Here is a 230,686-nt window from a genome sequence, read left to right as displayed (position 1 = left end):
CAATGGCATCAGCGCGCCGGTAAGTGATAGCACAGGAGGCGATCCTAAAAACAGGTATGTAAGCGCATATGAGCTGTATACAGCCGCTTTTGGCGCCTCAGCCGATAAAGTATTCTCCTCGCAGGATAAACATCCTTATGTATCGGGAGAATTTGTATGGTCGGGCTGGGATTATTTAGGCGAACCTACCCCCTATTACTCAGCACGCAGCTCCTACTCGGGCATTATTGACCTGGCAGGTTTTAAGAAAGACCGTTTTTATTTATACCAGGCACGCTGGCGCCCCGAATTGCGCATGGCGCATATTCTTCCCCACTGGACATGGCCCGGCCGCGCCGGACAAATAACCCCGGTGCATGTATTCACCTCCGGAGATGAGGCTGAACTGTTTTTGAACAACAGATCGTTGGGCAGAAAGAAGAAAGGCCCCTATGAATACCGCCTGCGCTGGGATAGCGTAATATATGAACCTGGCACTTTACGCGTAGTAACTTTTAAGAATGGAAAATCCTGGGCAGCCGATACCGTAAAAACAGCAGGCGCCGCAGCAAAACTGCAATTAAAAGCCGACAGAAGCGTCATAAACGCCAATGGTGAAGATCTTTCATTTATAACCCTGCGCATAACCGATGCCAATGGCAACCTGGCGCCCGAGGCTGATAATAACATTACATTCAGCGTTACCGGTGCCGGAGAAATAGTAGCTACCGACAATGGCGATGCGGCCGATCTAGTTTCCTTTGCTTCACATGAACGAAAGGCGTTTAAGGGAATGGCGCTGGTGATTGTGCGGGCGATGAAACCAGGCAACATTATCGTAACGGCTTCGGCTAATGGATTGGTTGAGGCTAAAGCAGTAGTAAAAGCACAATAAGTTGAAAAGGTGATAGAGTTGATAAAGGTGATAGAGGCTGAAGTTTAGGCTTTCCGAAAATAATTATGAGTTTCGAAATAAGGACCTCGTTAACTCGTTAACTAGTTAACTTGCGAGTATATCAACTGTATTTCCTCTATCAACTCTTTGAACTTTATCACCTGTATCAACCTTATCAACTCTATCAACCTGTTACTTATAAACGCTTGCATTCAAGTATTCACCATAGCATTGTTATTTCAATTGATATTCCCGTACAACCTGCTCATTAAACCCTCCTTCTTTAGGATTGGGCTCTCCCTTACCGGTAGTGATCAACTTAAACAAACTATTCCTAACATAATTGCCCCAGGCTTTATGGCAAATTTCATAACATTCATAATCGGGCACAAGGCCAACCTGGGTGAATTGTAACTGGGTTTTATTGATGTTTTCGGATATTTCAAAGACGATAGTATTGCCCGTCCACTCACTTTTGTCTTTGGTAAACTGAAAGAAATTATCGAGTACCTGCCATACCACCTTTTTACCGGGAACCGATTCAATTATCTTCATTTTGCTGCGATGAACATCCTGGTAATGATAATTAAATTCAGCATTAAGTTTTGCCGTATCCCCTTCAATTTCTTCCGACCACCAGCCACGAACATTATTAATGGCATCGAACACTTCCTGCGGAGTTTGGTCAACTACGATGGTAGTGGTAAAATTGTTTAATGTCATAGTTATATTATTTTGATTATGATCACCAAAGCTATTTCCTTCTGCCGGCAACAACCCGGTACGAAATAGACAATCTATGGGGTTGATTTGGACAAAGCAATCCGTATCTTTATACAAACGATGCATCATGAAACAAGTGGTATTACTGGTACCCAACGAGTATGTAAACCTCAGCAGCATAGCTGGCTCCTATGAAATACTTACCCGCGCCAACGCATACTGGCAAAAAATTGGTAACGCCTCCCGGATGGAAGTACAGGTTGCGGGCTTTACCAGCGAGTTACAACTCGACGCGGGCCTTTTTACCATTCACCCCGTGCATATAAAAAATATAAAGAAAGCCGACCTGGTTATAATACCCAGCATTGCCAACAATGGATTTGAGAGCATGATAGAGCAGAATCTTGAATTGATAGCCTGGATAAAAGAGCAATATAAACTCGGCGCAGAAATAGCCAGCATTTGCTCAGGCGCCTTCTTACTGGCCGCAACCGGTTTACTTGAAGGCAAAACCTGCTCCACACACTGGAGTGTTGCAGGCGATTTTAAACGGCTGTTTCCAAATATCAATCTACACATCGATAAACTCATTGCATCTGAACCGGGCATTTATACCAATGGCGGCGCCTTCTCCTTTTTAAACCTGGTACTGTTCCTGGTTGAAAAATACTTCGATCGCGAAACAGCCATCTTCTGCTCAAAGATCTTCCAGATAGATATTGAACGCTCTTCGCAATCGCCCTTCCTTATCTTTCAAATGCAAAAGAACCATGATGACGATCTCATACGGCAGGCCCAAAACTTTATTGAAGAAAACCTGGGCGAGAAAATATCGTTCGAACAACTGGCTTCAAAACTGGCCATCAGCAGACGTAACTTTGACCGGCGATTTGTAAAAGCTACCAGCAATACCCCAGTGGAATATTTACAACGCGTAAAAGTAGAAGCAGCTAAAAGAGCACTGGAAAGCGGCCGGAAAACCGTTTTCGAGGTAATGAGCGATGTTGGCTATTCAGACGACAAAGCGTTCAGGGAAGTATTTAAAAAGCTAACAGGCCTGTCGCCACTCGATTACAGGGCCAGGTACAATTCCCAATCCCCGGCAACGTTTGCGTAAATAAATATACTACCCCGCCCCTGCAAACGAAAAAAGAAATTAACTTTAGTACACCTAAAATGAACCAGAAAAATGACCTATGCCTATACGGTATAAGGTTGCTTTTTTGTACTCCTCCTAAAAGTAAGTTTACCATCTATCACTTATTGACACCTGCCCCTGGCGGGCACCGGAATGCCTTTGATGTTTAGCGCGCTTTAACATAAACAGTTACATTCATTTTTAAACAATTGCCATTATGAAAAGAACGATTCTGCCATTTGGCGCATCGATCGTATGCGCCAGCCTTTCCTTTGCCCTTATTATATGGGGCTGTAACAAAAAAGGTTCAACAAACGATCAACAGCACCCTCACGCTTCTTTAGAAGGCAGGGTTGCCAACTCGGAGTTTATACTTTCCACCTCTAACGGTTACGCAGCAGGTACCACCGGCGGTAACGGCGGTTCTTCCATCACCGTAAGTGACGCCACAGCTTTCAGGAACGCCGCTCAATCGAGCACCACGCAAATCATTACAGTTAATGGCAATTTGAACCTTGGTTCAAGCGCCGTAAATGTAAAAAGCAACAAAACCATAGTAGGCGCCAATTCAAGCTCCGGCATTATTGGTTGCTTATCGGTTTCAAACGTAAGCAATGTACATATTCAAAACCTAAATATCACCAACCCTTCAGCTGCAGGCTCCGGTGATGGCATAGAGGTTTCGGGAAGTACAAAAGTATTTATCACCAAATGCGCCTTTAACAATTGCTCAGATGGGGCATTGGATATTGTTCGCGCTTCGGATAATGTAACCGTATCGTGGTGCCGGTTCAACTATTCGAGCCAAACCGCACACAACTTTGTAAACCTTATTGGTAATGGCGATGATGTTACAACCGACCGTGGTAAACTGCATGTAACCATGCACCACAACTGGTACGATGCCGGTTGTAAACAAAGAATGCCACGAGTACGTTTTGGTCAGGTACACTGCTACAATAACTATTATGCAGCTTCGGCCAGCGACTATTGCATAGGTGTTGGTAACGAAAGCCAGATAAAAGTAGAAAACTGTTATTTCCTCAATCAAAGCAATGCCTGGTCAAATTCCAGCAGCAGCACAAGTGCGCAGGGTAAAATCAATTGGAACAGCGGTAACGTATTCTCAGGCACCAGTGTTCCTTCATGGGCGCCTAATTCATCGGTATTTTCTGTTCCTTATACTTATTCAATGACAACCGGAAGCGGTGTACCCAGTGCTGTAACCGGCAATGCAGGGAACAAATAATGTAATTCTTAGACGGGAGAAAAAAATAAAGGTGGGTACCCTTTTAAAAGGGGGACCCACCTAATGCTTTCTTTACAACTGAACTATCTGCCATTGCTGGTTGCGGCCGCCATTGTAAGGCCACTGTATTACACCACCGCCATTTGCGGTAGAAGCGCCATTTACGTCAAGGCTTTGACCGCTGTTGCGGTTGGTTATTTCAAAATACCCAAAACCCATATCCACTATACGCCATTGCTGGTTATTGCCACCCGAATAATCGTATTGTATAATACTGGTGCCCGAAGTGGTAGAACCGCCATTTACGTCAAGCGCTTTATTGCTGTTACGATTAATGATGCTATAGTAACCATTGCCCAGGTTGGTTATTTTCCATTGCTGGTTATTGCCGCCCCAATAATCCCATTGTACAATAGCGCCCCCATTGGCAGTTGAGGAACCATTTACATCCAGTGCTTTATTACTATTACGGCATACAATGCGATACCATGCCGAACTGTTGAAACTGCCGGAAGGAAAACTTATACTGGTATTGCCCCAGCCATATTGCAACCGGGTTAAGCCCGATGCATTATTTGTAGTTAATGAAGAACCGCTTAAAGTGAGCAAACTATACGTATCACCATCACGTAACCCCGGCCAGTACACACAACCCATAGAGCGGCCTAAGATACCCTGCGTCATTCCCTGAAAGTAAGCGATCTCGCGGTCGCTTCCCGGTGCACCTAAATAGTTCTTTCCCGTGGTCATAGGAATGCCAAACTCGGTAACAATGGTGCGACCGGGATAGGCAATTGACTGAATAGCCGCCACCCAGTCGCCAGCAGTTGTTTTGTTGTTATCGAACCAGGTATAATTGTGATATGACAGCAGGCAACTGCTCAACCGGCTGTCGGCGCCTACTACATTCACATTCTGCGCGTATCCCTGCCCGTCGAGAATAATACGGCCGCGGGGCACCGAAGGATAGTTAGTTAACCAGGTTGCATAGAGATTATTGAGATCGGTTGTGCTGTAGCCATGCGGTTCATTGAATGGTTCAAAATAAACGCGGCTGGTAGAACCATATTTGTTTACAATGGTTTGCCACATACTCCAGAACTGGGTGGTATTATCAACCAATCCATCGCGCGAGCTGCTGCCTTCCCAATAAGCAAGAATTACATTCATACTCCTGCTTACTGCCAGGTCGATGGCGCCTGTATAAGCACTCCAGTATGATTGAGATACTGTTGATGGATTTACCGGCAGCCGCACCGTATTGGCGCCCCGGTTTTGAAAAGCCGTAAGAATGGGGCCTGCTTTTGTTTGTACGGTGGCATAGCTGTCGGTAGACGCCAGCCCGCTCACCACTACAAGGCCGTCTTTGAAGTTATCGGCCGGGTCGGCCCAGTTCAAACCTTTGAAATTGTTGGTCGCATTTACGGTTACAGGCAACCGGTTGGTAATTGCACCACCGGCAGTTTCAGCGCCGGTCCCTGATGGCGATTTTGTACAGGCTGCTACCATTACCGGCAGCAGAAAGATGAATAGCTTTTTCATTGCAATCGTTTTTAATGGTTAAAATGGGAGAACCATTAAAATTAATTGCATGAGAAGAACCTGTACGGGGGACAAATTCTTAAATTATGGGGGGCAAATTTAGTTGACGAGTTAACAGGTTAACAGGTTAACTCGTCAACTGGTTTATTATTCCACAACAGGTACTGCTAAATTTACCGGCGGCTGTGTTACAGCGTTTTGCTTCTTCACTTCCGGCTTGTAGATATTAGCGCCCAGCTTTTCGGTAAAACTCCTTGAAACGAAACGTGGGAAGAACGCATGGAGTTTATTGGTAAAGCCAGGTATGATCTCGGCCTTGCCTCTAAACAAGCCACGTACAGCGATCTTGCCCACCACATCGGGCGACATATTAAATCTTTCAGCTGTCTTTATAGTGGCCGCCGACATACGGGCCCGGTATACAAAATTAGTATCGGTACTACCGGGTATCAGCAAACTTACCGATACCGGCGAATTGCGTAGCTCAAAGCGTAACGCGCGGGTAAAGGAATATACAAATGCCTTTGACGCAGCATAAATATTTAAATATGGAATGGATTGATAGCAGGTAGTGCTGCCCACATTTAATAAAAACGCCTGGGTACGTTTTTTGAGCACCGGTACATAAGCGTGCGATAGCGACACCTGTGCTTTAATATTTACATCGATGATATTCAACTGCTCGCTTAACTCCAGCTGTTCAAAAGCACCATTAAGCCCAAAACCAGCATTGTTTACCACTACCTGAAGTTCATCGTGCCAGATACTTGTCCACGAAGTAAGCGTCGTGAGCGCATCCGGTGAACTAAGATCGAGCGGCAAAGTATAAATAAGAGAATCATATTTTAATTCAATCTCCTTTTTTGTTTCTGCAAGGCCGGCCTCGTTTACATCAACCAATAGCAGGTCAAAATCAAGACGTGCCAGTTCTTTGGCTATTCCCCGGCCTATTCCACTGCCCGAGCCGGTCACTAATGCATATGACATATATTTTCAATTAATAAGGTTTCAAAAATTGTTTATGCTCTTGCTTCCTGAGCACCTTCAGTATTCAGGGGCAACGACAATTCCGCCAATTTCGCCGGCGTTGGTTTCAACCTCAGCTGTGCCAGGCGATGATAGAACGGGGTTGGACTATCCTTATGTTTTGGCTGGTACGCCCCGGTAATAATAGGTATATACATTACACGCCTGCGGCTTTTGGCGCCAATGAACGGTGATTGCTGAACGCGGTGCCATAAACGGCCATCATGTACCGTAAGGTCGCCCGCTTCAATATCAAAACCCACTTCTTTTTTATCGGGGTTATTGTCAATAAAGTATTTCTTCCTGAACAGTAAACGGAACAAACTCTGACTATGCGTGCCGGGCAGTACCCGTAAACCGCCGTTCTCATATGGGCAATCGTCTAAATGAACGCCAACATTCAACATTGGTAAAATACGTGAACCTAAAAAGAGGTCGCGCGGGCTATCGGTATGCCAGCCCAATTGTTTATACTGGCTGTTTTCGGTATTCACATAATGATTTACCACCAGTCCGTCTTTTTCATTCTCCCCTATGCGGCCGGCATAGGCCCCCAGCAGTTTAATGAGCGATTGCAAACGGGGATCTTTTAAAAAATCATGTAGTTTTTGACTGTATTGCGAAGTAAAGGCCAGGCGCTGAATAATGGAGTTGCCATACTCATCGTGCCCGAATTTAAGCGGTATACCATTTACTTTTTTGATATCATATGTTATAAGATGTTTCTGAACACTATCAACTTCTCTAATGAATTCCTGCACAGTTTCCTTATCAATAAAGTTCTTAAATTGAATGATACCGTATTTATTGAAATAAGCTATATGTTTATCGGTGATGGTTTCTTCTAAACGAAACACCTGTTGTTCAAACTGTTTCATAATGCTGGTATAAAAAGATTAATAATTATTATCACTTTCATAAACATGAAAGCAATAACTCATTCGTCTGTGAAAATAGTAGTGAATTACCGGACGCTGGAGGGGGAATAGAAGTATGTCCGGCGAAAGCGGATTAACAACAGCAGGAACAACAACGGAAAGAAGCAGACTGAATTGCAATAGAGAATGTGGCGGCCTTTTGGGCAACGTTACTGCCGGGCCACCTGCCAGGATGTAAATGATTTTGTTGCATAGTGTTCATATTATTACCCCACTAAATTACTAGGCTAATGTACGACATTATTTCATACCGGCAAATTGTTTTACAATAATTATTTAAGGTGAGCGTCCCTCCAAAGGGGCGCTCACCTCGACATACTTTTAACATTACGTTGTATTCGCGTTTTTCTTCCACTATGGGCAATTCCTTCGTTTCGTACCCATCAAAACTGAAAACCAGCACCGAATCGCCGGGTTTAATTTCAATTGCGTACATGCCATCATACATAGTGCCCGAAACATTGCGTGTGCCTTTAACCTGTATGGTTGCGCCCTCTATGGGCGAGCGCTCTTCAAAGGTTACAACCTTGCCAGTCAACACAATACCTTTCACCTGCGCTTTTAAGAACAAGGCAGAAAACACGAGCAGAAAGAATATTACAACAACCTTTATCTGTTTCATACAACGCTTATTCTAATATTTATCGAACCATATTTTTGTAAGCAGGTTATCGGTACCCTGATTTACAACGGCCTGTTTATAATTATTGCCATTAAGCGCCTGTTCCGAACCGGGGTAAATAAAACGTACAGGTATCTTTTTATCCAGCTCACCAGCCACCGCAGGTGTTAACTGAGGGTAATCGAGGCGGCGCCATTCGGCAAATGCTTCCAGCCCCTGGCCAAACAAGGCGATCCATTTTTGCTCACCAATAGACTTTTTATAATTACCGGCATCATACTTTACTGCAGCCTGCGACAGGTAATTATTAATAGCAGTAGCATCTGTAATTCCAAACTGGTTGAGCGAAGCCTTTATGGCCGCTTCATATAATGAGTTGGCATTCTCTGTTGTAAACCCTCTTGCAGCGGCTTCTGCCCTGCCAAACAGCACTTCGGCGTAGCTGGTAATAACAGCCGGGGTTTGAGGAGTAGAGAAATAGGTACCCGGCTTACTGGTTTTGGCAAACCCCAGGTTATTGGCATCGCTGTTGGTAAGACCGCTTGGCACACCTACATAGTTTGTAACAGTTGCATCGCTTGGTTTATTAGCGTATACAGGCAGGCGGGGATCATTCAGCGCATATAGCTTATCAACAATTGTTTTACCAATACGATAGTCATCGCGGGTTTCGAACCAGGCACTCACGGGATTTTGCTGTGGCGATGTTACATATACAAATTGTGCGATCTCAGCATTGGCACTTATTAAACCGCCGGCATCTGCCAGCACATCATTGATGGTTTGTTTTGCTTTCTCGGGCTCCTGGTCTGCAATACGCAGGGCAATACGCAAACGCAATGCGTTGGCAAACTTCTTCCACCTGTCGATCTTTCCGCTATAAATTATATCGCCGGCGATGGCATTACCTGTAGTAGTTAAAGCGGCCCCAGCTGTTTTAAGCTCGTCGAGCAATCCATAATACACATCTTTCTGCCGGTCATAGGCCGGGGTGAGACTATTCTTTATATCTCCGGCCTGTTTATAGGGAATATCACCATAAGCATCAGTAAGCAAACTAAACACCCACGACCGTAATATGATGGCCACATTCTTGTAATTGACATTTGCCTTTTCATCGGGCAACTGAATAATGGTATTCAAATTAGTGATGCTTTGCGCATAGCCCGTATTCCAAAGAGAAGTAAAGCTGCTATTTGAAAAAATATACCTGTCGGGCTCTGTATACTGGATCTTTGCCCAATGCTGAATGATCAATAAAGTTGAATTGAAATTATTATCGGCTCCCCAATACAGATCGGAGGTTATTTTTTGCGCTGCGGTAAGCAGGTAATCGGGCTGTGGATTTTCAGCTGCATTGGGATTCTTATTTATTTCAACCAGGTCTTTTTTACATGACACTGCCAGCATCATCAATCCGGCAAAAGCTACACTATATATGTTTATTCTCATTGTAATGCTGCGTTTAAAATTTGAAATTGATATTGAAACCATAACTTCTTGTTGTGGGCACCGACAGGTCTTCCAAACCCTGTGCATTGCCATAGGTAAATGCAGTTTCGGGATCAATATTGGGAACATCCTTATGTATGATCCACAGGTTTCGGCCCACCAGGGAAACGGTAGCGCTTTGCAAACCAATCTTCCTGATCAATTTAGCAGGCAACGTATACCCTAATTTCAACTCCCTGAATTTTACATATGAAGAACTATACACAAATTGTTCTTCAATACTTCTTGGCGCTTTATAATATTGCGATGCAGAAATGATGGTTGTATTGGCACTTCCATTACTGTTTACGCCGTTGAAGATGATACCATCATCATATACAGCTTCGCCATTGGGGGTGCTGCCGCCTTTGGCCAGCGCAACCGTACCATTGGCTTTGTTATTATTGGGATAGTAGTAATTTAAACCACCATGATCGGCATCACGGCCGGGCAGCGTCATTGCCAACACACCCGTATAGCTGCCGGTTGAATTAGAACCTGCGAACATAGATCCGCCAATGCTGGCATCTATCAGGAAGGAAAGATGAAAGTCTTTATAAGAAAACTTATTGGTTATGCCGCCGATCCAGTCGGGCGTATATTTGCCAAGCACTTTCTTATTGGGATCAGCCTGCGGCAGGCCATTCTTTACAATTATATTACCGGCGCCATCACGCAAATAAGCGTTGCCAAACAGCGTACCATATGGTTTGTTAACGCCGGCGATCACCTGAACGCTGCGATAACTTCCCAATACAAAGTTCTGCAGGCGGCCTTCATCATCTAACCGCACCAGGTTGCTTTTGTTGGCAGCATAGTTTACATCAACATCCCATTGAAACGATCCTTTTTTAACAGGTGTAATGCCTAATTGCACTTCAATACCTTTATTATTGATCTCACCGGCATTCAGCAATTTTTGTGTATAGCCGGTGGTAGCACTGACATCTACCTTCAATATTTGATCTATACTGGTTGTATTGTATAAACTCACATCGAACCGCACCCTGTTATTTAACAAGCCAGCTTCTAATCCCAATTCGGTTGAATTAGTGCTTTCTGATTTAAGGTCCGGATTAAGATCGATGCCCGATGTAGTAAGCTGTGGATTGCTATTGAAAGGCGCATTGAAACTATAAGTATTTATTAACTGATAGGGATCGGCATCGGCGCCTACTTTCGACCAGCCGCCACGGATACGCGCATAGCTCAACACCGGGCTTTTTATATGAAATGCTTCGGTAAGCACAAAGCTGGCATTGAATGAGGGATAATAGTACGACAGGTTCTGTGCCGGCAAGGTAGAGGAACGATCATTACGGGTGGTAATATTCAGGAACGCATAATTGCGAAACCCGAGCTGTACCGAAGCAAAAGTACTGTACGTTTTTAACCGGTTATAACTATTAGATGACAGCAATGGGTCGCGGGAATTTGCCAGCGTATATACATTGGCTACTGCAAGCCTTGGCGCCTGCTGGTCATTTTCTTCATAATACCGCGACCGGATATTCCCTCCTAACAGCGCCTCAAATGTAAGGTCATCGCTCAAATTCTTATTATAGCGAATGTTAGCTTCTGTATTATTTTCATTAACCGTGTAAGACGTTTCCTGGTAAGAGCCGTATGGTGTTCCGTTGGTGCCATACGCCACTTTGATCTTCCGCCTGTCGGTATAAAAATCATTACCCGACCTGAAAGTAGCATTCAAACCGTTGGCAATTTCGTAATCGAGCTTTACAGACCCTACCAACCTGTTACGTCGCTGACTAACCGTATTTTCATAAGCCACCCAAAACGGGTTGCTGTAATAACTATTGTTCCAGTTGAATGTATTACCAGCTGCATCTTTATAATTCCGAAGCTGATCAATGTCTACCTGACGACCAAACCAGGTGAACTGTAACATTGTGCTTGTTGCTCTTTTACCACCGGAACCGGGTAAATTAGGCGCATTATTTACAATATAATTGGCAGTGAGGCCAAGCTTTAATTTTGGGGTAACGGTGAACTGTGCATTAAATGCTATATTATTCTTACGTGCCTCGCTGTTGGGTATAATGCCCGACTGGCGCTCGTTACCCAATGCAATGCGATAATTATAATTATCGCCCGCCCCTTCCAATGCAATATTATTATTGAGGGTAACACCTGTTCTGAAATAATCCCTCACATTATTGGGATGGGCCACAAAGGGAACAGGCGTTCCGTTTGAATAGAACTGCGGGATAAGCTGCCCATCCAATTTAGGGCCCCAGCTTTCATCAACGCCATCATTTATACCACCGCCTTTTCCATCAACATAACTGAATTTTCCTTCGGCGCCCTGGCCAAATACATTCTGGTACTCGGGCAGTATGAGTACGCTGGAAAACGTAGTATTTGAATTTATGGTAACACCAAGTCCACGTTTCTTTTTACCGGTTTTTGTTTTAATGAGAATAACACCATGTGCGGCCCGTGATCCATACAGTGCAGCTGCGTTAGGCCCTTTAAGCACACTTACCGTTTCTATATCTTCGGCATTGAGATCGGCTATGGCATTACGATAATCGCGCGATCCGCCGGCGCCCAACTGAGAATTATCTACCGGTATATCATCTACAATAAATAAGGGCTGGTTATTATTAGCTATAGACGTTTCGCCACGAATAACTATTCTTGAAGAGCCCATATCGCCCTGGGAATTGGTTATACGAACACCGGCCACTTTACCAGCCAGTGCGTTTACGATGTTCACCTCTTTTGCTTCAGCAATATCACCGGGTTTTAATTGCTGTGTGGCATAACCAAGCGATTTACGTTGCCGGGAGAAACCCAGGGCCGTTACCACCACTGCATCGAGCGATTTATCGGATGGCGACAGCTCTACCACAAGATGAGCAGTTTCAGCATCTACAACCACCTGCTGGGTTTCATAACCAACATAAGTAAAAGTGAGTATAGTTCCTTTATCAATTGTTATTGAAAAATTGCCACTACCATCAGAGGCGCTTGCGTTATCAATGGAATTTCCCCGCACGGTAACACCGGCAAGCGGCAACCCTGTGGCCTTTGACCTTACAACACCTTGCAGTGTTTTTGACTGTGAAAAAACAAGGGCGGGTAATAATAAAAGAATGAGGACCCCATAACATGTGACTGTTTTTCTCATTATATATAATTAATAGTTAGTATCAGGTAATAGATGGCCTGCCGGTTTTTACCGGAAGCATTAATGAAGACAATCACTCATTGCGGAACATTTTAGCGCAGGAACAGCACAAATATATAAAGTGTAAAAATATTGTCAAAATTATTCCACTATTTTAGTAGACTTAATAAGATGGATAACCCTGACGCTCTAAACAAAGCAATTTGACGTTTTAAACAAAATGCCCCATTGCCGAAGCAGATAATTTTGTGTAGTAAATTTTAAACAATGAAAAATACACACAACCACATCGGCACATTACAACACCCCCTGCCTTCGGGCTTTACAGCAACATCAACAGTACATGATGTAATAAAAGGCATTGACCTTAGTAACAAAACCACTATCATTACCGGTGGCTATGCAGGCATAGGATTGGAAACGGTAAAGACTTTTGTTGCAGCTGGCGCCACTGTAATTGTACCTGCCCGTGATATAGCTAAAGCAGCAAGCAACTTACGGGGTTTACCTAATGTGACCATTGAACAAATGGACCTTATGGACCCCGACTCTATTGATCAGTTCGCCAGGCGATTTAAGGAAACGCACGATACATTACATATACTGGTAAATAATGCCGGTATTATGTGGGTACCACTGCAACGCGACAAACGAGGTTATGAATCACAGCTTGCCACCAATCATTTAGGTCATTTTCAATTAACCGCCCGCCTATGGCCGGCATTGAAGAAAGCCAGGGGAGCAAGGGTTATCAATGTATCATCCTTTGGCCACCAAATGGCGCCATTTAACTTCGATGATCCTAATTTTCTTCATCGCGAGTATGAAACATTACAAGGGTATGGACAATCAAAAACCGCCAACAACCTGTTCACCGTTGAACTTGACAAACGGGGAAAACAGTACGGGGTACGCGCTTATGCTGTGCATCCGGGTTCAGTAAACGGAACCGATCTTGGCCGTGTAGCCCCGATGGCTTTATTTCAACAAATGGGCACCCATGATGAAGCCGGGAATATAAAACCTGAAGTAGCAGCAAAACTGAAGACCGTAGAACAAGGCGCTGCCACTACGGTATGGTGCGCAACCAGTGCACAATTACAGAACATTGGCGGCGTGTATTGTGAGAATGCCGATATTGCCGGGCTCGATGGGGGTGATATAGCAAAAAACTATGCCGAGCCTTCATCCCTACGTGGCGTACAGCCCTACTCTATCGACTCAGAGAATGCAAAACGATTATGGACCTTAAGTGAAGAAATGACAGGTATATCATTCCCGGTAAATTAAAACCGGGCATGATAAACCTGCCATGCAAGCCGAAGCGCTTCGGCTTTATCTTATTTTGTACATTTACTACTTACAAATGGAATTTGAGACCAAATATATTAGCCCGGATCTTAAACTATCAGAGTTCAAAGGAAAATCCTTTAAAACAGAAGTGGTGTTTGAGCACCACATGCTCATATGGTTCATTTCGGGCGAAACAAAGATCATTCAGGCCGACGATTCTCATATCTTTAAAGCTGGTGATATCTTCCTTATTCCGCGCAATAAGATCACAACGGTTATTAATTATCCATCGAACGGGCAGCCACATAAAGCCGTGGCCATGCATTTGACCACAGAAAAACTAAAGGATTTTTATGCACGCCATAAAGCCATTGGTAAAACGCAGCCACTAGAAACGATCCGCACCTATAAGGGCCATCCGTTACTGCAAAGCTGCCTGGCATCGCTGATCCCTTATTTCGATCTGGGACAGGAGCTGCCAGCTGATATTGCCAATATCAAAATTGATGAAGCCATAAGTATATTACGCGCTATTGATAAAAGCATCGACGGCCTGCTGGCCAATTTTGAAGAACCGGGTAAACTCAACCTCGCTGATTTTATGGAACGCCACTTTATGTTCAATATGCCGCTCGACAGGTTCAGCTATCTCACCGGTCGCAGCCTGGCCACTTTTAGAAGGGATTTTAAAAAGATCTATAATACCACTCCGCAAAAATGGCTAACCGAAAAAAGGCTGCAGCTGGCGCATTACCAGATCAAGGAAAAGCAACGAAAACCGAACGACGTTTATATTGAAACAGGATTCGAAAATCTCTCACACTTTTCATTTGCTTTTAAAAGCTATTATGGCTACCCGCCCAACGCGTTGCTTAATAAATAAGCAGGGCTACAGCGTTAAGCCACCATCTACTATAATTTCAGAGCCTGTAACAAAAGTAGCAGCTTCGTCGCTTAAATAGATCACCAGCTTAGCTACATCTTCAGCGGCACCCATCTTTTTTAAAGGAATGGAATCAACCAGGTGCTCGTGTATGTGCTGCAAAGTGGCATCATCTAACCCCATCTTGGTCATTACCTCAGTTTTTGTTGGGCCGGGGCTTACAATATTCACGCGTATTTTTCTGGGGGCCAATTCTGCGGCAGCTGTCTTTGCTATTGAATTTAATGCAGCCTTGCTGGCCTGGTAAACCGAGCTGTTGGCTTTATAAGTAGATGCAACAATAGAGGATAAAATAACCACAGAAGCGCCATCGTTCAATAAGGGAATGAATTTGCTCAGGGTGAAATAGGCGCCCTTAAAATTGATGTTCATTACGTTGTCGAAATCGGCCTCTGTTTTGCCTTCAATAGGTCCCATATTGCCAACAATGCCTGCATTGATGAACAGGATATCAACCTTACCATACTTTTGACTGACTTCTTCATAAAATGCATCTGTGTCTTTCAAACTGGCCTGATCTGCCACAAATGGAATGGCGCCTAATTCCGCTGCCGCCTTTTCAATAGCTTCTTTACGCCTGCCGGTTATTATTACGGTTGCTTCTTTGGCTATCAGTTCTTTAGCTGTGGCATAACCTATGCCGCTATTTCCGCCTGTAACGATCGCTACTTTGTTTTTAAACGTGCTCATAACTCTTTAATTATTTTTTCAAAGGTATGCCCGTTATGGTATACATTTGTAACCAGTATAACAGAGTATACCAATAAACCTATTTACCAATGCTAAGAGACCAGTCGGAAGAATTAAGGGCTTTACAGGATACCCTGTACTTTATAGGTGGCAAATGGCGCCTGCCTATTGTTAATTCCATATGTAATGGCAACCGGCGTTTTCGGGAAATTGAGCGCAGTATTCCCGGCATTACAACGCGCATGTTATCGAAAGAGTTGAAAGAAATGGAAATGAATAAACTGGTTAAAAGAACAGTGTACGACGAATCGCCCGTGCTGGTTGAATATGAGCCAACGGAGTATTGCCGTTCCTTTGGTAAGATCATTATAGAAATGATCAATTGGGGAAGGGAGCACAGGCGGGTAGTTACTAAGTTGAAAGGTTGATAGAGTTGATAAAGGAATGCGTGACACGGCTGCACCCGTGCCACGCTCACACAATTATCTTTTACGGAACACGATCCCCTCTACATGTTCTCCTACGGAAATATTGGCCATATCGGTGGTTTTATACCAGGCTGGCTTCTCTTTCATATCATCAGAAATAAGCTGTCCGTTTATGACCAGGTTTTCGAAAACGATATTTTTCACTTTCCTTTCTTCATTATAACCGGCAATGATCGACATGCCGGCATTCTTTCCGTTGTAAGTAATGTCTTTCAACAGCACATTTTCTACACCCCGCCCCGGTGACGTACAATATTTGCTATTGAAAAACACCCGGATGTTTACCAGTTGCCCCTGCCTGAAGTCTTCTATCCTGATATTCTCAAAACGAACATTACGCACCAGGTTATTATCGCCGGCATCGATGCTAAGGCAACCCTGGTAATCGATCTGCGCTTCTTTATGGTCAAGGATATCGATATTGATATAATTCAAATTTTCGAGTGTATCCGGATTGGGTGTATTGCCATGCGTGCCTATTAATATAGGATGCGCTACATCGGCCCACAGGGTTGAATTTTGCATGGTAACATTTCTGCTTGAACCGGTAAAACCCAAACGGGTACCATACACAGTAGTACAGTCGTCGGAATTGCGATTGAACACCCCATCGAACAGCACATTGGTACTGCTCATTACGTTCATACCATCGCCCCATCCATAATAGCTCATAGACTTTACATTGCGAATGGTAACACTATCCGAACCGCCGGTAAAACACTGGGTGCAGAAGATGCCTTCTATCAGCACATTCTTTGAATTTGCAATGCGCACTCCCTGCTTTACAGCAATATCAACCATACCGCTTCCCAGTACGCGCACATTACTTGCATCTTTGATGAGTATTTGTGCGCGCAGTATAGCCCCGCCTGCCAGGTACACCGTTTTGCCCGATGGCACTTTCAATATCTTTCCTTTTACTTCATGTATACCGGGGCCATAGTACAACAGGTTGGTATCGCGCTTATCGGGTGTAAACGTATTAATGGGGTTGGCAAATAAATGCAGATTATGAAATATATCGCCATTTATCTCTACCGATAAATTAGCAGGCCGGTACAGTTTAAAAATGACTGTACGCCCTTTTACAGTATGAGGAATATTATAAGACAGCGGCCTGATGCGCGATTGCTTAATATTCCCTTTATTATAGGTTACCGACACCTCCACTTCGCCAGAAAAGTCAAAATAACTCATCGAAGCATTTTCAGTGGTATGTTTTGCCCCTTTCACCTGGTCTACTTTTACCAGGTGAACGGGCAGGGTTTTCCATGGCTGACTGTGCTGCCGCACTTTAACAGTAAAATCAGTATTCAATTCTGCATTGGCCGGGGCTGAATAAACCGCCAATGCAGGCGGTTTATTATCAAAAGGAAAAGCTACTGAAACCTGTAAAACCAATAAAACTAAAAACACCAACTTAACCAAACTTGTCACGTACATGCTGATCTTCATTTAACTTTTGTTATTATTAATCATCTTATTTTTCCGTTAGCATCAACTGACCTCTTACTATTCCGGCATCATATCTTTTTGTATTAATGGTAAAGTACCAGCTGCCCGATATAAATGCATTCTTTTCATCTGTAGTTATACCCGTATTGCCAGCCAGCCCCAGATTGATGCTACCATTACGATTGGTATTTACAAATGGTAATATTCTTACCAGTTTACCATTTTCGGTAGCAGTGGCGGGGCCGTAAAAACTAATAGAAGTTATTGTGTCTTTCTTTGTATCGCGCCACAAGTCGGTCCAGGCAATGGAATAGGTTAATGTATTAGCATCTGCGTCGTACAATCCAGTGAATGTAGCTGTAGAAGTGGTGTCTATTGCCGGCACCAGCTGTTTACTGCTGGCGGTTGCATTTACAGAATAAACCAGTGCGTTTACGCCTGTAGGTTTGCCGCCCTTGGTACAGGCAATGGCTATAGAGAATAAAATAAATATAGTTGTCAATATTTTCATAAAAATGATCCTGTTGGTTATTAAAAAACCCTTTTAGTTCTTAGTTTTTAGTTTTCAGTTGGTGGTAAAATTTTCAGGCACTCCGATATTAATCGATCTTTCTGAGTAGCAGTACAACTTAAAACCTAGAACTAAAAACTTAAAAACTAGTATCCGGGATTTTGTTTCAATGCCGCTGACTTCACCATCTCCCTTTGTGGAATGGCCCAGAAGTACATGGCCTCTGTAAAAACATGTTTGCGCACAGGGATAACGCGGTAAGAAAAAGTTCCATTGGGGGCTCTCGTAATTTCCATTCCATGTGTTTCTGCATTCTCTGTTTGCATGGCAATCTTCCAACGGCGTACATCCCAGAACCGGTGTTCTTCAAATGCCAGCTCAACCCGGCGTTCATGGCGAATGGCTTCACGCATTTCTTCTTTGCTCATACCGGCCTTCAATCCATACATCCCATTTGTACCTGCCTGAATGCCGGCCCGGGTACGGATCATTTTCAACCAGTCGTATATTTCGTTTGTTGGCCCGTAATATTCGTTGGTTGCTTCGGCTGCATTCAACAGCACTTCCGCATAACGCATCACCACCCAGGGGCGATACAATTCGCTGCCGCCACCTACGCCAAAATTGTTGCACATCTTGTAACGGAAGTATCCTGTTTTTGTACCTGTAGAGGTATATATACCATCAACACTGGCGCTTGTAACAGATGCATTGCCTGTTGCTGGTATTGAACCGGTGTAGGTATATACCGGCTGATCGCCCAACGAACCCATATTGCGCAGGGCACCATTATAGTGAACTGTAGTAGTGAGGCGCGGATCGCGATTTTTATACATATTGTCGCCGATGCCGGGATAACCGGATGCGGGATCAGTAATGCGCATACCGTTGATCATATCAAACTCATCAACCAGTTCCTGCGTAGGGAAATACTTTACACCTGCATATCCGTTGGTGGTTCCTCTGGAAGCAGGATTGGCGCTGTTCTCCACGTAAAAATTATTCGCTGTACTGCCCGGTTGCCAAAAAGCCAGCACATGTTCATCCTGCGGACTGTTCTGCAGGAAAAATGTATACATAGCCGCAGAAGGCGTGAGCGGCATGGTATACAATTTATACACGTTCAGATCGATGACGGCTTTGGCGGCATCTGCCGCTTTTTTCCACCGCTCATTGTCGGCGGTTGCATAGGTAAGCAGGTGTTCGGGATCATCGCCACGGGGGCCGCTATTGAACAAGGGACTGGCAGCATACAATAATAATCTTGCTTTTGCAGCCAGGGCGGTGCCTTTGGTTACCCGGTTCTGATTTATGCTATTTGTGAGATAAGAAGCGGGCAACGCGGCAGCAGCTGCATCCAGTTCGCCGGCTATATAATTCACACAGTCTTCATACGAGCTGCGCGGCTCGTCAATTTTTTCACCATTTTCAAAAACCCTGTCACCTATCAGCGGTATACCACCATAAGACTTAACAAGGTTCATGAGGTACCATGCCCGCAGGAACCGCACCTGGCCGGTCCAGAAATCGCGGGTGGCGGTGGTAACGGGAATGCTGTCTTTGTTCTTTATAAAAATATTGGCAGCCCGCACCATCAGGTAAACGGTTCCCCAGGTGCTTGTATCGGCATTACTGGGATTCACCCCGCCATTGGAAATAATATAGGTGTAGATGGTTGGATCACTGATGGGCTCCGACTCGTCGCACGCAGCATCAAGACCGGTATTGTTGAACCGCCTGGCATCGAATGAGAACCCCGCTCTGGAATACAAATAATTAATAACACCCAGCGTTTTCACACTGTCTTTATATACCGCCGATTCAGTTACGTTAGAAAGCTTCTTTTTATCAATAAAGTCCTTCTTGCAGGCTGTTAGCCACACAGCTATGGCAAGCGGCAGCATCCACAATAATTGGGAATATTTTGAAGTGTTCATTTTACCTTTTGTTTTAGGATTAAAAACCTAATTGCACACCGAAATTGAAATTGGCCATATTAGGATAAGCAGCGCCGGTACCATTAGCGATCTCAGCATCCTGCTGAAACTTTCCCATGTTCTGATAATTAAGCAGGTTGTAACCGGTTAGGTATACGCGGGCATTGTCTATGATCCTGAACCTGTTTAAAAATGAGTGCGGTAACTGCCATGCCAGCTCCAATGATTTCAGGCGAACATACCATGCATTGGTAAACCAGAAATCAGAGACGGTTATATAAGAGATATTGTTCACGTTCGCATTTAAACCAATGCGGGGATATGTTGCCGTACCGGCAGTGGCGGGTGTCCAGCGACTGAGGTTCCAGGGACGAAGATTGCCGTTGAACGCATCACCGGCGCCTTCGGCCATTACCTGTACCGCATAGCCATAAGCGCTTTGCAGCAGCGCGCGTAAGGTAACTCCTTTGTAACCCACCATCAGATCGAGGCCCAGGTTATTCGTGGGCAAATTGGGTTTCGACAGGTACGTTCTGTCGGCAGTGGTGATAATGCCATCGCCATTCAGATCATCATACCTGAGATCGCCGGGCTGAATGGTGCTCCATACCGGTGCAGCAATATCTTTCTTTACTTTTCCGGTTGCTTCAAAATCATCCATTTGATAAAACCCTAAACTATGATATCCGAGCGAACCCAGCACCCCAATGGCGCGGCCTACTTTCGACTGGTAAGGATAATCGGGCGCCTCGCTTGCGAAGATGATCTTGTTAACCGCCCACGAAGCATTGGCGCTGATGGAAAGATCTACCTGGCCGATGCGGTTCTTGTAGGTAATAGCGCCATCGATCCCTCTGTTTTCTGTTTTGCCCATATTCTTAAGAGGCGGTAGCTGACCCAGTAATAATGGCACATCGAGCTGCTCAATCAACTGATCGTACCGGTAGTTGTAGAAATAGCTGCCGGCCATGGTGATCTTCCCGTTCAGTAAACTTAATTCCAGGCCCAGGTCGGTTTTGCGTTCCTTTTCCCAGGTAATATCGGGATTTACCAACTTTCCTTCTACCGTGGTGTTACCATAATTATTTCCGCCTGTGGTTGTGTATTCGACAACGGCAGTAGCCGGGTCGAAATCTTTTGGATAACTGGCATCGGATCCAACGAGGCCATACGAGCCTCTGATCTTGAACATATCAAAGAATGGTAACAGGCGTTTAAAGAATCGCTCCTCAGCCAGGTTGTACCCCCAGGAGATAGCAGGGAATATACCATATCGCTTTTCTTTCTGAAAAAGATCGTTTCCATTACGGGCCACCGTTATACCAAACAGGTATTTTTGTTTGTAATCATAATCAAGCCGGCCCGTGGTTCCCCGGTAATTCACCGGAATTTTTTCTTTATCAACGTAATTCCGTTGGTTCAACACCACCAGGCCCGTAAAGTGATGACCATTGAATGTGCGGTTGTAGGTCAACATGGCCTGCAGAATGGTAGTTGCATTATAGGCATTACTGGCTACACTTACGCCATAGGCGGGTGTGCGGTACTCCCCGGCATTCCGGATGGTATAGCTGTCGTTAACCGGATTGTATTTGTAAGAAGCCAACCCACTGCGGGTAAGATTACGGGATTCATTGTTATTACCTGCATACGAAACATTGACCTTGACAGATAAACCGGTTGTAATAAAATCGAGCCGCTGTTCGGCGCCGGCCACTATGTTATAGTTGTTATTGAAATTGCGCTTGTAGCCGCCATTAGCCAGCCGGTTAACCGGACTGATGGCGCCATTGGTGGTTATCGCTCCCTGGTGAGAAGCGTAGCTATAGCTTCCGTTTGGATTGGTAACCGGCATGGCATAAGGCGCCATATAACGGAATGCACTCATTTCATAAAACAAACCCTCCTTTTCAATTACCCCACCGGGATTATTTACCGTTTCAAAACGGCCATTCACGTCGAACCGGATCTTCAGCGTTTTAGTGGGTGTGATATCCAGGTTCGAGCGGTAATTGTAACGACGGTAGAAATAATTCGTGTTCACATAATCACCAACGGGTTTGAACTCCTTCAAAATACCGTTTTGCGTATAGTAGCCAAGGGATGTAAAATACTTCACAAGCTTGTTACCCCCGCTTATATCTACATTGTAGCGGCCCTGAGTAGACGTCTTATTCACCAGTTCTTTCACCCAGTTCACATTTGGATGTCCGTATGGATCGGAGCCATCTTTGAACTTTTGCAGATCATCGGCACTAAAGGGCAACACCGGCGTTTGAGATAGCCCGTAAGCATCGTTGATGGTAGCTTCGTTTCGCAGCAGTGCAGTGGTATATGAATCGAGAAAGGTGGGAAAACGGATCACTTTGTTAATGCCTGCTTCGGTAGTTACATTGATGCGGGGTTTACCGATCCTTCCGCGCAGGGTGGTGATCACCAATACTCCGTTAGCGCCTTTCAACCCATATATAGAGGTAGTGGCGGCATCTTTCAAAATGGAAATGGATTCAATTTCATTCGCATTCAATTGCGAAAGCTGTGTATAGTCATATTCTATATCGTCAACAATGATCAGGGGCTTGTTATCACCAGTGAGTGAGTTAACGCCTCGGATAAAAAAATCGGCGGCGTCTGCGCCGGGTTGCCCGCTTCGTTGCTGAGAAAAGAAACCAGGCATACGCCCCACCAGGGTATTTTGTACACTGGCGGTGGGCACCGTTTTTATTTCGTCGCCCTTGATGGTGCTTACCGCACCAGTGTTGGTGATGCGTTTGGTTCGGCCATAACCAACCACCACTACATCTTCCAATCCTTTCACATCAGTGACCAGCCGCACAAAAACCTCGTTGCTGTTACTAATCTGAACGGTTTGGGTCAAATACCCCACGTTGCTCACCGTTAGCATGTTGCCATTCATTTGTATGGCGAAGCGGCCGTTCTCATCGGCGATGGTTGTATTCTTTTCGTTATTCAGATCTGTGATCGTAGCTCCGCCAACGGGCTGCTTTTTATCGCTGGTGACCACACCGGTCACCTTTCTGCTTTGCGCAAGCAAACCGGCTGTGCCTGGTAGCAGGAGCATTAACAGTATATATAATCGTACGCGCATGTTAATGAGTTTGAGGTGAATGATTTTAGTACCCGGGATTTTGTTCGATACCCGGGTTCACCTGGGTTTCTTTGATGGCGATCGGGAACAGGTACATGGCATCGGAGAAATAAGGCGTTGCTACATCTTTCGGCGTGTAGGTGAACGTTCCATCGGTATTCTTTGTAATGGTTACGCCATGCAACGTGGTTCCATAAACGGCTTTCGCAATTTTCCAACGGCGAATATCCCAGAAGCGTTGTTCTTCAAACGCGAGCTCAAGCCGGCGTTCATTCCTTATAACATCCCGCATTTGCGATTGTGACAACCCGGGTGTAAGCGTATACGGTGACAGTCCTGCACGTTGCCTGATCTTTTCCACGGCGCTGTACACCGATGCTACCGGCCCGGCATATTCGTTCATAGCTTCGGCATACATTAACAGTATATCGGCGTAGCGGATGATACCCCAGGCAGGTACGAATCCATTATCGCGGTACAACGTATTTGTATAGTTGGCGCTGCTGCTATCGTTTGCGCAGAACTTTTTGGCATAATAACCTGTTTGGGTTTGATCCTTTGCTATGATAGCATTGTTGGGCTTATCTTTCCCTCCTTCAAATGTTTCTACAGGCCGTTGCAACCATTTTGCTCCATTATAGAACACCGTTCTTTCCAGGCGTGGATCACGGCCCGCATACGGCGCAGCTGGATTGTAACCTGAAGTTGGATCGGTAATGGGTTTACCATTTTTCATCGGGAACGCATCTACAAACTCCTGGGTGGGGCTTACCCGCCCTTCGCTTTTGGTGTTAGAAATCGTGTAGCCTACCGGGGACATGTAATAGGCATATGTATTTGAAACACGGGAATCGCTCATCTTGAAAAAGATGTGTTCCTTGTTGGCCCGTTGCAGCACGAGCGTATACGGATTGGCTTCCAGGTCGTAAATACCCAGGTCCATAACCGCTTTAGCCGCATCGGCAGCCGCTTTCCAGCGCTCGGCACTATAGGATGAATAACCGGTGTAAGGGCGATTCGGCGTAGCCGATGGATTGAACAACGGACTGGCTGCCAGCAGCAGGGCCTTTGCCTTAATGGCCAGCACCACGCTTTTACGCATTCTTCCAAAATCAGGATCAGTGGTACGGTTAGCCAGTGAAGCGTCGGAACGTAAACTGTCTTTTACAATATCCAACTCGCTTACAATATAATTGATGCATTCTTCGAAGCTGTTGCGTTGCAGGTTGGTAAGATCGGCGTCGTTGGGGTTATATACCTTATCGCCTACCAGTGGCACGCCGCCATACCGCTTCACCAATTCATAATAAAAATAAGCGCGCAAAGCTCGTGCTTCATTGGCAAACCACACTTTGCGCGACGAATCGGCCCATGGCACCGTTTGGTAATTATTGAGATATACATTCGCCTCCCGGATGGCATTATAACAGTTGCTCCAGTTATCATCAAAAGGAGAAATGGGACTGTAACCACCACGGATCACATTCCAGTTACCGTTCCCAACAGCAGTGGGTACTGCATCATCTGAGATAGATTCCAGCGGTGCACTGTTGTAACGTGAATAACCCGTTTGAATTCTTGAGTAAATATAAGTAACCCACTTACTGGCCTGATCGCCTGTGGGATCATTAGGATCAAAAATATATTCGTTTGTAAGTAATTCCAGCGGCTTGTCTTCAAATGCTTTTTTGCAGGAAGTAGCTGCCACTGTCACCAGTATTATACTAAACAGTAAATAATTGTATTTTTTCATACTACTAAGCATTGGCAGTTTAAAATTTGACATTGATACCGAAATTGAACACTTTCATAACCGGATAAACAGAGCCCCAGGATTCCGGATCGAGGTCCTTTCTTACTTTATAGATCTCTGCCCAGGTAAGTAAATTCAGGCCATTGGCAAAAAAGCGCACAGAGGAACCACCAATGCGGCGTGTAAGCTTTTGAGGTATTGTATAACCTACTTCCACATTTTTCAGGCGCACAAAATCATTATCGTACAACCAGAAACTGGAGGTTTGAGAATTATTGGTGTTAGCGCCTAACCATACCCGCGGCTGGGTGGCCGTTTCGGCTGTTGCCTGGGTAAACCGGCCGAGATTGTATTCATAGGCCGTATAATTTCCGCTATTGCCAAAACCATTCATGAAATCACCAGCGATGTACGACTGGCGGTTAATGGTGCCCTGCACCAACGCATTGAAGTCAAATCCTTTGAACCGGAATCCAATATTACCGCCAAAGGCAATGCCCGGCTTGCCGTTACCAATGCCCGATTTGTCATTTTCATCTATAACTCCATCTTCATTACGATCGAGGTAACGGATATCACCGGGGCGTAAAGGACCGGGTACCTGCGGAGTAGATTTTGGCGCAGCCGGTAAAACAGCTGTTGCCGGATCATTGATCTCGTCATTACTTTTAAACAACCCGGTAGCAGTATAACCATATAACAAACCAACCGGTTTGCCGGTAAGCACCTGGTAATCGTATTGCTTGGGCAGTTCGCCATTATACACCACTTTGCTTTGCACCATTGAGAGGTTGCCGGATATATAGTAAGCGAAATCTTTTCGTTGATCCTGCCAGGTAGCCATTATTTCACCACCATAATAATTGAACTTTTGATAGTTGGTCATGGGATAAGTGGCGCCAAAAACACTGGTTGTCATGGTAGGCTGGGCAACAAGATCATAGAACTTATTATAGAAATAGTCGGCGGTAAGCGTAAGCTTGTTATTGAAAAAACCAAGGTCAACACCGGCATTCAGTTTCTTTGCTTTTTCCGGACCCAGGTTGGGATTGGCAATCGCATTCTCACCCGTACTTCTTTCTAAAGAAGAACCGGGCCCATACCAGTATGCCACTGCATTATTCGTGTTGGTAAGGTTATTATAATAGGTTTGAATGTAAGAGAAGTAACCGGCATTCACCTGCCCTGTTAACCCATAATTGGCGCGGAGCTTCAGGTTGCTGATAAATGGCAGGTTGTCTTTTACGAAACGTTCATTGTGCATATTCCAGCCCAAACCGGCCGCCCAATAAGTTGCCCAGCGTTTGGCAGGTGTTACCCAGTTATAACCGCCGTAACTTACCGCTCCTTCTATAACATATTTTTCATCGTAGGCATAATTCAATTTGCCTGCGTAGGCAGTATAATTTTCAGGAAGGTTGGTTGAATTGAATGCAAGCCTGCTTTGCTGGTTAGCTACCGCCAGTGCTTCAAGGGCATGTTTGCCGAATGTTCGGTTGTAGCCAACAGCGCCTTCCATATATACAATGCGCGATCTTTCACCGGCGCCGCCACTGGTTGTTTGTTCAGTGGTATTACCAAACTTTATATAGTTATTGTTAGTATACTGGTAGGTTTCAAATGCCTTGGCGCGGGTAGTTGTAAAGTAGGCGGTGTTGTTGTTGGAGGCCTTTACTTTAATGTACAATCCTTTTGCCAGTACATCCAGTTTCTGCGTTGCTTCCAGGTCAACAGCAATATCGCGCACGTCCTGGAACATGTATCCGCGCGATACGCCCTGGCCATAGATGTTTGCATTTTCACCGAACGTACTCGTTCCACCATAGCTGCCGTTTGGATTATAAACCGGGTATGCATTCTGTGGTGTAGTGAGCAGGGAAAGCATGATGCCCGCTGCACCGCCGCCCGGTTGGTTATACCGCTGAAAACGGCCAAACAGGTTGAGTTGAACAAAAGTGGTGGGTGTTACTTGTGCACCCAGGTTCGAACGCAGGATGTATCTGTCTAACTGTACATTGGTATTATAAGGATTGTTATCATCGGTTTTCAACAACCCTTTTTCGCTGAGTTTATCGAGGTCAACAAAATAACGGAAACCTCTACCACTGCCCTGAACATTTAAATTATACCGGCTGATGGGGGCGTTCTTTTTTAAGACCGTTTTGTACCAGTTCACATCGGGGTAAGTATAAGGATCCGTCTGGTTGCGGTAAGCATCAATTTGGGCCTGGGTATAAGTCGTTTGCCCCACGTCATTTTGCTGGGCTTCATTATACAGCGTTGCATTTTGCCAGGCGGGCAGGGGTTTGGGCAATGCAGTAGGTGTTTCAAAACCAGATTGCGCAGTAAAAGAAATACGCGGTTTGCCCACATCACCTTTTTTCGTTTTCACAGATATGATCCCATAGGAAGAACGTTGGCCAAACATTACCGTTGACATCGCATCTTTCAATAAAGTAATGGATTCAATCTGCTCCGGATCAATAGACATGTACCCGCGCTCAACGCCATCAATCAGGATTACCTGCGCCCGGGCGCCGCGAACATCAAAGGTTGTACCGTTTCCGTCGAGCCCAGGGCCGATGCCGAAAGAACGGATGTTCAAACCCGGCAGTCTGCCTGGCAGGGCCTGCATGAACTGTGGGTTAGGCGTGGTAGCCAACTGATCTGTGTACACTGTGGCAGTTGATTGAAGCAACCGGCTTTTCTTTTGTATCCCAAATAAGAGGGGTTCTTCGTCGGCCACTTTTAATAAAGGCGGGGTCTTTGGCAACACCTGAATGGTGTCTGCCTCCTGAGCCTGTGAAGAAAGGGATAAAACCATACAGGTAAACAGGAAAATGGTCAAGGTTGTGGAAAAAGGAAAAACCTTGTCCGGGGGTTTACAGGCAATCATAAGCAATCGAGTTTTGTTAGCAGTATATGTTACAAAAAGGCTTTAACTGTGTAAAAGTAACTGTGCTAACAAACACCTATGTGGGGGGTAAATGCCTAAAAAAGGGGGTAAATTGGTCAATTACTCCTTTAATTTACTGTCAACCGTATAGCCTTTACCATGAACTTTCCTGTAGCGCCTGATATATTCTGAGGGATTCATTCCAAACAGCTTATTAAACTGTTCGCGAAAGTATTTAATATCATTTATGCCTACCATTACGGCGGTTTCATTCACATTATAATTTGTATTGATAAACATTTCCGCCGCCTTACGTAAACGAATAAAGCGGATAAAGATATTTACCGACTGGCCCGATACCGACTTCACCTTGCGAAACAGGTTCGAATGGCTCATGCCCATTTCAGCCATCAGCGTTTTTACGCTAAAGGACTCGTCATCGAGATGGCTTTCTACAATGGCTATACATTTCTCCAGAAACTCTTTATACTCCTGCGATATCCGCTGGTTGTTCTTATTAAGCGTGATCTCATTATAAAAATATCGCTGCAGCGTGTTGCGGCTTTTGAGCAAACTGGTAATTCGGGCCTGCAACAATTTATTATCAAAAGGTTTGGTAATGTAATCATCGGCACCGCCTTCTACTCCTTTCAATTTAATGTCATCGGAGGTGCTGGCGGTCAATAATATTACCGGTATATGATTGAGGCTTTCGTTTTCTTTTATTTGTTTACATAATTCAATGCCGTTCATTTCCTGCATATGCACATCGGAAATAATACAATCGGGCAGCCAGGTTTGAGCGGCCTTCAGTCCTTCAACCCCACTGGCAGCCTGGTGTATAATGTAAGTATCTTTGAACAGCTGAGCCAGGTAATTCCTTATTTGTTCATCGTCATCGATCAGCAATATGGTTTGTTTGTCGGTAACCACATCCGCCACGGGCAACTTATCTTCTTCGGGTTTTACTTCTTCAACAACGGGATCGTGTTTCAATGCCTGTAAAAACACAGGGCCCGATTCATTAACTTCAGTAATAGGTATGCCCGCAAAATGATCGGCCCCTTTTAATAGGGAGAGAAAAAAAGTAGCGCCCTTCCCTTCCTCGCTGTTATAAGTAATTTTACCCTTATGTTGATCGGTAAAATGCTTTACAAGGAACAGCCCGATACCAAAACCAGCTTTTGATCCCGTAATGGTACGTTCAGCCTGGTAAAACTGTTCAAACAGTTTATCGCCGGTTTGATTGGGAATACCAGCGCCGGTATCGGCTATTGTAATAAGAATATTTCCTTCCTGTTCAATTACAGTAAATGCAATAGCCCCGTTAACGGGCGTATACTTAAAAGCATTCGACAACAGGTTATAAATAATGATCTCCAGTTTTTCGCGATCGGCATAAATTTCCAATGTTTCGTTTGCACAGGTAAAAGTGTAGCTGATATTTTGCAACCGGGCCTGCTGTACAAAACACAGGTAAACATCCCAGGCCAGGTGATGCAAATTCAGTTTTGTTGGCTTAATAGTATCCATACCGCTTTCCGCCTTGCGGAACAACAACAGCTGATCGGCCAAACTTAACATTCGCCGGGCATTACGGTAAACAATACCTAATTCACTATCGGGTTTTGACTGTGCCTCTACGCGCTTATTAAACAGGTCTTTAAGCGGATTGATGATCAATGTCAGGGGTGTTCTGAATTCATGGGCAATAGTGGTGAAGTAAGTGATCTTCTTTTCATTCAACATACGGTCGGCTTCCTGCTGAACATGTTCCCGCTCCCGGTCGGCTTTTTCCTTTTCCAGCTTCAGGTTGGTGATCTTTACTTCGTATTGCAAACGTGTTTGTTTTATACGGTACCGGTTATAGATATATACAATTGCACCGGCAACAACAACATATAAAATATAAGCCCAAACACTGCGGTACCATGGTGGCAGCACAATGATCTTTAATTGCAATTCACTTCCCTCCCATTTCCCTGGCGTGCTGGTGCTTTTTACCCGCAAAGTATAAGAACCCTCCGAAAGATGCGTATATGCAGCCGTGCGTGCATTGTTGGCATAGTTCCAACCCCTGTCCCACCCTTCGAGAAAATAAGCGTATTGCATTTTATCGGGGGCCGAATATTCAAGGGAAGCAAATTCAAATGAAAGAATGGCCTTATCAAAAGGCACTTTAATGACCTCAATGCTATTGCCTGTACTTTTTTCAATAACAGAATTCTCCTGTTCAATGGGTGTGTTATTGATCCTGATATCAGTGAACAAAATGGCCCGCGTATGTTTTTGTTCAACAATATTGGCGGGATAAAAAATATTAAATCCCTTTATGCCGCCAAACACCAATTCGCCCGTTTGTAAGGCAATGGCTGCATTATAATTGAACTGGTTGCTTTGCAACCCGTCGTTCTGGTAATAATTGGTAAACGCGCGGTCTTTTATATTGAATTTAGAGATACCATTAAAGGTGCTGATCCATAAATTGCCAAGTTTATCGTCGAGTATATTCAATACAGAGTTACTGCACAAGCCATCGTCTGTGGTATACCGGGTAACAATTGCGCCGCTTTTACGATCGAACAACAACAGACCGCCACCTTCGGTGCCAACCCAAAAATTGCCAGCCTTATCTTCCAACAACGATCGTACGGGATTGCCAATGTTATAAAAACGGTGTTGTTTATTGATCGTATCGATTGCTATCAACTGTGATAATGAGCCGCCCCACAGGAGGCCCTTATTGTCTTCGCTAAGCAAAAACAGGTCTTTCAGCTTCTCATCGAACAATTCGAATCTATTTGTCTGGCGGTTCAATAAAAAAAGTCCATATTGCAATGTGCCGCTCCATAATCTTTTACGTTTATCTTCAAGTAAAGTATAGGTGAGCCCATTCACGAATTCGCGGTAAGGCGATGTTTGCACAAATCTAAAATGTTCAAAATTGTCAGCCGCTCTGTTATACCGGCTCACCCCGCCTCCCCTGTAAGTAGCAATCCAGATATTATTTTGATAATCGCCGGTGATATGGGTAATGTAATCATTATTTAAAGAATTCGCATCGGCGGGGTTATGCTGGTAATTCCTGAATGTATTGGCCTTACGGTCCCAAATGCTTAACCCATTACCATCTGTGCCAATCCATAATTTGCCATCGGGTTCTTCATAAAAAGTATACACAAAATTACTGATGAGCGTATTGGCAGCCAGGGGATCTGCATCAACTTTTCCGAATAAGTGTTTTTTGTTATCAATGATATTGATACCACCGCGCAGACTGCCGATCCACATTCTGCCATCACGGTCTTCCAGAATAGAAGTGATTGTGTTACTGTTCAAAGAATTTCGTTGCCTGCCGGCTTGCAGGTATTGTAATTCCTGGTCTTTTGTTATATCCATTACTGTAATACCGGCATTGGTGGCAATCCACAATTTGTTATTCCCGGAGGCAGTGACACTGACTACGTCGTTTTGGCTTAATCCATTCTGTTCATTATAATACTTGTCGTATATATTCTGTTTTATGTTATAGCGGTACATGCCCCTGCTGCTTCCCACCCAGATGTTATCCTCTTTGATCTCCAGGCAACTGGCATTGGTCGTTGTTGCATTTACAAGGCGCAACCGTTTAACCGTGTCATCAAACCGATACAATCCTTTGCCCCTGATAAACACCCATACGGTTTTATCTGCTCCCTTTTTTATTGATGCTATCTCCAGGTTTTCACCGGCAGCCTGTGCGTCGGTCGCCAGGCGAACACCCACGCTGTCGCCTGCTGCACAAAATACCACACCCATATCAATAGTGCCGATCAGCATATTGCCATTCCCATCTCTTTCAATATCGCGGATAACCGATGTTAACTTAACTGGCGTATTGTTGCCCGCCTTATAATATATTGGTGTAAAATTGTTGGCGAGGGGGTGATAAACGGCCACACCCTGGCGGGTGGCCACCCATATATTGCCATTATTATCTTCATCAATGGCATTGATGAAGTTATTGGGTAATGAAGAAGTGTTGTTGAAATTATTTCGAAAAACTTTGAAGGTATAAGCGTCGTACCGGTTGAGGCCATCGTAAGTGCCAAACCATAAAAATCCTTTCTTATCCTGGTAAATACAACGCACCGAATTGTTTGAGAGCCCCTGTTCTATTCCCAGCCAGGAGGTAATAGGATAATCCGCAGCAAACGAGGGTTTGAACAGATTAAAAAGCAGTAGCGACAGAGCAATCGTTCTTACAATTCCTGTTTTCATACAGCAAACAAAGCAGCAACGTTCAGTTCAGATTTTGGTTTCCATATAAAAGTACAAATCTTGCTGCTCGTGTAATCGTGTTTTTTGTTTACTTAACAGTTTAGCAAAGTGAACATTTTCAAAATCAGGCAATTACTTTAAAAAAAAATCCAAGAACCAAATTCCAAGATCCAAATAAAATCCAAAACCCAGGCACCAAATAAAGAATCAAAAAAATCCAAAATCCAAGTTCCAAGCTCCAAATGAATACAATAGATAGTTTATGATTTGGAATTTGTTTGTGATTTGGGATTTATTTGGTGCTTGTGATTTAAAGTTTGTGATTTCTTCTTTGGATCCTGGAACTTGAGATTTGTGATTTATTCTTTAATTATTGTCTTAACAACATTTTCTTTACCCATGCTCACTTTTATAAAATATGAGCCTTTTGAGAATTTGCTTATATCTATGGTTTGCTGGTTTCCCTTTGCAGTATTCGAATATACCTGTTGCCCTTTTGCATTGAACATTTTGATGGTGGCTTTATCGCGAAAATAAACAGTCAGCTTTTCATTAGCAGGGTTAGGTGTTATAACTACAATATTACTTATATCCACCTGTGGTGCAGCGGAGGTTTCCATTCTTGCCGTTGTTACGGGCACAAGCCGCCATTGCTGGTTGGCGCCGGCCAAATAAGTCCATTGTTGTACGTTGGCGCCATCGGCTGTTGAGCTGCCGTTAACATCAACGCATTTACCACTATGCACGGCATTGATGCGAAAATACCCATCGCCGGCAGGCAGAAAAGTAAATCGCTGGTTGTTGCCATTGTTACTTGTCCATATTTGTACATTGGCGCCATCGGCTGTTGAATTACTGGTTACCTCCAACATTTTGCCGCTGCCAACACCCGTTACGCTGTAGATGCCATTGCCCTGGTGCGCCAACGTCCAGTTCTGACATACACAGGTATTGTTGGCATATTGTTGCACATTGCTGCCGTTGGCGGTTCCGTTGTTCAATACATCGAGCGCTTTGCCGCTGTGGCGGGCAAAGATCTTGTATGTTCCATTGCTTACGGTATTGGGCACAAACGCATCGCGGGTAAAAGTAAGCGTACCAAAACCCAGCTGATCGTAACCACCGCTGGCAGTGCCATAATTGCCGCCACCGCCTTCGGGGCGATGCAATGTTGCATATGCAGCTATACCAGGTACCGATAATCCCATGCGATTGGCGTAATGATTATATACCATTTCCCAAACCGGACGAATATTCCCCCTGCTGGCGTCAGAAATAACTGTTTGCGACATTTGCGCACAATTCTGACCCGTTCCCCAGGTATAAGTGGTGTATGGGACTGTATTGCCGGTATTATATTGGGCTACGTATTCTGCTCCTTTCATAAAGCGATTGCTATCGTACCCGTACATATCGTCGCCCTGGTTCCAGGCCATTTCACAAAAGGAAGCCATTAACCCAATGCCCAGGGTACAGTGTCCCTGGTCACGGCCACTCTCCTGCCACTGGCCTAATGTAGATGAATGCAGGTACCATACTGTTTTTGTAATAGCGCCATTACCTGCACCTGTTTTAAAATAATTGATAGCGCGATTGTACAGGTCGCGGCGATCGCACAAAACACCAATAGCCAGTATGGCGGCCATATTACACTGGTCCCAGTTAGCCCAATAATTGGTAATACAGGCCGTGTTGTGGTTGGTAAGAAAGTCTTCACATAGCGGATAAAATTCATTCAACATCATATTCTTAAAGCGGGTGAAATCAGCAGCGGCCCAACCACTGTAAGTACGCATGATCTCCGCTGCATTGGCAAACTGGTAACCATAAATACCGGCCGCCAAAAAGCGATCGGCATTGCCGGTTACATGTTGCAGCGTGGCCGACCACTGGTTCATGATATCGATGCTTTTATTGGCATAAGCCACATCGCCCGAGATCTTCCAGCGCAGTGCGCATTGATACGCAGCTGCAATATCATTGTACAGCTGCGGGTAGTTTTGCCCGGTACCGCCTCTTATAACCGTATCGGTGGGGCGTGCTACATATCCTAACTGCGAATGACTATTGGCCACCAGCAGGTCCCAGCTGCCCTTCCAGGGCTGGGCGTTGGCATTTACTTTAGCACGCATGCGGGCAAAGTCGGCTTCGGTGTGTAATAAGCCGGGGTGAACAAATGCCTGTGCCGTTGCATTGTACCCGGCAAACAGGGAAAGAGAAAAGAAAAGCCAGCTAAGAACCATGTTCTTTTTCATAATCGTTAGTATTTAATAGTTATGGTAATAGCAGATCAGGCCAGGAAAAACCTGGCCTGATCAAATGTATTTACCTTACTATGAAACTATGGCGGTGTGATCTGTCAAATAAGGGGGGCAAACAGCCCATCGAGGTGGAGGCGTTTTTTTGCTTCAGCCCAAAAACCGGCAGGCATGGGCGTAGTTGCCATATCAACATTGCCTTTTACTTTCTGTGGCCGGCTGGTGCTTAATGCAATACTGGTTACACCAGGACCATTTATACCAAACTGAATACAGGCATGAGCTGGTTCAACACCATATGCTTCGCAAAGGGCAAAGAAGTCTTTACGCCATTGCAATAAGGCATCGTCCTTTGGGTTACCTGCTGTAACCGGTTTATAATTGTAAAAATCACCCCCGGTTAAAAAGCCGCCGTTAAAAACGGCCGAGTTAATAATAAGTGTACCCTTATCCTTTAATTGTTGCATGTATTGCAACAGGTCGGCCGGGTGCGAATGCAGGGTCATACTGTTGGCTATCATAACCCAGTCGAGCCGCACCTGGTCGGTGATCTCTTTTATGACCGTCCAGGTTTTGGCGCCCACGCCCACTGCTTTTACTTTACCGGCAGCTTTTAATTCAAACAAAGCACGGTAAGCTTCTTTTACATTTTCAAACCGTTGAGCACGGTCTGTACTATCTTTTGCAGCGGCCAGGTATTCATCCGGATCGTGTACCGATACCAGTTCTGCATGATAACCGTTCAGCAATTCATTGCCCTGTTCGTAACATTGTAAAATTCCTTCATAGCTGATCCGCTGTTCTGCATCATGTTTAATATCCTTCCACACGCCAGGCTCAAATGTTGGTTCGGGGCCGGTGAGGGGGATGCGGTACCAGCCCAGTTTATTACTGATCAATACATCCGCTGGTTTTACCTGTAGCTGGCGCAAACAATTTCCCAACGACTCCAGCGACTGGCCGGCGCCATATTTACCGGCACTGTCGAACACGGCCGGTTTGCCGGAATACTTTATCCATTCACCTACAATAGCGCATTTATCGGCCTCCGGTAAAGCCACATACAGGTTTCCCAACCCGCTGGTGCCCACCACCACTTTTGGCAATTTGATCTCGCTCATCAGATATTATTAATTTTAATCGTTGATCAACAAATGTAGGCCGCCCAGGTATTTTCTTCCTGTAAAAAATAAGACTTTGTTTTATACGAATCCGACCTTTTCTTTGCAGTTCAAGCTGCCATCATGATGAACCGGAGATTGTTAAAACATTCATTTTCCCTGCTGCACATCGATCATGTGCACCTCACCTCTAAATGGAATTACAAGAATGTGATCAGTCCTTATTATCGGCTTTATTACATCGATGAAGGTGAAGGATCCGTTTCGAACAGCCAGATCAACCTTAAGCTGGAACCCGGGCATTTGTATCTTATTCCCAGTTATACCCTATGCAATTTGCATTGCAACGCGCATTTGAGCCAGTATTTTATTCAATTCTTTGAAGAGTCGCCCGATGGCCTTTCGCTTTTCCAGCATCATCGTACATTAATGAAAGTACAGGCCGGCGATATAGATGCCGCAAACTTCAAACGAATGCTGCAAATAAATCCCGGCCGAGGCATCAACCGGTCAGACAATCCCAAAGTATATGAAAAGAATGAATATTACCGCGAATATGAAGAGTTGAACAATCGCACCAGCGATGCTGCCTATATGGAAACACAGGGCATCCTATTACAATTACTGTCGCGCTTTTTGCCGGCCAGCAGTTCCACTAAGAGCGAGGAAGCCATTCCTTCAAAGGTGCTGGATGCCATGAGTTATATTCAATTGCATTTGAATGAGGCGTTGACCATTGCCCAGCTGGCACAACGCGCCAATCAGAACCATGATTATTTTTCGAGGGTATTTTTACAATTTACGGGAGAAAGACCGCTGCAATATATTCATGCAAAGCGCATTGAGCGGGCGCAGTATTTAATTGCCACTACCAATATGATGTATGCAGAAATTGCCACCCAAACCGGCTTTAGCAGCCTGCCGCATTTTTCGCGCATCTTTAAAAAAATGACAGGTATTACGCCCGACAATTATCGCAAGCAGCACCGGCTGGCCAATGCAGTTTAATCTGTTCTTAAAATTTTTTTTCAATTTCATTTGGAAGAAATTATTTCTCTTTATTAATTTAGCTTGCCTTTTTCAAGGCGCTTTTATTCTATTAATAAATAATTAAAACCTGTTTGTTAATCTTATGTTAGCGCTACATCGTCAAACACGGCGAATTGAAGCCCGTGGACTTAGCCCCCGTTTTTTTGTAGTTCTGTTTTTTTCAACCCTTTCTTTACTAACCCAGGCTGCTCCCGGCAATTCAGGTCCTGCCAGAAGCTCAAGTTTTTCTGCACGGCTTATGAACCTGGAAGCCACAGCCAAAGAAACATTCCGTTTCACCGCTTCGCTTTTTAACGGCCAAAACCGTTCGGCCATTTATGAATTACAAGCCAGGACGCCCGCCGGCTGGAACAGCGTATTCAGAGTTGATGGCATGCAGGTTACTTCATTTAAACTCGATTCAAACAAATCACAGGATGTTTCAATTGAGCTTACTCCTTCGCCTTCCGTAAAACCAGGTAAATACGCTATACCAGTTGTAGCTTTATCTGATGGAAGTTCGCTTGAACTTAACCTGGAGGCTGTTGTAAAAGGTTCTTACACCATAGAGCTTACTACGCCAAACGGATTGCTTAGCGAGGAAGTTACCGAAGGCAGCCGCAAGCCTATTTATTTATCGCTTAAGAACGAGGGCTCCCTGCCACTCGATAATCTTGAGCTTGCTGCACAAACACCTACCAACTGGAATGTATCATTTGAGCCGGCAAAAATTGAACGGCTCGATCCCGGCAGCTCAATCAATGTGGTGGCCAATTTAAATGTACCCGACAAAACGATTGCCGGCGACTACCTTACCAAATTCACTGTTAAGAACAACAACGCTACTGCCGAATCAACGCACAGGCTAACTGTAACCACCTCGTGGCTGGCAGGCTGGCTGGGTATAACAGTGATCCTGCTGGCAGTTGGAATGGTGTATGTATTAATTAGAAAATACGGTAGAAGATAAGAAACTATCAGTATGGAAAATCCTGTCATTGAATTAATAGGGTTGACCAAAGTGTATGGTTCTTTAAAGGCTGTAAACAATCTCAATCTCACCATTGGGAAAGGAGAGATCTATGGCCTTCTTGGACCAAATGGCGCCGGCAAAACCACTACTATCTTAATGATGCTTGGGCTTACTGAGCCTACAGCCGGCTCCGTTACAGTTTGTGGTGTCAACGCAACCAGCAATCCCGTTGCTGTTAAACGAAAGGTTGGCTACATGCCCGACAATATGGGTTTTTATGATGGCATGAATGCGCTCGACAACCTTATATATATTGCCAGGCTAAATGGCCTTCAGGAAACACAGGTACGCGACCGGGCCGTAGAAATGATGAAAATGGTGGGGTTGGAAAATGCGATGCATAAAAAGGCCGGCACCTACTCACGTGGTATGAAACAACGGCTGGGCCTTGCCGAGGTACTTATAAAACAACCTGAAGTAATTATTCTCGATGAACCAACCAATGGCATCGATCCCAGCGGCGTGAAAGAATTCCTTGCACTTATAAGGCAGTTAAGCCGGCAACAAAATATCACGGTATTATTATCATCGCACCACCTGAACCAGGTGCAACAGGTTTGCGACCGGGTGGGCATTTTTGTAGAAGGTAAATTGCTGGCCAATGATCATATTTCCCGGCTTTCGCACCAGGTATCGGGAGAATCGCAGCTGGTTAATTTTTCCTTTGCCGATCATTCACGACTTACCGATGCGCACAGACAGGAATTGCTGAACACAGAAGGAGTTAGCTCGGTTGAATTCACAAACAATGGCATTGAAATAACTGGCACACCGGGCCTTACGCCGTCGTTTGTACGCTTTTTTGTTGCACATGATTTTGATATTATTAATGTTCAACAGAAAGAGTATGGACTTGAAGAGATCTATCAACGCTATTTTGAAATCAATGTAACTGAAAAAGAAACCAATGGAAAATCCGGCAATATATTTCAAAGGTCTTTTTTTAAGAAAAATCAAAATTAATCCGATTGCGGTTGAACGACCAGCTTCTCCGTTTGGCATAATGGTAAGAAAAGAAATTGCCGACCAGGTGCGAAGCTGGCGGTTTATAGTACTATTGGCATTGATAGTACTTACGTTCATAGCGTCGATGTATGTGTCGCTCGCCAATATAAAACCCGGCGCAGGCGTTAATGAACCGGAACGGTTTCTGCTGTATTTAAAAATACTTACAACAACCGATGGTTCTCTGCCGTCGTTCCACATCTTCATGAGCTTTTTAGGCGCCATTTTAGGTATTGGCTTGGGGTTCGATGCGGTAAACGCTGAGCAACAAAATGGAACATTAATCCGTTTGCTGGCGCAACCCATTTACCGCGACAATTTTCTGCTGGCAAAATTTATTAGTCCGCTCATTGTTATTACCACCCTATTCCTTTCGCTTGCGTTGCTAATGATCGGCGGCGGTTTACTAATAACCGGTGTAATGATTGAGTGGGTAGAACTGCTGCGCATACTTGCGTTCACGCTGCTTACCGTGTTATACGTTGGTTTCTGGCTGAGCCTTTCCATTCTGCTTTCAGTGAAATTTAAACAGGCTACCACATCGGCGCTTACGGCCATTGGCATTTGGCTGTTCTTCACCATATTTTACAAAATTGTGGTGAATATGATCGTGAAAGCCTTTCTTCCCGACCCGGCATTTCTTTTGCAAGAGGACATTCTTTATTATAATAATCTGATCCTCGATCTGCTAAGAATTTCGCCGGGACAGTTATACACTGACGCCACCACGGTATTATTGATGCCGGCTGTGCGCAGCCTGGGAGCGCTTACGGTGGAACAAATGGCGGGCGCTATACCCACTCCACTGTCATTCAGGGAAAGTATAATGATCGTATGGCCACAATTAACCGGTTTAATTGCAGCCACCACTGTTTGTTTTGCGCTGGCGTATTACTGGTTCATGAGAAGAGAGATCAGGTCGTAATTACAAAAGCACATCAGTATGCAAACTAACTTTTATATCATTTGTCATATTGCCACACCAACCGGGCCCGAAACTTATGGCCGTTTTGAAATTGGCAATGACCGCGAAGCCGCTTACCGGCTTTTTGCCCGGCTTAAAGGTGATAAAGAAGTGAATGGGCAAAATATGTTATGCCTCGAACTGATGGAGACGGTGAACGAACTACCCGTAAATATCAATATACTTAGTTGTACGCTTTCTGAGCTTACAGAAAACGTTCGCTTAATTACCAAAGAAGTATTCAACCAGCACAATTTGAATGGCGCCCCGTAGGGCTGGTTGAATGCTTACCTGTTCAATAACATCTTAACATAAAACGAAGGCTGCGCCAGCTTTTTTCGCAGATCTATTTCATAGAACATACACGACATTAACTCGCGTAATTGTTTGTTGCGCATAGCTGTTTTCATTAAGAAATTAAACAACCAGGTATTATTGGCCAGCCGTTGCAGCCTGGTGCTTAAGCGTAGTTCGGGACCCAGTATCCTGTATACCTCATCATCATACGCTTTCATGACAGCGGCAGAAAAATTATTTGCCTTTAAACAGGCAGCGGACTGTTGTGCAGCTATACGGCCCGAATATAAGGCATTGCCAATACCTTCGCCCGTAAAAGGATCAATGAGATAAGCCGCGTCGCCGGTTAGCATAAAGCGGTCACCAGAAAGCACACGTCTTTTGCTTCCAAGCGGTAAACCAAACCCTTCAATAGCACTTACTACGGTTGCATTTTTAAACCGCTTCTTCATTACAAGGTCGTTCGCAATTACCTCCTGCAGCATTTTCTTCAGGTTCATTTTCCGTTTACGTACCACTGAACTTAATATGCTGATGCCTACATTGGCTTCGCCATTGGGCAAGGGAAAGATCCAGAAATAACCGGGCAGCAGTGAGCGAAGAAAATGTAATTCAATAAATCCATCGGGGCTTAATCCTGTAACGCCTTTGTAGTAAGCCCTGATGCCCGCGCAGTAATGCTGCGGCTCCATATGTATGTTGGCTGTTTCTTTGGTAAAAGAAGAATGGGCGCCATTGGCAACGATCACCAGTTTTGCTTTTACTGAAAAAGAACCGTCGGCACTGGAGAGCAGATAGCCGTCATGCTGCAAGCTATACTTATCTACAGCCTGGCCCTGAAATAACTGAATGCCGGCGCATCGTTTCATTTCTTCAACCAGGAAGTTATCGAAGTCTATTCGTTTGCAAACAAAACCGGCGGGAATGCCGCTTTTTGTATGGCTGTTATAATCGGGCTGGTAAGCAATATCGAGCGAATCGCGGCTGGGGGCAGAAAAGGTAACACCCCAACTCCCTTCTTTTGCGGGGAACCGGCAAAGACGATCGCCAATGCTTTTATCGATGCGATTTAAGGCAGTAAGTACTTTACCGCTCAGGCCATCGCCACAGATCTTGTCGCGGGGGAATACAGCTTTGTCAACTACCACGCAGGGAATATTCAATTGCTGCAACTGTAAAGCAGCGGCGGCCCCTGCCGGTCCGGCACCAATAATGCAAACGTCTGTGGCTATCATATATATGCTGAATCAGTTTTGACCAGTGGGAAGATAGGGATTTTTATTTAACGGATGTATGCTCCTGGTGCCGCCATAGCTCCTGAAAGATGGGATTATGTTCACGCAGGTAAGTAAACGATCCTTCGGCCACTACTCTTCCCTGTTTCAATACATATACATAGTCGAACTGACTTAATAAATGCAGTCGGTGCATCGATGAAATGATCGCCTTGTCTTTAAAAGCAGTGAACATCTTTTGATAGATCATGGCTTCCGTTTTAGGATCTACGCTGCTGGTGGGCTCATCAAGCAACACCACTTCGCTTTCGCGGGCAGCCAGTATACCACGGGCCAGCGCCAGGCGTTGTTTTTGTCCGCCCGAGAGGTTAACACCTTTTTCCCTGATATCCGATCCAAGGCCGTTAGGTAGTTGATGAATTACGTCGGTAAAATGAGCACTTTCACTAACAGCCATGATCTCTTCATCGGTAAAGGGTAAGCCAAGTGTTATATTATATGCAATGGTATTCTCGAATATTTCCGGCTCCTGCGGAAACAGGGTTACCGTTTCATTGATGGTGGCTAATGAATACGGTTTACCATCAACCAGCAGCTGCATACCATCCTGCGGATCGTATAACCCTCTTAATAAAGACAGCAGGGTGCTTTTACCGCTGCCACTCTCTCCTATCAATGCTATGCGCTTTCCTTTACCAATTGTAAGATTAAGGTTGTGCAGGCTTTGTGGCGCATGTTCGCTATCGTATTGAACGCGGTGCGAAAAGTTCAGGTTCTTTAGCTCTATGGTTTGCCAGGTATTGGGCAGGTCGGTCAATTCATCGGCACGATGTTGCTCATGAAATGCTTTTTCAATATTACGGGCGGTTTCAACATGCGTGTTGTATTGTATAATTTCGGTGTATTGCCAGGCTACATCATGGAACACGGTGGTGAACTGGTTTACAAATCCGAGTAAGGTAACCAGGCCGGCTACAGGAAACACCTTGCCTGTTTCCCAGTTCTGCCATACAAAACCTGCCGTGATCACTACGTATATAAGCGTCACCATCATATCGGCCACAAACCATTTCCATTCATTGATGGATACGCGTTTTTTAAAAGACGGCACTATCAACTGGATCTTACTGAGCAATCCGCTTTCCATGCTTTTTTCCAACCGCAGGGTTATCACGGTCATAATATTGGATAGACTATCGAACAGTGTGGAGGAAACCACATGCTCGCGCTCATTCTGTTCATCCATTGCTTTAATGAACGGTTTATCGAATCGCATTATGATCCAAATGGTGAATATACCAAGCAGGATGCCGATGCTGCCAAAGAGCGGAGAAAAATACAACATGGCGATCACGGAGAACACCATTTTGCCCAGGGCATGAATATACATAAAGCCTTTATCGAAAAACTCTTTCAGCGCTTCATAGGCCTTTCTGATTCGATTGATGGTGGAACCGCTGTGATGGTCCTGGTGCCACTTAACCGGTAAATGCAGGGCCTGGTGATACCTTTCCATCAGAAAATTACGGCTAAGATTAAAAGCCAGGTCCCGCTCCATAATACGCGAGGGCCCGTGAAAACACCATTCAACAAACTTCAGGCTAAAATAAGTAACCGCATATAGCATGGCGTAATAGAAAACCTGTTTAGTATCCTGCTGTATCTTTCCTACAAACCATCCAAACAAGATGGGATTCAGCGAATAGATCACATTGGCAACAAAGAACAGGGAATAAACAAGAACGTATTTCTTTCGTTCATGGCGGGCATAATGCCATGCGGTGCGTAGTAATGAGATATATGGATTGGGCATAATTGACGCAAAGGTAAGAAAAACAAAAAAGGCGGGCTGCCCTTAAAGGACAACCCGCCTAAACATCAATTTAATATAATGTTATTTGATCTTTTCTTTGATCTGATCCAGCGTAACGTTTTCGGCTACTACTTTCCCATTCCCATCCAATAAAAACATAGCGGGGATCGCTTTTACATTATAGGCATCTGCAAGCCCTTTTCGATCGAGAAAACTATACCAGGGTAATGCTTCGGCCACATCAGCTTTTACCCAATCGGCTTCTTTTTTGTCAATCGACACGCTGATGATCTCTACGCCAAGGCCTTTATTGCCAGCCTCGCTATAAAATGCTTTTAACGCAGGTATGGCTTTGCGGCATGGGTTGCACCAGGAAGCCCAGAAATCGATGACAACATATTTTTTTCCTTTGGCCATAGATGCAAAAGAAACCGGCTTCTGCTCAGCATTTACAAATGCCAGTGATGGCGCATTTTTACCAACATAACTTGGCGGATACAGGTCGGCCTGCACTATTTTACCATAATAACTTTCTTTGGCTTCTTTGGAGAACTGCTCATACAGCGCTTTTTCTTTTGGTGTAAAATAGCTCAACTGATCAAGCATCAGGAAGGGTCCCCACCAGCTGTCTTTGTTTGCAAGGATCAACCCTTTTATAGAATCTTCTACCGTTGTAAAGAACTGCTTTTCATCATTTGCAAATTTCTTGTATGCCTCAGACTCTAACAGCTGTTTACGCAGAACAGTATCTTTTTTATCACCTGCTGCCTTCAGCTGGTCAAGCACCTCTTTATTATTAGTATGGTAAGCCTCATACAATACGCCCATCCGGTCGCGCAGCGAAGTCTTTTTCAAAAACTCTTCGTGCGCTTTGCTGCCGGTCACCTTCAGGTCGTTAAACTGATGCGATGTTGAGCCACTCATTTCTTTTTCTACCACTTTGCCGGTCACCTCAATAGCTGCGTTCTCTACCATTACGCGAAACATGCTGTAATCTTCCCCGGCTATTTTTACATAAAAAATGCGCGGACTGGCCACACTGCCTGTGAATACGAATTTGCCATTCTTCACCACGGTTTCTGCAACCGGCTTTTCGCGTTTATGGGCGCCACCGGGCACCAGTTCTATTTTAGTGCCATCGGCCAGTTCTTTGAATTCGCCGGTCAATGTATACTTTGTTGCAGCCGGTTGAAACGAATATAAAGTTCCAGCAACCACCAGTGCAGCCATGGCACAGGCTGCTTTTTTAATTAAGGTTTGCCTCATCGATTAGTGTTTTATTGGTTTACGTTCTGTTGAATAGTACCGTTTCCTGAGTTCTTAACGGCGCCCAGCGGAATTGGCATCGTCCACAGATGTGAATCGGGTTTCAGGCTTACAGTAGCGCCGTTCTCTGTTTTTGTAAATGTTTTTGCGTAAAGCGGGTCTTTGTTAAACCGGCGCACATCGGCAAAAGAAACAATGTTAAACAGTGTCTCATTTTCTTTTGTGCGGCGGATATAGTCTATTGCATCTTTTGTAGAGCCAGCCGTTAATGCAACATAGTTAGCAGGCAGAATACGTTTAGCCCGTACCGTATTCAAAGCATCCATAGCTCCGGCAAGGTCATTTTTACGGGCCAGGCATTCTGCTTTTATCATATATACCTCAGTGGTAGTAATACCTCCTTCGTTGAAATAACCGGTAGTAATGGCATAAAAGTATGTTTCTGAACCCACCAATCGTGATTTCCAGCGCGATAACAAACTGGCATCGCCGGTTTCAAAACGGGCGGCCCTGTCAGCGCGCAAGGGCCATTCCCTTCTGCTATAAACATATTCACCATGCATCATGATATAATTCTCTACATAATTATAACCCCGGGGGTTGGGCAAGCTGGGGTAATTGTCGGCCAGATCGATCTGGGCTTTGTATGAATTATAAAAGGCTACATAATCGAACAGTTTATCGTTCACGGCAAGCGCCTGGTTGGCATAAGAAAGCGCCTGATCATAATTGTTCATTTGCAGGTATACCCGCGCTAAGAAAGCATAAGCCGCTCCTTTTGTGCCATGTACAACGGTAGCGCCTTTATCGGGCAGGTTAGGAATTGCTTCCGTTACTGTGCTAATGATGAAATCGTACATTTCCTGAATGGTTACCTGTTTATGCGGCGCATTCACTTCGGCGCTTTCTATCAGGGGTACACTTAGTTTGGAACTTGCATTTGACGCTTCATATGTATCGGCATAATAATTCGCCAAAATGAAGTAATGCATAGCGCGGCCCAGCTTAGCCTGTGCCATCAGCTGATTTTTATCTGCATCGGAAGCATCTGTTGCCGCCGGTGCATATTGTAAGATGAGGTTGAACGTTGATATAGCTGCATAGGCAGTATAATAAACGCTTTCATCGGTAGTGTTCAAATCGATCCTGTTGGCATTTGCATCCCAGTAATAGTTGACCTTCCATAGTGGATTTCCATTTAAGGTTGTCTGGCTCTCCCAACGGTCGTTCAACAACAATACCGCCTGCGTTACCGGGGCCCTGTGGTTTGTATACTCATCCCTTACCAGGGCTTCAAAGTCGGCCAGGGTGGTTGGTATTTTTTTACCTTTCGGAAGCACATCGAGATATTTTTTACAAGACCCCAGGCTTGTTACCAGCAGCAACAGCACAATATTTATAGTGAAAGTTATTTTAGACTTCATAGCCGTTCTTTTTTAAAAATGTTTACAGATTAAAAACCGAGGTACAATCCCCCTACAAAATTTGGCCTGTTATAACCGCCAAGCAGGTACTTGGCATTTTTGTCGGCCGCAATGGTAAAGGCATTCTCTACATTGAACTGCAAACGGGCGCTTTCAACGAACGCTCTCCTTGTTAAATGAGAAGGCAGGTTATAGGCCAGTGAAATATTACGCATTCGAATGTAACCGGCATTCAGCACATTGATATCTGCATAGTTATAGATAGTTGCCAGGGCTGTGCTAAAACCAGCTGATTCGGCAAATGCAGCTTTAGGCACATTGGTAGTAGCTTCATCACCCGGTTTGCGCCAGCGTTCGGTTATCCGTTTATTCACGGGCAGGAACGCAGTTACATAACCATTTACAAGACCGCTGTACTGACTACCCAGTACAGGGAGTTCAGTATTTCTCATTTTATTGCCGCCTTCGTAGGTTAGCAAAAAGGCAAACGTGAAATTCTTATAATCGAGCGAACTGCTGAAAGAGCCGCTGTATTTAGGTATTTTAGAACCGCTGTAGATCACAGCCTGAAGTGATGAAGGCGAGGTCATTACCTTGTCGCCTTTTTCGTTATACACCTGAGGCAATCCCTTATCGCTTAAGCCAGCCCACTTAAAGCTGTAAATAGCGTTGAACGGATCACCTACCCGGGGATATGCATTGGGGTAATCGAGCTGCAGATAATACACCGGCGCCTCTACATTTACATAGGTCACCTTGTTTTTGTTAAGTGCAACCAAACCGGTAACATTCCACTTAAGATTTTTTGAGCGAATGACATCAACACTAATTGAAGTTTCGATACCGTTGTTGGTCATTTCACCATTATTGATGTAATAGGTAGAATAACCCCATCCTTCTGTTGGCACGCCCTGCGTACTGGCCAACAGATCTTTACCACGTTTATTATAATAATCTATTGAACCGGTGATGCGGTTATTGTACATGGCAAAGTCAATGCCTACGTTACCGGTAAATGTGCGCTCCCACGACAACAAGGGGTTAGGCCGCGAGCTGATAGAACCCTGTGTGCCACCAAGCAATGCATTAGTGCTATAACGCGCAGTCATATAAGGCGCCGCGTCCTTTGCAATATTACCACCAAGACCATAAGAACTACGCAGCTTCAGGTACGAAACAAAACCAGGGGTAAAGAAATCTTCTTTATAAATATTCCAGCCGGCGCCTAACGACCATAATGGTTTGTTCTGGTATTTTGAATCGGTACCCCACAGGTTACTTCGGTCCCAGCGAAGGCTACCGGTAAACACATATTTTTCATCGTACGAGTAACCTACGTTGCCATAGAATGAAACAAAGCGGTTGATCACTTCATTATCGGCGCTTATATCTGCGTTGGTAAATGAACCGCCGCCCAATACCAACCCGGTAGCGCTGGCAAGCTGTGCAGCATTTACGAGGTTAGAGGAAAGTACATTGGGATCGTAGTTGTATTGCGTTTGACTATTGTATTCCAGCTTTGCGTTCTTTATTTCGGAACCGGCTATGGCTGTGATATTATGACGCCCGCCAAAGGTTTTATCGAAATTCAACTGCTGGCGAAAGTTGTAAGCGTTATTCAGCTGTGTTTGCCTGTTGTAAATATTTCCGTAAGGCAATAAATACTGAAAGTTAGTAGCAGCAGTATATTGCGCAAAACTATTTACGCGGCTGCGTACATAGGAACTGTTCTTATCGTATAGCCTGCTAAAACGATCGCTGTTGTTCTCATACTGGAACGACATCTGGTAATTCAACCATTTTGCAAACTTCACATCAAGCTTGGCATAACTGCGGCTCATAAAGCCTTTGGTTTTACCCAGGTTCATACCAATTTCATCGAGCGGCGTAATATCCATGCTGTACAACTTGTACTGGTTCATGATATTAATGGTATTAGCGCTCAGGCGAGATGCTGCAGTTGAGGTATAATTAGACCCATCATCATTTTTAAGCTGATCGTAGGGCAAAAAATTGTAACCCGGGTTTAACACGGTATAATTCTGCTCCTCCTTATCGGTATACTGCAGGTATGAGCTCACTTCAAAATCGAGCCAGCTGGTCAAATGCGCAGTATTGCGCAGGTTCACCCCCAGGTTTTTATTGGCCGAATATTTATCCTCAAGCGCATTATGGCGATAAGTAATGGATGTATAAAATGCGTTTTTGTCGCTTGCATTGGCCACGCTTACATTATACTGTTGCAAAAAGGTATTGCGTTTAGCATATTTTTCCAGATCATCGTAAAATTTATAACCGTTTTGCGAAAGCTGATCGAGCTTTGTATCCAGATCGGTCTGGGATATTTTACCTGCATAGTAATTGAGATATGCTTTTACTCCCTGGCTGTAATAAATATTGTTCGCAAGCATGGAGTTGGCATAGGTGGTGGTATTGGCGGTTTGAAGGTTGGGATTATTGGCGGCCCACTCCTTTTCAATATCTACCATATCTGCCGAATTGGCTAACCGGTTGGAGTAATAGTTGTAAGGTTGAAAAGTAAAAGTACTTGAAGCATTGATCTGCGGTTTGCCTTTTTTTGCTTTCTTAGTAACGATGACCACCACTCCATTGGCAGCGCGGGCGCCGTAAATAGAAGCGGCAGCAGCATCCTTCAACACCGTGATCTTCTCAATATCTTCGAGGTTTAAACCGGGCAGATTCTCAGTTATAGAATTGCTGGATAATGAAGAATTCTCCACCGGAAAACCATCAACTACATACAGGGGGCTTGTAACGCCGGTCATTGAAGTGGTTCCGCGAATAAGGCCATTATTATAACCAGCTACACGGCCTTCGAGCAATGAACTTAGGGTGCTCAGGCGCTGTTGTTTAAATGAGCCGGCAGTAACCGTAGCAAAAGATCCTGTAGCGCGTTCCTTGCTCAACGTTTGATAACCGGTTGAATAACTATTTACAACAATGGCATCCAGGGAATCTGCCGACCGGGCCAGCAACACTTCAAAATGCATAGAGGCGCCATCAACAAACAGGCGTTTTACATCCTGAATTTCATTACCACCCTTTAAGCGGGTAAGGGATATATCTTTAACCTGAAAACCTACCGACGTTATCTGCAGTACAGAATTATCATTTATATTATCCAATACAAACGAACCGTCATCACCCGTAGAGGTGCCAATGGCAGTACCTTTAACATTAACCGATGCGCCGGGTAATGGCGCCCTGTCGGGCGAGAACACAAAACCAGATACTTTTACAGTAGCCCGCTGGTCAATTTGCATAGTTGCAGGAGCTTCTGACAAGAAGATGGTTTTACCCTGAATGGAATACTTAAGGGGTTGTGATCTTAGTACTTCTTTGAGAAAGCTTTCCAGCGGCATTTGTTGCGCAGAAATAGTAACAGGCCGGGTGCCTTTTAACAATGCTTCATCAAAGAAAAAAACATAACCGGTTTGTTCTTTCACAACATTGAATACGTTCTTTAATGGAACGTTCTTACCGGAAAATGTGACCGGCTGAGAGAACACTTTTGCCGAAACCTGTAAACAGGTAGCCAATAAAATGATTGCCGTGAACTTCATAACGAACATAGTTTTGGTAAACGGCTTCCGTCTCTCGCTATGACGGAATAGCGCAGCAATTTGCATAGATTTGCTTTGTTTTGGGTTATGTAATAAGCAGTCTTCCACAATGTGCTTAATGATCCAAACGCCAGCCGGAGGTGGTTACGACACTTTCGGCTTTTTTTTGGGGAACACATTGAACTTTCGTTCAGGCAATGCAATCAGGCATTCTCAGTTAATCATTCATTTTTGTTGTACTATCATTGTGCGGCCTTGTATATTGAATTTGATGCCCAATGATTGCAATCCATTCATAAGTTGTGATAAGGTAAGGTCGTGGGTTATTTCACCACTGAATTTACGGGCAGGTATTTGTCCTTCATATTTTACATCAACATTGTACCAGCGTGAAAGTTGCCGCATCACTGTTGCCAGGTCGGCGCCGGTAAAGCTGAATAATCCATTCTTCCAGGCCATTACTTGTTCTACGTCTGCGTCGGCAATCGTAAATCGTGAATCGGCAATAAATACAGCTTGCTTACCAGGCGTGAGGACAACGGTATTATTACCGATTGCTCCCGTGCCTGGCCGGGACCGATTCACGACTTTTACACTTCCTTCCAATAATGTAACCTTTATATCAGGCTCATCTTCATAAACATTTACATTGAAGTGCGTGCCCAATACTTCAACATTCATTGGTCCATGTTGTACTTTAAAAGGCTTTGCAGCATCGTGCGCCACTTCAAAATATACTTCTCCTTTTACTTCCACCTTTCTATCATTGCCTACAAACGCTACCGGATAAGTAATGGAAGAACCGGCATTGAGCCAGATACGGCTTCCGTCTGAAAGCGTCATATCTATCACCCTGCTTCCTCTTGGGTTTGTAAGCGTATTATAAATCAGCTCAGCGGCTGCACCTTTATAAGCAATTTGCCCGTCGGCCAGCTTTACTACCTGCACACTACCCTCACTGGCCAATGCGCCATTACCGGCACTATCGAGATACACCGTTTGTCCATTATTTAGTGTAATGGTAGCCCGGTTATTATGCGGCGCAGGCACATCCTGTATTGTAGTGGTAGCAACGTCACCGGGTGTACTGACCGTTTTATTATTATTTAACAGCCACCAGCTGGCAACACCCAACGATAATATAACCACTGCAGCCGCGGCCCAACGAAACAAAGGCTTACGCCAAAGTGGAATAGCCACCGGTTGCTGCATATAAGGCTCTGCCTTGCTATACACCTGTTGCAAAACCTGCTCCCACCCCACAGCGGGCACTTTATTACCAGCGGCAGAATGCGCCCAATACGCGTCCAATTCAGCTTGTATCACGGTTTCATCCTTCAGCTGGCTCACCTGTTGCCAAAACTCCTCCAGCTCTTCGGCTGTACTTTTGTCATTCAGGTATTGCTGAACCAGGTATTGTAACCGGTTGTTTTGTGTGCTCATAGCAGCAGGTTATACCATAACGACGGCACGAGAAGGAAAATAGGGTTATCGGCCTGTTAACTTTTTTTGATTTTTTTTTAGAAACCGGCTAGGCGAGAAAAAAGAGAACGGAAAGCGCGGCATTTCCGGGGTATTTCTTTTGCAGATACTCACTAATGGAGCGGGTGGCAGCCATAATAGTGCCTTTAACCGTGTTCCGCGAGAGGTTCAGGGCTTTTGCTATTTCGTCATAAGTAAGGCCCTGTTCGCGGCTGAGGGTATATATAAGTTTGCGTTGGGGTGGAAGCTGATTGACAGCCTCCCGTAAAATACGGCGGGTCTCTTCATCAATAAGCCAGTCTTCAAGGTTCTGCTCTGGCTGATCAATTCGTTGTGCATAAACCTGTTGCAACCGGGCATGCCGGGCAGTTGTTTTGAAAAAGTCCATGGCTTTGTTGTAAGCCACCTTGTGCAGAAACCCTTCCAGGTTTTCGATCTGCACCAACATTTCGCGGCCCACCCAAAGTTTCATAAAAACATCAACCAGAATATCCTCAGCTACTTCGGACGATTTGGTAATACCGGCCAGGTAATTAAACAACCGTTGCCGGTGCGCCTCAAAGATGCGTGCAAAAGCATCCTGGTCACCATCGGCTATCCGACGCAGCAGTTCCCGCTCATTATATTTGGGTTGTTCCGGCACTTTGTTGATTACTTGGGGGTTAAAAATAATAAATGTTGTTCAAAAAGAAAGATGCGCCTTAGGTTAAGGTGCGTTCACCTTTATCAATTTCAACTCCCTGGCATAATTATTTTGTATATAGAATAACTAAAACATTAAATCATGGACAATCCGAATAAGAAAAAAGCCGACGGAAAACGGGTGAGCCAACAGCCCCATGAGCAGGCTTACCAGAAGAGAAAGAAAGCGAGTGCTAAAAAAAGCAACAAAAAAACAAAGAAACCATAAAGCACAGCTTATTATTGTATTTAACAAACCCCGCGCAAGCGGGGTTAACATTTATATGGCACTTGGACCAGCAATACTAAAGATCCTGAGCAAACAATATGAGCCTTCAGCATTTATTGAAAAAAAATTCCAGCGTTACGACCTTGGATTTAAAACCGATGCCGAAGGCAATCCCATTGTTTTATTTATGGGCACCAAAGATGGTTCAGGTCATATACGCGGCAGGCGATATGCACGAAGATTACTTAAAGACCCCAATGGTAAAATAATTAAAGATCACTGGGATGATAAAGGGGTTGTAAACTGATGGTCTTACCTGGCCTGGAATACACTAATAGGATCTATTTGATTTTTGTTTTATCTTATGCCCTTAAAGCCCGATTGAAACAATGTAAGGGCTGAATCCAATACTCAATCTAAAATTGAAGATACCCTCTCAAATGGGCGTTTCGTTTATCACTTACCCGACGATGAAACAAAAAACAACTGGTTGCTTGTAGATTATCATAAGGGCAAAGAACATCGTACAGGGTATATACACAGGTCGAGGATCGTTCATCTCAAAGACATGACCGCGTTCAAACAGATAATAGTAAATGACACGCTGCTTAAACTGGAACTGAACGATATGCAGATAACAATTAAGTCGGGCACTTTTGTAAAAGCAGGCAGAAAGATATCTTATAATACACCCGCAGATGCGTCACCTTTCTTTGCTGCAATAGATGGCAAAATGCCCTGGGGCACCGATGGCGCATTGCCTCGTACCGAATATAAATCCATCCAATTAAAAATTGGCAACAACATACTTACTTTTCCAAAGTCAGGCTATAATGATCTGTTTGAAATTGGTTCATTCCATAGAACATTGGCATATCTTGACAAAACAACCGGTAAAATTTATATAGAAGCAGGAAACAGCGACGGCGCCGGATCATATGTAGTGGCATGGATAATAAACAATGCAAAAATTGAATGGAGGGAGGAATTTATTCCGTTTTAATTAAACATTTTATACCGCTTAAAACTTCCCCTTTCCGAACATTTGTTACATTCTATTGATGAAATGTGCCATTTGCGAAAACCGATTTGCACGAGTTTTATCCGCAATGAAAAACAGTATTCATACTATAACAACAGCATTCTTTCTGTTTGCCACTTTGCAACTGCAAGCCCAAAAACAGCATAGTCATAAAAAGAACCCCGATGATTCTTCCCGTTTTTACAACGAAGTAAGCACCTATGTAAATCCGGTTTTACCGGGCGATCACCCCGACCCCACCCTTTTAAAAGCAGGCGATGATTTTTATCATTGCGGATCAAGTTTTCATTTTACACCCTACCTGCCTATATATCATTCAAGAGACCTGGTGCATTGGGAAGTGATCAGCCGCGTTGTTCCACCAGCAAAAGCAAACTGGGTACCCGATAAACCATCGGGTGGCATTTGGCAGGGCGCCATCACTTATTTTTATGGCTCTTACTGGATCTATTTCTCTGCCAGCGGACAATGGTTTTGTAAAGCCAGTTCTCCAGCCGGGCCCTGGTCGGCCCCGGTACAGGTAAAAACAAACCCGGTAACTGGCGCATTGGGTTACGATAACTCTATTTTTTTTGATGACGATGGTAAACCATATATGGTGATCAAGAATGGACAAAAAGTAAACCGTATTCAGGCGCTGGGCCGCGATGGACAATTAACAGATACGGTAATTAACCTCGACTGGATAAACGCCAACCTGCAATACAGCTGGGCCGAAGGACCGGTAATGTGCAAACGCAATGGCTACTATTATTACTTTCCGGCCGGCGATGTATCGGGCGGACAATACGTATTACGTGCAACTGCGTTAACAAGCGATTCAACCAAATGGGAACGGCTGGGTAATTTTTTTAAACCTATAACCGATGCGCATGCACGCTTCAGAAGTCCCAATCATATTGCCGCGCCTTTTCAACTGGCCGATGGCAGCTGGTGGACGGTAGGTCAAAGCTACGAACGTGTTGATGGTAACGACTGGAGCGGCCAGGGCCGGCAAACATCTTTATACCCTGTTATTTGGGAAGGTGATCGCCCATGGGGCCTAGCGCCGGCCAGCACACCCATAAATAAGCCCAACCTGCCTAATACAGGTATTCTTTGGCGTAGTGTACGATCCGATTATTTTAATGATGAAAACTCGGGCGCCTGGTGGCATTTCCTAAGTAAGAAAATGGATGGCCGGTACTCATTAACAACAAGGAAAGGCTGGTTACAACTTTCACCCGATACCAACCGGGCGCATATTGTTCAAAAAGAAACAGATCATTATTACTCCGCTGTAACCAAAATAGAATTCGATGCCATCGATATGCTTTCCCGGGCGGGCATTTTATAATGATCAAAATTCTTATTAAGCTCATACCACGTTATTTGCATATCCCCTACTTTAAGAACAATGCTATCCTCTACAATACTTACCGGTTTCTCTATGGGCCCGGGCCCATTACAAAAACAAACACAAAAACAAATAAACAGAAATGGAGTAAGGTTATATATGTATTTCATATCTGCAGCCATATTCATTTAAAAAAAATCCAAAACTACCACCTGAACAGCGGCGGTAGTTTTGGAAAACCAATGATCATGAATGTATTATTCTGGCCAGCCCCAGGTTATTGAAATATGAACCGTGGCATTCCCCGCACCACCCCACATACCCAGCACGCCCGGATAAACGACCTCGTTCCAGGTATCGGACGAATAACTTTGCCAGGGATATAAAAGAACATTTCCCATAAAGCCGCCCCCTTCTGTTGGCTGAGCCCAAACCTCCCAGGTAGCCCAGCCATTCGGGGCATTCTGTGTTGCCGTCCAGTTTACTGTAATCGGACTGGAAGCTGTTACATTCCAAACAGTCTCCTCCCAATAGATCCATTCATCGTCGGTGGCCGTTTGTTCGCACCAGAGCTCGGTACCTACCGACCCGCCAGTGATAACACCAGCATAAGTTGCGCGAGCTGATAAGAGCAATAAAAGAAAAACAGGAACTAACTTTTTCATAAGTCATATTTTAAGGTTTAATAAATAATAACAATATCACGAATGCATACCACCGTTCTTATTGGTGCGCTGATAAGCAATGGGCGTTTCTTTAAATCTTTTCATAAAGGCCTTGCTAAAACTGCTCGAAGAACCGAACCCAACCATTTCGGCCACTTCAAACACTTTATAATTAGCCGATGCTATTAAGATGGCAGCCTGTTGTAGCCTGGCCGAACCAATCAATTCATTGGGTGTTTGCCTGGTCAGGTTCTTTATTTTCCTAAACAACGTAGGGCGGCTCATATTCATGACCCTGGCCAACCAATCAACATTCAGTGATCTATTATGAATGTTAGCCGAAATACATTCCTGTAATGTTTTTATAAACTCATCATCTGTTTGTGGCGCAGTTATACGTCTGGGAACAGAATGGTCAAAAACTTCCCGTGAACAAACTACCAGTTGAATATTTTCTTCGCCAATGATCTTCTCTACTCCTGTTATACTGTCGGTAACATGTATGGTATAGGCGGTTTGCAATTGCGCTGTTAAAACAGCCAACTCTTGTTTATCTGGTATTATAAATAAGATATTGCTTTTCATACTGCCCCGAACTACAGGTTTGGATTTAACCGTTTCTCTTCGGCATTGTATGGCAGGTACCAGTTCTTTTGGTTTGCCAGGGTAGCATCGAGGTACGGGTGCAATGAAACCGGCGCCCGTTTTTTCACCGCATTAATCAGCACCTGCGGTCTTCCCCTGCGTGCTATACGCATCAGATCGTACCATCTTCTACCCTCAAAACCCAACTCAAGCCCACGCTCGCGTAAAATATAATCTTCTATTTCTTCAGTTGTAGAACTGGTTGTTACTGTTGGCGCCGGCATACGTGCCCGGTCGCGCACCGCATTGATACGGGAAATAGCAGTTGCTTTGTCACCTAACCGGTTAGCCGCTTCGGCCCATAATAAATACACATCGGCAAAACGATAAATATGGTATTTACTTTCACTTTGGTAAGGCGCTCTTACATTCGGCGGCACATCGATAGTTCCCGGTGTAATTGTACCCAGCCCAATATATTTCCAAATAACCGGATCGCTTTTTAAGCGGTTATAATAAGGCGCTCTGCCTGCATAACTACGCCCAAAACCCCGGTCAACTTCATCGATGGCATTATTGGTTGAAACGCTATTAGGATAGTTGGGATTATAGGTTTTAATTGCCGCATCAGATGGCGCTACCATATACATACCGCCTGATGCAGGATCATTGGACGTGAATTTCATTAACGGGTTCACCTCACGCCCCAGGAAGTTGAACGCTACAAAGAACATAGGCTCGCCAAAAAGGTTTTGGTTTGAAACACCCAGGTACATAGAGAACCAGTCGTTCTTGTTTCCCGGCGCGCCGCCATTTACTGTTTCATACGTACTGCAGGCCGCAGCAGCCTGCGCATATTTGCTTCGCCATAAATATACTTCTGCCTGTAAAGCACATACGGTTTTCTTTGTAACCCGCAACCGGCTTTGTTCTTCACTCACCCTTTTTCCAACCTCAAAACTATTTGGCACGGACACCATTATATCAGTGGTTGCAAAAGCTTTTAACAAGTCGGCTTCAATGGTATCTAATATCGTATTTTGATTGGTAGCGCCTATATAGGGCACATTGCTGATATCATCAACGGCCTTTAGTACCAACGGTACAGAATCAAAATTCATTACCAGGTTAAAATACGCCCATGAACGCAGGAACCGCGCTTCACCTACATACTGGTTCTTTTCAAAGGAAGAAAAGTTATTGGCATCGGTTGGTACCCGGGGTACATTTTCGATTACATAATTGGCCCGATTGATAAGATCATAAAATACTTTCCAATTGGTGTATTTGTTATTGGCGGTTACCTGGTGATTGGATAGTTCTAAAAGATCATTATCGGCGCCCGTACCCGGTTTAACCCAATCGGCACGCATCTCACCTAAAATAAAACGATATTCAACAATAGGTTGTAATGCCTGGTATGCCCCGCGCAACATAAACTCCGCATCCCAAAAGTCTTTTAAAAACTCATTATCAGGAATTACGTCTTTGGGATCCGGATCGAGTAGTTTCTTACAGGATACTGTAAGTAACGTTGAGGCTAGTGTAATAAGAATAATTGTTTTATTAAAAGAATATTTCATCTTATTGTAGTATTTGCGTTTATTAATAAACCCTTTACGTGAAACGGCAAACGTGAAAAGATCTCCGAATGTCGCGCTCTCCTATTTCCTACTTCTGCCTTTTCCTCTATCACCTTTATCAACTCCATCAACTTATCAACTCCTGGTCAACTCGTCAACAAGTCAACTCGTCAACTTACTTACAATCCCAACTTAACTCCTACCATATACGTCTTCAACGGCGGCACATTGCCATAATCGGCGCCAACCACCACCGGACTAAACCCTTTATAATTACTAAACGTATGCAGGTTTTGTGCGGTCACCAGTAACCGGGCATTCTTAAATACATTTTTAAAGATGCCTTTCAATGGAAAGTTGTAGCCAAGTGTAACAGCTTTGAACCGGGCATACGAGCCATCTTCAATAAACCGGCTGCTAAAACGGGTATTACCCACAGCATCGCCATGCAACAGTCGTGGCAGGCTGGTTATATCGCCTTCCTTTTGCCAGCGGCTGTTTATTGATGTTGACTGATTATCATTATTCGACATTGATTCCAGCGCTGCACGCCGGGCATTATATACATCATTACCAACAGCAAAATCAATAAACACAGAAAGATCAAAACTTTTATAGGAGAACACGTTGTAAATGCCGCCATAATAATCAGGGGTGGTTTGGCCTATGATCTTTCTATCATCTTCATCAATGGTACCGCTTTCATCCACATCTTCAAAAATGATATCACCACCACGAAATGGGTTTGTATTGGCTGATTCATTCTTTACCGTTACATCGCTGCTGTTCGCATACACGCCCAGGGCATTATAACCATAAAAAGCGCCAATGGCATTATCTGCCAGCATAATACTGTTATAATCGCCATGGCTCATAACGGCATCCAGTTTATCGGGCAGCGAAACGATCTTATTCTTATTATAAGCAGCCGTTATATTGGTTTGCCAGCCAAAGGCACCGGTCAGTATTTTACCGTTAATACCTAACTCAACGCCTTTATTCTCAACAGTGCCTTCACTAACCGCGTACTTATCAAAACCACTGGTACCAGGCAGTTTAATGGTATTGAACAAATGATCGGTACTTTTTGTATAGAGGTCGAGGGCAAAACCAATACGGCCTTCCAAAAATTCTGCATCCAGCCCCACATTGAATTGTTTGGTTTCTTCCCATTGAAAATCTCTATTACCCAAGATGCCTAACCGCACTGCGGAGTAGTTATTATATGGCGCCGGTACAATGGCGTTGAAGGAATTGTAATACCCTACTTCCTGGTTGCCGGTAATACCGTAGCTGGTGCGTAATTTTAGTTCACTGATCACTTTGTTATTGCGAAGAAATGCTTCATCGCTTATACGCCAGGCCACACCTACAGAAGGAAAATACCCCCAGCGTTTACTTTGCGCAAAACGGCTCGATCCATCGGCCCGCATGTTCACATCGAACAGGTAGCGGTTCTTTAATCTATATCGAACCGTTCCAAAGAACGACATCAACTTCCACGATGGCGATGCACTGCCTAATGAATCGAGGTTGGGATCGGTTTCGTTGGCCGAACTGATACCCGAGAACTGATCTGAAGTTGCATTTACATATACACCTACCTTGGCATCCTGTGCAGTAGTTTGATAGGCCGTTCCCAGGGTTGCATCGAAGGTATGGTTGCCCGATGCAGACGTTCTTGTATAATTCAGCGTGTTCTCATTCATGAGCATTAACTCATAACTCTTGGCAGCGGCAGCGCTTCTTATTATATAACCTTCGGGAGCAAAACCAGCAGAGGGTCTGAACCGCGATTCATCGAGCCGGAAATAATCCCCGGCAATGGCAATACGCAAATTCAAATACGGGGATAACGTATACTGACCCGTTATTCTGCCAAGAATGCGATTGGTGCTGCTGGTATTTTTCAACCGGTCAATAACAGCATATGGATTGTTGCGCCCTGTATAATCGGCACTGTCAACATCACGCAGATCTTCCCCTTCGGGCGTTTGTTGAAAAGCAGTGAGCATGGGATTTTTTACAGCCGACAGGAACAGCGGATTGGTATTAAAAGCATTACCTTCCTCTGCAAGGTCTTTATTCGTTCGGGTATAGGAAAGCGTATTCAGGAAACTCAATTTGCGGCCCACCTTATAATCAAGATTAAAGCGGGTAGTAAATCGTTCAAAACTGGTATTCTTCAATACACCCGACTGGTTAGTATAACCAACATTCAACGAATATTTGGCAACGGCATCGCCGCCACGTAAGGTAAGATGATAGTTATTGAACCGGCCGTTTTGCATGGCGTCTTTTTGCCAGTTGGTATTGTTATTATACCGTTCTATCTGGTTGGCTGGGGTAGATAACAACAGGTAACGGCCAACCCCTTTATTAATATCGGCCTCAGATAAACCGCGCGCCCTTTCCTTTTCCAGAATATATTCTTTGTATTGATCGGCATCCAGTACCGATAAAGGTTCCGGCGACTGCATTACACCGGTGTAACCCGAAAAATCGAGGTAGGTGCGCCCTGAAGTACCGCCATAAGTAGTAATTATAACAACGCCATTTGCGCCACGTATGCCATATAACGCCGTTGCATGCGCATCTTTTAAAACCGTAATACTGGCAATATCATCAGGATTTATATCGGCCAGCGGATTATTATCTGCATTGCGGGCCAGGGCGCCGCTAAAGCGGTATGATTTCACCGGTATGCCATCAACTATAAACAATGGTTGCGACCCGGCATTTATAGTAGTAAGGCCCCGTACATTGATCAATGCTCCCGCCCCCGGTGAACCGGAAATATTAACAACCTGCACACCGGCAGCCTGGCCCTGTAATAACGCGTCAATAGACACTGCTGCAAGATCTTTTACCCGGTTCTCATTTACTATGGAAACAGCGCCGGTGATACTTGTTCGTTTGGGATTTATATAACCGATATTTATTTGCTCAATGGGTTTGATGTTTATAAGCGAATCAACTATCGTTGATTTCTTTTGTTGCGCCAGCGCTACCGCAGCCGGCAACAACAAAACGATACATGACCAATATTTAAAGCTTTTGAACATATGTGTAAGATGAATGGTAGATGTTTGGGTTAATACTCCGGCGTTAGCACCAGGGCTTCCAGGTTAATACCGCCCTGCCTGGTACATACAAAATTCAATCGCTTATCGCCGCTGGTTTTAAAATCATACGTTCCTATGACCAGCTTTTGTTCATACTGTGATCCCTGAGTGAAATTGATGACGTTACCAATGAGATCATCACCATGCTTTAGCTGGTAATCACCGCGGTTAAACCCATTTTTATAACTGACCTCGATCCTGTATTTACCTCTTCTTACATTTTTTACTATAGCTACCAATGAATCATTGATATTATCAGGGTCCATAAATAAAAAGTTTTCGGTGCGGCCAAGGAAAGTTTCGGGGTAATACCGCCACCGGCCCCCGCTTGCATTTAGTGTAGCCAATTGCGCCGACGTGAAGCCGGGGATACCATAACAATAAGCTGCATTTTTCCAGAAAACATGGTAGATCTGAGTGCGCTTGAGCGCCGGGTTAAAGGCTATATGTTTTTCAACATTATGAATTACGCCATTGCGCATAATGACATCGGTAGCCGAAAAATCAGCTGTTTCATTTATCAGTTTGCTGCCTGCCAGGTTCACATAGATATAATCGTTGTTGTTAATGCATAATAAAGTACTGTCCCAATGTTCAATTACATTAAGGGGGCGAAAGGCAGGTCTCAACTGGCTATAGCTGGCGCTGAAATTAGCGCCGGGAATAATATGGTACCGCATAAGCGCCTCCACTTCTTCAATAGGCATACTATTGAGGTCCTGTATACCTGCGGCCTTCAGCACATCATCTGTTTCAGCAAACAACGTAACCCGTATTCTTTGTCCACGCCAGTCGGTAAGCCTGGTAAGCGTATCCATTAAACCGGTGCGTTTTAATCCGCCGATCATAATACTGTACACACTCTTATTCTGCTCAAGGAATTCGCCAATGGTAAGGGTGGGCGGATTGAGCACCGCATCAATTTTATGCACCAGTGCATTTGAGTATTCAATATCGGTTGCATACACTTTAGCAATACCATTGGCGATCGTATTTACTTTAAAACCCTTTGAAATATCGAGGGTAATAAAATCGCCTCTGCCCGTTGGCGTTGTCTGTGGCCCCTGTATGAACTCTGCCGATTTTATGCGGGTGGGCAGAATGTGATACACCAATATGGTCTTCAGTTCTTCCTCTGAAAAATCATCGAGTTTGGTTTTTACCTTTCCCGAAAAGAACTTTCGCCAGGCATTGTTATCGGGTATAAAAAAAGTGAACGGCCCATATGTGTTCAGCGTAGCCGACATCTTTGTTTTTTCCAGCGCCTGCACCGAAATGCTCAGCGAGGTATCCTGCTGTAACATATCGAATGCCAGCAGCTGCCGCAATTGCTCCTGGTACGAGAAGTTATCGCGTTTGCAGGCTGTTGCAATCAAAATAATGCAACAACATATGGCAAGTAATTTATTCATAATTCGAAGTTTTACTGGTAATAGGGGTTTTGCTCAAGTTTTGGGTTCTTATTCAGTTCATCGCGATGAATAGGTAAATACCAACCGCGTGGATCAATGATGCGGGCCCTTATTTGCGAGCGCTCAGCAACAGTCCTTCCCGCCACTACCCTGCTTATAAGAAAATCGGGCTGATTTTCGTTGGTAGCTACCCGTACGAGATCGAACCAGCGCTTGCCTTCCATGGCCAGCTCCATGGCCCGCTCTTTCATAATAAGTTCCATAAACATGTCGACCGGAGAATTGCCATCGAGAAAATCATAGGGAGCAAGGGAGACCCGAAGGCGCACAAAGTTTAACAAAACCGCAGCTTCCTCTTTTTCACTTGCGCCCAAATGCGCCAGTGCTTCAGCACGCATCAGCATAACATCGGCCCGCCGGTATAAAATAAAGTTGGGGTCATTGGTTGGCCTTTCTATATTATCAGTGTTAAGCCCGGTGTATTTCCAGTAAGTGCGTGCGCCCGCCTCACGGTATGTTCTGTTCAGTCCGCGCAACAGATCTTTTTCACCATCGAAATAGGTGAATAAAACCGGGTTCATATTGAAGTTGTTGCTAATGCCGCGCAAACTGTTTGTTTCAGACAACTGGTAATCGTATTGTATTTCGAAAATGCTTTCAACGCTGTTCTTCTGTGAGAAGATGTTAAACCAGCTATCACCCGGCGCCAGTTTATACAAGGAATTATCCAGTACTTTTTTAGCTGCTGCGGCGGCTTCAACATACTTTGCACGCCACAGAAATACATCGGCCTGTAACGCGTTCACCGCGCCTTTTGTAGCACGACCACGGGAGTCTGCATCCTTTGCATATTTAACAGGTATACCTTTTTCGGCAGTAGCCAGGTCGGCTTCAATTTGGTCAAGTATAATATTTGCGGGGCTTTTAGGCACCAGGAAGTCAACCGCATCGCTGCTGGGTGGCTGTAACACCAGGGGCACATCGCGAAATGTTCGTACCAGGTAGAAATAAGACAATGCCCGTAAGAAAAGGGCTTCCCCCACAATGGCATCACTTTCTTCCGTGGTAAACCGGTTATCCAACACCGGTATCCCAGGCACTTTTTCAATTACTGTGTTGGCTCTGCTGATCACGTTGTACGGCGCCGCCCAAACGGAAGCAGGCCGGTTATTTTCGAACAATTGAAAATAAGGATAAGTTATATCGTTGTTCTGAAGCGGTGAAACCAGGTCGCCCCTGAATTCGCCCCAGGTAAGAAATTCGTCGCTACAGGCCTGCAAGGCATCATATACACCTATGATAGAAGCATTGGCATCGGCTTCCGTTTTAAAGAAAGCATCGCCTGTTAATGAGTTCTCAGGCACCTGGTTCAGGTATTTTTTGCAGCTGCCTAATGTGGTCAGCAACAGGCATGTTGCCAACCCAATTACCAACCGTTTAAATTCTATTTTATTCATGGGACACATCGTTAGTTGAAATATATAATTTTTAGAACCTGGCGTTTATGCCTATGGTATACCCTCTGCTTCTGGGCGTTAGGCCGCGATCGATACCAATAAACGCAGGATTGTTTCCATAAGGAGAAATAGATATTTCGGGGTCTGAGCCGGTGTATTTCGTAAACGTGAACAGGTCGTTGGCGGTAAAGAAAGCATCAACGCCTTTTAGTTTTATTTTTTGCACCCAGGTTTTAGGGAAGGTGTAATTAAGGCTTATGAATTTCAACCGCGCATAAGAACCGTCCTCTATCCAGCGGGTAGAGCCCTGGCTGTTCCGTTGATCATTGTTCAATGCACGCGGCATATCGGTTACATCACCCTGTTTGCGCCAACGCTTCATGGTAGTGATGGCCTGGTTATCGGCGGTCATCATTCTTTCGAGGTAATACCGCATACCATTCACTACATCGTTGCCGTACTGAAATTGTATAAAGAATTTAAACCCGAAGTTTTTATACCGGAACTCATTACTAAAGCCGCCAAAGAAATCGGGGTTGGCATTTCCGATCAGCACACGGTCCTGGTCGTTTATAATACCATCGTTATTGAGATCTTCATAAATGGCATCGCCACCGCGTAACGTATCGCCGGTCTCATTCAGCAGTCGCATCTTCCGTGGGTTCACGCCATCCAGTTCATACACGGTATTTCCTTTGGCATCGCGCACCACCGCATCGCCGTCGGTGGCATACACGCCTTTATACACCAGACCATAATAGGTCCCCAATGCATCGCCCTGTTTTACCTGCGAGCTCATGTTCGCATAGTTCTCGGTTAATTTCAAAGTACCGCCGGGCAGCGAGGTCACTTTATTTATATTCCGGCCAAGATTGAACGACATGGTCCATTCAAAATCACCGGCTTTTTTGGCGCGAATGGCGTTTAACATTCCATCTACTTCAACCCCACGATTACTGATATTGCCCAGGTTGGTGAGGATACTGCCATTCGTATTGCTTAAATTCCAACCGCCTACTACACCGCTGGATGATGGCACGGGCAGATTGAACAACAGATCTTTGGTCACTTTCTCATACAGATCTAACGTAACAACAACCCGGCTTTTGAACAGATCGAGGTCCATACCCAGGTTAGTGCTTTCACTTGTTTCCCACCGTAAGCTATTCAGGGCTGGGTTGCTTTGGCTTACGCCACTATAGCCCATATAATTATTGCCGGCGGTAAACTGGCTGATGTAAGCATAGTTGGGAATACCACTGTTGCCCAATTGCCCCCATGATGCTCTGAACTTTAGGTCTGTTAGCCAGGGCACATCGGTGAGAAAAGGTTCTGCAGATGCCCGCCAATAGCCACCCACCGAAGGGAAGTTGGCGTATTTATTACCGCCGCCGAATTTTGATGAGCCATCGCGCCGTACCGTAAAGTTGAAACCATAGCGGTCGTTGTAAATAAGATCGGCTTTTGCAAACAACGATACAATGGTTTCCGTTGTTTTGCTTGAAACAAGCTGACGGTTACCACCTGTTGTTCCCAGCGTTTGTAAAGCGCCTGATGCGCTTGCATAGGCACTGGCTATCAACTGGCTTGTAGTGAACGTATTGAAGGTATTACCCAGCACAAAATTTCCTTTCAACTTCGGCGTCAGGTTACGGCTATAGGTAAGCAGGTTATCAAGTATCATTTGCATCCGTTCGTAATCACGCGTATCAACCCGGTTAAAGCTGCGGTCGTTCCAGATCAAACCGGTCGCTTCTGGCGGAAAATACGTATTGCCGTTCTCCCCTACATAATCGAGTGATGCGTTACTGATGTATTTCAGTCCGTTTATAATATCCAGCTCGGCACGAATGTTTGGTTTCAGGTTGGTGCTAAAGGCATCATTATTTACAGTATTGGCAAAAGCAACCGGGTTATCGAGCCCGCCATGCACGCCAGGCAGGGAAAAGTAATTGGGCAGCGGGTTACCATTTACATCTATATCATAAATAGGCAATGCCGAAGACCTGATGTGCCCAATAAAATAAACCGTACCCTGGCCATAATTGGCATGATTATTCACTTTACTGCGCGCAAAAGAAATATTTGCCGAGAACTTCAGTTTGTTCGATACTTTATAGTCGAGGTTGAAACGGGAAGTGAACCGTTTATTACCTGTATTGATAAACGATCCCTTACGGTCGGTATATGACGTACTGAAGTTATAACGCATAGCTTCACCCCCACCCGAAACCGATAAATTGTGCGTTTGCGAATACCCGGTTTGTTTCAGTGCTTTTAACCAGTCGGTATTGTTCTGGTAATATTGATACGCACTATAAGAAGGATCATCAACCAGTGGTTGTAAGTCGACACTGGAAGGATTTATATTTCCTGCATTTTGTAATGCTTCCAACCGCATCACTTTGTATTCGGACCCGCTCAGCACAGGGATCGATGGCGGCGCTTCCTGCATACTAAGCTGTGAGTTCAGCGTAATATCTGTTTTTCCTTTCTTACCTCTTTTTGTTGTAATGATAATAACACCGTTTGCAGCCCGTGCGCCATAGATGGCGGCGGCATTGGCATCTTTCAAAATATCGAACCGTTCTATGTCGCTGGGGTTAATATCGGCTATTGGATTTATGCGGGCAGCGTTTTGTCCGTTGGCCGAATTATCAAAAGGTGTTGAAATAATGGGAACGCCATCTATAATATATAACGGCTCGTTACCCCCGCTAATAGAACCTGCGCCGCGAATGCGAATATCTACACCGGCGCCGGGGTCGCCGGAATTGGTTACTATTTGTACACCGGCAGCGCGGCCCTGTAGCATCTGGTCAATAGAAGTAGCTGGCTGGTCCTGCAGCACCTCGCCTTTAACAGAACTTACGGCGCCAATAAGATCGCGTCTCGACGTGTTACCAAAACCGTTACTTACCTGGTCGCCCCGCCGGGCCAGCACGATCACATCAGACATATTCTGTCCCGAATCGCGTATCAGCTGAACATTTATGATGGCGCGGGCGCCAATGGTTTCGGTTTTACTTTCATAACCAATAAAGGAGAACCGCAGGCGGTTAGCCGTATTGCTTATGCGAATAGTGTAATTACCATCGGCATCGGTATTGGCGCCATTTACCTGGCGATCGTTCTCATTCACTTCTACAATGGTAACGCCATCGATGGCCTGGCCTTTACCTTTTTCGGTCACCCGCCCTTTTATTGTTACTGGAGTTTGTGATTGAACGTTAATCGCTATCAATACAAACAGCCATTTTATTATTACATATTTGTTCATATGCAGCTAGTTTAAAAAATATCAAATTGCAAATCACAAGAACCAATAAATGAACTCACAAATCGCAAATCACAAAACAAAATTCAAAATCCAAGTTCCAAGCTCCAAGCTCCAAATGAATACAATAGATAGTTTTTTTGGAACTTGGGATTTGACATTTGGAATTTATTATTTGGAGCTTGAGATTTGGATTTTGGAATTTTTATTGATTAGGAAGCAATACTTTATTCACCTTATATAAATAACCAACAGGCGGTGTACCCGGCCCTATGGCAATTGCAGGTTGCGTAATGGTAGCCACTACACCTCCCGCGCTTCTAACAGTAGTACCATTATTACTAAACAGCAGAGTTTGCCCGAGATCGGTATTCTTACTTCCTGTGAGTGCTGCGGTTGCCAGGTTTTCGTTAATGACGTGGTGCCGTACTATATTACTGAATTGGGTAGCCGTTAATAAAGCGCCATTGAGGGTTTTCTTTTTTACATCGAGCCCTATTTCCTGGAAGGCGGCATTGGTGGGTGCAAAGAAAGTTCCTGTACGGGAATTGAGTGACAGCGTAGGCATAAGCGAAGCGCCCTGCACGGCAGCCATAAACGTGGCAAGCTCAGGATCGAGCATTGCCTGCCCCATGGCGCTCGTTTCGAATGGCGATGCAGGAAACGTAGTATTGATAACATGAATAGTTCCATTGCTGGCAATGATATCCTTTTTGATAAAATTACTGCCAGCCAGCGCCGGCACTAATGGGCCGTTCACCGACCTGATCTGTCGGGTGCGATTGATAAATTCATTTGAGGTAACAACGGTATCGGCAACAAAATAAGATTCCAGCACGGCCTCGGCATACGAGGGCGACAAAGCCGCAATTTTATCGGTAACACTGTTATCGATACGCGCCACTGCGGGTGCAATAAGTGCATCGAGCAACTGGTTTGAGGGAATTAACAAAGTAGTTGACAATGGATCACCGCCCTGGTTAGCCGGTGCAGTGTTTTGGCGATACTCAATAGAAGTATATACACTGTTCAGCAACGGATAGGTTTTATAAAAAACCGAATCCATACGGCCATCACGATCTCGGTCGTAGCTGTTGAAGCGATCGAAGGCGCTGTCGGCGGTTAATTGCATTAACTTGAAAAATGTACTTGTTCTGAGTTCGGGGTCGATTTGTAAAACTTCTTCCAGGTTGGGCAGCGGCACCATTACCGCATTGATGCCATGAATAACGCCATTGGCGGCATCAATATCCCGCAACGAATTAATGACCGGTATACCATTTATCTTAATGGAGTCGGCAACGGTAACATCAATATTTACAAACTTCTTATTGCGGGTGAGGAACAACCGTTGTTGATAGGTGGCAAACCGCGCTTTCAGGTCGTAGTAATACCACATATTATTTATAATGTGGAAACTTAAGATCCGGAACAGTTTATCAACCGGTACCTCATCAACGGAGCCATACCCGTTACTACCAAGGTATTTTGTAAATGCCTCGTCAGTAGGGGCAAATATGGTATACAACCCGCCCTCATCAATGAACTGTACCAGGTCGGCACGTTCAAGGCCTTTAGTGAACAGGCTAAAAGTGGGTTCTGCTTTGAGTTTGTTGTAAAGAAAGCCGCCCTTGGGGCTTTTGTCGTTGTAGTAATCGTTAAAACCTTTGTTACAACCAAGGGAAATTAGCAAGAGAAATAAGGGGATGGTGAGTATGGGCACAGGTTTACCCAATAGCATGTTGGCCATCAGCAATCAGTTAGTGGTTAAGCAATACAGTTTATGGTCGAAAGCGAGGTTACCTATAAAATCCGCTGACCGCCGGCGCACACATAAGGTTATTTTCAATATAAGATAAGTGTGGGTGATGCCGGCCATCAGTGGTTCCACGGTAACATTTGTAAAATTCATAAAAAGGCTTTCCGGCGTATGGCACAAATGTTTGCAATACTGTCAAAAATGTTCAAACGACAGCTAAAGGTGTGGTACACTTATATTTACATTAGCAGAAAAGGGTGCCACACCTTAACTTCGTAACCGATTGCTTTGCTTATGGTATGTAAAAGATATACGCTGCTTTCGTTGTACGTATTGCTGTCTTTTGTGGCCGCCGCACAAAAGACCTCCATCAATTTCACTTCCATTTCGTCAAAAGACGGTTTGCTCTCCAACGTAGTGAACGCCATTATAAAAGACCGCCAGGGCTTAATGTGGTTTGCTACCGATGACGGGTTGAACAAATTCGACGGCACCAATTTTACCGTTTACCGCAATATTACCGGCGATACCACCAGTTTACGGGTAAACGAGGTGTTGACCTTGTGTGAAGACAAACAGGGAAATGTTTGGGTGGGCACCAGCGGCGGCGGACTGAGCCTGTACGACCGTAAAAAAGACAATTTTACCAACTACCCTACCCAAAATGTGTTCGGCGGTTTTTCCACCAAATCGGTGATCAGGAGTATTTGCTGCGATCACCGCGGTAAATTATGGATCGCTCAATTTGAAGGCGTATATGAATTTGACCCGGTAACAAAAATTCCCCGGGCGCTGAACCTGGGCAAGGCCCTGGACAGAAATCGTGTCAAAATCACCCTTTTTTGTGTGTTTGAAGACAGCCAGCACAGAATATGGGTAGGAAGCGACTATGGGTTATACTTATATAAAAGAGAAACAGACTCCTTTGTTCGTTTTGCCCACAACCCCAACGATGCCACCAGTATAAGCAATGATGTGGTACGCACCATCACCGAAGACAGCGCCGGTAACCTGTGGCTGGGCACTGTAGATGGATTGAACAAATTACCGCCGGGCCAAACCGGTTTTGTGCGATATAAAAACACCGGTGCCAACGCCATTGGCATCAACAGCAATGAGATCAACTTTGTAGCTGCCGATAAAGAAGGCGAACTATGGCTGGGTACCAACAGTGGCTTAAACAAATTCAACCCCGCAACAAAAGCTGTTTCCGTTTTTGAACCCGACCCTGGGAACGTTCATAGCCTTACCAGCAAAAACGTCAAATGCGCCTATATCGACAAACTGGGCATTTACTGGTTCGGCACCTTTCGCGGCGGTATTAATAAATACGATAAGAACGGAAACCTGTTCAACCTGAAGCTTAGCAATGCTTTTCAGGAAAACAGCAACAAAGCGGCTATTATATGTGCGCTTACCGAAAACAAAAAAGGGAACATATATATAGGTACCGACGACGAAGGCCTGCTTGAGTTTGATCGCAAAACAGAGAAGCTGCGCCGCATTGCTTTTCCTAAGGATAACAATATGACCATTCCTGTTTTGTCTTTACAACTAACACATGATAACCAACTATACCTGGGCACATTTGCCCATGGATTATTCATACGCGATGAGGTAACGGGCCGTTTGGAAAATTTTAGAAAAGGTACAGGTGTAAATGATCTGAACAGCAACGATATCTTTTGTTTGAAAGAAGATAGCAAAGGCAATATTTGGGTGGGCACCAACGGCGCCGGCGTAAATATTATACAGCATAAAAAGGTGATCTTAAAGCTCACGCCCAACCCCAACGGACCCAATGAAGAAGCTTTACCTGTAAACGGCTACGCCCGCGCCTTTGCAGAAGACAATGAGGGCAATATGTGGATAGGGTCGCACGGGGCCGGGCTTGCCACGTATAATATGGCCACGCATACTTTTAAAGTATTCACCCGCGACAATAGCCGCCTGCCAAGTGATAAAGTGGAAGCCCTGCTTTGCGATAGCCATGGTAATATTTGGGTGGGTACGTATGGGGGCGGACTCAGCCTTTTTGATAAAGCAAAAAACCAGTTCATTAACTTTTCAGAAAAAGACGGTTTGCAAAATACGACCATTTACCAACTGATTGAAGATCTGCAGGGCCGCATCTGGCTTTCTACCAATACCGGTATTGGCTGTTTTGACCTAAGCACAAAAAGCTTTCGCAACTTCAATAACCAACACGGGGTGCAAAATAATAACTTTGTACATGGTTCGGGTATCCGCCTTTCCGATGGCGAATTATTTTTTGGCGGCTTACAGGGTTTCAATTATTTCGACCCTGCTGCATTGACCACCAATCGCAATGCACCAGCGGTGTTGCTTACCGATCTGCGTATTTCAAATAAATCGGTTGTTGCCGGTAGTGACGCATCAATAAAAGAACACATTTCGGTGGCGCAGGAAATAAGGCTCGATTATAAACAGAACTTTGCGCTGAGCTTTGTAGCATTGAATTACACCAATCCCAAACAAAACAGGTACGCGTATAAGTTAGATGGCTTCGATAAAGACTGGAATTATACCGGCACCATCAATACCGCTTCTTATACCAACCTCGATCCCGGTCATTATACTTTTAGGGTTAAAGCAAGTAATAACGACGGGGTTTGGAGTGAACATGAAACCCAGATAAAAATATACGTAAAGCCACCTTTCTGGGCCACCATTTATGCCTATATCTTTTATTTTCTGGTAATAGCAGGCGTGCTTTTGTATAGCCGTTACCGGGCCATTACCAAGTTAAGAAGGAAATTTGCCATTGAACAGGAACGCCGGGAAGTACGGCGTATGCAGGAGCTTGACAAACTAAAATTGAAATTCCTTACCAACCTCAGTCATGATTTCAGAACACCCATTTCGCTTATTATGGGCCCTGTTGAACAATTGATAAATGAAGATAACACAAGAGGCCGATCAGACAAACTGTTAATGATAAGACGTAACGCCCGTAGATTGCTTAACCTCGTTAACCAGTTGCTCGATTTTAGGAAGATGGAAGAGCATGAACTGAAACTGCAATTATCAAAAGGTGAGTTTGTTTCCTTTATAAAAGAGGTGTGCGAATCGTTCCGCGATCTGTCGGAAAGAAAACACATCAATTTCACTTTTACCTCATTCATTCCACAATTACATACCCGGTTCGACCGCGATAAACTGGAACGGATACTCTTCAACCTGTTGTCCAATGCATTTAAATTTACGATGAGCGGTGGTGATGTAGGTGTTGAAATAGCCAATGCCGAAAAACCGGGAAGCGCCGGGCAGCAGTGGGTCACCATTAAGGTAACGGATACCGGCATAGGTATTCCCCAGGAAGAACAGCAGAAAATTTTTGAACACTTTATTCAGCATAGTACCCCTGAGCATATATTAAACCAGGGTACGGGCATTGGACTTTCCATTACAAAAGAGTTTGTAAAAATGCATGGCGGCACCATAGATGTGGAAAGTATTACCAGTAAAGGTTCCGCATTTATTATTCAAATTCCATTAACGGTAATGGAAGAACAGGTGGTAGAAATACCAGCGCATTTTGAAGAGGAAATACCACCCGCTTCCGGGAACGAAAACGAATCTTTACCCAATGCATTGTCGGTGCTTTTGATAGAAGACAATGAAGATTTCCGGTTCTATTTAAAAGACAATCTCAGTAACAATTATAAAATACTGGAAGCAGCCGATGGTAAAGAGGGCTGGCAAAAAGCACTGGCCTGCCACCCACAACTGATCGTAAGCGATATTAGTATGCCGGGAATGGATGGCATTACCCTTGTTAAAAAATTAAAGGCCGACAAAAGAACAAGCCATATTCCGGTTATTCTGCTAACAGCCGTGACAGGCGAAGAAGAGCAGTTACGGGGATTGGGGACCGGCGCCAACGATTACATTACCAAACCATTCAACTTTGAAGTACTGAATGCCAAGATAAAAAGCCTGCTTATTTTGCAGCACACCATGCAAAATGCCTATACCAAACAAATAAAAGTTGTTGCACCTGAAGTTGAGTTTGAAAGTGCCGACGAAAAATTGTTGCAGGAAATAGTGGGTTATCTCGAAAAGAACCTTACCAATTCACAACTTTCGGTAGAAACGTTAAGTAAGGAAGTAGGAATGAGCAGGACCAGCCTGTATTCTAAATTACTTGAACTAACCGGCCAAAGCCCTGTGGAATACATCCGTTCGTTCAGGTTGGAAAAAGCAGCGGTGCTAATGGAGAAAAGCAATATGAATATTGCGGAAATAGCGTACCAGGTTGGGTTTACGACGCCGAATTATTTTGCAAGATCATTCAAGGGAAAATTCAATATGTTACCGTCAGAGTATATCGCTACTAAAAGACAGAAGTAGGAAGTAAGAAGTAAGAAGAACCTGTATTTTCGTACCTCCTACTTCTTACCTCTTACCTCCCCAAATAATAATTAACAACAATGATTCAACGATATTACCTCTACTTGCCAATATTGTTTGTACTTATAACCAAACAAACTTTGGCCCAGAAAGAATCCTTAAAAGAAGTCTTCAAAAATGACTTTCTTATAGGAACTGCATTAAACTCTTTCCAGATACAACAGAAAGATACGGCTGCAAACCGGCTGGTGCTGCAACACTTTAATGCTATTACGCCCGAAAACAGCATGAAGGCAACCCACCTGCATCCGCAGTGGGATAAATACAATTTCACCCTGTCCGATCAGCTGGTTGCTTATGGCCGGCAACACAATATTAAAATAAACGGGCATACACTTATCTGGCACAGTCAGCTGCCTGCTTATGTAAAAAACCTGAATAATGCCGATTCGCTTAAACAGTATATGAAAGATCATATTTCTACTTTGGCCGGTCACTATAAAGGAAAAGTATTTTCCTGGGATGTAGTAAACGAGGCATTGGAAGGCGATGGCAGCCTGCGCAAATCGATCTTCTTAAAGTTGCTTGGCGACGATTATATTATTGACGCATTCCGGCTGACACAGCAGGCGGCGCCTGATGCAGAGTTGTATTATAATGATTATAATATAGAAGGCCTTACAAAAAGAAGGGCAGCCATTGCACTGATCAAAAAGATCCAGGCCGCAGGTGTACGTATTGATGGCATAGGTGTACAGGGACACTGGGCTGCGGTGCATGTTCCGCTGGCAGATATAGAACAAAGCATTCAGGAATTTTCGGCCTTAGGCATAAAAGTAATGTTTACCGAGCTCGACCTCACTGTTTTGCCCAGCCCATACAAACGCGACGTTGTAGATGTAAGCCAAAGAACACTTCCCAATACCCCAGCAACCAATCCATGGCCCAACGGCTTGCCAGACTTTAAACAGGCCGAACTCAGCAAAAGTTATGAAGACCTGTTCAAATTATTCCTGAAATATAAAGACAAGATCGGCCGTATCACTTTCTGGGGTGTGCATGACGGCCAGTCGTGGCTGAATAATTTCCCCATTGCCGGCCGCACCAACTACCCATTGCTGTTCGACAGAAGCTACCAGCCCAAACCGGCGTTTTATGCGGTAATAGCCACGCACCATCGCTAGGCGGAAAGAAAAAGGGCTAATTCCCAAAGATCACCAGGTATAAATATCTGCGGATGCATATGCCGACGACCAACCGGGGCCGCTGGTCATTACCAGCAATTCAACCCAGTAAGAAAAATTGGGGTCCAATCCCGATACACTTCCATAGTCGTAAACACTTTGATTTTGGGCAGTTGCGTTAACATAGGCGGAAGTTATATCGCCCCACAAAGCCGCCTCACTATAATAAGCGGAGCTACTGCATTCTGCACTCAGGTTATACCGAAAATTGCCTGTGGGGCAATTCACCTGCCAGGCGCCGCTTACATGTTGTTCAACTCCGTTGGCATAACAGGAGGCGCTACGGGTATTGCCTGTACAGGATTGCGAATAAGCAACCGTGGAAAACAATGAATAAAAGATTAACATTCCCAAGACAAGACTTAATTGTTTCATGTTTTTTCATTTTGAGTTAATAATCAATACCGGAATCAGCCCTTTTTATCTTGTGACCTTTTAATATATTTTTGATAATCTATCTTATTCGTCAATGTGTATTTCTTCTTTAACTGCTCCAGGCGTTGCGCCTTTTTATACAACAATTTTTCAGCTGTTATTTGTGTAATAAGATCGCGTTGCACTTCTTCCAGGGTTATTTTTCTTCTCCCCTGTTCCGACTCTTTTTTTATTACAATGAAATTTCCATCAAATGCAACAGGCATCATTACACCATTGCCCTTCATGGCAAAAACAGCGTACTTGATACTATCAGAAAAAAATGCCTGCTTATAGTTTACAACTTTATGCCTGTAATTGGGGTGCAGGTTATTGTCAATGGGCGCCAGGTTGCCCGCCTTTATATTCATTACGGCCATCATGGCGGCGCGCTTGTCGCGGAACTGAAACGCAGAAACCACAACATCTGTGGCCCGCGAAAAACTATCTTGCATTGATTCAAACTGATTGTGCAACTCATCATCGGCAACTGTAATACCGGCTTTCAATTCTTTTTTCTCATAGGCAGCCCACATCACATCGTTACGGTAATTATTTTTATCGAGTACAAATTTCATTTCTTTGGTAATTCCCAATTCCCCGGCTTCGACCCATGCATACCGATCGTATACAAATGAGTTGATATAAGATTGCAGTTCTGCCATGGTGCTTATCTCCTTACTTAGCGGCAGGGTGTTATAGTATTCCATGAATTCCCCTATTGTAATATGCAACTCAGTATTTTTTTGGCTATAAGAGAAAAGCGTGCTGGTAATTTCATTTTGATCAAACCAACGAATGGACCTATTCTTTAGGTGGCTTTCAAAAACGGTCATTGCGGCAGCATTGCACTTTATATGCGCCTGCGCTATTACCGTATCAAAATTTTTCATTTGCGTTCCCTGCTCTTTCATTTTTCCAGCTAACAATCCTCTGGGATTCGAAACAACGTAATGGGCCATACTTTCTACCCATTTATTTATTTCAGCAGCAGTATCATAGCCTATTTCGCACGCATCGGCCAAAAAGTAAGCACGGTCGATAAAAGAATTTAGGAAGGCAACTCTATCAGTATCGGCAGGCGTTCTACTTTTTTGACGGTAAAGGTCTGATAGAAAGAGATCGAGATTCTTTTCCAATTCGTATTCAGTAATGGTAATTTTTCCTACCTCAAGAATGACCTTGTCTGACACATTGTTGTAATGATAAAAAGAGGTAATGAGGAAGAATATCGATAAGGTAATGATTATTTTGCCACACATGAAATAAGGTTAAAATATGAATAACGGTAAGATCAGCCGAAAGTAGAGTTTTTTTATTTACGTTCCATTGCAGGCCTGCCTCCTGAGAGATTTCGACTACATTTTGATATAAATTGACCATGAAAAGTTTAAGATTGTCCGGTTTACATCTGTACATTAGCGTAAGGAACAAAACAAACTGCTTTACCTGCCGTCCCTGCCAACACTTCTGCAATTACTATTTGCATCCATTTAATAAATAAACGATTGTCTATGAAAAAAAATCTCATCCAGATTCTTGCCCTTGGCTTATTGTTGACCGGTTGTTCAAAAAAGGGAAACCAGCCACTTTCCGGCGAGGATAGTAACAGCCCTAAAGAAGAAGCCACCGCTGCAATCAATGCCGGCACGGTGCAACAAAACATCAGGGGTTTTGGCGGCGCCAATATTCGCGGCTGGGTAGCCGATCTTACAACAGCTCAAAGAACAACAGCATTCTCGCCCAGTACAGGTATTGGCTTAAGCGTATTACGGGTACGGGTATCGCCCAACAGTTCAGACTTTTCCTTAGAAAAACCAACCATCGATGCCGCCAAATCATTTGGCGCTTCTGTTATCGCCTCAGCCTGGACGGCGCCCGCTTCCATGAAAGACAATAACAACCTGGTGGGTGGTAAATTGAAAACAGATTCCTACGCCAGTTATTCGGCACACCTGCGCAATTTCTGTAACACCGTAGGCGGCGTAACGGCCATAAGCCCTATTAATGAACCGAACATAGATGTAACCTATGAATCGATGAAACTAACAGCGCCGGAAGTAGCCGCTTTTGTCGCCGCCGAAGGCAGTAATTGCGGTGCTTCTATTATGGCCCCCGAAACGTTCAACATGGATAAAACGTATATGGATACCTACCTGAGCAACGCCACCGCCAGTTCAAAAACCGGGTACCTGTGCGGACATATTTACGGCAAAACGCCCTATACTTATTCAGCAGGTAAAGAAGTATGGATGACGGAACATATTTACAACACCAACGATGCCAACGGCTGGGCCGACGCCATGGGTATTGCCAAAGAAATACACGACTGTATGAATGTTGGCTATAACATGTATGTATGGTGGTATATAAGGCGCAGTTATGGCCCTATGGATGAAAGCGGCAATATTACCAAACGCGGTTATGTAATGGCTCATTGGGCACGGTACGTGCGCCCGGGCTATAGCAAAATAAGCTGCACCGCTAACCCAACCAGCGGCGTGTATGTAACGGCGTATAAAAGCGGTTCAAAAATAGTGGTGGTAGCCATTAATCAAAATTCGGCCATCACCTATCAGCCATTTACCATCAGTGGCGCCACCGTTGCCGGGTTCAATCGTTACCGAACAACCAGCTCGGCCAGTCTTACCGCCGATAGCTTTACCATTGCCAATGGCAGCTTTGGAATTAATTTACCGGCATCGAGTGTGACTACGTTAGTTTCATATTAGGGGAGTTGTCAGTGGTGAGTTGTGAGTGGGTTCGCGATTGTTCGGAAATCTAAACGTTCGGAGGCTCACTCTCCACTCACCATTCACCACTCACCAATTCAAGCCTATTAATTAAAACCTTACATTCCTACAAATGAAACATCTATCGTACATTCTTATTATACTCTTCACCTGCTGTTCAAAAAACAAAGTACAGGAGAAAACAACTGAACCAACAAGCAACGCTAAAGAAGAAGCCATTGCCATTCCCAACTGGTATGCCGAAGCGCGGTGTTTTCTCGATGGGCCAACCGGTGCTTTCGACGACCTGGCAGTGAAAGATCCATCCATTGTTTATTCCGGTGGGCGGTACCATTTATTCTACACCGGTCGCGATAAAGGTACTGGCGGACTTTGGCGCATGGGTTATGCCAATGCAACAAGCATAGCCGGGTTAAAAACGGCCGGCCGCACCTTTATGAGCGCTCTGAATGCCGGTTCTTATTTTTGTGCGCCGCAGGTATTCTGGTTCCCGGTAAAAGGAAAATGGTTCATCATATACCAAAGCGGTTTAGGCGCTTCTTTCGCCACATCAACAGATGTAGGGAACCCTGCATTATGGACGGCCAACCGCGCTATGGGTTTTACCGATGGCATCGATTTTTGGTGTATAGCCGATGGCAGCTATGTGTATTGCTTTTATTCGGCACAGGATGGTTCGCGCACCATTAAACGCCGCCGAACAACCATTAGCAATTTTCCTTATAATTGGGAAGCGCCTACCGTTGTTGCTACCAGTACATTTGAAGCACCGCATGTATACCGCAACAAAGCCGATGGTAAATATTATATGATCGTAGAAGACATAAACCGCTACCAGGAACTGTGGACAGCAGCAAGTCTTGGTGGTACATGGACAAAAGTATCTGAACAATGGGCCGTAAGAAGCAGGCTCACCTTTTTATCGGAAGTATGGACCGACCAGGTTTCGCATGTTGAAGCCATTCGTTCGGGCAACGACGATAAAATGGAAATTGACAATATAGATCGTTGTCAGTTGTTGATACAGGGCGTACCAAATGGGAACTATGGCGACTATGGGAATATTCCTTATGACTTGGGAATTATCAGGAATTATCAATAATACAGAGGGTGGGTCGTCTTGCAAAGGCGACCCACCCTCTCACCATTCATCTCAACTAAAAGATTGCCTGTACTGCAAAGGAGATTGATTAGTTTTATTCTTGAACAGCTTATTGAACGACTGTGGGTATTCGAACCCAAAATGATAAGCAATTTCACCAACCGACATGCTGGTACCCGTAAGCATATCTTTCGCTTTCTCAATCATCTTTTCATGGATGTGTTGTTGCGCTGTGAGGCCGGTAAGCGAACGAAGCATATCACTAAAATAACCGGTTGATAAGTTGAATTGTTTGGCCAGGTATTCAACCGTGGGCAGCCCGTTTTTATTTCCGGCGCCTTTATTAAAATAATCAGTAAGGATGTCCTCTACCCTTACCAGCAGATCGTGATTCACCGATTTGCGGGTAACAAACTGCCGGTTATAAAACCGGTCGGCATAACTTAACAGCAATTCTATATAGCCAATGATCACGTTCTCACTATAATGATCAATTGAATTACGGATCTCCTGATCGAGCAACTGAATAATGGAAACAACGGCCTCTTCTTCCTTTTGAGAGAGATGTAATGCTTCATAAACGGCATAACTGAAAAAGCCATACTTCTTTATCTTTTTTGCCAACGGGTGTCGTCTTATAAGATCGGGATGAAAAGTAACACTCCAGCCATCGCATTGATTATCGGCAGTTATACCCGAAACAATTTGACCAGGCGCAGTGAAGATCATTACGCCTTCGTCAAAATCGTAGGTACCCTGCCCATATCTGATCTTTCCTTTTACATTTCGCTTTAGAGAAATGCAATACAGATCAAGCCTCAGTAAAGGCGCATCTGTTGGCGCTGCGGAATAGTCGAGGTCCCCGAGCCTGAACACACTTGCCAATGGATGAAATGGTTTGGGCAATGCCAGCATGCGGTGTTGCGCAGAAATAGAAGGAACGATATGAGGCGTTTGCTTCTTCATTGGTTACAAAGGTATGCTTATAAATTAACTCCCTTCATTCCGTTCGCATCGTACCGGTCGCCGGTAATAGTACCTAAAGGAATAATTGACTCTAACCTGTTCAAATCGGCAGTTGATAATGAAATTGCAGTAGCAGCAATATTCTGCTCCAGGTATTTAACTCTTTTAGTACCGGGAATAGGTACATATCCTTTTGCCATTACCCAGGCAAGGGCCAGCTGCGAAGGAGTAATGCCTTTTTCATCAGCCAGTTTTTCAATTTCATGTAACAGGTCGATATTCTTATAAAATTGTTGCCCCTGAAATTTGGGTAACGAGCGTCTGAAATCATCGGCAGACAGATCATCAAAACTTTTCAATTCACCGGTAATAAAACCGCGGCCTAATGGTGAATAAGGTACAAAGCCAATACCCAGTTCCTGTAACGTATTAAGTATTCCAGCTTCTTCCACATCCCGCTCAAATAATGAGTATTCCGATTGAACAGCAGTAATAGGACGAATGGCGTGCGCGCGGCGAATGGTTTCGGAACCGGCTTCAGACAAACCGATATACTTTACCTTACCTGCCGCAACCAGATCGGCCATGGCCTGTACGGTTTCTTCAATGGGCGTATTGGGATCAACGCGGTGTAAATAGTAAAGATCAATAACATCGGTATTCAGGTTCTTTAAAGAACGTTCCACCGCTTTCTTTACATACTCTTTTTTCCCGTTGATGCTCCAGGTTATTGCACCTGCATCATCAATTTCCCAACCAAACTTAGTGGCAATGATATACTCATTTCGTTTTCCTTTTATGGCTTTTGCAATCAATTGTTCATTAACAAGCGGTCCATACAGATCGGCAGTGTCTAAAAATTTCCGCCCAGTTCTAAAGAACGATGAATAGTAGCAATAGCTTCCTGTTCATTTGCTTTACCGTAAATATCATAATGACCCATACCCGTCATACCCATACAGCCAAGCCCAATTTTAGGAACAATAAGCCCCTGACTGCCTAATTTCATTTGTGGAATGCTTTCCATACGAATGCGTTTAAATTTTATACTGCAAAAGTGAATGGAAAGCGGCTGAGAAAAGTGTTTAAATCATGGGGAGTTGTATCCAAAGGCTGGATTTCGTTTGCAGGCAGTTGGTGCAAACAAATTTCACTCACTTTTCGTTTGCAGGAACACCGGGTAAACGAATTCCTCGCCTTTTTCGTTTGCAGAAGCATCCTGCAAACGATTTTTTTGGCTTTTTCGTTTGCAATAACATTATGCAAACGTATTCTTTGCCTTTTTCGTTTGCAGGAACACCGTGCAAACGATTTCTATTCTTTTTCCGTTTGCAGGAACATCGTGCAAACGATTTCTTTGCCTTTTTCGTTTGCAGGAACACCGTGAAAACGAATTTTGCCCCATTTTACTAACGAACATCAGCTTTATTTTATTCTAATTTAGGCAAAACGTATAAACCAGTTCGATAACACTATTACAGGGCTAAAATTTTTGTTTTCGCATAGTGCACATGTTATATTTGTATTCATTGATCCTCTCGTATCCACTATACGTTTTCCAACCAGCACAGAGTCCCATAAAAACAGCTATTATGAGCAGAATAAACTATGGGTACAAAAGACGCCAACACGACATCTTGATGACAAGCATGTGCGTTATAGATAAAATGGAAAACAATCCATTATTCCCCAAACCACCAGCGGCCCTGGAAAAGCTAAAAAAAGCGACTCCTGCTTTTCAAAAAGCACTGGCCAACGCATTAGGGCGCGATAAACATATGGTTGCTGTTAAAGACGGAAAAAAAGAACTCGTCCTTGCGTTGTTACAGGAACTGGTTACATATGTATTAAAGGTCAGTAACGGGGATAGAATGATCATCCTTAGCAGCGGGTTCGATGCAACACAGGAACGACGTAAAATCTGGATCGCACCTGTAATTGAAGATTTGGAGGTTAAACTGGGCGGCCCTGGCATTGCAACCATCCAGGCTAAGGGTGTAAAGGGCGTGAAAGGTTATGCTCACCAATATGCCATCGAACAGCCTGGCAAAAACACCATATGGCATAGCGAAGGAAGTACTAATAAAAAGTATACTTTTATTAACCTGAAGTCTGAAAAAAGGTATTGGTTCCGGATAGTGGGTATTGGTACCAGGAAACGGCAGGGGTATTCGCCAATTGTTTCGGTAGTGATTCAATAACCCTACCCAATCAAATACGCCAGTCCATCATTTACCGGTTCGCACAGATCGGCAATTTTTCGGGTGCTGAAAAGTTTTTCAACTTTGTCGCGGGCCTCCTTATAATCATGATGTATGGGGCATGGCCGGCTGGCCGAACATTTGCTCAACCCAAGACCACATTCTTTAAACAATTGTTTTCCATCGATAGCCTCAACTATATTGATGATGGGCTGTTTTCTTTGTTCTTTTGAAATATAGAAACCGCCCGAAGGCCCTTTAACACTATTAACCACGCCCTGCTTCACCAGCGTTTGCATTAATTTACCAATGGTGTGCTCACTGGCATCAATAAACTCTGCAATTTCCTTAATACCGGCATTTTCGCCACTCTCAAATTTAGAGGCGAGATAAATAACGGCTTTTATAGCGGTTTTACAAGTAGAGCTCAGCATCGGTTATCGGTTTAAAAAATCAAGTCCTTCCTTTGAGATCATTTCCTGGGTCCAGGCCGGTTCAAATACCACCTTCACAAGTACCGTATAGCCGGGATAATGGGCCAGTAAATTATTTTCCACCCCATCAACAATGGAATGTCCCATAGGACAAAACTGTGTACTTAAAGTCATTATTACAAATATTTTTCTGGCCGCCTCATCAATTTGCAACTGGTAAATAAGCCCCATATCAACTACGTTCAATCCAATTTCAGGATCGAGCACTTCGCGTAACCCCGCCAGGGCATTGCTTACGTCATTCATACATTACGCTCTTTGTGAAAATATTTTTAATACGTTGGCAGTATATAAAAATGCACTGCATAGCAACAATCCCGCGCCTAGCTTTATTACAAGTGCATTTGAGATAAGCACCCCAACGGCAAACAGCAGAAACCCCGGCAAATAACTTATAACCATACCATTGAACATACCTGCACTGAACAGTTCCTTGGGATCGGGCGTTTGGCCGAGGCCTGATTTTGTATGGTATATTTTATTCCATACAATAAAAGGCAGTGTTTTAAAGGTCATGCCCAGAATGAGAGCAGTAAGCCATCCAAAAAAGATGGTGAACCCATAGGCTAATACCAGTTTTGTAAAATGCCGGCGGCAAACACAAAAATGGCATTTACATTTTCCGTTTTGCTTTGAGCAATACCAGCCGCTACGTTTATCAAATAAAACAATACCGCCACATTAATAAGCACTGCCCCGGTTTGGGCGGGCCATTGCATATTGAATGTGTAAAACGACCATATAAGCAATGGTATGCCTGCAGCAGCAAAAGCAAAGGTGAAGTATGCCAGCCTGTTACTGTACAATTCCCTTTCTATTAAAATGGGTAATAGCTGATGGCTTGAGCCCAAAATGATCATGGTGCCCCACCCCAACGCCATAGTATGTGTTATGGCCAGAATATGCGGTTGAAAATAATGTTGTGTAAATGTATGTGAGGAAGTGAACAACATGACAGCAGACGCCAGAAACGCCAAAGCCGCATACACATAAAAGGGCAATACTACTTTGTGTGTAGTTGTTTTAACCAGTTCGCTGTTGTTTCTGTGCATACCATCAGGTATTAAAAATTAAAAGATGCACTTCTCCTTCACGCACTTCTTTTATCCGATACACAAATTTCCGCTGTGCTAATTCTGGCAGCAGGAAAACCGGAATACGTTTATGATAAACATACAAAGCAGTACCTGCAACCAGGCCATCGAGCGCTTCGACTATGGTCATCATGGGCAATGGCATTTCAAGCCCACGCACATCCACTGTCTGAAGCCGGTTGTTATACTTTGCCAGTATTTCATCCCAATTCATTGACGTTTTGGTAACGGGTGCAGCTGCCGTAACATTTGCAACCGACTTACAGTAAAACCAGGTTTCTACCAGGTTATTGTTGATCTCATTTGCCCAGCTATTGAAGCCCTGTTTTTGCAACAACAGCATTAAAGGCATTGGTTCAAAACTGTTCAACAGTTTCAATACCTGTCCCGGTTGAAGGCTTTTGAATTGTTCAAGAATGATATTCAACGGGTCTTTACCCGATGCTATAACCGGCCGCACATCGAGTATTACAATGTCATTTGGCGTCAATGACTTTATAAAATCAGGCGCTTGTTGTTTTTCTTCTGCAACTATCGGTACAGTATCATCTGCATTGAACCCCAATGGTTGCAGCTTTTTGAAAAACTCGTTGATACTGCAGCCACCGATCTTACTGGCCGTTGAAACGGAAGCCCGCCCTGCCATTAACTTTCTTAAGATAGGATTACGCAGCTTTTCAAATTTAGGCGACAGGCTGATGATAGCTTCTAAAGCAGCCGGATGGTGCTTTAGTATGGCGGCGATCTTTGTATTGGCTGTTATAACCATAGCATTAAGTTTATTGTAATAGCAGGCGGGCTTACGTTCTAAAACTTATTTCTTCTCCAGCGCCAGGGCTTTGGGGAAAAGAATATTGTTCTCGAGGTGCACATGAATATGCAGATCGTTCTCAAATTCATTTAATAAGCGGTACAACAAACTATAGCTGGCGCAGGCATCGGCAGGCAACGTGTAATTATTAGCGAGTTCTCTTATCTTCTCCAAAATACCACCAGCGGTTTCATGCTCCAGTTCCATTACGCTAATAGGATTTTGAATGGAGCCAAAAGGAAAAAAGGCAGCGGGTTGACCAGGCTCTATTTTCACCAGGCGTTTGATAAATGGAAATAAGATAGCTTCTTCTTTATTCAGGTGCCCCAACAGTTCATTATTCAAGGTTTCAACCAGGGTTTGAATAGTAATTAACTCAGGATGAGCATCGCCATGCACCTTCGCAACTTTCGCGGCATATTGTCTTATTTCGGGGAGATATTTCTTTACGTAACTATGATGTGTATTCATTATATAGTCGGCCAGAAAATCGAGGCCCCATTCATTATAAGGTAAGGGCCGGCCGCCACTTGCAGTTTTTTCAACCTGTTGTAATTCGAACTCTATCTTCGTTACATCGAGCCCTTTTTCCAAACAGGCTTCTTTAACCGATTTCTTACCACCGCAACAAAAATCGAGTCCGTACTTTTTAAATACTTCAGCCTTGCGCAGGTCTTTAGCGGCAATTTGTCCAAGTGTTTCATCCAATGCGCCGGCAACATTCTTTCCTATACGCACCTTCCACCATTCGGGCCCCTGTTCAAGATATTCCCAGCTAAAGGTATTTCCCCGTTCACCCAGCAATTGGTAATAAAGCGGTTTGGGATCGTGATCGTTGTGTATGGTTACACTTTCTCCTTCATTGAGCGCATCGAAACGGGCAAAAATAGTGGGGTGTTTTTGCCGGGGCTCCAGTAACGTTACATTTAAAATATTTTCCTGCATAGTGTTTAATATTTCATTTATTCCTTAGTACGCAACAAAGGTATAAGTGAAATAAATCACCGGGAATAAAAGTACCGTAATACTTTTATTCCCGGTGTAGAATCATGTTTTGGGCTAACCACTATCAGGAAGGGCACTGACGAAGATCAGAACTTACAATGAGTTGATCAGATATGTCTGTCCTTGTTTTGTATCGAATGTAAGCACATAGCCATGCGCGTCTTTTTCCGATTTAATTTTCAGCGATACTATAGTAACAGGTATTGCAGTTCTTATTTTACAAATTCCGCCCACGTTCGATACAATGAGGGCATTGGTGAGCCGGTGATTTTTCCAATGAATGGATACATCAAAATTACCACGGGCTTTTAAGCCGGAAACCGAACCTTCACCCCAGGCATCGGGCAGTGCAGGTAACAAATGCACTTCGCCCAAATGACTTTGCAACAGCATTTCGGCCATGCCGGCTGTGCCGCCAAAGTTGCCATCGATTTGAAAAGGCGGATGCGCATCGAAGAAGTTGGCATAGGTGCCGCCTCTTTTAAAACCGGTGCCTGAATTGCCGGTATAAGTCAACAACTGGCGTACCAATGAGTAGGCATGGTTGCCATCGAGTAAACGTGCCCAAAAGTTGATCTTCCAGGCCTTGCTCCAACCCGTACCTTCATCACCCCTTATTTCTAATGTTCTGCGGGCAGCTGCTGCAAACTCAGGTGTTGATACCGGCGCTATTTGCCTTCCGGGATGCAAGCCAAACAAATGCGATACATGGCGATGTTGCGGATCAACATCTTCATAGTCTTTATTCCATTCCTGCAAATTGCCTTTGCTGCCAATGTGCAATGGATACAATTTTGCTTTCCTGGCCACCAGTTTGTCGTGGAAAACTTTATCAATACCCAGCACATCACAGGCTTCTATCAGGTTGGTGAACAGGTCCCAGATGATAGACATATCCATAGTAGTAGCCACGCCAATGCCCGACGTTTTACCATTGCCATATTTAAAATCATTTTCGGGCGAAGTGGAAGGCACCATGATGAGGTAGCCATCTTTATCTTCTACGAGCCAGTCGAGACAAAACTCAGCAGCCCCTTTCATTAAAGGATAAGCGACGTTCTTTAAGAATTTTTTATCCCTGGTGAAGCTATAATGTTCCCAGGCGTGCTGACAAAGCCAGTTACCGCCCTGTGGCCAGTTGGCCCATTTGGGGTCGCCATCGCCTTTATTACCTACGGGATTGCTGGTTGCCCAGATATCGGTATTGTGATGCGCTACCCAGCCGTTCATACCATAAAACTCTTTGGTAGTGCGTTTACCCGTAACAGCCAGGTTGTTCATGAGGTCAAAAAGCGGCAAATGCATCTCGGATAAGTTCGTTACTTCTGCCGGCCAGTAGTTCATTTGTGTATTTATATTGATGGTAAAGTTTGAACTCCAGGGCGCCCGCAGTTCTTTATTCCAGAGGCCCTGTAAATTGGCAGGTATCCCGCCCGGCCTCGAGCACGACAACAATAGGTAACGGCCATAGTTAAAGTATAACACTTCAATGCCCGGGTCGTACGCTCCTGCAGAGTAGTTTTCAAGTCGTTTGTCGCTGGGGAGCATGGAATTCTTGTTTACACGGATCCCTTTATTATATCCCAACGTAGTATCCTGTAAATGAAAAGTTACCCTGTCGTAATATTTTCTATGGTCGGCTCGCTGGCGGTCTATTAGTTGCTGAACATTATATTTCAGGGCTGCATTCAAATACCCTGTTGCCAACTTGTGCTCATCCTTACCCTCTTTATCGGGGCATTTATCAAAGCCGTTAAAGCTTGTAGCGGCAGAGATATACAGTACAACGTCGGAAGCACTCTTTATTGTTATGCCAGATGTATCGGCTGTAACCGTTCCTCCTGTATTCACTGCTTTCACAATCATTTCGTACCGCATACCGCTACAGTTGGCGCCGGTACTGTCTTTCCAGATGATCGGCGCCTGGTTCCTTTTATAATAGCTGGGATCGGCATGTGCCGGCGCCTTTCCCTTCATTACCAATTCATTGTTAGCGGCTGCACTTAGGGTATACATAAGCGGGCTTCGGGCACCCACTTTCAGGTTTAGCGAACCGGCAGTGATCGCTTTTATTTGTATAATGATCACCTGATCGGGCGCTGATGCATATACGGTACGGGTAAAAAATTCACCGCCCGCCATATATGAGGTATTACATCTTGCGTTTTGTATGTCCAGGCTGCGTTCATAACCCGTTACAGCTGTATCCCTGAATTGTTGTTTAATAATAAGATCGCCCATAGGCATATACGATTCGGTGAAAAGGCCCTGCATTTTTTTTGCCAGCGCGCTTGCCTTGTCGAAATCGGCTTCCAGCAACACCTTTCTGATCTCGGGTAAGTGACTGGCAGCATCGGGATTTATCACTTTAGGTATTGGCCCGCCACTCCAAAGGCTACTTTCATTTAACTGTATCAACTCTTCCTGCACACCGCCAAACACCATGGCGCCAAGGCGGCCATTGCCTACAGGTAGCGCTTCCGTCCATTCGTGGGCTGGCCGATCATAGTGTAAATTATCAATATGCATTTGAGTGATCCCTGCCAGTGGAATTAACAGGAACAGAAGAGAAACTATACACGAGGCTTTCTTCGTTTTATTCATATGGCAATTTTAAGACGTGCTCAAAGTTAATGGCAGGCGTATTTGTAACATTATTTGAAAAAGACTTTATTTTGCATAAATCCGACCTTTTATAATTATGCCACACAACATTACAGCACTGATCCTTAAAGGCGAATATGGTAAAGATATTGCTATTAAATATGACCTGGTTGGCAAAGACCTGGGATTTAATTTAACGCTATTTCATGTGAGTCACAATTATGCCAGTTATTGGCAATTCATATTTGGGCTGAAGGGATTTTTGGAAAGCGCCAAACCCGCATCTTGGACCATTCCTACCGAACTAGCTTTAGCTGAACTTATGAAAAAGATTTCAGCTACCCCTTATATAGCCACCCCTTATATTGAGTTTGCGATCATTTCAACAGATTATTTTGGCGGCATTGGGTCGCAATTTGCCAGTGTTTACAAAAATGATACATGGGTAAGTAAAAAAATAACAACTATAAATGAAGCATTGGCATACCTGGGAGTAACGAGCAAAGCAGGCCTGGATGAATTTGACACGGTTGGGCTTGTTAATATAAGAAGTCAGCCCGATATGCTGGACAAGTACAGTGACCTTTGCGAAAAACATGATCTGTAAAAAACTATAGCGTAGTTTATCGGGTTTAGCTAGTGGTATCGGCGTTGTTTTACGTATATAAACCCTATATACAAAATACACCCGGTCATATGAAACGAATGCTTATTGCAGCAGGCGTATTAGCGTTTGCCAGCTCGCCATTATTAGCCCAAACAGATACCAGTAAGGTTACCATCAACTGGAATAAAACCCTCATAGTTTCGAAAACAACGCCAACCTTGCAGTTGGTTGAGAACCCCATGGTGCGGCCCGGTTCGCCCATTCATAAAAATACTTTTAAGGCATTAAAGGAACTAGGCGCCGATTATGTTCGGTATGTGCCCTGGTTCCCCTACCCTAAAATGGCTGTGGCAGAACTAAAACCACCCACCGGCAGCAATACATATTGGGATTTTACCTACCTCGACAGCTCCATGGCCGCTTTTATGGAAGCGACAAAAGGGCATTCAAGCGTCATTAATTTCAGCACTACCCCGGCCTGGATGTGGAAGACGGCCAAACCAGTTGCCTACCCCGATGATGCGTATGGATTATGTTGGGACTATAACCAGGGCACCGAATTACGCGATACCACCATGAAAGAACTCACCGGTTATTTTTCGCGTCTGTTCAGTTGGTATACAAAAGGCGGGTTTACCGATGAGTTGGGCGTGTATCATAAATCAGGGCATCATTACGATATTCCCTATTGGGAAGTGCTCAACGAGCCCGACCTTGAACATAAAATACCAGTACAACTGTACACCAAAATGTACGATGCCATTGTAGGTGAACTGAAGAAGATCAGTCCCCAAACAAAATTCGTAGGACTATCGCTGGCGCATGTACGCGAACCGGAGTATTTTGAATATTTCCTGAACCTAAAGAACCATAAACCCGGTATACCGCTCGAAGGGATTTCGTACCATCACTATTCAAGACCCTCACAACCGCAGCAGGACATTGACGGCTACCAGTACACGTTCTTTGAAAGTGCAGAAAGCTTTCTCGACAAAGTGCGTTACATTGAGCATATAAGGAAACGCCTGGCGCCGCAGGTATTTACACAGATCAATGAAATAGGCGTTATACTCCGCTCACCGCGCGAAAATGGTCCTATACATGAAGACTACTGGAACCTGGCCGGTTCATTATACGCTTATATTTTTCTCGAACTAACCAAACTCGGCATCGATGTAGCCGGCGAATCGCAACTGGTAGGTTACCCCACACAGTTTCCCGATGTAAGTATGATGAACTGGGAAAACGGCAATCCCAATGCACGGTACTGGGTACTGCGCCTTATAAAAGAAAACTTTGGCGCCGGCGATGTGCTGGCCACCACCACCTGCAAAAGCAAAGGGAATTACATAGTAGCCCAGGGAATACAAACCAAACAGGGGAAGAAGATCTTATTGATAAACAAAAATAAAGCGGAGGCTACTGTGATGTTGCCGGTAGATGTGAAGGCAGGTAGTGTGAGATCGGTAGATGTAAGCACTCGCGAACAAGCGCCTTCGCAAGTGGCGGTTAATGGGAATGTGGTGGTATTGAAGGGGTTTGGGGTGAGTGTGGTGGAGGTGAGGTGAGAAAAGCAAAAAAGGCGCCGATGCCTCGCGCCTTCTTTGCTTCTTTACGTATACTATTCTTCTTTATCACCGGCAGGAACGACTGGCGGTTTAAATTTGAGCATAATACTATCCGGTATATTCTCTACAATTGGTGAAAAGGGATAGGCATTGAGAGGTGAAAAAATATTGAACCTTCCTGCACTATCCTTAACCGCCCACATTATGTAATAACCCAAAGGATTTTGACTTTCATCCTGAAGCTCATCTTTTCCAACATTTTCGGCCCTGTCAAAATAGCGTTCAGCGCCAGAATAAATATCAAATATCACCCCCATAGATTTAGTTTTCTCCAATGAGAATTGGCTTTGTATTTTATTTTCAACCGTTGTTAATGATTGTTCCCCGGAATAAATAATTATGTCCGACTCGAATCGCGACAATTTATTTATATAAATCTCATAATAAGGATGCTTATTTCCGACTACCTGAACAAAGGAATCGATCACTGATTTAAGCCCGCTCTTTGGTATCAGATATTTATCATTTAAAACAGTTTTTTCAGAATTACGACAGGCAATCATGATCATGAACCCTGAAAATAAAAACAATACTCTTGACATAAAAAATTATTATTATTTCACCATACTTCTAAAAATAGCTCCTTGCTGCTGAACTAGCGGAATTAGCCCAATCCCAGGCTTTCCACTTCGCAAATTTGATTGTTTAAAATCTTTGAGGCCTGGCGCATCTGATAAGATGCCCAATTTATAATTAACAAACTCACTCCACTTCCCGCTTTTGGGTCCGGAAATGAGGAAACTAATTTTATCTTTATAGTATTTATCCCCCATCATAAACACAAAAACAGGCTTTTTGGGCGTTGAGAATGCGGCAAACGTCAAATCCCCATAACCGGTTGAAGTTGATGTGCTGACTATATCTCCACCAGGATGTGTATGAGCTGTTGCCAGGGTGTTAAATGTTTTACCTGAAGCATCAACCAAATTTCCGTCCTTAAATGAATAACCATAATTATTCAAATCAACAGTTTTTGAATTATTCTTATAATCCGGAGTTACAAGAACTCCCTTATCTGTTAAAACACCCATTGATTCATTACCTGTATCCGTGGTCCGTTTTATCATTCGGGAATAGGCACTCGATTCCCTGGCAAACATAATACTTCCATCTTTCCTATAGTCTTCAATAACACGCCCTTTTTTGTCTTTTACCTGAAAATCGGTTCCCTTATATACCTGATCTTTTTTCAATATGGAATTTTTAGTTATAGTAGGATCATATACGTATTCCATATCTACGTCCTGATACCAGTCCATTCCATCAGGGTCTATGTTTATAAGCGGATTATCGGCACAATAATTATACGGGGTCCAGTTAAAATAATTATCAGCATGAGGATCCTGGTTATTCCAACGTCCTATTGTGGCATCGTACATTCTTGGCCCAAAATCGTACCACTCCAACCCACTACCATCACTAAACTCTTTTTCCTGTTCTTCCTTTTCGTTTAACCGGAGTTTATTTTCCAACGATCCGGACGCTTTTGAACTAATGCCTGTCATCGTCAATCCAAATGGATAATAATGCGTTTCTTCCAGTAACGGGCCTTTATTATGAATAACCTGAAGATTATCGAAATACACTCTTACCGGACTTTCATTACTAACATAAACATAAAGATAACCATTGTAATTGATTGGAATGTTTGAGAATGTATGGGGCGTTAGTTCATTGGCATGGCCTACTTTATCGAAGCCCCCGTCTTTATACTGAAAATGTTCATCCAGCAGCATCCAGTTTATATAGGCTTTGGGACCCGTATTTGTTTCCCGGTTTGGATCCTCAAGAAATCCTTTAACAGCGTCATGAATGGATGGTATTCCATTTAATCCATTTGCTGTAACCAATTTGCTTGCTGCGGTGGCCGAAGCATTGAGTAATCCACCTAAAACATCCACCACAGGTACAGGATATTGATTATTATCCGTGCTGTTATCAAAGTAATATGATTTACCGTAAATATCGATGCGATCGCCACTCATTACCTTCAGCGTTATACCTAAGCCGGTTACCCCACCGGTACCTGATGCTTCTAACCTATATAACTTTTGGCTGAATGCGGTAACGTCACTGGTGGGGTTATTATTTACAGGAGGGTCCAATTCACCCTCGCCGCCATTTTTGTTAATATAATTTGGAATGCCTATGGCCTCACTCCTATCCGTGATATTGGATGTAACAATATTAAAGTACTCACTTTCTTTAGCTACTGCTGTTTCTTCCAGCGTTGCTGCAGGATAGATACATGGCTGTTGCGCACTTGTTAGCACTGTACGCACGTTACCAAGATGGTCTTTTATAAAATAATCATATTCATAATGGGCAGGAGCCTTAGCTGTAGCTTCTATGTAACGTACCCGACCTTCTTCATGCCCAATGTACTGCAACTTATCAGTATAAGCTAATGCATCCAGATCATTATCCTTGTACGACTTACTTTCATAAATAAAACCATTCAAATATGAGGTGATAGTGATTATGTCGGTCGTATAGCTAGCATTATTATACATAACCGTAGCGTCAAACTCAGTTACCGTTTTTTGCAACTTTTCTCCTGTAGCATCATACAAATAAATGATGGTACCCTTCACGCCGGGCGAATTATCCTTTTGTACATTTATTTTCCAGGGAAGGTTTAAGTGATTATACAAAATACCAGCTGTGCTGCCTCCTATTTGTTTATTGAGATCGGTAGTAAGGTTCCCATTATCATCATACCTATAATCATCACTGCCGCTATTTTTATCGGTAAAGTCGCCAAGCTTAATATCGGCTGCGGCAGGTACTGCATCATAAACAGATACCAGTTTATTACCAAGCCCCTGCGTGGAATAACCGTATGTAAGATCGTCTATTACCGGACTGCTGTTCAGTTTTAGACCATACTGTTTCATGGCCTTTATATTACCGTTTTCATCATAGGCTTTGTTCGGGTCTGCGCCATCCCCCATCTGCACATCGAATTTCACCTTATCATCATCTATATAATCGATTTTGTCAAACTGGGTAAAATCGGCGCCCAGCAGGCGATTCACTTTATCGTAGGTATAACCATAGGCCCTTCTTACTCCATCACCTTTGCTGCGCCATTTAACACCTGCGATATTGCCATTATACTGATTTGCCTGAAAGCCCTGATCGTAGTTCAATTCAATTCCAAACCAGGCATCGTCCTGCCCGTTATTGTTTGCATACTCTTTATTGATGCCGGTGAGCCACCCTCTGATATTATACGAATATTCCAGCCGTGCCACTCCGGGTGCATAGTAACCATTTCCACCAAGATTCTTTGTCCACAAATTTCCATTCGGCTTGTACCAATGATCTGAGATCATTGTTTTAGAACCATCGTTATCATCGATCGTTTTCCATATTCTCAACAACCTGCCGCCATGGTCGAAATCAAACCCGGTTTTGAGATGCACACTGGCAGGAACTGCGTTAATATTCGAATGATCGACGTAATTACAGATGACATTACCAATAAAATCGTACCGGTTGGTAATGATATCGGTGCCTTTGAGCGTTTCGCTATACTCCTGGATGATGCGCAAACGATCGTCATAAAAATTAACCTTAGTAAGCCAATTACCGGTTCCCTGGTTATCAGGATCGGTTAAAACTCTCACCATTGTACCGGTAACCTGCCCTGTTGGCTGAGCGAAGTGCTGCGTTGGCATTTCTACCGGATGCAGATTGGTGCCCGCATCCAGATAATTATTGTATGCAGCAGAGAACGACTTGTTTGTCCAGGAATAATCGTCGTAATACGTTTTGGTAAGGGCTACAAAAGGAGCCGTTGACGGAAGGGGATATTTATTAACAGTTATTCCCTCAATTGTAATATTCGCTCCGGGTTGAACAATTTCAGCAGTAAAATAATCCCCTGATAGAAAAGTAGGATCCAAAGTAATGCTATTCAACGCTTGCTGCACACCAGTATTTAAACCTATAAGGGTTATATCCTGCTTGAGACTGCCAGCATAACCCGTTTTTGTTTGGTCCAAAACTAATTGTTGTGCATTTAATGCATTAATATCCCATGTGGCAATACCTGTGATCACCGGTCGGTTTAGATCATCGTACAGAATGGTCATCCACTGTTTGTTTTTACGCAAATTGCCATCCTGGGTAAGCACCAGCCTGTCGCGGATATCATACACCATATATACCCAATCGGCGCCAGGCAGCTTTTTGGCTACCACACGACCATGATTATCGAACTCATAGCGAAAACATAATTCGTTGACAATATCATCGGTGAGCATCCAGTTGGTAGTGTTGTTTACCGTCAATGCTGCGATCGCTTTCGGCGGTAATACAAAACGTAATTGATTCCGTTCATCATATACATAATAGGTACATAGAAAACCTTCCAGTCCTGCGTCGTCTGTCACATTCCCAACCTGCACTTTTTTAAATATCAGCTTTTTTTCAAAGTCAGTATACTCAAAAACCCTGTTTCCCTGCTCATCTATAGTAATTTTCCTAACCAACGTACCCCAATCAAAAGCACTTGTTGAAACCGGAATATTGATCCTTACATCTGCAGTATTATTATAAGTAAGGTCGTTGCTTGTTATTTCCCATTTGCGCACACCTTCCTCATCTGTATTATAGGAGTGTTGATACTTTATACCTCGGTTGCTTCCTCCCCAGTTGTTGCCTGGGTGTACAACGCCTACAACTTCTTTATGATGATTATGCTCGTGAAGAATATGCGCATAATAGGGTTGTTCATCAGAGTATTCCGACCACATGTATATTGACTGCTCATAATAAGGGTCCATTTTGAACAAGCCATTAGTTCTACCTGATGCATAAGGCTGGTACTTAAATTCTTCAAAACCATATTCATTGTAATTAACCGGCGTTACCCAATCAAAACCATTTATTGTAGCCTGGCGGTTAACAGTTTGGATCGGTCTGCCCAAACCATCAAAAAACTCGGTCGTTTCCTTAACATCCTTACTAGCAGCATTTTCAAAAACATCGGGATCGGTTATAGGCATACAGGCTTCCCTTGTACGCGTGTAGTTCACTATATCACCCCCCTTAAACCTATAAGGAATAAATGGATTATATGGAGGTGACTGCGGCGTAACGGTAACAGGTTTGTTATTTTGCTGCGCCTGACTATGCCCCGCAGCAAGGATAAACATGATGCTAAATACAACATGTGAGAATCTGTTTATCTTAAACATGCTTATAAGATTAGTACACTTGTTGATTAAATTGATAGTTGAAGGACTTCAGGATATTATTATCCTGATCGCGGATATAGACCAGCCGGCCATAAGAATCGTATTCATAACGGATAACCCGATTACTTATATCGCACTCGCTGGTAATACCAACCATGGGCTCATAGGTGTAGGTGCTCATTTGTGCATTCGCCGGGTAAAAACGCACTTCATCTATCTGCCCTTGCAGGTTGATGGTATATTCACCATTAGCTACTACGATATTTGTTGTTACCTGTAAGTTCCATTTATCGCCCGTCTTTTCCCACCAGGTTAAGATATATTTACCGTTGGTGAGGTTCTTTAACGATTTGGAGAAAAGACCTGTATAGCTTTGTTTACCTGTTTTACTATCCCCCGAATTTCCATCCACCCCTTCAAAGCTGGTATGGTAAATATCTTTGGTTTCTGCGTTAACGGCGCGTGCTATAGGATGTTGCGAACGGTATCCCCAGATATAAGAGCTCTTTACATCATTTTCTTTTGATACGGAAAATACATTCCCTTTGATATCGTAATTGTAATAATGCATCCGCGCCTCAAATGGTTTGGTCCCTGTTTTAATATACACCTGCTCTGGTGCAATCACCCGGTTCGACCAATCTCTGAACCCATACAATTCAGCCGATACCAATGTTGACATCTTGAAAGTTTCCTTTTCAACTATAGTTGTAAAGTAACCTGCATTTGCCAAGCCGCTTATCATTGACCTTTGATCAGCAGTCAATACTGCAGCATCCGGTACGGTATTCCCTACAGGATAGTAAAACCTTTCAGTAATCGCGGTGCCACTACCGGCTGAGATCTTTTGAGTCATATTGTACGGATAATTCGGGTCATAATCATACCTCATAGCGGTAGAATAATAGTTACCATCACGGTCGTATATATGAGATTCAGTCAAAAGCTGCTCATTGTCTACCACATAATGGAGCAAATGCATTTCATAAGGATTTATTTTATTAGTAAAACAGCGGTTTGATATATCTGATGGACTCCGCCAGAGCTTGTCATGTGGTTGCATCTGCCCCCAGTAGTAAGTCAAATGCACCGGTTCGATGATCCATGAATAATGCTCTCTGGTATTTGTTGAATATGTATACTCATGCTCGTCCCATACATTCTCGGTATTGGAAAAAACCCGCTTATAGATGAGTTTTGGCCCTTTTGAACCCAGGTTTCTGATATAAGCCAAAACATGATTATCCTCGTCGGCTATAGGCCTGTTGTAAAATTGAGAAGGTGTATAGTCATAAAAATATTCTGCCTTGCTTTCATTGCTGTACTCAGTTACACAGGGATACCACACGGGTAGGTTAAAACTGAAGTGTTTGTATTTGTGATAAGAGGAAAGCCTTCTTTGACGAAAATGCTGGCAACCGCAAAATTCGTAGGGGCCTGGTGTTATATCTATTATATTAGTAGTTATAAAGTCATTGCCATCCAATGTAGCTGGTAACACATCAACATTATTCACAAGCACTTCTTTAAAAATTCCCAGGTTGCCCACCCCCGATTCATTCCAACCATACTTGTATGTTTTTGTCATCACCTTACCAGATGACCTGTCGAAGGTTTCTACCTTTGTTACCCGCAGCCCAAGGCCAAAAGTTTCGTTTCCTTTCGACAGAAAACGATGTGGCTCATAGGTATAATTTGTATAACCGCCGGTAGGGTAATTGATCTTCTTCAAAATGTGTGATTGCATATATGCAGCATTGGGCTCCCGATTTGCATACCCAATGTTCATTACGCCTGTATGGGTTTGGGTACCCAGGTACTTTGCAGTATAATGCTTCAACTGTATACGGGGTACAAGGTTCTGGTTGTTCTGTCCATTATAAAAACCAGCATAATCCTGCCCGTTCTTGTACGTAAAAGGCTGCATATCATATTCAAATGTATATTGCCCTTCCCCGCTTATGGACACACTGTTCAAAAGATCGCCACCAGAAAATAAAACATTTTTTATCAGCCTGTTATCCTCATTATATACATTAATAGACGCCAGTTTGGTTTTACTGCTATTGGTATAAGCCATATTTACCATTCCTGTTAGAAAGGTCATTTTAGTAAGCGCCCAGGAAGACCGGTCTTCTGCGGGTGGCCATGACCACCCCTCATCATAACGTCGTACGTAGGTATTAGGCGACCACTCAGGTAAATGCACCTGATCGGATCCTCCTGAACATCCAGACTCAACTCTATCCTGAACAACCACGGAATAGGTATAAGGAAACTCATTGGGTATAGTTATTGGATCATAGCTGAAATAAATAGCATTATCACTACCGGGTGCATTCATCTGCTCCAGCATCCATTCAGTTGTGCCTACATCCTTAATATTATCACGGTAGGTTCTTCCAAATATATAAGAGTAGCCTTTATCATCGCTCACCACAAAACACATTGGTGATTTGTTACGGCCACCACCGCCTATTGGCGTTATTTTAACCGGAGCGTCAGGAATGGGCGTGCCTTTCATTACACCATTTTCCCACGTAATAATAAATGTTGTATTAAGATTGGGCAGGTGAATAGTAAAAATATCATATTGTGCGTCATGTGTGGGATGACTAATTCCTCCTCCATTCCACCAGGGGTTATCTATAGCCATGTCATGAAGCTCCTGAGTAAAATCTTCACTTAAATAACCACTGATCTTTTCTGTGGTTGCCAGATCATCGGGGTTTCCCATAATGGTACGGGTTATTCTGAAACCCGGGAAAAGCGTCCAACCTAAACCGATATTTCCAGCCTGGTCTTCTACTTTGATACCCGAAGTATGGTATCTCAATGAAAAAGGAATGGTCATTCCGGTAGCATCCAGGTTAAATAAGGGTACAGTAACATCTACAGCCCCGGTTGACAGGCTGATTGGCTGAGCCAAAAATTTCTGAAATTGCATTGCCACAGGAGATGGCGGTATAATTTCAGGGGCACCCGGCTGGGCGACCAATTTCCCAAAACTGCATAAGACTAATAATAGTAAGAAAAACCTCCGGGAGGTACATTGCTGTATCATCCTGCTTTAATTTATCGTTTATTTTATTCTTAAATTTATATCCTGTCCCTTAACTTACCGAATGCGTTCCGCATCTGTTTATAATTTGGGAAATTTCGCAATATCTGCAATCGTAGATTTGATAATATTCGAGAGGGGCTGCAAAATAAAAAATCTTTTCGAAAAGAGACAGGATTTTTAATCACCGTGTCTATTTCTGGAATAGACGTGCATATTTATCCAATAAGTGTGTAAATAAAAAAAAGCCGGAGTAACTCCGGCGATCATACTAAAAACATATTTTTAAGCTCACAGGCTTCCATTTCATGCAACAGTTGCACCAACTCCTCCTCCCCCATTATATCCTGCAAATGATTAAAAAGAATCCTTTCCTCAAACCTGATGTGCTTTTCCAATTGCCCCGCAAATTGCTGCAACAACTGGTCATCACTTCTGTTTTGAGAAATACTGTCAATAAGATCATATAGCTGTGTATGTTCTTTTTCGGCCTGTTCACGTAAAATATCGCCGACTGGCAGTTTGCTGAATAAGAAATCTTCTTCCCTTTTAAAATGCCCACGCAGGTCTTTATTAAAGAAATCAAGGGTATACTTGCTAATAAACTGCGCATCTACCCCATTTGTTATATCCTGCCGTATTTGCCATACCTGCAATAACCCAAAATGATGTTCGCGTGAGAACTGTACAAATGCCTTGCTTCGTTTTATTGGTTTATGCGTTTCCATGGTAAAATTATTTTAATAGTTTCTTCAGATCTTCCAGAATACTTTTTGCCTGATCAATATTAAAGTCTTCGTGCTGTTTTTTTTGAACGCCCAAACGGGTAAGCTCAATATCAAGATCGGGTTTTATTGAATGATTGGCCAAACAAGCTTTTGAGCAAGCCAGCGGACATCCATCTATCACGATGATCTTCCGCGCCGAAAGCGCTGTTCTCACCAACTTCTTTACATTTCCACCAACACCCGCAATACACGACATTTCCGCCAGGTTCAACCTGTCTAACTGAATGGCCAGGTAATTGGCCATTTGAGCGGCACTGGAACATCCTGAGCATGAATAAACAAGCGGTTTTATGTTTGAAGAACGATCGGTTGTATTCATATACAAATTTATCGTCGTTATTATTTTTTTCAGCTAACACACATCATACCACACACTGATCAACCTCATAAAAAAAGGCGGGCCCCACAAAGGAGACCCGCCCAAATAAATTAAAAAGCAAGGCAACAAGCGACAAGAGAAATTTTTTCCCGCTCTACCCCTGAGCTACGCCCCCATTTTAGTTTGATAATGATCTGTGGAGACGGCGGGACTCGAACCCGCGACCTGGCGTTTGAAGAACGAAGTAACTCTTACCTACGACACTTGCTTTTCAATTTATAAAGAACTTAAAAAACAGGAGCAACAAGCGAAAACGGTTTGGGGATTTGTCGTGCCGGATTCGAACCGGATAGGTGTTACCCTATTACCTCCCCTTCATTGGAGACGAAGTAACCGTCATCTAACGGCATCCTGTAACTTTTGGAACAAGGCTACAAACGTATAGCGACTGCTATACGGTGCACTACTATTGTGCTACCATTCGGATTCTCCTGAATGAGCAGGAGTTGAACCTGCATCCCCGTATCTTAAACGAAGTAACGCTGTACTACGGCACCTGTTCCATTATCTTTCTATTACAATTCTATTTTATTGATCACTTCCAATGCATTGGCGCCGTTTTCCATTGCTTCCATTACATCAAACACTTTATCGCTAAAACCTGCGATCAGGTGCACGCCATTCTTTTCAACCTGTAAAGGTGTATTTCCATAACCTGCCAAATCGAACAGGTACAGCTTTGCATTTGGCGCTATTTTTTTGTAAGCAGCCCATTGATACGCCATAGTGTTAGCTGCAGAAGTATTGTTTGTTCTGCTATCCCACAACTGCACATCGGTAAACAACATGATCTTATCGGCTACATATTTACGATCTAACAGGTCTCTTAACACCAGGTAACCATTCGTTGCATAACCAACCTCTCCCTGTCTCCTATACAACGCATCTACTTTTGCCAGTACATCACGTCCGGGCAGCGACATGATCTTCCACTTATCACCGAATATACCAGACACTACGTTCTTCGATTTCGATTGCATCAACATACCCAACAACAAACCTATATCGTACAACAACACTTTGCTTTTTGGTGATATTGGCTTTTGCATAGAACCCGAAACGTCGCAGGCAATAACTACCCGTGTATCCACATCGAACCCTTTCATATTGCGAACACTAAACGTAATGGCGGTTTCCAACGCATCAGTAATATATCCCTTAAAAGAGGATGAAAGATCTTGCAACTCACGGTATGCCGCCAGAAAACGGAATGGCAATTGTTTTGAATTAGCTACCGCTTTTTCATCGGCCAAACGCTCACTCACTTTTTTATAATGCGCTGTGCTAACCTTGGCTTGCAGAATATTTCGCAGGTTACGCAGTAAGGCCATATAACCCAATTTGTCACTATCTATCAGTTCTTCCCATTTTGCAGCAATGGCGCGGTCTTTCGCTTTCTCATTCGCAAACTTTTGTTGTCCCAGGGCCGACAGTTCCGTTTCCCACGTATATGGTATAGCCAACTCCTGTTTTACTATTTTATTGAACAGCGCCTGTTGCGTTTCATCTTTCGCTTTAGGATGTACCAGGAACAAGGCATCGCGCAGCTTTACTTCGGTGCTGCGGTTGTATTTCGCAAACTGGTATTCATCGAATTTATTGAAAGCGCCTGCCAGTCCTTTTTGCACCTGCTTTGAAATCTTATTTAATTTCTTAGCGGCTTTTCTGTTATTCGCTACCTGGTAATAAGCCAGCAGCTCCATGATCTCGTCAGGACGTTGTACTATTTTTTCAACGGTACGCGACACCAGATTATCACCACTATGTATCTTTGCCAATTCTGCAGCCAGTACTACCGGTGCAGTTCGCAAATTCATTTGCTTACGGGCATAAACAGCCAGTTTTGCCGTAAATTCGGGTTTTACAACCGGCACCAGTAACTGAATACGCGCCAGCCGGTCATCGGCCTTTTCATAGCTGGTATCGCTTAACATGGTTGTTGCAATAGCTGTATACAATTCCATTTCAGGCGTAAGATTGAAAGCGTCTGCACCTTCATAGTTTACTGTTGTAGCCTTTGCCTTTGATGATAAATTGAATTTCATAACTATTGTTTTTGTTTGTTTCTGATAGAACAAAGATGTCCCCCGGTGTACGCAACCCAACTGCGCAGCAACAAACTTTTTTTGGCCGGCTATCACAACTACATGATCATCACAGAAGAAACACTGAAAATAATTTTTCAAAAAGGCATTCAAAATACCAACTGCGCAGTTTTATTGCGCACAAATTATTCCCTGGCCCCCAATTTACCAGGCAACCGCCAAAGCATTAGTATTACAACCATCAAACAAACAACATCTACATAAAAGGTTAACCGCAATGCAGGCACATACGCTGCAGCTACCTCTGGGTGCTGTAGTTTATAATAAAATATTCCGCTAATTATGCTAATTCCAAGGGCCGACGCAATTTGTTGAAATGTTGAAAATATACCGGAAGCCATTGCTGCATTTTCAAGGGCAATATTGTTTAGCACAATGTTCAACAAAAAAGGAAGTACCATACCATTGCCCAGGCCATAAATCCCGATAAGGAACATAGTACATACTGGATTATCCTTCTCATTAAACAAGCATAACTGCAATAAAAAAGAAATTAATATAATTAAAAGCCCCGTTTGCAGCACTCTCTTTCCCCAGCGGGTCAACAATTTTGAAGCAACAATGGATGAGATCATAAAAAGGAGGGCATGCGGTAAAAAGTACATTCCACATGAGATGGCCGAAACGCCCTGTCCACTCTGTAAAAACACTGCTATTATTAACAGATATGCCGCATGCAACATAAAGTGAAACAAAACAGCCATTAAGCCATAGTTAAATTCTTTGTTTAGAAAAAGTTTCAAATCTAAAATTGGAGTCCTGTTACCTTTTGTTAACTTCATTTGCACCACCAAAAACATCATTAATAATAAAAAAGAGAATATCAGGAGAAAAAAGCTCCAGCCGGGCCACGACTGTTCTCTGCCGATAGATAATACATATATAATTCCCCCAAGAGAAACTGCCAGCATCAGGGCGCCCAAATAGTCGAAGCGTATGTTATTTACTCTTTCGGTTTCGATGAGGTATTTCTTTATCATCAGCATCGAAAAAATACCAATGGGTAAATTGATAAGAAAGATAAGCCGCCAACCTGCTATTGATAAGTGTGTTTCGGCCAAATAACCACCAAGTATTTGTCCAATGATAGCTGCAATACTTAAGGTAATACCATACCAGCCTATTGCTTTCGCCCGTTCTGCTGCGTTAGGGAAAAGCTCCTGAATATAGGAAATGCACTGTGTTACCATAAATGCAGAGCTCACTCCCTGCAGAAAACGCGCAATGATAAGCTGCCTGGCATTTATGCATAATCCGCACAAGCAGGAGGTGAAGGTGAACCAAAACATTCCCCAAAAGAAAACTCTTTTCTTTCCCAGGTAATCGCCTGTTCTTGCCCCTATTATTAAAAAAGAAGCGCTGCCCAACAGGTAAGCCGAAACAACCAGTTGCATTTCGCCATCCGAAGCATTAAGGTTTGCCTTTATGGTTGGGATAGAAATATTAATAATAAAGATATCGATAACATATAGCATAGGTGCAGTAAGGACAATAGCCAGCTGTAACCACTTATTAGTGGTCATTTTTTGAAGATCCATAAAATGTGAGGTATTAAGAAAGTGTAAGTTGTTCTTTAGTTCTCATTTCAAAGTCGAGCAACCATTTTTTGCGCCAGATACCGCCGCCATATCCGGTCAATGCGCCATTGGCGCCTATGATCCTGTGACAGGGCACCAAAATGGAAACTCTGTTATAGCCATTGGCATTCGCAACTGCCCTAACAGCTTCGGCCCGATGCAGGGAAGCTACCAATTGAGAATAGGACACGGTGGTTGCATAAGGCACCTCGCGAAGGGCCATCCAAACTGATCGTTGAAACTCAGATCCCGGGGTATGCAATGGGACCGTGAAAGTTGTGCGCTTTCCCTCAAAGTATTCGGCCAACTGTTGTTCCAGTATATCAAAGTGCCTGTTATCTCCCTGCACAATGGTTGCATTCAAGATCCGTGCAAGTGATTTAAACTCTGTTTCCAGCATTTTCCGGTCGGTAAATTCAAGCAGGCAAACGCCCTTGCTGGTGGCGCATGCATACATTGTACCTAAAGGAGTTTCCAGCCGTTTAAGATCAATTACCACCTGTACTTTACTTTTATTTGGCGAAACCCCAAATACCTGTTTAAAAGAATCTGCAAACCCGCTTACCGATTCGAACCCCGATGCATAAGCAGCACTTGTTACCCGCTCGCCGTCCTGGATTTTCTTAAAAGCGGTATTGATGCGGAACATTCGCTGATACGCCTGAAAGGTAATACCATGGTTTTTAATGAACCATCTTCTTAGCGTAAAAGGATCGATACCTCGTTTTATAAGGTCGGCATCTTTGATCTTACAGGCAGGGTCTTCTGTAATTTCATTCAGAAGATCCCGGATGTGAGACGGGGTTTCATTCAATTTTTCAAGTGGGCGGCAAACCTTACATGGCCGGTAACCTTTCAGGATCGACTCTTTGGCAGAAAAAAAGAAGGTAACATTTTCCTTTTTAGGCTTTCTGGCAGTACAGGAAGGGCGGCAAAATACGCCGGTGGTCTTTACCGCAGTAAAAAACATTCCCTCAAAGGACTCGTCCTTTTCAAGGCACGCTTTATACATGATCTCAAATGTCAATTCCATTTTTCGGCATTTTTTGTACGTCAAAATTAACCTTACAGCCACACCCTGGCAACCGAAAACTTGGCAGGTATTTTTTATCCCTACATTGGTATAAATAAAAGAGGGCGTCTTAAATGTAAGTGGCGCCCTTTTAATTAAAAAGGCAAGACCGTCCACTGGTTGGCAGACGGTCTTTTGCTTATGAAGAAGGTCTGGTCCCTTACCGTAGTAAGGCAATTTTAATACGTCTTATAATTTCCCCGGTATTTACATTTTCTAATTGATTGTAGAACAAGTCTCCGTCAAACCAGGCCTTTACGTAATAGCTTCCATTGGGAACACTGGCAGGAATGGGAATGGTAGTTTTCCAAAACGTATAACAATCAGGCAAGGGATATTCGTGGATATCTAATGGATAGGTATATTCTGTACCTGTGGTCACATCTTCCAATATAAGGAAAGAATAGCCCGGGCATTCACATCCGCCTGTAAATTGCGCCTCAACTGCCAAACCATCCGAAGTAAAACCAGCATAGGTTATAGGAGACTCCGTGAGGCGTGGCCCGGTTGGGCAAGAGGTAGGCTCAGTTCTATTCTGTGGGTCAGGCCAGCCTGGAAAGTTAGGATCCCCGGGATTTTGCGGATCAGAGGTGCAAACAAATGCGTAGTACGGAAAGCTAACATCATAACAGTTCACTTTGTCACCAGTAACCGGATCAAAATCTTCGCAAATCAGGAAGGAGTGATAAAGTGTTTGAAGCTCACAGGCTCCTCCCATTACCCTTGCACTGTTTGTTTGCTGTGCAACAGCCTTACCCGAATTGTATTGTTGGGAAGATAAGAATTTCCCTTTCCAATCTTTAGAACTTACATACCCGCTGAAGTCTTCAACTATGCTTTGATAGTGATTATTATATAGGTAATTAGGGCCATTGCTTACATAGTCAGCAGATGGTATATACGTAACAATTTTCTCACTCACCATGCCGCTCATTTTATCCTTATAAATTACAAACCGATCGAAAGAATTGTCAACCATCTTATTAAGGGTAGCTGATGGTATATTCGAACTGCCAAAGAATACGATCTCACGGTTAGTGTAAGAAATAGGTGCTTCAATAAAGTACGATCTTTCGTTTTCACCGATGTAGGCTTTCGAAAAATCTACTTTCTTAAAATTTTTCCCGGTCTTACCAGGGATCTTAATAGAGTCATAATTACCATACTTGGTCTCCAGGCGTTGAAGATAAATTTTAGCATCTTCAACTGTTAGTCCGTTGTGTTTGTCTGTTGATTGATTCTTTTTACAGGAAACAGTAGTAAAAATAATTACGCTAACAAGGATTGTCAGGCTTACATTTCTTTTCATCATTGGTTTAATAAATTGGTTGTTGATCAGGTACTAAAAACGGTATAATGATGCAGGTAGTTTTCTGCTTATATTTTAAATGTAAAGTAAAACCCGGTGAAGTGTAATAATCAGATATTAAATTTGATGAGCGTGCCCTTTTTGCAATTAACGTGTTGTTTTAGACAATATTCGTGCAGGAGATATGTTATTTATGTATATATAATCCGTAAAGGATTGGCCGCAAAATAACGCATAAAATGGATCTGCTATGACTTATCAGATTATAACAGCGGCTGCAGATCGGGGACCTACCAGTTCTTCTGGCTCCTTCTTTATCCCATCCTGTGAAAAAGTGCCGCTTCCTTCACAGCCTCATTGCAGATGTCCTGTATTTTAGCAACAGCATGCTGTAAGCGCTGCGCATCACCCTTATAATATTCTACTTCATCAAACAAAGGATCGAGCGCTTCGTTCAACCCCATTATTGAAACGGTAGTTCGTAAATTATGCGTAATACTTCTCATTTTTTTCTCATCACCCGCTTTTACCGAAGCCGATAGCGACTCCATGGCCAATGGAATGGCTTTTATAAATTTCTGTGTTGCGTCTTTTTCATAGGTTGTATTACCGGCGCTTACCTCCTGCAGATAGTCGAGTTTTATATATTTATAACCGGGGGCACCTGTAACACCCGTAACTTCTCTCTTTGCTCCCGGTTGTACAAAAGCCGTGAACTTGCTTATGAGCAAACTTAACTGCTCCTGCTTTATTGGTTTGGCTATATAGTCGTTCATACCATAACTAAGACATTTTTCCCGTTCGCCGGGCATGGCATGTGCCGTCATGGCAATAATAGGAATAGCAGACCGTAATTCATTTCTTATTTTGCGGGAAGCGGTATAACCATCCATTACCGGCATTTGAATGTCCATCAACACCAGGTCGTATTTGTTTGCTTCTAGTTTGTCAATAGCCTCCTGGCCATTGTTGGCCATTTCAAAGGGCAGGTCCCAGCTTTTGAAAATGTGGCTAATCAGACTTTGATTAAATTCATTGTCTTCCGTTACCAACACCTTTATATCTGAAGCCGCCGCTCCTGCTAACGGTGATTCGGCAACAGCCAGGTGATCGATGATCTGCCGGGTAGAAACTGTGTAAGGAATGTTTACATAAAACACGGTGCCGATACCGGCCTTGCTTTCCACATCTATGGTTCCGCCCTGAAGTTCTACCAGGTCGCGTACGATCGATAACCCCAGGCCGGTTCCGCCATACTGCCTGGTAATGGTATCATCAGCCTGTTCAAAACGGCCGAAAATATGTTTCAGTTTTTGCGCTTCAATGCCAATACCGGTATCGATCACCTGCATTTTTATTTTCACATTGTTATCGTTCATGCTTTCTGCAGCTACTTTCAGGGTAACCGATCCGGCGGCAGTAAACTTTAAGGCATTTCCCAATAAATTGTTCAGGATCTGCGTGAGCCGCACCGGGTCTCCTTCCAGTATGTCAGGTATCGTTTTATCTATTACCGTCTTTAACTGAATGTCCTTATCTTTTGCCCTGGGCATAACCATAGTCTCTACTGAATGAATCAGTCCACGCAGGCTAAAAGGCACGTGTTCTATCCGCATCATGCCCGCTTCTATTTTGGAAATATCCAGAATATCGTTCACAATGGCCAACAGGTTCTCGCCCGACTGTTCAATAGTTTGCACATATTGTTTCGCATCGTCATCGAGTTTTTTCTGTGCCAACAACTGGGTAAACCCAACAATGGCATTCATGGGCGTGCGGATCTCATGGCTCATATTGGCCAGGAAATTTTCTTTTACCCTGGCTGTTTCGCGTAACATTTGTTCGGAACGGATCAGCTTTTTAATAATGTAGATGATATACCAGAATACCAGTGCCGCCGCCAGTAATACCAGGGCCATTACAATGTAACTGAACTGTAATGCCTTTTGACCGCTTCGTTGTACACTGCCGGTTATTGCAGCCAGCTGGCGGTTACGGGCCTCCGTGATCTTACGTACATTGTTTTCAATATCATATGAAACCCATTCGGGCAGGTTGGCGTTGATGGTATCTTCAGCCGCCTTTACTCCGTGGCGCCGCCAGGCGTGGAGGATACTATGAAAAAGTTCTATTTTAAGGTTGATCGTTTTGTTAAGTTCGGCAATCAATGCCACACTAATGGGGTCATCTTTGATGGTTCGCAGAAAATCCTGGGCATTTTGAATTTCTTTAAACTCGCGTTCGAGCCCGGAGAGGTAAGTGGTATCACCCGACTCAATAAATCCCCTGATCTTTCTTTCAATTACCACCTTTCCTTTTGCCGCATCGAGCAAATTGCGGGTGATCTGGTATTCATCGAGCAGTTTTTTATTAGAGGTAACAAGCGCATTCACATGCCGGGTTGAATTGAATTCGATGTACCCCAGAATGAGGGTACCTGCAATAAATAGGCCTATGATGTAGAATATGATCCGCTTGCCTGACATGGATAATGATTTTATTGGCTGTCTGAAGAAACAAAAGTATTCACCAACAGTGGAGGTACGCCTGGTAAGCTATGAATGAGGATAAACTATCGACAAAAAAGGTTTTCGGGGCGACGGGGATCACAGCACATTCATCCGCTTATTGAGCGTGGACCGATAGGCATCGGCAACCGGCACCGTTTTTTCCTGCACTACAATAACTCCATCACGTATGGTATCTATCTTATCTATGGCCACAATATACGAACGGTGCACCCGCAGGAATTTACTGGCCGGCAGCCTGTCTTCCACCACTTTAAGTGTATTGTGAATGGCAAAGAAACGCTGGGCCGTGTGCAGTTTTACATAATCGCGCATCGATTCTACAAACAGGATCTCATCGAGACTAAGCCGCCTGATAATATTGGAATCACGAATAAATATGAACTCCCCTTCTTCTACATTCAATTCTTCCTGTGCGCTTTCGATCAAAACCCGGGCTTTATCAATGGCTTGTATCAGCCTTGCGGGCGTAACCGGCTTTAATATATAATCGGCCACGTTCAGTTCAAAAGCTTCAACAGCATAATCTCTTTTTGAGGTGGTGAAAATTATGACAGGACCTTTATCGTGCAGATTGCGGGTAAGTTCCAGTCCCGACATACCGGGCATTTCTATATCGAGTAATATAATATCTATTTCTTTTTCCTGAAGCAGATTATACGCCTGCAGGGCGTCGGCGCATTCGCCGGCTATTGTTATGTCTTTAATACGACCAACAATTTGGCCAAGGACATCTCTGGCTATTTCGTTATCATCTACTATCAGGACGTTCATAAGCCAAATATAATAAATCTCCCCTTTCCCGTCGACAGGTTTTGCCTTCCCGTCGTTTTGCAAAAACATTCGCCTGTTTTTGAAAGTAAGTTGCATCAGAAATCGATCAGAAACCAAAAACATAACAACATGACACCTTTAATTGGAATTACCCAGGAAAACGCCCTGAAGACCGCACAGATACTAAGCGGCGTTTTAGCCGATGAAGTACTTCTATATATTAAAACCCGCAACGCGCACTGGAATGTAGAAGACGCTGACTTTTATAACCAGCATAAATTTTATGAAGAGCAATACGAACAGTTGGACGATATAATGGACGAAGTAGCAGAACGTATTCGCACCCTGGGTCATTATGCACCGGCTACCATGAAAGATTACCTTCAACTTACTCACCTTACCGAATTATCGAGGGACACTAACGACGGACAGGGTTTTATGCATGAACTGCTGGGCGATCATGAAAGCATTATTGTACACCTGCGGGCAAACATTGGCCACATTGCCGAAACCTTAAAAGATGCCGGCACCAGCGATTTCATTACCCAATTACTTGAAAAGCATGAAAAGATGGCGTGGATGTTACGATCACATTTAAAAAAGATACCTGTAAACTTTATACATCATTTTAATAATGAGAAATGATTCAAGATATAAACCTGTGAACAACCAGATGAAAGCAAAAGATTCGTAGCCTTTTGCTTTCATCAAAATCCTGCCCCTCCTATTATTAATCATAAAAACAACCATCATGGACCTGCCAAACATCATTTCAAAACTGGTAGCTGCACAAAACGATCATAACAGTACAGCTTTTGTAAAATGTTTTGCCGAAACAGCCATCGTATTTGACGATTACAATATTTACTCCGGAAGAGGCGCTATAAAAGAATGGATTGAAAAAACCAATTACACGTTTAACAATATGCTAAAGCCGATTGCCTATACAAAGATCGGCACATCGATAATACTCGATGTAGAAGTATCGGGTACATTCGATCAGGGACCGCTTATGCTGGGTTATCACTTCAAGCTTGCCGGCGGGCGAATTCATTCGTTGCTGATCACGAATATAAATTAGCGCCCAAACACCTGAACTTTTAAACAAACAAAATTGGGCTTTTGAACAAAATGAGCAGACACAAATAGTGAGAACTTTGTGTCATGAAAAACAAACATCCTTCACAATCTGAAACACAACCGCGTATCTTATTCAACCACTACGCAGATGGCAATGTTGAAGGCGAGGCGTTTGTATGTGATCACATCTTTAGTTACATCATTAGCGGAACCCACGATATTTGGGTGGGCGATCAATTATATTCATTTAAGGCCGGCGACTACCGCTTCTTTCGAAGAAATCAATTAACAAGATACGTGAAGAAACCTTCCGGAGAAGGTTTTAGATCTATTGCCGTACACATTGATCAGGGAACGCTAAAAGAGATTGCAAATGAATACACCTACTCCTCTCCTTCTACCTATAACGGCCCCGATGTATTGTTACTTAAACCCAACCAGTATTTACACCATTATATCGACTCACTTACACCGTATTTCAATGCAACCGGTGAGCGATTTGAAAAAATAAAACAGCTTAAAGCCAGGGAATTGGTGCATCTGTTACTGGAGACCAACCCACAGTTAAAACAGGTATTATTCGACTTCAACAACCCGGGCAAAATAGACCTGCAGGCATTTATGAACAAGCACTACAGGTATAACGTTAGCGTTGATCGCTTTGCATACTTAACGGGCAGAAGCTTATCTGGTTTCAAACGCGATTTTGAAAAACTTTTTCAAACCACACCCGGTAAATGGCTTGTTTGGAAACGGTTACAGGAAGCGCATTATCTGATAGAAGAAAAAGGCAAACGTCCTTCCGACATCTACCTCGACGTTGGCTTTAACGACCTGTCGCATTTCTCCTTTGCATATAAAAAAGCATTCGGTAATGCCCCAACAAAAAAGAACAGGCATTGATCCTCACATTTATTAACTAAACATACAATCGAAATGGATTTGAAACTGAAAGGAAAGCGGGCGCTGGTAACAGGCTCCAGCTCCGGCCTGGGCGAAGCTATTGCTAAAATGCTGGCCGCAGAAGGTGCAGCCGTAGTTATACATGGCCGTAATACAACACGTGCCGAACAGGTAGCAGAAAGTATTTTAAAGAAAGGCGGTTCGGCGCATACTGCTATAGGCGACCTGGCAACCGATGAGGGTGCTGATATTGTTGCCAAAGCAGCACTGCAACATGGCGATATAGATATCCTGGTAAACAATGCCGGGGCTACAAGTCATAAAACGTGGTCTGATGTAACTACACAGGACTGGATGGATATGTATAATCAGAATGTAGTTGCCTATGTAAGAATGATACAGCGAATTGTTCCTCAAATGAAAACACTTGGCTGGGGACGGGTAATACATATCGGTGGCGGACTGGGAATACAACCTATTAAAGAACAGCCGCACTATAATGCAACCCTGGCTGCACGGCACAACATGTCGGTTTCACTTGCCAGGCAACTGAAGGATACAGGCATTACATCGAACGTGGTTTCACCGGGAGCCATTATGAACCCCATGGTAGAACAATGGCTTTTAAATGCAGCGCCTAAATTTGGCTGGGGCACCGAACTGGAAGAGATCAAATATCGCGCGGTGCAGGACCTGATTCCCAATGATACCGGACGATTTGGTAGGCCTGAAGAGATCGCTGCTGCGGTAGCTTACCTCACGGGCCCCTATGCCGACTATATAAGCGGGGCTTTGATAAGGGTTGACGGCGGAACTATTCGTTGTATGTAAATCGGCTGGCCCAATTTTTTTAGCCGTTTATTAGAATTGGGAAAGAATGGATATTCGAGACAATAAAGGCGAAGAACCGGCCAGGCAAACCATTCAGGAAGTAAAGACCCATCATAAAATATGGCTGGGAACCTATATTTTACTGGCACTGGGATGTTTGGCCGTGTATTTCATTTTACGATTTACAAGTTATGTTCCCCTACTGAAAAGGATGTTCCTCGGTGGATTTTTCGTATTTACGGTGCTCGGAATTTCCAAGTACATTGAAACGCTGGTTATTAAGTATAAAGAATCCAAAGCCATTCGTTATAATTTAGTACGGCTTATACGCATTCTGGCATTTCTTACCATTGTAATGATCATCATTGCATTTCTTTTTGAGAACTGGTATACCGCAGCCGTTTCATTAGGTCTTTTCTCCCTGGTTCTTGGTTTTGCTTTACAAACTCCCATTTCCTCGTTTATAGGATGGCTTTATATTATCATTCGCACACCGTATAAAGTAGGTGACAGAATACAAATTGGCGATTTTAAAGGTGATGTGGTTGAGATCAATTACCTGGATACTACTTTATGGGAATTTGCAGGCGACTATCTTACCAACGACCTGCCAAGTGGCCGCCTTATCCGTTTTCCTAATACCCTGGTATTGCAGTCGGAAGTGTATAATTATTCGTGGCGAAAATTTCCTTACATCTGGAATGAGATCCCTTTTCATATTGCGTATGAAAGTGACTTCAGTTTTGTGGAAACCACATTGCGTAACGTGGCCAAAGAAGCGTTAGGCCCCAATATGGATGAGAAAGTAAAAGAGTTGAAACTACTGATTCAACAAACACCCGTTGATGAATTAACGATCAGGGAATACCCTTTTGTAACTTTTCGTACCAATAGCAATACCTGGGTAGAAGCAGCGGTTAACTACCTCGTAGATCCCAAACAGGCATCTGCCATAAGGACTACTATTATTAAAAATGCAATTGCTGCGTTATTGCAACAACCCGATAAGGTATTGTTCCCGAAATCGAATGCCCGGTAATAACAATGATCACATATCCTGCAACACGCACCAGCAGTTGTTAAAATTCTTTTCCAGCAGGTCCTGTTTTCTTATCCAAAAAGATAAACGGCCAAGGAAAAACGCCTGTTCATTCATGAGATAGGTAAAATTTTCTAATGAGGCACCAGATCACCCAAAATGGATCTTCACTGTTTGGTAAAACAGCCGGCTTTGTTGGGCCTGCTCGGTAAATCCCTGTAAGCCGAATAAACCGGCGGCATTGCCTTTATTGATGGAGATCTCCAGGTAACCGGCAGCGTTAAAAAGTGCAAGCTTTTCGCCTTCGGGTACATCGGCATAGGTATCAACAATTTTATCGATCACTTCATTGCGCTTAAATACGATCTTGAAGTGACGGCCTTTGCGATGTTCTTCAAACTGTTCGCGGGTTATATTTACTACAATGTTCTCGAAATGGTCAATAAAAATGATCTGTCCTTCCATCCAGTTCTCACCAAAAAGCGGACGTAAATGGTTCTTCTCAAGGAACGGCACATCGGGAATGCCTATGTCCTGCATGCTGGCGCCGGTATGTATTTGCTGAATGGCTTCGGCCATAACCTGGGTTAAATACAGCGTATTTTTAATGGCCTTGGGGTCAAGCGGCAAACCTATGATCATTTCAGGTTTATCTTCCAGTATCATGGTGAGTAATCCATTATCGGCACATAATATATACTGCTGCTGATGCCAGGCCAGCAAAAGCTGTTGCGGCCTTTTCTCAAACAGGTTTATCAGCAATAAATGAAATGTATATGGAGGAAACTCCTTAATACTATTGCGGCAGATATACGCTGCCTGCGGATAATTAAACGGGGATATAGTATGCGAAACGTCAACCAGGGTAAATGCCGGGTTGGTTTGCAATAGCCTGCCTTTTACTGCACCCACCAGGTAGTCTTGCATACCAAAGTCAGAAGTGAGGGTTAGTAAAGGCATTTATGAAATTAAAAATTTAAAATGAAAAATTAGAAACAGGAAAGACTGAACAAGAATGAGAGGAAATGAAAAATGAGGTTTTGACTTTGTCATTTTTCATTTCACATTTCTCATTTTTAATTTATTTAGACAGCTGGTTATTCTTAAAAAAGAACTTGTACACCAGTTTATCTGTTAGCGAGGGGAATAATTTATTCATAAAGATGGTTCTTTTACCATTAAAGGTAAGAACAAGAGTACGCTTACGATGTTCAATGGCTTTTAGAATTTCCCTTGAACATTCTTCTGCGGTCATGAGGCTGGCCTCGTCGAGCGGCGACTCACCCTGGGGGTTACCTTGTTCATTCAACGCAACATTACGAATATTGGATGCGGTAAAACCGGGGCAAACCCACATAACGTGTACGCCGGTATGTAATAATTCGGTACGGATAGCCTCGAGCCAGCCCTGTAAAGCAAACTTAGAAGCGGAGTAAGCGGCGCGGCCGGGCAATCCCCGGTAACCGGCAATGGAAGAAACGCCCACTATGGTTCCCTGGCGTTCTAAAATGGAGGGCAAGGCATATTTGGTACAATATACCGAACCAAAAAAGTTTACATCCATCACTTTTTTGATCACTTCGGTATCTGCATCGTTAAATAAGGCGCGCATGCTAATGCCGGCATTGTTGATAAGGATATCTATACCACCAAAAGTTTTAATGGTAGATTCAATAAAGCGTTTACAATCGCTTTCTTTACTAACATCGCAGGTAATGGTATGCAGCATTACATTGGCGTGCTGAAGCTGCAGCTGGTATAATTTGTCGTAATTACGAGCGCAGGTAGCCACCTTTGCCCCTGCCGCAACACAAGCATCAACCAAAGCCTTACCAATTCCGTCGCTTCCACCCGTTATAGCTACAACCTTATCTTTTAAAAATGACATAGCGTTACTTTTGTAATCACAAAAATAGCGGAGTTAACCCGCTGAAAAAATACAAGTTGAAGAAATAGTTTAGGATTTTTTTTCAAAAAATTTGGTGTGATATGAATTTCCCCTATTTTTGCACTCCCAAATTAAACGCACCGATACGGAAAGAGGCAATAAGAAGAGAATGAAGGAGTTGGGAGGTAAATTTGGGAAAAAAGTTCTTAAAATATTAAACTTTTATAAGGTAGATCTCGTAGCTCAGTTGGTAGAGCACAACACTTTTAATGTTGGGGTCCTGGGTTCGAGTCCCAGCGGGATCACAGAAGCATAAGAGGCTATCAGAAATGGTGGCCTTTACTTTTAAAAGCAGAAGGGAGTTGAAAACCCCTCTCAAGATATTAGGTTGAACTCGTAGCTCAGTTGGTAGAGCATTACACTTTTAATGTAGGGGTCCTGGGTTCGAGTCCCAGCGGGTTCACAGAAATTGAAAAGGCCATCAGAAATGATGGCCTTTTTTATTGCCCTGCCGACGGTGCCCCTAACTAATCACTTTATCGTATACTCCCGGATCATGTTGAAAAATTGGGGGATTTTGGATAAAGTTGTTGTTTTGCAGTCTAATAAATCGGACAAGAAACATTGGAAAAGGATCAGGAAAAAGAATTGTTAGGTTATTTTTTACCAGCAGGGACACTTGAATATTTTGACATCACTCACTTTGTAAAAGATAAAGTAGGATTGGTCTTATTTTTAGAAGAAAAGAACCTACCTCCGGCCGAATATGCAGGCCAAACACTTCACTCTAAAGGATTTTATCCGGAAGTTCGGGTACAGGACTTTCCGATTCGCGAAAACAAAGTAGAACTGAGTATAAAGCGCCGCCGCTGGGAAGTTCAGTCTACTGGAGAAATTGTATCTCGCAATTGGGACCTGATTATGAAAGGAGCACGACTCACCAAAGAGTTCGCGCTTTTTTTAAAAGATGCATTTGGACAATCATCCGGTTAGTTGCCACCAACTGGCCAGAACGTACCAGATGGATGGCAGTCAGCTTCAGCAGCAATACAAACATCACATTAGCGACTATAAAGATTGGGATCAACGTGAGCATGCCACCGAATGGATGCTTTTTGAAAAGAACATGGGTACTCATCTCAGTATTGATGAGACGGCGTTATCCAACGATGAACTTTATACAGTCGTTACCAACAAGTCTGCCAAAGGCCAAAAAGGGGCCATTGTAGCCATGATCAAAGGTACTTTGGCCGATAAGGTTACTGAGGTATTACTGCGTATCAATAAACGATTAAGAGATGGGGTGCAGGAAGTAACCCTTGATATGGCAGCGGGGATGCACCTGATTGTCAGGCGCTGTTTTCCTAAAGCACGCCGGGTGGTAGACCGCTTCCATGTGCAACAATTAGCCTCAGAGGCTGTACAGGAAATACGCATTAAACATCGCTGGCTGGCTATAGATGAAGAAAATGCACAAATTGCCAAAGCCAAAAAGAAAGGATTGACCTACGTTCAGCAATTGTTACCTAATGGCGATTCTCCTAAGCAATTATTAGCCCGTAGTCGCTACCTGCTGTTCAAGCATAAAGAGCGCTGGACATACTCTCAAAAACAGCGGGCGGCGCTTATTTTTGAGCGCTATCCTGCAATCAAGAATGCCTATGATTTATCAATGAGATTGACTGATATCTTCAACCATTGCAAGTGTAGAGAAGAAGCATTTAAGAAGCTGGCCTTATGGTATAATCATATAGAAGAAGCAAATATTGAATCCTTTAGGACCGTATTTAGAACTATCGAAACGCACTACGAAAGCATATTAAATTACTTTGATAACAGAAGTACAAATGCTTCTACCGAAGCATTCAATGCCAAAATCAAATCTTTTAGGGCTTCTGCAAGGGGCGTAAGGGACATAAGCTTTTTCTTATTCAGACTATCCAAAATATATGCGTAGAAGCGAAATCCCCCAACTTTTTGACTTGATCCATACTCCCTTACATCTACTTCCGATATTCTAAAATATCCATAGGCGAAGTTTTCGAAATGGGTCTCATTCATTATATTTCCTCTTACAGAACCTGGTGTTGTTTGAAACGGGCCGGTATTAGCCCCTGATGCTGCCAACAACTTTCTGAAATAATCATAATATCTCCGGGAAATTCCGTACAACCTGATGTTTATCATATCTCCGGCCTTCAGCTCTTTGTCGGAAAAATATTCCTGCATCAGGCTGCCCTGACTTTTCTCGTCATTTTTTGCTTTATAATTTGGAAACGTTGATACGGGTGATAGAATACGATGTAGATAGTGATTTTCCTCATTGCCATTATCCTGGTAGTAGTATTTGATCTCTACCTCATCGCCGCCAAATCCACCGGTATTATTCTGTGTAATATTAGTTTCAACATTCGGCACACCTATACAGGTTTCGGTTGCGGTATAGATATCCTCTTTTAAAACTACTTTTAATGTATAAGTTTCGCCGATAACCGGATGGAAATTGGAGCAGATATACTCTCCCGTACCAGGATTTTCTATAAAACTAAAAACAGCATTTGCTGAATTTGTTATAACTATATCCGCTCCTGAAACCGTTGGAAATAACGTACTGTAATATCCGGTTGTGGTAGAGAGTTTGATCTTCTGCTCATTGCCTGTGGTACCCTTCACCCAATCAATAGATGCGTCAATTACCAATTTCGGTTCTGCTGTTTCTAAATCCACTTGCACTACTTTTGTGCAAGACAGAAGGAAAAAACAAAATAAAACTAACTGGTATTTATGTGAGTTTCTCATTTTTAATTGGAATTAGAATCTGAAATTATAAGTCACACCCGGAATGATACCGAAGATCGATATCCGCTTTGCTTCGCTTAATCCTGTTTCGCTGTTTTGCTCAAACATAATAGACGCGGCATTGCTTCTATTGTAAACATTGTAAATACTGAACACCCATTCGCTTCTCCACTTTTTTTTGCTGTCGGGTTTGGGTGTGTTCTCAGGTATATGGGTAATTTAGCCGAAACTGAATCTCAGGAATTCAAAAGGCTGTCAGAAATGGTCGTCTGTTTATATCTTGTCGACCATTAACCTATAAAAATTATTTTCATGTCAATGTGGGAATTTGAAGCCCTGGTTGAAGAGGCTATCAAGCTGGTTGATAAAATAGACACCACCAACGAAAAGAAAGTTCAACTGATCGGAAACCTGTACGCCATACAGGAACAATACGATTGCTCGTTCACCAACTTCAGGGTAATGCCAATTTTGCTCAAAACAGGCTACACAAAAACCATCGACTACACCTAACACCCGGACTACAAAGGAAATGAAGCTTATTTTTCAGCATATGAACCCATTCATACTTCGTTAACCTTGTCACGTGCAGCCCTGGATGACGATGAAGACTGGAAAGATACATTTGAGGATGGCAGAGAAGGTTTACTTGACTGGTTTTTTGATGAATAAACCAACCCGAAGTTTTACTTTCGTGCAACATGAATATCTACACCACCCCGGGAAATGTTACCATTACCTGTCATAAGCGAACCATGCCTTACCTGGAACAGGAGGTAAAGGAACTTGGCTTTAACCCAATAGAAACTTTTGTTACCGGTGTAAAGCTAAAGGCAACGGTGAACGAATGCATCAGGCTCAACCTGAACCTGCGTTGCGCCAGCCAGGTGCTGTATAGCCTTCAATCCTTTGAGGCACGTAATGCTGATGATGTATATAATAACATTATTCGCTATCCCTGGGAAAACATTTTACCCGATGGGGTTTACTTTTCCATTACCAGTAATGTAAACAATGACACCATCAACAACAGCATGTTTGCCAATCTGCGCGTAAAGGATGCCATCATTGACCGGCTGCGCGATAAAAGAGGAACACGCCCCGCCACCGGTTCTGCATTAACAGGCGCCGTGGTTCATTTATTTTGGAAAGATGAGCATGCCGAAGTGTTTGTAGATACCTCGGGCGATTCGCTGGCCCGGCATGGATACCGCAAAATTCCCGGTCAGGCGCCCATGCTGGAATCACTGGCAGCTGCTACTATTTATGCCAGTCGTTGGGACAGGGTTAACCCCTTTGTAAACCCCATGTGCGGTTCAGGGACTATTGCTATTGAAGCCGCCATGATAGCCACCAATCGCCGCCCCGGTTTGTTCAGGACCAATTATGCCTTTATGCACCTGCAGGGGTATGACGAGCAGGTATACCTGCAGGAGGATGCCCGGCTGGAAGAGCAGATCAAAGAAGTACCCGGCCTTCGCATAATAGCTACCGATTACAGCGCCAAAGCCGTTGAAAACGCCCGTAAGAATGCAGTGGCCGCCGGTGTGGCCAACCTGATAGAGTTTGCTGTTTGTGATTTTGCAGCTACAGAAGTGCCCCAAAATGTGCCTGGTATCTTTTATGTAAACCCCGAATACGGTGAACGGTTGGGCGAAATAGCGGAACTGGAAAAAACATATAGTCGTATTGGTGACTTTATGAAGCAAAAATGCGGCGGATATTTTGGCTATGTGTTTACCGGCAATCTTGAACTTGCCAAAAAGATAGGACTGAAAGCAACACGACGGATAGAATTTTATACAAGTATTATCGACTGCCGCCTGCTTGAATATGAATTGTACAGCGGAACCCGTTCGGCACCTAAAATATAAGATTAACAAAAGAGGCTACCCGAACAAGTAGCCTCTTATATTTTTCATGGTTATGCATCTGGTATTACAGGTTCTACTAATTTTGCCAGCTTCTCCAACGACTCCTGCCAGCCTAAGTAACACATTTCAACAGGTATAACAGAAGGAATTCCTTCCTGTAAAACTTTTATTTCAGTGCCTGCAATATTCTTTTTCAATGTAACTGTTGTGATCATTTCTCCCGGCAGGTTGGGATCATCAAATTTATCGGTGTACTTCAAAAATTCATTGGGTTTTATCTCCAGATAGGTTCCGCCAAAGGAATGGCTATTACCCGTTGAAAAGTTCTGGAACGACATTTTAAAAGTACCCCCTGTTTTTGCTTCCATTTGGTGAACGGTGCAAAGAAATCCATATGGCGGCAGCCATGAAGCAATTGCCGTGGCATCAGTAAATGCACGGAACAATTTTTCCGGCGTTGTTTTCAGAACTCTGTGTAGTGAAACTGAATTGTTTGACATAAGTAACATTTTACCAGTTAATGATTGAACAAATTTAAGCCCAACAGATTTCCCGCAACGGGGGCATTTGCGACTATATGAAGGTAGTTTGCGACTTTTAGACATAACAGCTTTTTTTATTTGTATTACCTTAGTGCGCGAATCGTACACTTTTAAAGTTTAATCAATTACAATTCTCTATACCTGTGTTTACAATTTTTCAGAACTACCTTCAATCAAAAGCCTCATTTACCAGCGAGCAGCTGGAGATGATCAACGCGGTGTCTGTTATAAAAAAGCTTCGCAAAAATCAATACCTGCTTCAGGAAGGAGATGTTTGGCGGTACAATGCCTTTGTTTGCCAGGGTTGTTTAAGAACTTACAGCATAGATGAAAAAGGGCTTGAGCATGTTTTAAACTTTGCCGTTGAGAACTGGTGGATCGGCGACCGGGAAAGTTTATTGAATGGTACCCCTTCCCGCTTTAATATTGATGCCATTGAAGACTCGATAGTATTGTTGATCACCAAAGAGAACTTCGACATGCTCACGTCAAAGCTGCCTCAATTGAATGATCTTGTGAATTTAATTTTGCAGCGCAGTTTTGTAGCAAGCCAAAACCGCATCAACTCAAATATAAGCCATACGGCAGAAGAGAAGTACAAAGCATTTATTGAAAAATACGGGCCAATAAGCCTGCGACTTCCTCAACATATGATTGCCTCGTATTTAGGCATTACACCCGAAACCCTGAGCAGGGTAAGAAAGCAATTGAAAAAATAAAACACCAGCCATTGACATAGATCAATTAATAAGACACCATAGGTCAATGGAGCCAGCACCTGTTTTGGCGCAACTTTGAGCCATCATTAACAACAAAATCTATAGTGATGTCAAAGACGATCTTTATTACAGGTACAAGTACAGGTTTTGGTAAACTTACCGCTATAACACTGGCCAATGCCGGACATACCGTTCTTGCTGGCATGCGTGATACCGGCAACAGAAATAAAGCAGTGGCTGAAGAATTATCGGCCATAGCCAATATAGAAGTGGTGGAAATAGATATAACATCTGATGCATCCGTTTCTGCTGCCTTTGAACAGGTATTGGCTAAACACGGCAAAGTTGATGTACTGGTTAACAATGCCGCCGTTAGCGGTTTCGGGTTGCTGGAAGCATTTTCTATTGACCAGATCAAAAAAATGTTTGAGGTGAATTTCTATGGTGTAATACGAACCTACCAGGCTGTTTTGCCATCTATGCGCAAAAACCGCGATGGCCTTATCATCAACCTTACATCCGGCGCAAGCGGCCATACTTTACCATTTATGGTGCCCTACCTGGCATCGAAATTTGCCGTAGAAAGCGTAGTTGAAGGTGTGCAGGAAGAATTAAAGCAATTTGGCATTGAGAACGTATCTATTCAACCGGGTGTTTACCCTACTGAAATGAATAATGGCAGTAAAGCAGGTGTACATGCCGACAAGCCGGCCATTGCACAGGCTTACGACCCAATAGCCAGCGAGCAGTTCAATGCACTTGGTACATCGTTGTTTGGCAAAATGGCCCAATTTAATATGGATCCGCAAACAATTGCCGATGGCATATTAAACCTTGTGGAAATGAAAAAAGGCACCCGGCCTCTGCGCTATCCATTAGATGCCATTGCACAGGGTACAGATATTGAATTCATAAATGCCCGGGCAGCCATTAAGGCTAAATGGGTTGCGGCCTATGCAGGTTAAAAGATCGAGGCTATCGGTTTCCGATAGCCTCGATTATTTTTTTATTCCGGTATCTCCACCCCCGCTTCCCGTGCCAACTGTTCATGCTCCATCGCTTTCTTTTCATCACGCACCTCATCGTAAGTAAGGTACATGCGCCGTAATTCAAGATGCGCATTAGCAGTACCCCATTTTACCGAGTCCATATAATAAGAAAGCGCTTTGCGTGGGTCCTGTTTACACCCATGCCCCAGCTCATGTAACCTTGCCAGGTTGAATGCACAATCAGGATCTTTATATTTAGCACCACTTTTATAAGCCTTATACGCATTCTTATAATCCTCCTTTTGCTCAAACAAAACGCCCACATAGTTATGGCACTCGTATCCTAACTGGCAGGCTTGCTCAAAATGCGGTAATGCCTTTTCATAGTTCTTCTCTACATGATTGCCCTCATAATATATTATCCCCAGGTTGTAATGCCCATAACTTACATTTCCCGCAGCACTTAGCTCATATAATTCAATTGCTTTGTTTATGTCGGCAGTAGTACCCAGGCCATCCATATAGCAATTTGCCAATCCGTTGGCGGCGTGCGGCGAACCTGCTTCAACACCCCGGGTGTACCATTCAAAGGAACGTTTCGAATCAACAAAGCCCTCTATAGCTTCATAAATGTAGCCGAGGTCATTCATTGAGTCGGCGTTCCCTTTGTCGGCCGCCAATGTATAATATTTGATCGCCGCTGAATAATCCTGCGCGCTTAAAGCGTCAAAACCCTTTGCATGAAGCATATCGGGTGGAAGCGCATCCCCGGCAACAGCGAGAAGATGGTTTAATTCATGTGGATTATATCGATAACGCTTATTTTCAACAAGCAGTTCTTCCAGTTCTTCTGATGAAAGCAGGGTTGCAACTCCCAGGTGGTTGATCCTAAAAGCCGCCTGCCCGTTTGTTGCAAATGTTTCCCATTCCTGGTCGCCGGCCCAGTTCACATCGCTAACGATCATGTCATAAACAGGGGGCACAACTTCGAGCCCTATTATATATAAACCATGTTTAGTGCCTTTTTGTAAAAGGTATACCTTATCGAGGAAGGGGTCAATACGGTCGTATTCCATCTCAAGCATCCACCCATTTTGAACGGAGTACATGCCGAAATGATCTTTGGCCTTAACGATCACCACATCATCGAATGCAGGCCATATATCAAGATATCCTACTTCCAGTATCGTTTGACCTTCCGCCGTAACGAGGCCATGAAATTGAAGTGTCTTTCTACCCTTTTTTATTTCATCGGTTATCCGCATTAACGGCCTGCCGTTATAGGTCCCCACCCGGTCTGATTCGCAGGGTACAAATGGCAAAAGCGTTTGTCCGGCAGCATTTATAATACTCTTCGCCCCACCCTTAGCAATTTCATACCATTGGGCTTCTTCAGAAATAACCCTCAATTCATCGTAGCTGGTTGAAGGCAGTTCGGCACCCGGCTGTACCAGATAATGTTGTGAATCTATTTGAACTCTTCCATAACCATTCAGTACATCATAGGCATCATCATATATTAAACCGGTAACCAACTTTCCTTCGCGGTTTACATAACCATATTTGCCACCGCGCTTAACCACGGCAAAAGTTTCATTATCGGGAAAACTGTACACTTCATCATATTGCGCCGGAATAATTACAGTGCCATCTTTCTTTTTCAAGCCCTCCAGACCGTTTTCAGTAAATACAATTTCCTCCTCCGGATCTTCTTCCTCTTCAAAATAACCACTCCGTATCACTTCCCAGCCATAACCATATGCGCTGTGGCTAAACAATTGGCTGAAAGAAGTAAAACCATATGGGCTATCACGCACGCCGGGGCAGTTGTTTAGTAATGCCGGTGCATCGGCTTCTATAGCTGCCTTTATACAATCGTTGGTTGCTTTTATTAAGTTCAACAGTTCTGTAGCCTGCGCTTCGTGCGGATCGTCGCTCATATTAAATACATCCCAGGCATCGAGGTGAAAACTGTTATAAACCGCTTTGTTTTCCAGAAAGCTGTATATTTTCTGCATGCTGGCCCTAAAAGCTTTAGGGTTGTCGGTGAGTACTTCGGCATGGCGATCAATAAACGAATAAAACGACATCAGTGCGGCCTTGCCTAAAAACGCATTTGCATATAAACCGCCTAATGTGCCATTGTACATCGGCGGCGCCAGAAAAGGTTCACCGGCGAACAGGGGGTGCAGGAACAGGGGAAATTCATATTTCCACTCCATCATCATTAATACATCACTTTCATTACTGGCCACAACCGGCAGCAGGCCGTCCAGCTCGTGATATTTATTTGGCTCTTGATCTCTTCTGTTTTCTGTGACGTTTACATTGTACAGATACATCCGGTGCGACATGTCTCTATTTTTTAATGCCTATCTAATCGTTTAAACCATTCATTTTGTTGCACCAAGTTGCCTCGTTTTCAGGCATTTTCCAAAATATTTTGGTTGCACTTCCATATACTTATTGTTCCTGCACTTTTCCAAAAGGATCATACAATCCGCCCCAACTATCGTCGTTACGTTGCCTTATCAAATAGTTGAAATAGGCTGCCATTGTTTTCTTTAAAAAAACAACTCCCAACTCCTGACCAAAAGAAGGATCATAGAACATGTAAAACAAATGCTTTGAGCCTAATGATTCCAACAACAGGTTAATGTTTGTAATGAAATCATTATCGAACCAGTCGTTTATGCAGCGGATAGAAAACTCGCGGGTAACATTATTAATAGTAACTGTTGCCGATCTAGGATCTCCTTCCTTAAAACTGGCGTTTTGTAAGGTCAGCAGTCCATTGGTAAGTCCGATCATATCTTCTAAAAACCCACCATAATAGCGCACCTCTTCAAAACCCTCCGCATCCATGATTATGATATTTTCTTTGGCAATATGATCTTCAAGTATATTCTGAAAACCCTGACGTAAATACGCCGGTTCTATATCAGGTGACGGTTCTTCCTCAATGATTGGCTTTTTTACAACGATTGGAGCACCATTTACAGCATCGATCTCCAACTCTGAGTTCCCGTCTTTAACTATCCATCTTAACACCAGGGTCATTTTATCATCAATTAACCCATTTTCTTTCGCAATTTCTCTTGCTTTCAGATACCCGATGGGATGATAAGGCGATTTTTCATAGTCATATTCTCCCTGTAGCGTTCCATCTTCTTTATAAACCGTTATTTTCCCTACCAACAGATTCTGCTGCGTTTCATTTTTATCCCAATTCAGGTCCCCGCTCTCGTAATACCGTTTCATATTCTTACTGTACGAATCCAATTGCCGGTAATGATATTCCGGTTTACCGCTGCGATAGAAAGTTTTGTAATCCAGTTGTGCAAATTCACTACTCACCACTTTTTCAAGCAGAATAGTAAAATTTGCATCAAATTGCACATCTACATAATAGTTGTCGCTTGTCCATCGCTGCTGGATCCACTGCTCAGTCAAATTTTCAAAAAGGTCTTTAAAAACCCATTGTTCATTTTTAAAATCCGCATTGTCCAAAATAGAAGGCCTGTACCGGAGAAATGGACCAAAATATTCATTTTCTTTCAAATCATCCTGTCCATCGGCGAGGGTTCCAACAACGGCCCGCCGAATACTTCCATCCGCATTATATTCAATGGTCGAAAAAAGAGATTTGCCTGTAAATGTCTGATAAATATGGCCTTCGGTTAAAAAGCTGGTTAATGTAAAGGCTTGATCGCGAAATCTGTCTTCGCTAAGGAACCCGGGTACGAAATTTTTTAAGTCCATGGCTATTATAATATTAGGTTTACGCAGCCAAATTGGGTCGATTTCGTTCTTCAGCCAAATTTTTTCGGCGAGGACCCTGAAACCGGCAGCCCAACACCCCAAAACAGGCCTCTAACCTCCAAACAATCTTATAGTTAACATAAACTTTGCCCTAAAAACTTAAATCAGAGCGCTTATATTTGCCCATTCTTTTAAACCAACACTTTATGAATTTTAACCGAGTGAACAACATAGTGGGTTGGGTAGTGTGCCTGATTGCCTGTAGCGTTTACGTACTCACTATGGAACCAACCGGCAGTTTTTGGGACTGCGGTGAATTTGTCAGCAGTGCCTATAAACTCCAGGTCCCCCACCCACCCGGAGCCCCGCTCTTCATCCTTCTGGGTCGCTTTTTTATTGTACTTTTTGGCGATAACCCCGCCAATGCCGCACTCGGCGTGAATTTCATGAATGCCATAGCCAGTGGCTTCACTATATTGTTCCTCTTCTGGACCATCACTCACTTTGCCCGTAAACTGGTAAAACAAGATGGTCTCGACTTATCAAAACAACAATTGATCACCATTATGGGTGCCGGCGTAGTAGGCGCCCTGGCCTATACTTTCTCCGATTCTTTCTGGTATAGTGCTGTAGAAGGTGAGGTGTACGCCCTGTCGTCCCTGTTCACCGCTGTGGTTTTTTGGGCCATTTTGAAATGGGAACATGAAGTTGACCAGGAAAGCAGGACCGACGGCCATAAATTTTCCCGTGCCGACCGCTGGTTGATATTCATTTTTTATATGATGGGTTTGTCTATCGGGGTACACTTGTTGAACCTGTTGACCATTCCCGCCATTGTAATGGTGTATTATTTCAAACGCTATAAAGTTAGCCGCTGGGGTACTGTTGCCGCCTTCTTTATCGGTTGCGTTATCACCGGTCTGGTTCAGGTTGCCATTATTCAATGGTCAATCAAAGGCGCCGGCTTGTTCGATATTTTCTTTGTGAACAATATGGGTACCCCCTTCTTTGTTGGTTTTGGTACTTATTTCGTTCTGTTGAGCGCCCTGTTGGTACTGGGTTTGTTGTTCACCGACGAACAGATCAGAAAATTCACCATCTTCCCCGTTTGGTTATCGGCTATCATCCTGTTATTCTGTTTCCCTTTTATTCATTCAGCCGGAACCTTTGTATTATTAATATTAGGATTAGGTGTGGTAATAGCCCTTTGTTATTACTCAAAAAATAATATCATTTCATTTTTGAAGATCGGTCTTTGGTCGGCCATCTTCCTCATATTAGGTTATTCAACATACTTCACTACCCTGGTGCGCTCTTCTGCCAACCCATCGGTAGATATGTACAATGTTGACAACCCCGTAAGCCTTGTAGGTTACCTTAGCCGTGAGCAATATGGCGACTGGCCGGTAGCTTATGGACCCGACTTCGTATACCGTTCGCCATTTGTTACCACCGGCGACCTGTATGTAAAAGGTGAAGACAAATACGTTCCTGCCGGTAAAACCCGTAAACAGGACTTCAGCGCCAAACCTTCTGAAGAAGACAAAGCGCAAATAGCACAACAACACCCTGAATGGGATGTAGATAAAATTGGTCCTCACATTTTCCCGCGTATGTGGGATAACGGCAACGAGCGTAACCAGGAATATGTTTATCGCACTTTTGGTGGTTTAGCCGCCGATGAGCAACCCGGTTTTGGCAACAACATCCGTTATTTCCTCGATTACCAGTTCCGCTGGATGTACTGGCGTTATTTCATGTGGAATTTTGCCGGTAAACAAAACGACCTCCAGGGTTTTGGCAACCGTCGCGATGGTAACTGGAACAGTGGTATCAATTTTATTGATAAAGGCCTGTTCGGACACAGCACACCTGCTGAACTGCCCGAAACAGCCGGCTCAAAAAATAAAGCCAATAACAAATTATTCTTCCTGCCATTTATACTTGGCGTATTAGGATTTGTATTCCAGCTGAACCGTAACAGGCGCGACTGGCTGATCAACTTCCTGTTATTCTTCTTTACCGGACTGGCCATTGTAATTTACCTTAACCAAAGCGGTCAGCAGCCACGTGAACGTGATTACGCTTACGTAGGTTCATTCTATGCCTTTGCGGTATGGATCGGTTTAGGTGTTATTTGGGTACGCGAACAACTTGGCCGTTATGTACAGGGTGCCATACCCGATTATGTGGCCTTTGGCGCCTGCCTGCTGGCAGTACCGGTGCTGATGGCTTCTCAGGAATGGGACGACCATGACCGTAGCAAAAAAGTACTGGCCCGCGACATTGGTAAAGACTACCTTGAGAGCTGTTCAAAAGATGGTATCCTGATCTCATTCGGCGATAACGATACTTATCCGCTGTGGTATTCTCAGGAAGTGGAGCAAATTCGTCCCGACCTGCGTGTGATCAACTATAGTTTGTTGGGAACCGACTGGTACATTAACGAGCTGCGTTATAAAGTGAACGAAAGCGCGCCAACGGATGTGATCTTCACTCCTCAACAAATTGAAGGTGATAAGAGGAACGTGGTATTTACCGCTTCTTACCTCAGCCGCAGTGGTTACACTACCCCACTGGCAGGTTTTGATCAGAACAAATACTACGATCTGTACGATCTGTTGAAGACTGTTACCGCCAACGACGATCCTAAATACACCATTCAAATGAATGATGAGGATTTCGGCAACATTCTTCCGGTTAATAAAGTAAGCATCCCTGTTGATGTTGAATGGGCTAAAAAGAACATTCCGCTCAATCCAGGCGACAGTGTTGTAAGCGAACTGAAGCTCGACATCAAACGAAGCTACCTGCAAAAGAACGATCTGGCCGTATTGGCCATCATTGCAGGTAATAAATGGAAACGTCCTATTTACTTCACTTCTACACAGGAACTGGAAGACCTGGGCCTTGAAAAATACGTACGTATGGAAGGCTTGTCGTACCGACTGGTACCAGTTGAAGGAACCAATGTACAGCTGGATGTTTCATACAAGAACATGATGGAGAAATTCGGTTATGGTAATGCCAGCAAAAACGGCGTTTACTTCGATGAAGAGAACCGTCGCCATATAAACAGCCTTCGTCAGGCGCATTCGTTCCTGGGTATGGCATTGGTAGATGCCGGTAAAACAGATTCAGCCCGTAAAGAGTTACGTAAATACGATGCTTCGGTGTCGGAAGAAAACGTTCCTTACGGTATGACATCGAACCGTGGCAACTTCCACAACCGGGTTACCATGACGTATTTATATGCCGCGTATCGCGCAGGTGATATGGAACTGGCTAAAAAAGTTAACAAGTCGGTTAAAACCGATCTGGAACAACAGATGAAGTACTACCGCTCACTTGGCGACGGAGGTCAGAACAACGAACAGTTGGCACTGAACGCCATGAATTATATGAACGGCAAAGGCGGCATTCTGTCAGAAAAACAGGAAGTATTTGCACAGGACATCGTTTCATCGTACCAGATGATGATGCAAATGGCCGACTGGGAAAAGCAATTTGGTGGTGGTACCGGTGGTAGCGCAGTAGAAAATGCACCCGATACGCTGCAAACGCCTAAAACGATAGATACTGTGAAATAAACAGGTAACTATCAAAAATATACACACAATGCCACTCCGCCAGCCGGGTGGCATTGATGTTTTAAGGGGTTCTCAACAATTGTCGCCGTTCGTTGTTGTATGTGTTAACAATAATTACATACATCACCGAATGAATTTTAATGCTTAAATTGGGTTAGAACCAGTTCTTATTACCACAAAAAAAACAAGTAACCAGTGATAGGACACCATTTTACCAAATTCGATCCCCGTCAACAGGGCAAATCGAAGTTTGAGCAGTTGCTTGATGTTTTCATGCAATTGCTTACCTATACCAATGGCGACGTGAGCGAAGCACTGAACTGGATGAACCAGCTCGACAAAGAATATGAGCTTACGAACAACGAATACGGCATGGGCGATTTTATTGAAGAGTTGAAAGAAAAAGGATATATCCAGGAGAACCAGGTAAGCGGCGAAATTAAGATCACTTCCAAAACCGAACAGGGCATTCGCAAACGTTCGCTCGAAGAGATCTTTGGCAAGCTAAAGAAAACAAAATCGGGCGATCACCATACATTTAAACCCGGCTCAGGCGATGAAGTGAATCCTGAGACCAGGCCGTTCCAGTTTGGCGATACCCTTGAACAGATCGACTTCACTACTTCCATTCTCAATGCGCAGATCAACCACGGCATTGAGAGTTTCAATATGCAGGAAGATGATCTGGCCATCAGGGAAACCGATTTCAAATCGCAAACTTCCACCGTACTGATGATCGATATTTCACACTCGATGATCCTGTACGGCGAAGACCGTATTACACCGGCGAAAAAAGTGGCCATGGCGCTCAGTGAACTCATTACTACCAAATATCCTAAAGACACACTCGATATTGTGGTATTTGGTAACGATGCCTGGCCGGTGGAAATAAAAGACCTCCCCTACTTACAGGTAGGTCCATACCACACCAATACCGTTGCCGGCCTTGAAATGGCTATGGATATTTTGCGCCGCCGCAAAAATCCCAACAAACAGATCTTTATGATCACGGATGGTAAACCCACCTGTTTGAAAATTGGTAAACGATATTATAAGAACAGCTTTGGGCTCGACCGGCGTATTACCAACCGCTGTTTGAACCTGGCCGCTCAATGCAAAAAACTAAAAGTGCCAATAACCACTTTTATGATCGCCACCGATCCTTATTTGCAGCGGTTTGTACAGGAGTTTACAGAAACCAATAGCGGTAAGGCCTTTTTTGCCTCGCTCGACAGGTTGGGCGCATTTATATTCCGTGATTTTGAAAACGGTAAAAGAAAAACAGTGTATTAAAAATTTTGAGATTTTGGGATTTCGGGATTTTGAGATTTAATCGAAATGCTGCAGTCTTACAAATCTCAAAATCAAAAAATCTCAAAATCAGCAATCGAAAAATAACATGAGTATACCAAAAATAAAGACCCTGGGTGAACTAAAGAAGAGCGGCTATCAACCAAAGTCAGTAAAAGATGAGATCAGAAAGAACCTTATAACAAAACTACAAAAACACGAAAGCACCTTTAGTGGTATTATAGGTTATGAAGAAACCGTAATACCCGATGTAGAAAGGGCCCTGCTTTCGCGTCATAATATTTTATTTCTTGGCTTACGCGGGCAGGCTAAAACCCGTATGGCCCGGCAAATGATAGAACTGCTCGATGAGTATGTTCCGGTTATTGAAGGCAGTGAGATAAACGACGATCCGTTAAATCCCATTAGCCGGCATGCCAAAGATCTTATTGCCGAACACGGCGATGCAACGCCCATTCAATGGATCCACCGCAGCGAACGCTATGGTGAAAAGCTGGCTACACCCGACGTAAGCGTAGCCGATCTTATTGGCGACATAGATCCCATTAAGGCCGCCAACCTTCGGTTAAACTTTGCCGATGAACGGGTGATACACTATGGCATTATACCCCGTAGCAACCGCGGTATTTTTGTTATTAATGAAATTCCCGATCTACAGGCGCGTATACAGGTAGCGCTTTTTAATATTCTGGAAGAAGGCGATGTGCAGATCCGTGGTTTCAAACTACGCATGCCGCTCGATATTGTGTTTGTGTTTACAGCTAACCCCGAAGATTATACCAACCGTGGTTCAATTGTAACGCCGTTGAAAGACCGTATCGAAAGCCAGATCTTAACGCATTATCCCAAAACGATAGATACCGCGCTTACCATCACTGAGCAGGAAGCCGATATTTTGCATGAGCAAAAAAGCAAGGTAGAGTTAAGCGACCTGGTAAAACGCCTTATAGAACAGATCTCTTTTGAAGCCCGCGCCAGCGAACTGGTAGATAAAAAAAGCGGTGTTTCGGCCCGTTTAAGTATTTCTGCCTTTGAAAATGCAGTAAGTTCAGCAGAGCGCCGGGCACTTATCAATAAAGAGAATAACACACAGGTATGGATCAGCGACCTTATTGGTCTTATACCATCCATTACAGGTAAAATTGAGCTGGTGTATGAAGGCGAACAGGAAGGCCCCTACCAGGTAGCCATGAACCTGCTCGACAAGGCCATTCGCACCCAGTTCATTCAATACTTCCCTAACCCCGAAACACTAAAGAAAAAGCGGAACCAACAGGCGGCGGAAGAAAACCCATATCGCTCCATTTCACAATGGTTCGATAAAGGCAATTCGCTCAACCTGCTCTTTCACACCAAAGATGACGAGAAGGTGCAGCAATTGTATAAGGTGGATGGCCTGCATGCACTGGTAAAAAAGTATTTTAAACAGGCCAATGAAAAAGAAGCCGCGTTGTTAATGGAGTTTGTACTGCATGGCCTGGCCTCCTTCTCAATGATCAGTAAAAAGATACTGGAAAGCCGCATCGAATTCAAAGACCTTATGGGGTCAATGCTGGGCAATACCACTACTTTTTCTGACGAAGAATTTGAGAACGACGACTTCAATTAATAACGAATATTGAATATCCGATGTAGAATGTTGAAGTGAAGACCGGTTATACCGCAAACTCGCTTCAACATTTTACTTTTATCCTACTTTATATGGCAACACTTACGACTTCTGTTATTGTTGATGCGCCCGCAGCCAAAGTTTTATTGACCCTACACCACATTCACCTCCCGCTCCAAATGCACACCAAATTTGGTGTACACAGTTTTCATTACGTCTTCGCTCAGGTCATAAATTTCCTGACCGGTAGCGTGGCCATAATTTACCAATACCAGCGCCTGCTTTTCGTGTACACCTGCATCACCGCGGCGACAACCTTTTAAACCGCTTTGCTCTATGAGCCAGCCTGCAGCTAATTTAACGGTGCCATCGGCATTGCTATAACCTACAATATGGGGGAATTCAGTTTTTAATTGCGCATATACATCGGCTGCAACCGAAGGGTTCTTGAAAAAACTACCGGCATTTCCAATCTTCGCCGGATCGGGCAATTTGGATGACCGTATATTGATCACCGCTTGCGATATAGCCTGTATGCTTAACTGCTGCACACCCATTCGCTCCAGTTCCTGCTCAATAGCACCATAACTGGTATTGAATTTCGGTACTTTATTCAACCTATACGTTACATTCATTATAACATACTGGTTGCGGAACTTCCCTTTGAACACGCTCTCCCGGTAACCAAACGCACAATCCTGCGCATTAAACTTGTGCACTTCCTTATCACCCAGGTGAAAAGCTTCCAACTCTTCAAACACCTCTTTTATTTCTACGCCATATGCACCTATATTTTGCATAGGACTGGCCCCTACGCAACCAGGGATCAGCGATAGATTCTCTACCCCCGCCCAGTTCTGTTGTAAACAATACTGAACAAAGCCATGCCAGTTTTCCCCGGCGCCGGCTTTCACATAAACATGATCGGTATCTTCTTTTACAACCGTTAAACCCGGAACTTCATTTTTAAGTACAAGCCTGTTCACATGATCTTTAAACAGCATATTGCTGCCACCGCCTAAAATAAGCGGTGCTTTTCCCGAAATGGGATTGTTTTCGATCAATATTCTTAATTCTTCTATTGAATTAAAAGTAGCAAACAGTTTTGCTATAGCGTCAATACCCAGTGTGTTGTATTGCCGGAGCGGAATATTTTGTTGAATTTGCGTCATCAGCAGGGCAAAATAACAAATTATGCATCGAAAAACCGCAGTTGTACTGGGCGCAACCGGATTAATTGGCCGGCAGCTTGTACAGGAACTGTTAGAAAATGAATATTTCAGCAAGGTTAGAATACTGGTACGAAAGCCAATTACCCTTAATCATCCTAAAGCCGAAGTACAGGTTGTTAATTTTAATGATGAAAAAGATATTGCCGCCAAGATCGACATCGGTGACGTGATCTTTTGCAGCATTGGTACCACAAGAAAAAAAGTAAAAGGTAATAAGACCGAATACCGCAAGGTCGATTATGATATTCCCATCATTACTGCCCGGTTAGGGGTTCAGCATGGTTTCAATCAATTTCTTTTAGTTTCTGCCATTGGCGCCAACCCGCTTGCAGCCAACTTTTATCTGCAATTAAAAGGCTGTATTGAAGAGGATGTTACCGCCTTCCCCTTCGAAAGCATCCACATCTTCAGACCTTCTGTTCTCATGGGTAAAAGAGATGAATTCAGGTTGGGCGAAAAAGTAGGCACAGGTATTATGAAAGCCTTTTCTTTTCTTTTGCTGGGTGGCTGGCGCAAATACAAACCCATTAGCGGGTCCGATGTGGCCAAAGCCATGGTAGCCGCCGCCAATAAAGAAGTGGCCGGCGTACATATGTATGAATATGATGAAATGCAAGAACTAATTAGCTAATGTGCAAATGGGCTAATATGCTATTATTCTAAACACCAGCACATTAGCACCTTATCATATCAGCACATTATCCTAAGTAATAATACGATTGCAGATACAAATAATTGCTCCTATATTGGCGGAAAGTATAATATTTTAGAATAATTATACTTTAACCATTGTCAATAAATCACATACCCTCTGAAACATTAGAATTATGAAAAGCACGTACCTGCAATTTTCGGCAGCCGTTTTGGTAGCCGCATGCCTTTTTGCCTGTCAAAAAGATCTCTCGGGCAGTAAATTAGAACCATCTTCATTAGAAAATTCATCAACCACAGCAAACGCAAGAATAGCAAGTTCAGGCTGCGGTCAGCTTCGTACCTACACCCAGGGTGGTTGGGGTGCCAGTCCAAACGGTAATAACCCGGGCGTTTATTTACACGCTAATTTCAATTCAGCATTTGGTGATGGCTTAACGGTGGGTTGCGCACCCTCCAGCTATTACATTAAATTAACATCGGCACAGGCCATTACCAACCTGTTGCCTACCGGTGGCAAAGCTACGGCATTAACTGCCAATGCAACCGACCCTGCTTCGGTTAAAAATGTATTGGTTGGACAACTGGTGGCGCTTAAACTCTCTGTTGGTTTCGATGATACCGATGCCGGTTTTGGCCAATCGGGCGTTGCATTAGGCAACATGATCATTGGAAGCGGCGTATTTAAAGGATATACCGTTCGTGCGTTTTTGGCTATCGGAGAAAAAGTATTGGGTGATTGCAGCTCCAGGTTCACCCCTGCACAGGTAAATGAAACCGCATCGGCCATTAACGAGAATTTCGACAATGGAAATACCGACAAAGGGTTTCTGGTATGTCCCGGTGGCGAGAATCCGCCATCTGATGGTGGAGGCGGCGGTAATATTCCGTCTTAACATTTTGCGCCTACTCCTTATATGCAAATGCATCCCACCAAACGGGGTGCATTTGTTTTATATAGAATGCAGAACAATAGCGAATCTGTATTTCATTAGCACATTAGCAAATTAGCAAATTGACATTTACATCGCATCAACATCTGCTATAACCACCACATTCCTAAAGCGTTTATCATTATGCAGTATAGCTACCTGTTCCTGTATAAACCGTTTGCACCGTGTTATTAGCTCGCCATCCTTTGGCAGCTTTACCAGTAGTTCCATCAGATACTGGTTCCTAATGCGGTTTACCACCGGTTCTGCAGGCCCTACCAGGTATTTGCCATATTCGGCATTCATGGCAAAACTCATCATTTGCGCAGCCGCTTCGGCCACATCTTTTGCCTTGTGTTTAAAGGTGAGTTGTATAAGACGCGAGAATGGCGGATAGAAGAACATTTTGCGGCCTTCTATTTCCTGTTTATAAAACAAACCGTAGTCGTGCTGTTGTACAAAATACAAAACGGGGTGCTGGGTGTTCGATACCTGTATGTAAACCCGGCCTTGTTTATCTTTTCTTCCTGCCCGGCCACTCACCTGTTCCATTAATTGAAAAGCACGTTCATTTACCCTGAAATCGGCAAAACTCAACAGGCTGTCGGCATCGAGAATGCCTACCAGGTTCACGTTCTCAAAATCGAGCCCCTTAACTACCATTTGGGTGCCTACCAGAATATCTAACCGGCTTTGTTCAAATTGTTGTATCAGACTATCGTGCGCAGTTTTGCCCCGAACACTATCTATATCCATACGGGCAATACGCGCTTGCGGGAACATTTCTTCCAGCTGCTCCTCTATTCGTTCGGTACCAAAATTCCTTTGGGCAAATTTATCGCTGCCACAAGCCTGGCATGCATGCACCGGCGGATATACCGTACCGCAATAATGGCAATGCAGCTTGTGCGTGTTCTTGTGAAAGGTTAGTGTTACATCGCAATACTTGCAATGGGGTATCCAGCCACAGGTTTCACAAACCTGGTAGGGCGAATACCCGCGGCGGTTCTGAAAAAGTATTACCTGTTTATTCTGTAACATCGATTGGTCTATAGCCGCTTTCAGGGCCGGTGTAATTATGATCTTGTTCTTATCGGCCCCAAACAAGCGCTTGGTATCAACAATATCTATAGCCGGTAATTGCACGCCACCAAAACGTTCACCCAATATGGCCAGTCCGTACTTTTGCGATTGTGCATTAAAGTAACTTTCAACCGAGGGCGTAGCACTGCCCAGCAATACATTTGCATTGAATAAAGAGGCGTAATAAATAGCGCCATCGCGGGCGTTGTACCGCGGCGCCGGGTCCTGCTGTTTGTAGGAGGTATCGTGCTCTTCATCTACTACTATCAGTCCAAGATCGGTAAAGGGTAAGAAGATAGACGAACGGGCGCCCAAAACTACTTTCAATTCACCCGTTTTTACTTTATTCCAGATCTCAACCCGTTCATTTTGGTTGAACTTACTATGATAAATACCTATATATCCGCCAAAATGCTTTTGCAGCCGGCGAATTACCTGCGAGGTAAGCGCAATTTCGGGTAACAGGTACAATACCTGTTTGCCCTGCCGAATGTATTTTTCAATGACCTTTACGTATACCTGCGTTTTACCACTGGCGGTAACGCCATGCAACAAACAAACCGGTTTACTTACCAGTTGTTCGCTTATAGATTCGTAGGCCCGCTGCTGCGCAGGCGTTAGGTCAAAATCAATTTGAATGCTACGGGGAAGATATTGTAGCCTGTCTACCTGCCGTTTTTCAAGCCACAGAATGTTTTTATCAACCAGTCCTTTTACCTGGGCATCGGAAGCGCCGCTTTTTTTCAGCAGTTCGCTTTTTGTTACCTCGCCCATGGTCTTCATCAGGTGCAAATAGGCGAGCAACAGCTCCATTTGTTTTTCGGCACGCTGCAGTTTTTTATCTTCATTCAGCAACGCGGCCAGCTCTTCTTCATTATCGTATTTTTGGTTCAGCAGTACAAAGGTCTCTTTTTTGGGCGACCAGGTTTCTTTAAGGGCTTCCCAAACAAAACATACCTTTTTTTCAATAAGCCGTTTTATTACCGGGTATACCCGGTGCGAATCGAGCAACTGCTGCACTTCGCCGATCTTAAGTTCTTTTTTAATGAGCAGGGCCTCCCCTACCAGGTATTCGTCGTGGTCGAGGGTTGAAAAGTCTTCGCCAAATTCTTCATTATATACCAAAACGGTTTCGCTACTCAATTTAAAATGGGCAGGCAGCGCAGCCGCCATCACCTCGCCTTCGCTACACATGTAGTAGCGGGCGATCCACTCCCATAATTTCAATTGTTGTTCAAAAAGAACGGGCTCTGCATCGAGGATGTTGAGGATATCTTTTGCCTCAAAAGCTTCGGGCTTTTCGATATGAAGACGTTTTACTATACCGGCGTATCTCTTGTTCTTACCTAATACCACCTCTACACGAACGCCTGTCTTTACCTGTTCACGTAACGATTCGGGCACCGACCAGGTATAGTTTTTTGGCAACGCCAAAGGAATAATGACTTCTGCAAACAAAACGGGACTGCTCATTTCGGTGCTCAAGATACGGATTAGTTGACGAGTTAACGAGTTAACAAGTTGACGAGGAAGTTGAAAAGGTGAGAAAGGTGATATAGTTGATAAAGGAAATACAAGTTATTCAGTTGTTCAGTTCTTAAGTTAGGGAAAAAAGATCGATCCTAAAGGCGTAGCACAGCGAAGCCGAAAAACAGCGAACTGAAAACTGTGAACTATGAACTGTGAACAATGAACTATTGTATCCAACCCGCTTTATACTCTCTAAGTTTCTGCTCCATATACTGATGCACTTTTTGCTTCAGCATCTCAACATCTTTGTTGGTTAAGCCTTCAACCGGTATTTCTTTCAAAAACACCGAGCGGTTACGGCCGGGATTTATGCTAAAGGCCGTGCTGTAATGCATGCGGTGCCAGGTATCTAAAAACAAAATAGGCTTTATGGGCGTTTGCGTTTCAATAGCTATGCGAAAGGCGCCATCGTACATTTCTTTCATGGGTTTGCCCGTTTCGTTAAAAGTGCCCTCAGGAAAAATAAAAATAGAAATACCCTTGCGGATGACCGACTTCAATATACGTACACTATTGGCCCGGTGTGCCGAACTGCTGCGATCGACCGTTACCACCGCATTGCGGTAAATAAAACCAAATAAGGGAACTTTCGACACTTCGGCTTTGCCCAGGGCGCGTACCCGCTGGTGAAGGGTTTTTACGATCACCGGCGCATCGAGGTAAGAAATATGATTGGCAACGAAAATATATTGCTTGTTTTTATCATGCGGGTACTCATAAATATTGCGGTGCCCGATGCCAATGACAAAGAACCATACATCGGCCCAGTAAGCGCACAAACGGTAAATAACATTACCACCCCGCACTTTGCCGAAAAATGAGGCAATAATAACGGGCGGTATCACCACCAGCATAAACAAAATAAAGGTGATCAATGCGTAAAAAGAATAGACCAGTCGGAGGAATCTCATGGGTGTGTATCAATGGTGTACGGAAATAATGGAGAAAAATACTACTTCCATAAGGAATATGTAGAAACCGGGCCATTATTTGAAAAAGTATTGAGCCAGATCAATTTAACTAGGGCTTCAGGTTGCAAGTTGCAGGATTCAAGGTGCCGTTACCGGTTTCCGGTTTCCTGTTACCAGGGCCTGATTATCGGACACTCCGCCAATTATCGGACACTCCGAAATTTTAGCCCGGCAACCGGCAAACTGGAAACCGGCACCTGTATTTTGTATTCCCTGTAACCTGTAACCTGTAACCTGTAACTTCTTACTTACAATTACAGCTCCACTCGTTACCAAGGTCAATTACAGTTATCACCACCATTCCCCTTTTGGCCGGGGCAAAAATGATGCGCACCTGCTGCCCGTCGCGGGTATTTCCCTCCAGGGCATATTTAGGATCGGGGCGGCCGGCGGGCTCGCTTTTGCGGTAATTAATACGGCCGTTGGCCAGAATTTCCTCTACCTCAGACTCATCAATATGGCGGCAATCCATTCGGCAACGGGCATGTTTGGTATAAATAAGCTTACCCGGGTGGCGGTCGATGACCTCATCACTGGCAGCGCTTCCATTATCGGGGGCTGTACTGGGCGGAGGCGGCGGATTGTAATGGTTCTTTTTATTGCTCTTTTGCTGCTGCCGGCCCTCCTGGCCACCTGTATTTTCCATACAGGAAACCAGCACTACCAGGCTGAAAATGAGGATGCGGGATATTAGTTGCTTCATAATCAAGGAAGCAAATTAGCACATTTGTATATTGGCACATTAGCATATTAATTATTTATCTTTGCGGCCTCTATGGGCTCAAAAAAAACAGTGGCATTTCATACATTAGGTTGTAAGCTGAACTTTTCAGAAACCTCTACTCTTTCGCGTATGCTTGAAAATGAGGGATTTGAGAAGACAGCCTTTGAAGATCATGCAGATGTGTACGTTATTAACACCTGCTCGGTAACCGATAATGCCGATAAGGAATGCCGGCAACTGGTACGGCGTATTCAACGCAAAGCACCGGAAAGCCTGGTGGTGATCACCGGCTGTTATGCCCAGCTAAAACCGAAAGAAATTGCCTCCATTCCTGGAGTAGATATGGTGTTGGGCGCCGCAGAAAAGTTCAACATAGCCCATCATTTGAAAGAATTGACCAAAGGCGACGCCACCAAAATATGCAGTTGCGATATTGAAGAAGTAAGCGGTTTCCATTCTTCATTCTCAATAAACGACCGTACACGTACCTTCTTGAAAGTGCAGGACGGCTGCGATTACAATTGTTCTTTCTGCACCATTCCCATGGCGCGGGGCAAAAGCCGCAGCGATTTAATTGAAGGTGTTGTGGCAAACGTAAATAAGCTGGCCGCCAATGGCGTAAAAGAAATAGTGCTTACCGGGGTAAACCTGGGCGATTTTGGGGAAGGTAAAGAAAACTTTTATGAACTTGCCAGCACTCTTAACAAACTCGAAGGCATTCAGCGCTACCGCATTTCTTCCATTGAACCCAATTTGCTCACCAATAGCATTATTGAGCTGGTAGCCAACAGCAATACCTTTATGCCGCATTTTCATATTCCCCTGCAAAGCGGCAGCAACCGTATTTTAGGTTTAATGAGAAGGCGCTACCGTCGCGAGTTATACGCCGAGCGGGTAAAACTTATAAAAACGCTGATGCCACATGCCGCCATTGGGGTAGATGTTATAGTTGGTTTCCCCGGCGAAACAAATGAAGATTTTCAGGAAACATTCGACTTTTTGCACGAACTGGATGTTACCTACCTGCACGTATTTACATACTCCGAACGCGATAATACCCACGCACTTACACTGGGCCCGGTGGTGCCTGTACATGTAAGGCATGAACGAAATAAGACCTTGCGTAACCTCTCTTACATGAAGCAACAGTACTTCAACCAGCAATTTGCCGGCGAAACCCGCAAAGTATTGTTTGAAGAAAACGAAAAGAATGGCATGATGGAAGGTTATACCGATAATTACATAAAGGTTGTAGCTCCTTACAAACAGGAATGGGTAAATAATATCATTGACTGGAAGTTATAGTCCGCGTAAAAAAGACACACACGAATTATTGATTTTTTACATCTAATAAGTAATTCTCTGTATATATTGTGACCGATTATGCGAAAATGTTTGCATAAATAAAGTAGATTACACCCGGTTACAAGTAGCACGGTGAATGGTATTAATTTAATTGGCAAAACTGGCTAATTGATATAAATTCACTAACGGGTAAACATGGTTAACAGCTCTGGGGTAGTATATTAATCATATACGCTCAAAAACTTGCTATGCTTGCAACTAACCATCCTTTAAGCATATTGGTAGTGGAAGATAACGAAAGTGATTTTGTTCTTTTCTGTGAATATCTTAAACTAAGTAAGCTTCCAACGCAGAATATCATACGCGCCGAACGTCTCGGCGAAGCCTTACATTTACTACACGAACACCCAGCCGATCTCATTTTTCTTGACCTGAGCCTGCCTGATAGTGATGGCATTAACTCATTTGTACGGTTGAACGAGGAAGCCCGGCACATTTCTATTATTGTATTATCTGGCCTGGCCGACCGCCAGGTGGCGCTCAATACCATTTCGCTGGGCGCCCAGGATTATCTGGTAAAAGGAGAATTTGATGAGAAGGTGCTGGCCAAATCAATTCAATACAGCATTGAGCGTAAAAAGATACTACAAAAAGTGGTGGAGAACTTTGAACGGTACAACACCCTTATTAAAGCTACCAGCGACACTATATGGGACTGGGACCTGCGAACAAATGACGTTCTTTGGAACGAAGGCATCAACTCCGTCTTTGGGTTCGATCAGCGACATGTTGAGAACACTATTGAATGGCACCATCAAAATATTCACCCCGACGACCGGGAGCGTATTTTACAAACCATTGATGAATGCATGAAAGAAGGCCGCGATCACTGGCAGGAAGAATACCGCTATAAATCGGCCAACGGCATATACAAGATCGTATATGACAGGGGTTATATTTTAAAGACCGAACACGACAAACCCTACCGTATACTAGGCGCCATGATGGATATTACCGAGCGGAAGAAAATGCAGGAAGAACTGGTACGCAACCAAATTGAGACCCAAAAGCTCATTACCCAGGTTACCATACAAACACAGGAACAGGAACGCCGCGAAATTGGCCGTGAACTACACGATAATATAAACCAGATACTGGCCACCGCCAAACTGTGTGTTGATATGGCGCTGAACGAAGAAGACCATCGTAAGGAGCTGCTTAGCAAAAGCTATGAGAATATTTCCAAAGCCATCAACGAAATTCGCGTACTTTCCAAAACACTGGTTCCACCTTCACTGGGCGATATAGGTTTAAAAGAAGCCCTTATTGAATTGATAGAAAATTTAACGGTATCACCCGAGTTAAATATAAAAATAAAGGCAAATGACCATCATATTGAGAATGTGTCGAATAATAAAAAGCTCATTATGTACCGGATAGTTCAGGAGCAGTTGAATAACATTCTGAAACATTCCGGCGCAACAGAAGCATTGATTGAGTTAAAAACCATGCGAAACTGGCTGCACCTGAACATTAAAGACAATGGTGTTGGGTTCGATACCCGTAAAAAGAACCGCGGCATTGGACTGAACAACATCATAAGCCGGGTTGAAATGCAGAACGGGAAAATGGAAATAATCAGTGCGCCGGGTAAAGGATGTACCCTGAAGATAGAGATACCCGGGTAACGGTTTATTGTTTGTGGTTTGTAGTTTGTGGTTGCTGCCGCGCTTTGAGCCTCAAAATTAATTTTAAACCTCGCAATAAAGAACAACAAACCATAAACCTCAAACCACAAACTGCCTCTTAATTTATCTCAATTAACAATTATCAGGAAAGTACTTTTTTAATATATCCTGCAACAGGGCTGGTGTAAGTGGTTTGTTACGAAACTCCTTTACGGCGGGTATTTTACGAGCCTTTAATTCATCTTCGGGGTTAAACGAAGTAGTAAGCATTATTACAATAATACTGCTTTTGTGCGCCTCGGGTAAGGCCTCGTACTTCTGTAAAAACTCCCAGCCATCCATAGCCGGCATATTGATATCCAGGAAAATTATTTCCGGACTGGGGCATTTTTCATTCAAAGGGGCTGGCTGGCTGGCACAGGATAAATAATCCAGGGCTTCGCGGGCACCAGGGATGATCTTTATGTGACGGGTACACTCCACCTCCTCAATAGCTATCTTATTCAAAAAGTTAGTAGGCTCGTCATCATCTACCAATAGTATACAATTTAGTTTCGCCTTCATGATGCTTTCAATATAGGTTAAAATGGAAATCTTTCTAATTTTCAACCACACATCATCTACACCCATTGTTTTACTTTACATTACTAATTGTTTGTATAACAATGGAATTTCCCGGTTAACTACCATATTAAAACAGTAACCTGTATTTTAACCTTTATACGAAGCGAGGGAATTTCAGACGCAGCTTTCCAGTTGCTGATTCACGAATAACAAGGGTTTATTTTGGAAATCCGCAGGTTGATGCCCGTATATTTTCTTAGGGTTACATATTTTTCGCTGGTTTAACGTGGACCTGATAAAGATAAAATATAAACGCGAATTAAAATATCATTAATTCTTCCATGTATATATTTTCACTTATCCGTTAGGTTAACTAAAGCGATTTACCATCAAGAATATTGTGAATTAATTGACAATAAGTAAGGAGTTAAAACTAGTTTTCGGCAATGGTAAAATAAAAGGTACTCCCTACCCCCGGTTCAGATTGCACCCATATTTTTCCACCATGCAGCTCGGCTATTTTTTTGCTATGCGCCAGGCCTATTCCAGAACCATCGTAGATAGAGCGGTTGTGTAAACGCTGAAAGATCACAAATATTCTTTCCTGGTACTGATCTTCGATACCAATACCGTTATCTTTTACTGAAAACTGCCAGAATCCGTTTGTTTGTTTAGCATCAATGTGTATAACCGGTGTTATGCCCGGTTTTCTGAATTTGATAGAATTACTCACCAGGTTTTGAAAAAGCGATTTAAGCTCGGTGGCATACGCATTATACAGCATAGGCAGCGGTGAGGTTTTGATGTATACCCCATTTTCTACAATAACATTGTGCAAATCGGCCAGTACTTCCTGAACAAGCACATTGCAATCTACCTGGCGGCTTTCATTACCCCGTCCAATACGCGAGTAATCGAGCAGGTCTTTGATCAGCGTTTTCATTCTGCCCGACGACTGAACCACATAATCGATATACTGATCGGCCGTAGGATCGAGGCGGCCATGGTATTGCTTTCGCAGTAATTGTACAAAGCCCGATGTGGTTTGCAGCGGCTCCTGCAGGTCGTGCGAAGCAACATAGGCAAACTGCTCCAGCTCCTTATTCTTGCTTTCCAGTTCGGCGGTACGCTGCTTCACTTTTCTTTCCAAATTGGCATTGGCCTCGCGAATGGTTCTCTCCATTTGCTTCATTTTAGAAATATCACGAATAGCGGCAGAAAGCCATAATCCCTCTTCGGTAATCAGCGGGCTCAAACAAACTTCAACAGGAAACACCTCACCGGTGTTACGGGTGCCCATCAATTCTTCTTTTATACTTATATGGCTTGAACCATCGCCCTGCTGATCGGCACTTTTTATTTGCTCAAGCACTTCCAGCCGCATGGGCATTAGCATGGGCATAAGCATACATACCTTCTGATTTACCATTTCATTGCGGGTATAACCGAACATTTTTACCGTTTGCGCATTTACCAGCTGAATAAGTCCTTCCTCGTTTACGATCACAATGGGATCAGGGGCGCCTTCTAACAGGTTCCTGAACTTTTCTTCAGCCTTCTTACGTTGCTCTACCTCGGCTTCCAGCTCGGCCGATGAACGCAGGGTAAAGGCCATTGGCAACACTTTGATGATATAGAAGATAGTTATCCAGCTAATAATACCGGTAATAGCCCTTACAAGTGCATTTATACGATATACAGGAAACCAAAAAGTAACAGCATCAAAAAAGTGGGTAGCGCCGCAGGCCAGAATAAAACCGGCAAACAAAAAATACAGCCGTATAAACCGGGCATCGTGCCGTTTGCTGATGTATTTGATGATGATAAAGGGAATGGTGAAGTAGGCCGACCATACCAATAGATCGCTGATGATATACAACCAACCGTGAAAATCTGTCCAGGTGCCACATTTCCAACGTGAAGGCCAGTCAGACATATCCAGCAATTTTTCGAAAAATTCGACAACCTGTTTCATACAAATAAGATTATGTACTGTAAATGGAAATACTTAAGTATGCAGCTACTAATACAGATCGGGAATTTGTAATGATTGGGGGCCTAACCAGGAGATGACTTTTTGAACCTTGCGCCTAAATTAAAACATTCCCTAACAAAAACAAAACCCCGACGGTAACCGTCGGGGCCATATAACCTGAAAACCTAAAAACTATATTTAGTCTACTTTTTTCGTAGCCGACACCTCACCTACTGTGCCAAACCAGCCATAGATCTTTGTTGTGCTGCCCGAATTCAAATTCTTCACATTGGCAGGTACATTCAGTAATACTTTGGCAAACATGCCGCCATTGGTCAACTGCTCCTGCGCCTGCTCAATAAACTCTTTCGAAGGTTTCGACAGCGAACGCAGCAACACGGTTACCACATCGCCTTTTTCATAAGGATGTTTGCCGGAAGTAACCCCATCGCGGAAGGGCGGAATAAAGGCAAAACCATCAGAGATGCCTTCGTCGCCACCAAATGAGCCGTCGGAGGCCAGCAATTCACCAACATGGTAATTCAGCGCTTCATTTTTATAAGTACGCACCCAGCAATAATCAACCGCCCCAACAGGATCGTGCGCATACAGTTTTACGTAATAACCTTCTTTATCGTCTTCGTCTTCTTTTTCTTTGTATTCAGAGGTGAGCGAGTCAAGAATTGAATGGCGTTTCAACTCATCGGTAGCTTCAAATTTTTCGCTTTTCCAATCGATACTTAATTTATAAGTATGGCCTACAACACCAATAGATGTAGTGCCCGCATCGTAACTATAAGCGCCCTCTTTATAAGTGAACGGATATGATTTGCCAGCCGTTACATCGGTAACCGTTATCTGTGCATCGGAAATAACATTGGGTGCTGCAGTGCTCATATACTCGGCCGACTTCAGGAACTTAATGGTTTGCACGCCAGGCCTGTCGGTTATCCAGGCATCAACATACGGTAATGCATCGCCCTTTGGCATATCGAGATCGATGACCCGTTCACACGCGGTCACTGATGAAGCTAACAGAACTACAGAAATATATTTAATTACTTTATTACGCATTGTGTAATTTTTAAGATTGAATGTTTAAGCTCTTTCCTCAGATTAGAATTTAAAATTCCAGGTTACAGAAGGGATCAGTGAACCGATGATAGATAAACGGACCGCTTCTTTCTTTTCTGGCGTATCCTCATTCTGACGGAAATAGATACTATAAGCATTCTGACGCGCATATAGGTTGTAGATACCAAAAACCCACTCTGTTTTGAATTTTTTATCCTGGCGTGTTTTCATGGTTGCCGATACATCCAAACGGTGGTAAGCAGGCAATCTGAATTCATTACGTTTATTGGTGCTGTTATATGGAATAGGCATACCCTGAATATCTAACCGCGTATCGGGGAAGGTAGTAGGCGTACCGGAACCATAAGTGAAGTTGCCGGAGAATGACCATTTATCGTTGAACGTATACATTACGCAGCTATTGATAACATGCGTACGATCGTAGCGGCTCAGGTACCATTCATTATTGCTGATGCCATTTGTTTGGCGTAATGATCTTGACAAAGTATAGTTCACCCAACCCTGCCATTTACCGGTCTCTTTTTTCACTTCCAGTTCAACACCATATGATTTTCCTTTACCGGTAAGCAGGTCGGCTTCAACAAACTGGTTCAGGTCGAGGTTGGCATTGTCGATATAATCGAGCAGGTCATCCATCTTTTTATAAAAAGCCTCAGCTGAAATTTCAACCGGCCATCCTGCTGGCAGTGTAACAAAACCTGCAGAGAACTGATCGGTCAATGATGGTTTTATATTATTGGTGCTGGGGAAGTACAGGTCAACCGGTGTAGGTGAAGCTGTATTGCTCAGCAGGTGTATGTACTGTGTACTGCGGCTATAACCAAGTTTAAACTGGGTATTCTTTTTAAGTTCATACCGCAATGATACACGGGGCTCAAAGTACAACCAGTCTACAACCGGCTTTTTGCTGGTAACCACTTCTTCACGATCGAGCGGTTTACGTACGTTGGCCGTTGTATCTCTGAAATGATATACGGTTGTATTGCCTAAATATGCATACTGGTTCAAACGAACACCGGCCTGTACCTGCCATTTTGAATTCAGCTTCCAGGTATCTTCCAGGAACAGGGCCGACTCAGAACCATAGCGGCGATTTAAAATGATCTCGGCTTTTGTGCCTTCGCTGGTGGCCACGCCTTTACCAGGATAGAAGTTATAATAGATCACATTTACACCGGTTTTGATGGTGTGTTTGTTGCTGACATACCAGGTAAGCGAAGGTTTTACACCGTAGGTTTGAATGTCTGAGGTCCAATCGTACCCTTGCGGAATTTCATCATCAGAATTAAACTTCAGTGCGTAATTGTATTTAGAATAATACACGCTGGTATTTAAGAACAATTTGCGATTGAACAAATGGTTCCAACGCAGAGTAGCCGTTGAGTTGCCCCAATTGAATTTCACCTGGTTGCCAAACCCAAACACATCACGGCCAAAATAACCACTCAGGAAAATGGTATTTTTTTCATTCAGTTCGTAGTTCAGTTTAGCGGTAAGGTCATAGAAATACATGGTACTGTTGCGGTCTTCTGCTTTCAGAAATGGTTTTGCCAGCACATCGATGTACGAACGGCGGGCAGCCACTATGAAAGAAGATTTGTTTTTTTGCAACGGGCCTTCAACCGATAAACGGCTGAACACGTTACCAATACCACCATTCACCTGGTATTTCTGGTTATTACCTTCTTTCATGCGAATATCGAGCACTGAAGATGTACGGCCGCCATATTCAGCAGGGAAAGCACTTTTATACATGGTAACGTTCTTCACCGCATCTGGATTGAACACAGAGAAGAAACCCAGCAGGTGCGAAGAGTTGTACACGGGGGCTTCGTCCATTATGATAAGGTTTTCATCAACATTACCACCACGCACGTTAAAACCCGAAGCACCCTCACCTACTGTTGTAACACCGGGTAAGGTCAACAAGGCTTTAACAATATCGGGCTCACCCATAAAGGCAGGGATCTTTTTTATTTGAGCGGCGCTGAGCTGCTGAATACCCATACCCACGGTATTGGTACGACGCAGTTTCTTTTCGCCGGTGATCACCACTTCAGCCATGTCTTTACCGGCTGTTACGGAAAGCGATGCATCTATTTTGCTGTTGCCGGTTACTTCAATTTCTTTTTGATATGTTTTAAACCCTGAGTAGGAAATAAGCATCGTGTATTTTCCTGCAGGCAGGGTTACAGAATAATAACCATATGAGTTTGTCATTACTGCAATGCCAGCAGGTTGCATGGTGATGGTTGCATTAATAAGCACTTCACCATTAGATTCATCTTTAACATAACCGCTTACGGTGTATTTGCCGGTTTGCGCCTGTAATGAACTTATAGCTAATAACATGACCATGTAGGCCATGCAAAAACGCCCTAAAAAAGAATCTAAAGAAAAACGCATCAACTGTCGGATCATAAAAATTGTTGGTTTGTGATATGTGACAACGAGGATTATGTTAACCCCTATTTCGTTGCAATATTTTTTTTAAAGGTTATTTTTCCCTCACACATGATAACTTCTTACAGCTTTATAATCAGGCTCTAATACCCAACTACCACGAGGGCATAAACAGGCAGACGAATCGTTGACTTATTAATTGTAAAATTGAAACAAAAAGATGGGATATTTTCCTCCTTTACCGAGAACTCACCGATAATTCACCGTTTTTTACTTCGCCCAGGAACGAAATTATTTACCAAATGTTGTGTGTGAGTTTGGGAAACAGCTTTCAACCAGTATATTTGGCACTTATAATGAAAAATCGTAAGGTCACAATTATAATTTTCCTGGTACTCTGTGTGCTGCTGAAAGTTTATTTCATAGCAAAAGACAACCCTGAGCTGAAGTTTAATACCGACGACCAGCGTAACTATGATATAGCACAAAACCATGTGTTGGGAAAGGGGTATGGCATTTACGATATTATGGCTCACCGGTACCGGCTGAGTGCATTCCATACATCTTCCACTGTTTTTCTTTACGAGTTCTTAATAAAACAGCAGATACCACAAAAGAGTATCGTTTTTACTTTTTATATTCTTTCAACCCTGTTCTATATACTGGCCGTCATTTATTTGTACCGATTACTTACCCTGTTACAAATTTCTTCTGCTTTGGTATATGCAGCAACTATCCTGTTTGCGCTTTACCCATCGGTAATGTATTCGGTGGGTGCAAAACATCAAATGGAAAACATTGTAATGCCATTGCATATTATCAATTTTTATTTCCTGCTACAATATGTAAAGGGCCGGTCGATAACCATACCTGTTTATATATTTTTATTGATAAGCATTACCTTTTGTTGTTTTTTTAAATCGCAGGTCTTATTGCTGTATTTCATCACCGGCTGCGTTTTGCTTTTCCTGTTTGTAAAAAAGCGAATAAAGGAAAAGCAAACGAATAATGCGATGTTGTATTTTCTGCTGGCACTAATACTATTTATAAGCATTGCCTTCACCCCTGTACTAATAAAAAACAAACAACTATTTGGGGCTTATATTATAAGTACGCAGGCGGGGTTCGAATTGCTGCATGGGCACAATGGCATTAACAAGGGTAACTGGACAATGTCAGTGCCGGGCACTCCATTAGACAGGTATGTGCATGAAAAAATACCCAATATTGAAACGCTGGATGAATATACGGAGAGCAAAGCCCGGGCACAACTTGCCAGGGAATGGATAAAGGATAACCCGGGTACGGAAATAAAATATATTTTCAAGAAAATGGCGCGCTACTTTATGCCCGAACATGCGCAACCCTTAACAATGAAAGCTACATTTAAATACCATCCCCTGACTATCCTTTTACACGGTGTATTTTTCTTTGGCCTTATTGTTTCTTTTATAAAGAACAGGAAATTCCTGTTCGCTGATGAAATGTTGTTATTAATGATGCCGGTGATAGCAACGCTGGCATTATCAGTTATTTTCTTTTTTGATTTTAAGTTACGGTATCATGCGGAGCCGTTTATAATAATTGTGGCGGTGTTTGGGTTGGATAGGTGTATAAGAAAATATCCGATCACATCTTCAACTAATTCCATTTTAGCCAGGCAAAACCGTCACTAATTAACTCAATCGTACTCTGATTGGCAATGAAATTAGAAGTTGTACCATTGGGCAATGTAATGGAGGTAGAAAATGTCCAGGAATTGCTGCTGCGGTTCAAATTCCAGATATAAATTCGCTGTCCCGCATAGGAAGAAGCAGCAGGTAATACTACACTATGGCTACCGGCGCCAGAGAGGTCGGATAATTTTTCATCCCGTTCCTAAGAATGGTTGTATTACTCGTTAAGTTTGTATAAGACTGACTTCCTATTACTATATTACTATCGTTTGTGGAAACCTGCCCTGCGGAGCCAGTTGCTCTTTTTCCTATATGAATATTATTATTCCCTATAGTTCTTGCACGCCCGTCATACCACACTCCACCGAGACCAACGTTATTATTTCCAACATAAGCATTAGAAGAATGCCCCCCAATATCAACATTATCGGATGTAGTAGTAAGCCATTGCATAGCCTGATTACCAAAGGCAATATTTCGTATACCGGTGGTAAGTCGCTGCAGCGTTCCTGCGCCTACGTTTCCACTACCAGACGTCAATGCAGTCATACTGTAATCGCCAATTGCTACGTTTTGCTAGCCAGAAGTCAGCGATTGAAACAATCCATTTAGACCGATGGCGACATTACCTGCTCCTGTAGGACTAACAGGCTGGTTATATGATAATATCAAATTGCTGTTTGCAACGTTTAATTTAGCTGGTCCAACTGTAAATAAACTACCGGTTTGAGTTATATTATTATTTACAAAAAATAGCTTACTACCAATCTTAACACTATCACCCACAAATGGCTTATGAGTCAAATTAATGGCGTTATCAATTTTCCATAAAGAATAATCGCCACCACGAATTAATATCGTGTCGCCGCCCAAAACTAACGTTGAATCATTTAACTTCTCTGCCCTTCTAAACTCTGTTCTTCCCCTACCCTTGTTGAACAAGAATCCCGGAACGGTTTGGGTATGATTTTCAATAATCAACTCCGCAGTATCGGAGGAGTTAGTGATCTTTACACTATCGGCTTTGATAGTGTAGTTGTATTGGGCATGGAGGGGTTTCTCCAGGCACAGCAGTGCGAGAAGAAAGAGAATTCTTTTCATAAATGGTGGTGTTATTTCTTTACTGTACTATATACTATTTATAACGGTCTTTGGTGCGGCCTTTCTTGTTTTAGCTTGTTATACTGATCGTTTTGCCTTTTATAGTTTTATCCTGATCAATTATAAACAAGGTCGATTCTTCAATTTTCTTTAAAGTCTATAATTAATCATCGAAATGGTAATAAACTTGACAACAGCACATTGACACTTGTACTGGAATCACATACCCTTCTATTAAGAAAGCAGCTATACACCTGAATATTAATTGCGCCACATGCAGGAATTATCTCTCAGGCTACAATAGCAATCCTACAATTTTTGCAATATGCGTCTCAACAGTTGAAGGAAATAAAGGAGGCTTCATTTAACCCTCCTTTATTTCCTTCTAGTTTATTTGCTGCTATAGATACATTGCCAACATCCTAGGAATAAAGCTTATTAAGTTCAACATCATCATCCTGATACTCCCAATCAAAATATATCATAGCCTTTCTTATTACCTCGTTTTCATTTTTACCCCATATATTTTCAAGTTTTTCTTTTACCAATGCTTTGACCGTTTCTTTTTCAAATTTTTCAATAACAGCAATATGCGGAAAGAACACTATTTCAGAACTGGATTTTTTTACAATTCTTTCAAAATAAAGGCTTAGATTGACATAGTGGCCCGGTCATAAATATCAGAAATCGTCTTTTCATTCCTGTGGATCAATACACCAAACTCTTTATAAGTAAGTCTTTTGGCCTCCACCTCCTTACGTATTATATCACCAATATGAATTGCCATAGCTGATTAGGGTTTTATTGTTCTTTGATTTAGCTCATGCACTGCTACATTGAGCATAAGAAATATCTCAATGAAGAAAATAGTATCGGCTATTTCTTCATCAGGGTTAACAAAGGCTGCATTTTCTGAACTCATGGCACCTTTGAACAATCGCCAGAGCATTATTTTCACATCTTGCAGCCCGTATATATCATAAAACTCCTGAATTACTGCTTCAGGTGATTCGATGAGGGCTGTTTTAAAGAAGCACCCATCTGTAAAACTGAATTTATCTTTTCCATAATAATTATTTAATGATGAATAATGATGTTAAAAAAAATGCCCGCCAGTGTAGAGGACACAGCGGGGTACTACTAAACGTGCATGGGCCTTTGAATGGCTCAACAACACAGTTTTTAATAAGTTGGTATAGCACGAGAAGCCACTGTTTAACTAGTAGCTAAAAAAGAAAGTTGTTGAATGGGTTCTCCCCTGTTTAAAAGGCTATTTAAAAATGAAGGTTAAAATGCTTTTCCCCTTACAAGTTGGGTGTATTCTTTGGTTGAGCCGTTGAGCTGCTGGTAGGCTTTTCCTTCTTTCGCTTATTTGGTGTGGGTTTCACTGGCTCAGTTGTGGTTTGAGCTGCTGGTGAGCTTGTGGGCTGGTAAGTGGCCTGAATATTGTTCAAGATTGCATCCAGCACTGTGGAAATGTTACTTTTCATCTGCTGGTATTCTTCATGGTCGGCAAGTGCATAGATAAACCCTTTATTATCGTCTTCCCTTGGGTGCCTGGTTAAAAAACCTGCCTGATGCAGCATAAAGTTATGGCGTTTTACCGTACTTAAAGGTATGTGCAGCTCTTTACTGATCATCCTGTTGGTAAACCCAACCTTTAGCTGTTGCTGTAAGTGCTGTTTTAACGCTTCAAAGTAATTCCTACAGGCACCTGGTAGTTCATCGCTCTTTCGCAGTAGCACTTCACTCATTAGCTGATTTGCTGCTTTAATGTCTGCTATTGTAGTTTCAATATAAACTTCACCTGTAGTTTGATCCTTCTTTTGCTCACGTTGATACTGGTGGAAAAAAGTTATCAATTCTATAAATGCCAGGTAATGTGCATTGGTTCGGCGTGGTTTAAAAACAGTGGGTGGAAGCTGCAATAATTCGGCAAATGGATTTCTTACTGATACAGGAACCAACACCCGTTGAACTTTCTGTAGAAGCTGTTTAACTTTCGCCTGCCCCTTAAAATCAATTTTCCCTGCACTTTTTAATCTTTGGTAATGCATGATCTTTTCATCTTGTTCCTTAGTTTCATCCAGGTGTACCAGGAAGCTTCTATTCGAATTATCCTCATATACATTTTCCTTTGTTGTGCAACCCGCAACGCATATTGGGCCTTCTACCCGTAAATGAACTGTTTGTGCTTCACCAGCCTGATTCCTATATACCACTGTTTTGGTGATCACCTTTTTACTTTGCAGTTCACGTAACGGATAAAGTACATCACCTGCCCCATCCAAATCTTCAATTAAGATCAACTTGTGTTTCAGTTCCTGTTTACCAAAGTAATAAAATGCATTCTCCGATAAACTGGTGATCTGTATTACATCTTCAGACGGTATTAACTCCCCTACTTTTTCCTGTAAATGGGTTTTTACCGTACCCGATGAACCCAGGCTGATCACATGCAATGGTTCTTCCCTTTTTCTGCTGGTAAATACCAGAAACATGAGTAACCTGTTATTTTCTTCGCCAATAACCCCACTTTGCCCAATCAGTTCATTGGTAACATGTAAAAGATTGGGCTGACGTAAGAACTGTTCTGCCTCCTTCCTTTCAGCTTCAGTAAGCTGCTTTACCGGTTCTTTTTCTTTTGCCAGTAATTTCAACTGTTCCAGCCTGTATGCTTCCAGTTCATTGATCAACCCAGCAAAAGCAGTAGCCAAATAAGCAGTACCCAGTGCAAACCTTTCAGCACAACGCCTTACCAGTTTATCAAGGCTTTCATTGTTGTATATGTCCTGCTACCTCCTTATATTCAACTTTAAGGGTTACTCGCATTCTTTCCAGTCCTTCTATTTTAAGGCCACCCAGAAGCCCAAAATGAAGTTGTTCGAATTGCCAGGTTATGTATTCCCTGTTTTCCGTGTTAAGTATTGTCATGTAATAGCGTTTAATGGTTGAAATAAAAAAAGAAGGCCCAACCAGACCTTCTTCAATGGTATAAATAAAAAAAGCCAAGCTCTTAAGCCTGGCTTTGTGTTTTTCTGTTAATTATTTATTGGATATCCGGACGCTTTATTGTGTAAAGGTCATGAAAATTGCTGGACACAACTCATAATGCAGACTGCAATTTATTTGCTATTAATTTGGGCAAATCTTCGAATTCAATCTGACAAAAATTGACCTCAGGATAATCATAATGAAAAAACATACACTCTTTCTTGGAATAAACCTCAATGCTCCCCATTTCCGAAACATTAAAAATTGAACTAAGTTCATTGTCATAAATCTTAAAATCGAACAATGTAAGAGAGCTATTTGTCCTAATATACTTGCCAAAATTCATATCCAACTTCCCTTCCCTGTTTACTAACTCGACATAAAGAGATTTTTTAGGGAAATACAAATACGTTTCCCCTTCACTTGATTTCCTATAAAAAACTTTATCCTTAACAACAACAACTTGTTTACAGGATAAAAAGAATACTATAACTAATAAACAACACAAAAGTTTCATTATCCAACATTTTTATATCGTTCCGTTTTTTGCTTATCATCAATTGCCTGACCTTGTAGCGGATCTACAGACAATCGTTGGGGATTGATATTTTTTATACCAAAGTTAATAGTCTGCTTAATATTCGACAAAGGTGTTCGTTGATCATCATATATTGATTGGTTAGTAAAATTACCAACAACATGCAATCCAAGAGATGACCTTGAAGTTCCATTTGTAATACTAACGTTAACAGAGGACATACTAACAGGGGTAACTGTAACAACAGCCCCTCCGATAAAAAATTGGGCAAGATTAGAAGTCACATGTTTTAAAACAGACTGATCAAATCCCTTTCCACCATCCCAGGCAAACTGATCAGGACTAAAAGGAAGCCCAAAAACATATGATTTACCTTGAGCCAAATAGTCTACATAGCTTTGATTATTTGCATTTATCCCTTCCCTTATTTTTGTACTTAAAATAGTTAACACTTCTTTATATACTTCCCTCTTAGAAAAAAAAGCACCTTCACTACCCTTAGCATAATCCTCAGCAAATGGGTTAACACCAAAATCAAAAACCCGACTACTTGGTCCTTTACCAGTAGCAAACTCATACAAAAGAATTGCTGTAGTAGACTCGGAGTTTGTTCTAAACTGCTGTTGTTTCTGCTCTTCTGTATATGATTCAACCTTATGATCAATTAGCAAGGCTCTTGCGCCCAAAGCTTGCATCGCAGCAAAATCTGTACCCAAAAAAACATTATTGCCATTTGTATTTTGCATAACTGTTTGTTTCCAAGCCAACTTATCCAAATCAGTCCAATTATTCCACTGACTCTGTGCGCGCTTCATTTCATCAACAAGAGAATTCCCTCCCTCTTCTCCATCAATATCAATAAATAAAACAGGACTATTACTTGCATATTGATACGGGGTCAACCAAGGATAAGAATTTGACAAAGGATCCACACTCAAAAACCTCCCCACTCTCGGATCATAAACCCTCATCCCATAATCCTGCTGCTGTCCCTCCCCCTTCACATCATTATCATTCTCCTTACCATTAAACCCATACCTATACCCACCAGCATTATAACTCCGCCCCACCTGCAACATCCCAAAAGGATAATAATCCTGTGCACTTACTACCTGCGGATTGAAATAATCTATTGTACTGTTATTTGATGAAATACCCAGTTTTTTATCATTCACTGTCACCAGTACGTTCCCCAAATGATTACTTAACTCAAAGAGCTTGTTTCCCCGGGCAAAAGGAATACTGTCGCCAACACCAAAGATAGGCATTGTAATTTTGAACGGATCGGCGGTGGTGGAAATACTATCCTCCACAATTAAGCTTCGCCTTAACACCCCTAACCTGCTGCTCCCGTATAAATGCAGCTCAGTTTGCGATAGGCGACCATCATTTAACGAAGTCTTACCTGCCTCATATACACTCATTACATTCCCTTGTGCATCGCGGGCATACCAGGTGGTTACTCCCTGGCCTCCGCCAGCTGGCGGAGGGATAACGACTTTACTGATCCTGTTACCGCTAGCGTCGTATGTGTACGATATGACTGTACCATCCTTTTTTACAATCCTGCTGATCTTACCATAAACCGTCCAGTTAATGCTGGTGATGCCTTCTGCACTATCCTTAATCAAATTACCTATAGCATCATAACCATAATTACCAGCGGTTTGGTCGTCAATATCCTCTGTATAATTAGCTGAATCCACGTAATCTCTAACATGATCAAGCCTGTTAGTCCCCATAACATAGTTGTAACTCAGACTATCCATAGCCAGCGGTTTGCCGGCGAACGTGTTACCATTGCGTTTGTAAGTTACAATATTTCCATTAGGGTCATAGCTGATCCGTTCCTGGAAGTCGCTTCTGGGCGTTAAAGTATCCCAGCTGGTTCCGGTCCTTTTCCAGGCATCCATTGCCACCAGGCGATTGAGCTGGTCATACTGATAATTGTACAGTAAAGGATTATTAAGCGCCCCTATGTTCACCGCCATACTGCTGATGTTTCCATTATACAGCGGGCGATATTTACCTTCTAATGCAGCTCCGCTCCATGCCGTAGCACCACTGATGGCCTTGTAATCACCATTAAAGTAATTCAACGCTACCTGGTAAGCCGGTTTACCTACTATACTTCCACTACTTCCATCGGGTTTTAAAGTATAACCAGCAGTAGTATTTACATCAGGATTAAAGGATTTCAGCCACCCTTGCAAATTGTAGGCATGATTTACCCCCTGCACCTGTTGTTCGCCTAATACCGTTCTTGCCAACGGACCATGATCGTAATATTGATAGTATGCATCATTATCCCAGTTTATGCTATCTGCACTGGTGAGCACATTTGTTATCCGGTTCTCTGCATCATACACGTATTTATGATAGAACGCATCGGGCCGTCCCGGCTGATAACTTACCTGGTTCACCTTACCACTTACCAGGTCAAAATCGTAAACAATCTTTTTAAAACCATTTTCCGTTTTACCCATTACTCCTTTCGCGTAGTAATGCAACAAGGTATCTACATTACCCAAAATATCGTAACTATAATAAGTAGCAGTAGCAAATCCAAAAGTATCAAGCTCTGCTGCTTTGTCATATAATGCCACCCATGAAACCCGATTACGAAGATTTCTTGCGGTTAATGCCAGATCACGTAATGGATAATAATCCAGATCGTATGTTGTCTTTGTGATCTGCTCCGCAGTTGGCGCAGCATTTGTTAACCAGGTATCCAGTGAACCCTGATCTCTACTGGTAGCATCTACCATTGCCGTACTGCTTTTCAACTGCCCTACTTCTATAATGCGGCCTAAAATATCATACTTGGTAAAGCTGTATTGTGCACTGTCTTTTTGTTTCGCATTCTGCGATACGCTCAGTCTTCCCAACCTATCGTACCAGAAAGCGCTTCTGCCGCCATCGGGCGAATGTTGCGCCACTACCTGGTTTAATGTATTATACCGGTAATCGGTATATAAAGTATGCGCCGGCACCAATTCTATTCCAGCTTTCCGGGCCAGCCTTACCTGCATGGTATCGGCAATATGAACACCCGCCGGCGGCACCGTACGTATAAGGTTTCCGGCCTGGTCGTAGTAATATAACGTATAATGATACTCCCGCTTGGTATAAGTAACCGTAAACGATTCGTAGCGGTATGCCGCCAGGCATTTGTTTGTATAATTTCTTTCAAATGCGGCTGTCAACGAATCGGTATATGCCTTGTAAAGCTCCGTCCCTTTGCTTACAGCAAAGCTGATACTGTCTGAACAGGCCCCTTCATATGTTATAACCAATGGGGGCAGCACGGTTTCCGATCTTCCACATAATCTTGGCCCGTCATAATCATCATAACAATGCCCGCCGCCCGAACATACTAATGCCGTGTCTCTGATCATCAACAAACTTTCTTCACGGGTACCTTCTGTATATAATGGTGTTACCTGTTCGTCAACCCCTATAGCCCAGGGTATGCGGCTTACTGTTTCCTCAGTAGCGCCCAGGTTTGTTTGCTGATCGAAACAAGTGGCGCCGGGGTTCAATACCATCATGAACATCTGTTGATTGTTATCGCCCGCCATGGTAAACTTACCATTATTGTTCTGCGCAATGCGGCCAATGGTTTGCGTACCAGCCAAATTGGTCTCGTTTGTCCATAATAAGTTACCGGAGGCATCAACACGCTGCCAAATAACATGTGCACTGTTATTACCCGTTTGCGCTACCATGTAGCCGCCATCGCCGGCAGGGAATACAGATGAGGTTACCATTCGGCTGCTGCCCGAAGGAATATTGAATCGCTTGTAAGACACTACATCTCCTGTTCTCGTCAAATTGACAACACCCACCTGGGCATTTACGGTACCTAACTGCTGCGCACTGTTCACCATCACCATATAGCCATTTTCGGTAGCGTATATATCCCGGAACCAGCAACTACGTGTAGTATCTGTGCCATCGGCATAATGCCATGACCGTATGAGGTTTCCACTGTTCTTATTCACTTTATGTATCACCCCAAAGTATCTGTCACCCAGGTTAGGGTCATAAGCGGCGCCACTTACCAACAGCGTATCATCCTGTTCTAATAATCCATAGGAAGGAACACCATTATAACTGATTGAATCGGTTTCATTTGGAATACATACCGTACTGTTATTCTGCAAACGGCTGGTCCCAAAACGGCGCACCCAGTTAATAGTTCCATCTGCCTTTAAACGGCTCAGTAAAAATTCTCCATGGCCGGCATGCTGGTTATAAATGCCCAGTGCTGCATAGCCACCATCGCTGGTTTGAATAACATCATAGCCGCGCTCACCAAACGGAGTATTGAAGCCGATTGTTTTTGCCCAAACCGGTGTAAGATCGGCTGTTGTTTTCAAGATCCATATAGCGCCGGTTGAATGACTGCCCGAATGCGTGGTACCTATTGCGATATAACCATTATCGCTGGTTCGGCGCACACGAAACAAGGTGTCGCTACCCGTTCCACCGTAGTGTTTAGACCATGGATTTCCACCCAGGCTGTCGGTTTTCACCAGTACTCCATCGTTAAAGATGCCGGTAACACTTCCTGCCATAATATAGCCCCCATCGGGTGTTGGCTGAATATCCTGCAGTTTACCAAGCTGGGTGCTCTCAGTTAAATACAGGTTACCAATACGCTCGTCGGTACAATAATGTATAGTATTATAAAGGGAAGAGTCTTCACATGTCTTCAAAAACTGAAGATACTCCCAGGTTTGTTTTGCATAGCCCAGGTGATTATTCATATAATTCTGGAAGATATTATTCCGTTTTACCTGAACCGTATCATCCGTATCTGCCATCCGCGGTAAATCATTGGGATATTGTTGTTTGAAGTTTTGATACAGGGCTTTTACCACTGTACAGCTTGTACACACTTCCTTTGAATTACACTGCAGGGCCGGTGGCAAAGTTATGGGGTCTTTCAGGTTTGCACAGGCATAGCCGCTTTCACCAGGTATTCCTCTATTATTACACAGGTTCAGTAAAATTTGCAGGTCACTATCCCTCCTATCTACTCCCTGTGTTCTTTTCAAATAAGCGGCAAAAGTTGGATCAATTCGGCCCAGTTTTCTTACATTCAAATATTGTGTATAGAATTCATTTAGTATCGTACACTCACAATCCGTTGGTTTGCCATAAACCGGTTTATCAAAATAGATCGGCTGTTTGTCGTACGGCGCGGGCACAGTAATGTTGTCGGCACTGCAGACCAGGCTGTCGCGGGCAATGCCATGGGTACTATTATAGCCCTCGATGATGTCCCTGAAATTATGATAGCTGGTACCTTCTAAAACAGCTCCTTCGGGTAAACTGCTGGCGCCAAAAAGATGATCGGGATCACAGGCCTTACGGCACAACTGTTTTAACAACGGTATAATGATATCGCGCAAGTCATTGCCATTGTTCACATAGCAGGGAGCTAACTGATTGTACCATTGACCGGCGAGCATGTCAACATTCTTATCGTACTGTAGATTCATTTGTCTTTGCGCCTCGGCTTTGGCCTGATCAACCTTGCCTGGGTCGTTGGCGTATTCAAGCTCATTTTCATCGATCACCGTTTTTAATTCGTCATAAAACTGTGGCTGATGTTGTGCCGCAACAAGGGCATTCCGTTTAGGAATTTCTGTATAAACCGGGTTCGCTGGAGTACAATTCTGGGGATCATTTACCAGTTCATTTACGAATGTTTGTTTTACCTGAAGATACAGGTTACGGAACGTGATCCAGGCCATATCAAGGTCGCCATCACACCAGGTAGTATCAAAATTGTGTAACCTGTTATTATTATAAAATTCTGTACATAATGAATTTCCTTCATCGCACTTGGTAACGATGTTGGCCATGGCCCATACGTTAATAAATTTTCCATTATTCAATTTCACATACTCGACCAGCTTTTGTTCGAGGCGATCTTTTACACCCGGATGTATACTTAGTAATGGATCGAGATTATTGTTATTAGGACCGAAAATGCAATTGGTATCTGCAATATTGGTAGGATTGAGATAGCCTGCCGCTTTTGCATCTCTATAATTGTCCACGGCCTCCATTTTCCTGTCCCACAAATTGCTTGGCCTTAATGCTTCCAGTTCTTTCAATTTGCAATACTCAGGATGATAAGGCAATAACGCCTCGGCCCAGGTAGTGCGGAAGTTTTGTGTAAACTCGGTCCTGCTTAGTGAATTCGGCTCTACCATCATATCACTATTAGCATTGTACACTTTATCGGGCTGGCCGTTAGCATCAAGGTACTTTACCTGCTCTAACTGAAACACGCTTACAAAATCGGTGGAATCCTGGGGGTCAACCCAGAAAATAGAATACATGCTCGTTCTTCCTTTCGCAGTTGTATCTGCATACTGGCCATATGGAGGGGTCATATCCTGCAACATAGCATTGCGAATATCATTGTCGGCCGAAGCACTGTCGCCGCACAATGCATTACAGGCTTCAACCGCATTTTTGTAAGCGGCGTTTATTTGATCGTTATACAATGCCACCTCATCGGCAGGTATACCTGCCTGCGAAATAAACTTAGTCTTGAATTGTTCTGCGGTACCCACACTCTCCCGGCATTTAGCACAATCCGGCTCACAATCCTGGCTGGTTTGGGCTATTATTGCACGTTGTTCATTTATGAAATCCTGTAATGACCGGCAGGTATTATTGGGCATATATACACTATCGCGGTAATAATTAAACCCATCGCGGCTCAACGTTAACCGTTTGGTGATCTGGTAGTTACCAGGTTGTAGGGAAAGGTCAAACGAGAACGTCATCGGCTCTGGCGTACAGGACGGCGTAATGGCACCCAGCGAAAAATTGCGTAATACCTTTTCGTATGCTTTTTTACCCGGTAACGACTGGTTATTGCAATTATCGGTAATAGTTATCTGCAGGTCGTACAAACATGTATAACAGATATTCTGAGCGCCAAGATTTTCGCAATTCTTTTCTATAAGCGAAGCGGGATCGAGTTTGTACCTGAAGGCATAGTTCCCTGCCGCTGAAACCAGTAACGATTTCTGGTTTATCATGCTCCAGTTCTCCAAAAAGCGCGAACCTGAGTCAACCAGATTTTCGGTAACATCGATGCTGTCATAAGAAGCCAGCGGTGCCATGCTTGTAGGCGCCACACCTGCCAGTCCGGTAGCGATGGTGCGGCCGTGCATATCTACATAACTAATGCTGAACTGTCCGTTGGCATCCTGCACCATGTTCTTAAAATAATGCGAATGGTCGCCCACATCAGTTCCAAACAAAGCATCCAGTTCGCCCTGGTCGGGTGACCCATAATAATATTTTGTTTCATGGCCACTACCCAACTGAAAATCTTTTCCCACCCCACCCTGGCGGCTGATACGCCCCGTATTATCCGGCGTATACTCCGTTTCTGTGAAAGGATATTTTTCTGCGTTTGGAATGAACTGGTTCATCCCAATGGTTTTATTGGGATTGTTCGCTGAATAATAGAGACTGGCGCCCGAACTGTCAACCATTTCTTTGCCATGGGCATTGCAATACATATCGGGGCTGTACAGCGAATCAAAATCACTTTTATAATACTCGGGGTTGTTGATACTTCTATTAAACCCTGCGGTATACTGAATTGCATTTTGCAAAGATGGCGCCGGCATTACCTGAATGGCAGGCCGCCCCTGGTAATCGTAAAACGTTTCGGCAACAATTGTTTTATTATTGGTATTGTCCTTGGTTACGGTTTGACGGTTGCGCAGGCTGCCATCAAAATACTGCGTTACCACTTTCCTTTTTCCTTCTTCCGCAAAACTGATGTTCGATTGCCAGTTAAGCGGCCGTTCATGACCGGTAAACGCATATTGCCCCATTCCAGTCAGGGATGCATCAGAACTCCAGATAGCAGCCAATACCGAATTGGCCTTACCTATTTGTACCGGCCGCACACGGATAAACAATGTTCCATTGTTATCATACATCAATGGAATGTTGTATGTATTGGCACTTGTGCTTACGCGGGTAGAATTGTGATAGAATATCAATGCAGGATCAAAACTCCCGTCTTGTTTTTTATACCTGCCATAAGCAGATTCATCTATATAGGTCCATTCCAGGTCGTACTGGTCGGCTCCGCGGATGGCCGTCCAGCTTACAGGTAGTTCGTCGGCATTGGCACCTGCCAACGGGTTTACTGTTATATTTGTAACCGTATTGGTACATGAAAAGTTATATTTCGGCTTAGCTGTCAACTGATTTTCTATAAACAACACAGATGACACATTCCACGTAGCGCCATTCGAATCTACTTCCAGCACTTTTACCGTTACTTTTCTTCCCCCGTAAAAAACAAAATTATTCCGGGCATTATATACTTTGCCCGTATCATAGGTAATGGTAAAATCTTTTATTAAGGAAGCCGTATCGGCGCCATTACTGTAAGAAATAAGCAGTTTTACTTTTACCTCAAAAGCGGTACGCATGTATACATTTGAGGCTTCATTGATCTTAAGGGTAATAACATTTTGTACCTGGTAACCGGTATCAACTCCTATGGCCGCTGCATTGAAGAAAGCGGAATCCTGCACGGTTACCGAAGAGTCTTTGCGTATCTGGTTCTTGCTACCGTCGAGTATAGCTCTTGCTACTACGCCGCCGCCCCCATCGCCCGCACGGGCAATAGCAGCCATACAAAAAAAGCCTACAAATAATAATATGCGGTAAAAGGAATGGGTCTGCATTTGAATCTTATTTTATGCCTTCCGAAATCTTACGGTTCCTGAAAAAGGTTCCACACCAACTATTTTCTTCTATCAATACTTACTGATGCCCACCCAGGCGCTACCCGTGTATTTTATGGTAATGGCGCCACGGGTAGCTATGAAATTCGATTCATTTGAATCTAATCCTGCAATAACTACGGTATTGGTTGTATGTAAATTCTTGATGGTTATTTCGCGGTCTAAAGTACCGGTAGGCAAAGTAATGGTTGCCTGGCCAGCGGCATAGTTTACAAATACTACATCTATACCTGCGGGAATGGTGTATGCACTTCCGGTGACAGTTGCGCTGGTGCGCTGTGGCGACTGTGGCCTTTTTCTAACCTGCCCATTGCCGTCCACAACCAGCATACTATCGGTGGCGCTTGTTGATGCGGGAAGACCGACCAGGCGAAAATCGTTGATACCAATTTTATTAATGAATTCAACCCGGTCCTGTGTCATCGTCAAACCTGCACTCACCTCCCCCCGGGAACAATAAATATTCAAACTGTCACCTGCATACATGTACATACCAGAGCCATTCCCCTCATAGTCTTTATTATATAAATACATGCGGCCACCAATATCGCTTATGGTATAGTCAAAAGTCCCCCAGTTATCAGAAACTTCGGCTGTCATGCCTGCACTTCCCTCACCATCGGCTGAACTTGCACGATAAACAAGTTCACTAACCCCAAGTTGCATACGTGCTCCTGCCCCCAATTGCGGATTTTTAAAACTCATTGTCAGACCATCTGCTAAAACCATACTGGTAGTATTTCCAAAATGCTCATTTCGGTAATCGTAATACAAACCTCCCCAAAGCTGTAAATCTGTAGTATACAAATCATCACTTGTTTTTGTGAGCATATTAATGCCATCGAAATTCTGATACGTTATTAAATTGCGGGCGCCATCATGTATCCTTTCACCGGTCAGTTTAAGATCGGCGTTGGCAAAGTTTTTGCTTCCTCGTCCCAAATGAATGGTATCACCACCTACCACAACCGAGGTATCGTCAAGCTGAGCTATTCTTCTGAACTCCGTTCTACCCCTGCCTCTGTTAAACAGGAAACCCGGCACTGTTTGGGTATGGTTCTCAATAATAAGCTCCGCGGTATCGCAGGTGTTGGTGATCTTTACACTATCAGCTTTGATGGTATATACATATTGAGCATGGAGGGCATTCCCCAATAGCAGAATGGAGAGAACAAAAATTATACGTTTCATAATATTCGATTGGAATAGTTCTTTAATTATTTTTTATAGTGAACCAGATCACAGTTTTGGCGAAGCAAGAAATATCTGGTAATCTTTATACTTTTCTGATGGCTCGTACTTTCCTTTGGCAAGCCGGTTAAAGAACCGCTTTTCATCAAAGAGCTCATCGGTAAACTGTCCCTGCGCATAGTCACTGAACAGGATCTCAACATTACCCTCATTCTGATAAAGCCCGTTGCCGCCTTCGCCAATCAGCTGGTCTTTTTCAACCAGTTCACTGGTATACATTTCATACACTACCTTTTTAAAGAAGCCGGTCTTTTCATCAATTACCATGATAATGTTCTTATATGTTTGACCGGGCGGAAAACTCAGCGTGAGCGTTGCCATACCTTTATTATTTGTTACCCTGGTACGTATACCTTCAAATTGAGCGAGCGCACTATCGAGCACAGCCACGGGATCGGCCATTTGCGAAGGCTGCGGTGTTGACAAATAGATCAGCTTATCTTCATTATTTACCTGCATGGAATAGGTATCGTTTGTTAGCATCTCTGTTCCTTCTATCACAAATCGCATATGGTTCTTATGCAATGCCACTTCGCCCGACATGGTATCGAAGTATTGACCTGGGTTGTCTTTATTCGCATACCTGTATACCACATGAAAGCTTAAGTACGATGCCGACTTATATGCCTGTTGCACTTGCTGCATAAACTGTTTTACTACAAGGGTGCTGTCACCTGCGATTGCCTGCACACTAACCAGTAAACAACCCGCTAACACCAGTAAAATGATCTTCTTCATATAATGATTTTATATGTTCTTTTTATTGTTCCTTAAACAAAGCGCTTCTGCTTTCTTTTATCGTTTGCACCCCACGCTCTGTTTCCTTTTTCACCCGAACCAACGTACCATCATCGTCGTACTCATAGAAGGTGGCATAGTTGTTCTCATCGAGTTCGGCCATTAACCGCAGGTTCACGGCATTGTACACGAACGATTTCATTTGTGCATTGAACGGATGAATGCGGATATCGTCGAAATAAGTAACAGCCGAATCGGAAGCCTGCAGTTCTACTTTCATTTGGATTGCATTGGCAGGAATGTCAACAATTGATTCATAGCGCTGCCATCCTTCAACCAGGTTACCTGCCGGGCTTAACGTAATGGTGCTTACATTACCGCCCGCCGTAAAGCTTACGCGTATGTGATTACGCGTATAGCTTTTGCACATACAACTGTTGTCTTCTTTTACCCAGCCGCCAATGAGTACTTTTTTACCGGCTATGGGCGCAAAGTTTGGCACTATTGTATTCGTTGAGGCCTTCATTCCTTTGAACTTACTACCACAGTCCTCTGATTTCATTTTAGCATTGAGCTGGGGCACTATTGCATCTGAAGCAATTTGCAGATTGGCTTCAATACCCACCAGGTTGTCCTGATCTATCTTCAAGCTATATCTTCCCGTATGTGCCTGTGTGGTGGTAAACCCGGCCTTGAACGGAGAGAAGTCGAACGAGCGGGTAATGGGACAGGCTTCATTGCAGGTGTTTGTTTCAAAACCATAATCCTCAAAACCTTCATAGGCGCCTTCCTGATAATGGCTGTTTTGCAACACGGCAGTTGGCAGTGTTAATCCATAGCCGTAGACACCTGAATTGTAACGACCCAACGGGTCTTTATTTTCCAGCTCAAATCCTTTGCGGTTAAACAAGGTAGTTTGGCTGTTCCATACCCAACGGGTGGTATCATATGAAGGCACCCACTGATTGTTTTGATATACCCAGAATGGAGCAAAATCTTTTATAACTCCAAAAGTGCGGGTATTGATGTATTTAGACGTATCAGATTCCACACGGCTGCCATAATATACATAACTGCGCAGCGGACGGAAATTACCCAGTATGCCATATTGATAAGGGTTAACACTTGTATCGATAATGGAACTGTAACAAATGCTGCTACCTGAATTTGAACATTTCTTCGTTGAATTGTACCGCACTTCAAGCCCCGCCGTATCGGGCACCCGTGGCTTAACAACATACGTTACTTCTATCACCGGCCATTTGGCAGCATCGGCATAACGCTGCGAATACCAGGTTGAATAATAATTACCATAACCACTTTGCAAATAACCCGGCGGTTCTACAAACTCGCCAAATGTACAGGCCGAAGTATCGGCGTGAAAATCTTTTGCGCCCTGTGTAAGCATGAAAGAAGTAGAAACATATCTTCCGATACGGTACCCTTCCACATAATCTTTTACATTGATGGTATCGTTTTGGAAGGGCACTGTTCTTTTAACTTCCCTATGCCATTTACTGTTATATATTTTTTCATGAAAATCTACTAATGGCACCTTCGAATACCAGCCGGGGGTAATCAATGATACACTTAAGGTATCAACCGGGTTTACTGAGTTGGCATTGGGCCACATACCTGGTTTATGACCGCGTTGATCGGCTTGCAACAACATCCTGGCCGATAATATTTCAGCGTTATGAGGCACCTGGTCATTTATATTGTTGAAATCCAAAACAGCCAACGCATTCCGCTCATGCACGCCAATATTGAGATTGTTTTCAGTCATCAACCTATCAGAAACAGAGTCGATCAATGTTAAGGAATCCCTGAAAGTGGGACAGGTTTGCGTAGACAGCAGGCTTGCTGAAAAATTGGGTGCAATACGCACTGTAACAGTATCGGGCGATGGAATTTCCACATTAGCCCTTCTGAATATTACTCCACCGGGGGTGCAGGTACCGATGGTATAATCGTAGTACGATGCGCTGGTAGGCGTACGACGGTATAGTTCTACCATTACATTTCCAATATAACATTCATAGACCGTTTTTACAGGGTCGGCTGTTATTGGCTTAAAGTATTGGTCCTTATTCCTTTTCAATAATGGACAGTTGTTTATATCAAAGCTGTCTATTTCACCAGCCAATGTACCTATCGTCTTAATATTGGCGTCGAGTACAAATAATTGATTTGTTTTTATGAGGTGATCAAAGAACGGCAGCATACAGTTGCATGCTTCCTGTGCAAACAGTGTTGAATCTTCCCTGGTGGCAATACAAGTTTGCTTAACATCATTTTTTCTTCTATCGGCCACTTTCCAAAACTGCGCCATCTCACTGGCATCGGCATTTACCACATGGGTGGCCGTATCAAATACCAGGTGATAATTTCCATTTGCATCTGGCCGCATAGGATTACGTAGCGACACTACCGAACCAACCGCCCCGTTTATATTCCGGTGGCCCGACCTGATGACTTTCAGTGTAACATCATTACCCGAAAACGGCACCCCGTTCCTGTCTACAAGGAATAGTTGTGGTGCGCCACCGTGTACGATATTGCTGTCTATCACCCATAATTTATATCTGTCAGCAAAGGAGGCCGTGTCACCAACAGCACAACCTATAGCGTTGTAAGATTCCTTACTGTATGCCAGTAACTCATCACCTCCCATTAGGTAATTGGCTTCCTGACCATTTATCCCCTGCGTTATTTTACCATTCCTCACCTCCAGATGCATCAACAGGGCGCCAATATTCTGGTAGGCAGGCCCAACGCCTTTATAAGCCCAATGCGCCGGATAGCTAAACTGGTATATGGGATCGTTGAATTCATTTTGTGTTCTTGTCAATAATGGATCACCCGTTTCCGAATCGTACAACATATTTTTGGTAGATACCTTACTTCCCTTTTCAATATGCACCACACTGTCGATGATGCCATACCGGTATATCACTTTTGTCATGGCCGCCGAACGGAATCGGGTGGTTTCCTTCTGGTAAAGGGGTATCAGACTTGGAACAATCACGAAAGCGGGTGCACCGGGTACAGCGAAAAGATCCACATTCACACTAACATTGGCACCAACGGAAACAGAGGTTTGTTCGCGCATATCGGCCATCAACTCCACATCTTTACCAATAATTGCCGTTGTATCTATTGTACCATCCGGGCTAATGGTCGTTACCATGTTGTTCAATTTCTTATAGGTAACGGCATTATTATCGACCCGGTAAAAATTCTCGGTATAGCTTATAAGCCCAACCGAATCAACTTCCGAATACGTAGCTTCTGAACGAAGCTTGCCATTCATATCATTTAGTTCTACTTTAAAGCCCTGTGAAACCGCGAGATAATTTCGGGCATCGATACGCAGGAAATTTCTTAGCGCAGGTTTATATCTTTTCTTGGTATCATTGTCGAACACCGACCAGTCCCAGGTTGTCGGAAAATCATACGTTGTATAGAATCTCGATTCGGAATAGCCATTGGCTGAGCGGGTTTTATTTGTATGGATACTTCTTACGCGCACGTTGCGGTAACCAATGGAAGCACCGGGAAAAAACGCCTCGCCCAACGGTTCTTCGCTATATAAAGTGGCTGCAGGGGCCATTATAGATACTTTATCCCGGTACTCTATGGGCAGGTGGAAAGGATTTTCTTCAGCGCCTATCATTGGCTCCCAGGCAGCTACTCCACTACTGATACGGGTGGGCACACCATTTACGTTTTGCTCCATCGTATAATCGTAATGTTGACCATATACCGCTTCCCGTTGCTTTTTATCTTTTTGTTGCGTCATTTTGTCCCACGAGTCGTAAACAAGAACTGTCTTTACCCGCAAACCGCCACCGTATTTCTTCAGCGTGGGACTATTTAATCGTACATAAGAACGCGAAGGTGTGGTAACGGCCGCCAGGCTATTTTTCCTGGCATCATTAAAGCCATTTAACATAGAAACTACTGTAGGTAGTAAAGGAACAATATTGCTTACAGCTGTGAGCACATTGAATTTATCGCCAGGCTCGGCATCACCGTTTGCTTTGGAAGGCAGGTTCAGCCGCACAAAATTGATGGCAGCCTGAGCCAGTGGGCTCAATGGACCACCGCCATCGCCAGCCTTGTTTACGCCTGCTACTTTGATCCATATAATATTCGGATCGCTGGTTTTACCATACCATTTACCGTTATTATAGGCAGTGTCGGGTTCAGCATAACAGGAAATATATTCTGAACCATAACCCCAGTCATCTGAGGGCATTTTTACAAAAACCCTGAAATATAACCTGCCCATACCTTCCAGGTATCGTGCATACAGTTCCTGATCATTTTGTACAGCAACCGGAATTCGTACAAAGGTAAACAGCTGATCTTCCGGTTTCCAGTATGAGTCAACGTTGTACAGCCTGTCACTACGTGAAGCCACTGCATTTGACGTTCCAAACCCCGCCAGCTCCATCATTTGGGTGGCACGTCTGTTTTGTACATACCCATAATCGTCGCTTTCGTATTTTACTTTTATTCCGCCTCCGGAAGGCAGTTTAATGGAATCCATAGTCCAGGCGGCAGCGTTATTAGCGGCTAGTGTACTATCTTGTAATGCATAAGGATAGTCGGCATTGCTCAAAGGGTTGCCGGTTGTAGCTCCCGGGTTTTGCATTGGGTTTTTATAGGTACCCCATTTATCGGTAGCGTTGGTTATATAACGCGGGTTGTTATTATGATAATAAAATTCATAAGGATTGAGCCTGCCTTTATTGTTCCCATTATATGTGAACCAGATCCTTTTCAGGGTTAGTTTACCCGAGTCGTTACCCTCGCTCTTATATTTATTAATGCCGCGGCACAATTCATATGAATAGTCGAAGTGTACGGTTTTTATAGGTGTGGCGTTTGTATCATGGGCTAAAAAATCGGCCTTTGAATACAGGTCAATCTGTTTCAGGCATAAGGCTTTTCCATTTTTTGTTTTGACACCTTTTTCACTGATCGCCAGCAGATCATCGCGTTGTTGCAGGGTAAAGGTGGCGATCATGGTTTTTGATTCAATGGTATGCAGGTACCACATTTCTTTTTTACCACTTACATAATTCGCTTTATCGTCGCGGTTATAAGTCTTCAATCCTTCGGCATAATTGGCGCTGTCGCTGTAAGGCGCCCGCCATTCGTATGGGCTGGCAATACCAGCCGTTTTTGAATAATTGAATTTTACGGCATCGCCCTGATCATCGTCGCTGATACCATTACCTGTAACATCAACATAGTCGGGCGATAAAATACCGCTCAATAAAAATGAGTGCGCATAGGCCGGTATTTCCTGGCGACTGTAGTAACCCTGCTTGCCACTGATATTGCGTGTACTGTTTTCCTGATCAGAATAAGTGGTCATGCCCGAAAGGTTATTCTTTGCATTACCCTTATCAACCGAAAAGCTTACTTCTTTTTGTTCAATATTATAAACCGGAATACCATATACATACCTGCGGCCGTCGGGGTTTAATACGTCTATTTCAGAAATATGACTGGCTTTCCGGAAGTTATTCACCCGGTCTTCGCGGGTAATAACATTATCTACAATGGCCGTATCGGTAAATACGGGAGGGAAAAAGTGTTTTATATTGATCGTATCCTTATCTCCCGAATAATTATTCCTAGTGAATTCCTTAGTATGATCCTGACTGGGTGTTCTCCAAAAAAGATGCGCATAGGCAAAACCATCTCCGCCCAATTCCAGATATTCTATTTTTAGCTTATAAAAGTGGTCCTTGATCAGGTTTAATTTTGTTTTGGGCCAGTCTGGGTAGGTGCGGGGCTTCCAGGTGTCTATTACAACCGAATCATCGAGCCACACCCGGATCCTGTCGTCGACGACTACCCCAAAATCATAGGTACCGGTTTCAGGTGCTTTCAGGCGGCCCAGCCAGCGGACGGTAAAATTATCATTCGGAAAACTGTCCGAAATTTCTATTTTCTTATTTCCGGCATGAGCATAGTATGGAGTCCACCTCTCCCAGTCGTGATGCATAGTCTCGTTGAATTTTTCCGGAACGAACCAGGGCCCTCTAAATTCAGTATTCTTATAAAAATACCCATTCAACCCGGTGCCTAAACTTATTGTATCGCTCACGGAAATATCATCACAATGGCGGGGGGTGAACGTATTTACTTTATGGTGATAAATGTATTTGTCGAGACCTGCTACTGATGCTTCAGATGCAGTGAGGTAAGAAATAACCTGGGCGCGTTTGTCGCGTTTGGTACGTATAACACTATCCTTTTCCACAGGAATGCTTCCCACTTTAGCTCTGCCGCTGTACCGGTTAAGCGTATTGGCGGCAATTATGGTTGGGCTATTCTTACTGTTCTGGCTTAATGCCGGCGCTACAACATCATCGCCGCCAAGCTTATCATAAAAAGCTTTGGTATTGATCGCCTTTTCACCGGGGTTTCGAAAATAGGTCGCTTCAAATAACCCCCGGCTATTGCGGAAATTGATCGTATTGCCTATTTCGTTTTCTGCTTCCCACGGACCGGATTGAGTATAGGAATAGTTAAAATTCAAATCAACCCCTGCATGTAATATATCGCCAAAGCCGAGGTCGCCGCTAAATGCATTCGTTTTTGTTTTATTGAGAATGCGATGATCGGAGATATACCCGATATCACCGCGATATGGCCTGAAAGTGCCACCGGTACCTTCACCCGACATAGAAAATACATCGTAAGTATACGTGGGCACCCCTATATGTGGAACAGCCGGTTTTTCACGATAAGTAATTTCTTTTTCGCGGTTAAAGTCGGTCAATGCATCACGATTACCGACGAAGTTCTGGTAATTGAGATAGCCGAATACCGGCATGGCCACCGAAGTATCAGCTGATTCAATGTATTCGCTGCCCCAATACCCGCTAATGAATGTTGATGCATGATGCCCTTTCTTTTGATCACCTAGTTTAAAGGTTACACTGTTATTGAAATTGGTCATGGGCATGGTGATATAAGGCGTATATGGCGCCCATGCGAACAACAAGGCACTGCGCTCAGCCCCTAAACTAGCACCATTCCTGTTGCTTAAGCTACTATTAAGCCCCATTTGTATGCCCTTAAGGCCCGTCATCGAATTATAGGGTGCCGAAACACTTAAACCGCCGCTCCAGCCTGGATAATTTTTACTTTGCTCATGCCTGAACTGGTACGACAAACTGGGTTGCAACGTAATACCATTTTGGGTATTATTGGTAAGCGATAAACCTCCCGTTAATGAGCCAAACTGTTTGGCTCCTACACTCAGCGAAGCGTTTAGCGACTGTTCGAAACCCCAGCCGTTATATGTATTATGAAATACGCCGAGGCTCATGCCAGCATCTATACTCAAAGAAGTAGGGTCTTGGCCAGTGCTACTTTTCTTTAATTTATCCAGTCCGAATATTTCCATATTACCACCTACCGTTACTCCCCAGTTATCATTTGGCTTTATATTCGAAACCTTCCTCATTGTATCAGCCCCTCCATTAAAATCATCAGGCACACCGCGCATATTGCGGGTAATAGAACCAGGGTTTATATTCCAACCCAGCCCTACCCAGCTTGCTTCTTCATCCATGGTAATACCACTGTGATAAGCAATGTTCACCGGGTAACCACCCACATCGAGTAAGGGAATGTTATAGCTGAAATCACCCGAGAACAGGTCAACCATATTATTGCTGTTAACCGAACTGAACGACTGGCTCTCAGGTTGTGTAGGCCCGCCAATAAAAGAATGGTTGGCTATGCTTTTGTCCAACGTAATTACCGGTCCATCCATCTTTTTACTCCCTTGTAATGGTGATGCAGACGCCAGGATATTACCGGGAGCAACTCTGTTGTTGTTGCGGGAACTCAACCTGCCCCATTGGTATGGTTCATACCTGCGCCCGATACGCTCAGCGATGGTTAGCTGAACAAAAGAAATGCTCAACAGGAATAAGGCGATGTGCTTCTGATACCTTAATGCTAAACTCAAGATCATGTTCGGGGTATATTAATTAGTTCAACTATTGCTATGCAAGTTGTTAAATGCAACACGTAATATTCAATCTTTACAGCGCTACTTCGTCACTGTGAATTTAACCGACCAGGTTTCATTACGGCTGCTGGTAAAGCGTAGCAGATAAACTTTATCAGTTTGTATTTTTCTATTGTTACGTAAGGGAACCTGCAACTGGTTTTGTCCGTACTTCAACATAAGCTCACCTTCCTGCACAACCGGATTACCGGCTTCTTCTATACTTGTTATAGTATATTTTACGACTGAATCTGCCGCCGCATTATCATAGGTGATTCGCAGTACATTACCTGCAGAAGCGATCACGGCATCCTGTGCGCGCTTTACTTCTACAAATGGCGTTTCCTTTACGCTCTCTAATGCGGATTGGGTTTTTGTTACCCTGAACGTCCAGATATCGCTCAACGCAACCGGTTTACCACTGTTCATGGCCACTATTCGCCAGGCATATACTTTACCAGTATCCAGCGATCGTGTAGATGCGGGGTAATTCCAGAAAAGGTCTTTCGTGTATACCGAAGCGTTCAATGGAACATTTTGTTGAACTGCATCCGCTTTACCCTGCCCTAGTAACACTTCAACAATCACAATGGCATACCCCAGGTCGTTAAACAAACCTATTGGTGTTGGCGGCAGCCAGGTAAATTGGGGGTATGGCGTTATCAGGTTGTCTTCGTTGGCCGGGGTATTCAGCAGGGGCGGACTTAACGGATCAACGTTTACCTGAATACAATTCTCCACCAACGTAAGATCGCCTTTCGTTGCGCTTACTACCGTATAACAAGCCAGGTACCGCCCGGCCGGCAACATGCCATTCGGGTCCATATCTACTTTGGCTGCCGGAATGCTATAGGTATATTGAACAGGTGAAACATCCCGCGCCTGCAATTGCCGGGCGCCCTTGTTCAATGAAACGGGGGCCGAAGTGGCATTCATTACCGGTTGGTTTGTTTGTGCATCGAGTAACGCCAGGTTCACTCTAACCAACTGGGTATTATTACCGGCATTTACCAACACCAGGTTCCATAACTGGTTCTTTACAAGAACGCCTGCCGGCGGCACCTGTAGCGTCATGCTTATCTGTGCATGCGATGTAACCATTACACCCAATAGCAGTAAACAAAACAACATCCGTTTTCTAGACATAACTTCCTGTTCAAAATGTTTTAAAATAAGTTGCCCGGCCTGTATTGTTTGGTACAAGCTGTTTATTCATTCCAGGGATAAATCCCTTTTCTGCTGAAAATTGTATTTGACCAACTTTGGGGATCTGTAAAGAGGTTTCTGCAGAATAACCCAGTTGTTCTATATTGAATTCTGTTTGATAGTTGTATTTAAGGCCACCGCCGACGGTGATATATTTATTGAGATTGTAAAGTGCCTTTCCTTCCAGTGTATACAACTTATACTCCTGATTAAAGGCGCCTGACGCATTGGCCTGCAGCGTGAGCCGCTGCATAAAGGCCGACTGGCTTAATAATAAATTCCTTGTATTGAAGTATACAAAACCCGAATCGGTTGACCGGTTATAGAACTGCGTATATACCATGGCCGAATTCATCATCAACTGGCGCACCCTATAGGAATGGGTCACATTGCCAGTAAGGGTGTAAAAAAGATTTTCCTGGTATACCCCATCGCCCAGTTTCGTGATCTGACTGCTTGGGAAATAACCCAGCGATATGATCGGCCATCGGTTCTTGCGCAGCGTTGCCTGTATGCTTTTGAAAACGGTGGTACTTTTATATTGACTTCCTATAAATGGATTACTGAAATCATTTGTATTGGCGCCCAGGTTAAGTGCCAATTGACGCTTAAAGAACAACTGCTGCACATTGGCGCTCCAGGCGGTTTGTTCAGAACCGTCGGTAAAGGTGCTGAACGACTGAAAATTGGCGCCCAGCCTTTTAAACGTTGTCTTTACCGTTGTTTGCGTTCTGGGGAAAAATGCATCTGCTTTTAAGGAATACGCTTCATTACGGCGATTGCTCATTTCGAGCATTTGCGAAGGCAAACTGTTTTTGCCCGACGAATCTTTTGCATATACCGGGTACGATGACTTAGCCACCTCGGCCGTAAGCATAATATTTTTATTCAGCCGGTACGTTCCTTCAATGGTAAAACCCATTAAACCCGAAGAAGGTGTTTGAATCTGCTGGGAATCTACAGTACCGGCATTGTATAACTGCCGGCGACCGCCAAACCAGGTAAATATTATATTATTACCATCTTTCAATCCACGTCCATACCTTAACACCGTAAGATATTGTCCCGATTGTTTGGGACCTTTTACAATGAAATCGCGAAAGCGATAATCAACACTGCCTGTTGCCAGTGCATAATAAGCATCAGGATTGTATTCGGCCTGAAAGCCATTCACTGAAATATTCTTTGCCGACAGTTCGGAATAATTCACCACACTTCTGCCAACACCAAAAGAACGGATGGCCATTAAGGTTTTATAGCCTTTAGGAAGAACGGTATCGCCGATCTGGTTTTCTTCCATGATGTCTTTAAGTTTCGCCGGGCTTTTTGCCTGTTCAATTTCACGACAGACCTTGTTAATCGTTTCCTGCGATTGACCTTTAGCTGCTTTTACCATTTGTTGAAGCGCAACCACGCGGGCACGTAATGAATCGGCCTGTTGTTTGCGCTTTACATACAATGCTTCAATATTTGAAGTATCTATTCCGGGGCGGACAAGCGCTGAATCCATAGCGGGTAACTTCAAACTGGTATCAGGTGTTTTTGCCAGGTTCCGCAACGAGTCTCGCATGGCTTTTTCCCTGGCCTCGACCAGTTTCTGTATAAGACTGGGATTTTTTATCCAGCCATCTAACATCCTTAGCTTTTTAATAGTTAAATCCAGCTCAGCTTTCAAACTATCAGGGGCCTTTGGCGATGGCAATGAAGCCAAAAACCTTTCCCTGATCTGCATTTTTATTTTCTGTGTGAACTGGGTATTGTTATAATTGAAATTGAGATCGGAAAAATTCCTGAACAACTTTGAATTGGTGAACCTGTTGGTAAGATATACCCGCATGGGATATTGCCCCTTTACGGTTATATCCAGATAGGTTTGTATTGTATGTTGATAGATATCCTGCTCATTATAGGGCGTATCGATATTTGAATAATAATTCACATTGTACATAACATTTCCATGTACTTGCAAAAAGGGTATTCGTTGTGGTTTTACCGGTTCAACAGGAGCCGTTTTCTTTACCGGTTCTCTTACCACCGGCACATATACGTAAGCATATATGGGTAGCTTTACAACTCCTTTACAATTTTGCTTTTGTGGCAACCAAAATGAAGGTTCATCCTCTTCTACAGTAGAAGTATCCTTTACAGCGTTTACATCAGGCTTTCGTTCCTGACCATGCGCTGCAATACAGCTATATAGTATAAGCAATATAGTCCCTATCCACTTTTGCAAAATGAAATGCTTTTTTTAGTTTTTAGACACAATCATCCAACTGCCACCGTTTGCTACTACGGTTACAAATTGCCATTGATTGGTGAGTGCATATGAGCCTGAACCGTCGATCATTTGAGAAGAAGCGTTGGTAACATTTACTAGATTACCATTGTTGACTTTCTTAATAGTATACGTTTGTCCATCACATACCGCAGCATTTGGCAGTGTTATGGTCACGATAGGTGACGCGGCGGTTACAAAAATGTATTCATCCGTATCGCCAATAGTTATGTCGGTTGATGTATTACGTATAGCAGACCTATGTCCTGAAGTAGTTGTGATGTTATCAAAGCGACTGGTACCGCTCACGTGCAACCTGGCCGATGGAGTGCTGGTACCGATACCGAAATTGCCGTTCTCAGCGATGCGTGCTTTTTCTGACAGGTCCTGCAAAGTGGTCCCGGAAGAACCGGTTTGAGCAGTGGCAAAAATTACACTGCCAGGTATACCTGAGCCTGTCCCTTTACCGCCGGCGATGGTGATAGCTCCTCCATCCTTGTTTGTGCCATAGCCTCCAGAACCATTTATCGTATAGGACAATCCTGGTCCGTCTTGATTATTTCTTTGCACACCAGATCCGAAATAAACATTATAGATTGCTTTTGTCCATTTGCCATATTCATTCTGGTAATCAGGCCCACCACATACCAGCTGATATTTACCCGTACTTACTGATTCTTTTCCTAGCACAATGGAACCCGTATCAGCAAAAGCGTGCTCCCCAATAGCAATCCCTCCCGCTGTAGAACCCAAAATCCCTATCCCATGAGCCACCGTTTGTTTAAATCCAATTCCAACAGATTCAGCCCCAGTTCCGTCTACCTGCATACCAGATCCCAATGCAACTGTAGCATGCCCTATAACAGAATTGCCCCCTATATTGATCCTGGCATCGCCATAAATACCGCCAAACGGCACTATGTTAACATTTTTATCCTGGTAAATAACACCAGCGGTCCAAGTGTCACCATTAAATTGAGCCAGATATCCTTTATCTTCTGCAGTATTAAATAACCAGTGCCCCGAAGTATCAACCCTGGCCGTTTCCCGGTTGTTTTGTAAAAATGTCAAAGGAAAATTGTCTTTAGTTCCTAAAAGAGCTGTGCTACCAAAGGCGTTGCCTCCCTGTTTGTAATATTTTCCAAAAGCCTTATTAAAATCCAGTGTATCTGCACCTATAAGATATACACTATCGTTCAGAGCAAACATTCCTCTTCTAAACTCCGTTCTTCCGTGTCCTTTATTAAATAAGAACCCAGGCACTGTTTGCGTATGATTTTCAATGATCAACTCCGCTGTGTCACAACTGTTAGTGATTTTCACGCTATCTGCCTTGATAGTATATACGTATTGGGCATGAACAGCCTGGCCCGCACATAGGAGCGCAAGAAACAATAATACACGATTCATAAAAAGCTATAGTTATAAGTCATTTTAAAAACAATTTCGATGTCAGCAATTCGAATTATGCTGGTTATTGATTTTTAGATGTAGCTACTATTATCCAACTGCCGCCGTTTGCCACCACAGTTACAAATGACCATTGGCTAATAAGTGAATATGAGTTTGCTCCATCGATCAACTGCGATGCATTACTAACAAGAGTTACCGAGTTACCGTCGTTTAATTTTTTAATGGTAAATATTTGGCCGTCGCGACCAGTAGCCGTGGGCAATGTTATTGTTACATTACTTGTAGCGTTTACTAAAACGTATTCATCCGTATCGTTAACAGTAGCATCACCTGATACAATATGCATGGCCGACCTATGACCAGAAGTAATAACTGTGTTATCAAAGCGACCCATTCCATTCACATGTAACTTGACTGAAGGATTACTGGTACCAATACCGAAATTACCAACGCTATCGAAACGCGCTTTTTCTGACAGGCCTTGCAAAGTTGTTCCGTAAGAAGTGGGCTGTGCAGTAGTGAAAATAATACTACCCGGTTTACCAGCACCTGTTCCTTTACCGCCGGCAATGGTGATATCTCCACCGGCTTCATTTGCGCCATACGCACCGGAGCCATGTATAGTATAACCCAAAGCAGGACCCTCATAATTGTTCCTTTGCACACCAGAACCAAAATAAACATCAGTTATAGGCTCTCCACCCCCAGGCCTTACAGAACCACTTACAAACTGCAAAGGCTCTGTAGTAACTGTTTTAGAGCCGATAGCAATAGACTGAGGACCTGCATATGTATCCTCACCTATTGCGATTCCACGTTCTGTCTTTCCCAAAATTCCTATGCCATTGGTTACCGTGATGTTATTGCCTACTCCGAATGCTTTAAATCCGCTTGAGATTACTGTACAAAATTGACCTATCCCTATTGCAGATAAATTGCTATTAACGTATACATCCCTTCCTATACTGATGGTGTTATCGCCACTACTGCTAGGTACGATCGCAATATTTACCCTGCCATCAACATTAATTGTTCCTTCGGTCCAGGTATCTCCTTTAAACTGCGCCACCTGTCCTCTATCCTGCGTTGTATTAAACAACCAGTTACCACTTGTAGCTATTCTCCCTTTTTCAACTCCATTTTGCAGAAAGGTTAAGGGGTAGTTGTCATTGGTGCCTAACAAACCGGTAGTACCAAACCTGTTACCGCCCTGAAACCAAACATTAGTCAATTTCATAGTATCACCGCCTATCAGAAAGGTATTGTCGGTCAGATTTTGAAATACTTTCCTGAACTCCGTCCGCCCCCTGCCTTTATTAAATAAGAAACCTGGCACAGTCTGCGTATGATTCTCAATGATCAACTCCGCAGTATCACAACTGTTAGTGATCTTCACACTATCTGCCTTGATAGTATATACGTATTGAGCATGAACTGCCTGGCCCGCGCCTAAGAGCGCAAGAAACAATAGAATCCGGTTCATAAAACTCTTTAGTTTTAAGATATTCTAAAAAATACATCTCCACTATGGCCCATAATCAAATAATAAATAAATGACTATGCCACTAAAGCACAAAACAATCGCCTTAATAGATGTGAAAAATTGAAATGGCCAATAAATTATAGATATAAATCAGAAAAGACTATTCCTCCATGCTACAAATCATAAACAGGGTTTGGGTTGGGTTATTGAAACAGTTTTTTATCCTTGAGAGAGTTGCTTGGTGCAAATATAGTATATGAACTATACCGAGAATAATTTTCTTATTAGATTTTAGTTATCAGTTAGGCACATATGCACATCGGGAATGAATATGTGTTAACAACAAAATTTGGAAGCAGGAGATTTCAGACAGTCATTCAACAAAACCAAATCCTCTTCACAGAAGCCACCACGGCTTTCAATGCTATAAATCTTTTTATTTTGCTGCAGTATATCTAATACCCAATAGGCGGAACTACGAAAAGATGCTGCTTTCGAAAGTTTTGAGCTTGCTTCACTCCTGTTGATCACTATTACCTTTTTCGAAAAGAAACAATAATTCACAATTATAACGCTCGTATCATCTATGCTTATACTATCTGTAAAACTTTGCGACAAAAAAATCAATTCAATAATTACTGTAAAAATGATAATACCTACCCAGGAGTAAGGTTTCAAAAAAATCAAAATCACTGCTGCGGGCCAATATCAAAAGAGTCGTTTGAAGTAAAGATTCATGATATTCTTTATCGTTATTTATCTTAATCATCATCTTATCAGTAGACGACAGACTCTTTTTATTACAGCATGGAGATCATTTATACTAATTTCAAACCCCAATCACCTGCCCGCATGCGCTCCTCCCTTCCATTTCTTCAACAATGATAAAGCATACTCTTTTTCTTTCGCAGGCGCTTTAGGATTATTCAAAACATCCTGTATTAGTGGCAATATGGCCTCATCATTTTTCATTAGCAGGTAACCAAACGCCACCCCATTGAGTCCATTTCCGCGTTTATATCCATCCAAAACAGCAATTACCGCTTTGTCATGAAATGCCTGCCGGTTTTGTTCAAGGATTGTCAAAACCGGGTGTTTATCCTGGCCCTTCAAATACAGTTTTTCCAATAAAGGTTTTATTTTTTCATGCCGCAGGTCCCACTGCATATACTCAAAAAACTGAGCACTAGGATCGAAGTTTTTGTGATTTTTATAAAGAAACGCAGCCAGCGTCGTATCGAGGTTGTCCTGCGGCATTACCACAGCTTTCGCTTTTATAACAGAACCGGTATCGGTTTTCTGTTCCTGAACAGTGTCATTGGCTTGTACAGTTGGAGCCCCGGCTGCTTTTTGTTTAGGATCACTGCTACAGGCAGCCAGTAAAAGAAGAAAGAGTAAATTTTTACAGTTTTTCATATGCCGCCAAAATACTCAGCAAAATTCATTAAAACAAGAACCCCGTCCGCCAGCTGGCTGAACAGGGCCTTCCCGTTTATCTATTCGACGCGGCGGAGTAAAAAGCATTCATGGCTATTATGTAATAAAGGATAAAGGTTGTAATGGTTTGAAAAACTACGCCTTCTGGTTTTTCAATTTGGTATGTAATAACATCTATAAACAACCGATCGGCCCCACCATACCAATAACTATACCAGCAATATTCGATGTGAATAATTCAAACGTCAATGATCAATCGTCTTAATTAATGGTTAATCGTTAATCCGAAATGGGTCCCTTAACAAACCAGCAGCTCCCCGGTTCAGTATCCTAAAGAAATAGGTACTCTTTTTCCATTGCCTTGTTGCCTCGTTGCCTCCTTGCCTTTTTTACTTAAATTGCACCATGCGACAACTTGCTGCTATACTTTTTGCCGACATGACCGGTTATACCGCCTTAATGCAGGAAAATGAACAACTGGCCCGAATTAAACGCCAGCGACTGAAAGAGGTGCTGGAGGATACTATTGCCCGCTTTCATGGAAAAATTTTACAATATTATGGCGATGGCTCATTGAGCATTTTCAACAGCGCCATCGATAGCGTACATGCGGCTATCGAAATTCAGCAACAGTTGCAGCAGCATCCTAAAGTTGACCTCCGCATTGGCATTCATACCGGCGACGTTATCATTGAAGAAGAATCAATTTATGGCGATGGGGTAAACCTGGCCTCCCGTATTGAATCGCTGGCCGTTCCCGGTGGTGTTTTTGTATCGGAAAAAGTGTACGATGAGCTCCGCAACCAGGAACTTATTCAAACCCGGGATATGGGTTATTATGAACTGAAAAATATAAAACAGCCCGTGCGGGTTTTTGCCATTGCCAATAGTGGCATTGTAGTGCCCGGCCGCAATGAAGTACGCGGCAAAACGGCCGCCCCGGTAAACAAACTGGCCGTACTGCCTTTTGTAAATATGAGCGCCGACCCCGAAAATGAATATTTCAGCGACGGTATTACCGAAGAACTGCTGAACACCCTTACCCGGGTAGACGGTCTGCAGGTTACTTCCCGCACCTCCGCCTTTGCATTCAAAGGAAGGCACGACGACATTCGCGACATCGCCATTCAGCTGAACGTTGATAAAATACTGGAAGGAAGCGTGCGTAAGGCAGGCAACCGCGTTCGCATCACTGCCCAGCTCATAAATGCCGCCGACGGTTTTCATATTTGGAGCGAGACCTACGATCGCAAACTCGACGATATTTTTGAAGTGCAGGACGAGATCAGCGGCATTATTGCCAACAAGCTAAAAGAAAACCTTACCGGCGCACAAAGACCCGCCATAAAATCGAGCGTCAAAAACATTGCTGCCTATACGCATTACCTGAAAGGACTGCATTTTAAAAACAAGATCACCCCGGCCGATACCCGCAAAGCCATTGAATGTTTTAAACAGGCCATTGCCATTGAACCATCATATGCCGAAGCACATGCCATGGTAGCGCAATGCTATTGCAGCCTTGGCACCATGGGACAAATGATACCACACACCGCTTTTGAGATCGGACATCAATATGCCGATAAAGCCCTGGAATTGGATGGTACCATTGCCGAAGGACATATTGCCAAAGCCATGGCTTTTTTATATTATGAATGGAAATGGCAACAGGCGTATGATGCTTTACAAAAAGCCATAGAACTAAACCCCAGCCGGGTTGAAGCCTATGACCTGCTTGGATTTTACTATATAGCCCACAACGAAAAGCCACAGGCCGTAAAAGTGCTTGAACAGGCAGAACAAATAGACCCACTCTCCCCCACCATCATTCGCTCACTGGGCATGATGTATATGTTTAGCGAACGGTTCGATGATGCCGTACGCCAGGCCGAGAAATTATTAGAGATGAACCCCGAAATGCGCAGCGCCATTGAGCTGAAAGCATGGGCCATTGGTATGCGGGGCGACTGGCAAACGTCGCTTGAATTATTTAAAGAAGTACACCGCCTTACCGGTCATCCATTGAAAGGTTTGATGGGCCTTGGTGTGGCTTATGCCCGCTGTGGTATGATGGACAAAGCCCTGGAATGTGTTCACAAACTTGAATTACGCCAACAGGAAGAACCCGATTCTGTTGTTGATGGCGATCTGGCAGCCGTTTGGTTAGGCATTGGTGATATTGAAAAAGTTTTTTCCTACCTGAACGAATGCATCGATAAAAGAATGGGCCCCGTTGCCTGCTTTATCGAATACCCACCCTATAAGGTGGTGAAAGCTGACCCCAGGTATAATGAGTTAAAGAAGAGGATGGGGATTTAGTAATAATGAAACGGCCTCTTTAACAACAATCGGTTCACCCATTGATGATTAAATTCTTTTAAACTACTTTTGAGCCCCAATAAATAGCATTTTTCTATAATTCATAGGGCAATATGGCGTTATTAAAGGTATTAGCGGTAAGTAAGCAAATGAATGGCAATGCGGTGCTGCAGGAGATCTCATTCACACAGAAAAAATTTCAAAAACTGGCCATCGTTGGCGAATCCGGCTCTGGTAAAAGTACGTTGATGAAGATCATTGGTGGACTGGTTCAACCCGATAGCGGCGATGTGGTGTTCGACAATAAACATGTTGAAGGCCCCAATGAACGACTGATACCCGGCCATCCGCAAATGGCGTATTTGTCGCAACATTTTGAACTGCGCAACAATTACCGGGTAGAAGAAATACTGGAATACGCCAATACATTACCCGAAGTAGAAGCGCAGTCCCTGTACGAGATCTGCCACATTAAACATTTGCTGAAACGCAAAACCGACCAGGTTTCGGGTGGAGAAAAACAACGGATCGCCATGGCGCGGCTGCTGATTGGCGCTCCCAAATTGTTCTTACTGGATGAACCTTTCTCGAACCTCGATAATCTGCACCGGAATACCTTACGGGCTGTTATAAAAGCCATGGGTGAGAAACTGGGTATTACCTGTTTGATGGTTTCTCACGACCCCGTTGACGCACTTAGCTGGGCCGATGAGATCATAGTGATGAAAAGCGGGCAAATCATTCAGCAGGACACGCCTGAAAAAATATATCACCAACCCATTAATGAATATGCTGCAGGTTTGTTTGGAAAATACAATTCGTTCACAAGAACGGAAGCCGCCGAATTTGGCGAAATACCCAACAGCTATGGCAATAAGAAACAATTGTTCTTAAGGCCCGAAGCATTTACCCTGGTTGCTAAAAAAAGCAAAACGTCGGTAGCAGGTATAGTAACGGATATTGCCTATTTGGGTAGCCATTATGAAGTAGAAGTAGCGTTGCCCGATGCCATGATGATCGTAAAGATCGACAATATTGAACAGTCGCAGGGTGATGTGGTTTATGTGACATTCAGGCAGGAAGTATGATGTAAGAGGTATGATGTAAGAAGAGGTTGAATTTTAAAGCTCAAAAGAAATTTCTGCATTTCGTCTTTCCTACTTCCTACCTCCTACTTCGGCAAATTATAAGTGCAAATGTTTCTTATTTTAAATGTATATTTCATAGAATGACAATCACAGCCACAAAAGTTTCAGCGCGTCAAAAAGAGATCGTACATCAGTACGAGGCCGAGCTTGATAAACATATGCTGGAACTGAAAGCCGGCGGTGTGGAGGTCATGCATGAGATCAGCGACCTGGCCAGAATAATGAACATTCACCCCATTCATTTAAGTAATACCGTTAAAGCCGTTACGGGCCGCTCGGCCTGCGATCTGTTTGAAGAAAAGCTGGTAATACTCTCCAAAGAATTGCTCACCAATACTAACCTCCCTGTAGCAGAAATTGCCCGCCAACTCACCTATGACCCCTCCAACTTCACCAAATTTTTTAAAAAATACGTAAAAATGACGCCGAAAACGTATAGAGATAGTTTGTAACATTTGTTGTTGCACTTAATTCTTAAACACTCACCATTTTTCCTTAAACAGTCACCATACCCGGTATTCAATTTGCCTGCAATTTTGTGTCATAAACAGTAAATCATGTCAACAACAACAAAAATTGCATTAGTTACCGGTGGCAGCCGTGGACTGGGAAAAGATATGGCCATCAACCTTGCTAAAAAAGGAATAGATGTAATATTGACCTATGTAAACAATAAAGAGGCCGCCGATGAAACCGTAAAGGCTATTGAAGCCCTGGGCCGCAAAGCTGCTGCATTGCGCCTCGATATGGCTAACATTAAAGCCATTGACCCGTTTGTGCAGGAACTGTCTGCTACTTTACAATCGAAATGGAATACCAACGCATTCGATTGCCTCATTAACAATGCCGGTATTGGCGGTGGCGCTACAATTGATAAAGTGACCGAAGAAATGTTCGATGAATTTTTAAACGTACATTTCAAAGGCGTTTATTTTTTAACGCAGAAATGTTTGCCCTTAATTAACAACAATGGCCGCGTGATCAATATTTCAACCGGCACTACCCGCTTCACCAATCCGGGTTACTCCGTGTATGCCTCTATGAAAGGCGCCGTTGAAGTGCTAACGAAATATATGGCGCGGGAGTTTGGTCCCAGAGGTATAACCGTAAACATTGTAGCGCCCGGTCCCGTTGCTACCGATTTCAACAATGCAACCATTCGCAGTAACCCACAATTGCAGGAACGCTTAGGCGCACTTTCTCCTTTGAACCGTGTTGGCGAAGCTGAAAACGACATCGGTCCTGTAGTTGCGTTTTTGTGTACTGATGAAGCTCGTTGGGTAAATGGGCAAAGGATTGAAGTGAGCGGTGGGATAAATGTTTAGTTCTTAGTGCATAGTCCTCAGTTGAGTTTGCTGGTTATTAGATTCTTTGTAAAAAACTAAACCAGCAAACTCCATTTTGGCTTTTTATAATAAAGGCCGATAGGTTGTCCATATGCCAGGATCAGATCGATCAATTCTTTTTTCTTTATTTCCAGAATAGTGACATCAAATTGTACACTGGTCTGGCCCTTCATATGTAATACAAGAGCTACATTATCTTCATCAACTTCTGTTGAAAAGCTTTCTATTGATGCCCAAGGATAAAATTCCTTGCCCCGCAAACGAATGCCTTCTGCTGAAATAACCATTTCAATTTTTCGATTACGTAACTCCCGGATATAATATATACACGCAACCAACGATACCGATCCGCATAAGACAACTACCCATTGCCCATCTTTATTCTGCCAAACCATAAATGATCCTATAATGCAACCAATAGCAATCAATCCGCTGATCACAACACGCACAATCAACTTCTGTTTGCTTTTCTTTAGTACAATTTCTTGTTTTTCCATTAGCTTAAGATTGTTCTACAGTTATTCATAAAACTCATACTTATATTCCGGTACTATTTTTATCAATCCAATCAAAACTAACACTATAAAAACGCCTGCTATAAGCTCGGTCAAACTATTCTGCCTGAAGAAAATGCCATAAAGCAACGGGCAAATAAATAAACTTACGAGTACTGCAGAGGGAATTGATTGATCGTTTGTTCTTCTGTCTACAATTCCGTTTTCATCCATAAAGCGAGGGTTTGATCGCTATTTCAGATCAAACAAACCAATTTTTTGGCAAATAATCAAACTGCCTGGCTAAATTTCATTGATATTTATCAGATAAATGAGACCACAGGTAACAATCCGAAAAAATCAACAACTTTTTAGAATGTTTATTAACTTTTAAGAAAAGCAACTAACAGATATTGTAACATATCTGCTTTTACAAAAAGCTGCTAAGTTTTTCAAAAAGTTAGCAGTTTTTTGCAAATACTCAACGGCATTTACTGATCCTTATCAGCTTTTTATATTTACAGTCAGCGTTCAATAATACTTATCAAATAACCATAAAAGCTGGTAACAAATACCAATAACTGTTATAAACAGTTAAATAATAACGGCTTTTATAAATGTTTATCTAAGAGCGGTAAAAGCTGATAACTCTTACCGATTCTAACCTAAATCATTTGTCTTATGTCAAAAAATTACGGAAGCTGTAAATATTTTTGGTCAGTTGATCAACAATTCTATAACTTTATTACAGAACGACTACTGTTGCACGTATAAATGCAACCGCACCGCTTTAATTATTTTCTAACCGGGGAGATTACCTGCACAAAGGATTCGATGCACAGTTAATTTTATTAACTATTAAACTAACTGTATGAACAGGAAGCTTGCATTGAATTTTCGTAAACACAACGACGCTGAACTGAATGAAATAGCTTATTTTATTTGGAATAGTCTGCATAACAACAAAGACTGGCTCGATATACAAACGTTATTACCACCTATCCAAAAAACATTAGAACAATTTCAGCACTACAGGCAGGAAGCCTGGAATGGCGACACCCAAATGATCATAATCAAAAACGATTTTAAAGAAAAACTCATTTCTTTATTACGGGAACTCGGTGAAACAATACAGTTGAAAGCTAAAGGGGATGAATGGCTGATCTTAACCAGCGGATATGAGACCGCTAAACCGCCCAAAAATGCAAAGCTGGAAAAACCCGGGGAGTTTAAAGTTTTGCCTGGACCAATGAATGGTCAAATAATATTACAGTCAAAAAGAGTAAAAGGCGCCAAAGCATACCAGTACCAATATACCCGAGGTCCTGTAAATAATGAAACTAAGTGGGAAACCATTACCAGTACCCAACGGAAAATTGTTATATCCGATCTGCCCCTCGGCATACAATTCTTCTTTCAAATGGCCGCTATCGGGGCGCGTAATCAAATTACATATACTGATATTGTTTCCAGATTTATTGCTTAAGGAATGCCGAGGTCAGAAATCGGGGACGGAACGGTGCAAGGTAAAAAGCAGGACCCCGGAACGTTTGTGTATATGGTTTCGGGTATTGACTATTTAGGAAGGACTGTAACTAAAAAAGGGGCCTTTACGTTGGTTCGCTAAACTTTCAAAAACGCAGCTACCGTATCAACCACAAAACCAGGAAAAACACCGAGATAACCTAACAGAAACATCAGTACAACAAGCGACGTATATGTTGCAGCATAAAAGAATGGATGCAGGGTCCTTTCCTTAACGGGTGTTAATGGCGGTGCGGCAAACAGGGTGCTGATGATGCGCAGGTAATAATACAACCCAATTACACTGCTTAACGCCAGCACCACCGCCAGCAACCACATATGTTGCTGTACACCGGCTGTGAGTATAAAGAATTTGGCAGGAAAACCAGCAGTTAGTGGAATGCCGGCCAATGATAATAAAGCAACGGTAAAGATGGCAGCCGTCAATGGGCTTCGCCAAAACAATCCGCGATATCCGCTTAACTCATCGGCATCGCGGCGTTGGGTCGATAACAGCGTTATAATACCAAAGGCCGACAACAAGGTTATTGAATACGCCAGCAGGTAAAATACGGCGGCGCCAACACCGGCATTGCCCGACAAAAACGCCACCAGCAAATAACCGAAATGCGCAATGGATGAATACGCCAGCAGCCGTTTAATGTTCTGCTGCATCAGCGCCAGCACATTGCCAGCGATCATACAGGCAATGGCGATGATGGTAAAAACAGTAACCGCCAGGTGATTCTCCTGTAAATGTACGGCCTGCGCAAAACGTATAAAAACGGCAAAAACGCCGATTTTGGAAACCGTGGCAATAAACGCCGTTACCGGCGCCGGCGCGCCCTGGTATACATCGGCCGCCCATAAATGAAATGGCACCAATGCCAGTTTAAACCCAATGGCCACCACAATTAAACCAATTCCCATCAGGAACAATACCGAAGCCCCCGAGGAACTAATAACACGCCCAATGGCAGCAAATTCCATGCTGCCCGTTTCCATATATATCAGCGCCATACCAAACAAAAGAAAGGCCGATGACAAAGCTGCCAGCACCAGGTATTTCATGCCTGCTTCCACCGCATTGTTTCGGTTGCGCAAATACGCTATCAATGCATACAGGCTTACGCTCAACAATTCCAACCCAATAAATAACGACACAAAATGCCGGCTAATGGTCAATACGGCAGAGCCTAATGTGGCCAGAAAAAGCAGGATATAATATTCTTTAGGATTCTCTTCGCGTTCTTCAAAATAGATATAGCTAAGCAATCCAACCACCAGTACTGAAAATATGATCAACCCGGTAAATAACGCAGCAAACCCATCAACCACCAGCAGTGGCGGCACTTCACGCGGCAGGGCATCGCGCACATACCACATGGCAAATACAACACCACACATTAAAACAAAACCCGTTACCTGTATTACGGTATGGCTTTGCCTGAAAGCTATAAGCAGGATCACCACTATGGCTGCAGTGGCCAGTATCATAAATGGAAGTAATGCCAGAAATTGTAAATGAGTCATCGTAAAATGTTTCAGGTTACAGGTTTCAAGTTGCACACCAGGCACCGGTTACCAGTGGATTTGGAATTTGGTGCTTTGGCTGTTATCTTATAGCTATTCCTGCAACAACACCGCTAACCATATTGATAACGGGTTGCGGGTATAAACCAAGAATAACGATTGCAAGCGTAAGCGCCCCTACAATTACCCACTCGCGGGCGCTGAGGTCGGCCGGTATTTCATTAACGGTTTGCGTTTGTCCAAGAAACACCTTTTGCATCAGGCGCAATGAATACAAAGCCGATAACACCAAACCAACACTGGCAATAACCGTAAGCACCGGGCTCACCGTGAAGGTGCTTAAGAGTATTAAAAATTCTGCAATAAAATTCCCGAGGAATGGCAAGCCCAACGAAGCCATAACAAATAACATGGCCATGGCACCCATGTGCGGCATGGCCGTCCACATACCGCCCATTTGATTTATATCCCTGGTATGTAGCCTTTCTTTTAACATACCGGCCATAACGAATAAAGCGCCGGTACTAACACCATGCGTCATCAGTTGCATTATTACTCCCTGCAGTGCAATTTCCCTAAAAGCAAATGCACCCAACAGCACAAAACCCATATGGCTTACTGAAGTATAAGCAATGAGCCGTTTAAGATCGGTTTGCGCAAAAGCAAGCATCGCCCCATATACAATACCAATAACGCCCAACAACATGGCCAGCCAACTTATATCTGCTGCAGCCTGCGGAAACATGGGCAACACAAAACGCAAAATACCATAGGCGCCGGTCTTTAACAGCAAACCCGCCAGTATAAGACTGCCCGCCGTTGGCGCTTCACTATGCGCATCGGGCAACCAGTTGTGCAGCGGTACCATGGGCAGTTTGATCACAAAGGCGATCATAAACCCCATCATTATCCAACGGGCAGCCGAACCGCGCAGGTTGGTATTGAGCAGCGCAAAATAATCGAATGTATAATGGCCACCGTTCTGTTGCGCATGAATAAAATACATGGCCAAAATACTCAGCAGCATCAGCAGTCCACCGGTTTGGGTAAACAAAAAGAATTTATAAGCCGCATAGCGCCGGTTGAAATCGCCCCAAATAGCAATCAGAAAATACATAGGCACCAGCATCACTTCCCAGAAGAAATAGAACAGGAACATGTCCATAGCGACAAAAACGCCTGCAATGCCGGCCAGCGTCCATAGTAAATTGAAAAAGTAAAAGCCCGTTCTTTCACGTACTTCGTTCCATGAGCTCAACACGGCCAGGGTACCTAACAAAAAAGTAAGCATTAGCAGAATAAAGCTTAACCCATCGAGCGCCAGGTGAAAGCTAATACCATAGGCAGGTATCCAGTTTGCCTGGTAATGAATGAACCAGTTATTGCCGGGTGTTTTTATAGGCGGGTTATTAATAAACCAAACCAGTGGAATAGAAAAAGCAGTGACCACCGATATCAGCGCTATCCAGCGGCAGATCAATTGATCTTGTTGGGCAACCAGCCAACAAACAACGCCGCCTGCCAATAAAACCACTATCATCCAAACCAGGATCATAATAATATTTGAAGGGTGATAATAAACAAAATACCGGCCAGTACACCTACTATATACAACCGCAAGGAGCCGTTTTGCGAAATGGCAAACCAGCTGTTCAATTTCAGTGCGGCCTGGGCAATGCCGTTGTATAAACGATCTATGACATCGCTTTTATTGATACGGGTTATAAATACAAAAGGTTTTACAAACAGAAAATTATACAGCTGATCGAACTTAAAGCCACTGAACAACAGATCGCGCATGCCCGATAAACCCGGCGATCTCTGCCAGCGGATACCCGGTTTTCCGTAATACAATAAATAACCCAGGTATATACCGGCCAAAGTCACAAACACCGCCATTAGTTGAAACAACCATTCAGACGGCAGATCAGGCTTCAATACCGTTTCGGGTAATACTTTTTGAACGAGATCAGAAAACAGCGAGAGATGCACCATATTATGCGGCCATTCAATAAAACCTGCAGTAATAGAAAGAAAGGCCAGCACTATCAGCGGAATGACCATACCCTGTGCCGGGTGTTCATGCACCGGTGTTCTTACATCGCCCCAAAAAACAACCAACATTAACCGGGTTGTATACAATGCAGTAATAAAAGCTCCCGCCATGGCCATTACCCATAATAAAGGATTACCATTTGCGGCGCTCCAACTGTACCAAAGAATGGCATCTTTACTAAAAAAGCCGGCGCTTACCAGCGGCAATGCGCTCAAGGCAACTGCCCCTGCAAGGAATGTTACAAAAACCACCGGCATACGTTTGCGCAGTCCACCCATCATAAAAATATTATGCTCATGATGTAAGGCTTCTATTATAACGCCTGCGGCGAGAAATAACAGCGCTTTAAAAAATGCATGGGTAAAGAAATGGAAGATGGCAGCGCTCCAGGCGCCAACGCCCAACGCCAGGAACATATAACCTATCTGGCTGATGGTTGAATAAGCCAGGATCCGTTTTATATCAGTTTGCGCCAACGCGCTACAACCAGCCACAAATAATGTAAGGGCACCAATAATAGCAACGATCATCATGGTTACCGGCGATAATTGAAACAGCACATGCATACGCGCAATTAAATAAACACCTGCAGTGACCATAGTGGCCGCATGGATCAATGCACTCACGGGGCTGGGCCCGGCCATAGCATCGGGTAACCAGGTTTGTAAAGGCAGCTGTGCCGATTTACCCATTCCACCCACCAATAGTAATATGGTGATGAGTACAATATTGCTGCCACCTGTGGTAAAATGATCGGGCGCCAGGTGCAGAATGGCTGAGATATTTAATGTACCCAGCTCTTTGAACAACAGGAACAAACCGATCAGTAAGGCTGTGTCGCCAATACGGGTAATTAGAAATGCTTTAATGGCGGCGCGGCAATTGGAAGGCACTTCATACCAGAACCCGATCAATAAATAACTACATAAACCAACGCCTTCCCACCCCAGGTACATAAGCACCAGGTTATCGGCCATTACCAGTAACAACATAGAGCACACGAATAAATTCATGGATGCAAAAAAGCGGGCATAATCATCATCGTGCCACATAAAGAAGGCGGAGTAAATATGGATAAGCGCACCCACAAACGTGATGATAAAAATAAAAACGAGGGTCAATGCATCAGCACGCAAGCCAATATCAACCGATAAATTGCCTATTGAAAACCACGACCATAATAATTGGTCATAGGCGCCGCCGGCTGGCGGGGTTTGCAGAAAAGAAAGGCCCAGTATGATGGTGAGGATGGCTGCAATGCAGATAGTTCCGGCTCCTAGTATGGCCACGGCCCGTTTGGGCATTTGTCTTCCGAAGAACGAAAGTACCACGAAGCCAATTAGTGGAAGTAATGGTATGAAGGCTAGTAGTGGAGGCATAGTTGACAAGTTAACACGTTAACAGGTTGACAAGGGTTTCTGTGCAGGAGGCTGATTAATAGTTGACAGGTTGATAAGGTTGATAGAGTTAATAAAGGCCCTCTGTGCATCGGTCTGACTAGCTGGTTGCCGCGCGCGAAGCCGTATTTGCTTTTAGCTTTCGGCTTTCAGCTTTCAGCTGTATTCTATTTCACGTTTCACGTTTGCCGTTTCACGACTTTCATTAATCACGTAATTCCTTCAACCTATCTACATCCAACGTTTTGTGTTGGTGGTAAATCTGCAGCACCAGCGCCAGGCCAACCGATACTTCTGCAGCGGCCATGGCAAGGATAAAGAGAAACATGACCTGTCCATCGGGTTGTTGCCATTTTGCTCCGGCGGCAACAAATGCCAGTCCGGATGCATTGAGCATGATCTCAACGGAGATCAGCATAAACACCACATTCTTCCTGGTGAGTACACCCACGAGGCCCAGGGCAAATAATACCGAGGCCACTATCAAAACCATATGTGCACTATTGATCATGTAAAACAGTTTGTTCGTTTTTTAATGATTCAACCGGCCTTAGCGGTTTGGGCTTTTCTTTTTTACCTTCTCCATTTTGGAGGAAGCGATGCAATGGCGTATGCATATGTTTACCAATGTGTGCAGCGCCTACAATACCTGCCATTAGTAAAAAACCGGTAAGCTCAACAGCAATGATGTATTCGCCATATAACGACAGTGCCAACCTGCGCGGATCAACCACCGACACTTTCAAAGGCTGATCACTATCAGTAAACAGCAGTATGATCATTTCAACCAATAACACCAACACCAGGGCCGATGGTACCAACCACACTTTAGGCTTTAACCATTCCTTTTCCTGTTGTGCAGTGTCCTTACCCAGGTTCAGCATCATTACTACAAATATGAACAATACGATAATGGCGCCGGCGTACACAATGATCTCCAAAGCCGCAACGAATGGCGCACCAAGCGACAAAAAGATCATTCCCACTGCTAAAAAAGAAACGGCAAGGTAAAGCAAAGCATGAACCGGATGATACCGGGTTATGACCAAAATAGTTGATGCAATGGCGATGGTTGATGACAGGTAAAATAAAGTTGACATAGAACGCTTTTTATTAGTATCGGCCATTCATGATCAATGAACCTGTTACCAGTTCCCGGTTTCTGGTTTCCAGGCTTTATACCTCAGATCTCCGACTATATTCAGCAGTACCTATTTTCTAATGGCCGCGCCCCTGGTAACAGGAAACAGGTAACCGGTAACGTTTACATATCAATGACAAAGTTTCAACTACCACAAACCAGCCCCCAGGTTAGGGAAGTAAACTATGTACATCTACCGGCGGTTCTTCATTAACGCCCTCGCCTTTCTTTTTAACCCCGGCTTCAAGGCCAGCCACACGATAAAAATTATAACCGGGGTATTTACCCTCACTATCTATCAGCAGGTCTTCTTTTTCAAACACCAGGTTCTGGCGGTTGTACTCGGCCATTTCAAAATCGGGGATCAGTTGTATGGCGTAGGTTGGACAAGCATCTTCACAATACCCACAAAAAATGCAGCGGGAAAAGTTGATGCGAAAGAAATCGGGATACCGGCGCCCATTCTCATCTTCGGTAGCCTGCAGAGCTATACAATCTACCGGACAAGCCACTGCACACAAATAACACCCCACACAACGTTCGCCACCATCAGGGTCTTTGGTTAATACAATACGGCCCCGATAGCGCGGATGTAATTCCACCTTCTCTTCGGGATACTCTATCGTTGCCTTTTTTTTGAACAGGTGGATGAAGACCAGCCACATCGTTCTTAGATGACTTAACATAGTTATCTATTTTAGTGATCTCTTAACCATAAGGCCACCGCTCCGGTGATCAATAAATTAGCCAACACAATGGGTAAAATGATCTTCCAGCCATAAGCGATCAACTGATCGTATCTTGGCCGGGGAAGCGATGCCCTTAACAATATAAATAAGCCAATAAAGAAAAATAACTTAATGGCAAACCAGGCCAATGGCGGTAAGAACGCCGGGCCCAGCCAGCCGCCAAAGAACAGGGTTACGATCATAGCTGAGATCAACGTAATACCCAGGTATTCGCCAATAAAGAACATGCCGAACTTCATACCCGAATACTCGGCATGATACCCGGCGATCAACTCACTCTCCGCCTCCGGAATATCAAAAGGTAAACGATGCGTTTCGGCAATACCGGCAATAAAGAAAATAACAAAACCCACCGGCTGCGTTACCACAAACCACCAATTCTTTTGGGCCGCCACTATATCGCCCAGGTTAAATGAACCGGTAAGCATTACCACACCCATAAGCGATAAACCCATAAACACTTCATAAGCGATCATTTGCGAAGCTCCGCGCATAGCCCCAAGCAACGCGTATTTATTATTGGATGCCCAACCACCTAACACAATACTGTAAACGCCCATCGACGACATGGCCAGGAAAAAGAGAATGCCAATATTAAGATCAGCGACTACAATACCCGGCGCAAAAGGAATGATCACAAAACTCATCAACACACTGGCCACCACAATAGCCGGCGCCAGAATAAACACCCATTTATCGGCAAATGGTGGTATCCAGTCTTCTTTAAAGAATAACTTAAGCGTATCGGCCAATACAATTAAAATGCCCAGCGGCCCGGCCCGGTTGGGCCCCAGCCTGTCTTGCCATAAAGCAAGCATGCGGCGTTCAACCCAAATTAGTCCGGCGGCTATGTTTAATAAAACAAATAACACACCGGCTACTATTAATATTTGTTCAGTTGTCATTTCTTATAATTTGATACTAACAACCTGTATCCACGAATTCCAATTCATCACAGGCATACCTGTAAGACCCGCCGGCATTAATACCACTCCATTGGGAATGGTTCCATTTGTTTTCACCGGCAGTTCATATGTTTGTTCAAAAACTTTTATCGAAAGCAACGAACCATCTACCACACCTAACTGATCGGCATCGGATGCCGACATAGCAATATATGGCTGTGGCGACAACTCACTTACGCCCTTGGCATAGGCACTTAGCTCTTCTGACCCAAATACATGCCATTGCGGCAGCAACAACCATTTTTCATTACGCACAATAAACGGTTCGGGAATGTCTTTAAAATAAACCGGCGCGCCGTTGCGCTTATATGCAAAGAGCGCTGCGCCTGCATTTTCATTACGCAATGCACCACCTACCTCCTGCTGGTATTTATTTACCGATTGAATAGAATTCCAACCCGGCGACCAAAAGAACGGGATCAGGGGGGATGGCGGTTTACCCGTATAACCTTCCATTGTAAACGAAAATGGTGAATCTCCATCCTGTTTTGGCTTGGGCTCGCTCACCGCCAGGTTTGCCAACATAGCCGTGCGACCACTATAGCGATGTGGTTCGCGCGGCATCGATTGCCCGTTTATGCGAAAGTCATGATGGGGCGCCGATGCTGCTATGCCGGCAAACTGTGGCATTAACTGTTGGCACATGGTCAATACATCTTCGGGATGATATACCTGTTCGTTGGTATTACCTGTTTTTACCGCCTGTAATTTCAACAGCCATTTCCAACTTTCCTGTATATATTTATTAGCTGGTACATATACCTGGTAAAATCGTTGCGCCCGGCCTTCATAGTTTACCAAGGTACCATCGCCTTCGGCAAATGTGGCGGCCGGGATCAACACATCGGCCTTTTGTGTAGTGGCGTTATTCAGGGTATCGAACACAATACAATGCTGGCAACTGTTGAAGAACACGTCTGCAATAGGCGCCGGCACATGCCGGTACAGATCATTTTCAAGTACAATAGCTGCTATATTATTTTCTCGTGTGGCCCGCAGCACCGCATTTTCAAAACCAGCAGCATTCATTATGGCCAGTCCCATGCTATTACTTTCAGGCATTACATAAGCCAGCTTCACTTCGCGCTCATGTGTATTCAATGCAGCGGCAATATCAAATGCCGCTCTTATCAAAGCTTCATTGTAACAACCGGCGCCGCTGATGATCACCGGGCGTTTTGCCTGTTGCAACGCTGCCGCAATAACCGCGGCCTGATCTTGTACATCTCTATCGAGCAATACAGCCGGCACCGGCGTGTTTAACCGGTTGGCAATGGCAAAACCCAAACGGGCTAAATTATCAGGGGCCAAATGCACTGAGCAGGTACTTATTTCATCGAGTGGTGATGAGCTAATGGTACAATTGGCCAGAAAACCTTTTTCCTGCTGCACTAACTCGCGCACCGCAGCATCGTGCCAGCTGGGTAATGCCCTGTTTTCCAGCACATGCTGCGCAGCAGTTTTCATTACACCCTGCCTCACCGCCAACGCCATTACGGGCGCCGTGTTCCAGATATCTTCGCCTAACACTAAAATGGCATCGGCCTGTTGTACATCCTGCAAAGAAGCTGTTTGCACCGCTCCCGACCTCATTACCTCCACTATTCTTTTTTCAATAAAACCAAGTGTATCATTTATGCCCTGGTAGAAATTTTCTTTCCCCACCAATTGCATCAGCGCCGTATTGCTTTCAACAGATGCACGGGGGGAACCAATACCAATAAGCGTATGCGTGCTCATTAAAATACGCAGATGGTCCATCAACACTGCTTCATCCACCGCCTCTATTGACCGGCTGCGAATAAGCGGTTGCGTAATACGGTTGGCGCTGTTTACAAATTCATAACCAAAACGCCCCCGGTCGCACAGGAAGTAACCGTTCACCTGGCTATTGTACCTGTTGGTAATACAACGCAACTGGCCATATCGCTCACCGGCAATGGTATTACAACCTACACTGCAATGAGTACATACCGAAGGTGCTGTTGTAAGGTCCCATTTGCGGGTATAATGTTCGCGTAATGTTTTGTCGGTAAATACCCCGGTTGGACAAACCTCTGCCAAATTACCGCTGAACGGACTTTCCAGTATGCCATCCTTCTCGCGGCCAAAATAAACATGGTTGTGCGCGGCAAAAACATTCAGGTCTTTCCCGCCTGCGTAATCGTGATAATAGCGTACACAACGATAACATTGTATACAGCGGTTCATTTCATGATGTATGAACGGGCCAAGGTATTGATTTTTGTAGGTCCTTTTTTTGAAATGATAACGACGATAATCGTGGCCCGTCATTACCGTCATATCCTGCAAATGACAGCTACCGCCCTCATCGCAAACGGGGCAATCGTGCGGGTGATTGGTCATCAGCCATTCTATCACCTGGCTGCGGAACGCTTTTGCGGTTTTGTCGGCCACCGATAAATGCAGTCCATCCCTGATGTTTTCCATACAACTCATTACCAGCCTGCCCCGGGTATCATTCTCATCTTTAAACACTTTTACCGCACACTGCCGGCATGCGCCCACGCTGCCCAATGCCGGATGCCAGCAGAAGTAAGGGAGGTCGATGCCGAGCGTAAGGCAGGCTTCGAGGAGATTCTTACCTTCCTTTACCGTGTATTGTTTGTTATCGATGAAAATAGTAGACATATCATTTAAAAATGAAACATTTCGATTCTTAAGTAACCGTTACCGGTTACCGGTTTCCGGTTTCCAGGGGCCCGGCAACCGGTACCTGGTAACCGGCGCCTGCATCCTTTTAATCATACGGACACTTATGCATGGTAATGTGTCTTTCAAAATCCTCTCTAAAATATTTAAGCGCACTTTGCAACGGTTCCATGGCGCCGGGGGCAAGGGCGCAAAAAGTATTTCCGGGCCCCAGCCATTGCGTATGCATTTGCAATAACTCCATATCTTCATTGGTACCGGTGCCATGCTCAAGGCTTAACAACATTTTTTCTACCCATGGTAACCCTTCGCGGCACGGCGTGCACCAGCCACAACTTTCCTGGGCAAAAAAGTGTTGCAGGTTATGAACAAAACCAACGGGGCAGGTGGCATCGTCCATTACCACCATAGTACCTGTACCCAGGCGACTGCCGGCAGCCTGCACGGAAGCAAAATCCATTTTTACATCGAGGTGTTCTGTAGTAAGAAAATCGGTAGAAGCGCCACCCGGCAATATGCCTTTTAATTGATATCCGTTCTTCATGCCTCCGGCGTATTCTTCAACCAGCTCCCGTACTGTAACGCTGCCTATGGGCAACTCCCAGCAACCGGGATTATTCACTTTACCACTAACACCATACAACTTGGTGCCGCCATCGTCGCCACTTCCTAATCCTCTAAACCATTCAGCGCCGTTGTTTACGATATGCGGAAGATTGCAAAGTGTTTCTACATTATTTACAATAGTGGGTTTGCCATACAAACCACTTATTTGCGGAAATGGCGGTTTTGACCGGGGAGTGGCACGCTTTCCTTCCAACGCATTTAATAAGGCAGTTTCCTCGCCACACATATAACGGCCAACGCCGGTATGCAAATGCATTTCCAAACTAAACCCGCTGCCCCGGATGTTCTTTCCCAAATAACCGGCAGCATATGCTTCGTGAATACTTTTGCGTAATAATTGCGCCGCTTTTTTATACGCCCAACGTAAAAAGATGTACGAAATATCGGCCTGTATGGCATAGGCGGCCAATATCATACCTTCAATCAATTGATGCGGGTTGCCTTCGAGCAGCATGCGGTCTTTAAATGTACCGGGCTCCATTTCATCGGCATTGGCAATAAGGTATTTTGGGTGCGGCGCATCATTACCCATGGGCACAAAGCTCCATTTCATACCGGTATTAAAACCTGCGCCGCCACGGCCTTTCAGTCCGCTGTCCTGCACCAGCTTTTGCACTTCCTGGTACGACATACTGGTGAGCACTTTTTGCAGGGCAGAATAACCGCCCGTCATCTCATATTCGTGGAGATCAAATGCCGGGCAGCCGGGATGGATATATTGTGTTAACGGATGTTCCATAGTACGTTAGGTATACTTTTTTAAAATACGGTCGAGGCAGGTTACGGTAACATCTTTATAAAGGTCATTATCTATCATTAAGGCGGGGGCGTGATCGCAGCAACCGAGGCAGGCGTTAGGTAATAAAGTGAAACAATCGTCACCGGTTGTTTCGCCAAACCTGATGCGCAGTTTTTCCTGTAAGGCAGTATAGATGTCGCCATACTTCATTACATAACACGAAATGCTATCACATAACAGGATCACATGCCGGCCCACGGGTTTACGAAAAATAAGGTTGTAAAAGGTGGCCACACTATCTACTTCGGCGGGACTCATTTGTAAATAGGCGGCAATAGCATTTACGCTTTCATCACTGATCCAACGGCGATTGTTTTGAACGATCTTCAACGCTTCAATAACTGCGGCACTTTTATGCGGCACCATTGCTATTTCATGATCGATGGCGGTTCGTTCTTTATCGGTGAGATAATGTTCCTTAAGCACTCCCTCTGCGTAGCTGGCTGTGTTATCTGAATTAGATTGTTTTTTATTTAATTTTTGTTCTATCATTCTATTTTGTTTTCGGCATTCGCAAAACGGCACCGGCCCCCTCCCTTTATCACCTCTATCAACTCTATCAACTTATCAACTATTACTCAGCCTGCTGCACAGAAACTGCCTTTCATTATCACATTATCACATTAGCAAATTATCACATTAACGATCTATATCGGCCAACACAAAATCTATACTGCCAAGAATACTCAACAGGTCACCAACCGTATACCCTTTACTAATAAACGGCAGCATCTGCATGTGCGGGAATGACGGAGTGCGAATGCGCACTCTATAGGCCGCGGTATTGCCATCACTAATACAGTAATAGCTATTGGCGCCCTTGGTGGCTTCAATACAACTCATGGCTTCCCCATCGGGTATTACCGGCCCCCAGCTCACATTCAGAAAATGGGTAATGAGCGTTTCAATATCCTGCATAGTATATTTCTTTAACGGCGGCGTAGTAAGCGGATGGCTCGATTTATAATCGCCTGCCGGCATATTCTCGAGGCACTGTTTTACAATGCGCAGGCTCTGGCGCATCTCCTCTACCCGTACCAGTGCGCGATCGTAACAATCGCCATTCTGGGCGGTGGGTATATCAAATTCAAACCGGTCGTAACCGCTATAAGGTTGTTTTTTACGCCAGTCCCAATCGAAACCGCAGGCCCGCAAACCGGGTCCGGTTACACCCCACTCAATGGCTTCGTCCAAAGTATAGATACCTATACCTTTTGTTCTTGCCTTGAATATACTGTTGCGAATAACCATTTTTTCATATTCGCGGATCTTGGGTGGGAAATAATCAACAAAATACTGAACGAGTCTTTGCCAGCCATTGGGCAGGTCCTGCGCCACGCCCCCAATGCGGAACCAATTGGGATGCATGCGGCCGCCGCAAATGGCTTCAATGATATCGAAGATCTTTTCGCGGTCGGTGAACATATAAAATACCGGGGAAAGCTGCCCAAGGTCCTGGGCAAAAGTACCAAACCAAACGAGGTGACTGGCAATGCGGAACAGTTCGCACAACATAACTCGAATGGTCATGGCCCTGTCGGGCAACTCGATGCCCGCCAGTTTTTCAACGGCCAACAGGTATGCGAGGTTGTTCATAACACCGCCGAGGTAATCAACACGATCGGTGTAAGGAATATATGTATGCCAGCTTTGCCGCTCGGCCATTTTCTCGGCGCCTCGGTGGTGAAAACCAATTTCAGGAACGGCATCAACAATATCTTCACCATTCAATTGCAGAATGATACGTAACACGCCATGGGTGCCGGGGTGTTGCGGACCGATATTGAGGAACATAAAGTCGGCATCGTCGCCGTGTTCTTTCAGTCCCCATTCTTCGGGTTTAAAACGCAACGCTTCCTGTTCGCGGTCCTGCAACTCATCGTACAACTGAAACGGTCCCATTTCGGTTGCCCTTGCCGGATGTTCCTTGCGTAAAGGATGCCCCTGCCAGGTAAGCGGCATTAAAATGCGGGTTAAATGCGGATGCCCGTTGAACCGGATGCCGAACATGTCGTACACCTCGCGTTCGTACCAATTGGCATTTTGAAACAAAGAAGTAATGGAAGAGATAGAAGGATACTCACCACGCAATGCTACTTTCAGTTTAATGAAGGCGTTCTGTTCAAAAGAGAAGAGCACATATACTACGGTAAATTCGGCCATGGGCAGGCCATTGAAGCGATTGCGGTTCCGTTCATCAATGCCAAACAGATCGTATAACATTTTGAATGGCTGCGGAACTTCGGTCTTTAAACATTGTATAGCAGGTACGATCTTCTCCTTAGACACCCACAGTGTGAGTATTTCATCAACGGTCTTTTGCTGGTATTGAATATTTTCTTCCAGCCGTTGTTGCAGATGCTGTATTATATTATTGGCATCCGACATATTTAAAATGTTTGTGGTTTATGGTTTACAAACAACAAACTTTTATATTTCATCCACACCTTTAAAACTTGTCATATTCATCCTTGCATCGTGTTTCACTTCTTTCATGGAAGTCATCGTTGGTTTTATGATGCCCTGTTGGCCAATGACCCAGCTTAATGGCCGTTTTTCTTTTCCAACCGAATCGGCCAGTAACATCAGTCCTTGCATAAACGCATCGGGCCGGGGCGGGCAACCGGGCACATATACATCAACGGGCAGGAACTTATCAACGCCCTGCACTACACTATATATATCATACATACCGCCGCTGTTGGCACAACTGCCCATAGAGATCACCCAGCGGGGTTCCATCATTTGTTCGTGTAAGCGTTTTATGATGGGCACCATTTTTATAAAAACCGTTCCGGCAATTACCATTACATCCGCTTCACGCGGTGTACCGCGTATAACTTCGGCGCCAAAACGAGCAACATCATATTTACTGGTAATACTGGTAGCCATTTCAACAAAACAACAGCTAAGGCCAAAGTGAAATGGCCACATGGAGTTCTTACGGCCCCAGGCCACCAGGCTTTGAACGGAGGTAAGCATAATACTTTGGCGAACGGCCTCTTCGAGACTGCCATTACCGGAAATGTTTCCGGTTGAATCACCTGCTTTGCTTAACCACCATTTCATAATATATACTTTAGTATAAGTTTTTGCTGGCCCCCGCCCCCCCTCCAGACCTCCCCGCGGAAGGGGGGAGGCCACTTCTTAAGTCAAATATTCGTTGCCTTTATCAGGCTTCAAAAATCAAACAAGATGCTGCACAGAAACCCTTTATCAACTTTATCAGCATTTCAACTTACTCAGAGAGCTGCACATAGGACAACCTTGTTAACTCGTCAACTCCTCACCCCGTCAACTCCCTATACCGCTTCATAATCTTCTTAACGTTGATACCTATATCCAACGCCCCTATCCCCCACTCATAGATCAACACTACAACCAACTGAGCTATAAATATCGCCACGCCAATATACCCGTACCAGCCGAGTTCGTAAAAGCCAAGCGCCCACAGAATAATGAACACGGCTTCTACATCAAAAATTACAAACAACATGGCAACGAGGTAAAACTGGGCAGAAAAACGAAGGCGTGCAGAGCCAGTTTGTTCTATTCCTCCTTCGTATGGTTTATTGGTAGCGCGGTCGTGATGATGTTGACCTAATATATATGAAAGAAACAGGATGGCAACGAGCAGAAAAACTACCACACCTGCGTACAATAGCAATGGCCATAATTGATTACTATGGATATCTGATTCCGGCATAAAATAATACTTCCACTAAGGAGGCTCATACATGAATACAAGTTCCCCCTTTCACAACAAATAAAATCCCATACACTACGCCATACAGCTACAATAGTACGATCAGTGAATTGATTAACTGGTAATGTAATGTTCAAGACATTGAATAACGAAGTCTTTCTGATCGATGATATATTTTACAAGATCACCGATTGAAACGAGTCCAATTAATTCATTGTCTTCAAGTACAGGTAAATGACGGATATGTTTATCAGTCATCAATTGCATGCAGTATTCAATCTTGCAATCAGGAGTAACAAACACCGGGCTTTCGGTCATAATGTCCATAACCCTGGTCTCTTTTGAGGATCTTCCCTTTAATATTACTTTGCGGGCGTAGTCACGTTCTGTAAAAATACCATCCAGTTTACCGTTCTCTTCCAACACAACCAGTGAACCGAGATTCCTCGCTTCCAGTGTTTCTAAAGCTTCGTATACGGAGCTTTCCGGATTTACCGTATATACCACATGTCCTTTAATTTGCAGTATATCTCTTACCGTATCCATGGTAATAGTTTTAAGAGCTATTTATACTGTTAAGTTATTCAATTTTTATTAAATAAAAAATTAATCCCTAAAACAGTTCACAGTTCTTAGTTCTTAGTTTTCAGTTCAAAACCAAAAAGTTGAGCCACCCGCCTGTTGGCAGATGGCTCAACGCTGTATTCATTATCACATTATCAAATTATCACATTCTGTATTACTCTCTTTTTATAAACCTCCGCACGGTGCTTTGTCCATTATTCCCAATAAATGCCACATAATAGATTCCCGGTCGATAGTTTTGTAAACCGATCTTTATCCTGCTGGTTGTTGCACGCGGTGAAATGGATTGCAGCAACTGTTCGGCACTGTTATACAATTTAAGTTCACGCCATACGCCCCTATTGAAAGTCACCTCTACAGTATGCACGGCGGGGTTGGGACCAACCCGCAATGCAATGGCTGCTACTTCAATCCTCCTGGTGCCTAATATTTTTGACCGGCCATCGCGATCTGTTTGTGTTAACCGGTAATAATTACTTCCATGTTCGGGCCACTCATCGGTATAAGAATAATCAACCGGCTGGTTATTATCACCTTTTCCCGGTACCGTGGCAATAGTTGTATAATGTAAGCCATCGCCGCTTCGTTCCAGCGTAAAATGATCATTGTTCACCTCCATGGCAGTTTCCCATGAAAGTTTAACAGCACCGGCCGTTGTTTCTTCTGCGTTGAAATGAAGCAGGGTAACAGGTAATAACGTAAAGAAATTTGAAGGATAATAAACGCCTGAAGCAATATTCAATGCAGGGCCATCACTGCCAATCCAGTTAGCGGGATCTGCAACGGCAGCTTTTATTGCTGCCGTTGTACCGGTCGTTGTACCAGCATAGATCATGTTGTCAAATCCATAATTGGCTGTCCCCACTGTACCGGGGCCCACTGAAAGATTTGCTGTATTGGCTGTTAGGGCAACCGCTGTTAGCCCGTTTGTTAAACCGGGAGGTAAATAAGACAGAACATCAGAAGTAATGGCCGCGCCGCCTGTATACCATACGCCATTCGCGCCGTAGGCAGTGTTCTGTCCTGTATTTAATGCGTAAATAAAAGTAGCGCCCAACGCCGTACCGGAGGCACCCTGGTATACAATTAACTGGTCGCCAAAATTACTAAAACCAAAGGGTGTTGATGGATTTCCCAATTGTCCCGATACACCGGTGGAAGCCCCATTAATAGTATTATTGGTGCCATAAACCACCGTGCCTGCAGATATCAAAGCAGGTACAGTATATACCAGATAGCCATCGCTTGTATTACCGGCAGCTGTTCTGAAATTACTAATGGTGGCATCGTAGCCATTGTCGGTAAAAACAATAACCGTACCCGCAGTTATATTTCTCATTGCCAGAAACGCCCATCGCTGGTTCGGATAGGTATCGTCGGAATTAAAGCCCAGAATGATAATATCCCCCGCCGACAAGCTTTGCGCCTGAACGTCATCCTGGCTAACGAGCAATAACATACAGGTGCATACAATGTATACATTGTGTAGTTTTTTTATCATAACATGGTGTTTTCAAATATTATTAAATGACTGACCCTCGAAGAATCCATATTTCGCTGCAAAACGACCAGGCATTAAAACACCATTAACCATTAGGGTATGTATATGCAGGACCTCATTATTAATACACGAGATCAGAAAAGAACCGGAAGTATTGAGAATTGTGCCGGGCAAATGCGGTATCCGTCCATTAGAAGGCGCAGGCTCGGCATCGATGATGCGCACCTCAAAACCGTTGTAAGAAGTTATTGCACCGTTATTCCAGGGATTACAGGCTTTCACCAGATTGCAGATGGCTACGGCATTCATGGAGGCCCAACTAATGCAAACATCATTTGCGGTTGGCCTGCCAAAATAAGCTGCATGTTTTTCATCCTGAACTTTTACAACAATGGTATGTTTCTGCCTGTGCAACTCCAACAGATGATTTACGCCTTCAGTTAAATAATGGCTCATTAACTGGTGAACATATCCGTAACTGAAGAACGGTTCATTAGGATATTCTTTTTGCCAGGCAATAGCACCTGTATCGATATTTTCACTAATGAAGTGAATAGTGATAGCCAGCGAAGTGGCGCCATTCTTTAATTGCCAGAATACAGGGTTAGGCCCCCTGTATTCCGGCAAATGCCCAAAATGTACATTATAAAGAACGGGCGTAATAGTAGTAAAGCGCTTAATACGAATGATCTCACTATAGCCAATTACAAATATGATATCGGGCCGTTGTTCGTTTACCCAATCGTACAAAGACCGGCCACTGCTCTTTTCATGCGTACAGGAAATTGCAGCCTGTGTACAAAAAGAAACAATTGCTGACTTTTCATTGACGGTAGATTCTGCTGAAAAGACAGTAATATCTCTACCTGCAGATTGCAGGTAATGCAAAAGCGGTAAACAAATAGTAGAATTTGAAACAATGCCTGTTCTCATATTACTTACAGGCACAAATCAGGAGTTCCTTAATTTCTGGACGGGAAAAACCCCTCTACGCAAATAATGTAGTTCAAGCACAGCGAAGGCTGTCGGTTTTCGTGCGGCTGGCTACCGCCGGAAACACTGATACTATTAGGAGCCAGTGTTGCAGTAGGCGTACCGTTATACGTATTTACAGGAATTGTGTCACCACCATAGGTCGCATTTGACATGGCGAGATAATTGTTGTTTGCAGAATCAGAGTTTGCCGTACTGCCGCTTACTTCAACCAAATGGTTATGAGCAGGCATTTGATTCTGGATTAACGAAACAGTTTCAACACCTAAAGATTGCCCTAATGGCCAGGCGCTTAAACCTGGTCCCTGTCCCTGACCAACAGGTACCCGCCCCCGCAGATCAGGCAACGCAAAAGTAGTACGTCCATCGCCGCCATAAACGGTTCCAAGAATTGAGAATAAAGCGGTATTCGTTGAAATTGACAGCAGTTGCCCCTGGCACAAGGCCCAGCCCCTTGGAGCGAAGTTTCCGGCAAACAATTGTATGGTTCCAATAGTACCTTCCATAAATAAGTTGATTAATGGTGAGAAAATGGTGATTTAAAATTAGCACAATTTAATATTCGAAGATCATGCAGAAAGTTGATAATGGTCAGCTTTTCACTTGTGTGTTAGTGTTGTATTCACAATAACACACAACATTTATTTGATCGCGATCAATATCCAATTCACTCACCCCATTTACATTTATAATGCGCATACCTTAGTACAAAACCAACAACATGAAAAAACATTGCGCACTATTTTTATTTTCCGGTGTATTGATGTTTGCAACGTCGTGCCAGGAAACAGCCACCGAAAAAACAGATCACAATACCATGGGCGATACCGTTGCTACCGCCACTGCTTTCGACATGAACAAAGCAAAAGCATGGATTGAAAGTGACAACGCAAAATTTAGTGAAGAAGCAAAAAAGGGCGACTCCAATGCTTTAGCTGCACACTATGCCTCTGATGGCTGGGCCATGTTCGATAACAGCGAACCATTTAAAGGCGCAGCCATTGCAAATGCATGGGGCGGCGCCATCAGAATGGGCATGAAAGAATTGAAAATTAATACCGTTGACCTTACCGGCAATGCCGAACTGCTTGTTGAAACAGGCATGTATGAAATGATTGGCGATGGCAATAAAACACTCGATAAAGGTAAATATGTGGTTGTATGGAAGCCCGAGGGCGACGGTTGGAAAATTTATCGTGATATAGGCAATAGCAACATGGCCCCACACAAATAATTTGAATATAAATGCCGGCAGCCAAACTTACAACTGCCGGCATTTGCTATCTTTTTAGCAAAATCGTTTTTTATCTGGCAAAAAACACATACTTTCAGGTAAAATTGAACGTAAACCCTTTCCTTCTAAATGTATGTTTGCCGGCTTTAGTTCACATAGTGACAATGATTTGTCTCTGCTACGGGACGGCATGGCCGCATTTGAAGCATTGTATAAAAAATACTGGTACCAGTTATATTGTGTAGCTTTTAAATACACCCATTCGGGCCCCGACTCGGAAGAACTGGTACAGAACCTGTTTGAAAAGATCTGGCGCAACCGCGCCAATTTGCAGGTAAAGAACTGGGGCGCCTTTCTTACCATTTCCCTTCGCAACATGGCCATCGACTTTCATCGTCAGCAGGCCGTTAAAGATAAATTCCTGCAAAACTACCAAACGGCAACAACTACAAGCGATACAGATAACGGAATAGACCAGGAACAATTATTAGTGCTTATAGAGAACCACCTGCACGAGCTCCCCGAAAAAACCCAGATTATTTTTAAACTAAGCCGCTACGAACATAAATCGGTAAAAGAAATTGCCGGTCATATGCAACTCACCGAAAAAGCGGTTGAATACCATATTACGCGCTCGCTCAAACTATTACGCAGGCACCTGCGAAACTACCTGAACACCTATACCACTTTACTATAATACAACTCAGCAAATTAAGGAGGCTGCGTTTGCATGTGATTGTTTGTCTTTCTATCTTCGTATAACCATTTTATACGCCCTAACTCCCAACCAAATGAGACTCATTCTATCCCTTATTCTTTTGTTTGCAGCCACACTGTGTTATGCGCAACCCAGCTATCATTGGGCAAAAGCGCTGGCTGGCCCGGGTGCAGAATCGGGGTTTGCCATCACAGCCGACGCCTCCGGTAATTCCTATACAGCAGGCAGCTTTGCCGATACCGCCGACTTTGACCCTGGCCCCGGCCACTACGATATTCAATCAATTGGCGCAGTTGATGCCTATGTGTGCAAACTGGATGCTTCAGGTAATTTTGTTTGGGCCAGAAATATAGGCGGTGACAACACCAGTGCAGAAGCGCATGCTGTAGCAGTAGATGCTGCCGGTAATGTTTATATCACCGGCTGGTTCAGAGGAACGGTAGACTTTGACCCTACCAGCGGTGTTCAAATGGTTACAGCTACCAGTAATATCGATCTGTTTATCATTAAATTAAATGCTGCAGGCAATTACGTTTGGGGTAAAAAAATTGGTGGCGACGTATTTGCTGTTGGCAATGGTATAGCTGTAGACGCCAAAGGCAATGTATTTACCACAGGCTATTATTGGGGAGTAGTTGACTTTGACCCCGGGCCCAACTCACAAACACTTAATTCGGCAGGGTACAATGCTATTTTTGTTTCCAAACTCGATTCTTCGGGCAATTATGTGTGGGCCAAAAGTATGAATGGTACTGGTAGTGGTGTAGCCAAGTCTATAGCCCTCGATGCTACTGGTAATATTTATGTTGCCGGTGATTTTCAGGTAGGCCCTATCGATTTTGACCCTGGCCCGGGCACAGCGATCATTACACCGTATGGCAGCATAGATGGTTTTGTTTGCAAACTGAATGCTGCAGGCAATTATGTTTGGGCCCAAAAAATAGGCAGCTCCCAATACGACCAGGCCTTTTCAGTAGCTGTTGACACCTCGGGCAATGTACATGTAATGGGTACTTTTGATGGTACAGCAGATTTCGATCCCGGCACGGGCACCCATACCCTTACATCAAACGGCGGTTCAGATATGTACATTCTCAAACTTAATGCGGCGGGCAATTATCTCTGGGCTAAGGGAATGGGTGGAACCGACCATGAATTTCCAGGCAACCTGGCACTCGATACGTTAGGCAATGTATACACAACAGGGCATTTCAGATACACCATCGATCTTGATCCCGGTCCCGGCGTTCAAAACCGTACTGCGGCTGGCGGCTCATTCTATTTTGATATCTATATTTCCAAACTCGATGCTTCGGGCAATTATGTGTGGGGATATACCATAGGCGGCGGCTCCGGCGATGAGTACACTGGCGCCCTTGCAGTAAAAGGCAACGACAATATTTACCTCACCGGCCATTATTGGAACACACCCGATATGGACCCCGGCCCCGGAACACAGAACCTGCCGTTCACAGGCGTAAGTGATGTTTTCGTTTTGCATCTCTTTAACCCCGCTTTGGAGTTTAAATTGCAGCAATTTAAGGCTACTGATAATAAAACCAATGTACTACTGCAATGGCAAACGATCGTTGATGAAACCATTGCGTCCTATTCAGTTGAAAAAAGTACAGACAGTTTAATTTATGCTGGCATTGGATCTGTAGCTGCTGCTAATAACGGTGCCTATACCAATAACTACAATTATACCGATACACAGGTGGTAGATACCAATTTTTACCGGTTGAAAATAATAAATAAGAATGGCCAGTTTACATATAGCAATGCAGTGTCTGTAAAAAGAAAACCCATTACCGATACCACCAACGTTATAAGCACCCCTGTTACCCCACCTGCCCTGCAGTTATCGCCTAACCCGGCCGGCAATACTATATATGTGCAGGTAAATGAAAACGAAAAGGTAACCTTTCAGGTTGTTGACGGCAACGGGCGTGTTTGGCAAAAGCAAACAGTGGAACTTACCGAAAACATCTCATACCCAATAAACATTCAACAACTGCCGCCAGGACAATACTATTTAATTGTAAGCGGCAAACAAACGAAACAGACAAAGACATTCCTGAAAAGATAAGCCTTCATATATTCATTTTAAAACACCCCATAAGCCGGCGCTTATGGGGTGTTTTATTTCCCGGGCTCCCCTTTTAAAAAAAAATATTTTTAACCTTTAGGGATACCCTTTACCCCCACGTCATATATAAAACACCCGTATTGAGCCAGTCGAACTTCGATCACTTATTGCAAAAGTACCTAGCCGGTGAATGTACCGAAGAGGAGGAAAAGCTTATATTGGAATGGTACAATAAACTGATCACTAACAGTGATCTGCATTTGTCGAATGCAGAAAGGTCACTGATAGAAGCAAGGCTATGGAACACCATTACAACCAACGTACAGGTACCCAATACAACGCAAACAGCGAAGGTAATATCGATCACCCCACGCACCTGGATCCGTGTAGCCGCAGCGGCAGCCGTATTGGCAATAATAGCTTCAGCCATTGTATTGTACCGGCAACCGGTACATAAAAACAACCGGCTGGCACTGGTTCAACCCCGGGCCAGTTACGATAGCCTGGCAAATACAACAAATGCAGAACAAAAGTTTCAGCTGGCCGACAGCAGCCTTATTACCCTGCAACCCGGCGCAACCATATATTATCCGACGGCGTTTACCGGCGCCACGCGTGAGGTGTATTTGCATGGAAGCGCTTTTTTCAATGTGCACCATAACCCGCAAAAACATTTTAAGGTACACCTGAACAATGAGCTTACCACAGAAGTGCTGGGCACCAGTTTTAACATTACACAAAATAGTACAAACTGGAATACAGAGGTGGCCGTTGTTACCGGCAAAGTGCTTGTATACAAACGTACTGAAGAAGAAAGTACAGTTGCAGACAGCACTAACCAGGTTGTATTGACCCGCAACAAAAAAGTAACGTTCAATGCCGAACGTAATCAACTAATAGCCGGCATTGTTGATAATCCCCTACCCCTGCCAAAAACAAAACCGCTAAACAGTACAGCCAACACAAACAGTAATGACCAATTTGTATTTGAAGAAGCAGAGATGCAGCAGGTATTGCAGGCCCTGAGCGACGCCTATGGCATTCTGATAACATCTGAGAATGCAGCTATTGCCGGGCTTCACTTCACCGGCGATCTTTCAAGCCACAACCTGTTTGTACAATTAGAGATCATTTGCAAATCAACACAAACAACATACGAGATAAACGGCTCGCAAATTATCTTAAAAAGAAACCAGGACCAGTGACTAACAGCGCTGCTATTACAACAATTCAAAACCGTTAAATAGAAAATACCGGCCCGCCGCGGTGTATTGATGCTGTATTATGCGGCCAGGCCTTTTATTGTATAAATAAAAACCAACAACTGCAACCTAATTATTGAATGTAAAAACTGTCACTATGAGAAAAGAACGATTGCGACTTCTATTCTTTGCCCGCCTGTTCCTATGGCAACTGGCGCTTACCATTGCCTGTAGCAATACCGTTCAGGCCAATGCGCAAAATATACTCGACAAAAAAGTAAACCTGAGCATTGACCAGGTTGAAGTAAAAAAAGTACTGCGCGAAATTCAACAGCAAACCGGGGTTTCTTTTATTTACAGCAGCGACATTATTAACCTTAATAAAAAGGTTTCGTGCCGCCTGGTAAATAAAAAGCTGGCGGAGCTTTTCACCAATGTATTGACCCCCATCGGCATTTTGTTCAGTGTCATTGACGAAAAGCAGATTTTGCTTTACAACGCGCCGCCTGTTCAAAAAAAAATGATCGAACACGCAAGCTATGAAACGCCTGCGCCAGCGCTCACCGTTACCGGACAGGTGTTGAACGCCAACTCGCTGCCATTGCCAGGGGTATCGGTAATGGTACGCGGTGCATCAACCGGCACCGTCACCGACCGTGAAGGACGCTTTTCACTGAACGTTCCTTATGCCGAAGCAACACTTGTATTTTCCTTTATCGGCTACCAGTCGCAGGAAGTAGCGTTACAGGGCCGAAGCACCTTAGCCATTACTTTAAAAGAAGATGCACAGAACCTGAAAGATGTGGTGGTGGTTGGTTATGGCACGCAAAAAAAGGTAACGGTTACCGGCGCCGTTGCAGCTATTTCTTCAAAAGAATTACAGCAAAGCCCAACCGCCAACTTAACCAATGCATTGGCAGGCCGCTTACCCGGTTTGAATGTAAACCAGTTTGCCGGCGGTGAACCAGGCGTTGATGTAAGCGATATTTACATTCGCGGCATAGGCACTTATGGAAATGCCCGGCCAATAGTAATAGTAGATGGTGTAGAACGATCGTTAAACTATTTAAGCGCCGATGAAATTGAAAGCTTTACGATATTGAAAGATGCCTCGGCAACCGCTGTTTTTGGCGTACGTGGCGCCAACGGCGTTATTGTAATTACTACCAAACGTGGTAAAGCATCGGAAAAAGCCTCGCTGAATTTAAAGATCTCCAACGGCGTCAACAGCCCCGTACATTTTCCCAGTTACCTGGGCTCGGCCGATTATGCCATGTTGTTCAACGAAGCCAAGATAAACGATAATCCCGGCGTATCGCCCGGCACGCTGAACCTGTTCACCCAGGAGCAAATAGATAATTACAGAAAAGCAAAAGGCGACAATAGCGACGGCCTTGGTTATAATATCGACTACTTCGATTTCGCTTTCAAACCGGGCTATCAACAAGATTACAGCTTAACCATACAGGGCGGCAGCAACAAGGCCCGGTATTTTATAATGGGTAATTATTTTCAACAGAACGGTAACTACAAACAAACCATCAGCGACCCCTATAAAACTCAGTCCATCTTCAAGCGATATAATTTTCGATCAAATATCGACGTAGACATTACCAACTCCTTATATGCCACTTTAATATTGGGGGTACGTCTTACCGATCGTAATGCACCCGGCACCACGGCGGCGCGGGTGATGGAAATTGCCAATACCCAGCCACCTATTTACCCAATTGTATTGGAATCAAACGACAATCCCGCCAATAAGGCATACAATGTAAGTTTCCCTAACGGCATGTTGTTTGGCACCCAAACCTATCGTTTCAATATGCTGGGCGAACTGTCGAAAACCGGCTATCTTAATCAACGCGTAAATTATCTCGACGGTTCGTTCATTATGGGTTACAAGCTCGATGCACTTACCAGGGGGTTGAAGCTGGAGGGCATGTTCTCTTACGACCGCCAGGGCGGTTACTGGGTAACACGTTCGGTACCTACCGAATCGCAAGGGTATCGCGTATACCCCGGTTATGCCACTTTTTACCCTACAGATGGTGTTGATGTGTTTATGAAAGGAGGCCATTATACCGGCGCCTACAGCACGCCACGCCGTTCAACTGATAATACCCTTGGTAATACTTATTCGCGCGACGATGAAGTTGGCCGAACCTATTATCAAATGAAACTCGATTACTTACGCACATTTGGAAAACACAATGTATCGGGCCTTATACTGGCCAACCGCTCTATCAGAATAAAGAACAATGAAGTGCCATTTTGCTACCAGGGCGTATCGGGCCGTATTACCTACAACTTCGACCAGCGTTATTTGGCCGAATTCAACATGGGTTATAATGGTTCCGAAAACTTTGCACCGGGCAACCGGTATGGCAAATTCCCCGCAGCCTCTATTGGCTGGGTTGTAAGTAATGAAAGCTTTATGCAAAGCACACAGGGTTGGTTAGATATGTTAAAGCTGCGTGGCTCCTATGGTTTGGTTGGCAACGATCAGGCAGGTTCTAACCCCAGTGATAACCGCTTCGGCTACCTGCAGTTCTATAATAACTCAGGCGATTCGTACAACTTTGGCACTCAAAATAACCAGAACCCCGGTGGTATTCGTCCGGGCCGGTTGGCCAACCCTATTCTTACCTGGGAAAAAGCGCGCAAAATGAATATCGGTATCGACCTCGAACTGTTGAACCGTCGACTTACTATTACGCTCGACATGTTCCATGAACATCGGTACGACATTATAACCGATCTTAGCGGCGCCGATAAACAGGGCTTCCCTTCGCTTGTGGGAACCGCCGCTCCATTGTTGAATGTGGGTATCGTAAACAACAGAGGGTTTGATTTTGAAGTTTCCTGGAGCGATAAAATAGGCAGCAATTTTACCTATACCATTCGCCCTAACTTCTCCTTTGCACGCAACAAGATAAAATACCAGCGGGAAGTGTTGCGCAACTTTGAATGGCAATATCGTACCGGCAATCCGGTGGGTCAGCCATTTGTTTACCAGTTCGACGGGTTCATCAACAGCCAGAAAGAAGCCGATGACCTGAACAAAATGAACAATGGTACCGGGTTTCAAAAATGGGGTACCGTACTGCCCGGCGATGTAAAGTATGTTGACATAGATGGCGACGGCCAGATCACCGACCTGAACGACCGTATAGCAAAAGGTTATCCGCGTGTTCCTGAAATTCAGTTTGGCATTCCCATGAACTTCCGCTATAAATCGTTTGACCTGAGTATCCTGTTCCAGGGTGCCACGCACACTTCATTGTTGTTGGGCGGACCAGCCACTTACGACTTCCCTATTTATCAAAATGATGAAGTGGGTAAAGTAAAACCCATGCACCTGAAACGCTGGACGCCTGAAACTGCCGCAACGGCCACATACCCGGCGCTGCATTACGGCAAATACGACAATAACAAACAATACAACAGCAGCCTGTTCATGTTCAACGCCCAATACCTGCGGCTCAAGAATTTTGAAGTAGGTTATTACCTGCCTTCGAAATGGATGAAACGGGCAGGTTTACAGCGCACCCGTGTATACGTACAGGGCATGAACATGATCACCTTTGATAAACTGAGAGATGCCGACGTTGACCCAGAGATAAATGAAATAAATGGTAACTGGTATCCTATTATGAAGGTGGTGAATTTTGGAATCGACATCACACTTTAAAAGACGGTTACAGGTTACAGGTTTCATGTTACAGGGAAAACCCTGAAACCTGCAACCTGAAACTTGCAACAGCTTTTCAATTCGTAAATTTTCTTTTATGAAAAAATCAATCTTTATATATAGCATCATCTTCATCCTTGCAACGTCATGCAAGAAAGACTTTCTCGATCGCAAACCCGATGATCAAATGACCGAGGCGCAGGTATTTGGCGATTATGAAAAAGTGAACAAAATGGTAACCGATCTGTACAGCGATCTGCACTCCCGCGCACGCGGTCTGGCATTCATTCAACACTTTTCAATAAGCGCTATTACCGATGAATGCCGGGGATCGACAGTAGAGAACGGACAATCACGCACTTTCAATACCGGCGGCTGGAACGCCAACGACCAACCAGGTACAGGATACAAATGGGCCGATATTTATTCAACCATCCGCATTGCCAACATGATCATTTCGGGCGTAAGGAAATACAGCACACCCGATAACCCGCTCAACAAGGGCGACCTGGACATTCGTATGGGCGAAACATTTTTTATGCGCGCCTATTATCATTACCTGGCAGCCCGTTTGTATGGCGAAATCCCATACATCGATTTCCTTATAGACCCCAATGGCGACCTGGGCATAAAACAGGAAACATTTCATACTATAGCAGATAAGATAAGCGCCGATTGCGACAGCGCCATTGCGCTGTTGCCTGTTAACCAAACCGACCCGCAATTTGCCCGCACCGAAAAAGGAACTGCGCTGGCATTAAAAGCCATCGTTCGTTGGATGGCCGCCACCCCACTCTATAATGGCGGTGTGTTACCCAATGATACCCGCATAGGAAAAGCCAGTTATGCCAGCCGCGATAACAAACGTTGGGAAGCTGCCCGCGATGCCGCCAAAGCTGTACTGAACCTTAAATCGGAAAACGGTTCGCCAAGGTATAGTTTGTATACCGGTTATGGCCCCAGCGATTTTGTTTCGGGTAGTAACAACAAAGTGTACTCGCGGTTATACCAGCTCTTTTACGATTTTAATTCATTTAAAACCGAAGGCATTTTCATGAACATGAACGATAAATGGGAAGCATGGCAGGGCGATAACTATCCGCCATCTGAAGGCGGCGGTTCAAGGCAACAACCGGTGCAGGAACAGGTAGACGAATATGAATACATTGCGCCAGACGGCTACGGCTATCCCGTATATGATGCGCGGGCAGTGGCCGATGGATATAATGATGCCAACCCCTATGAAAGCGTAAAACGCGATCCCCGTTTTTACCGCGACGTTATTTATCATGGCTCTACTTTTCGTAACGTAGTGAGGAACACATTCACCGGAGCCGATAAAATAGGCGCCACCAACTCAACCACAACCGGTTATTTTCTGCGTAAGTTCTATCGCGAAGATTACCGCCCGGGTAATGGTGTTTCATTTCAAATACATTACCCGCTTATTCGCTTACCCGAGATCATGCTTATATATGCAGAAGCATTGAACGAAACCGGTGGTTCGTCCGATGAGATCTTCACTATGCTGAACACAATAAGACAGCGGTCGTTTATGGCGCCGGTACCGCCATCGGTAAAAGGCGATAAAGACAAAACGAATGAATATATTCAACGCGAACGCCGGGTAGAATTTTTCTATGAGAACAAACGCTGGTACACAGCACGGTTATACCTTGAACCCAGCAGCACCACTCAAATGGCACGCGAACAAGCCTGGCAGGCAGCGGGTAACGATAACGATACACGCTCGCAAAAATTCTGGCCCTATCCCAAATGTCAGCGTATGGTAAATGGCATGAAACCTATAGAAGACCCCAATGGAAAAATTGTTATCGGGGGAAAAACATACAGCATGCAACGGTTTTATGTTGCTGCCTGGGTGTTTGTAGCGCCAACGCATTATTTCTTTCCTATTATGCAGGACGAACTTTTAAAAGACCCGGCTTTACAACAGGCGCCGGGATGGTGAAATGAGAAATGAAAAATTAGAAATGAGAAATTAAGAAGTGAAAACAGGCACCCTTGGGCCAGAACTTACTATTCTGGTTTAAGGGTGTCTGTTTTTGCTATACATGCTAATAAAACAAGTATGAGTGTAATAGCATTGGCCATGGTGCGAATGCTGTGTAAACGATTCCATGGCTTTTCAAACGACTGGCGGTATTGCTGCAATGTTTCTGGCGAAGCCGATTGTAATTGAAAACCATCGAGTGCATTATTAAGTGGAACATTGCCCATAATGGTAACACCAAAAGTACCAAGTGCATAGATGACGGTCGCTGCCAGCAAAAGATAAAACCTTGTGTGCGCAGGATTGCTGTATTGCACCCAGGCGCTTACAGGCAATAAGATCAAAGTGCCTATAAAGCTCATAAAGAATAAGGGGTTCAAAATTTCGCGGTTGATCGATTGCATGGCGGCCAGGTAACCGGCATCGGGCAATTTACCAAGGCCAGGGTTAACCGAACAGGAATAAGAATAAAAGAGTCCGGCAATAAGCGCTGTTGTTAAAGCGGTGATCAGTAATGTGATGTTTGCAAATGTCATGGGAGCGGGTTTTATTGTTGTTGTAAATATTTTTTAATTAAAGCGATCGCTTCTGCATCTACGATGGTAGTGCCAATGCGTGGCATCCGGCCTTTTTCCATCATGTTCACAATACGGTCTTTTCTTTTTTCAATGCGGGTATCGGCGAGTGATACTTCATAACCAAAGCGAAGAAAAGAAACTGCGCAGGAACCTTTGTCGCTATGGCAATGCGCACAGTTTACATCGAGGTAGGCCCGCACTCTTTCGGTTACACTATATGTTTCATTTTGCCAGTTGGGCAATTGGGAGAAACGGCCGGCATCAACGGCAGTTAGTACACCGGTGTTTTGTAAATGCTGCAATTGATCTATGCGAACATTATTCCGCACCACTTCCCTATTCAGATTCCTGATCTTAATACCTACCGGCATCAACAAATTATTACTATTGTGACAGGATGCACAATCCTTTGGTGATGGTATGCGATAAGAAATAGTTTGGAGGTTTGCCTTATCATCTATCCAACTAACGAGTACATTGGCACCTTTGCTTTCGAGCATAGCATCGGTTTGCTCATTGTTCCAAACATATGTACCAGCAAGCCATTGTCCATTTAACTTTATAAGCAGCCTGGTTTCAATAAGGCGTTTGCCCTTTAATGGATCGCGTTTATCGTTGAAATAATAAAATGTTTTCACCAGGATGGTGCTATCGGGAAATTGCGGCAGTCCGTCGTTTACCGCAACAATGGTTTTACCCACAGGCAGTTTTATCAGCCGTTGTTTTTCGGCGTAATCGGTAAACAGGCCTGTAGCCAGTTCGTACAACTGAAACCCGTTGGCGGGGATAAGCGCAGCCGGGTTGCCTGAGAAAATATTATAATCTGAAATAAGCGGCAGCAACATGCCCGTATACCGGGCTGTGCTGCCGCCATATGCTGAACGACCAGGCAAATACCCCGCCGCAATAACAGCGGTAACAAGTAAACTGGCAACGATCATAATCCGGTTCATAATAAAACTAATTATGACCCAAAATTATAAGCGCCGGAAGGCCGAAAATAGAAGAAAACCGACACGGGCGCTCAACTATTTCAAAGAACGGCGTTAGCTAACCCGAAAAGTCTACAAAATTGACACAAAAAGCTACAAAACTGGTACTTATAGTACCCCTTATGGTACGATATTGTGTTCTTAACAGATTGAAGCCAGGTAATATGAATAAAAAATATGGTATACTGCTGATGCAGTTAGCGCTAACCATTAGTACCGCTATAGCCAGCGATTCAACAGAGATTAAAAAAGCATCACGGCCAAACGTGGTGATCATTATGGCCGACGACCTCGATTCGCGTCAGCTGAGCTGTTATGGCGGGAAGAATATAAAAACAACCAATATTGATAAACTGGCAGGCGAAGGACTGAAGTTTAACCAGATGATAGCCTCCGAAGCCATGTGTGTGCCCACCAGGGCTTCGTTGTTCACTGGACTTTACCCAATGCGGCATGGCTCTTACCAAAATCATAAGAGGGTATACGACAGCGTAAAAAGTGTTTGTCATTATTTAGGTGCTCAGGGGTATAAAGTGGCTCTTACCGGTAAAGACCACAGCACCAAACCGGCCTCTGTATTTCCGTTTACATTTATAAAAGGTTTTGAACCTAATTGCGTAGCGCCCACCGATGACTATTCGTTGGATGATATTCGTTCGTTCATAACCACCCAGGCAAACGATCCGTTTTGCCTCTTCATTATGAGCATTGATCCACATATGCCCTGGACCATGGGCGACCCTTCGGAATTTAATGCCGACAAACTACAACTACCACCGCACTGGGTAGATACAAAAGAAATACGCACCCAGTATTGTAAATTCCTGGCCGAAGTAAGAAGGCTCGATAACCAGGTAGGCGATATTATGCAGTTATTGAAAGAAACCGGGCAGGAGAAAAATACCATTTTCATTTTCCTGGGAGAACAAGGCCCCCAGTTCCCCGGTGGCAAGTGGAACTTATGGGATTACGGACAAAAAAGCTCCATGATCATTCGCTGGCCGGGTGTAGTAAAGCCGGGCACAGAATCGGATGCCATTGTGCAATATGAAGATATTACGCCTACCTTATGTGCTATTGCCGGCGGCAAGGCTCCCGATAATTTAGATGGAAAAAACTTTTTACCCGTAATACTTGGCAAACAAAAAGAGAACAGGAAATATGCATTCGGTATTCATAACAATATACCCGAAGGCACTGCGTATGCCATTCGATCGATCAGGGATACCAGGTATAAGTTGATCATGAACCTGTCGTTTGAAAGCAAATACTACAACCGGTTTATGATGAACCCTAATAATAAGAACAGCTACTGGAATACGTGGGTCGAAAAGGGAAATACATCACCAGAAGCCAATCAATTAGTTACCAGGATCACTACCCGCCCGGCGATTGAATTCTATGATCTGCAAAAAGATCCTTATGAAATGCATAACCTGGCAGGTGATGCAGCCTACACTAAAATGATTGGGACCTACAGTGAACAATTAAAGGAATGGATGCGGCAGCAAAATGATGCGGGGGCGGTTGTAGATAAGGAGATCCCCCATTCAGGCGAGAATAATTAATGAACCGGGGAGCTTTACTGCTTCTGGCAAACGCGATTAAAATTATATATCTTTTCAATTTGTAAAAATTTATCTTCATTTTCAGCCAATAAGTAAGGGCCCAAAGAGTTAATTAGGCATGCAATTTAATAATTCTATGTTATCGAAAATTTACCTGGTGGTAACTGTAAGTTTACTTCAATTCTGCACCAGCCCAACCGTAAAAGATACCGCCGCTAATACTGCTGATACTATTATTAATATTAATAAGCAAAGCAATACGCCTGCTAACACGCTTGCCAGTTTTACCTGGAATGATGAGCTCTGTGAATACAAGGGCAACTATAACCCCCAGACCTATCCCCCCGATTTGATCAAAAACACCTATGAATTATATTCCGTCTATGCAGGCCTGCTGCTTGAAAATCGCCCGTCGGTATACAAGCCATCAGATTTAGCTAAGCTCAACCTAAAGGCCCTCACTGCGGAATACACAGAGAAGAAATCGTTCCTTGAAAAGTTGAAGATCGTCGATGCTCCTTTTTGGAACACCCTAAAAAAGCAAACGCTGCAACAACTGGATGAAGAGTACGAATTTGATAAACTGAAAATACAGGCATTCGATAACCCGGAAGTACTGTTGAATAACAGATATTCAAAATCCTGTGAACGGTTTGTTACTGCCCTGAACGCAACAGACACAAGCATATTATTTGCAACATGGAAAAGTTTTGCTGAAGAATTAAAAGCAAAAAACGGTTCACCCGAAGCCTTTATGGCAAGATTTTATGATAAATACAATTCGCCTGAAAAGTTAATTTATGCGAAGATCGATTTAATAACTTTCGGATGGGGCAACTGTGCAAATAGTAGTACATTTCATATAGTAAACGACGGAAGCGCAGCGAACGAATTTGAAAAATTGTTTACGAATGTTAAACGGGAATGTGAAGAGCCTTAATGCGGTTGGCGATAAGAAAGCAAAGGAAGAAGCTGTCTGCCACGTCAACCGGAATTCATAGTCTTCCGCTATTTAAAAATGTTCAATTCCTCATTATAAACAGGACTTTGTATGCCCAAAAAATTTAAAACACTATGAAATACATGGTTTTGTGACAATGAATTTTTTGTCTTCAGTTGTTTTAAACTGTTATCAGATGCCCAAACTATAAAAGGAATGTCATATTGTTCTTTTGGCGCCAGACTTAAAGGCAAGCCATGCATGTATAGATTTTTTTCTCCTAAAGATTCGCCATGGTCGGAAACAAAAATCATTGCACTTTTATATTCCTTTAATTGTTTTAAATCTTCAATTACATTGTATAAAATATAATCGGTATAACCAATCGTATTGTCATAAGCATTGACCAGTTCAGCATTAGAACATTTCGCTAATTCAACACTATTACAGACAGGCCTAAACGTCTCGAACTTAGGCGGATATTTCTTGCTATACTCAGGTCCATGACTTATACTTGTGTGCAATACTATCAATACCTTGGTTTTTGTACTCGCTGCTATTTGCTCTTTCAGGTTATTCAGAAGAACTTCATCGTAATCGCATCCATCGCCTTTACAATTTTTCATCAGCGCTTCTTTGTTGAGGTAATTTTTTATAAGAACGGGTGGTTCTCCCCAGTTTGTAGTTCTCCAGACAACCTCTACTCCATTTCTATATAAATAATTGGGTAAAATTTCATACAACTCGCCGGTATTTTTATGTTCTAAAATACACTTTACACCTGCAGTAGTGTAGGTAGCGCAAGAGGTAGCATTAAAATGAAATATACCAGGGGTTTTTGAAAGAAGAGGATTTGTATTTTTACTGTACCCGTATAAAGAAAAATTTTCACTTCTGGCGGACTCTCCTATCACTAAGACTACAACTGATTTCTGGTTATCTCGTATGGTAGCATCTGGCAATAATATTTCTTTTTCATTTTCCTGGTGTTTATGTACAAAAAAAAGAGAAAGATTTACAGTGTAACTCCATGGCATTGCAAGCCCGCCTAATGTTTTTGAATTTTTATCAATCCACAACCAATTTTTGGAATTGGCAAATGATACAATTAACATAAATAATAAACTAGCTAAAGTAATGATTAAAAACCGCCTGAATGTTACATTTACTATTTTGGCTTTAATGATAATAATGCCAGGAATAACGCCAAGCAGAATTACATACAATAGTAATTTTATGGAAAAAAAACCAGCCGACTCAGCATAATTGGTATTCAGCACATTGCCGACCATACTTTCGTCTATTATAACACCGTAAGTATTAATAAAGTAAACTGCAATTGCGTTGACAATAAAGAATAATACCCAAATAATTTTACCTACAAAGCGTAATAGAAAGAACGTCAGAAAATAGGCAAAGAAATTTGCAACCAGCATTAGAATAATAAAACAAATTATAATGGTAATGCCGTTAAGACTTTTATGATCAACATTATTAAAAACAAATTTTAAAAAGGGAAAATGAAAGAATAAGAAGTTAAGACAACTTATTAATAAAGAAAAGTGCACGATTTTTATATTATTGTTTAATAAACGCATAAACTATTTTATAAAATGGAACAATCAAGCCGATTAATACCAAATAAAATATCACCAAATTTTTGTCGATTATCTGGCAGATTAATGACACACAACAAGCCAGTATTAATAAAATAAAAACCGGATAGTATTTTTTATTATTAACCCAGGCCCAGATTTTATATCTCCGGCTGATAAAGATCCCTGCCAGTCCCGAGATATATCCGATAATGCTGCCAATAATAACATCAAGCGGATAATGCGCTCCTACGCCTACCCTTGTGAACGATATAACTAGTCCTGTTATAATTGTAAAAAGAACCCATAAAATTTTATAGGTCAACTTTTCGGGCATAAATGCAAACAACAAAACTGTAAATGTTGTAAAGACTGTAATTGAGTGTCCAGAGGGTAAGCTGGCATGCCCAACCGCCTTTTTTCCGATGAGAACAAAACAATTATTATCAAACACCACAGCGGGTCTTGGCACCCGAAATATACTTTTTAAACCGGCAGAAAATATAAGAGAAGCCAGCGATGCCGATATTAATGACTCCCATATTTTAGGTGCATACAAAATGAAAATGCTTAAAACCGACAACATAATTGAAGCATCTCCTAATTGGGTAATATTATAGATGACATCTGGGAATTGGCCTAAATTATAGTTAATGAAAAAGAAATTGTCCTTTTGGATCTGTACATATTTATCAGTATGTAAAGAATCCTTGTTGTGTAAAAACAAAATAATTGCGACTAACAAAAATATGGGCAAAAAAAATAAACATAGTTTGAGTTTGGAATAATTTTTAATAACGTTTACGTTCATTTGCACATTACGGGTTTTTATTTACAGATTTCGGCTAAAGTATATTTTTGTTGAGCCCGCATATTTTATATATACCAAATGCCTTACTTTATATATTAAAGCAGCCCTTACATCTAGTAAATAAATCGCACGGTAAAATTTAATGGAAAGAAAGCTGTCGACTACTATTTTTAAAACGCTTTGGAGGGATGTGGATTGAAATAACTTTTTTGGGGTTTGTATGTTATTATTAGTTTTTAGAAAAGGCTTACCATCTATAAATCTTAATTTGGTATATAATTAATACCCTTTTGTATAGTAAAGATTTATATTCTTTGAGTATTGCTACATTTGTCAGAAACCTAAAATGGGTTTATGAATAATACTTTACACAGAAAATACATGGACACCAACTGGATGCTTCAGTTGATCATCGCAGAAAAATACCGATTTCAACGTCATTTGTTCCCGATCGTATTTTGTATTGTTGTTTTGTATTACAGTCCGGCGGACTATGTAGAACCTTTCGAAACCTATAATCGACTGGTCATTTTTTTTCAGATATTTTTATTGGCCTATGGTAATATGTATATTTTTGTGCCTAAGCTTTTGTTTAGAAAAAAATACCTGAGTTATGGTCTTTTTGTGCTTTCAAGCATGATTCTTTCGTTCTACGCGCACGAAGTTTTTTCTTTTTATTTCAAATCTGATTTACTGCCTTACGAGGATGACAATATCAACTTTTTAACCTTTTCCTTTATGATCATGATGCTTATTATTGCATCGGCAGCAGTTAAATTATTCCAGCAGTGGATATCTGATGCGCAGCTGATTCATGATCTGGACCTGGCAAAAACTAATACAGAACTGGAACAGCTCAAGAATCAGATCAATCCGCATTTCCTTTTTAATATGCTTAATAATGCCAATGTTTTAATTGAAGATGATCCTAAAAAAGCTTCGCAGGTTTTGGTGAAACTAAGCGACCTACTTCGTTATCAGCTTTATGACAGCTCGAGAGATAAAGTTTTATTAACTTCAGAAATTCATTTTTTAGAAGATTTTTTAAACTTAGAAAAAGTTCGACGTGATAATTTTAATATTTTAATATCCAAAGAAGGTGAGTTGAGCGGTGTTCAGGTTCCCCCCTTATTATTTATTTCATTTGTCGAAAATGCTGTAAAACACAATAATGACTCAGCGAAATTATCCTACGTAAATTTGTTTTTCCATGTTCGCCATACTGAGCTTTTTTTCAAATGCATAAACTCAAAACCCGCAGTAAAAGCAGTTAATAAATCCGGAGGATTAGGTCTGGCCAATATTAAAAGAAGATTAGAACTCCTGTTCCCTTCTTCACATGATTTGAAAATAGAAGACAATTCGGAAACGTACTGCGTTACCTTAACTTTAAAATTTTAAAATGAACTGTATAATAGTTGATGATGAGCCATTAGCAAGAAAAGCAATCCAAAAACTGGTTTATCAGACAGAAAATCTAGAGTCTATAGCTTCATTTAATGGCGCAGATGCTACAAGAGAATTTCTGGCAAAAAATGCTGTTGATTTAGTGTTTCTTGATATTCAAATGCCGGGAGTGAATGGAATTGAATTTGCCAGAACTATTCCTAAAAAAACTTTAGTGGTGTTTACTACCGCTTATCATGAATTTGCTTCTGAGAGTTATGAAGTCGACGCTATTGACTATTTGATCAAACCTGTAAAATTAGAACGGTTTCAAAAAGCAGTTGAAAAGGCACAGACGTATTGCAAATTATTCCGTAATGATTATATAAACAGTAATATTGAAAACATAACCGATGATTATATTTTCGTAAAGGCAGACCGCAGAATGTTCAAAGTACATTTTAGTGACATTCTTTTTATCGAAGGTTTAAAAGACTATGTGGTTATTTATTTAGAAAATCAAAAAGTGATTACGCTGATGAATATTAAAACTATTAATGATTTACTTCCAAAAAGTTTCTTTGTCAGAGTCAGCAAGTCTTATATAATCAATGTAAACAAAATAGATTCTGTTGACAACAATACTATATACATAGAAAAAAATGAAATACCCATTGGCAATGTTTACAGGGATTTCTTTTTTAATGAATTTGTAACCAAAAAGATTTTGAATAAGTGATAAACTCTTCATTAGCGCACTGGCTGAACCAGATAACCAACTTTTCGTCTTTACTTATTTAATTGCATGTATTTTTACCTACAAAAATCGCCATTTCATTTTGCTCAGGCTTAAAGGATGCTTAAACATACCAGAGCTTACCACATCTGAAATATCATATGCCAAAGATTTAGGAGAAAGTTGTTGTTTTGCAGCCCGGGAAACCGCCGATAATATGCAGACGTTAAGAGGCATAAAAAAAGGCTCACATTGCTGTGAACCTTTCCGGTGTGGGAGTTGACGGGCTCGAACCGCCGACCCTCTGCTTGTAAGGCAGATGCTCTGAACCAACTGAGCTAAACTCCCTTATATTTTACAATCTAACTTTCAACCTCTTAGAACTAATTTCCCAATTTCTTCTTTTCTCGCTACCCTTATTCCGTTTTGGGAGTGCAAAGATAAGGCTTGCTACATTTCCGCCAAATTTTTTTAGCCTGATGATGAATATTTTTTCTCTTTTTTTACAAAATTCCCGCCCTCCTTAAAAATTGATAAATTGCAGTAGCCTAAAGGGCGCCATTTTTAAATCTTACCTGTTATTGGCAAATGCACTATCGTATTATTCTTCCACCAGAAATTTTGAGACCCTTTGTTCGGTACTTCTGGGTACTGGAAAATAATGATAGTACCAATACACAGGAGACGTTCAATCCCCTCCCCGATGGCTGCCCTGGTATCATGTTCCAACCTCCCGATAAAGGTACTTTTTACTTAGAAGAAGGCGCTAAAGAACTACCCGGCATTATGCTATACGGTCAGGCCATTCAACCGGCAAAAATGGTTTTAACAGGAAAGTTAAATACCGTAGGCGTTTGCCTGCAACCGCACGCCCTGCAATCTGTTTTTGGGATTAATGCCCATGAGCTCACGGCTAAGTGCGTTGACCTGCGACTGGTACAACATAAAAAAGAAAAACATTTACAGGAAAAGCTGATGAATGCGGCCTCTATTGAAGAACAGATCAATCTGTTTTCATCAAGCCTTATTAATACTGTTCAACTTAATGGCGACACGCAGGATGCAATGACAAAATTCGCCATTACAGAAATATTCAGGGCTAAAGGTGAAGTATCTTTCGATGCACTACTGAAACAATTACAACTGTCAGAACGCACGCTCGAGCGCCGGTTCAAACAAAGTATTGGTGTTTCTGCCAAACTATTCTCCCGCATCTGTCGCTTCCAGGAATCGCTTAACCAACTTCGCAAAAACAACTACCAAAAGTTATCTGATATAGCTTACGAAAACGGCTACAGCGACCAATCGCATTTCATTCGCACATTTAAAGAGTTTACAGGTGTATCGCCTTTCGATTATAAGAAGCAGTTGAGTGAAGTGGCAGAGAATTTTCCGAAGGTGAAAAGTTACAGATGATATTTATACCCCTTTAGGACAGGCTATAAAAGAAAAAAGGTCCTCTGTAGAAACAGCCGACCTCTAACGATTGCTTGCCATATGAAAAAAAACGTAAAATCTAATTTGGAGTGAAGCTTTTGCTTCGGGTAGCTCTTCTTTTCTTTCTTTCTTTCTTCTTTTACCGTGCTACCGTTGTTGATGATGTAAAAGTACAGCGCGCCTGGCGTTCTTCATAACCCGGTTTTTCACGATTTCATTACCCCTAACGCTGCTATACAACTGCAAAACTTACTACCACACTGCTTTCTGGCCCTTTTTATTTATGATGGTTAGCGTGAAATAATAATAGAAATATTATCAAAAAGGGTGAAAAAAAAACGGATCAAGTCAAATTCTTGGGGATTGCGTTAGATCTAATGTTTTAAAGATCAGACAGAGTAGTTTACTATGTCTCGTTCCGTGAGAATCACATAAATACTTCTTGAATAAAAATAGTGACCAACAAATGAAGAATTAGAACCGGAAAGCCAATCGTCATGACCGTCAGAATTTTGACTTGATCCAAAAAAACGGAATTTGTTCTTTAAATGGTATAAAAGAAAAAAGGTCCTCTGTAGAAACAGCCGACCTCTAACGATTGCTTGCCATATGAAAAAAAACGTAAAATCTAATTTGGGTGAAGCTTTTGCTTCGGGTAGCTCTTCTTTTCTTTCTTCTTTTACTGTGCTACCGTTGATGATGTAAAAGTACAGCGCGCCTGGTTAATTACATAACCCACTTTTTCACGTTTTCATTACGCCTAACGCTGCTATACAATTGCAAAACCAACGACCACACTGCATTTCAGACGATGCACTTTATGATGGTTACCACCTCCAACCAGCATGGTACAGGACAGCGTTCAATGGGCAATTGGCAATAAGCAATAGGCAATTAAAACCCGTGCCTTTTGCCAATTGTCTATTGCCAGTTACTTCAACAACGCCCTATACCGCCCCAACGCCTCTATAAAATAATAATCGGCAAGGTAAGCGGCACATCCAATTCAAAGCCATGTGGTATGCTGCCTACAGAATGCTTCAGCAGAAAATTACCATTGGTACCCAGTTCGGCTCTATAGCCTGTACCTGCAAGTGAATGTAAAATAGCCTCGGCTGCTTTAAAGTAGCTTTCGCCTTCTTTGCCTAAATAAGTTGATAATTCGAACAACGCCGATGCCGTTACTGCTGCAGCAGACGCATCACGTAATTCAGGGCTCTGGCCGGCTTTTGCTTTTGATTTTACACCGGGCACATAACCTGGCTTATTTACATTGAAATCCCAGTAAGGCACTTTATCGGCCGGCAGGTTTTTATGTTGTAAATAAAAATCAGCCATCTTACGGGCGCATTCCAAAAAGCGCACATCCTTTGTTTCGCGGTATACTACCGTAAATCCATAAATGCCCCAACTTTGTCCGCGGCTCCATGCGGAGTTATCGGCATAACCTTGCGCCGTTTCCCGCGCTACTACCGCATTGCTGGCGGTATCGTAACACACCACATGATAACAGCTATGATCATCCCGTACCTGGTTCTTCATGGTACTTTCTGCATGTTTAATGGCCACCTCGCGATACCGAGGATCGCCTGTGAACTTCGATGCAAAGAACAACAACTCCAGGTTCATCATATTATCAATGATCACCGGATATTTATAAGTGGCATTTCCATGCCATGAGGTAAAACTATTCCACGATTTAATAACCCCTACCCTGTCATTGTACCGCGTACAAAGCGATTTGGCTGTTTGCACCAATATCTTTGCATAGCTGGCATCGCCGGTTAAGCGGTAGCCATTACCGTAACTGCAATACATCAGGAAGCCAAGATCGTGGTGACCGTTAAAGAACTGTAAGGGTTCCAGCTTCTCCGTCCATTTTTTGGCCGCATCTTTTAAACTATTGTCTTTTGTATTCTCATAGGTATACCACAAACTGCCAGGAAAGAAACCGCCCGTCCAGTCGCGGCGTTCGGTTGATACCAGCTTTCCATTCTTATCAATAGTACGCGGAAACAGGGTATCGTATTGAGCAGCATCTACCAGCATATTCTTTAAATGCCTGCTGGCAAATGAAAAGTTCTCCGCAACAAATTCTTTTGCACTGCTTAATACAAATGTGGTGGTAGAACCGGCATATACACCTTGCGGTAAAGCGCTTTCCCACTGTACTGCTTCACCTAAAGCGGCCGTTCGAACAGTGAGCGTAACCTTTGCAGCCGTTTGTGAAGGATCGGCAACAGATGCAGTTATGCTTTTGCTATTGATGTTCTTCAGCAATACCACACAGGGTTTATCTACAGTTACACTAATATCGCCATCGGTTAATGTACCGGGTTGGTAAAACACTACCTGTAGCATATTCAGCCCCAGGTGTTTTACCGCCTGTATACTTTCCGTATTGGAAATGATCTTTACCTGGTTCATGGAAGTCTTTATATCTTCCGGTTTCCCGGGCACTACCACGTAGGCATACTTACCGTTCACCGGTGCAGCTCCATGATTGAACCACAGCTTGAACACATTGCCGGTGATATCGCTCTTTGAATGGCTGTTATTGATGCGATACCAGTTACCTTTTTGTTCACCGGTGCTTAAAACAATATTTCCGCCATCGGGAAAATAATAACCAACATCGTTATGCCAGATATAATTTGGGTTACTAAACTCCTGCTGCTTTCCAGTAGCCTGCTTCTTTTTATCAACCTGTACATTGCCATTCAGCCAGCACTGGTTCAAAGTAGTTACAACGCTGCCATTGCTATTGATACCGGCGCCGAGGCATACGACTTCATTATCAAAAAAGAACCACGACTTTTTTGCCTTTACTCCATCGTAATTTATATCATAAGCGGTTGCGCCATACATACTATCCGATACGCCACCGGCAAAAGCGGTGCTGCCCGGTTCGCCCCAAAATTTATCCATCAATACATCTTCAGCATGATCTGCTGAAGTAGTACCAGGAATTTTATCCCACTCCCACAAAGGCATTATATTATAATATTCATCGCCTTTTACCTGTATGTTGGTTGAACCATCGGGCAAATAGCGACCGTACAGGTTTTCTTTATTACCCGACTCTGTTCGGTTAGTTCGTGTTGATACCAAACGAACATTAAAGTTATAAGCCGGGCGATTGTGCATGGTATAATCGGCACGCCAGAAATGCGTATGCGCCGCTTCAACCTGATAATCTTCGGGTTGTTTGCCTGAGATTCTTGCCATTGCCGCAAACCAGTTGGCCGAACGTGATGGATCAACCAGGCGGGCATCTTCCAGCAGATCACCATCGCCTTGTTTCCTCAGGATATTCGGACGACTGATACCTCGTCCCTCTACATTGAAATCGATATATTTTCCGCGTATGGTTCGCAAATAGGTTTTGTCGAAATAGTTTGATAACCGTTGTTGCGCCGCATCGCTTAATGCATAGGGCGTGCCGCGAACGTATTTAGCAACTTTATATTCGCCGGCCAGGAACACGGCGCCATAGCTGCTTAACTGTAATTGCGGGCCGTGTTGCAAATATGAATAATCGTGTTGCAGACCTTCTTCGGTAGTGAATTGCACGGGTTGAAAAGCATGGGTTACTGCTGTATCCATCAACTTATCGTTACCCGTTAACAAGGCACGATATAAAAAATGTATGGCAACATCCAGTTTATTGGCGCCGGTCATTTTTATAATATCGCCGCGTTGCATTCTTTTTATCAGCGAATCTTCCAATGATGCAGGAACACGCTCTGTACCAAAACGCATGGTGATCAGTATCTGCCCTATCATTTGGGGCGACTTAATTTCATTATGCCACCAGTTACTACTTTTAGGGTCAAGGGCATACCAGTAACGCAAACCAGATACGATAGCCGGATACAATACTTTATATCCACCCGGCACATCGGCCTGTTGGGCAAAGGCAGTTGCAAAATCCTGCAAACGCTGCAAATGCGTACCCGGTTGCCAGGTAGTAATGGTGGTATTGGTGTAATCAATATCGGGCCAGCTGCCATCGGCGCGCATACCAGCCAGTTGTTTTGCCATGGCTTTTGCCTGCGCCGGCGTAAGGGTACGCTTCAGGTCGGCATACACTCTTGACAAGATAGTATCAAAAACAGGCGGCGGCATGCTCTGCGCCTGCATTACAACAAAAAATAACAAGCAAAAAAGAACCCCTCTCATAATAGTATATCTCTATTTATTGAATCGTTAAATCAACGGTGCTAACCG

General features: G+C 43.5%; 165 protein-coding genes, 3 tRNA genes and 1 pseudogene (2 of these 169 cut by a window edge). 59 read left to right on the top strand and 110 right to left on the bottom strand.

Annotation, left to right across the window (positions count from 1 at the left end):
- Positions 1-874, top strand: partial view of a beta-galactosidase GalB gene (gene galB / locus GGD38_RS24010; RefSeq protein ID WP_375301602.1) — the 3' end only. The gene continues 1,826 nt to the left of window position 1, outside the view; the window shows 874 of its 2,700 coding nt (coding positions 1,827-2,700); its start codon lies beyond the left edge, outside the window; it ends in the stop codon at positions 872-874.
- A gap of 234 nt (positions 875-1,108) precedes the next feature.
- On the opposite strand, the gene GGD38_RS24005 is transcribed toward galB, so the two are convergent.
- A complete protein-coding gene (locus GGD38_RS24005; RefSeq protein WP_375301603.1) occupies positions 1,109-1,597 on the bottom strand; it encodes an SRPBCC domain-containing protein in 489 nt (162 codons plus the stop codon).
- Between the two features lie 127 nt (positions 1,598-1,724).
- Between GGD38_RS24005 and GGD38_RS24000 the strand changes: the two genes are divergently transcribed.
- Entirely contained in the window at positions 1,725-2,714 is a 990-nt protein-coding gene (locus GGD38_RS24000; RefSeq protein WP_375301604.1) for a GlxA family transcriptional regulator, read from the top strand.
- A gap of 238 nt (positions 2,715-2,952) precedes the next feature.
- Positions 2,953-3,984, top strand: coding sequence for a polysaccharide lyase family 1 protein (locus GGD38_RS23995; protein WP_375301605.1), 1,032 nt, complete (start codon positions 2,953-2,955; stop codon positions 3,982-3,984).
- Between the two features lie 72 nt (positions 3,985-4,056).
- Here GGD38_RS23995 and GGD38_RS23990 read toward each other — a convergent pair whose 3' ends face one another.
- The 6 genes from GGD38_RS23990 to GGD38_RS23965 all read right to left on the bottom strand — a co-directional run bounded on the left by GGD38_RS23990 (position 4,057) and on the right by GGD38_RS23965 (position 12,757).
- Positions 4,057-5,526 carry an RICIN domain-containing protein gene (locus tag GGD38_RS23990; RefSeq protein ID WP_375301606.1) on the bottom strand — a complete coding sequence of 490 codons (1,470 nt, stop codon included), beginning with the start codon at positions 5,524-5,526 and terminating at the stop codon, positions 4,057-4,059.
- Positions 5,527-5,673: 147 nt separating this feature from the next.
- The gene (locus tag GGD38_RS23985; protein ID WP_375301607.1) at positions 5,674-6,513 is read right to left on the bottom strand and encodes an SDR family NAD(P)-dependent oxidoreductase; all 840 of its coding nucleotides are present in this window, start codon (positions 6,511-6,513) and stop codon (positions 5,674-5,676) included.
- Between the two features lie 32 nt (positions 6,514-6,545).
- Positions 6,546-7,430: a phytanoyl-CoA dioxygenase family protein gene (locus GGD38_RS23980; RefSeq protein ID WP_375301608.1), complete on the bottom strand. Its 885-nt coding sequence runs from the start codon at positions 7,428-7,430 to the stop codon at positions 6,546-6,548.
- Between the two features lie 274 nt (positions 7,431-7,704).
- On the bottom strand, positions 7,705-8,112 hold the full coding sequence (locus GGD38_RS23975; protein ID WP_375301609.1) for a carboxypeptidase-like regulatory domain-containing protein: 408 nt from the start codon (positions 8,110-8,112) through the stop codon (positions 7,705-7,707).
- Between the two features lie 12 nt (positions 8,113-8,124).
- Positions 8,125-9,564: a SusD/RagB family nutrient-binding outer membrane lipoprotein gene (locus GGD38_RS23970; protein WP_375301610.1), complete on the bottom strand. Its 1,440-nt coding sequence runs from the start codon at positions 9,562-9,564 to the stop codon at positions 8,125-8,127.
- A 13-nt stretch (positions 9,565-9,577) separates the two neighbouring features.
- Positions 9,578-12,757 (bottom strand): SusC/RagA family TonB-linked outer membrane protein, encoded by a 3,180-nt coding sequence (locus GGD38_RS23965; RefSeq protein ID WP_375301611.1) that lies wholly within the window; start codon positions 12,755-12,757, stop codon positions 9,578-9,580.
- A gap of 267 nt (positions 12,758-13,024) precedes the next feature.
- Here GGD38_RS23965 and GGD38_RS23960 point away from each other — a divergent pair, with 267 nt between their 5' ends.
- Positions 13,025-14,047 (top strand): SDR family NAD(P)-dependent oxidoreductase, encoded by a 1,023-nt coding sequence (locus tag GGD38_RS23960; RefSeq protein ID WP_375301612.1) that lies wholly within the window; start codon positions 13,025-13,027, stop codon positions 14,045-14,047.
- A gap of 76 nt (positions 14,048-14,123) precedes the next feature.
- A complete protein-coding gene (locus tag GGD38_RS23955; RefSeq protein WP_375301613.1) occupies positions 14,124-14,933 on the top strand; it encodes a helix-turn-helix domain-containing protein in 810 nt (269 codons plus the stop codon).
- Between the two features lie 6 nt (positions 14,934-14,939).
- Here the strand turns inward: GGD38_RS23955 and GGD38_RS23950 are convergent, their stop codons facing one another.
- Positions 14,940-15,683 carry an SDR family oxidoreductase gene (locus tag GGD38_RS23950; protein WP_375301614.1) on the bottom strand — a complete coding sequence of 248 codons (744 nt, stop codon included), beginning with the start codon at positions 15,681-15,683 and terminating at the stop codon, positions 14,940-14,942.
- A gap of 89 nt (positions 15,684-15,772) precedes the next feature.
- On the opposite strand from GGD38_RS23950, the gene GGD38_RS23945 reads away from it, so the two are divergent.
- Positions 15,773-16,111 carry a winged helix-turn-helix transcriptional regulator gene (locus tag GGD38_RS23945; protein WP_375301615.1) on the top strand — a complete coding sequence of 113 codons (339 nt, stop codon included), beginning with the start codon at positions 15,773-15,775 and terminating at the stop codon, positions 16,109-16,111.
- Between the two features lie 54 nt (positions 16,112-16,165).
- Here GGD38_RS23945 and GGD38_RS23940 read toward each other — a convergent pair whose 3' ends face one another.
- The 9 genes from GGD38_RS23940 to GGD38_RS23900 form a co-directional block, all read right to left on the bottom strand.
- A complete protein-coding gene (locus tag GGD38_RS23940) occupies positions 16,166-17,626 on the bottom strand; it encodes a glycosyl hydrolase family 28 protein (protein WP_375301616.1) in 1,461 nt (486 codons plus the stop codon).
- A 25-nt stretch (positions 17,627-17,651) separates the two neighbouring features.
- A complete protein-coding gene (locus GGD38_RS23935; RefSeq protein ID WP_375301617.1) occupies positions 17,652-18,137 on the bottom strand; it encodes a CHRD domain-containing protein in 486 nt (161 codons plus the stop codon).
- A gap of 146 nt (positions 18,138-18,283) precedes the next feature.
- On the bottom strand, positions 18,284-20,074 hold the full coding sequence (locus GGD38_RS23930; RefSeq protein ID WP_375301618.1) for a RagB/SusD family nutrient uptake outer membrane protein: 1,791 nt from the start codon (positions 20,072-20,074) through the stop codon (positions 18,284-18,286).
- Between the two features lie 19 nt (positions 20,075-20,093).
- Entirely contained in the window at positions 20,094-23,183 is a 3,090-nt protein-coding gene (locus GGD38_RS23925) for a SusC/RagA family TonB-linked outer membrane protein (RefSeq protein ID WP_375301619.1), read from the bottom strand.
- Between the two features lie 25 nt (positions 23,184-23,208).
- The gene (locus GGD38_RS23920) at positions 23,209-24,969 is read right to left on the bottom strand and encodes a RagB/SusD family nutrient uptake outer membrane protein (RefSeq protein WP_375303892.1); all 1,761 of its coding nucleotides are present in this window, start codon (positions 24,967-24,969) and stop codon (positions 23,209-23,211) included.
- A complete protein-coding gene (locus GGD38_RS23915; RefSeq protein ID WP_375301621.1) occupies positions 24,956-27,760 on the bottom strand; it encodes a SusC/RagA family TonB-linked outer membrane protein in 2,805 nt (934 codons plus the stop codon). The genes GGD38_RS23920 and GGD38_RS23915 overlap by 14 nt, the downstream gene beginning before the upstream one ends.
- 192 nt (positions 27,761-27,952) lie before the next feature.
- Positions 27,953-32,092, bottom strand: a complete 4,140-nt coding sequence (locus GGD38_RS23910; RefSeq protein ID WP_375303891.1) for a two-component regulator propeller domain-containing protein — start codon at positions 32,090-32,092, stop codon at positions 27,953-27,955.
- A gap of 359 nt (positions 32,093-32,451) precedes the next feature.
- Positions 32,452-34,347: an RICIN domain-containing protein gene (locus GGD38_RS23905; RefSeq protein WP_375301624.1), complete on the bottom strand. Its 1,896-nt coding sequence runs from the start codon at positions 34,345-34,347 to the stop codon at positions 32,452-32,454.
- Positions 34,348-34,451: 104 nt separating this feature from the next.
- Entirely contained in the window at positions 34,452-35,471 is a 1,020-nt protein-coding gene (locus tag GGD38_RS23900) for an aldo/keto reductase (protein ID WP_375301625.1), read from the bottom strand.
- 123 nt (positions 35,472-35,594) lie between these two features.
- Between GGD38_RS23900 and GGD38_RS23895 the strand changes: the two genes are divergently transcribed.
- From GGD38_RS23895 to GGD38_RS23875, 5 genes are all read left to right on the top strand, one after another.
- The gene (locus GGD38_RS23895) at positions 35,595-36,479 is read left to right on the top strand and encodes a helix-turn-helix domain-containing protein (RefSeq protein ID WP_375301626.1); all 885 of its coding nucleotides are present in this window, start codon (positions 35,595-35,597) and stop codon (positions 36,477-36,479) included.
- Between the two features lie 124 nt (positions 36,480-36,603).
- Positions 36,604-37,470: an NEW3 domain-containing protein gene (locus tag GGD38_RS23890; protein WP_375301627.1), complete on the top strand. Its 867-nt coding sequence runs from the start codon at positions 36,604-36,606 to the stop codon at positions 37,468-37,470.
- 12 nt (positions 37,471-37,482) lie between these two features.
- On the top strand, positions 37,483-38,496 hold the full coding sequence (locus GGD38_RS23885) for an ABC transporter ATP-binding protein (protein ID WP_375301628.1): 1,014 nt from the start codon (positions 37,483-37,485) through the stop codon (positions 38,494-38,496).
- Positions 38,497-38,536: 40 nt separating this feature from the next.
- Positions 38,537-39,463: an ABC transporter permease gene (locus GGD38_RS23880; protein WP_375301629.1), complete on the top strand. Its 927-nt coding sequence runs from the start codon at positions 38,537-38,539 to the stop codon at positions 39,461-39,463.
- 18 nt (positions 39,464-39,481) lie between these two features.
- A complete protein-coding gene (locus tag GGD38_RS23875) occupies positions 39,482-39,775 on the top strand; it encodes a hypothetical protein (RefSeq protein ID WP_375301630.1) in 294 nt (97 codons plus the stop codon).
- Between the two features lie 14 nt (positions 39,776-39,789).
- On the opposite strand, the gene GGD38_RS23870 is transcribed toward GGD38_RS23875, so the two are convergent.
- The 7 genes from GGD38_RS23870 to GGD38_RS23840 all read right to left on the bottom strand — a co-directional run bounded on the left by GGD38_RS23870 (position 39,790) and on the right by GGD38_RS23840 (position 51,246).
- Complete coding sequence (locus tag GGD38_RS23870) at positions 39,790-41,034, bottom strand: NAD(P)/FAD-dependent oxidoreductase (RefSeq protein ID WP_375301631.1); 1,245 nt, start codon at positions 41,032-41,034, stop codon at positions 39,790-39,792.
- 43 nt (positions 41,035-41,077) lie between these two features.
- Positions 41,078-42,847 (bottom strand): ABC transporter ATP-binding protein, encoded by a 1,770-nt coding sequence (locus GGD38_RS23865; protein ID WP_375301632.1) that lies wholly within the window; start codon positions 42,845-42,847, stop codon positions 41,078-41,080.
- 81 nt (positions 42,848-42,928) lie between these two features.
- Positions 42,929-44,113 carry a thioredoxin-like domain-containing protein gene (locus GGD38_RS23860; protein ID WP_375301633.1) on the bottom strand — a complete coding sequence of 395 codons (1,185 nt, stop codon included), beginning with the start codon at positions 44,111-44,113 and terminating at the stop codon, positions 42,929-42,931.
- An 11-nt stretch (positions 44,114-44,124) separates the two neighbouring features.
- A complete protein-coding gene (locus GGD38_RS23855) occupies positions 44,125-45,537 on the bottom strand; it encodes a RagB/SusD family nutrient uptake outer membrane protein (protein ID WP_375301634.1) in 1,413 nt (470 codons plus the stop codon).
- Between the two features lie 29 nt (positions 45,538-45,566).
- On the bottom strand, positions 45,567-49,121 hold the full coding sequence (locus GGD38_RS23850) for a SusC/RagA family TonB-linked outer membrane protein (protein ID WP_375301635.1): 3,555 nt from the start codon (positions 49,119-49,121) through the stop codon (positions 45,567-45,569).
- 225 nt (positions 49,122-49,346) lie between these two features.
- Complete coding sequence (locus tag GGD38_RS23845; RefSeq protein WP_375301636.1) at positions 49,347-50,564, bottom strand: FecR domain-containing protein; 1,218 nt, start codon at positions 50,562-50,564, stop codon at positions 49,347-49,349.
- Positions 50,565-50,652: 88 nt separating this feature from the next.
- A complete protein-coding gene (locus GGD38_RS23840; RefSeq protein WP_375301637.1) occupies positions 50,653-51,246 on the bottom strand; it encodes an RNA polymerase sigma factor in 594 nt (197 codons plus the stop codon).
- Between the two features lie 141 nt (positions 51,247-51,387).
- Here GGD38_RS23840 and GGD38_RS23835 point away from each other — a divergent pair, with 141 nt between their 5' ends.
- From GGD38_RS23835 to GGD38_RS23820, 4 genes are all read left to right on the top strand, one after another.
- Positions 51,388-51,513, top strand: coding sequence for a hypothetical protein (locus GGD38_RS23835; RefSeq protein ID WP_375301638.1), 126 nt, complete (start codon positions 51,388-51,390; stop codon positions 51,511-51,513).
- Positions 51,514-51,568: 55 nt separating this feature from the next.
- Positions 51,569-51,820, top strand: coding sequence for a hypothetical protein (locus GGD38_RS23830; protein ID WP_375301639.1), 252 nt, complete (start codon positions 51,569-51,571; stop codon positions 51,818-51,820).
- Between the two features lie 261 nt (positions 51,821-52,081).
- On the top strand, positions 52,082-52,516 hold the full coding sequence (locus GGD38_RS23825) for a hypothetical protein (RefSeq protein ID WP_375301640.1): 435 nt from the start codon (positions 52,082-52,084) through the stop codon (positions 52,514-52,516).
- Positions 52,517-52,622: 106 nt separating this feature from the next.
- Positions 52,623-53,891: a family 43 glycosylhydrolase gene (locus tag GGD38_RS23820; protein WP_375301641.1), complete on the top strand. Its 1,269-nt coding sequence runs from the start codon at positions 52,623-52,625 to the stop codon at positions 53,889-53,891.
- Between the two features lie 257 nt (positions 53,892-54,148).
- Here the strand turns inward: GGD38_RS23820 and GGD38_RS23815 are convergent, their stop codons facing one another.
- The 8 genes from GGD38_RS23815 to GGD38_RS23780 all read right to left on the bottom strand — a co-directional run bounded on the left by GGD38_RS23815 (position 54,149) and on the right by GGD38_RS23780 (position 67,745).
- Entirely contained in the window at positions 54,149-54,556 is a 408-nt protein-coding gene (locus GGD38_RS23815; RefSeq protein ID WP_375301642.1) for a hypothetical protein, read from the bottom strand.
- A gap of 36 nt (positions 54,557-54,592) precedes the next feature.
- Positions 54,593-55,141: a helix-turn-helix domain-containing protein gene (locus GGD38_RS23810; RefSeq protein WP_375301643.1), complete on the bottom strand. Its 549-nt coding sequence runs from the start codon at positions 55,139-55,141 to the stop codon at positions 54,593-54,595.
- A gap of 11 nt (positions 55,142-55,152) precedes the next feature.
- A complete protein-coding gene (locus GGD38_RS23805; protein ID WP_375301644.1) occupies positions 55,153-56,724 on the bottom strand; it encodes a RagB/SusD family nutrient uptake outer membrane protein in 1,572 nt (523 codons plus the stop codon).
- A gap of 179 nt (positions 56,725-56,903) precedes the next feature.
- On the bottom strand, positions 56,904-59,789 hold the full coding sequence (locus GGD38_RS23800; RefSeq protein ID WP_375301645.1) for a SusC/RagA family TonB-linked outer membrane protein: 2,886 nt from the start codon (positions 59,787-59,789) through the stop codon (positions 56,904-56,906).
- A 29-nt stretch (positions 59,790-59,818) separates the two neighbouring features.
- Positions 59,819-61,261, bottom strand: a complete 1,443-nt coding sequence (locus GGD38_RS23795; protein WP_375301646.1) for a fasciclin domain-containing protein — start codon at positions 61,259-61,261, stop codon at positions 59,819-59,821.
- Between the two features lie 11 nt (positions 61,262-61,272).
- Positions 61,273-62,718: a RagB/SusD family nutrient uptake outer membrane protein gene (locus tag GGD38_RS23790; protein ID WP_375301647.1), complete on the bottom strand. Its 1,446-nt coding sequence runs from the start codon at positions 62,716-62,718 to the stop codon at positions 61,273-61,275.
- Positions 62,719-62,749: 31 nt separating this feature from the next.
- Positions 62,750-65,998, bottom strand: coding sequence for a SusC/RagA family TonB-linked outer membrane protein (locus GGD38_RS23785; RefSeq protein ID WP_375301648.1), 3,249 nt, complete (start codon positions 65,996-65,998; stop codon positions 62,750-62,752).
- 202 nt (positions 65,999-66,200) lie between these two features.
- A complete protein-coding gene (locus tag GGD38_RS23780; RefSeq protein ID WP_375301649.1) occupies positions 66,201-67,745 on the bottom strand; it encodes a fasciclin domain-containing protein in 1,545 nt (514 codons plus the stop codon).
- 303 nt (positions 67,746-68,048) lie between these two features.
- Here GGD38_RS23780 and GGD38_RS23775 point away from each other — a divergent pair, with 303 nt between their 5' ends.
- Both GGD38_RS23775 and GGD38_RS23770 read left to right on the top strand, forming a co-directional pair.
- The gene (locus GGD38_RS23775; RefSeq protein ID WP_375301650.1) at positions 68,049-72,128 is read left to right on the top strand and encodes a two-component regulator propeller domain-containing protein; all 4,080 of its coding nucleotides are present in this window, start codon (positions 68,049-68,051) and stop codon (positions 72,126-72,128) included.
- A 140-nt stretch (positions 72,129-72,268) separates the two neighbouring features.
- Positions 72,269-73,312, top strand: coding sequence for an endo-1,4-beta-xylanase (locus GGD38_RS23770; RefSeq protein ID WP_375301651.1), 1,044 nt, complete (start codon positions 72,269-72,271; stop codon positions 73,310-73,312).
- Between the two features lie 30 nt (positions 73,313-73,342).
- On the opposite strand, the gene GGD38_RS23765 is transcribed toward GGD38_RS23770, so the two are convergent.
- Together GGD38_RS23765 and GGD38_RS23760 are read right to left on the bottom strand one after the other, a co-directional pair.
- Entirely contained in the window at positions 73,343-73,747 is a 405-nt protein-coding gene (locus GGD38_RS23765) for a hypothetical protein (protein ID WP_375301652.1), read from the bottom strand.
- Positions 73,748-73,782: 35 nt separating this feature from the next.
- Positions 73,783-75,048: a hypothetical protein gene (locus GGD38_RS23760; RefSeq protein ID WP_375301653.1), complete on the bottom strand. Its 1,266-nt coding sequence runs from the start codon at positions 75,046-75,048 to the stop codon at positions 73,783-73,785.
- 252 nt (positions 75,049-75,300) lie between these two features.
- Between GGD38_RS23760 and GGD38_RS23755 the strand changes: the two genes are divergently transcribed.
- Both GGD38_RS23755 and GGD38_RS23750 read left to right on the top strand, forming a co-directional pair.
- Entirely contained in the window at positions 75,301-76,518 is a 1,218-nt protein-coding gene (locus GGD38_RS23755) for a hypothetical protein (RefSeq protein WP_375301654.1), read from the top strand.
- A gap of 133 nt (positions 76,519-76,651) precedes the next feature.
- Positions 76,652-77,641 carry a non-reducing end alpha-L-arabinofuranosidase family hydrolase gene (locus GGD38_RS23750; RefSeq protein ID WP_375301655.1) on the top strand — a complete coding sequence of 330 codons (990 nt, stop codon included), beginning with the start codon at positions 76,652-76,654 and terminating at the stop codon, positions 77,639-77,641.
- Positions 77,642-77,692: 51 nt separating this feature from the next.
- On the opposite strand, the gene GGD38_RS23745 is transcribed toward GGD38_RS23750, so the two are convergent.
- The 3 genes from GGD38_RS23745 to GGD38_RS23735 are packed head-to-tail and all read right to left on the bottom strand — an operon-like array spanning position 77,693 to position 79,634.
- Complete coding sequence (locus GGD38_RS23745) at positions 77,693-78,607, bottom strand: helix-turn-helix domain-containing protein (RefSeq protein ID WP_375301656.1); 915 nt, start codon at positions 78,605-78,607, stop codon at positions 77,693-77,695.
- Positions 78,608-78,624: 17 nt separating this feature from the next.
- Complete coding sequence (locus tag GGD38_RS23740; RefSeq protein WP_375303735.1) at positions 78,625-79,449, bottom strand: aldo/keto reductase; 825 nt, start codon at positions 79,447-79,449, stop codon at positions 78,625-78,627.
- An 11-nt stretch (positions 79,450-79,460) separates the two neighbouring features.
- Positions 79,461-79,634: a hypothetical protein gene (locus GGD38_RS23735; protein ID WP_375301657.1), complete on the bottom strand. Its 174-nt coding sequence runs from the start codon at positions 79,632-79,634 to the stop codon at positions 79,461-79,463.
- A 565-nt stretch (positions 79,635-80,199) separates the two neighbouring features.
- Here GGD38_RS23735 and GGD38_RS23730 point away from each other — a divergent pair.
- Positions 80,200-80,808: a hypothetical protein gene (locus tag GGD38_RS23730; RefSeq protein ID WP_375301658.1), complete on the top strand. Its 609-nt coding sequence runs from the start codon at positions 80,200-80,202 to the stop codon at positions 80,806-80,808.
- A 2-nt stretch (positions 80,809-80,810) separates the two neighbouring features.
- Here the strand turns inward: GGD38_RS23730 and GGD38_RS23725 are convergent, their stop codons facing one another.
- From GGD38_RS23725 to GGD38_RS23695, 7 genes are all read right to left on the bottom strand, one after another.
- Positions 80,811-81,242, bottom strand: a complete 432-nt coding sequence (locus GGD38_RS23725; RefSeq protein ID WP_375301659.1) for an RrF2 family transcriptional regulator — start codon at positions 81,240-81,242, stop codon at positions 80,811-80,813.
- 3 nt (positions 81,243-81,245) lie between these two features.
- Positions 81,246-81,548 carry a metal-sulfur cluster assembly factor gene (locus GGD38_RS23720; protein WP_375301660.1) on the bottom strand — a complete coding sequence of 101 codons (303 nt, stop codon included), beginning with the start codon at positions 81,546-81,548 and terminating at the stop codon, positions 81,246-81,248.
- A 3-nt stretch (positions 81,549-81,551) separates the two neighbouring features.
- A complete protein-coding gene (locus GGD38_RS23715) occupies positions 81,552-81,818 on the bottom strand; it encodes a hypothetical protein (protein WP_375301661.1) in 267 nt (88 codons plus the stop codon).
- Between the two features lie 50 nt (positions 81,819-81,868).
- Entirely contained in the window at positions 81,869-82,354 is a 486-nt protein-coding gene (locus tag GGD38_RS23710) for a hypothetical protein (protein WP_375301662.1), read from the bottom strand.
- A gap of 4 nt (positions 82,355-82,358) precedes the next feature.
- Positions 82,359-83,165, bottom strand: coding sequence for a DUF2249 domain-containing protein (locus GGD38_RS23705; RefSeq protein WP_375301663.1), 807 nt, complete (start codon positions 83,163-83,165; stop codon positions 82,359-82,361).
- 45 nt (positions 83,166-83,210) lie between these two features.
- Complete coding sequence (ric, locus tag GGD38_RS23700; RefSeq protein ID WP_375301664.1) at positions 83,211-84,152, bottom strand: iron-sulfur cluster repair di-iron protein; 942 nt, start codon at positions 84,150-84,152, stop codon at positions 83,211-83,213.
- A gap of 153 nt (positions 84,153-84,305) precedes the next feature.
- On the bottom strand, positions 84,306-86,816 hold the full coding sequence (locus tag GGD38_RS23695; RefSeq protein ID WP_375301665.1) for a glycoside hydrolase N-terminal domain-containing protein: 2,511 nt from the start codon (positions 86,814-86,816) through the stop codon (positions 84,306-84,308).
- Between the two features lie 97 nt (positions 86,817-86,913).
- On the opposite strand from GGD38_RS23695, the gene GGD38_RS23690 reads away from it, so the two are divergent.
- Entirely contained in the window at positions 86,914-87,423 is a 510-nt protein-coding gene (locus GGD38_RS23690) for a hypothetical protein (RefSeq protein ID WP_375301666.1), read from the top strand.
- A gap of 89 nt (positions 87,424-87,512) precedes the next feature.
- Positions 87,513-88,991, top strand: a complete 1,479-nt coding sequence (locus GGD38_RS23685; RefSeq protein WP_375301667.1) for a glycosyl hydrolase family 39 — start codon at positions 87,513-87,515, stop codon at positions 88,989-88,991.
- A gap of 53 nt (positions 88,992-89,044) precedes the next feature.
- Here the strand turns inward: GGD38_RS23685 and GGD38_RS23680 are convergent, their stop codons facing one another.
- The 11 genes from GGD38_RS23680 to GGD38_RS23630 form a co-directional block, all read right to left on the bottom strand.
- The gene (locus GGD38_RS23680; RefSeq protein WP_375301668.1) at positions 89,045-89,593 is read right to left on the bottom strand and encodes a hypothetical protein; all 549 of its coding nucleotides are present in this window, start codon (positions 89,591-89,593) and stop codon (positions 89,045-89,047) included.
- A gap of 12 nt (positions 89,594-89,605) precedes the next feature.
- Positions 89,606-94,258, bottom strand: coding sequence for a DUF6443 domain-containing protein (locus tag GGD38_RS23675; protein ID WP_375301669.1), 4,653 nt, complete (start codon positions 94,256-94,258; stop codon positions 89,606-89,608).
- 10 nt (positions 94,259-94,268) lie between these two features.
- A complete protein-coding gene (locus GGD38_RS23670) occupies positions 94,269-97,187 on the bottom strand; it encodes a hypothetical protein (RefSeq protein ID WP_375303890.1) in 2,919 nt (972 codons plus the stop codon).
- A 398-nt stretch (positions 97,188-97,585) separates the two neighbouring features.
- Positions 97,586-98,047 carry a hemerythrin domain-containing protein gene (locus tag GGD38_RS23665; RefSeq protein ID WP_375301672.1) on the bottom strand — a complete coding sequence of 154 codons (462 nt, stop codon included), beginning with the start codon at positions 98,045-98,047 and terminating at the stop codon, positions 97,586-97,588.
- A 7-nt stretch (positions 98,048-98,054) separates the two neighbouring features.
- The gene (locus tag GGD38_RS23660) at positions 98,055-98,426 is read right to left on the bottom strand and encodes a putative zinc-binding protein (RefSeq protein WP_375301673.1); all 372 of its coding nucleotides are present in this window, start codon (positions 98,424-98,426) and stop codon (positions 98,055-98,057) included.
- Between the two features lie 575 nt (positions 98,427-99,001).
- Positions 99,002-100,531 carry a TROVE domain-containing protein gene (locus GGD38_RS23655; RefSeq protein ID WP_375303889.1) on the bottom strand — a complete coding sequence of 510 codons (1,530 nt, stop codon included), beginning with the start codon at positions 100,529-100,531 and terminating at the stop codon, positions 99,002-99,004.
- A gap of 185 nt (positions 100,532-100,716) precedes the next feature.
- The gene (locus tag GGD38_RS23650; RefSeq protein WP_375301676.1) at positions 100,717-102,129 is read right to left on the bottom strand and encodes an MFS transporter; all 1,413 of its coding nucleotides are present in this window, start codon (positions 102,127-102,129) and stop codon (positions 100,717-100,719) included.
- Positions 102,130-102,142: 13 nt separating this feature from the next.
- Positions 102,143-103,201, bottom strand: a complete 1,059-nt coding sequence (locus tag GGD38_RS23645; protein WP_375301677.1) for a bifunctional transcriptional activator/DNA repair enzyme AdaA — start codon at positions 103,199-103,201, stop codon at positions 102,143-102,145.
- Between the two features lie 199 nt (positions 103,202-103,400).
- On the bottom strand, positions 103,401-104,552 hold the full coding sequence (locus GGD38_RS23640; protein WP_375301678.1) for a hypothetical protein: 1,152 nt from the start codon (positions 104,550-104,552) through the stop codon (positions 103,401-103,403).
- Between the two features lie 311 nt (positions 104,553-104,863).
- Positions 104,864-107,035 carry an ATP-binding protein gene (locus GGD38_RS23635; RefSeq protein WP_375301679.1) on the bottom strand — a complete coding sequence of 724 codons (2,172 nt, stop codon included), beginning with the start codon at positions 107,033-107,035 and terminating at the stop codon, positions 104,864-104,866.
- Positions 107,036-107,155: 120 nt separating this feature from the next.
- Complete coding sequence (locus GGD38_RS23630; RefSeq protein ID WP_375301680.1) at positions 107,156-107,851, bottom strand: LytR/AlgR family response regulator transcription factor; 696 nt, start codon at positions 107,849-107,851, stop codon at positions 107,156-107,158.
- A gap of 129 nt (positions 107,852-107,980) precedes the next feature.
- On the opposite strand from GGD38_RS23630, the gene GGD38_RS23625 reads away from it, so the two are divergent.
- From GGD38_RS23625 to GGD38_RS23605, 5 genes are all read left to right on the top strand, one after another.
- Positions 107,981-108,496, top strand: a complete 516-nt coding sequence (locus tag GGD38_RS23625) for a Dps family protein (protein ID WP_375301681.1) — start codon at positions 107,981-107,983, stop codon at positions 108,494-108,496.
- A 106-nt stretch (positions 108,497-108,602) separates the two neighbouring features.
- The gene (locus GGD38_RS23620) at positions 108,603-108,932 is read left to right on the top strand and encodes a hypothetical protein (RefSeq protein ID WP_375301682.1); all 330 of its coding nucleotides are present in this window, start codon (positions 108,603-108,605) and stop codon (positions 108,930-108,932) included.
- 83 nt (positions 108,933-109,015) lie between these two features.
- Positions 109,016-109,834: a helix-turn-helix domain-containing protein gene (locus GGD38_RS23615; protein ID WP_375301683.1), complete on the top strand. Its 819-nt coding sequence runs from the start codon at positions 109,016-109,018 to the stop codon at positions 109,832-109,834.
- A gap of 33 nt (positions 109,835-109,867) precedes the next feature.
- Positions 109,868-110,665: an SDR family NAD(P)-dependent oxidoreductase gene (locus tag GGD38_RS23610; protein ID WP_375301684.1), complete on the top strand. Its 798-nt coding sequence runs from the start codon at positions 109,868-109,870 to the stop codon at positions 110,663-110,665.
- A gap of 46 nt (positions 110,666-110,711) precedes the next feature.
- A complete protein-coding gene (locus tag GGD38_RS23605; protein WP_375301685.1) occupies positions 110,712-111,704 on the top strand; it encodes a mechanosensitive ion channel family protein in 993 nt (330 codons plus the stop codon).
- 150 nt (positions 111,705-111,854) lie between these two features.
- Here GGD38_RS23605 and GGD38_RS23600 read toward each other — a convergent pair whose 3' ends face one another.
- Both GGD38_RS23600 and GGD38_RS23595 read right to left on the bottom strand, forming a co-directional pair.
- The gene (locus tag GGD38_RS23600; protein ID WP_375301686.1) at positions 111,855-112,664 is read right to left on the bottom strand and encodes an S-adenosyl-l-methionine hydroxide adenosyltransferase family protein; all 810 of its coding nucleotides are present in this window, start codon (positions 112,662-112,664) and stop codon (positions 111,855-111,857) included.
- Between the two features lie 121 nt (positions 112,665-112,785).
- The gene (locus GGD38_RS23595) at positions 112,786-113,592 is read right to left on the bottom strand and encodes an SDR family oxidoreductase (protein ID WP_375301687.1); all 807 of its coding nucleotides are present in this window, start codon (positions 113,590-113,592) and stop codon (positions 112,786-112,788) included.
- 232 nt (positions 113,593-113,824) lie between these two features.
- Here GGD38_RS23595 and GGD38_RS23590 point away from each other — a divergent pair.
- The 4 genes from GGD38_RS23590 (at position 113,825) to GGD38_RS23575 (ending at position 115,549) form a co-directional block, all read left to right on the top strand.
- Positions 113,825-113,897 (top strand) — tRNA-Lys (locus GGD38_RS23590).
- Positions 113,898-113,982: 85 nt separating this feature from the next.
- Positions 113,983-114,055 (top strand) — tRNA-Lys (locus GGD38_RS23585).
- Positions 114,056-114,216: 161 nt separating this feature from the next.
- Positions 114,217-114,585, top strand: coding sequence for a transposase (locus GGD38_RS23580; RefSeq protein ID WP_375301688.1), 369 nt, complete (start codon positions 114,217-114,219; stop codon positions 114,583-114,585).
- Positions 114,560-115,549, top strand: coding sequence for a transposase (locus GGD38_RS23575; protein WP_375301689.1), 990 nt, complete (start codon positions 114,560-114,562; stop codon positions 115,547-115,549). The genes GGD38_RS23580 and GGD38_RS23575 overlap by 26 nt, the downstream gene beginning before the upstream one ends.
- Before the next feature lie 56 nt (positions 115,550-115,605).
- Here GGD38_RS23575 and GGD38_RS23570 read toward each other — a convergent pair.
- A pseudogene (locus GGD38_RS23570) lies at positions 115,606-116,391 on the bottom strand (DUF4249 family protein); the annotation flags it as partial.
- Between the two features lie 312 nt (positions 116,392-116,703).
- On the opposite strand from GGD38_RS23570, the gene GGD38_RS23565 reads away from it, so the two are divergent.
- Positions 116,704-116,904: a hypothetical protein gene (locus tag GGD38_RS23565; RefSeq protein WP_375301690.1), complete on the top strand. Its 201-nt coding sequence runs from the start codon at positions 116,704-116,706 to the stop codon at positions 116,902-116,904.
- A 188-nt stretch (positions 116,905-117,092) separates the two neighbouring features.
- The gene (locus GGD38_RS23560; protein ID WP_375301691.1) at positions 117,093-118,265 is read left to right on the top strand and encodes a class I SAM-dependent RNA methyltransferase; all 1,173 of its coding nucleotides are present in this window, start codon (positions 117,093-117,095) and stop codon (positions 118,263-118,265) included.
- Positions 118,266-118,315: 50 nt separating this feature from the next.
- On the opposite strand, the gene GGD38_RS23555 is transcribed toward GGD38_RS23560, so the two are convergent.
- On the bottom strand, positions 118,316-118,765 hold the full coding sequence (locus GGD38_RS23555) for an SRPBCC family protein (protein ID WP_375301692.1): 450 nt from the start codon (positions 118,763-118,765) through the stop codon (positions 118,316-118,318).
- Positions 118,766-118,950: 185 nt separating this feature from the next.
- On the opposite strand from GGD38_RS23555, the gene GGD38_RS23550 reads away from it, so the two are divergent.
- Positions 118,951-119,526 carry a Crp/Fnr family transcriptional regulator gene (locus GGD38_RS23550; protein WP_375301693.1) on the top strand — a complete coding sequence of 192 codons (576 nt, stop codon included), beginning with the start codon at positions 118,951-118,953 and terminating at the stop codon, positions 119,524-119,526.
- Positions 119,527-119,633: 107 nt separating this feature from the next.
- Complete coding sequence (locus GGD38_RS23545) at positions 119,634-120,491, top strand: SDR family oxidoreductase (protein ID WP_375301694.1); 858 nt, start codon at positions 119,634-119,636, stop codon at positions 120,489-120,491.
- A gap of 41 nt (positions 120,492-120,532) precedes the next feature.
- Here the strand turns inward: GGD38_RS23545 and GGD38_RS23540 are convergent, their stop codons facing one another.
- Positions 120,533-122,869 carry an SEL1-like repeat protein gene (locus tag GGD38_RS23540; RefSeq protein ID WP_375301695.1) on the bottom strand — a complete coding sequence of 779 codons (2,337 nt, stop codon included), beginning with the start codon at positions 122,867-122,869 and terminating at the stop codon, positions 120,533-120,535.
- A gap of 109 nt (positions 122,870-122,978) precedes the next feature.
- Positions 122,979-124,277 (bottom strand): hypothetical protein, encoded by a 1,299-nt coding sequence (locus GGD38_RS23535; protein WP_375301696.1) that lies wholly within the window; start codon positions 124,275-124,277, stop codon positions 122,979-122,981.
- 206 nt (positions 124,278-124,483) lie between these two features.
- Between GGD38_RS23535 and GGD38_RS23530 the strand changes: the two genes are divergently transcribed.
- The 3 genes from GGD38_RS23530 (at position 124,484) to GGD38_RS23520 (ending at position 130,787) form a co-directional block, all read left to right on the top strand.
- Positions 124,484-127,867, top strand: coding sequence for a DUF2723 domain-containing protein (locus GGD38_RS23530; RefSeq protein ID WP_375301697.1), 3,384 nt, complete (start codon positions 124,484-124,486; stop codon positions 127,865-127,867).
- A gap of 195 nt (positions 127,868-128,062) precedes the next feature.
- Positions 128,063-129,160 carry a VWA domain-containing protein gene (locus tag GGD38_RS23525; RefSeq protein WP_375301698.1) on the top strand — a complete coding sequence of 366 codons (1,098 nt, stop codon included), beginning with the start codon at positions 128,063-128,065 and terminating at the stop codon, positions 129,158-129,160.
- A gap of 106 nt (positions 129,161-129,266) precedes the next feature.
- The gene (locus GGD38_RS23520) at positions 129,267-130,787 is read left to right on the top strand and encodes a sigma 54-interacting transcriptional regulator (RefSeq protein WP_375301699.1); all 1,521 of its coding nucleotides are present in this window, start codon (positions 129,267-129,269) and stop codon (positions 130,785-130,787) included.
- A gap of 152 nt (positions 130,788-130,939) precedes the next feature.
- Here GGD38_RS23520 and murB read toward each other — a convergent pair whose 3' ends face one another.
- Positions 130,940-131,959, bottom strand: a complete 1,020-nt coding sequence (gene murB / locus GGD38_RS23515) for a UDP-N-acetylmuramate dehydrogenase (RefSeq protein WP_375301700.1) — start codon at positions 131,957-131,959, stop codon at positions 130,940-130,942.
- Between the two features lie 22 nt (positions 131,960-131,981).
- Between murB and GGD38_RS23510 the strand changes: the two genes are divergently transcribed.
- Positions 131,982-132,650: an NAD(P)H-binding protein gene (locus GGD38_RS23510; protein ID WP_375301701.1), complete on the top strand. Its 669-nt coding sequence runs from the start codon at positions 131,982-131,984 to the stop codon at positions 132,648-132,650.
- A gap of 196 nt (positions 132,651-132,846) precedes the next feature.
- Positions 132,847-133,566 carry a hypothetical protein gene (locus GGD38_RS23505; protein WP_375301702.1) on the top strand — a complete coding sequence of 240 codons (720 nt, stop codon included), beginning with the start codon at positions 132,847-132,849 and terminating at the stop codon, positions 133,564-133,566.
- A gap of 126 nt (positions 133,567-133,692) precedes the next feature.
- On the opposite strand, the gene priA is transcribed toward GGD38_RS23505, so the two are convergent.
- The 3 genes from priA to GGD38_RS23490 form a co-directional block, all read right to left on the bottom strand.
- Positions 133,693-136,170, bottom strand: a complete 2,478-nt coding sequence (gene priA / locus GGD38_RS23500) for a primosomal protein N' (RefSeq protein ID WP_375301703.1) — start codon at positions 136,168-136,170, stop codon at positions 133,693-133,695.
- Positions 136,171-136,379: 209 nt separating this feature from the next.
- On the bottom strand, positions 136,380-137,126 hold the full coding sequence (locus GGD38_RS23495) for a lysophospholipid acyltransferase family protein (RefSeq protein ID WP_375301704.1): 747 nt from the start codon (positions 137,124-137,126) through the stop codon (positions 136,380-136,382).
- A gap of 304 nt (positions 137,127-137,430) precedes the next feature.
- Positions 137,431-137,889: a DUF4258 domain-containing protein gene (locus GGD38_RS23490; RefSeq protein ID WP_375301705.1), complete on the bottom strand. Its 459-nt coding sequence runs from the start codon at positions 137,887-137,889 to the stop codon at positions 137,431-137,433.
- 72 nt (positions 137,890-137,961) lie between these two features.
- Here GGD38_RS23490 and mtaB point away from each other — a divergent pair, with 72 nt between their 5' ends.
- Together mtaB and GGD38_RS23480 are read left to right on the top strand one after the other, a co-directional pair.
- Positions 137,962-139,215, top strand: a complete 1,254-nt coding sequence (gene mtaB, locus GGD38_RS23485; RefSeq protein WP_375301706.1) for a tRNA (N(6)-L-threonylcarbamoyladenosine(37)-C(2))-methylthiotransferase MtaB — start codon at positions 137,962-137,964, stop codon at positions 139,213-139,215.
- Between the two features lie 248 nt (positions 139,216-139,463).
- On the top strand, positions 139,464-140,903 hold the full coding sequence (locus tag GGD38_RS23480; RefSeq protein ID WP_375301707.1) for a PAS domain-containing protein: 1,440 nt from the start codon (positions 139,464-139,466) through the stop codon (positions 140,901-140,903).
- A 132-nt stretch (positions 140,904-141,035) separates the two neighbouring features.
- On the opposite strand, the gene GGD38_RS23475 is transcribed toward GGD38_RS23480, so the two are convergent.
- The 4 genes from GGD38_RS23475 to GGD38_RS23460 all read right to left on the bottom strand — a co-directional run bounded on the left by GGD38_RS23475 (position 141,036) and on the right by GGD38_RS23460 (position 146,958).
- On the bottom strand, positions 141,036-141,467 hold the full coding sequence (locus GGD38_RS23475; protein WP_375301708.1) for a response regulator: 432 nt from the start codon (positions 141,465-141,467) through the stop codon (positions 141,036-141,038).
- Between the two features lie 433 nt (positions 141,468-141,900).
- Complete coding sequence (locus tag GGD38_RS23470) at positions 141,901-143,442, bottom strand: ATP-binding protein (protein WP_375301709.1); 1,542 nt, start codon at positions 143,440-143,442, stop codon at positions 141,901-141,903.
- A 198-nt stretch (positions 143,443-143,640) separates the two neighbouring features.
- Positions 143,641-144,516 (bottom strand): DUF4249 family protein, encoded by an 876-nt coding sequence (locus GGD38_RS23465; RefSeq protein ID WP_375301710.1) that lies wholly within the window; start codon positions 144,514-144,516, stop codon positions 143,641-143,643.
- A 42-nt stretch (positions 144,517-144,558) separates the two neighbouring features.
- Positions 144,559-146,958, bottom strand: coding sequence for a TonB-dependent receptor domain-containing protein (locus GGD38_RS23460; protein WP_375301711.1), 2,400 nt, complete (start codon positions 146,956-146,958; stop codon positions 144,559-144,561).
- A gap of 383 nt (positions 146,959-147,341) precedes the next feature.
- Between GGD38_RS23460 and GGD38_RS23455 the strand changes: the two genes are divergently transcribed.
- On the top strand, positions 147,342-148,616 hold the full coding sequence (locus GGD38_RS23455) for a hypothetical protein (protein ID WP_375301712.1): 1,275 nt from the start codon (positions 147,342-147,344) through the stop codon (positions 148,614-148,616).
- Between the two features lie 150 nt (positions 148,617-148,766).
- On the opposite strand, the gene GGD38_RS23450 is transcribed toward GGD38_RS23455, so the two are convergent.
- The 15 genes from GGD38_RS23450 to GGD38_RS23380 all read right to left on the bottom strand — a co-directional run bounded on the left by GGD38_RS23450 (position 148,767) and on the right by GGD38_RS23380 (position 179,885).
- Positions 148,767-149,165, bottom strand: a complete 399-nt coding sequence (locus tag GGD38_RS23450) for a hypothetical protein (RefSeq protein WP_375301713.1) — start codon at positions 149,163-149,165, stop codon at positions 148,767-148,769.
- Between the two features lie 27 nt (positions 149,166-149,192).
- Entirely contained in the window at positions 149,193-149,717 is a 525-nt protein-coding gene (locus GGD38_RS23445) for a hypothetical protein (RefSeq protein WP_375301714.1), read from the bottom strand.
- 422 nt (positions 149,718-150,139) lie between these two features.
- Positions 150,140-150,322 (bottom strand): Imm8 family immunity protein, encoded by a 183-nt coding sequence (locus GGD38_RS23440; RefSeq protein ID WP_375301715.1) that lies wholly within the window; start codon positions 150,320-150,322, stop codon positions 150,140-150,142.
- Between the two features lie 44 nt (positions 150,323-150,366).
- Positions 150,367-150,504, bottom strand: a complete 138-nt coding sequence (locus tag GGD38_RS23435; protein ID WP_375301716.1) for a hypothetical protein — start codon at positions 150,502-150,504, stop codon at positions 150,367-150,369.
- Positions 150,505-151,021: 517 nt separating this feature from the next.
- Positions 151,022-152,434 carry a hypothetical protein gene (locus tag GGD38_RS23430; protein ID WP_375301717.1) on the bottom strand — a complete coding sequence of 471 codons (1,413 nt, stop codon included), beginning with the start codon at positions 152,432-152,434 and terminating at the stop codon, positions 151,022-151,024.
- Positions 152,435-152,492: 58 nt separating this feature from the next.
- On the bottom strand, positions 152,493-152,651 hold the full coding sequence (locus GGD38_RS23425; protein ID WP_375301718.1) for a hypothetical protein: 159 nt from the start codon (positions 152,649-152,651) through the stop codon (positions 152,493-152,495).
- 576 nt (positions 152,652-153,227) lie between these two features.
- Complete coding sequence (locus tag GGD38_RS23420) at positions 153,228-161,996, bottom strand: RHS repeat-associated core domain-containing protein (protein ID WP_375301719.1); 8,769 nt, start codon at positions 161,994-161,996, stop codon at positions 153,228-153,230.
- 72 nt (positions 161,997-162,068) lie between these two features.
- A complete protein-coding gene (locus GGD38_RS23415) occupies positions 162,069-163,247 on the bottom strand; it encodes a hypothetical protein (protein ID WP_375301720.1) in 1,179 nt (392 codons plus the stop codon).
- A gap of 48 nt (positions 163,248-163,295) precedes the next feature.
- Positions 163,296-164,045: a hypothetical protein gene (locus GGD38_RS23410; RefSeq protein ID WP_375301721.1), complete on the bottom strand. Its 750-nt coding sequence runs from the start codon at positions 164,043-164,045 to the stop codon at positions 163,296-163,298.
- 22 nt (positions 164,046-164,067) lie between these two features.
- The gene (locus GGD38_RS23405) at positions 164,068-172,056 is read right to left on the bottom strand and encodes a PA14 domain-containing protein (protein ID WP_375301722.1); all 7,989 of its coding nucleotides are present in this window, start codon (positions 172,054-172,056) and stop codon (positions 164,068-164,070) included.
- Positions 172,057-172,134: 78 nt separating this feature from the next.
- Positions 172,135-173,238 carry a hypothetical protein gene (locus tag GGD38_RS23400; RefSeq protein WP_375301723.1) on the bottom strand — a complete coding sequence of 368 codons (1,104 nt, stop codon included), beginning with the start codon at positions 173,236-173,238 and terminating at the stop codon, positions 172,135-172,137.
- A gap of 10 nt (positions 173,239-173,248) precedes the next feature.
- Positions 173,249-175,531, bottom strand: a complete 2,283-nt coding sequence (locus tag GGD38_RS23395; protein WP_375301724.1) for a hypothetical protein — start codon at positions 175,529-175,531, stop codon at positions 173,249-173,251.
- A gap of 15 nt (positions 175,532-175,546) precedes the next feature.
- Positions 175,547-176,983, bottom strand: a complete 1,437-nt coding sequence (locus tag GGD38_RS23390) for a hypothetical protein (protein WP_375301725.1) — start codon at positions 176,981-176,983, stop codon at positions 175,547-175,549.
- A gap of 64 nt (positions 176,984-177,047) precedes the next feature.
- Complete coding sequence (locus GGD38_RS23385) at positions 177,048-178,469, bottom strand: hypothetical protein (RefSeq protein WP_375301726.1); 1,422 nt, start codon at positions 178,467-178,469, stop codon at positions 177,048-177,050.
- 840 nt (positions 178,470-179,309) lie between these two features.
- Positions 179,310-179,885 (bottom strand): hypothetical protein, encoded by a 576-nt coding sequence (locus GGD38_RS23380; protein ID WP_375301727.1) that lies wholly within the window; start codon positions 179,883-179,885, stop codon positions 179,310-179,312.
- Between the two features lie 426 nt (positions 179,886-180,311).
- On the opposite strand from GGD38_RS23380, the gene GGD38_RS23375 reads away from it, so the two are divergent.
- From GGD38_RS23375 to GGD38_RS23360, 4 genes are all read left to right on the top strand, one after another.
- Positions 180,312-182,225 (top strand): adenylate/guanylate cyclase domain-containing protein, encoded by a 1,914-nt coding sequence (locus GGD38_RS23375; protein WP_375301728.1) that lies wholly within the window; start codon positions 180,312-180,314, stop codon positions 182,223-182,225.
- A gap of 113 nt (positions 182,226-182,338) precedes the next feature.
- The gene (locus GGD38_RS23370; protein ID WP_375301729.1) at positions 182,339-183,313 is read left to right on the top strand and encodes an ABC transporter ATP-binding protein; all 975 of its coding nucleotides are present in this window, start codon (positions 182,339-182,341) and stop codon (positions 183,311-183,313) included.
- 140 nt (positions 183,314-183,453) lie between these two features.
- Positions 183,454-183,825, top strand: coding sequence for a helix-turn-helix domain-containing protein (locus GGD38_RS23365; protein ID WP_375301730.1), 372 nt, complete (start codon positions 183,454-183,456; stop codon positions 183,823-183,825).
- Between the two features lie 105 nt (positions 183,826-183,930).
- Positions 183,931-184,698 carry an SDR family NAD(P)-dependent oxidoreductase gene (locus tag GGD38_RS23360; RefSeq protein ID WP_375301731.1) on the top strand — a complete coding sequence of 256 codons (768 nt, stop codon included), beginning with the start codon at positions 183,931-183,933 and terminating at the stop codon, positions 184,696-184,698.
- 56 nt (positions 184,699-184,754) lie between these two features.
- Here the strand turns inward: GGD38_RS23360 and GGD38_RS23355 are convergent, their stop codons facing one another.
- The gene (locus GGD38_RS23355) at positions 184,755-185,216 is read right to left on the bottom strand and encodes a hypothetical protein (RefSeq protein ID WP_375301732.1); all 462 of its coding nucleotides are present in this window, start codon (positions 185,214-185,216) and stop codon (positions 184,755-184,757) included.
- Positions 185,217-185,237: 21 nt separating this feature from the next.
- Complete coding sequence (locus GGD38_RS23350) at positions 185,238-185,447, bottom strand: hypothetical protein (protein ID WP_375301733.1); 210 nt, start codon at positions 185,445-185,447, stop codon at positions 185,238-185,240.
- A gap of 637 nt (positions 185,448-186,084) precedes the next feature.
- On the opposite strand from GGD38_RS23350, the gene GGD38_RS23345 reads away from it, so the two are divergent.
- Positions 186,085-186,699: a hypothetical protein gene (locus GGD38_RS23345; protein WP_375301734.1), complete on the top strand. Its 615-nt coding sequence runs from the start codon at positions 186,085-186,087 to the stop codon at positions 186,697-186,699.
- A 137-nt stretch (positions 186,700-186,836) separates the two neighbouring features.
- Here GGD38_RS23345 and GGD38_RS23340 read toward each other — a convergent pair whose 3' ends face one another.
- The 17 genes from GGD38_RS23340 to GGD38_RS23260 all read right to left on the bottom strand — a co-directional run bounded on the left by GGD38_RS23340 (position 186,837) and on the right by GGD38_RS23260 (position 205,968).
- Positions 186,837-188,270 (bottom strand): NADH-quinone oxidoreductase subunit N, encoded by a 1,434-nt coding sequence (locus tag GGD38_RS23340; RefSeq protein WP_375301735.1) that lies wholly within the window; start codon positions 188,268-188,270, stop codon positions 186,837-186,839.
- An 82-nt stretch (positions 188,271-188,352) separates the two neighbouring features.
- Positions 188,353-189,825, bottom strand: coding sequence for a NuoM family protein (locus GGD38_RS23335; protein WP_375301736.1), 1,473 nt, complete (start codon positions 189,823-189,825; stop codon positions 188,353-188,355).
- Positions 189,822-191,705, bottom strand: a complete 1,884-nt coding sequence (nuoL, locus tag GGD38_RS23330) for an NADH-quinone oxidoreductase subunit L (RefSeq protein ID WP_375301737.1) — start codon at positions 191,703-191,705, stop codon at positions 189,822-189,824. Before nuoL ends, GGD38_RS23335 begins: the two co-directional genes overlap by 4 nt.
- Before the next feature lie 223 nt (positions 191,706-191,928).
- Positions 191,929-192,234: an NADH-quinone oxidoreductase subunit NuoK gene (gene nuoK, locus GGD38_RS23325; RefSeq protein ID WP_375301738.1), complete on the bottom strand. Its 306-nt coding sequence runs from the start codon at positions 192,232-192,234 to the stop codon at positions 191,929-191,931.
- On the bottom strand, positions 192,224-192,823 hold the full coding sequence (gene nuoJ / locus GGD38_RS23320) for an NADH-quinone oxidoreductase subunit J (protein ID WP_375301739.1): 600 nt from the start codon (positions 192,821-192,823) through the stop codon (positions 192,224-192,226). The genes nuoK and nuoJ overlap by 11 nt, the downstream gene beginning before the upstream one ends.
- Before the next feature lie 211 nt (positions 192,824-193,034).
- Entirely contained in the window at positions 193,035-193,550 is a 516-nt protein-coding gene (gene nuoI / locus GGD38_RS23315; RefSeq protein ID WP_375301740.1) for an NADH-quinone oxidoreductase subunit NuoI, read from the bottom strand.
- An 11-nt stretch (positions 193,551-193,561) separates the two neighbouring features.
- On the bottom strand, positions 193,562-194,518 hold the full coding sequence (nuoH, locus tag GGD38_RS23310) for an NADH-quinone oxidoreductase subunit NuoH (RefSeq protein ID WP_375301741.1): 957 nt from the start codon (positions 194,516-194,518) through the stop codon (positions 193,562-193,564).
- Between the two features lie 3 nt (positions 194,519-194,521).
- Entirely contained in the window at positions 194,522-197,230 is a 2,709-nt protein-coding gene (gene nuoG / locus GGD38_RS23305; protein ID WP_375301742.1) for an NADH-quinone oxidoreductase subunit NuoG, read from the bottom strand.
- 109 nt (positions 197,231-197,339) lie between these two features.
- The gene (gene nuoF, locus GGD38_RS23300; RefSeq protein ID WP_375301743.1) at positions 197,340-198,617 is read right to left on the bottom strand and encodes an NADH-quinone oxidoreductase subunit NuoF; all 1,278 of its coding nucleotides are present in this window, start codon (positions 198,615-198,617) and stop codon (positions 197,340-197,342) included.
- A 6-nt stretch (positions 198,618-198,623) separates the two neighbouring features.
- Positions 198,624-199,169 (bottom strand): NADH-quinone oxidoreductase subunit NuoE, encoded by a 546-nt coding sequence (gene nuoE / locus GGD38_RS23295; protein ID WP_375301744.1) that lies wholly within the window; start codon positions 199,167-199,169, stop codon positions 198,624-198,626.
- A gap of 147 nt (positions 199,170-199,316) precedes the next feature.
- Positions 199,317-201,065 carry an NADH-quinone oxidoreductase subunit C/D gene (gene nuoC / locus GGD38_RS23290; protein WP_375301745.1) on the bottom strand — a complete coding sequence of 583 codons (1,749 nt, stop codon included), beginning with the start codon at positions 201,063-201,065 and terminating at the stop codon, positions 199,317-199,319.
- A gap of 42 nt (positions 201,066-201,107) precedes the next feature.
- Positions 201,108-201,746, bottom strand: coding sequence for an NADH-quinone oxidoreductase subunit NuoB (gene nuoB, locus GGD38_RS23285; protein ID WP_375301746.1), 639 nt, complete (start codon positions 201,744-201,746; stop codon positions 201,108-201,110).
- A 217-nt stretch (positions 201,747-201,963) separates the two neighbouring features.
- Positions 201,964-202,383, bottom strand: a complete 420-nt coding sequence (locus GGD38_RS23280; protein ID WP_375301747.1) for an NADH-quinone oxidoreductase subunit A — start codon at positions 202,381-202,383, stop codon at positions 201,964-201,966.
- Between the two features lie 114 nt (positions 202,384-202,497).
- Positions 202,498-202,929: a CBS domain-containing protein gene (locus GGD38_RS23275; protein WP_375301748.1), complete on the bottom strand. Its 432-nt coding sequence runs from the start codon at positions 202,927-202,929 to the stop codon at positions 202,498-202,500.
- Between the two features lie 193 nt (positions 202,930-203,122).
- Positions 203,123-204,469: a T9SS type A sorting domain-containing protein gene (locus GGD38_RS23270; RefSeq protein ID WP_375301749.1), complete on the bottom strand. Its 1,347-nt coding sequence runs from the start codon at positions 204,467-204,469 to the stop codon at positions 203,123-203,125.
- 12 nt (positions 204,470-204,481) lie between these two features.
- Positions 204,482-205,402, bottom strand: coding sequence for a methionyl-tRNA formyltransferase (locus GGD38_RS23265; RefSeq protein ID WP_375301750.1), 921 nt, complete (start codon positions 205,400-205,402; stop codon positions 204,482-204,484).
- A 29-nt stretch (positions 205,403-205,431) separates the two neighbouring features.
- On the bottom strand, positions 205,432-205,968 hold the full coding sequence (locus tag GGD38_RS23260; RefSeq protein WP_375301751.1) for a phage tail protein: 537 nt from the start codon (positions 205,966-205,968) through the stop codon (positions 205,432-205,434).
- A 215-nt stretch (positions 205,969-206,183) separates the two neighbouring features.
- On the opposite strand from GGD38_RS23260, the gene GGD38_RS23255 reads away from it, so the two are divergent.
- The 6 genes from GGD38_RS23255 (at position 206,184) to GGD38_RS23230 (ending at position 216,371) form a co-directional block, all read left to right on the top strand.
- Positions 206,184-206,696: a YybH family protein gene (locus GGD38_RS23255; protein WP_375301752.1), complete on the top strand. Its 513-nt coding sequence runs from the start codon at positions 206,184-206,186 to the stop codon at positions 206,694-206,696.
- Positions 206,697-206,886: 190 nt separating this feature from the next.
- Positions 206,887-207,393 carry an RNA polymerase sigma-70 factor gene (locus GGD38_RS23250; RefSeq protein WP_375301753.1) on the top strand — a complete coding sequence of 169 codons (507 nt, stop codon included), beginning with the start codon at positions 206,887-206,889 and terminating at the stop codon, positions 207,391-207,393.
- A 94-nt stretch (positions 207,394-207,487) separates the two neighbouring features.
- Positions 207,488-209,503 carry an SBBP repeat-containing protein gene (locus GGD38_RS23245; protein ID WP_375301754.1) on the top strand — a complete coding sequence of 672 codons (2,016 nt, stop codon included), beginning with the start codon at positions 207,488-207,490 and terminating at the stop codon, positions 209,501-209,503.
- Positions 209,504-209,643: 140 nt separating this feature from the next.
- Positions 209,644-210,708, top strand: coding sequence for a FecR family protein (locus GGD38_RS23240; protein WP_375301755.1), 1,065 nt, complete (start codon positions 209,644-209,646; stop codon positions 210,706-210,708).
- 154 nt (positions 210,709-210,862) lie between these two features.
- Positions 210,863-214,399, top strand: a complete 3,537-nt coding sequence (locus GGD38_RS23235; protein ID WP_375301756.1) for a SusC/RagA family TonB-linked outer membrane protein — start codon at positions 210,863-210,865, stop codon at positions 214,397-214,399.
- A 97-nt stretch (positions 214,400-214,496) separates the two neighbouring features.
- On the top strand, positions 214,497-216,371 hold the full coding sequence (locus GGD38_RS23230; protein ID WP_375301757.1) for a RagB/SusD family nutrient uptake outer membrane protein: 1,875 nt from the start codon (positions 214,497-214,499) through the stop codon (positions 216,369-216,371).
- Positions 216,372-216,439: 68 nt separating this feature from the next.
- Here the strand turns inward: GGD38_RS23230 and GGD38_RS23225 are convergent, their stop codons facing one another.
- Both GGD38_RS23225 and GGD38_RS23220 read right to left on the bottom strand, forming a co-directional pair.
- Positions 216,440-216,949, bottom strand: coding sequence for a DUF1772 domain-containing protein (locus tag GGD38_RS23225; protein ID WP_375301758.1), 510 nt, complete (start codon positions 216,947-216,949; stop codon positions 216,440-216,442).
- Positions 216,950-216,960: 11 nt separating this feature from the next.
- Positions 216,961-217,944 carry a hypothetical protein gene (locus GGD38_RS23220; protein WP_375301759.1) on the bottom strand — a complete coding sequence of 328 codons (984 nt, stop codon included), beginning with the start codon at positions 217,942-217,944 and terminating at the stop codon, positions 216,961-216,963.
- A 203-nt stretch (positions 217,945-218,147) separates the two neighbouring features.
- On the opposite strand from GGD38_RS23220, the gene GGD38_RS23215 reads away from it, so the two are divergent.
- Together GGD38_RS23215 and GGD38_RS23210 are read left to right on the top strand one after the other, a co-directional pair.
- A complete protein-coding gene (locus GGD38_RS23215; protein ID WP_375301760.1) occupies positions 218,148-219,551 on the top strand; it encodes a sulfatase in 1,404 nt (467 codons plus the stop codon).
- A gap of 136 nt (positions 219,552-219,687) precedes the next feature.
- Entirely contained in the window at positions 219,688-220,491 is an 804-nt protein-coding gene (locus GGD38_RS23210; RefSeq protein WP_375301761.1) for a hypothetical protein, read from the top strand.
- A 68-nt stretch (positions 220,492-220,559) separates the two neighbouring features.
- On the opposite strand, the gene eptA is transcribed toward GGD38_RS23210, so the two are convergent.
- Both eptA and GGD38_RS23200 read right to left on the bottom strand, forming a co-directional pair.
- Positions 220,560-222,089, bottom strand: a complete 1,530-nt coding sequence (eptA, locus tag GGD38_RS23205) for a phosphoethanolamine--lipid A transferase EptA (RefSeq protein WP_375301762.1) — start codon at positions 222,087-222,089, stop codon at positions 220,560-220,562.
- The gene (locus GGD38_RS23200) at positions 222,070-222,897 is read right to left on the bottom strand and encodes a phosphatase PAP2 family protein (protein WP_375301763.1); all 828 of its coding nucleotides are present in this window, start codon (positions 222,895-222,897) and stop codon (positions 222,070-222,072) included. Before GGD38_RS23200 ends, eptA begins: the two co-directional genes overlap by 20 nt.
- A 354-nt stretch (positions 222,898-223,251) precedes the next feature.
- Here GGD38_RS23200 and GGD38_RS23195 point away from each other — a divergent pair, with 354 nt between their 5' ends.
- Both GGD38_RS23195 and GGD38_RS23190 read left to right on the top strand, forming a co-directional pair.
- Positions 223,252-224,298: a sensor histidine kinase gene (locus tag GGD38_RS23195; RefSeq protein ID WP_375301764.1), complete on the top strand. Its 1,047-nt coding sequence runs from the start codon at positions 223,252-223,254 to the stop codon at positions 224,296-224,298.
- Position 224,299: 1 nt separating this feature from the next.
- Positions 224,300-225,022 carry a LytR/AlgR family response regulator transcription factor gene (locus GGD38_RS23190; RefSeq protein WP_375301765.1) on the top strand — a complete coding sequence of 241 codons (723 nt, stop codon included), beginning with the start codon at positions 224,300-224,302 and terminating at the stop codon, positions 225,020-225,022.
- 270 nt (positions 225,023-225,292) lie between these two features.
- Here the strand turns inward: GGD38_RS23190 and GGD38_RS23185 are convergent.
- Positions 225,293-225,367, bottom strand: a tRNA-Val gene (locus GGD38_RS23185).
- 240 nt (positions 225,368-225,607) lie between these two features.
- On the opposite strand from GGD38_RS23185, the gene GGD38_RS23180 reads away from it, so the two are divergent.
- Positions 225,608-226,435, top strand: a complete 828-nt coding sequence (locus GGD38_RS23180; RefSeq protein ID WP_375301766.1) for a DUF6597 domain-containing transcriptional factor — start codon at positions 225,608-225,610, stop codon at positions 226,433-226,435.
- Between the two features lie 987 nt (positions 226,436-227,422).
- Here the strand turns inward: GGD38_RS23180 and GGD38_RS23175 are convergent.
- Positions 227,423-230,638 (bottom strand): polysaccharide lyase family 8 super-sandwich domain-containing protein, encoded by a 3,216-nt coding sequence (locus tag GGD38_RS23175; protein ID WP_375303888.1) that lies wholly within the window; start codon positions 230,636-230,638, stop codon positions 227,423-227,425.
- A gap of 16 nt (positions 230,639-230,654) precedes the next feature.
- On the bottom strand, positions 230,655-230,686 hold the 3' portion of the coding sequence (locus GGD38_RS23170; protein WP_375301768.1) for a DUF5017 domain-containing protein. 922 nt of this gene lie beyond the right edge of the window; only the last 32 of its 954 coding nucleotides appear in the window; its start codon lies beyond the right edge, outside the window — the gene reads right to left on this strand; its stop codon occupies positions 230,655-230,657.

The organism is Niastella sp. OAS944 (assembly GCA_024809215.1).
Lineage (GTDB): Bacteria > Bacteroidota > Bacteroidia > Chitinophagales > Chitinophagaceae > Niastella.
This window is presented reverse-complemented; position numbering and strand designations above follow the sequence as displayed.

Bases quoted from the DNA above. Each gene is read 5' to 3' on its own strand.
- GGD38_RS24005 (WP_375301603.1), bottom strand. From the start codon at position 1,597: ATGACATTAAACAATTTTACCACTACCATCGTAGTTGACCAAACTCCG.
- GGD38_RS24000 (WP_375301604.1), top strand. From the start codon at position 1,725: ATGAAACAAGTGGTATTACTGGTACCCAACGAGTATGTAAACCTCAGC.
- GGD38_RS23995 (WP_375301605.1), top strand. From the start codon at position 2,953: ATGAAAAGAACGATTCTGCCATTTGGCGCATCGATCGTATGCGCCAGC.
- GGD38_RS23990 (WP_375301606.1), bottom strand. From the start codon at position 5,526: ATGAAAAAGCTATTCATCTTTCTGCTGCCGGTAATGGTAGCAGCCTGT.
- GGD38_RS23985 (WP_375301607.1), bottom strand. From the start codon at position 6,513: ATGTCATATGCATTAGTGACCGGCTCGGGCAGTGGAATAGGCCGGGGA.
- GGD38_RS23980 (WP_375301608.1), bottom strand. From the start codon at position 7,430: ATGAAACAGTTTGAACAACAGGTGTTTCGTTTAGAAGAAACCATCACC.
- GGD38_RS23975 (WP_375301609.1), bottom strand. From the start codon at position 8,112: ATGAAACAGATAAAGGTTGTTGTAATATTCTTTCTGCTCGTGTTTTCT.
- GGD38_RS23970 (WP_375301610.1), bottom strand. From the start codon at position 9,564: ATGAGAATAAACATATATAGTGTAGCTTTTGCCGGATTGATGATGCTG.
- GGD38_RS23965 (WP_375301611.1), bottom strand. From the start codon at position 12,757: ATGAGAAAAACAGTCACATGTTATGGGGTCCTCATTCTTTTATTATTA.
- GGD38_RS23960 (WP_375301612.1), top strand. From the start codon at position 13,025: ATGAAAAATACACACAACCACATCGGCACATTACAACACCCCCTGCCT.
- GGD38_RS23955 (WP_375301613.1), top strand. From the start codon at position 14,124: ATGGAATTTGAGACCAAATATATTAGCCCGGATCTTAAACTATCAGAG.
- GGD38_RS23950 (WP_375301614.1), bottom strand. From the start codon at position 15,683: ATGAGCACGTTTAAAAACAAAGTAGCGATCGTTACAGGCGGAAATAGC.
- GGD38_RS23945 (WP_375301615.1), top strand. From the start codon at position 15,773: ATGCTAAGAGACCAGTCGGAAGAATTAAGGGCTTTACAGGATACCCTG.
- GGD38_RS23940 (WP_375301616.1), bottom strand. From the start codon at position 17,626: ATGAAGATCAGCATGTACGTGACAAGTTTGGTTAAGTTGGTGTTTTTA.
- GGD38_RS23935 (WP_375301617.1), bottom strand. From the start codon at position 18,137: ATGAAAATATTGACAACTATATTTATTTTATTCTCTATAGCCATTGCC.
- GGD38_RS23930 (WP_375301618.1), bottom strand. From the start codon at position 20,074: ATGAACACTTCAAAATATTCCCAATTATTGTGGATGCTGCCGCTTGCC.
- GGD38_RS23925 (WP_375301619.1), bottom strand. From the start codon at position 23,183: ATGCGCGTACGATTATATATACTGTTAATGCTCCTGCTACCAGGCACA.
- GGD38_RS23920 (WP_375303892.1), bottom strand. From the start codon at position 24,969: ATGTCAAATTTTAAACTGCCAATGCTTAGTAGTATGAAAAAATACAAT.
- GGD38_RS23915 (WP_375301621.1), bottom strand. From the start codon at position 27,760: ATGGTTTTATCCCTTTCTTCACAGGCTCAGGAGGCAGACACCATTCAG.
- GGD38_RS23910 (WP_375303891.1), bottom strand. From the start codon at position 32,092: ATGAAAACAGGAATTGTAAGAACGATTGCTCTGTCGCTACTGCTTTTT.
- GGD38_RS23905 (WP_375301624.1), bottom strand. From the start codon at position 34,347: ATGAAAAAGAACATGGTTCTTAGCTGGCTTTTCTTTTCTCTTTCCCTG.
- GGD38_RS23900 (WP_375301625.1), bottom strand. From the start codon at position 35,471: ATGAGCGAGATCAAATTGCCAAAAGTGGTGGTGGGCACCAGCGGGTTG.
- GGD38_RS23895 (WP_375301626.1), top strand. From the start codon at position 35,595: ATGATGAACCGGAGATTGTTAAAACATTCATTTTCCCTGCTGCACATC.
- GGD38_RS23890 (WP_375301627.1), top strand. From the start codon at position 36,604: ATGTTAGCGCTACATCGTCAAACACGGCGAATTGAAGCCCGTGGACTT.
- GGD38_RS23885 (WP_375301628.1), top strand. From the start codon at position 37,483: ATGGAAAATCCTGTCATTGAATTAATAGGGTTGACCAAAGTGTATGGT.
- GGD38_RS23880 (WP_375301629.1), top strand. From the start codon at position 38,537: ATGGTAAGAAAAGAAATTGCCGACCAGGTGCGAAGCTGGCGGTTTATA.
- GGD38_RS23875 (WP_375301630.1), top strand. From the start codon at position 39,482: ATGCAAACTAACTTTTATATCATTTGTCATATTGCCACACCAACCGGG.
- GGD38_RS23870 (WP_375301631.1), bottom strand. From the start codon at position 41,034: ATGATAGCCACAGACGTTTGCATTATTGGTGCCGGACCGGCAGGGGCC.
- GGD38_RS23865 (WP_375301632.1), bottom strand. From the start codon at position 42,847: ATGCCCAATCCATATATCTCATTACTACGCACCGCATGGCATTATGCC.
- GGD38_RS23860 (WP_375301633.1), bottom strand. From the start codon at position 44,113: ATGAGGCAAACCTTAATTAAAAAAGCAGCCTGTGCCATGGCTGCACTG.
- GGD38_RS23855 (WP_375301634.1), bottom strand. From the start codon at position 45,537: ATGAAGTCTAAAATAACTTTCACTATAAATATTGTGCTGTTGCTGCTG.
- GGD38_RS23850 (WP_375301635.1), bottom strand. From the start codon at position 49,121: ATGAAGTTCACGGCAATCATTTTATTGGCTACCTGTTTACAGGTTTCG.
- GGD38_RS23845 (WP_375301636.1), bottom strand. From the start codon at position 50,564: ATGAGCACACAAAACAACCGGTTACAATACCTGGTTCAGCAATACCTG.
- GGD38_RS23835 (WP_375301638.1), top strand. From the start codon at position 51,388: ATGGACAATCCGAATAAGAAAAAAGCCGACGGAAAACGGGTGAGCCAA.
- GGD38_RS23830 (WP_375301639.1), top strand. From the start codon at position 51,569: ATGGCACTTGGACCAGCAATACTAAAGATCCTGAGCAAACAATATGAG.
- GGD38_RS23825 (WP_375301640.1), top strand. From the start codon at position 52,082: ATGACCGCGTTCAAACAGATAATAGTAAATGACACGCTGCTTAAACTG.
- GGD38_RS23820 (WP_375301641.1), top strand. From the start codon at position 52,623: ATGAAAAACAGTATTCATACTATAACAACAGCATTCTTTCTGTTTGCC.
- GGD38_RS23815 (WP_375301642.1), bottom strand. From the start codon at position 54,556: ATGAAAAAGTTAGTTCCTGTTTTTCTTTTATTGCTCTTATCAGCTCGC.
- GGD38_RS23810 (WP_375301643.1), bottom strand. From the start codon at position 55,141: ATGAAAAGCAATATCTTATTTATAATACCAGATAAACAAGAGTTGGCT.
- GGD38_RS23805 (WP_375301644.1), bottom strand. From the start codon at position 56,724: ATGAAATATTCTTTTAATAAAACAATTATTCTTATTACACTAGCCTCA.
- GGD38_RS23800 (WP_375301645.1), bottom strand. From the start codon at position 59,789: ATGTTCAAAAGCTTTAAATATTGGTCATGTATCGTTTTGTTGTTGCCG.
- GGD38_RS23795 (WP_375301646.1), bottom strand. From the start codon at position 61,261: ATGAATAAATTACTTGCCATATGTTGTTGCATTATTTTGATTGCAACA.
- GGD38_RS23790 (WP_375301647.1), bottom strand. From the start codon at position 62,718: ATGAATAAAATAGAATTTAAACGGTTGGTAATTGGGTTGGCAACATGC.
- GGD38_RS23785 (WP_375301648.1), bottom strand. From the start codon at position 65,998: ATGAACAAATATGTAATAATAAAATGGCTGTTTGTATTGATAGCGATT.
- GGD38_RS23780 (WP_375301649.1), bottom strand. From the start codon at position 67,745: ATGGCCAACATGCTATTGGGTAAACCTGTGCCCATACTCACCATCCCC.
- GGD38_RS23775 (WP_375301650.1), top strand. From the start codon at position 68,049: ATGGTATGTAAAAGATATACGCTGCTTTCGTTGTACGTATTGCTGTCT.
- GGD38_RS23765 (WP_375301652.1), bottom strand. From the start codon at position 73,747: ATGAAACAATTAAGTCTTGTCTTGGGAATGTTAATCTTTTATTCATTG.
- GGD38_RS23760 (WP_375301653.1), bottom strand. From the start codon at position 75,048: ATGTGTGGCAAAATAATCATTACCTTATCGATATTCTTCCTCATTACC.
- GGD38_RS23755 (WP_375301654.1), top strand. From the start codon at position 75,301: ATGAAAAAAAATCTCATCCAGATTCTTGCCCTTGGCTTATTGTTGACC.
- GGD38_RS23750 (WP_375301655.1), top strand. From the start codon at position 76,652: ATGAAACATCTATCGTACATTCTTATTATACTCTTCACCTGCTGTTCA.
- GGD38_RS23745 (WP_375301656.1), bottom strand. From the start codon at position 78,607: ATGAAGAAGCAAACGCCTCATATCGTTCCTTCTATTTCTGCGCAACAC.
- GGD38_RS23735 (WP_375301657.1), bottom strand. From the start codon at position 79,634: ATGGAAAGCATTCCACAAATGAAATTAGGCAGTCAGGGGCTTATTGTT.
- GGD38_RS23730 (WP_375301658.1), top strand. From the start codon at position 80,200: ATGAGCAGAATAAACTATGGGTACAAAAGACGCCAACACGACATCTTG.
- GGD38_RS23725 (WP_375301659.1), bottom strand. From the start codon at position 81,242: ATGCTGAGCTCTACTTGTAAAACCGCTATAAAAGCCGTTATTTATCTC.
- GGD38_RS23720 (WP_375301660.1), bottom strand. From the start codon at position 81,548: ATGAATGACGTAAGCAATGCCCTGGCGGGGTTACGCGAAGTGCTCGAT.
- GGD38_RS23715 (WP_375301661.1), bottom strand. From the start codon at position 81,818: ATGACCTTTAAAACACTGCCTTTTATTGTATGGAATAAAATATACCAT.
- GGD38_RS23710 (WP_375301662.1), bottom strand. From the start codon at position 82,354: ATGCACAGAAACAACAGCGAACTGGTTAAAACAACTACACACAAAGTA.
- GGD38_RS23705 (WP_375301663.1), bottom strand. From the start codon at position 83,165: ATGGTTATAACAGCCAATACAAAGATCGCCGCCATACTAAAGCACCAT.
- ric (WP_375301664.1), bottom strand. From the start codon at position 84,152: ATGCAGGAAAATATTTTAAATGTAACGTTACTGGAGCCCCGGCAAAAA.
- GGD38_RS23695 (WP_375301665.1), bottom strand. From the start codon at position 86,816: ATGAATAAAACGAAGAAAGCCTCGTGTATAGTTTCTCTTCTGTTCCTG.
- GGD38_RS23690 (WP_375301666.1), top strand. From the start codon at position 86,914: ATGCCACACAACATTACAGCACTGATCCTTAAAGGCGAATATGGTAAA.
- GGD38_RS23685 (WP_375301667.1), top strand. From the start codon at position 87,513: ATGAAACGAATGCTTATTGCAGCAGGCGTATTAGCGTTTGCCAGCTCG.
- GGD38_RS23680 (WP_375301668.1), bottom strand. From the start codon at position 89,593: ATGTCAAGAGTATTGTTTTTATTTTCAGGGTTCATGATCATGATTGCC.
- GGD38_RS23675 (WP_375301669.1), bottom strand. From the start codon at position 94,258: ATGTTTAAGATAAACAGATTCTCACATGTTGTATTTAGCATCATGTTT.
- GGD38_RS23665 (WP_375301672.1), bottom strand. From the start codon at position 98,047: ATGGAAACGCATAAACCAATAAAACGAAGCAAGGCATTTGTACAGTTC.
- GGD38_RS23660 (WP_375301673.1), bottom strand. From the start codon at position 98,426: ATGAATACAACCGATCGTTCTTCAAACATAAAACCGCTTGTTTATTCA.
- GGD38_RS23655 (WP_375303889.1), bottom strand. From the start codon at position 100,531: ATGAAATTCAATTTATCATCAAAGGCAAAGGCTACAACAGTAAACTAT.
- GGD38_RS23650 (WP_375301676.1), bottom strand. From the start codon at position 102,129: ATGGATCTTCAAAAAATGACCACTAATAAGTGGTTACAGCTGGCTATT.
- GGD38_RS23645 (WP_375301677.1), bottom strand. From the start codon at position 103,201: ATGGAATTGACATTTGAGATCATGTATAAAGCGTGCCTTGAAAAGGAC.
- GGD38_RS23640 (WP_375301678.1), bottom strand. From the start codon at position 104,552: ATGATGAAAAGAAATGTAAGCCTGACAATCCTTGTTAGCGTAATTATT.
- GGD38_RS23635 (WP_375301679.1), bottom strand. From the start codon at position 107,035: ATGTCAGGCAAGCGGATCATATTCTACATCATAGGCCTATTTATTGCA.
- GGD38_RS23630 (WP_375301680.1), bottom strand. From the start codon at position 107,851: ATGAACGTCCTGATAGTAGATGATAACGAAATAGCCAGAGATGTCCTT.
- GGD38_RS23625 (WP_375301681.1), top strand. From the start codon at position 107,981: ATGACACCTTTAATTGGAATTACCCAGGAAAACGCCCTGAAGACCGCA.
- GGD38_RS23620 (WP_375301682.1), top strand. From the start codon at position 108,603: ATGGACCTGCCAAACATCATTTCAAAACTGGTAGCTGCACAAAACGAT.
- GGD38_RS23615 (WP_375301683.1), top strand. From the start codon at position 109,016: ATGAAAAACAAACATCCTTCACAATCTGAAACACAACCGCGTATCTTA.
- GGD38_RS23610 (WP_375301684.1), top strand. From the start codon at position 109,868: ATGGATTTGAAACTGAAAGGAAAGCGGGCGCTGGTAACAGGCTCCAGC.
- GGD38_RS23605 (WP_375301685.1), top strand. From the start codon at position 110,712: ATGGATATTCGAGACAATAAAGGCGAAGAACCGGCCAGGCAAACCATT.
- GGD38_RS23600 (WP_375301686.1), bottom strand. From the start codon at position 112,664: ATGCCTTTACTAACCCTCACTTCTGACTTTGGTATGCAAGACTACCTG.
- GGD38_RS23595 (WP_375301687.1), bottom strand. From the start codon at position 113,592: ATGTCATTTTTAAAAGATAAGGTTGTAGCTATAACGGGTGGAAGCGAC.
- GGD38_RS23575 (WP_375301689.1), top strand. From the start codon at position 114,560: ATGCATTTGGACAATCATCCGGTTAGTTGCCACCAACTGGCCAGAACG.
- GGD38_RS23565 (WP_375301690.1), top strand. From the start codon at position 116,704: ATGTCAATGTGGGAATTTGAAGCCCTGGTTGAAGAGGCTATCAAGCTG.
- GGD38_RS23560 (WP_375301691.1), top strand. From the start codon at position 117,093: ATGAATATCTACACCACCCCGGGAAATGTTACCATTACCTGTCATAAG.
- GGD38_RS23555 (WP_375301692.1), bottom strand. From the start codon at position 118,765: ATGTCAAACAATTCAGTTTCACTACACAGAGTTCTGAAAACAACGCCG.
- GGD38_RS23545 (WP_375301694.1), top strand. From the start codon at position 119,634: ATGTCAAAGACGATCTTTATTACAGGTACAAGTACAGGTTTTGGTAAA.
- GGD38_RS23540 (WP_375301695.1), bottom strand. From the start codon at position 122,869: ATGTCGCACCGGATGTATCTGTACAATGTAAACGTCACAGAAAACAGA.
- GGD38_RS23535 (WP_375301696.1), bottom strand. From the start codon at position 124,277: ATGGACTTAAAAAATTTCGTACCCGGGTTCCTTAGCGAAGACAGATTT.
- GGD38_RS23530 (WP_375301697.1), top strand. From the start codon at position 124,484: ATGAATTTTAACCGAGTGAACAACATAGTGGGTTGGGTAGTGTGCCTG.
- GGD38_RS23520 (WP_375301699.1), top strand. From the start codon at position 129,267: ATGAGTATACCAAAAATAAAGACCCTGGGTGAACTAAAGAAGAGCGGC.
- murB (WP_375301700.1), bottom strand. From the start codon at position 131,959: ATGACGCAAATTCAACAAAATATTCCGCTCCGGCAATACAACACACTG.
- GGD38_RS23510 (WP_375301701.1), top strand. From the start codon at position 131,982: ATGCATCGAAAAACCGCAGTTGTACTGGGCGCAACCGGATTAATTGGC.
- GGD38_RS23505 (WP_375301702.1), top strand. From the start codon at position 132,847: ATGAAAAGCACGTACCTGCAATTTTCGGCAGCCGTTTTGGTAGCCGCA.
- GGD38_RS23495 (WP_375301704.1), bottom strand. From the start codon at position 137,126: ATGAGATTCCTCCGACTGGTCTATTCTTTTTACGCATTGATCACCTTT.
- GGD38_RS23490 (WP_375301705.1), bottom strand. From the start codon at position 137,889: ATGAAGCAACTAATATCCCGCATCCTCATTTTCAGCCTGGTAGTGCTG.
- mtaB (WP_375301706.1), top strand. From the start codon at position 137,962: ATGGGCTCAAAAAAAACAGTGGCATTTCATACATTAGGTTGTAAGCTG.
- GGD38_RS23480 (WP_375301707.1), top strand. From the start codon at position 139,464: ATGCTTGCAACTAACCATCCTTTAAGCATATTGGTAGTGGAAGATAAC.
- GGD38_RS23475 (WP_375301708.1), bottom strand. From the start codon at position 141,467: ATGAAGGCGAAACTAAATTGTATACTATTGGTAGATGATGACGAGCCT.
- GGD38_RS23470 (WP_375301709.1), bottom strand. From the start codon at position 143,442: ATGAAACAGGTTGTCGAATTTTTCGAAAAATTGCTGGATATGTCTGAC.
- GGD38_RS23465 (WP_375301710.1), bottom strand. From the start codon at position 144,516: ATGCGTAATAAAGTAATTAAATATATTTCTGTAGTTCTGTTAGCTTCA.
- GGD38_RS23460 (WP_375301711.1), bottom strand. From the start codon at position 146,958: ATGATCCGACAGTTGATGCGTTTTTCTTTAGATTCTTTTTTAGGGCGT.
- GGD38_RS23450 (WP_375301713.1), bottom strand. From the start codon at position 149,165: ATGACTGCATTGACGTCTGGTAGTGGAAACGTAGGCGCAGGAACGCTG.
- GGD38_RS23445 (WP_375301714.1), bottom strand. From the start codon at position 149,717: ATGAAAAGAATTCTCTTTCTTCTCGCACTGCTGTGCCTGGAGAAACCC.
- GGD38_RS23435 (WP_375301716.1), bottom strand. From the start codon at position 150,504: ATGGCAATTCATATTGGTGATATAATACGTAAGGAGGTGGAGGCCAAA.
- GGD38_RS23425 (WP_375301718.1), bottom strand. From the start codon at position 152,651: ATGACAATACTTAACACGGAAAACAGGGAATACATAACCTGGCAATTC.
- GGD38_RS23420 (WP_375301719.1), bottom strand. From the start codon at position 161,996: ATGCAGACCCATTCCTTTTACCGCATATTATTATTTGTAGGCTTTTTT.
- GGD38_RS23415 (WP_375301720.1), bottom strand. From the start codon at position 163,247: ATGAAACGTATAATTTTTGTTCTCTCCATTCTGCTATTGGGGAATGCC.
- GGD38_RS23410 (WP_375301721.1), bottom strand. From the start codon at position 164,045: ATGAAGAAGATCATTTTACTGGTGTTAGCGGGTTGTTTACTGGTTAGT.
- GGD38_RS23405 (WP_375301722.1), bottom strand. From the start codon at position 172,056: ATGATCTTGAGTTTAGCATTAAGGTATCAGAAGCACATCGCCTTATTC.
- GGD38_RS23400 (WP_375301723.1), bottom strand. From the start codon at position 173,238: ATGTCTAGAAAACGGATGTTGTTTTGTTTACTGCTATTGGGTGTAATG.
- GGD38_RS23390 (WP_375301725.1), bottom strand. From the start codon at position 176,983: ATGAATCGTGTATTATTGTTTCTTGCGCTCCTATGTGCGGGCCAGGCT.
- GGD38_RS23385 (WP_375301726.1), bottom strand. From the start codon at position 178,469: ATGAACCGGATTCTATTGTTTCTTGCGCTCTTAGGCGCGGGCCAGGCA.
- GGD38_RS23380 (WP_375301727.1), bottom strand. From the start codon at position 179,885: ATGAAAAACTGTAAAAATTTACTCTTTCTTCTTTTACTGGCTGCCTGT.
- GGD38_RS23375 (WP_375301728.1), top strand. From the start codon at position 180,312: ATGCGACAACTTGCTGCTATACTTTTTGCCGACATGACCGGTTATACC.
- GGD38_RS23370 (WP_375301729.1), top strand. From the start codon at position 182,339: ATGGCGTTATTAAAGGTATTAGCGGTAAGTAAGCAAATGAATGGCAAT.
- GGD38_RS23365 (WP_375301730.1), top strand. From the start codon at position 183,454: ATGACAATCACAGCCACAAAAGTTTCAGCGCGTCAAAAAGAGATCGTA.
- GGD38_RS23360 (WP_375301731.1), top strand. From the start codon at position 183,931: ATGTCAACAACAACAAAAATTGCATTAGTTACCGGTGGCAGCCGTGGA.
- GGD38_RS23355 (WP_375301732.1), bottom strand. From the start codon at position 185,216: ATGGAAAAACAAGAAATTGTACTAAAGAAAAGCAAACAGAAGTTGATT.
- GGD38_RS23350 (WP_375301733.1), bottom strand. From the start codon at position 185,447: ATGGATGAAAACGGAATTGTAGACAGAAGAACAAACGATCAATCAATT.
- GGD38_RS23345 (WP_375301734.1), top strand. From the start codon at position 186,085: ATGAACAGGAAGCTTGCATTGAATTTTCGTAAACACAACGACGCTGAA.
- GGD38_RS23340 (WP_375301735.1), bottom strand. From the start codon at position 188,270: ATGACTCATTTACAATTTCTGGCATTACTTCCATTTATGATACTGGCC.
- GGD38_RS23335 (WP_375301736.1), bottom strand. From the start codon at position 189,825: ATGATCCTGGTTTGGATGATAGTGGTTTTATTGGCAGGCGGCGTTGTT.
- nuoL (WP_375301737.1), bottom strand. From the start codon at position 191,705: ATGCCTCCACTACTAGCCTTCATACCATTACTTCCACTAATTGGCTTC.
- nuoK (WP_375301738.1), bottom strand. From the start codon at position 192,234: ATGATCAATAGTGCACATATGGTTTTGATAGTGGCCTCGGTATTATTT.
- nuoJ (WP_375301739.1), bottom strand. From the start codon at position 192,823: ATGTCAACTTTATTTTACCTGTCATCAACCATCGCCATTGCATCAACT.
- nuoI (WP_375301740.1), bottom strand. From the start codon at position 193,550: ATGTTAAGTCATCTAAGAACGATGTGGCTGGTCTTCATCCACCTGTTC.
- nuoH (WP_375301741.1), bottom strand. From the start codon at position 194,518: ATGACAACTGAACAAATATTAATAGTAGCCGGTGTGTTATTTGTTTTA.
- nuoG (WP_375301742.1), bottom strand. From the start codon at position 197,230: ATGTCTACTATTTTCATCGATAACAAACAATACACGGTAAAGGAAGGT.
- nuoF (WP_375301743.1), bottom strand. From the start codon at position 198,617: ATGGAACATCCGTTAACACAATATATCCATCCCGGCTGCCCGGCATTT.
- nuoE (WP_375301744.1), bottom strand. From the start codon at position 199,169: ATGATAGAACAAAAATTAAATAAAAAACAATCTAATTCAGATAACACA.
- nuoC (WP_375301745.1), bottom strand. From the start codon at position 201,065: ATGTCGGATGCCAATAATATAATACAGCATCTGCAACAACGGCTGGAA.
- nuoB (WP_375301746.1), bottom strand. From the start codon at position 201,746: ATGAAATGGTGGTTAAGCAAAGCAGGTGATTCAACCGGAAACATTTCC.
- GGD38_RS23280 (WP_375301747.1), bottom strand. From the start codon at position 202,383: ATGCCGGAATCAGATATCCATAGTAATCAATTATGGCCATTGCTATTG.
- GGD38_RS23275 (WP_375301748.1), bottom strand. From the start codon at position 202,929: ATGGATACGGTAAGAGATATACTGCAAATTAAAGGACATGTGGTATAT.
- GGD38_RS23270 (WP_375301749.1), bottom strand. From the start codon at position 204,469: ATGATAAAAAAACTACACAATGTATACATTGTATGCACCTGTATGTTA.
- GGD38_RS23265 (WP_375301750.1), bottom strand. From the start codon at position 205,402: ATGAGAACAGGCATTGTTTCAAATTCTACTATTTGTTTACCGCTTTTG.
- GGD38_RS23260 (WP_375301751.1), bottom strand. From the start codon at position 205,968: ATGGAAGGTACTATTGGAACCATACAATTGTTTGCCGGAAACTTCGCT.
- GGD38_RS23255 (WP_375301752.1), top strand. From the start codon at position 206,184: ATGAAAAAACATTGCGCACTATTTTTATTTTCCGGTGTATTGATGTTT.
- GGD38_RS23250 (WP_375301753.1), top strand. From the start codon at position 206,887: ATGGCCGCATTTGAAGCATTGTATAAAAAATACTGGTACCAGTTATAT.
- GGD38_RS23245 (WP_375301754.1), top strand. From the start codon at position 207,488: ATGAGACTCATTCTATCCCTTATTCTTTTGTTTGCAGCCACACTGTGT.
- GGD38_RS23235 (WP_375301756.1), top strand. From the start codon at position 210,863: ATGAGAAAAGAACGATTGCGACTTCTATTCTTTGCCCGCCTGTTCCTA.
- GGD38_RS23230 (WP_375301757.1), top strand. From the start codon at position 214,497: ATGAAAAAATCAATCTTTATATATAGCATCATCTTCATCCTTGCAACG.
- GGD38_RS23225 (WP_375301758.1), bottom strand. From the start codon at position 216,949: ATGACATTTGCAAACATCACATTACTGATCACCGCTTTAACAACAGCG.
- GGD38_RS23220 (WP_375301759.1), bottom strand. From the start codon at position 217,944: ATGAACCGGATTATGATCGTTGCCAGTTTACTTGTTACCGCTGTTATT.
- GGD38_RS23215 (WP_375301760.1), top strand. From the start codon at position 218,148: ATGAATAAAAAATATGGTATACTGCTGATGCAGTTAGCGCTAACCATT.
- GGD38_RS23210 (WP_375301761.1), top strand. From the start codon at position 219,688: ATGTTATCGAAAATTTACCTGGTGGTAACTGTAAGTTTACTTCAATTC.
- eptA (WP_375301762.1), bottom strand. From the start codon at position 222,089: ATGCGTTTATTAAACAATAATATAAAAATCGTGCACTTTTCTTTATTA.
- GGD38_RS23200 (WP_375301763.1), bottom strand. From the start codon at position 222,897: ATGAACGTAAACGTTATTAAAAATTATTCCAAACTCAAACTATGTTTA.
- GGD38_RS23195 (WP_375301764.1), top strand. From the start codon at position 223,252: ATGAATAATACTTTACACAGAAAATACATGGACACCAACTGGATGCTT.
- GGD38_RS23190 (WP_375301765.1), top strand. From the start codon at position 224,300: ATGAACTGTATAATAGTTGATGATGAGCCATTAGCAAGAAAAGCAATC.
- GGD38_RS23180 (WP_375301766.1), top strand. From the start codon at position 225,608: ATGCACTATCGTATTATTCTTCCACCAGAAATTTTGAGACCCTTTGTT.
- GGD38_RS23175 (WP_375303888.1), bottom strand. From the start codon at position 230,638: ATGAGAGGGGTTCTTTTTTGCTTGTTATTTTTTGTTGTAATGCAGGCG.